This is a genomic window from Phycicoccus sp. M110.8, from assembly GCF_032464895.1.
Taxonomy (GTDB): Bacteria; Actinomycetota; Actinomycetes; order Actinomycetales; family Dermatophilaceae; genus Pedococcus.
Genome location: NZ_JAWDIC010000002.1, coordinates 1 through 230,686 on the forward strand (window position 1 = coordinate 1; position 230,686 = coordinate 230,686).

Sequence of the window (230,686 nt, forward strand, 5' to 3'; positions counted from 1 at the left end):
AGACGAGGTTATTGGCATCGATTTTTGACACGCTGTTGAGTTCTCAAGGATCGGACGCGCACCATCAACACTGCGATTTCTCGCGGATGTTTCCGGGGCAACCGTTCTAGGTTATTCGCTTCGCATCTTGGGCGTCAAATCCCCTCCGCCTCGAGAAGAGGCGGTCCAGGACCTCGCGCGCTTGGCGTTCGGCGATGACGAAACTGTAGCACCGTGCCGGCCGAGGACCAAAATCCCGCCCTTCCCCGCGGCCGCCTCCCCCGGTCCGGGACGACCACCAGCGCTCTGACCTGCGGCGATGCCCCAGGAGCACGCCGGACGGCACCGGAGCTGCGCACCCGGGGCACCAGGAACCGCAAGGTCCTCGTGCTCCCCTGCCCGCCTGCTGCACACTGCGATGGTGAACCCGGCCTCGGCTGCGGTCCGGCGCACGTACCTGACCCTGCAGCTGCTCACCACCTTGGCGACGTCCCTCATCTGGGGCGTGAACACCCTGTTCCTGCTCGACGCGGGCCTGAGCAACTTCGAGGCGTTCGCCGCCAACGCGTTCTTCACCGCCGGGATGATGGCGTTCGAGGTCCCGACCGGTGTCGTCGCCGACCTGCGCGGACGCAGGCTCTCCTTCCTGCTCGGGGCGTCGACGCTGTGTGCCATGACGCTGCTGTACGTGTGGATGTGGCACGTGCACGCCGACTTCGTCTGGTGGGCGCTGGTGTCCGTCGGCCTGGGCCTCGGGTTCACCTTCTTCTCCGGAGCCGTGGAGGCGTGGCTGGTCGACGCCCTCACCTCCACTGGCTACGAGGGTGAGCTGGACGCGGTGTTCGGCAACGGCCAGGCCGTTCAGGGGGCGGCCATGCTCGTCGGCTCGGTCGGGGGCGGCCTGCTCGCCCAGGCGGGCAGCCTGGGCCTGCCGTTCGTCGCCCGCGCCGTGCTGCTGGCGCTGACCTTCGTCGTCGCCTGGGTCGCCATGCACGACCTCGGCTTCGAGCCCGAGGTCGGCAAGAGCCCCCGCGCCGAGGTCGGCCGCATCTGGCACGACTCGCTCGAGCAGGGCCTCGGCCAGCGCCCCGTGCGCTGGGTCATGCTCACGTCGCCGTTCATCGGCGGAGTCAACGTCTACGCCTTCTACGCGATGCAGCCCTACCTGCTGCAGCTCTACGGCAGCCGCACGGCATACGGCATCGCGGGACTCGCCGCGGCCATCGTGGCCGGCGCGCAGGTGGTCGGTGGCCTCCTCGGGCCGCGGATGCGGCGACTGGTCCACCGCCGCACGAGCTGGCTCCTGCTGGCGCTGGCGACCAGCACGGTGGCGCTGGCGGCCGTGGGCCTCGTCGACAGCTTCGCGGGGGTGGTCGTCCTGCTCGTCGCGTGGAGCTTCGGGTTCGCGGCTGCCGTGCCGGTGCGGCAGGCGTACCTCAACGGCCTGATCCCGTCGCGGCAGCGCGCGACGGTGCTGTCCTTCGACTCCCTGCTCGGCTCCGCCGGCGGCGTGGTCCTGCAGCCCGGGCTGGGGAGGCTCGCCGACCTGTCGGGCTACGCGCCGACGTTCCTGCTCAGCGCGGCCTTCCAGGCACTCGCCCTCCCGCTGCTCGGCCTGGCCCGCCGCGAGCGCGCCGTCACCGACGTGGTGGTCCGGGAGGCCGAGCCCCACGCCGGCTGAGACGCGGCCTCACAGGAGGTCGAGGGCGTCCTGGAGGTCCTGCGGGTACGGGCTCTCGAAGGAGACGTACGTGCCGGTGCCCGGGTGCTCGAAGCCCAGCCCGACCGCGTGCAGCCACTGCCGCTCCAGACCCAGCCGGCGCGCCAGCGTCGGGTCCGCACCGTAGGGGAGGTCGCCGGCGAGCGGGTGGTGCAGCGCGCTGAAGTGCACCCGGATCTGGTGCGTGCGACCGGTCTCGAGGTGCACGTCCACCAGGCTCGCGGCGCGGAACGCCTCGATCACCTCGTAGTGCGTGACGCTCGGCTTGCCCTTCTCCATGACGGCGAACTTGTAGTCGTAGCTCGGGTGGCGGCCGATGGGCGCGTCGATGGTGCCGACGACGGGGTCGGGCAGGCCCTGCACGAGCGCGTGGTACTTCTTGTCGACCGACCGCGAGCGGAACGCCTGCTTCAGGACGCTGTACGCGTGCTCGGACTTGGCCACGACCATGAGGCCGGACGTGCCGACGTCCAACCGGGAGACGATGCCCTGCCGCTCGCTGGCGCCGCTCGTCGCGATGCGGAAGCCGGCCGCCGCGAGGCCACCGACCACCGTGGGACCTGTCCAACCGACGCTGGGGTGGGCCGCCACCCCCACGGGCTTGTCGACCACGACCAGGTCGTCGTCGTCGTGGACGATGGTCATCCCCGGCACCGGCTCGGCGCGGACCTCGACGCCGGGACCGGTCTGCGGTGACGGCAGGGCCACCTCCAGGAGGTCGCCGGCGCTCACCCGGTCGGACTTGCCTGCGCTGGAGTGGTTCACGTGGACGTGGCCGGCGGTCGCGAGCTCGGCGGCCTTGGTCCTCGAGACACCGAAGAGGCGGGCGAGGGCGGCGTCGACCCGCTCCCCCTCGAGGCCGTCTGGCACGAACAGGGTGCGCGTGTCAGACATGGGTCGCCTCGTGCCCGGCCTCGTGGCGGCCGTGCTCGGCCCGGCTGCCGTCGACGCCGATGCCCCGCAGTGCCAGCAGGCCGATGAGCACCGCGGCGCCGACGATGGCGATGTCGGCGACGTTCCCGATGAACAGCCCGAAGTAGTCGATGAAGTCCACGACGTGGCCGCGCCCGGGCCCCGGCTCACGGACCATCCGGTCGGTGAGGTTGCCGACCGAGCCCCCGAACAGCAGGCCCAGGGCCCACGCCCAGGAGGTGCTGCCGATGCGCCGGGCGGTGCGCACGATGAACGCGAGCACCCCGAACGCGATGAGGGTCAGCACCCACGTCGCGCCGTTGCCGATCGAGAACGCGGCACCGGGGTTGCGGATGAGGTTGAGCCGGATGAAGTCACCGACCAGCGGCACCGGGTCGCCCGGCGTCAGCGCGGCGAGGGCCCAGGCCTTGGTCACCTGGTCGGCGACGTATGCCGTGGCCGCCGCCGCAGCGAGGAGCACGAAGAGCCGCCGCCGGTGCGGCGAGGTGGTGGGGGTGGTGGACGGGGTGTGGTCGTCGGCCGGGATCAGCGGCGCTCCTGCTTCGTCTTGCATGTCACGCATAGGGTCGCACGAGGAGCGGCCTGGAGGCGAAGTTTGCCGATCGGGTTGCCGCAGGACTCACACACGCCGTAGGTGCCGTTGTCGAGCCGCTCGAGCGCGTGGAGGTTCTGCTCCAGCATCTCCCGGGCGTTGTTCGCCAGCGAGATCTCCTGCTCGCGCTCGAAGGTCTTGGCTCCGGCGTCGGCCTGGTCGTCGCCGGCGCCGTCGCCCGCGTCACGCATGAGTCCGACGAGCTCCGCCTCGGCGTCGGTGATCTCGCTGCGCAGCCGCTGCACGTCCGCCTCGATCTCCGAGCGGATCGCCTTCAGCTCCTGCGCCGTCCACGGCGACTCGTCGGCGCGGACGACCAGCGAGGCAGGCGACTTCGCCGCCTTCTTCGCGGGGGCCGCCTTGGTCGCGGGGGCGGTCCTGGTGGCCGGGGCAGCCTTGGTGGCAGCGGTCTTCGTGGCCGGCGCAGCCTTGGTCGGCGTCGTCTTCGCCGGCTGGGCCTTCGTCGCGGCGGCCTTCTTCGTCGTTGCGGCGGCCTTGGTCGCCGAGGCCTTGGTCGCCGCGGCCTTCGCGGGGGCGGCCTTCGCGGCACTCTTCTTCACGGGCGCCGCCTTCGTGGTCGGGGTGGCCTTGGTCGCGGCCTTTGTGGTGGTCGGCGCAGCCTTGGTGGCGGTCGCCTTCGAGGCGGAGGCGGACTTCGTCGCCGCCTTCGAGGCCGAGGCGGACTTGGTCGCCGCCTTCGTGGCCGTCGCCTTCTTTGCCGGCGCCTTCTTTGCCGGTGCCTTCGTGGCTGTCGCCTTCGAGGAGGGGGCGGACTTCGTCGCCGCCTTCGTGGTCTTCGCCTTCGAGGAGGGAGCGGCCTTCGCCACGCGGGCCGTCGTGGAGCTCCGGGACGGGGCTCGGCTGGCCGCCGCCGTCGTGCTGGCTCTCGCCGTGTCAACCATGGTGCCGCGCCCCTCGCTTCCACAGCGCTCGGCGGTCCGAGCGCGGACAGGTGCGGCGAGGATAAGCGCTGCACGCTGCGTACTCAACGGCAAAACGCGTAACTTCCGAAACACGGAGGTCCCCCGGTCCCGCCCGGGCGCTCGGCCCGCGACGACCAGGCCTCGGACGCGACGACGGCGCCCCACCGCCGAAGCGGTGGGGCGCCGTCGTGCTCAGCCTGACCGGGGTCAGCCGTTGCTCTCGGCAGCAGCGTCCGCCGGCTCGACGGCCGTGTCGTCGAGGTCCTTGAGCTGGTCCTCGATGTAGCTCTTCAGGCGGGCGCGGTAGTTGCGCTCGAACGCCCGCAGCTCCTCGATCTTCTTCTCGAGCATCGTGCGCTCACGGCCGAGCTCCTCGAGGATCTGGGCCTTCTTCTGCTGGGCCTCGTGCACCATGCCCGTCGAGCGCTCGCGCGCCTCGGTGATGAGCTGCTCGTGCTTGGACTCGGCCTCGGCGACGAGCTGGTCGTGCCGCGACTGCGCCGTGCTGAGGAGCTCGTCGTGACGGGACTGGCCCTCGGTCACGAGCTCGTCGTGACGGGTCTGCGCCTCGGCGATGAGGCGGTCGCGCGTCTGCTCGCCCTGGCCGACGTGCTCGTCGTGCAGGCGCTGGGCCATCTCGAGCAGCGCGGCGGCGCTGGAGCCGCCACCGACGGCCGCACCGGCCAGCGCGGCGGCGCCGTTGCCCTCACCCTGCTGCACGGGCTGGGGGGCGGGCTGGGCCGCGGCGGCCGCGGCCTGCTCCGCACGGGCCTGGGCCTCCTGGGCGCGGGCCTCGGCCTCCTCGGCACGCTTCTGCGCCTGCTCGGCCTCCTGCTGGGCGGCGGCGAGGCGCTGCTCCGCCTCCTGCGCACGGGCCTCGGCCTCACCGGCCTGGGCCTCGACACCCTGCTGCGCCTTGGCGATCCGCTCCTGGGCCGCCTGCTCGGCCTCCTTGGCGCGGGCCTGGGCGACGCGCTCGGCCTCCTGGGCCTTGGCGTTGGCCTCGGCGACCCGCTCCTGGGCGGCGCGCTCGGCCTCCTCCGCCTGGGCGGTCAGGGCCGCGATGCGCTCCTCCGCCTCACGCCTGGCCTTCGCCTCGGCCTCCTGGGTGGCCTTGGCCTCGGCGTCCCGCTTGGCCTGCGCCTCGGGGTCGGGCTTGGCCACGGCCGGCATGCCCTTGCTCTGGCGGCACTCGTTGAGCTGGTCGCGCAGGTCGTCGCTGTCCTTGACGAGCTTGCGCATCTCGGCCACGACCTCGTCCAGGAAGTCGTCCACCTCGCGCTCGTCGTAACCGCGCCGGAACTGGGTCGGCGTGAAGTTCTTGTTGAGGACGTCCTCAGGACTGAGCGTCATTAGTCACCTCGTTGGGCTGGCATGAGCAGTGCAGGTCAAGCATCGCAGAGTCGGGCAGTGCCGTCAGCCTAGAGGATGGCGTCGTCCCACTGGACCCGCACGCCCCACCCGTCTCCCCCTGCGGACGACACCGGGCGACCGCCGAGACCGGCTACAGGATCCCCATGAGCACGCTCGTCACGAGCATGAGCACGAGGAAGGCCAGGTCGAGGCGCACCGCGCCCAGCGTCAGGGGCGGGATGAGGCGCCGCAGCGCCTTCAGCGGCGGGTCCGTGATGGTGTAGACCGCCTCGGCCACCACGAGCAGCGCGCCGCGGGGCCGCCAGTCGCGGGCGAACGCCTGGACCCAGTCCAGCACCAGCCGCCCGAGGAGGACGACGAAGAAGAGGAAGACCACGAAGCGCACCACGCTGGCGACGGGGTTCGAACCGAGCAGCATGCGCTCACCCTGCCATGCGGGGCTGTCCGGGGCCGGTGGCGGGGGTCAGCTCTGGTTGAACAGGCCGCGCGCGGACGGCGCGGGCACGCCCTCCTCGGCGGAGACCTCGACGTGGGCCGGCGACAGCAGGAAGACCTTGGACGTGACGCGCTCGATCGACCCGTGCAGGCCGAAGACCAGACCGGCGGCGAAGTCGACGAGGCGCTTGGCGTCGGCGTCGTCCATGTCGGAAAGGTTCATGATGACCGGGGTGCCGTCGCGGAAGCTCTCGCCGATGTTCTTGGCCTCGTTGTACGTCCGCGGGTGGATCGTGGTGATGCGGTTGAGGTTCCCGACCTCGACGTCGCGGACGACGCGGGCCACCGGCGTGCGCTGCGGCAGCGGGGTGACGGCGGCGGACCGCTCCTGGGCGGGGGCCTCGTGGCGCTGCTGCTGCTGCGGCTCGTCGTAGTCGTCGTAGTCGTAGCCGTCGTACTGCTCGTCCTCGGCGAGCCCGAGGTACACCATCGTCTTGCGCAGCGCCCCAGCCATTGAGAGCTCCCTTGGTCTTCTTCGTGTGTGCGGTCGTCCGCGACTGAAGTTACCGGTGTGACTGGCGCGATCCGAGGATTGCGGTGCCGACACGCAGGTGTGTCGCCCCGTGGGCGACCGCCTGCTCGAGGTCCCCGCTCATGCCCGCCGAGATCCACGACGCGTCGGGATGGGAGGCGCGTATGCCGTCGGCGACGTCCCGCAGCCGGGCGAAGGCCGGCGCGGGGTCGGCTCCGAGGGGGGCCACGGCCATGACCCCGCGCAGGTCGAGGTGCTCGCTCGCAGCCACCGCGTCCGCGAGGGCGGGCGCCTGCGCCGGTACCACCCCGCCCCGCCCCTCCGCCTCGTCGAGGGCGACCTGGACGAGCACCTCCAGGCGGCGGCCCGCCCGGCCGGCCGCCCGGTCGAGGGCCCCCACGAGCTTGACCCGGTCGAGGGACTGGACGACGTCGGCATACCCGACGACGGAGGAGGCCTTGTTGCTCTGGAGCTGGCCGATGAAGTGGACGCGGAGGTCCGCCCGCCGGGTCACCTCGGCGAACTTGGCCGCCGCCTCCTGGTCGCGGTTCTCCCCCACCGCCCGCACCCCGAGATCGGCGAGCAGGTCGACGTCGCTCGCGGGGAAGAACTTGGTCACCGCGATGAGCGTGACCTCCGCGGGATCGCGACCCGCTGCGGCACAGGCCGCTTCGATGCGCGCATGCACGGCTGCGAGGTTGTGCTCGAGCTCGGCCCGCCGGTCCCCCGGCCAGTCCGGTGACGGCCAGCCCGCACTCACGCGACGTCCAGCGCGACGACGCCGGCGAACCGACCGGTGCGGCCGTCCCGGCGGTAGGAGTAGAGGTCGCGCTCCTCGCGGGCGCAGCCCGGCAGCCACTGCACCGACACGCCACCCGCCCGCAGCTGGGACACGACACCGGCCGCGACGTCGATGGCCGGCGTGCCGGTCCACGAGACGGTCGCCGACTCCGGGGCGACCCGGGCGGACTCGGCGCGCATCTTTTCGGGCACCTCGTAGCAGCGCCCGCAGACGGACGGGCCGACGACGGCGGCGATGTCGCGGGCGCCGAGGTCGCGCATGCGCTCGACGGCGACACCGACGATGCCCGCGGTCATGCCGGGCCGGCCGGCGTGCACCGCGCCCACGACCCCGGCGTCGGGGTCGGCGAGGAGCACGGGCGTGCAGTCGGCGACGAGCACGGCCAGGCCCAGCCCGGGTTCGGCCGTCACGACGCCGTCAGCCGGAGGCGGGCTGCCGGGCGGCCACGGGCCGTCGGCGACCAGGACCTCACGCCCGTGGCACTGGTCCAGGAACAGCAGCCGGTCGCGCGACAGACCCATCGAGGTGGCGACACGCAGCCGGTTCTCCTCCACGGCGGTCGGGTCGTCCCCGACGTGCCCTCCGAGGTTGAGCGACTCGAACTCGCCGGTGCTCGTGCCGCCCAGCCGGTCGGTGACGGCCCACCGGACCCGGCTGCTCTCCTCGCGCCAGTAGAACACGGCCCCAACCTACGACAGGGGGCGCCGGACGATGTCGTCCGGCGCCCCCTGTCGGCGTGGTGCTGACCTCACTTGAGGAAGTCGGGCACGTCCAGGTCGTCGCCCTCGTCGAACGTGACGGTGCGCGGCGGCCGGCCGACCGGCTCGCGCGGCGCGGCGGGCTGCGTCTGGTGCGGCTGCGAGGTCGTCACCGGGTCGTCCTCGCGGGGACGTGCCGGGGCCTGCTGCTGCGCGGGAACCGGCTGCTCAGGGACCGGGCGGGAGACCGGCTGCTGGGGCGGCAGCTGCGTCGGCGCCGGAGCCGCCGGGGCGGCCGCGTGCGAGTTCGGCTGCGCCTGCTGGGCCGGACGGCTGGCGCCCTGGATCTGGCCGATCGCCCGCTCGTTCTCGCGCTTCAGCGGGGCGCCCCCGTCGAAGCCCGCCGCGATGACCGTCACGCGGACCTCGTCGCCGAGGGCGTCGTCGATGACGGCGCCGAAGATGATGTTGGCCTCGGGGTGCGCGGCCTCCTGGACGAGGCGGGCCGCCTCGTTGATCTCGAACAGGCCGAGGTCGCTGCCGCCCTGGATCGACAGCAGGACGCCGTGGGCACCGTCGATGCTGGCCTCGAGCAGGGGGCTGGAGATGGCCAGCTCGGCGGCCTGCACCGCACGGTCGTCGCCGCGCGAGGAGCCGATCCCCATGAGCGCCGAGCCCGCGCCCTGCATGACCGACTTGACGTCCGCGAAGTCGAGGTTGATCAGGCCCGGCGTGGTGATGAGGTCGGTGATGCCCTGGACACCGGAGAGCAGCACCTGGTCGGCGGACCGGAACGCGTCAAGCATCGAGACGGCGCGGTCGCTGATGGACAGCAGCCGGTCGTTCGGGATGACGATGAGGGTGTCGACCTCCTCGCGCAGGTTGCCGATGCCGGACTCGGCCTGGTTGGCCCGGCGGCGGCCCTCGAAGGTGAACGGCCGGGTCACGACACCGATCGTCAGCGCCCCGAGGCCCTTGGCGATCTTCGCGACGACGGGCGCGCCACCGGTGCCCGTGCCACCGCCCTCGCCCGCGGTCACGAAGACCATGTCGGCGCCCTTGAGCACCTCCTCGATCTCCTCGGCGTGGTCCTCGGCCGCCTTCTTGCCGACCTCGGGGTCCGCGCCGGCACCGAGCCCGCGGGTGAGCTCGCGGCCCACGTCGAGCTTGACGTCGGCGTCACTCATCAGCAGCGCCTGGGCGTCGGTGTTGATGGCGATGAACTCCACGCCCTTGAGGCCGACCTCGATCATGCGGTTGATGGCGTTGACGCCACCACCGCCGATGCCGACGACCTTGATGACGGCCAAGTAGTTCTGCGGTGCTGCCACGGCGTGGGCCTCTCCTGGGGGTGCTGCTGGGTGCTGGTGTCTAGACGTGAAGTTGAGAGTTATGCCTGGTGTCCCAACGACTTCCGGTGCCGCCGACGGTATGCGTGGGGGCAATGGCAGGCAACGAGGCCGTCCGCGTGTCGCAGCACGGATTGCCTGCAGGAGGGTGTTTTGCGGACCGGGCCGCGGGCAGTCTGTCACACCCGTCACACCGGACCCACGGGCCCCTTCCGACGCTGGCCGGCCACGGGACGTCCACCGGCCGGCCCAGCGGCGTCGCGGCCCGCGGCCGAGCGCGGGGTCAGCGGGTGACCGGCGTGTTCGGGGCGCTGACGTCGATGACGGAGTGGGGTGTCCTCAGCAGCGCCTCGACGATGGCCAGCTTGCGCTCCGGCTCGGCCACACCACCCCACACGATCGTCGTGCGGCCCACCTTCATCGTCACCAGGTTGGCGCTGCTCACGGTCACCGCCGACACCCGCCGCTGGAGGGAGTCCGGCAACACCCGGACCACGCTGACAGCGGTGGCCAGGGCGTCCTGCGACAGGGCTGCATCGGAGGCCGCGCTCACGACGGGCACGCCCTTCGGGGCGGTGGTCACCTCCGCGTACGCGACCCCCGTCTCGTCCACAACCTTCAGTTGACCTTGAGGGTTCTTGACGACGAGGAAGGGCACGCGCGGGCTGGCGTGGATGACCAGGGTGCTGGGCCACGAGCGCTCGATCGAGACGTCGGCGAGCGTGGCTCGCTCGGCCACCCGGGCTGCGACGCCACGGGTGTCCACCCGCGCCAGCGGCTCCCCCATCGGGACCTTCGCGAGGGCCGTGATCGGCGCGACCTCCGCCTCCGGCACCCCCACGACCTCGACGCTGCGCACCGCCAGCACGGGGCTCCAGGCGACCAGCCACACCAGCAGTGCGACGACGGCGACGGCCCCCGCGGCATACCCCCACAGGCGCAGCGGGCGGCGCCGCGCGAACGTGGCGCGCTGCTGGAACCGGTCGCGCGACGAGGCCAGGCCGCGCGGCGTGCTGCGACCGCTCATCCCTGCGCGAGGACCCGCAGGACCTCGGGGCCGATCATGGTCACGTCGCCGGCGCCCACGGTGAGGACGAGGTCGCCGTCGGCCGCGAGGCCGGCCACCACCTGCGGCACGGCGGTCCACGAGGAGACCACCCGCACGTCCGCCCCGGGCTCGAGGTCGAGCAGGGCGTCGGCCACCAGCTGGGAGGAGACGCCGGGGACCGGGTCCTCGCGCGCGGCGTACACGTCCATGAGGACGACGGCGTCCGCCGGGCGCAGCGCGGCCGCGAACTCGCGGGCGAAGTCGCGGGTCCGGGAGAACAGGTGGGGCTGGAACACGACGACCAGACGGCCCTGCCCGTCGACCAGGTCGCGCCCGGTCGAGACGACCGCTGCCACCTTGCCCGGGTTGTGCGCGTAGTCGTCGACGACCGTCACGCCCGCCGCCGACCCCTTGGGCTCGAACCGCCGGCGGGTGCCGGTGAAGCCGAAGAGCCCGTCGAGCACCCGGGTCGGGTCCTGGCCCAGCCCCTCGACGGCGACGGTGTACGCCGCGGCGGCGTTGAGCAGGTTGTGCCGGCCCGGGATGTTGACCCGCAGCACCCGCGGCTCGCCGTCGGGGCCGGTGAGGGTCGCCCGGGCCATGAGGCCGCGGAACGTCTCCTGCCCCAGGACGACGTCCGCCTGCGGCGACCAGCCGTAGGTCAGGACGCGGGTGCCCGCCGCCCGGGCCTGCTCGGCGAGCCGGCGGGACCCCTCGTCGTCCTCGCACGCCACGAGCAGGCCGCCGGGCAGCACCGACGCAGCGAACTCGGCGTACGCGTCCTGCACGCGCTCGAAGGTGCCGTAGAAGTCGAGGTGGTCCGGCTGCACGTTGGTGACCACGGCGACCTCGGGGCGGTAGACGAGGAACGAGCCGTCGCTCTCGTCGGCCTCGGCGACGAAGACGTCGCCGGTGCCCCAGTGCGCGTTGGTGCCGTGCTTGGCCAGCTCTCCCCCGGCCGCGAACGAGGGGTCGATGCCGCAGTGCTGCAGCGCGACGGTGAGCATGGAGGTCGTGGTCGTCTTGCCGTTGGCCCCCGCCACCGCGACCCGGCGCGAGCCGGCCATCGTCGAGGCCAGCGCCTGCGAGCGGTGCAGCACGCGCAGGCCGCGATCCCGGGCGGCGGCGAGCTCGATGTTGGTCTCGCGGATGGCCGAGGAGATGACCACCGTGTCGACGCCTTCGAGGTGGGCCGGGTCGTGCCCGACGTGCACGTCGGCGCCCTCGGCCGCCAGCGCCGCGAGCACCGGCGACTCCTTGGCGTCGGACCCGCTGACGCGGGTGCCCCGGGCGAGCATCACCCGCGCGACCCCGGACATGCCCGAGCCGCCGATGGCGATGAAGTGGACGGCTCCGAGCTCCTCGAGCGGCGGCACCGGCTCGGTGAAGTCGAAGCGGGCGTTCTGGCCGTTCACTGCCGGCCCTCCAGCGACTCGGCGTACGCGGCCTCGACCATGTCGGCGAGCAGCTCGTCGGCGCCGCGCTCCCCCACCGAGGCGGCAGCAGCGGCCATCGCGTCGACGCGCGCGCGGTCGGTCAGCAGCGGCAGCAGGGCCGAGTCGACCCACTCGGGGGTGGCCTGGGTGTCGTCGACGAGGAGGCCACCACCGGCGGCGACGACGTCGGCGGCGTTGAAGCGCTGCTCGCCGTTGCCGATCGGCAGCGGGACGTAGACGGCAGGCAGCCCCACCGCAGTCAGCTCGCACACGGTGTTGGCACCGGCGCGCGCGACGACGAGGTCGGCCGCGGCATACGCGAGGTCCATGCGGTCGGTGTAGGGGGCCACGACGTACGGCGGTCCCTCGCCCTCCAGGACCGGCGTGAACTCCTTGCCGGCGCCCGTCAGGTGCAGCACCTGCACCCCGGATGCGCGCAGCTGCGCAGCACGGGCCTCGAACGTGGCGTTGAGGCGCTGGGCCCCCAGCGAACCACCGGTGACCAGGAGGGTGGGCCAGTGGTCGTCGAGCCCGAAGTGCGCGAGCCCCTCGGCTCGCGATACCGCCCGGTCGAGGTGGGCGATCTCGGGACGCAGCGGCATGCCGATCGCGGTGGCGTGGGCCAGGCGGGTACTCGGGAAGGTCGTGGCGACGTGGGTCGTCATCCGCGCCCCGACGCGGTTCGCCAGGCCGGGACGGGCGTTCTGCTCGTGCACGACGACCGGCACGTGGCACCGCCGCGCGGCGAGGTATGCCGGTGTCGACACGTAGCCGCCGAAGCCGACGACCACCTGGGCGCCGGTCTCCTCGATGGCGCGCTCGGCGGCGCGAACGGCCCCGCGCAGGTTCGTGGGCAGGCGCAGCAGGTCACCGGAGGGCTTGCGCGGTAGCGGCACCTTCGGGACGGTCAGGAGGCGGTAGCCGCGGTCGGGGACGAGGCGGGACTCCAGCCCGGTCTCGGTGCCGAGCGCGGTGACGGTGAGGTCGGGGTGGCGCCGGCGCAGGCAGTCGGCCAGGGCCAGCAGCGGGGAGACGTGCCCGGCCGTCCCGCCGCCGGCCAGCAGGACGGACGTCGGGGTCGCGGTGGCCATCAGTCCCTCCCCCTCCGCCCGGGCAGGACGGCGATGGTGCGGCGCACCACGGACGGCTTGGCGGACAGGGCTTCGCCGCACCCCGGTTCGGCCCGGGCGAACGACAGCAGGATGCCGAGCGCCACCATGGTCGTCATGAGCGAGGACCCGCCGTAGGAGACGAGCGGGAGCGGCAGCCCGATGACCGGCAGCAGGCCGATCACGGCACCGATGTTGACGAAGGCCTGCACGACGATCCACGCCATGAAGCCGCCCGTCGCGATCTTGACGAACAGGTCGTCGGTGCGCAGCACGATGCGGTAGCAGATCAGCGCGAAGACGCAGAACAGGCCGAGCAGGACGAGGGTGCCCGGGAGGCCGAGCTCCTCGCCGAGGATCGCGAAGATGAAGTCGTTGTGGGCCTCCGGGAGCCACTGCCACTTCTCCCGGCTCGCGCCGAGGCCGACGCCCCACCAGCCACCGTCGGCGAGGGCGTACCGGCCGTGCAGCGGCTGGCGCGCCGCGCCGTAGGGGTCGGTGTCCTTGCCGAGCCAGACGTCGAACCGGCCCAGCCGGTTGGGGCTGGTCACGATGAGGGTGACCGCGGCGGCGGCCATGCCGGCGACGCCCCAGGCGAACAGCTTGCGCGGGACGCCCGCCGTGAACAGCACGGCGCCGATGATGCCGCCCATGACGATGGCGGTGCCGAGGTCACCGCCGCCGAGCACCAGGCCCAGCGTCACGAGCGCGCACGGCACCAGGAAGGGGACGATGACGTTCTTGACCCGGTCCAGCGAGCGTCGCCGCGCGGACAGCAGTGCGGCGCCCACGAGGACGAGGCCGATCTTGGCGAACTCCGAGGGCTGGATCGTGAAGCTGCCGAAGCCGAGCCAGTTGCGGTTGCCGTTCACGGTGACGCCGAGCGGGGTGAAGACGAGGAGCTGGGCCAGCAGCGAGGCGGCCAGGATCGGCAGCGACATCGCCTTCCAGCCACGGACCGGGATGCGGCTGGCGACGAGCATCGCGATCCCGCCGAGGGCGGCGAAGAGCAGCTGCTTGCGGAAGTAGAGGTACGGGGTGCCGTTGTGGGACTCGACGAGCGACTTCACCGACGAGGCCGACAGCACCATGATCAGCCCGATGACGACGAGCACGACCGAGACCGACAGCAGGACGTAGTAGCTGGTGACGGGCGAGTCGAGCCGGCCCAGCCAGCCGCTGAGGCGCTCGTCGCCGGCGCGCGACGCCTTCCGCGCCCCCGGGGACGCGGTGGTGGCACTGCTCACGGCCTACTCTCCTGCGCTGCCGGCACGACGGGCGACCGCCGCTGCGAAGGCATCGCCCCGCGCGCCGTAGTTGGGGAACATGTCCATCGACGCCGCCGCCGGCGCCAGCAGCACGACGTCACCCGGCTCGGCGAGCTCGGCCGCACGCGTCACGACGACGTCCATGACCCCAGTGTCCGTGCTCGGGACGTCCACGACGGGGACATCCGGCGCGTGTCGGGCGAGCGCCTGCGCGATCTGCTCGCGGTCGGCGCCGATGAGCACGACGCCCCGCAGGCGGCTCGCGGCGTCCTTGACGAGGTCGTCGACGTCGGCGCCCTTGAGCAGGCCCCCCGCCACCCAGACGACCTTCTCGAACGAGTGCAGTGACGCAGCGGCCGCGTGCGGGTTCGTGGCCTTGGAGTCGTCGACGAAGCGGACCCCGTCGACCTCCCCGACCTGGGCGATGCGGTGGGGCTCGGGCCGGAACGCCCGCAGGCCGTCGCGCACCGCGACCGGGGGCACGCCGTAGGCACGGGCGAGCGCTGCGGCGGCGAGGGCGTTCGCGACGTTGTGCGTGGCCAGGACGGCGGAGGACCCCTGCACGTCGGCCAGCGTCGCGAGCTCGGCCGCGGACGTGCGGCGCTCCTCGACGAAGGCGCGGTCGGCGAGGACGTCGTCGACGAGGCCCACCATCGACAGCCCGGGCGTGCCCAGGGTGAAGCCGATGGCCCGGCAGCCCTCCTGCACCTCGGCGTCCATGACGAGCTGCTCGGTCACCGGGTCCTGCACGTTGTAGACGCAGGCGACCTTGGTGTTCGCGTAGACCTTGCCCTTGGCCAGCCGGTAGGCCTCCATCGAGCCGTGCCAGTCGAGGTGGTCGGGCGCGAGGTTGAGGCAGGCGGAGGCGTGCGGGGCCAGCGAGTCCGACCAGTGCAGCTGGAAGCTGGAGAGCTCGACGGCGATGACGTCGTACGGCTCGGGGTGCAGCACGGCCTCGAGGATCGGGGTGCCCACGTTGCCGGCCGCGGTGGCGCGCAGCCCGGCCGCGCGCAGCATCGAGGCGAGCATCTCGACCGTGGTCGTCTTGCCGTTGGTGCCCGTGACGGTGAGCCACGGGGCCGGCCCGACGGCCTGGCGCATGCGCCAGGCGAGCTCGACCTCGCCCCAGACCGGCACGCCTCGGGCGGCGGCCTCGGCGAGCAGGGGTTGGTCCGGCCGCCACCCCGGGGAGGTGACGACAAGGTCGGCGTCCCAGCCCTGCGGCATACCGGCCACGTGCTCGGGGCCCAGGCGGACGTCGACGCCCAGGATGTCGAGGATCCGCGCCCGCTCGCCCAGCGCGGTGTTGACGGCGGGGTCCCCGCCGTCCACGCCGACGACGACGGCTCCGCGCTCGTGCAGGGCGTCCGCGGCGGCGAAGCCGCTCACGCCGAGCCCGGCGACGAGGACGCGCAGCCCGCTCCAGTCGGCGGAGGCGTTGGTGAGGCCGTCGAGGCGGCCCCCGACCGGTGCACCGCTCACTGGGCGCCCACCACCCACTCGGCGTAGAACAGCCCGAGGCCGAGCGCCACGAACAGTCCTGCGACGATCCAGAACCGGATGACGATGGTGACCTCGTTCCAGCCCAGCAGCTCGAAGTGGTGCTGCAACGGCGCCATCCGGAACACCCGCTTGCCGGTGAGCTTGAACGAGCCGACCTGGATGATCACCGACAGCGTGATCGCGACGAACAGGCCGCCCAGGATGATGATGAGCAGCTCGGTGCGGGTGGTGATCGCGAGCCCGGCCAGCGCACCACCGAGGGCGAGCGAGCCGGTGTCACCCATGAAGATCTTGGCCGGCGAGGCGTTCCACCACAGGAAGCCGAAGCACGCACCCATGCAGGCAGCCGCCACCACCGCCAGGTCGCGGCTGTCGCGCACCTCGTAGCACTTCAGGCCCGGGGTGATCTGGCAGTTCTGGTTGCCCTGCCAGATGCCGATGAGGACGTAGGCCGCGAACACCATCACCGAGGCGCCGGTCGCGAGGCCGTCGAGGCCGTCGGTGAGGTTCACGCCGTTGGACGTGCCGGCGATCATGAGGTTGGCCCAGATGACGAACAGGACCAGCCCGATGAGCGGCCCGGCGAAGGCCAGGTTGAAGGGCGTGTCGCGGACGAAGGAGATCTGGGTCGAGGCCGGCGTGCGCCAGTGGCTGTTGGGGAACTGCAGCGCCAGCACGGCGAAGACGACGGCGACCAGCGTCTGGCCCGCGAGCTTCTCCCCGGAGCGCAGGCCGAGGCTGCGCTGCTTGGAGATCTTGATGTAGTCGTCGAGGAAGCCGACCAGCCCCAGCCCCGCCATGAGGAACAGCACGAGGACGCCGCTCCAGGTGAGCGGCGTCATGGTGACGAGGTGGGCGAGGGCGTATGCCCCGAGGCTCGAGCCGATGATGACGGCACCACCCATGGTGGGTGTGCCGCGCTTGGTGTGGTGCGAGGTCGGGCCGTCGTCGCGGATGAACTGCCCGTAGCCCTGGCGCACCAGGAACTTGATGAACAACGGGGTCCCCAGCAGGGCACCCACGAGGGAGATGACGGCTGCCGCCAGCACCGCCTTCACGTCGCGTCCTCCTCGGTGCCGCCGGCTCCGGCCGTGGGTCCGGCGTCGCCGGCCACCTTGTCCCCGAGCCACCGTAGCCCGGCGTCGCGGCTGGACTTGAACAACACGACGTCTCCCGGGGCGAGTGTCTCGGCAAGCAGATCGTAGGCGGCGTCGGCATCGGGGACCCACACGGCCTCCTGGCCCCACGAGCCCTCGTGCTGGGCGCCGGTGGCCATGGGCCGGGCGGTCTCGCCGACGACGACGAGGCGGCTGATGTTGAGGCGGACGGCGAGCCGCCCGATGGCGTCGTGCTCGGTGGTCGACTCCTCGCCGAGCTCGAGCATCGAGCCGAGGACGGCCCAGGTGCGCCGCGGGGTGCCGTCGTCGGCGCGGCTCATCGCCACGAGGGCCTTGAGCGCGGCCCGCATCGACTCGGGGTTGGCGTTGTAGGCGTCGTTGACGACCGTGACGCCGTCGGGGCGTTCGGTGACCTCCATCCGCCACCGCGAGGCGGCCGTGGCCGTGGCCAGCGCCCTCACCGTCGAGTCGAGGTCGAGGCCGCAGGCCAGGGCCGCGGCGACCGCCGAGAGGGCGTTGGCGACGTGGTGCTCGCCGTGCAGCTGCAGGGTGACGTCGGCCGTCCCCTGCGGCGTCGTGAGCCGGAACGACGGGCGTCCCTGGGCGTCGAGGGTGACGTCGTCGGCGCGGACCTCGGCGTCGGCGGCGGTGCCGACCAGCACGACCCGGGCCTGCGTCTTGGCTGCCATCGCGCGCACCGCGGTGTCGTCGGCGTTGAGGACGGCCACGCCGTCGGTGGGCAGGGCCTCGACGAGCTCGGCCTTGGCGACGGCGATCGCCTCGCGGGAGCCGAACTCGCCCACGTGGGCGGACCCGACGTTGAGCTCGAGCCCGATCCGGGGCGGCGCGATGGTCGTGAGGTAGCGGATGTGGCCCCTCCCGCGCGCGCCCATCTCGGCGACGAGGTAGCGCGTGTCGGGCGTGACGCGGAAGACGGTGAGGGGCACCCCCACCTCGGAGTTGAGCGAGCCCACCGGAGCGACGGTGGGCGCGGCCTGCGACAGGACGTGGGCCAGCAGGTCCTTGGTCGAGGTCTTGCCGGACGACCCGGTGATGCCGATGACGGTCAGGTCCGGGTGCCGGTCGACGACCGCTCGCGCCAGGGTGGCGAGGCCGTCCTGGATGTCGTCGACGACGACGCAGGGCAGGTCCTCGACCGGGCGCGTGGTCATCGCCGCCACCGCCCCCAGCTCCTTGGCGGGGGCGACGAAGGCGTGGCCGTCGGCGTGCTCGCCGACCCGGGCGACGTAGAGCCCTCCCGGGCCCGCCTCCCTGGAGTCGGTGACGACGGGCCCGTCGACCACGAGGGCGGCGGCCGCGGCGGCGTCGATGCCGTGGAGCCTGCCGCCGGTGATCTCGGCGACCTCGGCGAGGGTCATGGGGATCACGCGGTCTCCCCCGCCCGGGTCAGCTCGTCGAGGGCGGCACGCGCCACGTCCCTGTCGTCGAAGGGGTGCACCGTCCCAGCGACCTCCTGTCCCGTCTCGTGTCCCTTGCCGACCACCGCCACCACGCTGCCCGGCCCCGCGTCGCGGCCTGCGCGCACCGCCCGCCGGATCGCCTCGGCCCGGCCGGCCACGTCGTGCAGCTCGGCCGGGGTCCCTGCCGCCTGTGCGCCCTCGAGGACGGCGCGGCGGATCTCGGCCGGGTCCTCCGAGCGCGGGTTGTCGTCGGTGACCAGGACGATGTCCGCCCCCTCGGCGGCGGCCCGGCCCATCGCCTCGCGCTTGCCCCGGTCGCGGTCTCCCCCGGCCCCGAGCACGACCACCAGCGCACCCCGGGTGGAGGCGCGCAGGGCCGCCAGCGCCGCCGCGACGGCGTCCGGGGTGTGCGCGTAGTCGACCACCACGAGCGGCAGCCCGGCGTCCGAGGTTCCAGGGCCGGCGCCGGTCGGGGTGACCGGCTCCATGCGGCCCGGCACGTGCGGGTCCTGCGCCATGGCCTCCTCGACCTGCGCCACGGACGTGCCACGCAGGACCAGGGCCAGGGCGGCCATCGCGGTGTTGACACGGTTGAAGTCGCCGGGCAGCGCCGAGCGCAGCCGCAGGGTGGTGGTGCCGTCGCCGAGCTCGAACCGGGCGGCGTCGCCGGGCTCGACCGTGAGCCGCCAGTCGGCCTCGACGTCGGGCAGCGAGGTCAGGGTCGTCACGGGCACGCCGGCGGTCGCCGCCAGCTCGCGGCCCCACTCGTCGTCGACGCAGACCAGCCCGCGGCGAGCCCGCTCAGGCGTGAAGAGCGAGGCCTTCGCGAGGAAGTAGTCGCGCATCGTCGGGTGGAAGTCGAGGTGGTCCTGCGACAGGTTCGTGAAGAGGGCGAGGTCGTAGACGACGCCGTCCACGCGGTGCTGGGCCAGCGCGTGGCTCGAGACCTCCATGACACAGTCGTCCAGCTCGCGCTCGGCCATGACCGCGAGCAGGGCGTGGAGCACCGGGGCCTCGGGGGTCGTGCGCACCGAGCGGATGCGCTCGTCGCCGATCCGCGTCTCGACGGTGCCGATGAGCCCGGTGCGCCTGCCGAGGGCGCGCAGCGCCGAGCTGAGGAGGTATGCCGTCGTGGTCTTGCCGTTGGTCCCCGTGATGCCGTACATGGTCAGGGGCAGCTCGGTGGTGCCGAAGACCCGCGAGGCGACGGCCCCGACGACCGAGCGCGGCTGCTCCACGACGACGCGGGGCAGCGGGACTCCGGCGTCGTCGAGGACCTGCGCGCCCGCCCGGTCCGTGAGGACCGCCACGGCCCCCAGCTCGGCCGCGCCCGTGGCATACGACGCACCGTGGGCCGTCGCACCCGGGAGGGCGGCGTAGAGGTCGCCCTCGCACACCTCGCGCGAGTCGAGGGTCACCCCCGTGACAGGGGTGTCGGCGCCCACGAGGGTGCCGCCGACGAGGGTCGCCAGCGTCGACAGCGGGGTCGCGTGCGGGGACGCCGGGCGGGGGAAAGACACGGAGAGCGAGCCTACCGTCAGGGGCCGGAGCCAGAGGAGCCGTGGTCGCGGATGACGGTGGGGTCGCTGGGCGACGGGGTCTCCTTGGGCCGGATGACCGCGACCGGGGACTTGGTGCCGGTCGGGGGGATCTGCAGCTCCTGCAGCGCGTACGTCATGACGTCGTGGAAGACCGGGCCGGCCACGGCACCGCCGAAGTAGCCCTTGATGGGGCGCTGGAGCGTCACCGCCACGACGATCTGCGGGTCGTCGGCCGGGGCGAACCCGATGAAGCTCGCCGTCTTGCCCGAGTAGCCGCCGGTGCGGGAGTCGTAGCGGTCGGCGGTGCCCGTCTTGCCGGCGACGCGGTACCCGTCGATCTTGGCCTCGGGCGCCGTCCCCTCCTTGCCGACGACGCCCTCGAGCATGTCGCGCACCTGCTTGGCGACCTTGGGCGAGACCACCGTCACGGGGTCGGGACGGGCCGCCGGGGTGAAGCCGCCGTGCCCGTCGCTGACGCCGGCCACGATGCGCGGCGGGATCCGCACGCCGTCGTTCGCGATCGTCTGGAAGACGCCCGCCGCCTGGAGGGCGTTGACGGCCAGGCCCTGCCCGAACAGCACGGTGTAACGCTGCGATCCGCTCCAGTCCTTGTAGTTGGTGAGCAGGCCCGGGCCCTCGCCGGGGAAGTCCATGCCCGACGTGGCGCCAAGTCCGAACTTGCGGAAGTAGCTGTAGGTCTTGGCCGCCCCGACCTTCTCGGTCGCCAGGATGGTGCCGATGTTGCTCGACTGGGCCAGCACCCCGGCGAAGGTGAGGTACTCGGTCGGGTGGTCGTGGCTGTCCTTGAACCGCGTCCCGGCGCGCGGGAGGCGGTTGGGGACCTCGACGACGGTCGACGGGGTGACCACGCCCTCCTGCAGGGCGGCGGCAGCGGCCATGACCTTGCCGGTCGACCCCGGCTCGTACACCTCGCTCCACGCCTTGTTGGTCCAGTTGTCGCTGGACTGGCCGGGCTGGTTCGGGTCGAACGTGGGGTAGGACGCCACGGCCAGCAGCTCGCCGGTCTTCGCGTTCTCGACGACGACCGTGCCCGACAGCGCCTTGGTCTCCTGGACCTTCTGCGCCACCGTGTTCTGGGCGTACCACTGCAGGTCCGAGTCGATGGTGAGCCGGACGTCCCTGCCCGGGACCGCCGGGATCGTCTCCTGCCGCGCGTTCGGGATCGGCCGGCCGTCCTGGCTCTGCTCGAAGATCGTCTTGCCGGCCTTGCCCTTGAGCTCCTTGTCCATGAGCACCTCGAGGCCGCCACCAGCGGTGCCGTCGGCGCGCACGAAGCCGACGAGCGAGGCCGCGGCGGTCGAGGTCGGGTAGTTCCGCTCGCTGGTGGGCTCGGAGTAGATGCCGTTGACGCCGAGCTCGGAGATCCTGCGCCAGTTCAGCGGGGTGACGTTCTTCTGCAGGACGCGGTACCGCGCGTCACCGGTGAGCATCTTCGTCAGCTCGGGGACGGCGATGCCCAGCAGCGGCGAGAGGTCCTGCGCGGCACCGGCGACGCCGACCTTGGTGCGCACCCCGCCGACCGACTTCGTGTACTGCGGGACGGCCGTCTGGTCGACCGTCACGGTGCGCCGCTCGATGCTGGAGGCGAGGACGGTGCCGTTGCGGTCGAGGATCGAGCCGCGCATGGCCGGGTAGACGATCGTGCCCATCCGCTTGGACTCGGCGGTCTGGGAGACGCCGGCTGCGTCGAAGCCCTGCAGCCGCAGCAGCTGGGCGCCGAAGATGCTGAAGACGAACAGCACGGCCACCGTCATCGTGCGCATGCGCCGACGCGGGTTGCCGCCACCGAGCCGCACCGGCTTGGCGGCGGGACGCCGGGGTGGAGGTCCCCCGCTCCCCCGGCCCGGGCCGGGACGCGCCGGACGGGTCGGGCGCTCCGGCTGCTGGCCCCGCGCCTGCGGCCCGCGCGGTCGGGCCGCGGACGCCTTGGGGTGCTGGGCGCCGGGCCGGGCCGTGGACCGGGAGGCGGGTCGGCCGGGGACGCCGGGCGGCCGCCCCGACGAGGACGTGGCTGGCTGGCGCGTGGGTCCGGGGCGTGCGCCTCGGGACTGCGTCACTGGCTACCTCGTGTCACTCGGGTCTGGCGTCGGTCGGGGTGGGGTGGGCGTCGGCCCGGTCAGTGGGAGGGCGTCGCTGCCGGCGTGGCCGGCTTCTTCTTCGGCGGCGTCGTGGTCGTCGAGCTCGTCGTCGTCCGGGTCTTGGCGTTGACGCTGGTGACGGTCGTGACGACCGAGCCGTCGGCCTTGGTCACCACCGTCTTCGTCGTGGTCACGTCCCCCTTGGCACTCACGGTCGTCCCGGGCGTCTTCTGCGCCGCGCCCTTCGGCGATCCCGGCGTGGTCGTCGCGGTCTGCGGTGCGGTCACCACGGTAAATCCGCCGTCCTTGGCCGCGGCCTTCGCCACGCCGAGCACCTTGCCGTCGGACAGCCGCAGGAAGGCCGCCGAGTCCGACGGCACCATCCCGAGCTTGCCGGCGCGGGTCGCGAGGTTGGCCGGGCTGCGCTGGGCGTCGATGGCCTGGGTGAGCGCCTGCTGGGTGTCGGTGAGCTCACCGGAGGTCTGCTGCAGGCGGTGCAGCGTGAACGAGCCCTCGGCCATGGCGGTGTTGAGCATGAGGAGCACGACGAGGCCGCCGACGAGCAGCAGCATGCACAGGGCCGCGAAGAGGCCGTTGCCGGGATGGCCCACCGCCGCCGGGACCAGGCGCAGCGGCTGCGGGGTCGCCGCCCGCCGCGCAGGTGCCCGAGATGCGACCCTCGCCGTCGCAGTCTGCTGGCTCATCGGTGGGTTCCCTTCGTCGGTGCCGGGGTGGGTCGGGTGCGCTCGGCCGCGCGGAGGCGGACCGAGGCGGATCGGGGGTTGTCGGCCTGCTCCTGCGCGGACGCCTCCTCGGCGCCACGGGTCAGCAGGCGCAGGTATGCCGCGTGCTCGGGGAGCTCGACCGGCAGGCCGGCCGGGGCGCTGCTGCGCGCGCCCTCGGCGAGGACCCGCTTGGTGATGCGGTCCTCCAGCGAGTGGTAGGACAGGACCGCGATGCGGCCGCCCACCGCGAGCGCGTCGATGGCGCGGGGCAGTGCCCGGGCCCAGACGGACAGCTCGGCGTTGACCTCGATGCGCAGGGCCTGGAAGGTCCGCTTGCCGGGGTGGCCACCACTCTTCTGCGACGCGGCCGGCACGACCTTCTTGAGCAGCTCGACCAGCCGGGCCGAGCGGTCGAAGGGCTGCGCCTCGCGCTCGCGCACGACGGCTCCGGCGATCTTGCGCGCGAAGCGCTCCTCGCCGTACTCGCGCAGGACCCGCTCGAGGTCCGAGGCGTCGTAGGTGTTGAGCACGTCGGCCGCGGTGATCCCCGTGGTCTGGTCCATCCGCATGTCCAACGGGGCGTCCTGGGCGTAGGCGAAGCCCCGGTCCGCCTCGTCGAGCTGGAGCGAGGAGACGCCGAGGTCGAAGAGCATCGCGCGGGCCTCGTCGATGCCGAGGTCGCGCAGCGCGGTGTCGACGTCGTCGTAGACGGCGTGCACGAAGGTGGTGCGGTCCGCGTACGGCGCGAGCCGCTCGGCGGCGAGCTCGAGCGCCTCGGTGTCGCGGTCGATGCCGACCACGCGGGCCTGCGGACAGTGCTGGAGGATCGCCTCGGCGTGCCCGCCCATGCCGAGCGTGCCGTCGACGTAGACGGCGCCCGGCTCCTGCAGGGCGGGGGCCAGCAGCTCGACGATGCGGTCGCGGAGCACGGGTACGTGCCGGTCCGCGGCCGCGCCTCGTGCGTTCATGCCATCTCCTGCTGGTGCTGCTTCGGGGTGGTGCCTGGTGGTGGTGCGTGGTGGTGGTGCTGGTGGCAGGTCCCTGAGGTCAGGTCCCCATCCGCTCCAGGGGGTGCGGCCCGGGACGGGGGAAGTCGTCCCGGGAGGCGGAGCGGCTGGAGACCTGGCTCCAGGGCGCGTGGCCCGGTCGGTCAGAGCAGTCCGGGGATCACCTCCTCGGACTGGTCGGCGAAGCCCTGCTCGGTGCTCTCGAGGTAGGCGTTCCAGGCGTCGGTGTCCCAGACCTCCACGCGGCTACCGGCTCCGATGACGGTGCACTCGCGGGTGAGCCCGGCATACGCGCGCAGGTTGGCCGGGATGGTCACCCGCCCCTGCTTGTCCGGCACCTCGTCGCTCGCACCGGACAGGAAGACGCGGGTGAAGTCGCGGACCGCCTTGCTCGTCGTCGGGGCGGCCTGCATCTGCTGCGTGACCCGCAGGAACTCCTCCATCGGGAAGACGTAGAGGCAGCGCTCCTGCCCACGGGTCACCACCAGCCCGTCGGCCATCCGGTCGCGGAACTTGGCGGGCAGGAAGAGCCGGCCCTTGTCGTCGAGGCGAGGCGTGTGGGTACCGAGGAACACGGCGCCACCACCCCATCTCGACCCGAGGAGGACCCCACGGCCCTCTCACGTCCCCCACTTTACTCCACCACTCTCCCCCACGTCAGCAAAACCCGCGCTCACACCTCATCCGTTCGGACATTTTCGCAGGTCAGCAACGGTGGAGCGAAGTGGGGAGAAAAGTGGAGAGAGGCGCCCCGGCGGTGGGAACACCTCCCCTACCCGCGCCCGGCCTCCGCGGGGCGTCCGCACGCCGGGCCACCGCACCGCCCCGGCGAGGTCACAGGACGGCATACCTCCTGTTCTTGTGGGGGGATGTGGGGGAAGATCGAGCGACCACCCGGCAGCCGCACCGAGGCGACCGCCGGGACGAACGAAGGGGGACCCCGGTGCCGGCGAGTGGCGAGGAGCAGACCAGCGTGGACCGAGGCAGCACCACCGCCCCGAGGACCGAGATCCTGTCCCTGCCCGCGGGCTCCCCCGCCTCGCTCAGCCAGGTCAGCGAGGTGGCCTCGCGGCTGGCCCGCGCCATGAACTCGGTCATCGAGGGCAAGCCCGACGTCGTCCACACCGCCATCACCGTCCTGCTGGCCGAGGGGCACCTGCTGCTCGAGGACGTCCCCGGCGTCGGCAAGACGATGCTGGCCAAGACGCTCGCCCGGTCGATCGACTGCTCGGTGCGCCGGGTGCAGTTCACCCCCGACCTGCTGCCCAGCGACATCACCGGCGTGAGCGTCTTCAACCAGGACGTGCGCGACTTCGAGTTCCGCCCCGGCGCGATCTTCGCCAACGTCGTCGTCGGCGACGAGATCAACCGCGCCTCGCCCAAGACCCAGTCGGCCCTGCTGGAGTCGATGGAGGAGGGCCAGGTCACCGTCGACGGCCAGACCTACGACCTGCCGCGGCCGTTCATCGTCATGGCCACCCAGAACCCGATCGAGATGGAGGGGACGTACCCCCTGCCCGAGGCCCAGCGCGACCGGTTCATGGCCCGGATCTCCCTCGGCTACCCCTCCGCACGGGCGGAGGTGGCCATGCTCGACACCCACGGACAGGTCTCCCCCCTGGAGACCCTCACCCCCGTCACCGACGCCGCCACCGTGTCGGCGATGGTCAAGGCGGTCCGCTCGGTCTTCACCAGCGACGCCATCAAGCAGTACGTCGTCGACCTCTCGGCTGCCACGCGCTCGAGCAGCGCGCTGCGCCTCGGCGCCTCGCCGCGGGCCACCCTGCACATGCTCCGTGCGGCCCGCGCGCACGCCGCCCTCGAGGGCCGCGACCACGTGCTGCCCGACGACGTGCAGGCGATCGTGCTGCCGGTCCTGGCCCACCGGCTCATCCCCACCGGTGAGACCCAGCTCGCCCGCCGCAGCACGGGTGAGGTCCTGCAGGACCTCATGCGGCGCGTCCCCGTCCCCGCGGCCGGCCGCTGAGGCAGCCCGTGCGAAGGCTTCGCGACCTCCTCACCACGCGAGGGCGGGCGTTCGTCGCCGCGGGCGCCACGCTGGTGCTCTGCGGCATCGGGCTCGGCTTCACCGACCTCACCCGCATCGGCGTCCTGCTCGTCGCCCTGCCCCTGCTCAGCGGCATGCTCATGCGTCGGCACGACCTGCGCTTCTCGCTCGAGCGCACCGCCGTGCCGGGCCGGGTGCAGGTCGACGAGAAGGCCCTGGTGACCCTCGCCATCGAGAACGCCGGCGCCGCCACCAGCCCCCTGCTCATGGCCGAGGAACAGCTCGACTACGCCCTCGGCGACCGCCCGCGGTTCGTCGTCCCGCGGATGCGCCGCGGGGACAGGCAGGAGGTCCACTACACGGTGCGCTCGCACGTGCGGGGCCGGCACCGCCTCGGTCCGCTCGGTGTGCGCCTGCGCGACCCGTTCGGGCTGAGCACCCGGGTCGCGGCGATCTCCGGGTCGAGCGACGTGCTCGTGCTGCCGAAGATCCTGCCGCTCGGCGGTGGCCGTCCCGCCGGCAGCGGGGTCGGCGCCGAGGGCGCGATCCCGCACATGGTGGCCCTGCACGGCGAGGACGACGTGTCGATCCGCGCCTACCGCGACGGCGACGACCTGCGCCGCATCCACTGGCCGGCGACCGCGAAGACCGGCGACCTCATGGTGCGCCAGGAGGACCGGCCGGCCCGCCGGCGCGCGGTCGTCGTGCTCGACTCCCGGGCCCGTGGCCACCACGGCAGCGGCACCTCGAGCTCGTTCGAGTGGGCCGTGACCGCGTGCGCCTCGGTGGCCGTCCACCTCCTCGCCCAGGCGTATGCCGTCCACCTCGTCTGCGACGAGACGGCCGAGGACGGGCGCGCCGCGAGCGCGATGGAGGTCGACCCGCTGCTCGACGTCCTCGCCGTCGCCCAGAGCGGGCGCGACGACCTGTTCGCCGACGTGCTGCAGGCCGCACACCCGGTGACGGCGTCCGGTGGGCTCGTGCTGGCCGTCGTGACCGACCTCGACGAGGAGCTCGCGCGCCAGGTCGCCTCGCTGCGCCAGCCCGGTGGCACCGCCCTGGCCGTGGTGCTGGACCCCGACGGGTTCGGGGCCACGCGTCGCCGGCACCCGCACGGCACGGGAGAGCTCCCGTGCGTGCCGATCCTGCAGGGCGCGGGCTGGGGCGTGGCGGTCGTGGGCTCCGGCGACGACCTGGCCACCGTCTGGACGGCGCTGTCCGGCACCGGGTCGCGGGTGGTCGCGTGAACCGCGGGCGCGTCGCCGACTCCGTCCTCGCCGGGCTCGCCTCGGCCGTGGTCGCCTGGCCCCTGACGACGCTGTTCACCCCGAGCACCTGGATCCGACCGACCCTGGCGATGGTCGTCGTGGTCGTCCTGGCCGGCATCGCGGCGCGCAGCCTGACGAGCTCCTGGCTCGCCGTCGCCCTCACCCAGCTCGTCGGGGTGGCCCTGGCGGCGGGGTGGGTCTACGGTCGCGGCCACCTGTGGCACGGGCTGCCCACCCCCGACATGGTGCTCGCGTTCAACCGCCTGCTCGTCGACGCCCGCGAGACCATCCAGAACTACGCGGCCCCAGCCCCCACCAACCGTGGTGTCACGCTGGGGATCGGGCTGGCCATCGGGGCCGCGGCGATCCTGGTCGACCACCTCGCGGTGATGCGCCGCTCCCCCGCGCTGGCCGGCCTCCCGCTCCTCACGACCTTCCTCATCTCGGCGTCGAACTCCGGCGACGCCCTCAACCCCATGTACTTCGTCGCCGCCGGTGCCGTCTGGCTCGTGCTGCTCGGACGCCAGGGCATCGCCTCCCTGCGCCGGTGGAGCACCACGGTGCCGCTGAGCGCGTCCGGTCGCCGGCACGACGACGACCGCGACGGATCGTTCGGGTACGCGGCCGCCGGGCGCTCGCTGGCCGTGGCGGGCCTGGCCGTCGCCGTGCTCCTGCCGGTGGCCATCCCCCACCTCCCGACGCGCTACCTGATCGACGGCCTCGGCCGTTCCCAGCAGGCGACCGGCTTCAGCGACGGCCAGGTCGGCCTGCGCTCGACGCTCGACCTCACCCGCAGCCTGGAGAACCCGTCCAAGGCACCGGTGTTCAGCTACACGACGAACGCGCGGCTGCTCAGCCCGCTGCGGATCGGGGTCCTGGAGACCTACCAGGACGACACGTGGCGACCCGACGCCCCGGACGTGCAGTACGCGCGCCGCTCGAAGGTCGACCTCCCGCAGGACCTGGACCCCAGCGTCCCGCGCGAGACCTACCGGGTGTCGGTCGACGACTCCCGCATCGAGGCACCCCAGATCGCGGCGCCCACGCCGGTGGTCTCCGGCGACCTCGGCCGCGTCGCGTGGGGCGTCGACGCGAACACCTCGGTGGTGTCGGTGGAGCGGGCGGCCCGGTCCTACAGCTTCACCTACCTCGCCCTGAACCCCACCCCGGAGACCCTCGCGCAGCCCGTGCAGCAGCTCGACGGCGGGCTCATCCCCCCCGACCTGCGGGTCGACCTGGCAGCCAAGCCGGCGATCGAGAAGGCCGTCCGCGAGGTCGTGCCCAAGGGCGCGACGCGGATCGAGGCGGCACAGGCCATCCAGAAGTACCTGCGCACCGACGGCGGCTTCCGCTACTCCCTGCAGGTCCCTGACACCGTGCGGAACCAGTTCGGGCAGCTCGAGCGCCCCGACGCGATCACGCTGTTCCTGCGGGCCAAGGTCGGCTACTGCGTCCAGTTCGCGACCGCCATGGTGATGATGGCCCGCGAGGCCGGCATCCCCGCCCGCATGGCGATCGGCTACCTGCCGGGCACCGCCAGCCGCGGCAGCTACGTCGTCACGGGCGCCGAGGCCCACGCGTGGCCGGAGCTGTTCTTCGAGGGCATCGGCTGGCTGCGCTTCGAGCCCACCCCCTCCGGCACGCAGAGCACCGTCGCACCCCCGTACTCGCTGCAGTCCACCTCACCGGACACCACGGCACCGACCCAGTCCAGCACGGCCACGAGCACGCCCACCGCGACGAGCACCCGGCCCGACGGGCGCAACGACCCGGGGGCGAGCGACGCGACCCGCTCCACCTCCACCAGCTCGGGGATCGCCGACTGGTTCGGCGGACGCGGTGCGACGATCGCGCTGTGGGTGCTGCTGGGCGTCCTGGCCGGGGCGCTCGGGTCGCTCGCCGTGCCGCTCGCGGCCCGCGCGCGACGGCGGCGGCAGCTGCGGCACGCGGCGGACGAGGCGGCCCGGGTCGAGGTGGAGTGGCGCTCCATGGTCGAGCGCATCGGCGACCTGGGTGTCCTCCCACCGCGGGGCAGCACCCCACGTCAGGTGGGGGCGTTCTACCAGCGCGAGGCCTACCTCGAGGGCGAGCAGTCCACCGCGCTGCGCCGCGTGGTCGACGGGGTGGAGCGCGCGCGCTACGCCCGCCCCGGCTCGACGGCCCTCGTGGACATCCGCCACGAGAGCGCCGCCGTGGTCAAGGCGGTGTCGGGGGTGCGTCGCCGGCGCGACCGCCTCCGGGCGGTCTGGTGGCCCACGGAGGGCGTCGTGGAGTGGCGGGAGCGCCGGGAGGCCCTGACCGGGCTCGTGCGCCGTCCCTGGGACCGGTTCCTGGACTGGCGCGCCGCCCGCCGCAGCTGAGCGGGGCGGACGGACCCGGGACGCCCGGGAGCGGGCGGACGGGCGGGGGGACGCCAGCGTGTGCCAGCGACCGCGGAGCGATCCGGGGCCCCTGACCGCTCCGGGGCTCTTGCCCGATCCGGGCTCGTGCCCGATCCGGGACCCGTGCCCGATCCGGGACCCTAGCCCCTGCCGGAGTCCGTGCAGGCGCTCGACGATGAGGGCATGAGCAGGAGCCCCACCCGCGTCCTGGCGGTCGTGGTGGGCGCACTCGTCGTCCTCGCGGCTGCCGCTGCCGTGCTCTCGTCCACCCGAGGGACCACCCACTACGCGGCCGGCTCCCCCGAGGCGACGGTCCAGGCATACCTCACCGCCATCCTGCAGGGCGACACCGAGCGGGCCGCCGGGTACCTGGACCCCTCCGGCAGCTGCGACCAGGCGGACCTCGCGGGCGTGACGGTCGCGGACAGCACCCGGGTCAACCTCGTCAACGCCACGACCGGGACCGACACCGCGCAGGTGCAGGTGGCCGTGGACCGCACCGACTCCGACGGCCCGTTCGCCGTCGGCGAGTCCGAGGAGCACGTCTACCACCTGACCCGCGTGGGCGGCCGCTGGCTGCTCGAGGGCATCCCGTGGCCGCTCTACGACTGCACAGGAGGCACGAAATGATCTCTGCCCTGCTCCTGCTGGTGCTCCTGGTCGTCGGGGTCGTCCTGGCCTCCCGCCGCGTGGCCGGTCGGTCTGCTGCCGGGCCCGTGGACGTCCACGTGGTGCGGCACTTCTTCCAGTACCTGCTGCTCCTCGGCCTGCTCGTCGTCACGGCGATCGGCGTCTCGGGCCTGCTCGGCCGCGCTCTGGAGGGCGGCACCTTCGCCCGGGCCGACGAGACCGCCCTCGCGCGCAGCGTCACCTTCACCCTCGTGGGCCTGCCGCTCCTGCTCGCCCTGGCCCTCACCACGCGCCGGCAGCTGCGGCAGCAGGCCGAGGAGCGGCGTTCGACCGCCTGGGCGGCGTTCGTCACGGTCGCCTCGCTGACCGCCCTCGGCGTCACCGTCTCCGCGGTGCAGGTGGTCCTGGGCTGGGCCGTGGGGGTGCGGGCGTACGACAGCGGCGCCCTCGCCTCCACCATCGTGTGGGGCGCCACGTGGGGCGGCCTCTGGTGGGTCGAGGGACGGTCCGTGCCGCAGGGCCATCGCGCCCTGCACCACCTGGCCGGCTCGGGAGTAGGGCTGTGGACGGCCGCCTCCGGCCTCGGGACCCTCGTCGCCGCCGGGGTCCGCGGTCTGTTCTCGCTGCCGACGGACCTGCTCACGACGGGCGCCCACCCTGCCCTGCGCGGTGGGGTGACCCTGGCCGTGGGCGCCGTGGTCTGGCTGCAGTACTGGGTGCGCACCGCCTCCCGTGAGCCGCGGACCGGCTGGTGGGTGGCGTACGCGCTGCTCGCCGGGGTGGGAGCCGGGTTCGTCGTGGCGCTGGTCGCCGCGAGCACGGTCCTCTACGACACCCTGGTCTGGCTCGTCGGGCGCCCCACGACGACGTATGCCGCGGACCACTTCGCCGGCGCCCCGGCAGCAACCGGGCTCGTCGTCGCCGGCGGACTCGTGTGGTGGTACCACCACGCCGTGCTCGAGCAGGGCGAGCACCCCGCGCGGACCGAGGGTCGCCGCGTCTACGAGTACCTCCTGGCGGGCGCCGCCCTCGTCGCCGCAGCCGCCGGCGTCGCGACCTTGGTCGTCGCGGCGGTCGAGGGCGCCACGAACAGCACGGTGCTGACCGGCGCGAGCCCGGTCAACACCGTGCTCGCCGCGGTGACCCTGCTGGTCGTGGGGGCTCCCGTGTGGGCGTTCTACTGGCGACTGGCGCAGCGCGCCGTCCACGCCGCACCGCGGGCCGAGCTGGAGTCGCCGACCCGCCGGGCCTACCTATTCGTCCTGCTCGGCGCCAGCAGCGTCGCCGCCGTGGTGAGCCTGCTCGTCGCGGTGTACCAGTTCTTCGACGCGGCCTTCAACGACACCCTGGGCGCGGCGACGCTGCGCAGTGCGCGGTTCGCCCTCGGCATCCTGCTCGCCGCGGCCGCGGTCGCCGCGTACCACTGGACGGTCTACCGGGCCGACCGCGTCGCTGCGCCGGCGCACAGGCGCGGCCCGCGCTACGTGCTGGTGCTCGGGCCCCACGACGCCGACCTGGCCAGGACGCTCGCGCGCACCACCGGCGGCCGGGTGCAGGCATGGACCCCGACCGCCGACGGGCATGCCGCCACGGCACCGACGCCGGCTGGCGAGCCCGTGACCCCGGAGGCCGTGGTGCGCGAGCCTGTGACCCCGGAGGCCGTCCTCGCCGCCCTCGGCGACACGACGGGGGACGAGGTCGTCGTCCTCTGCGACGAGGGGCGGATGCGGGCCATCCCGGTCCACCGGGAGTGAAGGCCTCCCGCGTCCGGCACGACGAAGGCCCCGAGGACCTGGTCCTCGGGGCCTTCGTCGTGCGTCGTCAGTCCAGGATACCTCGGACCGACTCCTCGCGGGTCCGGGCCTCCCTCGCTGGCGCTCGGTCGGGTCCTCCCCGCGTCGTCGTCAGTCCAGGATCCCCCGGACCGACTCCTCGCGGGTCCGGGCCTCCCTCGCTGGCGCTCGGTCGGGTCCTCCCCGCGTCGTCGTCAGTCCAGGATCCCCCGGACCGACTCCTCGCGGGTCCGGGCCTCCCTCGCTGGCGCTCGGTCGGGTCCTCCCCGCGTCGTCGTCAGTCCAGGTAGTCGCGCAGCACCTGGCTGCGGCTCGGGTGACGCAGCTTGCTCATCGTCTTGGACTCGATCTGGCGGATCCGCTCACGGGTCACGCCGTAGACCTTGCCGATCTCGTCGAGCGTCTTGGGCTGGCCGTCGGTGAGGCCGAACCGCATCGAGACCACGCCGGCCTCGCGCTCGGAGAGGGTGTCGAGCACCGAGTGCAGCTGCTCCTGCAGGAGCGTGAAGCTCACTGCGTCGGCCGGCACGACCGCCTCGGAGTCCTCGATGAGGTCACCGAACTCGCTGTCGCCGTCCTCACCGAGCGGGGTGTGCAGCGAGATGGGCTCGCGACCGTACTTCTGGACCTCGACGACCTTCTCAGGGGTCATGTCGAGCTCCTTGGCGAGCTCCTCCGGGGTGGGCTCGCGCCCGAGGTCCTGGAGCATCTGGCGCTGCACGCGGGCCAGCTTGTTGATGACCTCGACCATGTGCACCGGGATGCGGATGGTGCGCGCCTGGTCGGCCATCGCGCGGGTGATGGCCTGGCGGATCCACCACGTCGCGTACGTCGAGAACTTGTAGCCCTTGGTGTAGTCGAACTTCTCGACCGCACGGATCAGGCCGAGGTTGCCCTCCTGGATCAGGTCGAGGAAGAGCATCCCGCGACCGGTGTACCGCTTGGCGAGCGAGACCACGAGGCGCAGGTTGGCCTCGAGCAGGTGGTTCTTGGCCTTTTTGCCGTCCTGGGCGATCCACCACAGCTCGCGCTTGAGCTTCATGTCGAGCTTGTCGCCGGAGTTCAGGCGCTCCTCGGCGAACAGGCCGGCCTCGATGCGCTTGGCGAGCTCGACCTCCTGCTCGGCGTTGAGGAGGGCGACCTTGCCGATCTGCTTGAGGTAGTCCTTGACCGGGTCGGCGGTGGCGCCGGCGGTGACGACCTGCTGGACGGGTGCGTCCTCCTCGTCGTCGTCGCGCAGGACGAAGCCGGTCTTCTCGTCCTCCTCGGACTTCTCCTCCTCGGCCGCGTCCGCCTCGACGTCGACCTCCTCGAGCTCGGCCTCGACCACGTCGGTGGGCTCGGGGTCGTCCTCGAGCTCCTCCTCCGGCACGTCCTCGGCGGCCGCGCCCTCCGCGGCCTCGCCGGCGGCCTTGGAGCCGGCGGCCTTCTTGGCCGCGACCTTGGTCGCCGGACCCTTGGCCGGGGCGGCGGCCGTGCCGGCAGCAGCCGCGGCGGCCTTCTTCGTGGTGGTGGCCTTCGCCGTCTTCGCGGCGGCCTTGGTGGCGCCCGCGGCGGTCGTCGCACCGGACGCGGCCTTGGTCGCCGACTTCGCGGTGGTGGTCTTGGCGGCCGGCTTCTTCTCGGGCGCGGCGTCCTTGGCGGCAGTCTTCTTGGCGGCCGTCTTCTTGGCCGACGCGGTGGTCCGGGTCCGGGTGTTCGTCGCCGCCACGGCGCGCGAGGCGGTGGCCGCGTCGAGTGTGACGTGGATGCCCTGCTCGTCGAGCGAGCGCAGCACGACCTTCATCCGCTTGGGCTCGATCTGCGCCCCCTCGAGCGCCTCACGCAGCTGCGCGGAGTCGACCGACCCGTGCGTGCGTCCCTGCTGGAGCAGCTTCTGCAGCGACGGCAGGGAGAACTCCGGGGGAAGAGTGGGTGCGGGGCTCGCAGCCTTCTTGGACACAGGCGACACGGACTACCTTTCGTCGCGGACTCGCGGCACGGCGCGCGCCATCACGGGCACACCGGGGGGATGCCTGTGACAACAACTGCGGGGGCGGAAGTATTGCTTGGGCTGCCGGGAGCTGGGCTCTGGCCGACCTCGATGGTGACATTGTAAAACGAGATGCCCCGCAAACCCGCATCGGTGGGCAAATTCTCCCCGCCGGGAGACGAACTGCCTCCGCGATGTCGGTGCGTGTGCGCCTGCCTGCCGCCGCATGTGTCGGCCCGCGCCATCGTGGGCGCGTCCGTGCGTTCGCGGCGTGTCGCGCGAGGTGTCAGCCCTCGGCCTTGACCGCCAGCACGGGGCAGGACGCGTCGAGCAGGATCCGCTGGGCGTTCGACCCCAGGATCAGCTTGCCCACCGGCGTGCGCCGGCGCAGGCCGATGACGATGAAGTCCGCCTGCTCCTCCTCGGCCACGGCGATGAGGTCCTCGGCGGGCTCGTTGCCGCGCACCAGCTGGCGCACCTCGTGCTCGAGGCCCTCGCGGTCGAGCTCACCCTGGATGCGGCTCAGCTCGGTCTCGAAGCGCTGGGCCTCGTCGGAGTCGTAGTCGCGGCCACCGCGCTGGGAGTTGATGACGATGAGCTTGGACTTGCGCAGCAGCGACTCGTCCGCTGCCCGGCGCAGGGCCGCGCGCCCTTCCTTGGTCGGGACGTAACCCACCACGATGGCCACAGGAACCTCCTCGTTCGTCGACGAGCGGCCTCGGCCGCCGAGCCGACCGTACCGGATATCGACCGGTCAGGCAGGGACTGCGAGCACGCCCGCCACGATGGCGCCGACCTGGTCCACCTCGATCAGGAAGCCGTCGTGCCCGTAGTCGGAGTGCACGGTCACCAGGCGGCCACCGGGCACGCCCTCGGCGATCTCGCGCGACAGCCGTGGCGGGTACAACCGGTCGCTGTCGACCGCGACGACGGTGACGTCGGCGGTGACCGCCGACAGGGCCGCGGCAACGCCGCCGCGGCCACGACCCACGTCGTGCGAGCTCATGGCCTCGGTGAGCACCACGTAGGAGTTCGCGTCGAACCGGCCGGCCAGCTTGCCGGCGTGGTGGTCTAGGTAGGACTCCACCGCGTAGCGGCCGCGGCCCCCGAGGGGGTCCTCCCCGCCCTGCGGCTCCCGCCCGAACCGGTCGTGCAGCTCGAGCTCGCTGCGGTAGGTGACGTGCGCGATCCGCCGGGCGATCCCGAGGCCGGTCTCCGGGCCCGTCTCCTGGTCGTAGTAGTCGCCGCCGTGGAAGGCGGGATCGGACCTGATCGCCAGCAACTGGGGCTGGCACCACCCGATCTGCTCGGCGGTCGCGTGGGCCGTGCTCGCGAGGACCACGGCGGCCCTGACGCGCTGCGGACAGGTGACCGCCCACTCGAGGACCCGCATACCGCCCATGGACCCACCGAGCACGAGCCGCCAGGCGTCGACACCGAGCTCGTCGGCGAGGAGCGCCTCGGTCCGCACCTGGTCCCGCACGGTGACGAACGGGAACCGGCTGCCCCACGGCCGGCCGTCCTGGGCCTCACTGGCCGGGCCGGTGCTGCCCTGGCACCCACCCAGCACGTTGGCGGCGACGACGAACCACCGGTCGGTGTCGATGGGGCGGCCGGGGCCGATGAGCCCGTCCCACCAGCCCGGCGTCGGGTGGCCCGGGCCCGCCGGGCCGACGACGTGGCTGTCGCCGGTGAGGGCGTGCTCGACCAGCACGGCGTTGTCCCCGGCGGCGTTGAGCTCGCCCCAGGTCTCGTACGCGAGGGTCACGTCGGGCAGGACGCCGCCGCGCTCGAGCTCGACCGCTCCGAGGCGCACGAACCGGCGCCGGCCGGGATGGTCACCGACCCGCCAGGCAGCGGAGGTGCTCGGACGTCGGGACGTGGTGGTCATGGAGGGCTCCTGCAGTGCTCGCGCTTGCCCAGCCGGTCAGGCGGGCCCGGTCATCACCCGGGGCACCCCACCGCGAGGAGGGTTGCCGCCCAGCGAGCCGGGGCTTCGCGCTGGAACTCATGACCTTGGAGCCCATGATACGAAGCGCAGCCCCCGGAGCACACGCCGTCCGGGACGTGGGACACGACCGGCGGGCGGGCGGACCCTTCAGGCCGGGGTCGCCAGCCCCCTGCCCGGCGGCCGGTCCGAGCGGGAACGGACACCCAGGTCGACCATCCGCTCGAGCAGCCGGGCGAGCCGGTAGTCGGGGCGCGCCCCCAGGGCGCGCTCGAGCGCCTCGCGGGCCACGGCCCCGTCGCCGAGCCACCACGCCAGGCTGGCCAGGACGGTCAGCACGGGGGCGGCGTCCTCGTCCGGCACCGCCCGTGCCAGCCGCTGCAGCCGGGACACGGCGCGGCGACCCGCTGCCGGCCCGTCGTCCCCGCCGGCCCAGGGCGGCTCGGGGAGCAGCGTGCGCAGCTGGTGGGCCAGCGGTGCGCCCAACGCCTCCAGCGGGAGCGTCTCGGGGCACCACCGCGCGATCAGCCCGTCGCGCAGCTCGACGTCCTCCAGGCTGAGCACCAGCTCGGCGACGGTGGCGGGCGAGGTGTCCTCGACCTCCCGTGCGTCGTCGGCCAGGTCGAGCGCCTCGCCCCACTGCAGGAGCCACGCGCGCCTGTCGTCGACGGAACCGCGCGGGCCCGTCGCGCGCCGCAGGCCTCCGGAGCGTCTCCTCGCGAGCGCCCGGCCCACCGCCGGTGCGACGGCCGGGTCGGCCGCGACGACGTCGGCCAGGGCGGCGCGGGAGGCGAGCGGCGACACCCCCATGGCCACCAGCTCGGCGACACCGGGGTGCGCCGCAGGCTCCTCGACGAGCCGGCCCTCCCCGGGGCAGCAGCCGTCCCGGCAGTCGGGCGAGTACCACCGGCCGTCGCGCACGACCACGCGGTCGAGCACCTCGATCCCGGCGAGCCGGCAGCCACGGCGGAGCTGGTCGAGCAGCGGCAGGCTCGTGCCGGGCGAGGACTCGTAGCCGACGAGGACCGCCGCGTCCGGCAGGTCCGACAGCAGGGGCCCGACCAGCGCGTCGGCCGCCTCGGCCACGTGCTCCGGCGGCGGGAGGTCGATGCGCTCGACCAGCCCCACGGTGCGGCCGTGGAGGGTGACCACGACGACGGCGTCGTGGGGGTGGTAGCCGAGCTGGTACGGCAGCAGGGCCAGGACGTCGGACGGGCTCGTGAGCCGGATCGGTTCCATGCCCCGACCCTCGCCGTGCCCCCGGGACAGCGACAGGCCCCGGTCGCCCGCCTGTGGACGGAGGGCTGCCGGGGCCGGGTCTGTGGACGGAAGGGGGTCAGCGCACCACGTGACCGTCCACGGTCTCGCGGGCTGCGCCGGCGCGGCCCGCAGCGCGCGCCCGGCCCGGCTGCGTCCGCTCCCAGGCGAGGAAGGACTCGGTCTCGGTCACGACCGCGGCGGCGATCCAGGACAGCACGACCGCGTCGTCGGCCAGCCCCACCACGGACAGCAGCGCCTCGGGGACGAGGTCCACCGGTGACACGACGTAGAGGACGGCTCCCAGCATGGCGAGCAGGCGGCCCCGGGAGGTGCCGGCGTACTCGCCGCGGAAGGTCGCCCGCACGAGGCGCGGCAGGCTCGCGAGCCGCTCCCCCATGCTCGCCGAGCCGGGTCGGCTGGCGATGCGGATCGCGCTGAAGATCGAACGGAAGGCGGAAAGTCGGGTCGTGGTGGCCATCGGTCCTCCTAGGTCCCGGGGCGGGTGTCCCGGACACGGGTGCAACGACTGGGTCGGACGCAGGATTCCGTCCCGGGGTTCCCGGCCGTCGGCTTCAGTGCGCCGTGTTGCGCGGCGGGAACTCGTGCTTGGCCTGGGAGGCGATCCGGGTCAGCAGGTAGGTGTCGAGGCCGGCGCCGAGCACGCCGCCGACCATGGGGACGCCCTTGCCCAGCTTCGTGAGCGACTTCTTGCCCGCCATCGTCAGCAGGCGGAAGCCCACGGCCTTGTTCACCACCATGAGCGCCGGGCCGGGCAGCCGCTGCGCGGCCAGGTTGGAGAGCCGCCCGGTGCTGAGGACGCCGGCCTTGGCCAGCAGGTCCTCGGCGTCGGCCCCGACGAGGGTCAGCAGCACCGCCGAGCGGATCTGCGGCTGCTTGATGTCGTACCCGCGCAGGCACGCGACGGCCGCCACCATCCGGGTCGCGACGAGGTAGAACTCGAGCACGTTGACCGGCAGCGCCACCGGCATGGTGATGAACCCACCGAGCCCCGTCACGAAGCCACCCGCGGCACCGAGCTTGAGGTGCTGGCGCACGACCGCGTCGACGGCGCCCTCGGCGGTCGCCTGCTCGGCCCGCTTGACGTCGGCGACCTTCTGCGCCGAGTCGAACCGGCCCTTGCCGTCGATCCCCGTGTCGAGCAGGTTCTCGATCAGCCCCGTGACGGTCGAGGACAGCCGCCCCGGGTCGACCTCGGGATGTGCCGCCAGCTCCAGCGCCGACTGCGGCCTCGCCTCCTCGTCGTCCTTGCCACGTCCGAGAAAAGCCACGTCAGCACCCCTTCGGGTCGAGTTGCACCGGTGTCGTCCGTTTCCGGTTCATCCTGCCACGGGGGCGCCGAGGTCACCGGTCTAGCCTTGGAGCATGACTGCGACCTCCCCCTCCCACGAGCAGTACGCCCACCCCGAGCGCCTCGTCAGCACCGACTGGCTCGCCGAGCAGGTCGCGGCGGGACGGGTCGGCACCGGCGCGCCGGACGCCGTCGCCCTGCTCGAGTCCGACGAGGACGTCCTGCTCTACGACACCGGCCACATCCCCGGTGCGCTCAAGCTCGACTGGCACCAGGACCTGAACGACCCGGTGCAGCGCGACTACGTCGACGCGGAGCAGTTCGCGCGGGTCATGTCGCAGCGGGGCATCGGCCGCGACACGACCGTCGTCATCTACGGCGACAAGAACAACTGGTGGGCCGCCTACGCCCTGTGGGTGATGAGCCTGTTCGGCCACGAGGACGTCCGCCTGCTCGACGGCGGCCGGGCGAAGTGGGTCGCCGAGGGCCGCGAGATGACCCGGGACGTCCCGCAGGTCGCCCCGCTGACGGGCGACGCGGCATACCCGGTGGTGGAGCGGGACGACGCGCCGATCCGGGCCTTCAAGGACGACGTCCTGGCCCACCTGGGCAAGCCGATGGTCGACGTGCGCTCCCCCGGCGAGTACTCCGGCGAGCTGCTGCACATGCCCGACTACCCGCAGGAGGGCGCCATGCGCGGCGGCCACATCCCCGGGGCGAGGTCGGTGCCGTGGGCACGGGCGGCCAACGAGGACGGGACGTTCCGGTCGCGCGAGGAGCTCGAGGCGATCTACCTGCAGGAGCAGGGCCTGGACCCGCACGAGCCGACGGTGGCCTACTGCCGCATCGGCGAGCGCTCGTCGCACACGTGGTTCGTCCTGACCCATCTGCTCGGCTTCGACGACGTGCGCAACTACGACGGCTCGTGGACCGAGTGGGGCAACTCGGTGCGCGTGCCCGTCGAGCAGGGTGCCCCGAAGTGACCGACGCCGCCCCCCTCCCCGCGGCACTGCAGGAGATCGCGGACGACTTCGCGGACCTCGCCGCGCCGCAGCGCCTCGAGCTCCTGCTGGAGTTCAGCGAGGGCCTGCCCGAGCTCCCCGAGCGGTATGCCGGGAGGCTGGGTGAGCTGGAGCAGGTCCACGAGTGCCAGTCGCCGCTGTTCCTCGTGGTCGAGGTGGGCGACGGGGAGGACGACCAGCGGCCGGCGGCCGAGCGCCCGGTGCACCTCTTCTTCTCGGCTCCGCCGGAGGCGCCGACCACCCGCGGCTTCGCGGGCATCCTGCACGAGGGGCTCGACGGGCTCAGCGTGCAGGAGGTGCTCGCCGTGCCCGAGGACGCGCCCTACCGGTTCCACCTCGGCGAGGCCGTGTCACCGCTGCGGCTGCGCGGGATGGTCGGGATGCTCAGCCGGATCAAGCGCCAGGCGGCGCTGAAGTCCCAAGCCTAGCAAAGCTGAAAACCTCACCGTGGCAACGGCTCTCGAGCCACGACGACACGAGGCCGCGGTCCCCTGCGCGGGGGCCGCGGCCTCGGTCGTCCGGCCCGGTGAGCGAGCCGTCGGTGGGTCAGTCGCTCACTGCACCGCGTCGAGGGCGTCGACGATGCCCTCGCCGTAGTAGCTGTTGTCGGACGCCGGGCCGGTGCACGGGATGCTCGTGCCGCCCTCGGGGGCCGAGCACGGCCGGTCGTCGGCCTGGGCGCGCAGCTTGGCGACCATCTGCTCCGGCGTCCAGGTCGGGTGCGCCGACTTCATGAGCGCGAGGACACCGGCGACGTGCGGCGAGGCCATCGAGGTGCCGCTCTTGGTGCCGTAGCCGTTGTCCTTCACGACCGTGGACAGGATGGTGCGGCCCGGGGCGGCGACGTCGATGACGCCGAGCCCGCGGTTGCTGAAGGAGGCCAGCTGCTCGGCGCGGTTCGTCGCCGAGACCGTCACGACACCCGGCAGCTCGGTCGGGATGTCCTTGCAGCCGTTGTTGATCACGCGGGTCATGGGCTTGGTGTCGTTCGGGCTGGCCTTGTCCTCGGTCTTGTTGGCGAGGTCCTTGGCCGAGTTGCCGGCAGCGGCGGCGTGGACGACGCCCTGCTCGGTCGACCAGCGGACCGCGCGACCCACGGCCTCGAGGACCGCGGCCTGGTCGGGCTGGTCGCCGCACCAGTACTCCATCGGGTCGATGTAGTAGCTGTTGTTGGTGACGTCCATCTTGTGCATGCCGGCCCAGACGAAGCCGCAGATGGCGTACTCGGGGTAGATGAACCCGTCGTCGTTGACGACCTTCACCGCGGCCATCCGCACGTTCGGGGCGACGCCGACGATGCCGGTGCCGTTGCGGGCGGCGCCGATGGTGCCGGCGACGTGGGTGCCGTGGTCGGACGTGGTCGGGTACCACGAGCCCGGGGCCTGGCTCGGCCGTCCGGCGCCGACGCAGCTCACCGAGTCGGCGACGTCGATGTTCGGCGCCAGGTCGGGGTGGTCGGGGTCGATGCCGCTGTCGAGGACGCCGACGAGGACGTTGCGATCACCGTCGGTGATCTTGTGGGCCTGGTCGGCCTTGATCTCGACCATGTCCCACTGCTCGGCCTCGCGCGGGTCGGCGGCGGGCGCGGCGGGGGTCGTCATGGCGTCGGAGAGGTCACCGTTGGCGGGCTTGGCGTGGGCCTGCTGGTACGCCGACGCGCCACGGCCCCATGAGGCGGACAGGTCCGAGGGCGTCCCCTCGCTGACCGACGCGGTGCGGCTGGCACCGACGGACTCGAGGGCGTTGCCGCCGAGGCGCTTGACGTCGGTGCGGAACGCCGCCCGGTCGGAGTGGGCGACGACGACGCCGATCTGCGGCCACGACTGGACCACGACGCCGCCCGCGTCGCGGACGGCCTGCTCGACGAGCCGGGTCTGGCCCGGGTTGGCCGCCTTCGCGTTGAGCACGTAGCTCATGAGGTAGCCATCCTCGAAGGCTGTGGGGACCGGCGTGGAGTCGGCCGTGGCCGACTCGGTCGACGCGCTCGCCGCTCCGGCGGCGAGCAGGGATCCGGCGAGCAGGGCACTCGATGCGGCGAGTGCCAGGCCACGTCTGCGGATGTGGGACATGTGTTCCTCCTGGTTGGGGGTTCCCGTGCGGGGGTCACCTGACCGGGGGCCGAGTGGGCGCCCGGTCCGCCCACCCTGTCCCATTTCGTGGCCGTTGTGGGCGTTCGCGGACGACGAGTTCCGGTTGGGGCCGGTGATGGCGGCTCGTCGGGCGGCACGGCCCGGAGGTCGACGGCGAGGACAGAGCTGCGACCGTGTCGTCCCGGGGTGACAGGATGACCGCGTCATGCCCGTGCACCCCGTCGCCTTCGTCACCTCTGCCGGTGGACGGGCGGCCGTCGTCGGTGACGGCGTCCAGGTCGTCGCGCCGGTCGACGAGGCCGTTGCCGTCGCCGCCGGGCTCGAGCGGGACGCCGCGAAACGACCCGTCCGGTTCGTGTGGTGGGCGGCCGCGACCGATGCGCACCCGCTGGTGGCACACGGCATACCCGTGTCGCGGTGCTGGGACGTCGCCGAGGCACACCGCCTCCTGCACGGGGGCTGGGAGGCGGCGCCGCAGCAGGCGTGGGCGGCAGCGCACGGCCTCGATCCCGCCGGGGTCCCGGAGGCTCGGCGCGGGGACCTCTTCGACTTCGACGCCGCGGACGACGGGCCACCACCGGGATCGGTGGTGCGCCCCGACGGCCACCTCGCGGCCGAGCCGGGCACTGCGCAGTGGACACCGGACGACGAGACGCTCGTGGGCTGGGCGCAGGCCGCGCTGGACTGCGCGCGCCTGCAGCAGGAGCGGCTGGCCGACGTCGGCGACCGCGCCGTGGCGGCGGCCCACTCCGAGTCGGCCGCCGCGCTGCTGTGCGTCGAGCTCGCCCGCGACGGCCTCCCCCTCGACCGCCCCACCGCCGAGTCGCTCATCGCGGCGGCGGCCGGACCACGCCCGGTGGACGAGGACGAGGCCCGCAGCATCCGGGCGCGCAGGGATGCCGCGGTCCTGCGCCACGTGCCCGGCCGCGAGTCCACGGACCTGCGCAACCCCGCGCAGGTCAAGGACCTGTTGGCCGCGGTCGGCGTGGACGTGCCCAACACGCGCAAGTGGATGCTGGAGCCCTACCGCGGCACCCACGCCGTCGTCGAGGCACTGCTCGAGTGGCGCAAGGCGGAGCGGATCGCGACGACCTACGGCTACGGGTGGCTCGACGCCCACGTCGGGGCGGACGACCGGCTGCGCGGGGCGTGGACGGCCTGCGACGGCGCCGCCGGTCGGATGACCGCCCAGAACGGGCTGCACAACCTCCCCACCGAGCTGCGTCCCGCGGTCGCGGCCCGCCCCGGCCACGTGCTCGTGCGCGCCGACCTCGGGCAGATCGAGCCACGCGTGCTGGCGGTCGTCTCCGGCGATGGCGCCTTCGCGGAGGCGACCCGGGCCGACGACCTCTACGCGCCGGTGGCGAGCCGCCTCGGTGTCGAGCGACCCGTCGCCAAGGTGGCCGTCCTCGCTGCGATGTACGGCCAGCGCAGCGGCGCCGCCGGCGAGGCGCTCAGGGGCCTCGAACGTGCCTACCCCGTCGCCATGGCCTTCCTCGACGAGGCGTATGCCGCGGGCGTGCGGCGCCGGCCCCTGCGCACCTTCGGGGGGCGCCTGCTGCGGCTGGACGAGGTGCTCACCGGCGCCCCGCCGCAGGACGCCGCGGGGTGGGACGCCGCCCGGGGGCGGTTCGCCCGCAACGCGGTGATCCAGGGCTCGGCGGCCGAGCTGTTCAAGGCCTGGGCGGCCACCGTCCGGGCGACCACGCGCGACCTCGGCGCGCAGATCGTCCTGTGCCTGCACGACGAGCTGCTCGTGCACGTCCCGGAGGAGCACGCCCAGGAGGCCACGGCGCGGGTCGGGACCGCGCTCACCGACAGCGCCCGGCGGTGGGCCGGGTCGAGCGCGGTGCGGTTCGTCGCCGACACCTCGGTCGTGCACCGCTGGTCCGAGGCCAAGGGCTGAGGCGCAGCAGGGCGCAGGGGTGAGGGCAGCATGATGCCGACGCACCCGGCGGAGTCGGGACAAATGCCGCCACTGCCCTGCCAGTGCGACCCGTTGGTGGTTGGGTGTGGGCATGGACGGACACGACGTCAAACAGGTCGCCCGCGAGGCGTCCGACCACCCGGCGCTCGAAGGGGCGGCCCGGGCGGGATATGCAGTGAGCGGTCTGCTGCACCTGCTCATCGGCTGGATCGCCCTGCAGGTCGCCTTCGGGCACAGCGGCAAGAACGCCGACCAGAGCGGGGCGCTCGCCTCCCTGGCCGGCAACGGCCTCGGGAAGGCCCTGCTGTGGTTCGCCGTGGTGGCGTTCCTCGGACTGGCCCTCTGGCAGGTCACCGACGCGGTCATCGGGCACCCCGGTGACGACAAGGACGCCTGGGCTGGCCGGGCCAAGGCCGTCGCGAAGGCGGTGGTGTACCTCGCCCTCGCCTGGTCGGCGTTCACCTTCGCCCGCGGCCGGTCGAGCAACAGCAAGTCCCAGAGCGTCGACTTCACCTCCAGCCTCATGTCCAAGCCCGGCGGGCGGTTTCTTGTGGTCGTCGTCGGCCTGGTGATCATCGGGGTCGGCGTCTACCACGTGTACAAGGGCTGGTCGAAGAAGTTCCTCCAGGACCTGGAGGACCACCCCGGCACGTGGGCGACTCGCGCCGGACGCGTCGGCTACATCGCCAAGGGCGTGGCCCTGGCGATCGTCGGCTTCCTCTTCTGCGCGGCGGGGATCCACCACAACGCCAAGGAGGCCACCGGCCTCGACGGCGCGTTGAAGTCGCTCCGCGGCCAGCCGTTCGGCACGGTCCTGCTGGTCGTCATGGCCTTGGGCTTCGCCGCCTTCGGGCTCTACAGCTTCGCCCGCGCCAGGCACGCCAAGGTCTGACCCGACGGGGTGCCCGACACCACCACGCGACGAGGCCCCCGGCATCGTGCCGGGGGCCTCGTCGCGTGTCGTGCCCGGGGCGGGCCCTGGTGCCTCGGTCAGGCTCGGGAGCCGCCGGACTCGTCGGTGCCCGGGTCGTCGATCTGGCGCAGGAACTGCTCGAACTCGGCGCCGATCTCGTCCGCCGAGGGCAGGTCGCTCACGTCGGTGGCCAGGAGGCTCGGCTTCTGGCGCCCCTCGAGGAACGTGTCGTACTGCCGCTCGAGGGCCGCGATGACCTGGGCCACCTCCTCCGACCCCTCGACCTCACGGGCGATCTCGGCACGGTTGAGGCCCGCCTGCGCGACCAGGTCGTCGATGGGCAGGTTGAGGCCGGTGGCGGCGAGGATCGCGTTGAGGGCGGTCACGGCGCCGTCCGCGAACTCGGCCTGGGCCAGGTAGTGCGGTACGTGCACGGCGAAGCCGATCGCGTCGTGGCCCGACTCCCCCAGCCTCAGCTCGACGAGCGAGGCCAGGCTCCCGGGCACCTGCACCCGGCCGAAGGGGTTCTCCTGCAACGGGATCAGCCGCGGGTCGGTGGCGTGTGACGTCATGCCGATGGGCCGGGTGTGCGGCACGGCCATCGGGATGCCGTGCGCGGTCACCACGAGGTCGACGCCGAGCGCCACGACGAGCTGGCGGATCGCCTCGGCCATGCGCTCCCACTGGAAGTCCGGCTCCGGGCCGGTCAGCAGCAGGTACGGCGTGCCGTCGCGGTCGGTGAGCCGGTGCAGGGCCAGGCAGGGGTCCTCGTAGCTGACCCAGCGGTTGGTGTCGAAGACCATGGTGGGCCGGCGGCTGCGGTAGTCGAGCAGCTGGTCGGCGTCGAAGGACGCCACCACGGTCGACTCGCCGGTCGCCAGCAGGTGCTCGGTGAGCAGCTTCTGCGTGTGGCCGGCGTCCATGAAGCCGCCGAGCGCGAGCACCAGGACGGAGGCCCGCAGGTCCTGCGGGTCGGTGTCGGTCTCGAAGTGGTAGAGCTCGGACGGGTTCTGCACGGCGATCTCCAACGGTGAGGTCTGTGGTCGTTCGACAGTGCCAACGCCGCACACCGGCGAGGGATTCCGGGCAAAGAAGGATTCGGGTTGCGGGAATGGATCGGCGCGATCTACCGTTCAGATGAAACAAAACAGTTTCGTTCCATCCACTCGCTCCACCCCGACCCCGACCCCGAGGACCCCACGATGACCCCCGCCCGCAGCACTGCCACCGCCGAGGAGTCGCGGCCGCGACCCCGCGTCGAGGGCGACCGCGAGCGCGAGATCCTCGAGGCGGCGCTCGAGACCCTGGTCGAGCACGGCTACGACCGGTTCAGCTTCGACCTCGTCGCGGCGGCGGCCAAGGCCTCCAAGGCCACGCTCTACCGCCGGTGGCCGGGCAAGGTCGACCTCGTCGTCGACGCCCTGCAGCTCATGATGGGGGTCGAGGCGGACCGCTTCCCCGACACCGGTTCGCTCCGGGGGGACCTCGTCGCCCAGGCGTGCGCCAAGGGCGGCCTCGGCGAGGACCGCCCGATCCAGGTGTTCAGCCAGCTGGTCACGGCCATGCACCGCGACCCCGAGCTGGCCGACGCCGTCCTCACCCGGCTCCTCGGGCCCAAGCTGGCCGGCGCCCGCCGCATCTTCGAGGCGGCGCAGCAGCGCGGCGAGGTGGGGCCGGACGCCGACCTCGACCTCCTCGCCCGCCTGCTGCCCGCCATCAGCATCCACGAGGCGATGCTGACCGGCTCCCACCCGAGCCGCGAGCGCCTCACGTTCCTGGTGGACAGCGTCGTCCTCCCCGCCTGCGCAGCGACGTTGCCGCGCAGCTGACTCCTCCATCCACCGCTCCACCGCACACCAAGGACAACCCATGTCATCTCCTGCTGTCGTCGAGCCCGTCTCGGCCTCCGGACCCGGGGAGGCCGAGGGTGGCCGCACCCGCCACCTCGGCATCGCCCTCACCGTCATCAGCGCCGCCCAGCTCATGGTGGTGCTCGACGGCACCATCGTGAACATCGCGATGCCGCACATCATGACCGACCTGGGGTTCACCCAGGACAACCTGTCGTGGGTCGTCACGGCATACACCCTCGCCTTCGGCGGTTTGCTGCTCCTCGGCGGGCGCCTCGGTGACCTGTTCGGCCGCCGCACCGTCTTCATGACCGGCGTGCTGCTCTTCGCCGGCGCCTCGCTGCTCGGCGGGCTCGCGCAGACCGAGGGCATGCTGCTCGGGGCCCGTGCCCTGCAGGGTGTCGGCGCCGCACTGGCCTCCCCCACCGCCCTGGCGCTCATCACCACGACGTTCCCGGCCGGCCCCGCGCGCAACCGCGCCATGGGCGTGTACGCCGCGATGTCCGGAGCGGGCGCCGCGGTCGGCCTCATCCTCGGCGGCGCCCTGACCGAGATCGACTGGCGCTGGACGATGTTCATCAACGTCCCGATCGGCCTCGCCGTAGCCCTGCTGGCGCCCCGCTTCCTGCCCGAGTCGGTCCGGGCCGAGGGCCGCGTGGACGTCCCCGGCGCCATCCTCGGCACCGGCGGCCTCGTCTCGCTCGTCTACGGCCTCACCCACGCGGCATCCGACTCCTGGTCGTCCGCGACGACCATCACCACCCTCGCGCTCGGCGTCGTCCTGCTCGTCGCGTTCGTCGCCGTCGAGGCCCGCTCGAGCCACGCCCTCATGCCGATCCGCATCCTCGCCGACCGCATGCGCGGCACGTCCTTCGTCGTGATGCTCGTCGTCGGCGCGGCGATGTTCGCGATGTTCTACTTCCTCGGCCTCTACATCCAGCAGGTGCTGGGCTACTCGCCGCTGAAGTCCGGCTTCGCGTTCCTGCCCTTCTCGGCCGGCATCGTCGTCGCGGCGCAGGTCGCCTCCACCCTCATGACCCGCGTCGACCCGCGCTGGATTTCCGGCTTCGGCGCGCTGCTGGCGTCGGTGGGCATGTTCGGGTTCTCGCGGCTCGACGTCGACAGCTCGTATGCCGGCGGCCTCCTGCCGTGGATCGTCACCCTGTCGGTGGGCATGGGCCTGACCTTCGTGCCCATGACGCTCACGGCGACCGCGGGCGTGGCCAAGGAGGACTCCGGTGTGGCGTCGGCGGTGCTGAACACGATGCAGCAGGTCGGCGGCTCGCTCGGCCTGGCGACCCTCAGCACGGTCTTCGCGAACGCCGCCAAGGACCGCGGTGCCGAGCTGGGCGCCGCGCTGCAGGCCAAGGCGCAGTCCGGGGCGCTGAGCCCCGAGCAGCTCCAGGCGGCGCAGCACCAGGTCGCGCTGCAGGCGCAGACCTACGGATCCGGCCACGCCTACCTCGTGGGCGCCGGGATGATCCTCGTCGGTGCGCTGGTGACGTTCCTGTTCCTCAACGTCAGGCACGAGGCCCTGTCGTCCGAGGGCCACGAGAACGTCCATCTGGCCTGACGCGCAGCCACCCCAGCGACTCCGGTCGACCCCTGTTTGGGTGCCCAGAGGTGCGGAATCCCGCACTCCTGGGCACCCAAACCCGTGTCAGGGGGCAGCGGGCCCCGTGTGAGGGGCCCGTGACCTCAGGCCTGGAGGGCTGCGATGGCGTTGCGGATGCGCTTCTCCGACACCGGCCGCGGCGTCCCGAGGGAGTTCGCGAAGAGGCTGACGCGCAGGTCCTCCACCATCCACCCGACGTCGCGGACGGCGGCCGAGCGGCGGTCCTCGGGCGACAGGGAGTCGAGCAGGTCGGCATACGCGACCTCGACCCGGTCGACGACCTCCTGGTTCGCGGCGTCGCGGGCCAGGGCGGACGGCGACGAGGGCGCCTTCTCGAGCCGCTGCACCATCCCCCGCAGGTACCGGCGCAGGTGCGGCAGGTGCGCGATCCCGGTGTCCGCGACGAAGCCGGCGTAGACGAGGCTGTCGAGCTGCGCCCGGACGTCGGCGACGAGGGCAGCGGCGGCCGGGGCCCGCAGCGCGTCGAGCAGGCGCCGGACCTCCCGGGCGGTGGCCAGCACCGGCTCGACCTCGTCGACCACCTGCAGGACCCGGGTGGCGACGTGGGTGCGCACGGCGGCGAGCACCTCCTCGAAGGCCGCCTCGTCGCGCACGCCATGGGCGCCCGCTGATCCGCGCTGGGCCGTGATCGCGTCCACGGCGCACGCCAGGCAGTCCTCGAGCAGCGCGGGCACGGAGCCGTGCGGGTTGTCCGCCAGGCTGAGCTTCTGGGCGTTGCCGAGGCGGGCGAGCACGCGCTTCCACGGCGGCGCGGTGTTGAGCAGCAGAAGCCGGCGCACCCCCAGGGCGGTCGCCGCGTCGGCGGCGCGACGGCCGGGCAGGACGACGAGGTCGACGCAGTCGCCGCGGTCGACCAGGGCCGGGAAACCCTGCACCACCTGGCCGCCGGACCTCGTGTCGAAGGTCTCCGGCAGGGTGCCGAAGTCCCACTGCCGCAGGCCTTTTCGTTCGACGCGGGCACCGGCTCGGGACATGCGTCGCTGCACCTGGCCGGCGAGCCGGGCCTGCAGCTCCTCGAGGTCCTTGCCGGCGCCCAGCACGCGTCCGCCGCCGTCCTCGACGCTGAAGGTGACCCGCAGGTGGTCGGGGACGGCCTCGGGGTGCCAGTCCGCGGGGTCGACGCGCACGCCGGTCCTGGCGTGCAGCACCCGGCCGAGCTCCTCGGCCAGCGTGCGTCCGTCGCCGGGCTGGACGTCCGCCAGCGCGGCGGCTGCGTGGTCGGGTGCGGGGACGAAGTTGCGCCGGACGCCCTTCGGCAGGGCACGGACGAGGGCCGTCGCGAGGTCGCCGCGCAGGCCCGGCACCTGCCAGTCGAACCCCTCGGGTGACACGCGGTTGAGCACCTGCACCGGAATGTGCACGGTGACCCCGTCGGCTGCCGCCCCCGGCTCGAACTGGTAGGTGACGGGCAGCTCGAGCCCACCCTGGCGCCACGTGCGCGGGTAGTCGCGCGCCGACACCTCCTCCGCGCTGTCGCGGGTGAGCAGGTCCTCGGTGAACGTCAGCAGGTCCGGCGTCTCCCGCCGCGCGTGCTTCCACCATCGGTCGAAGTGGCGTTGCGAGACGACCTCGGCGGGCACGCGCTCGTCGAAGAACGCGACGAGGTCCTCGTCGTCGACCACGATGTCGCGTCGGCGCGCGCGCTCCTCGAGCTCGGAGAGCCGTTGCAGCAGAGCGGTGTTCGCCCGGTGGAACTCGTGGTGGGTGTCCCAGTCCCCCTCGACCAGCGCGTGCCGGATGAAGAGGTCGCGCGACTCCTCGGGCTGGATCCTGGCGTAGTTGACCGTCCGAGCGGCGACCAGCGGCACGCCGTAGAGGGTGACCCGTTCGGTGGCCAGGGCGGCCCCCTGCTTGCGCGACCAGCGCGGCTCGGAGTAGGTCCGCTTCACCAGGTGCGGCGCCGCGCGCTCGGCCCACAGCGGGTCGATCCGGGCGTTGGTGCGGGCCCACAGGCGGGTCGTCTCGACGAGCTCGGCGGCCATCACGAACGCCGGCTGGCGGCGGAACAGGGTCGACCCCGGCGAGATCCCGAACCGCGCTCCCCGGGCACCGAGGTAGTCCCGCTTCGCCTCGTCGCGCACGCCGATGTGCGACAGCAGCCCGGCGAGCAGCGCCTGGTGAACGAGGTCGGCGTTGGGCGGCTCCCCCGGCGCCGAGGTCGCCTGCTTGGGGTCGATGCCGACGTCCTGGCAGGCGCGGCGCAGCTGGGAGTGCAGGTCCTGCCACTCGCGCACCCGCAGGTAGTGCAGGAACTCGGTGCGGCACATGCGCCGGAACGCGCTGTGCGACAACGCCTTCTGCTGCTCCTTGAGGTAGTTCCAGAGGTTGAGCAACGACATGAAGTCCGAGTGCTCGTCGCGGAACCGGGCGTGCGCCTGGTCGGCCTGGGTCTGCTTGTCGGCCGGCCGCTCACGCGGGTCCTGCATGGAGAGCGCGGCCACGATGACCAGCGCCTCGCGCGTGCACCCCAGCTTCCCGGCCTCGATGAGCATGCGCCCCAGCCGTGGGTCCACGGGCAGCCGGGCCAGCGACCTTCCGTATGCCGTGAGCCGCCGCTCCCGCCCACGGCGCCTCGGTGCGGTTCCCCGCTCCCCCGGCTCCCCGGCATACTCCTCGCCGGCGCCCTCGGTGCTGCCCACACCGTCGCCCGCGTCGAAGGCCTGGAGCTCCTCGAGGAGCCGCACGCCGTCGGCCACCTGGCGCGGGTCGGGGGCGTCGACGAAGGGGAACCGCGCGACGTCGCCGAGCCCGAGCGCCGTCATCTGCAGGATGACCGACGCGAGGCTGGTGCGCTGGACCTCGGGCTCGGTGAACTCCGGCCGGGACTCGTAGTCGGCCTCGGAGTACAGCCGGATGCAGATGCCGTCGGCCACGCGGCCGCAGCGGCCGGCACGCTGGTTGGCGCTCGCCTGCGACACCGGCTCGATCGGCAGCCGCTGCACCTTGGTGCGCTGGCTGTAGCGCGAGATGCGCGCGGTGCCGGCGTCGACGACGTACCGGATGCCCGGTACCGTCAGCGACGTCTCGGCGACGTTGGTGGCCAACACGATCCGGCGTCCGGAGTGGCCGGAGAAGACCCGGTGCTGCTCGGCGGCGGACAGCCGCGCGTAGAGCGGGAGCACCTCGGTCTGCGGCAGCCCCAGGCCCTCGAGGGCCGACGCGGTGTCGCGGATCTCCCGCTCACCCGAGAGGAAGACGAGGATGTCCTGGCCGCCGCCGTCGCCGCCACGGGCCTCGGTCCACAGCTCCTCGACCGCCTCGACGACACCGGTGACCTGGTCGCGCTCCTCGGCGTCGTCGCGGTCGGGGTCGACGAGCGGGCGGTAGCGGACCTCGACGGGGTACGTGCGGCCGGAGACCTCGATGATCGGCGCCGGCTCGCCCGTGCGCGGGTCGGCGAAGTGCTGGGCGAACCGCTCGGGGTCGATGGTCGCCGAGGTGATGACGACCTTGAGGTCGGGGCGGCGCGGCAGCAGCTGCTTGAGGTAGCCGAGGATGAAGTCGATGTTGAGCGACCGCTCGTGCGCCTCGTCGATGATGATCGTGTCGTACTTGCGCAGCATCCGGTCGCGCTGCATCTCGTTGAGCAAGATGCCGTCGGTCATCACCTTGACGAGCGTGTCGTCGCTGCTCGTGTCGGTGAACCTCACCTGGTAGCCGATCGCGCCACCGAGCTCGACCTCGAGCTCCTCGGCGATGCGCTCGGCGACCGAGCGGGCGGCGATGCGGCGGGGCTGGGTGTGCCCGACGATGCCCTGCTGGCCGCGACCGACTTCGAGGCAGATCTTGGGCAGCTGGGTGGTCTTGCCCGACCCGGTCTCGCCCGCGATGACGACGACCTGGTGGTCGCGGATGGCCGCGGCGATGTCGTCCTTGCGCGCGACGACCGGGAGCTGCTCGGGGTAGCGCAGCTCCGGCACGGGGATCGCCCGGCGGGGGCGTGGGTGCCGCGGTTGCCGGGGCTGCCGCGGTTGCCGCAGCTGCTGGCCCTGGCCGGCGGCGCCCTCCGACGGCCCGCGCCGGGGACGCCTGCGCCGGTTCCGGGCAGCGCGAGGCTGCTCGGAACCGGCGGAGGACATGGGCCCTACGATACGGGCGGCCCCTCCTCCACCCGCACCCGAATACCCGACCGCTCAGGCGCCCTTGGCGGCGATGAAGCCCTGGTCGAGGTCGGCGATGATGTCGTCGACGTGCTCGATGCCGACTGCGAGCCGCACGAGCCCGGGCGTCACCCCGGCCGCGAGGCGGTCCTCGTCCGGGCCCTGGGAGTGCGTCGTCGACGCCGGGTGGATCGCCAGCGAGCGGACGTCGCCGAGGTTGGCCACGTGGCTGTGCAGCTGGAGGGCCTCGACGAACCGCTTGCCCGCCTCGACCCCGCCCCTGATCTCGAACGCGAGCACCGCACCGGCACCGCGCGGCGTGTACTTCTTCGCCTTCTCGTACGACTCGTGGTCGGGCAGCGAGGCCCAGACGACCCGCTCGACCTGCTCGTGGCCGCCCAGGTACTTCGCCACCTCGTGGGCGTTCTGCAGGTGGCGCTCGATCCGCAGGCTGAGGGTCTCGATGCCCTGGGCGATGAGGAAGGCGTTGAACGGCGAGACCGCTGCGCCGAGGTCGCGCAGCAGCTGGACCCGGGCCTTGAGGATGTAGGCGAGGTTGGCACCGAGCGGGCTGCCGACGCCGAGGTCCCGGGCGAAGACGAGCCCGTGGTAGCTCTCGTCGGGGGTGTTGTAGCCGGGGAAGCGCTCAGGGTCCTTGGCGAAGTCGAACGACCCGCCGTCGACGATGACCCCGGCGATGGTGGTGCCGTGGCCGCCGAGGTACTTCGTCGCCGAGTGCACCACGATGTCGGCGCCCCACTCCAGCGGGCGGATGAGGTACGGCGTCGCGATCGTGTTGTCGACGACCAGCGGCACGCCCGCCTCGTGGGCGACCGCCGCCACGCCCTCGATGTCGAGCACCTCGGACTTGGGGTTGGAGATGGTCTCGCCGAAGAAGAGCTTGGTGTTGGGCCGCACGGCCCGGCGCCACGACTCGAGGTCGTTGGGGTCCTCGACGAAGGTCACCTCGAGGCCGAACTTCGGCAGCGTGTGCTTGAGCAGGTTGTACGTGCCGCCGTAGAGCGACGGGCTGGCCACGACGTGGTCGCCGGCCTCGGCGATGTTGAGGATCGCCAGGGTCTCGGCCGCCTGGCCCGACGCCACGAGCAGGGCCCCGACGCCGCCCTCGAGGGAGGCGATCCGCTGCTCCACGGCGTCCTGCGTGGGGTTCATGATGCGGGTGTAGATGTTGCCGAACTCCTTGAGCGCGAACAGGTTTGCCGCGTGCTCGGCGTCCTTGAAGACGTACGACGTCGTCTGGTAGATCGGCAGGGCGCGGGCCCCGGTGGCGGAGTCCGGCTCCTGGCCGACGTGGATCTGGCGGGTCTCGAACGACCAGTTGGTGCTGCTCATGGGAACCTTCACTCTCGTGTGCCGCGGGACGCGGCCTCGGCGGGTCCGTCGCCGACGGTGGAGTGCTGGTCGCCACCGCCGGAGGCGGTGCGGGACACGTGGTGGGTCTCCCGCGCTTGCGCACGGCGGGAGCCGTGCGCCTGGTCCTCACCCGGGGCACCCCACCGCGGAGGAGGGTTGCCGGCCAGCGAGCCGGGGCTTGGCGCTGGCACTCATGACCTGTCCGAAGGCTACGCCGAGCCCGCCACGGGCCGGGACACCCGTCTCTCATCGCGGACGGCCCCGACCACGCGGTGGTGGTCGGGGCCGTCGGTCGGGCAGGCAGACCGCGCTAGGGGATCATCCAGCTGAGCACCGCGGTCGACTGCAGGAAGACCAGGACGCACATGAACGCCACGAAGGCGACGCTCCACCCGATGACCCTGCGGAAGATGTCGCCCTCGCGACCCGACATGCCCACGGCCGCAGCGGCGATCGCCAGGTTCTGCGGGGAGATCATCTTGCCTAGGACGCCGCCGGAGGAGTTCGCGGCGGCCATCAGGGCCGGGTGCAGCCCGGCGTCCTTGGCGGCGGTCACCTGCAGGGCGCCGAACAGCGAGTTCGACGAGGTGTCCGACCCGGTGACCGCGACACCGAGCCAGCCGAGGATCGGCGACAGCAGGGCGAACGCGCCGCCCGCACCCGCCATCCACGTGCCGAGGCTGGAGGTCTGTCCCGAGGCGTTCATGACGTAGGCCAGACCCAGCACGGCCATGACCGTGACGATCGCGGCAGCGAGCTGCTTGAGCGTCGTGCCGTAGGCCCGCAGCGCCCTCGCCGGGGAGATCCCCAGCACGGGGATGGAGACGATCCCGGAGATCAGCATCAGCGTGCCCGCTGCGGCGAGCCAGTTCAGCTTGAACTGCGGGATCTTCGAGGCCTTGCCCGACGCGCTCTGCAGCCCGTCGAGACCCGGCCAGTTGAACACCTTGGTCGGTGCGTCGAGGGCGTCCTTGATGCCGGGCAGCTGCGCCACCACGAAGACGATGATGATGATGAGGTACGGCGCGTAGGCCTTGAACACGTCGGAGCCGCGGTCGTGCGCGGCCTCGTCGCGGGCCCTCATGGTGGTGAGGTCCTCGGCGCCCGCGTCGCTCTCGGTGTGCACCGGGCGTCGACGCCCGTGGTGCCGGTCGCCGTGCTGGTCGTCGCCCTCGGCCGCCATGGCAACGGTGGCCGAGCCCCGGGAGCTGCGCGAACCGGCCGCCACGACCTCCTCCTCCTCGACAGCCGACTCCACGTAGTGCTCCTTCGGCTGCCAGACGCGCAGCAGCAGGACGACGGCGAGCGCGCTCGCCAGCGAGGCGACGATGTCCGTCAGCGGGGTGGAGATGTAGTTCGAGGTGACGAACTGGGCCACGGCGAAGGTGATCCCGCAGGTGAGCGTCGCGGGCAGGGTCGCCCGGACCCCGCGGCCCCGGTCGATGATGAAGACCAGCGCCATCGGCACGAAGACGCCGAGCAGCGGGGTCTGCCGCCCGACGATCTGCGACAGCGTGTGCTCGGGCTGCTGGCTGACGGTCGCCAGGGTGGTGATCGGCACGGCCAGCGCGCCGAACGCGACCGGCGCGGTGTTCGCGACCAGGGCCACGACCGCTGCCTTGAGCGGTCGGAAGCCCAGGGCGATGAGCATCACGCTCGTGATGGCGACGGGTGTGCCGAAGCCGGCCAGCGCCTCGAGCAGGGCGCCGAACGAGAAGGCGATGATGACGGCCTGGATCCGCTGGTCGTCGCTGATGCTCGCGAACGAACGGCGGAGCACGTCGAAGTGCCCCGTCGAGACCGTCATGTTGTAGACCCAGATCGCGTTGATGACGATCCACATGATCGGGAAGAAGCCGAAGGCCGCGCCCTCGATGCCGCTGGACACGGCCATGCCGACGGGCATCGAGTAGGCCCAGATGGCGATCACGATGGAGACGAGCAGGGCCGCGATGCCGGCCTTCCACGCGGCGAGCCGCAGGCCGCCGAGCAGGATGAAGATGGTGAGCAGGGGGAGCATGGCCACGAGGGCCGTGAGGAACAGGGAACCACCTACGGCGTCGAGTACCGGACGGAACATGCGTTCACCTCGGGGTGTGAGGGGGGATGTGTGGGGGGTCGTCGTTTCCGGCGGTGTTGCGGGGAAGGAAGCCCTCGGGTCAGGCCTGCGGCGACCTCCCTCGTGTCACGCCGAGGTCCTCGGGTGACAGTCCTCGGATCGAGGCATCGAGCACCTCGATGGTGTGAGCCATCGCCATCGCGGCCCCGGCCCGCTCCAGCGACGTCCGGACCTGCATCAGGCAGCCCGGGTTGGCGGTGACGAGCAGCTCGGCGCCGGTGGCGACGACGTTGGTCGCCTTGCGGTCGCCCAGCTCACGGGCGGCCTCGGGCTTGAGGAGGTTGTAGATGCCCGCGCTGCCGCAGCACAGCGACGCCTCGTTGATCTCCCGCAGCTCGAGGCCGGGTATGCCGCGCAGCAGCTCCCGCGGCTGGGCGCGGATGCCCTGGGCGTGGCCGAGGTGGCAGGCGTCGTGGTACGCCACCGACACCTCCAGCGGGTGCCGCGGGGCCACGGGTCCGGCTTCCGCGAGGATCTCGCTGACGTCGCGGACGCGGTCGGCGAAGGCCCGCGCACGGTTCGCCCAGGCGGGGTCGTCGGCGAGCAGGTCGGCATACTCCTTCATCGCCGAGCCGCAGCCCGCGGAGTTCACGACCACGTGCTCGACGCCGGCCCGCTCGAACTCCTCGACGAGGCTGCGGGCGAAGCCTGCGGCCTCCTCCTCGCGGCCGTTGTGGGCGGAGAGTGCACCGCAGCACCCCTGCCCGGGCGGCGCGACGACGTCGAACCCCTCGGCGGCCAGCACTCGCGCGGTGGCGGCATTGACCCCCGGGAAGAACTCGCGCTGCACGCAGCCGAGCAGCATCCCGACGGTCCCCCGCTTCGTGCCGCGCGCCGGCGTCAGGGGCGGCACGTCCTCGCGTCGGCCGAGGGGCGGGGGCAGCGACTCCATCGCGGCGAGCTGGGGCGAGATCCGTTGCAGCACACCGGACCTGCGGAGAAGTCGGGACAGACCCGACCGCTGGTGCAGCCGCAGCGGCCCGCGCAGGGCGCGCAGCCTGCGCGGGTAGGGGAAGAGCGCGAAGACCGCCTCACGGAGCGCGCGGTCGGAGGGCGAGCGGGTGGTGTTGCGCTCGACCTGGGCGCGGGTGTCGGTGATGAGCTTGTCGTACTGCACGCCGGAGGGGCAGGCGGTGACGCAGGACATGCAGCCGAGGCAGGCGTCGAAGTGGCCGACGACCTCGGGCGTCAGCGGCTCGCCGCCCACCACCTGCTGCATGAGGTGGATCCGGCCGCGGGGCGAGTCCATCTCCTCCCCCCACAGCACGTACGTGGGGCACGTCGGCAGGCAGAAGCCGCAGTGCACGCAGTCGGAGAGCAGCTCCTGCGACGGGGGCCGGTGGTCGTCGAAGTGGGGCCCGTCCAGGGCGGCCGCTCGCCGACTCCCCTGGCCGTGCTCCGCGGTCCGGTCGACGACACCGTCGGCCGGTCCTGCCGCCCCGGCGGGGCCGTGCCCGGTGGTCGGGTCGGTGCTGGTCATCAGATGCCTCCCACGAAGCGCCCGGGCGACAGCAGCCGGCCGGGGTCGAAGCGGTCCTTGACGGCGCGCATCAGCCCGAGCGCCTGGACGGGTCCCCACAGGTCCACCCGGTCCCGGACGTCGTCCGGGCCGTCGAGCACGACGACCTGGCCGTCGAAGCCGCCCGAGGCGACCCGGAGTCGCTGGACGAGCGCGGCCACCGCGTCGGTGTCGCCCTCGAGGGCCACGTGCTCCACGCCGACCGCGGGCGAGCCGCGCAGGTGCGCCCGCACGCCGGCCCCCGAGGTGGCCTCGGACAGGGCGCGCAGCAGCGGTGTCACCCCGGTGAGCACGTGGGTGACCCGCAGGAGCGTGCACCCGTCGTGGTCGGCGGCGACGTCACCACCCCACCACGAGGGCGGCTCCTCCCCCACCTGCACGTCCTCGCCACCGGACGCGGCCAGCAGGTCGGCGACCCGCCGGGCCGACTCGGCGGCGCCGTCGGGATGGCCCTCGACGAGGACCGACAGGGCGCCGAGGGCACCAGTGGGGTCGCCGCCGCCGGCGCCGCGGCGCGAGCCGGGGACCTCGAGCTCGACGGCCGACGGGACGAGCTGGCTGTGCGCCACCGCGAGCGCGGCGGTGCCGGCGGCTGCCTCGTCGGCCACCGAGGCCGTCACCCAGCGGCGCCCCTGCGGCACCGGGTGCAGCCGCACGGCCACCTGCGTGACCAGCCCGAGGGTGCCGAAGGACCCGGTGAGCAGCTTGGCGAGGTCGTAGCCGGCGACGTTCTTGACCACCTTGCCGCCGCTGTGAGCCACGACCCCGTCGGCGCGGACCAGGGTCATGCCGATCACCAGGTCGCGGACCGCGCCGTGGTGCAGGCGCAGCGGCCCGCTCGCGGCGGTGGCGACGGCTCCGCCGAGCGAGCCACCGGTCGGCGGGTCGATCCCGAGCCGCTGGCCGGCTCCACCGACGTCCTCCTGCACCTGCGCCAGCGACCGGCCGGCACCGGCGATGTAGACGAGGTCGCCGGCGGCGTGCTCGACCAGCGCGTCGAGGCGGCTGGTGTCGACCACGAGGTCGAGGCGTTCGGGCCGGCCTCCCCACCGCAGCTTGGTGCGCGAGCCGCGGGCCGTGACCGCGAGCCCGTCCCGAGCCGCGATCTGCACCAGCGCCGCCGCTTGCTCCGTGCTCCCCGGGGACGCGACCCAGCGAGGGCGTGTGCCGAGCACGGCGTCGCCGTCGCCCGCGGGCTCCACCCGTCCGTCGCAGGCGCGGAGCAGGTCGTCGGACACCTGGGTCGTCACGAGTCGCCCCCGCGCCCCGCCATGGCCATGGCCATTCCCCTTGCCATCGCCATCGCTGGCGCCATCGCCATCGCCATCACCGGCACCATCAGAAGACCTCCGCCACGCCGGCCTCGGCCAACGGGTGCGCGCCCTGGTGCCGCCCCGGCCGCTCGCCGCACAGGCGCGGGGTCGGGAACACCTTGCCGGGGTTGGAGATCGAGTCCGGGTCGAACGCGCAGCGGACGAGCTGCATGGTGTCGAGGTCGTCGTCGGTGAACATCCGCGGCATGAACTTGGCCTTGTCGGCACCGACCCCGTGCTCACCCGTGATCGAGCCGCCGTGCTCGATGCACAGGTCGAGGATCGCGCCGGAGACCTCCTCGGCCCGTTCGGCCTCGCCCTCGTGCCCGTCGTCAAACAGCACGAGCGGGTGCAGGTTGCCGTCGCCCGCGTGGAAGACGTTGGCCACGCGGACCCCGCTGCGCTCGGAGAGCTCCGCGATGGCGCGCAGCACCTCGGGCAGGGAGGTCCGCGGGATGACGCCGTCCTGGACGATGTAGTCGGGGCTGATCCGGCCCACTGCGGCGAAGGCCGACTTGCGGCCCTTCCAGAACAGCGCGCGCTCGGTGTCGTCGCGGGCGATGCGGATCTCGAAGGCCCCGGCGTCGCGGCAGTGCCGCTCGACCTCGGCGAAGACGTGCCGGACGTCGGGGGCAGGGCCGTCGATCTCGACGATGAGCACCGCCCCGGCCCCTGCCGGGTAGTCGCAGTGGACCGCGGCCTCGGCCGCCTCGATCGCGAGCGCGTCCATCATCTCGATGGCCGCCGGGATGACCCCCGCGCCGATGATCGCCGACACCGCCTCACCGGCTGCGTCGGTGGAGGCGAAGGCCGCGAGCAGGGTCGAGACGTCCTCCGGGGTGCGGGTCAGCCGCACGGTCACCCGCGTCGCGATGCCGAGCGTGCCCTCGGAGCCGACGAGGGCTCCGAGCAGGTCGTACCCCGTGGGGTCGGGGGCCTTCCCGCCGACCTCGACGACGTCCCCGGCGGCCGTGACGAGCTCGAGCCCGGTGACGTGGTTGGTGGTGAAGCCGTACTTGAGGCAGTGCGCCCCACCGGAGTTCTCGGCGACGTTGCCCCCGATGGAGCACACCTGCTGGCTGGAGGGGTCGGGGGCGTAGTAGTACCCCACCGGCCGGGTCAGGTCGCTGAGCTGCAGGTTGATGACCCCGGGCTCCACCACGGCCCGCTGGTTGTCGCGGTCGACCTCGAGCACGTCGCGCATGCGGCTCATGACGATGAGGACGCCGTCGGCGTGCGGCAGCGCCCCACCGGACAGGCCCGTGCCGGAGCCCCGCGCGACGAACGGCACCCCGGCGCGGGCGCACTCGGTGACCGTGGCCGCGACGTCAGCGGTGCTGGCGGCGAGCACGACCATGGCGGGCACCACCCGGTAGTGGGCCAGGCCGTCGCACTCGTAGGTGCGCAGCTCCTGCCGGTCGGTGAGGACGGCGTCCGCGCCCACGAGGGCGCGCAGCCGCCCGGCCAGGACCTCGGTGTCCATCGAACGCACCGCCTTGTTTTTCCACATCGCGGAAGTTGGCTTTTGCTGAATGGAGCGTATTTCCGGACATCCCGGTCAGTCAACGGTGCCGCGCCACATCCTGCTCGGCGCCGTGTGGTGGATTTCCCAAGGTCAGGCGCCTGCCGGCCTCCTCGACCGCCCGGTCGGAGGCCGCTGCCGCCCGGGCGTCGCGCGCCGAGGACACCTGGTCGAGCGCCGCCCCACCCGCCTCCACCCCCCAGGCCGTCGCGAGCATCCGGGGCGACGTGCCGGAGGTGCTCGTGACGGCACGCCAGTCGTCGAGCCACCGGTTCTGCACCGCGGCCCGCGTGCGCAGCTCCGCCTGCTCGGCCGCCCACCGGGGCCACGTCCCGGGGTGGCGCGACGGGGCGGTCCACCGCACGGTGCGGGCCACCGGCGTGGGTGCCTTGCCGAAGGCTCGTGCGCTCGGCGCCCCGACGGCGACCGCCAGGCGCCGGCCGACACCGATCCGCAGGGACCTGCGTTCGACGCGGGTCGAGGCCGCGGCCTGCGCGGCGGCATTGGTGGCCCTGGCGCCGGTCTTGAGGCCGCCCGCGACAGGGCCGGCGGCGGAGGCGGCTGCCCCCAGCGCCAACGAGGACCAGGAGCCGTCGCCCCACACCATCAGCAGCGCAGCGTCCGCGGCCAGCCCGGCCCCGCCCGCGACGGCGGCGACGGACTCGGCTCCCGCCCGGACCGGCGGCACCGGGAGCAGTGCCACCGTGTCGGCGACCGACCCCACGGCCCCCGCGACGTCGCGGGTGGTCGTCACCGCGTCGTACCACCCGCTGTCGGAGAGGCCGTCGTCCCGCAGGGACGCCAGCACCGACGCGCACCGCCGGTCGGCGGCCCGGAACTCCTCCCGGGCCGCGGACGCTCTCCCTTCGGCCGCCTGCACCCGCTGCCCCGCCTCCGCCATCCGGGCGCGCAGCCTCGGCGCGGTGCTCCTGACGGCCGGGTCGTCGCTCGACTCGGCGAGGGCCATGGCGTCCCCGGCGGCGAGGAACTCGGGCCACGCCTCCTCGTGCGCCCTCTGGGCGGCGGCCACGGTCGCCTGTGCCCGAGCGAGGGACTCGGCGAGGGCCACGAGTGCCCTGGCGGCCACGGCATACCGACGCGAGAGGCGGTCGACGACGCCAGCGACGCCGGCGCACCGCCGCCCGAACGCCACGCCCGCGGCACTGTCCCACGTCGTGAGCGAGGGGTCGGCGAGGCCGCGCAGGCTGCCCCCGAGCGAGCCCAGCCAGTCGCCCTGCCCGGCGAGCGTGCCCGCGAGCGCCCGGACCGTCGCCGGGTCGCCGTCGACCGGCGCGGGAGCCCTCACCAGGCGCTCCCCCAGCCGTCGCCGTGCGCGCCGAGGTCGGTGCCGATCCCGGCCTCGACCTCGGCGTACGCCGAACCCGCGGTGCGCACCGAAGCCGAGAGCGCGGCGCACGACCGCCCGAGCAGCAGGCGCTGGTGCTCGAAGTCGCCGAGGACCTCCGCCAGCGCGCCTGCACTGTCCCCGGGCCCGAGGGCCCAGGCGTCGGTGCCCGCACGCTGGGCGCACCACGCGAGCTCGTCGGCGACGCCCGCCAGCGAGCCGGCCAGCGCGGTGAGCGCCTCGGGGGTGACGGAGATCCTGGGCATGTCCTCGAGGCTAGGACGCGCGGGACCCGGCTCCGCGGTTGTCCACAGGTCCGCCGCCCACCCGGCGCCGGGCCCGAGGTGCAACAAATCAGGCGCCCGTGGTGTTGTGGGACACATGACGACGATCACGGGTGAATACGTCCCCAGCCCCACGAAGTGGGTCCGCGAGCAGGTAGAGACCATCGAGAGCACGGGCACGACCCGCTCGGTCTCCATCATGGACCGGCCGGTCGTGATGCTGACGATGCTCGGGGTGTCCGGCAAGGTGCGCAAGGTGCCGCTGATGCGGGTCGAGCACGAGGGCCTGTATGCCGCGGTGGCCAGCAAGGGCGGCGCCCCCGAGCACCCCGCGTGGTACGCGAACGTCCGCAAGAACCCGGTCCTCGACCTCCAGGACGACGACCGCACGTGGACCGTCCGGGCGCGCGAGCTCGAGGGCGAGGAGCGCGAGCAGTGGTGGGAGCGCTGCGTCGAGGCCTACCCGCCCTACGCCGAGTACCAGACCAAGACCGACCGCCTGATCCCGGTGTTCGTCCTCGAGCCGGACGAGGACGCCTCCTGAGCGGGGACTGACACGAGGACCTAGCGCGAGGACCTAGCGCGAGGCTGCAGCCCCGGGGCCGTCCGCCTCGGGGCTGCCCTGTGCCGTGCTGTCCTGTCCCGTTCTGTCCTGTGCTGGGGCGCCCGTCGCGTCCGGGACGGTAGCCGTCCGGCGCAGCCACAGCAGGCCGAGCACGGGCAGCACGAGCGGGACGAACCCGTACCCCGAGCCGAAGTGCGACCACACCGTCTTGTCGGGGAAGGCACTGCGCGCGAGGTACGACGCGAGCCCGACGACGAGCACGCCGACCAGCTCGACACTGATGGCCGCGAGCGCCACGCGGCGGGACGTCCGGTCGCCGCGCGCGAGGGCGACGGTGGCGACGATGTAGATCACGGCCGCGACGGCCGACAGGACGTAGGCGAGCGGGGCGCGGGAGAAGTACTCGGTGATCTGCAGGACCGAGCGGCCGGTCGCGGCGAGCGCCAGCAGGCCGTAGACCGACACGAGGATGATGCCGGGGCCCGAGCGGGTCGACCGCGGGGCGCCGGGCTGCTGCTGCGACGTCGACTCAGCCACCGAGGCTCCAGATCTGCTGCAGGCGGGCCGTCATCACGGCCACCCCGAACGCGCCGACGGCGACGACCACCATCGCCCAGCGCGTCTTCTCCTTGAGTGCCGTGAACAGTGCCACCGGCGGGACGAACGGCAGCGTGACGGCGTACGCGGCGAACGTGGCGCGCTCGGCTCCCCCGCCGGTCACCTGCCCCACGTGGACGAGCGCGACCACGAGCTGCACGACCAGGCCGACCTCGAGGACGGCGCCCGCGAGGAGCAGCCGGTCGTCGAGCAGCCGGCCCCTCGCGGCATACCAACCGGACAGCGCCAGCAGGGCGAGCGCCACCACGAAGACGGCGACGGTCAGCGGGAACAGCACGGCGCGAAGCCTACGGCAGCAGTGCTGCTCGGACGTGCGGCGGGCCGCTCCCCCGCGGACGGGTGCAGCGCGGTCGCGGCGGCCACGGGTCCTACCCCGCTCGTCCCGGCGCACCGCCCGAGCCGCCGCCCGAGCCGCCGCCCGAGCCGCCGCTCCCCTGACCGGTCGAGGGGACCGTCGACGGTGCCGCCGCGGGTTTGGAGGACGTCTTCGTGGGGGTGGTGGGCTTGGCGGGAGCCGTCGAGGCCTGCCCGGAGGTCTTCGTCGCGCCCTTCCCCGGAGCGGTCGACTGGGGTGCCGGCGTCTTCGTCTTGCTCGTGCCGTTTCCGGGCGAGCTGGAGTGCGGGTCGGGCGTCCGGGTCGTGCCCTTGCCCGGCGAGGTGGAGTGCGGGTTCGGAGTCCTCGTCGTCCCCTTGCCCGGGGCCGTGGGGTGCGCCGTCGGGGCCGGGCCGGGCCCGACCTGCGACGTCGGATGGGTCGCGACGCCGGCGCAGTACCCCTGCACGCGGTCGGTGCCGCCGGCCCGGGAGGCGAGGTCACGGAACGCCCTGGACCGGTCGCGGGGGGTGCCCGCCGCCTGGTCGGCCGACCACGCACGGCACAGCCCGGCCACGGCAGCGGCCGACGGCCCGGCCGACGGGGTCCGCGCGGTGCCGGTGGAACCGGTCGAGGACCCGCCGCGGGCGGGCGCGGCCGACGGGCCGGCAGTCGGCGCCGGGGCCCCGATGGCGTCGTGCATCGCCTGCTGGACCGGGGCCGGCAGGGCACCGACGTATGCCGCGGCGGTGAGGCCGCCCAGCGACATCACCGATGCCGAGAGGGCGGCGACGGCGAGAGCCGCGCCGCGAGAGCGACCCACGACGTTGCGTGCGCCGCGGGAGCGAGCGGACCCTCCGCGGGCGTGGCGCGCCGGGCCGACTGCGCCGGCGCGGTGGTTCTCCGCCGCGCTGGGCACGGCGACGGTGGCGATGACCCGGGAGCCGTGGTGTCTCGCGCCCGAAGGACCTTCGGGGCGACCACCTCCGGCGCGTCCTGCTCGGCCCGCGCCGCGGCGACCGGCCCGGGACCCACCGGTGAAGGCGCCCAGCACCACGCGTTCGTCGGCGAGCTCGGCGACGGAGCGCGGCGCGGTGAGCGACCACCGCAACAGGTCGGGGTCGACACCGAGGCGCTCGAGGCCACGCAGGGCGAGCCTTCCCACGGACACCTCGTCGACGCCGGTGACGCGGGCGGTGTCACGCACCGACAGGCCGGCCCCGTACCGCAGGAGCAGCACCTCCCCCTGGCCCAGGGGCAGGCTGCGCAGAGCCGCGAGCGAGTCGGCGATGCCGCGGGTGCGCGGGTCGTCGATGGCGGCGCTCGTGAGCTCCTCCTCGACGTCGTCGGGCAGGGCGCCCCCGACGGGGAGACCCGTGCCGGGGACGACGCTCACCGACCCCCAGGCACGCCGCAGCGACCCCTCTTGGGCGCGGGCCCGGGCGCAGGTGAGCAGCCACACGAGCCAGTCGCGTTCGTCACCGCTGAAGTCCGCGAGGCCGCGCACCACCGTGATCCACGCCTCGCAGGCGCCGTCGTAGGGGTCGTCGTAACCCACCACCCGCAGGTAGCGCACGAGCAGCGGGTTCGCGTCACGCCACAACCGTGCGAACGCGACCTCGTCCCCCGACTGTGCCGCACGCACCGCACGGCTGAAGTCGGTGTCGAGCACGGGACCAGTATCGGGCCAGCAGCCCCTCCCCCGGCCTCAGCCGTTCGGGTCGAGTCGCGCTCCACCACCGGGCGGACGCGGTGCCGCGGAGCCTGTGGCATGCCCGGCCGTTGGGGCGGCCTGCCCGTGGCGAGGCCCCGAGCCGATTCGCAAACCGCCCGGGGCCTCGTCGTCCGGGAGTGACGACCTCTCGGCATCCGGGAGGAGTGGAGCGGCCCGCCGCCCTCGTCGGAGGCGTTCACCGCGGCTCTCGCTGCGGTCACGGACCGGTTGTCCTTCCGGTTCGCCCTCGTTGCCTGGGGCGCACTTCCTTTGTCCCGCAACGCAGCACGACGCAACAGGGACCTTGGTCCTGACTGTCGGGACCGGGTCGGCACCGACCTGCGCCAGTGCCACGAACTCAGCCAACCGCACGAAAACGCATCGTCCGAACGGTTGGGTGGGTCCCTGATGGTGACCGCGCGGCCCCACCCCGGCCTAGCGTCGCCACCCATGGACAGCCACCCGCGCACGCTGCCGACCCTGGTCCGTCTCTCCCAGCCCGCCGTGTGCGGCTGCGGTGAGGTCGTGGCCGGCGGGGAGCGCGTCGGCTACCTGTCCTCGGACGAGGGGATCCTCTGCCTCGGCTGCATGGCCGACGTGCAGTCCGGCCGCCTCGATCTGGCGGCGCGGGCCGGCGGCACCAACCGCACCGACCTGGTCGCCGCCCGGCGCCGGCTCACGGCGGGCGAGCACCGCTCCGTGGTGGCCTCGCGGGCGGACGACCTCGTCCACCGGCTCGACGCGATCCGCGCCATGGGCAGCCTGCAGGGCCAGGGCCAGCCGGCACCGCGCGACGTGTACGCCCCCGACGCCGGCTGACGCACCCCCAGGCCCCGACCTGCCGGGCACCGCCTCCCGACCGCGCACGCACCCGGCTGCCCTGCGGGGCGCGGCGCGCGGCATACGCCCTGTTCTCCACGTTTCGGTGCACTGTGACGTGCGTTGCCCCGGTCTGGGGCCGGGTGTACGTTCCGACAGTCCGGACAAAGTCGTCCGAAACAGCCTCGGGCGCACTGTCCTGACCACCCAGGCGACGCCGCCCGGCGTCGCTCCCCTTCTGGGTCGGAGGACGCCCGATGTCTCGATCACTCGTCGCAGCCGCCAGCGTGCTGGCGCTCGGAACGACCGTCCTGGCGGCGCAGCTGCCCGCCAGCGCAGCACCACCGGGAGCCGCCCTCGGTGGAGCCCCGGGAGCATCGCCCGGAGCCATGAGCGGCACCGCACCGTCGGCCGCAGCCGGCACCGCAGCCGCCGCAGCCGGCGACGAGCTGTCCCTCACCACGCGGCTCGCCGACCGGCGTGAGGTCTCCGCCGGCACTCGGGCCTACTCCATCGGCTTCGAGGACGGCCGGTTCTACGCGAACGGCTGGCACATCACCGGGGAGATGGGCGGCGTCTGGACCCCGCCGATGAAGATGGTCGACGGCGTCTGGTTCGGCCTCGACGACCAGTGGGTCGGTCCGGCCACGAAGTTCACCAGCGGCTGGGGCTACACCCGCTACGACCTGCCCGACACTGCGGGGCTGAAGGTCGCGCGCACCGACTTCGTCCCCGACGGCGTCAGGGGAGCCCTGTTCGGGCTCACCGTCACCAACCCCGGCGCGGCCCGCACGGCCAAGCTCTCGGTCGACGCGCACTCCGAGCTCATGGGCCAGTACCCGTGGGGCTTCTCCGGCGTCACGCCGAACGCCAGCGACAACCTGCCCGACACAGGCACGTACGACGGCAGGGACCTCGTCTTCACCGACGACGGCGCCCTGCCCGGCGCGCCGACCCACCACTACGCCGCCCTCGTCGGCACCTCTGCGACCCCGACCTCCGGGGCGATCGGCGACCAGTACTACGGCCCCCAGCCCGGGCACCGCTGCACCGGCACCGAGCCCGGCGCGCCGGCCGACCCCAAGCCGTCGGCGTGCGACGACGGGCCGTTCGGCAAGGGCACCGGCGGCCGGCTGACCTACTCGCTCGACCTGCCCGCGGGCGGCTCGAAGACCATCTGGCTCGCGGTCGCCGGCTCCGACCAGGGACTCACCTCCGCGCGGGGCGAGCTGGCCAAGGCCCTCGCCGACCCCGACGCCGCCCTGGCCGCCAAGAAGGCCGAGCGGCGGGCGCTCTCACAGATGACCCAGCTGTCGCTGCCGGGCGACCCGCTCGTGCAGCAGGCCGTCGAGTGGGGCAAGCAGAACATGGCCGACCTGACCCAGACCGCGACGAACCTGCAGGTGCGCTGGACCAACCAGGGCAAGCAGTTCCCGCCGCCGTCGGGCACGGTCGACAAGGCCACGTGGATCGGCGCCGGCTACCCGGACTACCCGTGGATCTTCGGCACCGACGCGGAGTACACCGCGTTCGCGGCGGTCTCGGTCGGGCAGTTCGAGGCGATCAAGGGACACCTGCGCGCGCTCCAGCAGATCTCCGACATCCTCAACAACCGCTCCGGCGTCGTCACGCACGAGGTGGTGTCCGACGGCTCGATCTGGTTCGGCCACGACTCGCGCACGTAGAACGCGGACGGCACGACGTCATACGACTTCAACACCGACGAGACGGTGAAGTTCCCGAGCACCGTCGCACTGCTGTGGCGCTGGACCGGCGACAACGCCTTCCGCGACGAGATGTACGACTTCTCGGTGCGCAACCTGCGCTACGTCACCTCCCAGCTCGACGCCGACCACGACGGCTGGCCCGAGGGCCTGGGCAACGTCGAGCGCGGCGGCATGGGCCAGGAGAAGCTCGACAACACCGTCTACTACATCCGTGGCCTGTACGACCTCGCCGACATGGCGAAGGCGAAGCACGACGGCCGCACCTTCGCGTGGGCGAACAACCTGGCGCGCAAGATCCGCGACCGGTTCGACTCCACGTGGTGGTACGCCGCGGCGTCACAGTATGCCGACTCGCTCGTCGACCCCGGCAACGTCCAGTCCTTCCAGAAGCACTGGATCGGGCAGTCGCCGATGGAGGCCGAGCTGCAGGTCAACGGCCGCACCCAGGCCGGGCTCGCGCCGTACGCCCACGGCACCACGGCCCTCGCCGGCCGCGAGAACGACTGCTACAGCGGCACGCCGCCGTTCTCCACCGGGCTGTTCCACACCGGCTGCGGCGGCGGCGCCAACGGCCAGGGCGAGAAGGTCATCTTCGGCCTGACCACGTCGATCCAGTCGATCGGCGAGGGCAACTACGGCCGCCTCGGCGCCGGCCAGCAGCAGCGGTACACGCACGCCCTGGCCGACCCGATGTTCGCCGAGCCCGCGACCGGCGGCACCCCGGACGAGCAGCCCGGCGCCATGCCGGAGATCTTCCCGTCACCGGACCAGGGCGCGAACATCGACCGCTGCTGGACCTGCCGCTCGATGTTCATGCAGGCGTGGGGCAACTACGGCACCGCGTGGGCGGTCGTGCACCAGTGGCTCGGCGTGCAGCCCGACCTCGGCAACGGCCGGCTCGTCGTCGTGCCGCAGGTGCCGCAGGGCCAGCCGGCGGTCTCCGGCGACCGCATCCGCCTCGGCGGCGGGTATGCCGACGTGGCGGCGTCCGTGAGCGGCTCGCGGTACACGACGACGATCGACGTGCAGCGGGCCGTGGGTGCGGACAAGGTCTGGATCGGCCACACGCTGCCGCGCGGCAGCCGGGTCGCCCAGGTCCTGCTCGACGGCCACGTGGTCACCGACGCGACGACGCGGACGACCAACCGCGGCCTCGAGGTCACCGTCCCGACCAGAGCCGGCTCGCACACGCTGGTCGTGACGACGAGCTGACCTGCACCACCGCGTCGGGAGGTCCTGCGGAACCTCCCGACGCACACGAGGTCCACGCGGCCCCGCGACAGCAGGAGGTCCCACCGGGCTCGAGCCCGGTGGGACCTCTCGCATCCGCCTGTCAGCCGGGCGGCGACCTCTCACGCCCCGGGACGTGCCCGTGGGCCCCGGCAGCCGGCGGTCCCTGCACCGCCCAGCGGCGCCGGTGCCGCCTCGACCTCGGACGGTCCGCGCGGTCGGGGGCACAGGGCTGTGGGGGCATCCGCTGCTCCAGGTCGGCCGTCAGGGCCTCGAACTCCTCGTGGAGCCACTGCTCGTCCTCGAGCAGCAGGTCCACCCGGGCCCACGCGGCATCGGTCCCCACGCCGGGGTCCAGCTCCAGCGCGCCCCACGCCTGTGCGGTCGTCGTCGCCCCGACCACGGTCATCGGCTCGACCACCTCCTTCCCAGCAGTCGGCCGCCCGTCAGGCGGAGATGGCGTGCGGGGTGCGGTGCCCGGTGTTGATCTCGATCTTGCGGGGCTTGGCCGCCTCCGCGACCGGCACGACCAGCCGCAGCACGCCGTCGCTGTAGGACGCCTCGATGCGCTCGAGGTCGAGGGTGTCCCCCAGGAAGAGCTGACGGCTGAACACCCCGCGCGGGCGCTCCGCCGCGATGGACTCGTGGTCGTCCTGGAGCCGCGGGCGCTCGGCCCGGACGGTGAGGACGTTGCGCTCGACGTCGAGGTCGACCGACGAGGGGTCCACGCCCGGCAGGTCGAACTCGACCACGAACCGGTCGCCCTCTCGCCAGGCATCCATCGGCATCACGGTGGGACGGGCCATCGTCCCCAGGACCTGCTGCGCCAGCTGGTCCAGCTCGCGGAACTGGTCAGTCCGCATGAGCATCTCAACCACCTCCAGTGTCTGCTGTCCCTGCGCCGCGACTGCTAGGATCTCAGTCGTGCGCTACAGATTTTCTAACCACACGGCATACGATCTGTCAAGGGTCTCCCGCGCATGACGGAGCAGGCTCGCAGCCGCGCCCCCGAGGACGCCCGGCCGGTGTACTCCATCTCGGTGGCGGCCGAGCTGGCCGAGCTGGCGGTGCCCACCCTGCGGCTGTACGAGGAGCACGGCCTCGTGACACCGGCGCGCACCGACGGCGGCACCCGCCGGTACAGCGCGGACGACGTCGAGCGCATCCGCCGGGTCTCAGGACTGGTCGAGGACGGCGTCACGCTCGCGGCCGTCCAGATGGTCCTGGACCTGCAGGACCGCAACCGCAGCCTCACCGACGCCAACCGGGCGCTCCGGGACCGAAACGCAGCCCTCCGCAAGGACAACGCGTGTCTGCGCGCCGACGACTAGCGCCCCGACACGCCGCGCGTCTGCGGCGACACGCCGTCGACGCCTCGTCCGAACGGCCAATCCGCTCCCCGAAATGCGACACAGGGCCACTCCGGGTGCCACCCTTCACAGTCGTCACACCCGTCACCACGTTCCCCCGACGACCCCCCGGATGACTCCCGTGCGCCTTCTCCGTGCTGCCCTCGCCGCCGTCGCGATCACCCCCGTGTTCGTGGCCCTGCCCACCGTCTCCTTCGCCGCCCCGGTGTCCCCGCACCCGGTGGCCCCGCGGGTCCAGACCACCGGAGCGCGCGGGGTCGACCCGCTCGCCGCCGGCCGGCTCTGGGACCGCCGGGTCGTCCGCCCCGGCCACGCCCTGAGCACGCTGACCGCGCCGGAGACCCGTCCCCGGTTCACCGTCGCCGGCGTCTCGTGGTCGCGCTCGACGCCGCTGCGCAAGGCCGACATCACCATCTCGGTGCGCCTGCGTGAGGACGCCGGCTGGACCGGCTGGGAGGACCTCGGCGTCAGCGACGACGGCCCCCAGGCCGGGACCAGCGAGTCGGTCGGCGCCCGCGTCGGGTCCAACCCCATCGTCACCGACGGCGCGACCGCCATCCAGGTGCGCGTCGACACCACCGACGGCCAGCCCCTGCCCGACCTGCGCGTCACGACCATCGACCCGGGCTCCTCGGCCGCCGACCAGCACCTCGCGCCGAGCACGCCGGCCGCGTCGGCCTCCGCCGCCGCCATCGCGCCGACCATCATCACGCGCAAGCAGTGGGGCGCTGACGAGTCCCTGCGCGGGCCCGCCACGTACAACTCGACGGTCAAGGCGATCGTCATCCACCACACGGCCAGCTCGAACGACTACACGACCGCGACGGCCGCCGCGCAGATCCGCGGCATCTACGCCTACGACACGCGGGGACTGGGGTGGTCCGACATCGCCTACAACTTCCTCGTCGACAAGTTCGGCCGGGTCTACGAGGGCCGCGCCGGCTCGATCACGACGGCCGTCCGCGGCGCCCACGCCATGGGCTTCAACACCGACACCATGGGCATCGCGGCGCTGGGCAACTACGAGACGACGGCCGCCCCCACGGTCATGGTCGACTCCATCGCCAAGGTCGCCGGGTGGAAGCTGTCGCAGTACGGCGTCGACCCGCAGGGCACGACCCGGCTCACCTCCGCCGGCGGCACGGGCACCAAGTACGCGGCCGGCGTGGTGGCGACCCTGCCGACGATCAACGCCCACCAGAACACGTCCTACACGCTGTGCCCGGGCAAGTACCTCTACCCGCAGATGGACACCATCCGCAGCAAGGCCGCGCTGTACGCCCGCTACTCCACGACGAGCGCCGCCGCTCCCGTCCCGACAGCAAGGCTCTGGACGGCATATGGACGGCTCACCCTGAGCACTGGGGCGACTGGAAATGCCGTGCGGGACCTGCAGTCCGAGCTCAACCGTCGCGGCTACTCGGTGGGGAGTGCGGACGGCGACTTCGGTCCCGCCACAGCGGGTGGAGTGAAGAAGTTCCAGGCCGCGGCACGTTTGGTCGTCACTGGCAAGGTCGCGAGCAACGACTGGCGCGCCCTGTCGGGGCTCGGATACGTCCACGTCGCACCACCGAAAAGGGTCGTCACGATGACGCCAAACCCGTCCGCATCCGCGCCGGTTCCCGGTTTGGACGCCGACGGGAGGGGCGACGTGGTCGGCCGAACCGCGAATGGAGACCTGTATCTCTACCCTGCGCGACCGCTCGGCTTCAGCACACCGGTCAGGCTCGGCGGGGGGTGGAACATGTTCCGCCAGGTCGTCTCCCCCGGCGACCTCACGGGTGACGGGATCTCCGACGTCCTCGGCATCACCCCCACAGGGGACGTGTACCTCTATCGGGGTAGCGGAAAGGGACCCCTCGTCGGACGGACGCGCATCGCAACTGGCTGGGCGGCGTACACCGACGTCGTCACCCCGGGCGACTGGACCGGCGACGGCAAGCCCGACCTGTTGGCCCGCAAGGCCAACGGTGAGCTGTGGCTGCTGGCCGGCAACGGCAACAGCGGCTTCCTGGGGGGCTGGCGCAAGATCGGCACCGGCTGGCAGATGTACAGCCAGATGATCACGCCGGGTGATGTGACCGGTGACGGCAAGGTGGACCTCCTCGGCCGAACTCCTGCCGGGAGGCTCTACCTCTACCGAGGGACAGGTGTCCGGACCGCGACGGCTACCGGCTACCAGCCCGGCGTGGCAATCTCGAGCGGGTGGCAGGTCTACAACACCGTCTTCTCGACCGGTGACCTCACGGGCGACGGCCGCGCGGACCTCGTCGTCCGCACGCCCGGCAACGTGAGCTACGTGTATGCCGGGAACGGCCGCGGTGGTTTCGCCGCACGCAAGCGGATCGCGGCGACGTGGGGTGCCACCACCCGCATCGTCGGGGTCCGCTGAGCAAAGGCATCGACCGCACGGGTAACTGAGTCGGAGGCTGGGACCGCACGGGTGCCTGAGCCGCAGGCACCGACCGCAGGGGTGCGCCGGACATGGCGCACCCCTGCCGGCGTCAGCTGCCGGCGACGGGGGTGAGCGGGGCGCCGCTGGCGAGGATCGCGGAGGTGAGCGCCTTCGCGGCCTCGGCCGGCGCCTGCTTGCGGGTGAGCAGGACGAGGTCGAGCTGCGGCAGCTTCGGCAGGCCGAAGGAGGCAGGCAGCTCGACGAGGTCCGAGGGCATGAGGGTGCGGGCCAGGACCGCGATGCCCAGGCCGGCACGGACGGCCGCCAGGACACCGTTGACGCCGCGGACGGTGCAGGTGATCCGGCTGCGGCGGTCGACCTTCTCCAGGGCCTGCACGCTCAGCGCACGGCTGAGGCTGGGCGCCTGGTAGACGACGAGCGGTACCGGCTGGTCGGGGTCGATGCGGGTCCCGTCGATGCCGCACCAGACGAGCTGGTCGCGGCGGACGAGCTGCCCGCGGATCGCCGGCTGCTGGCCGGGGCTGCGCTTGACGAACGCCACGTCGAGGTGGCCCGACTCGATCCGGCGGATGAGGCCGTCGTTCTGCAGCACGGTCAGCTCGAGGTCGATCCGCGGGTAGAGGTGCCGGAAGTCGCGCAGGATCCGCGGCAACGGCGTCAGGGCCAGGTCGTCGGTCACGCCGAAGCGCAGGCGCCCCTGCAGGTGCGACCCGGTGAAGTAGCCGACGGCGCGGTCCTGGACGGCGAGGATCTCGCGGGCGAAGCCGGCCATGGCCTCGCCGTCCGAGGTCAGGGCGACACTGCGGGTGTCACGGACCAGAAGCGGCCTCCCGGCCGCCTCCTCGAGCCGGCGCACGTGCTGGCTGACGGTGGGCTGGCTGAGGCCCAGCGACTCGGCTGCGCGGGTGAAGCTCAGTGACTGCACGACGGCGAGGAAGGTCCGCAGCAGCTCGGGGTCGTACACGCTGGCTCCCTGTTCATCACGATACGCAATGACACTTATAGAACTGATTCCCCGAAACGATAGCGCTTCTCGTGCCGACGGGGAGGACACTGGACCCTGTTGCTGTCCACCGTACGACTACTCCACCCGACGCTACTCGCCCAGGACGACCCCTTGAGCTCCACCGACGCCGCCTCTGTCCGAATCGCCAGACCTCTTCTGCCGCAACATTTCTCGCGGACCTTCCCCTCCCTCGCCAACCGGAACTTCCGGCTCCTGCTGTCCGGGCTGCTCGTCTCGGGCACCGGCGGGTGGATCCAGCGCATCGCGCAGGACTGGCTCGTGCTGACCCTCACCAACAGCCCGACCGCGGTCGGGATCACCACCGCGTGCCAGTTCGTGCCGACGCTGGTCTTCGGCCTGCACGCCGGCCTGCTCGCCGACCGGCTGCCCAAGCGGCTGATCCTGCTCATCACCCAGCTGTCGATGGCGGCGACCGCCGCGATCCTCGCGGTGCTGGCCCTCAGCGGTCGCGTCCAGGTGCGGCACGTCTTCGTCCTCGCCGGGGTCCTCGGCGTCGTCGCGGCCGTCGACAACCCGACGCGGCAGTCGTTCGTCTCCGAGGTGGTCCCCGGCTCGCAGCTGCCCAACGCCATCAGCCTCGTGTCGTCCACCTTCCAGATCGGCGCGATGGCCGGGCCGGTCATCGGCGGCGTGCTCATGGGCACCGTCGGCGCCGGGTGGGCGTTCGCCGTCAACGCGGCGACCTTCGTGGCGCCGATCACGGCCCTGCTGCTCATGCGCGGCACGCCGACGCGGGCCGACACCCGGGCGCGGCACGTCGCTGCCGCCGCCGAGGGCGCCGGTCGGCCGGGGGTGCGGGACGGCCTGCGGTATGCCGTGTCGACGCCGACGGTCCTGTGGCCGGTCGTCATGGTGGGCGCGTTCGGGTTCTTCACGATCAGCCTGCCGGTGACACTCGCGGCGTTCGCCAAGGACGAGTTCCACTCCGGGGCGTCCGGGCTCGGGCTGCTCAACGGTGTGGTGGCGCTGGGCGCGCTCGGCGGCGCGCTGACCACCGCCCGCCGGACCCGGCCGCTGCGGCTGCGAACCGTCGGCAAGGCCGGGACCGCGCTGGCGACGGCGCTCCTCGTGGCAGCCCTGGCGCCGGGCCAGATGCTCTTCGCGGTCCTGCTCGTCGCCGTGGGTGCGGCCAACCTCGGCTTCCTCACCTCCGCCCAGTCGCTCGTGCAGCTGGCCGCGACCGACCACCTGCGCGGGAGGGTCGTCGGTGTCTACATGCTCGTGTTCATCGGCAGCGGGGCGGTCGGGGGCCCGGTCGTCGGGTGGCTGGCCGAGACGTACGGCCCCCGGGCAGCGCTGCTCGCGTCAGGTGCGGTTCCCGCGGTCGTGACGGTGCTGGTGTGCCGGCACCTGGCCAGGGCGGCGTCCCTGCGGCTCGGGCTCACGTCAGTGTCGGTGCGGCTCCCCCGCCCGTCGCTCATGCCCCGCAGCCACTGATCAAGCCGGCGCTGCCGGCCGTCAGCCGGTCATGCCGTCGGCGAGGCGGCCGAGGGCGTCGACCCAGTGCTGCTGGTCCCCGCGCGGATCCCCCGCGATGCCGCGGCCCTCGTGGTAGAGGTCGACGCGGGTGCCGTCCCTGTCGGGGTGCAGCTGCACGTCGAGCATGCTGAGCGGGCCGTCCTCGTACGGGTGCCAGGAGACCCGGATCTGCTCCAGCGGGTGGTAGCTGCGGACCACCCCGCGGGTGCCGTCGGCGGCGTGCCACGGCTCCCCCTTGCTGCCGAGCCGGGCGCCGTCGCCGAGGAGCGCCTCGGTCCCGGCTGGGCTGATGAGGTGCTGCCACACCTGGGCGGGACCGGCGGCCATCGTGGCGGTGGCGTGCACGCCCGCCTCCGGCTCGCCGGCCTCGGTGTCGTCGGGCAGCGCGTCGACCTCAGTGCTCATGGGGTACCTCCGTGTGCAGCGGCACCGCCCCGGGTGGGCAGCACCCACCCCCACAGTCGACCGCGTCGGCGGGGTCCTTGGCAATGCCTCGGTCGGGGCAATCGCCCATCGGTCCGACAGCCGTGCGGGGCGGCCGGTTCGCGTGGAACCGGCCGCCCCGCGGCATGCGAGCTCGTGCTCCGTGGGACGCCCGCGCAGGGGCGCCGTGCGGTGCAGCGTCAGGCGACGCGCGTCTGCGGCGCGGTCTCCTTGGTCTTGCCGGGGTCGCGCTCGACGATGTCGCCGAGGGCCTCATCGATCGCCTTCATCTGCGCGTCCTCGAGCTTCACGCCGGCGGCCTTGACGTTCTCGGCGACCTGCTCGGGCCGGGAGGCGCCGACGAGCGCGGCGGCGACGTTCTTGTTCTGCAGGACCCAGGCGACGGCGAGCTGGGCCATGGTGAGGCCGGCCTCGTCCGCGATCGGCTTGAGCTTCTGCACGCGGGTGAGCACGTCGTCGTTCATGAACCGCTTGATCATGTCGGCGCCGCCCTTCTCGTCCGCGGCGCGCGAGCCCTCGGGCGCGGGCTGGCCCGGCTGGTACTTGCCGGTGAGCACACCTTGCGCGATGGGGCTCCACACGATCTGGCTGATGCCGAGCTCCTCGCAGGTCGGGACGACCTCGCCCTCGATGACCCGCCACAGCATGGAGTACTGGGGCTGGCTCGAGATGAGCTGGATGTTGAGCTCCTGGGCCAGCTTGTGGCCCTCGCGGATCTGGTCGGCGGTCCATTCGCTGACGCCGATGTACAGCGCCTTGCCCTGGCGGACGACGTCGGCGAAGGCCGTCATCGTCTCCTCGAGCGGGGTCTCGGTGTCGTACCGGTGCGCCTGGTACAGGTCGACGTAGTCGGTCTGCAGCCGCTCCAGCGAGCCGTTGATCGACTCCATGATGTGCTTGCGCGACAGGCCGGTGTCGTTCTTCCCGCCCGGCCCGGTCGGCCAGTACACCTTGGTGAAGATCTCGAGGCTCTCGCGCCGCTCGCCCTTGAGGGCCTCGCCGAGCACGGTCTCCGCCTTGGTGTTGGCGTAGACGTCGGCGGTGTCGAACGTGCTGATGCCCGCGTCGAGCGCCGCCTGCACGCACTTCGTGGCGACGTCGTTCTCGACCTGCGAGCCGTGGGTGAGCCAGTTGCCGTAGGTGATCTCGGAGATCTTGAGACCACTGTTGCCGAGGTATCGGAAGTTCATGGTTCAACCGTATGCCGGGTGCCGCCGGCGCGCTCTGCGGGGCCGGAGCGGTGGCGGTCCCTCGATGCGGTATGCCGTGCGTGTCCCGCAACGCCTCCCCCGCCGCCGGCGGGGACCTGGCCTGTGGACAACCGCGGCGAGGGGTGCTCGGCGATCCAGACTCGACCGCATGGGGACGACGAGCAGGACGACGAACCAAGGGAAGACCGACCGGACGCCGGGAAGCGGGACCGTGACGGACCGGACGACGACGAGCCGGACAAAGACGAGCCGGACGACGAGCCGGACGACGACGAGGCGGACGACGACGAGGCGGACGACGCGCGCCCGGACAGGCAGCGCGGCGGTGTTGGCCTCCCGCGGAGTCGCGGCGGCACGGCCGGGACGGCGCCGGGTGGGCGACCGAGGGGCGGCGGGCGGCGCCGTGCTCGCCGTGCTGGTCGCAGTCACCGGATGCACCCAGCCCACCGAGGCAGGGAGCTCGGCGGCGTCCTCCGCCTCGAGCGCACACGCGCAGCCGGCCGCCCCCGACTCGGCACCGTCGGCGGCGTCCGGCTCGGCATCGTCGCCTGGCACAGCCGCGACGGCGCCGGACCAGCGCTTCGACACCGCCGACGCGCGCGTCGTGGCGACCCTCGGACAGCGCCAGGCGGACACCATGATAGGCGAGCCGGTCACCTCGGGCCTCGGCCCGATCGACCTCTGCGACGGTGTGTCGCCGTTCGTCCCGGCGAGCACGCGCGCCTGGTTCGCCACGTCGACGGTGCCGGACGACGAACAGCTGCACCTGCGCGACCGCGTCACGAAGCTGGTGACGGCGAGCAACGCCGCCATCGTGCTCGATGACTCGCCCTCGGCGGCATCGTCGATGGACGAGCGCCTGCGCCGGTGGGCCGCCTGCCGCTCGGACCATGACAACCGTTCGCCCGTGAGCCTGTCGGTGCCCGGCGTCGCCAGCCTGGCCGCCTGGCACACGACCGATGCCGACGCCGACCGGGCGGGCCGTCACGAGGTGATGGGTGGGGCGCGCGTGGGCAACCTGCTCCTGTTGTGCGACATGGTGGGGCCGTCGGCCGGCCCGGTGTCGAAGGCCGTGCGCTCCTGCCTCTCCGACATGGCCGCCGGTGCGACCTTGGCGCACCGACCGGCTACCAGCGCGACCCCCTTGACCACCAAGGCCGTCGTGGCCGGGCTTGCCTCGACCACCTGGGACGTCACCCTCCGGTACGCCGTCAGCACTCCGTGCCCGAAGGACCGGCGCAGCTTCGTCGCAGCCGGTGCCGCCGCGGGAGAGGTCACTGTGGCGCGCAAGACGGGGGCGGACCGGTCGTCGGTTCCCGACACGGTCGGCATCGTCAACCTCGAGCGCGTCGCCAGCCCCAGCGCCGCGGCCACCCGCCTCGCTGCGGAACGATGGCACCTGGCGGGCTGCTCCGGCACCTTCTCCAGCCAGGTCGGGGCGTACACGGCGAAGGGGAAGGTCGACCGGGTTTCGCCCGTCAGAGTGGGCGACGGTGGAACGGCGATCGCGTACCACCAGAGCTGGAACGGAGGACGGCCCGAGTACCAGTACGAGGTCGTGTTCGCTGTCGGTCCCTACATCGCCCACGTCATCGGGTTCGGCTCCCGCAGCCAGGTCTCCAGTCGGGCGCTGGCGCTGGCGAAGGCGCTCACCGATCGCATCCGGGCGTCAGGCTGACCGCCCGGGCCCGCCGCCTGCCGAACAGGGCTTTCGGCCGGGCTCTGGAACGTCCGGCTGCCTAGCAGGGCTCTCAGCCAGGGCTCTGGCCGGCTGGCTGCCGAGCCGGACTTTCATCCGGGGCTCTGGACCGAGTCGTGCTGGGTCTGCTCCGGGTGTTCGGTGCGGTCCTCGGACTCCTCGAGGATCGCCTCGGCCTGGGCTTCCGGGTCGTCGCTGCCCGCCGCCTGCTCCTCGGGCAGCAGCTCCGCCCGGCGCTCGACGCGGCTGTCGAGGTGGTCCTGGTCCTGGTCGCGCTCGTCGAACTGGCTCATGCCTCGACCGTACGGATCTCCGCGCCGCATCGCATGGCAGCGCGGCATCCGAGTGCCGCGTCCACGGCAGGGCCCGTGCCGTGTCCGGTGTGCCGCGCGCCCGACAGTGCCGTGCCAACGGTTGTGGGCGCGCCACCACCACCGCCGAAGGCCGGCGGCCTCGGGGCGGGGTCATCGTCGGTGGGGTGACGAGTCGTCGCGAGGCGGTCCGCAGTCACTGCAGCCGTCATCACAGGGCGGATCACCGTCACTGCACACATCGTCGACGGCCTGATCGCCGTCGCTGAGCCCGTCGGGGCGCCACCGAGCACCGTCGCTGAGTGGCGGATCACCGCTGCCGAGGCCGTCGTCCCCACGCGGATCGCCGTCACCGGGCTCGTCGTCGCAGGACTCGATGGGCCGTGTCGGGAGGGTGCCGGCTCGTCGCATGGCCTCGACCTGGTCGTCGTACGCGCCCGGCACGAGATACCACTGCACACTCGGCCGCCCACGCTCGTCGGCGACCACGGCACCGGCATACCGCTCGCGGTGGACCACGGTGTGGTGTGCCCGGCACAGCAGCGCGGCGTTCGCGATGTCGGTCGGGCCGTGGTCCAACCAGTGCACGAGGTGGTGCGCGTCGGTCCAGGCCGGGGGCTTGCTGCACCCCGGGAACGTGCACCCGCCGTCGCGTAGCCACAGGTGCCGGACCTGCCCCGCGGTGAAGAGTCGTTCTGAACGCCCCTGCTCGAGGACCTCGCCCCGCGACCCCAGCACGGCCGGCACCACGCTCGCGTCGCAGGCGATCCGGCGGACGGTGTCAACGCTGAGGTCCTGCTGGTCATGGGTGGTCGTCACACCGACACCTCGTAGCCGTCCCTCTAGCACCTGCAGCGGGACGGTGACGACGAGCGTCGCCTTGGACGCCCGCGGCAGCTCGCCCGGTGCCTCGACAGCCCGACGCACGAGGTCCAGCAACGCGTCCGCGCGGCGGCAGGCGGGTGTGCGCGGGTCGCGCTCGCCCGTCTCGGGGTCGCGGTGCGGCTTCGCCAGCGCATCCACGGCTGCGTCGACCACGGCAGCGCCTTCGGCGTCGAGCAGCAAGGTGTACCGGGACAGGCCGACCGGTCCGGCGGTCTTCACCAGCGACCGGTGCGCCCGCGCCACGTCGGCGTCGTGCTCCACCAGGCGGTCGGGACGCAGCAGATTGCCGGTGCGACGCAGGGCTGCTGCAAGGACCTTCTCGTTCGCGCCGCGGGGGCCTCGCGCCTCCTCGAGCAGGGTCGCCGTGACGCCCTCGAGCTGGGTGGCGTCAGCGAGGCCTCGCACCGACCGGTGGAACCGCACGATCTGCGCCGCCTTGCCCACGGGCAGGTAGTCCGTCACGGGCTCACCCACAGCACTGGCCCCAGCAGTCCGCGGTCCCTCGATGACGTCCGTCACCGCCTCGACCACGTCCGCCAGTCGCAGCTCACTCATGGCGCCTGCCACTGCATCGGCGTCGGACAGCACGCGGTCCGGGAGTTGCGGAGCCTGGGCGCGTGCCCAGTCCAACGTGCCCCAGCCGTCGCCGGCGCCGAGGCTGCGCTGCTTGGCCTCACCCAGCAGCGTCACCAGCAACGCGTCGACGGTCGCCGACAGGCGCCCGACGAGGTGCAGCGCTTCGCCGACCTCGCCGTCAGCCAGGGCCCAGGTGCGCCCCGGCTCGGACTTCTCCAGGGAGCCGAGTGCTCTCGCGACTGCAGTCAGAACTGGCCGCCGCGGGGACTCTCCCGCGTCGAACCAGTCCTGCGGTGCGATCGCCATGGAAAGACTCTACGACCGACCACTGACAACGGTCATGGTGACGAAATCCGTTGCGGTCCAGTGCCATTGACCTGGTCAGCTGTCAGTAATCGACTGCCAGCGCAGGGCCCGAGCGTGCAAGCAACGAGGCGGCATGACGAAACCCGCGAGGGGGCCACAGCCACGGATCAGAACGTCTCAGTGGGAGACCAGTCGAGCCTTGGCGGTCCTCACCTCGAGCGGCTCGGGAGTGCCCCGCACCACGACCTCCGCCGGGATGTCGACCCACGCGCCGCCGCCCACGCGGAACTGCCCGCCGTAGGTGATGTCGGCACGCACCTGGAGCCGCCCGGCCTTGTCGTAGGCGCGTGTGATGTCGCCCGTCGGGTACGGGCCGCCCAGCGACTGTGTCGGCCCACTCGTCGTGCCGTCGCCGTACACGTACGTCACCGATCGCAGCGTCGGGCGGATCTCGACCTGGAATCCGGCCATCCGCGCAGGACTCGGGTGGTCGATTTCCCCCGGCTGGAACCCCGCTTCAGGCCAGGCCACCTGGAAGTACGTCGGCAGAGTCACCAGGGTGACGTTGCCCTTCGGCTGGATCGTCAGCTCCGGCCGGGCGAACGCCGTGTCGTGGAACGCGGCCAGCACCATCTGCATCGTCAGCGCAGGCCGAACGGGGTTGGGTGCCTCCTCCGGGAAGCAGGTGAACCCCAGGTCCTCCCACGCGCCCCGCGGTGTGCCATCGCCGCCCACCTCGCGGCGCCACATCCGCACGCTCGGGCCCAACCCCTCCTCAGGGGTGTTGCCCTGACACGCCAGCGCGGCGGCGTCACAGAAGTCGTTGCGAGTCGTCGAGTCGGGACGGTTGCCGGGACAGTTGACGACAGAGGCGTACTCGAAGTGCACCGCCGCCTTGGCCGCCTTCGCCTTCGCGGCGGCCGCATCCGCCTTGATTTGCGCGAGTTCCTTGCGGTCCTTGAAGTTCATGCGAACTCCGCCGGTGGTCGCGTCGCCTCCCCAATCGGCAAAGGCGGGTGCGCAGAGTCCCATCGCCAGGACAGAGAGCGCCAGCGCGGCCCCGCCACGGGTCAGCCCATGTCGTACACCAACCACGTCTTCCCCCTCCAGACGGCGGAAGCCGTGAGGGCCACAGGCTTCTTCTGATCCGTCGACACGACCTTCCCCGAAGCGTCTACAACGTCGACGCGATTCTGGGTGCCAATAACGCGCACGTACTGCTGCCCGGCGGGACCACCAGGAAGGGCCGCCACCTTGCTCAGCGTCAAGGGTGCGCTTCGGTAACGCTGCTTCTTCGCCACCAGACCTGCCGCGGTCCTCTGGAGCGCCTGACACGACAGGCAACCCGAGTCACTCAACGGTGGCAGGAGCCCGGCGTCCGGTTCGGTCCATGCTTTGTTGCTCTGCTCGACGAAGTACCTCACGAACGCTGCCGCGCCCTCGGGGGTGCGCTTCCTCGCCTCCGGTGGCAGGTCCGCCGGGTCCACCGTCGCCGTCCCCGACGTGGGCGTCGACGAGGGCGCCGTCGTGGAACTGCTCGTCGACGAGCTCGACGGCGCAGTCGAGGACGTCTTCGCCGGCTCCTCCCCGTTCGCCGTGCACGCACTCACGGTGAGTGCGAGCACCGCGAACCCCACGGCATACCCACGTCGTGCATCCACCGGACGACTCCCCTCCTGGCGCCGAGCTCCGCATCGAACCCACGCGAGTCTACGCAAATGCGCCCACAAGGCCACCGTTCGTCCACAGGCCTCCGGCACCGCTCCCCCGCCACGACGTGTCGCAGACGCGGGTATGCCGCGGGGCCCGGCCCCGCGGCATACCTCACCACCCGTCGACGCACGCCCGGGTCAGCGGGCCGGCTGCGGCACCCCCTCCGGTGCCACAACGTCCGCGCCACCCGTCCCGGCCGACCCCTCGTCCGGCAGCGGAGCCGCGTCGAGCTCACGGTCACGCCGCGCGAGGTTGCTCGGCCACCACATCCGGCCGCGCAGGTCGAGGTTGAGCGCCGTCACCAGCACCGACCGCACCACCAGCGTGTCGAGCAGCACCCCGAGCGCCACCGCGATCCCGATCTCGGCGAACGTGACCACCGGCAGCGTCCCCAGCACCGCGAACGTGCCCGCCAGCACCAGACCGGCCGACGTGATCACACCACCCGTCGCCGCCAGCCCCACGAGCGCACCGCGGCGCGTGCCGATCTCCTTCGACTCCTCGTGGACGCGGGTCATGAGGAAGATGTTGTAGTCGATGCCGAGCGCGACGAGGAACACGAAGACGAACAGCGGCAGCGACGAGTCCGCCCCAGCGAAGCCCAGCACGTGCCGGAAGATCAACGAGGACAGCCCCATTGCCGCGCCGTACGACAGCACCACCGTCCCGATCAGCACCAGTGGCGCCGTGACCGCGCGCAGCAGCAGCACGAGGATCAGCAGCACCACTCCGAGGATCAGCGGGATGATCCGCACGTTGTCGTCGGCCGCGGCCCGCAGCGTGTCGGCGCGGGTCGCAGTGTCACCACCGGCGATCGCGTCGGCCCCCGGCACCGCACCGATGGCCGCGCGCACCCGGTCGACGGTCTTCGTCGCCGCGTCCGAGTCCGGCGCGTCGGTGAGCGTCGCCTGGATCAGCGAGCGCCCGCCCTTGGTGACGGGATCGGTGACCGTAGAGACGCCCTGCACGCCCTCGAGTGTGGACTTGACCGCCGCAGCCTCAGAAGCGTTGGCCAGCACCATGACCGGCGAACCTGAACCGGCCGGGAAGTGCCGCGCGAGCGTCTGCTCCCCCACCACCGACTCGGGCTTGCCGTAGTAGGAGTCGGCGTTCTTGAGGCCGACCGCGTTGAGCTGCAGGACGCCGAGCGACGCGACCGCGAGCAGCACCGATGTCATCACCCAGGTGCGTCGCGGCGCACGGGCGATGCGACGCCCGACGCGGGCCCAGATGCCGTCGCGGGTGTGGTCGACCGACCCATACGTCGGCCGCACCGGCCAGAAGATCCACCGGCCGCACACCACCAGCAGCGCCGGCAGCAGGGTCAGCATGACGAGCAGCCCCACGCCGATCCCGATCGCCGCGACCGGGCCGAGACCCTTGGTCGAGTTCATCGTCGCGACGAGCAGGCACAGCATGCCGGCGATGACGGTCGCGCCCGAGGCGAGGATGGCCGGACCGGCGCGGTGCAGCGCGAACGCCATGGCCTCGTGCCGGTCCTCGTGCCGTCGCAGCTCCTCGCGATATCGGGCGACGAGCAGCAGCGCGTAGTCGGTACCGGCACCGAACACGATGACGGTCAGGATGCCCGAGCTCTGCGCGTTGACCGTGAGCGTGTCGCCCTTGGCCAGGAAGTAGATGACGGCCTGCGCGACGAACAGCGCCGTGCCCGCGGACACGACGGGGATGAGCCAGAGCACCGGGCTGCGGTACGTCAGCAGCAGGATGACGATGACGACCGCCATCGCCGAGTAGAGCAGCTTGCCGTCGATGCCGGAGAACGCGGCGGACGAGTCCGCGGCATACCCGACCGGTCCGGTCACCTGCATCGACAGGCCGGCCGGGCGGTCCTTCGCGATCGCGCGCAGGTCGTCGACCGTCGCGCCGAGCGAGTCCCACCCGGCGTCACCGGCATCGACCGGCACGATCACCTGCAGCGCCTTGCCGTCCTTCGCGGGGATCGGCCCGACGCTGTCCTTCTTGACGGGCTCGAGCGCGTTGAACCGCTGCACCTGCGCGGCGACCGCCTGCAGGTCGGCCTGCGTGACACCGGCCGGGCGCTCGTAGACGATGACCGCCGGGAACTCGTTCTTGCTCTGGAACGCCTCGATCTGCTGGACGACCTGCGTCGACTGGGCGTCCTTGGGCAGCCACGCGACGGCCTCGTTGTTGAGGACGCCCTGCAGCTTGCCGGCGGGGCTGAACGCGGCCGCCAGCACCAGCAGCCAGAACCCCACGACGAACCACTTCGTCACCTTCGAGGACGGGAACCAGGCCAACCGCCCGACGTCGCCGATCCGTGTCTCACTCATGCTTGTTGCCTCCCACCGTGGACGGTTGCGCACCCTGCACGGCGCCCCTTCGCCATCGACGGTAGGGCGCGGGTGCGCCGACGGGACAGTGGTTTACGGCGTTGTCGGGGGCCGTTCAGGGGTCGTTCAGGGACGACCCTGACCGCTATGTCCGCGATGCCCCACGTAGTCCGGGAGCAGCGCTGCGTATGCCGGGTGCTCGCCCGAGCGGGCCGGCGTGGCCGCCGCCCCCGGCGCCTTGACGGCATACCCGACCCCGCGGCATACCTGACCCCACGGCACTCCATCGCTCGGGCAGAGGTCAGGACGGCAGTCGCGGGTAGCGGGTGTGGCCGCGGCGCATGTCGAGCAGGCGGCGGCCGAACCGCACGACGGTCCAGCACCACCACACGTCGATCTCGCTGGTGACCTGCTCGGTCCGCCACTCCCAGTAGGCGCAGAGCTCGAGCAGCTCGGCCTCGTTGAGCGCCATGCACTCGTCGACGAACGCGCCCTTGCGACCGCTCGTCGGGTCGACGAAGGGCGGCCCTTCCCAGGTCACCCAGGTCGTCCCCGCGTCGATGCGCTCCTGCGCCCCACCCATGACGGAATGGTGGTCTCCGAGGGCTCAGGGCGCCTCCGTCACTCGATGGAAGCCTGATGCGCCGTATGCCGCAGACGCCGGCTCTCCGAGGTCCCCGAACCTTCGTCGGCGGGAGGTGTCACAGGACGCGGGGCTGTCTCGTCTGGGTGGGGTGTAGGACGGAAACGACGAAGGAGTGGACATGAGGGTGTTCGTGGCGGGAGCGACCGGGGCGATGGGGCGGCAGCTGGTGCCGCGGCTGGTGCAGGCCGGGCACGAGGTGCACGCGATGACCCGCAGCGAGGGCAAGCAGGGGATGCTGCGCGAGATGGGCGCTGTGCCCGTGGTGGCCGACGCGCTCTCCGCGGAGCAGGTGGCGGCCGCAGTGGCGACGGCGCAGCCGGAGGTGATCGTGCACCAGCTGACCGCGATCGGGCCGATGGACTTCCGGCACTTCGACCGCGGGTTCGCGCAGACCAACCGGCTGCGGACCGAGGGCACCGACCACCTGCTGTCGGCCGGCCAGGCGGTCGGGGTGAAGCGGTTCGTGGCGCAGAGCTTCTTCGCCGGGTACGACCGGACGGGCTCGATGGTGAAGTCCGAGGACGACTCGTTCGGCGCCACTCCCCCGCCCGGGATGTCGCAGACGGTTGGCGCCATCAAGCACGTCGAGTCGGCGGTCGCAGCGGCCACGTGGACCGAGGGAATCGTGTTGCGGTACGGCGGTTTCTACGGCCCGCACACCTCGCTCGGCGTGGGTGGCGAGCAGACGACGGCCGTGCAGCAGCGCAAGATGCCGATGGTCGGCGAGGGTGCCGGCGTGTGGTCGTTCATCCACATCGCCGACGCAGCGGACGCCACCGTGGCAGCGGTCGAGCGCGGGGCGCCCGGCGTCTACAACGTCGTCGACGACGAGCCGGCAGCGGTGGGGACCTGGCTGCCGTACCTGGCGGAGGTGCTCGGCGCGAAGAAGCCGATGCGCGTGCCGGTGTGGCTCGCGCGGCTGGTCGCGGGCGAGACTGGGGTCGTGATGATGACCGAGCTGCGTGGCGCCTCGAACGCGAAGGCGAAGTCCGAGCTCGGCTGGGCGCCGGCGCACGCGACGTGGCGCGAGGGCTTCCGCGAGCTGGTGGCGCGCGAGTCGGCCCGGGCGGGCGCCGCGTGACCGAGTCGTATGCCGGTTACGAAGCGCTGCTCGGCGAGCTGCGGCCGGTGGCGTTCGGCATCGCCTACCGGATGCTCGGCAGCGTCACCGAGGCCGAGGACGTCGTGCAGGAGGCGCTGCTGCGGGTACACCGGTCGCTGGAGTCGGGTGAGCAGATCGCGTCTCCGCGGGCGTTCACGGCGACCGTGACGACGCGGCTGGCGATGGACGAGCTGCGGTCGGCTCGGGTGCGGCGCGAGCGGTACGTCGGCGAATGGCTGCCCGAGCCGGTGATCACCGACGGCCGCGACGACCCGGCCGAGCAGGCGGTGACGGCCGACTCGCTGTCGCTGGCGCTGCTGGTCGTGCTCGAGAGCCTCTCCCCCGAGCAGCGTGCGGTGCTGCTCCTGCACGACGTGTTCGGCTACGGGTACGGCGAGATCACCGACATCGTCGGCAAGACCGAGGCGAACGTGCGCCAGCTCGCCGTCCGCGCCCGCCGCCACGTCGAGGAACGGCGTCCGCGATTCACGACGACCACCGAGCAGCGCGACGAGCTGGCCCAGCGCTTCTTCGCCGCCGCGCGCACCGGTGACCTGGCCGGGCTCGAGTCGCTGCTCGCCCACGACGTCGTGCTCGTCGGTGACGGTGGTGGCAAGGCGCCCTCGTTGGCGCGGTCGCAGCAGGGCCGGTCGCGGGTCGCCCGCACCCTCACGAACTGGCTGCGGGCGCTGGGTCGCCTGTCGGACATCGAGATCCGCCCGACCGAGGTCAACGGTGACCCGGGTGCCCTGTTCCTCGTCGGCGGCCGTCTGTATGCCGTGTGGGCGCTCGAGGTGGTCGACGGCCAGGTCGCCGGGGTGCGGGCCGTCGTCAACCCCGACAAGCTCGCGCACCTCGGACCGGTCGGCGACGCCAACGCCCTGATCCGCCAGCTCGGCGGCGCCCGCCCCGGCGACTGAGCTGCGCGGTCGATCGCCAAGACGGGACGGGACCAAGGGCCCGTCCAGCGCCCCGGGGCGCTGCCTAGCGTCCGTCCATGGACGTGCAGCAGCTGCTTTCACGAGTCACGGATGACCTGACGCCCAAGCGGGTGTTCGGGGAGCCCATCTCCCAGGACGGGGTCATGCTCGTCCCGGTCGCGCGCGTACGCGGCGGTGCCGGCGCCGGGAGCGGCGGCCACGAGGGCGAGGAAGGCACGGGAGGCGGCGCCGGCATCGACGCCAAGGGCCTTGGCGTCTTCGTCGTTAAGGACGGCAAGGTCAGCTGGCAGCCGGCCGTCGACGTCACCAAGATCGCGATCGGCGGTCAGGTGTTCGCGCTGGTACTCGTGCTGGCCATCCGCTCGATCCTCCGTCGCCGCCGGTGAGACGACTGGCGACCTCACCGGGCGCACGTACAAGCGAGCGTCCGAGGACGCGCGGCGGCTCCGGCCCCAACAGGGTGCCGGAGCCTCCAAGCGGACTCGAGGCGAGGCACACGCCTCACCCTCGCCATAGTCCGGTCTCGGTGAACCTCAGCTGACGACGTCAGCCGCGTGGGTGGCCTGCCCCTTAGTGAACTTGTCGCCTGCAGAGGAGGACAGCTGCTGGATGAGCGCCGAGCGGGACATCGGCATCGTCTCGACGTAGGTCTTCGCTGTCGCGATGGCTCCCGTTCCAGTCGACTCCCAAGTGATTCGCGGCGCACGTCGCGTCAGGCTAGCCGCCACCACAGGAGATGAGCTCTACTGAATGAGGGCCACCTCGGCGATCGCAGTGCTGTCGACGTGCCTTTTTGGCGTTACGGACAGCCTTAGCCCGACCAGAGGTCAACATTCGCAAGCGCGACCGTGCGCGAGGGCTTGGGCGCTCCTGTCGAGCCCGTCTTGGGAGCTGCCGCCTTCTTCGTCGTCGAAACCAAACCCACAGTCGGGGTCTCACTTGAAGGGCCGCCGCCCACGAACGCTATGCACAGCAAGTCCGGTGGCCCGCGGCTTCACCCCCTCGAGTCGCCGGTCCCCTCGCACCCCGCGACTAGGGGACCTGCTCGATGTGTTGCAGCGAAGATGGCGCCCAGAGGCCCGCATTAGGATGGATGCTGTTATGAGAACACCTTCTTCCTGGGCCTCCACGCCCGGGCGGCGGCGGATCATGCAAGCGAACCGCTCGCGCGATACCAAGCCCGAGCTTGCGGTGCGCAAGGTCCTGCACGCCGCGGGGTTCCGGTACCGCGTGTCATACCCGCCTGTAGCGCAGTTGCGGCGCCGGGCAGACATCGTTTTCACGCGGCAACGCGTCGCGGTCTTCATCGACGGCTGCTTCTGGCATGGCTGCCCCCAACACGGCCGGCGCCAATTCAGTGTGAACGGTGACTATTGGGTCCCAAAGATCGCGGCCAATCATGCAAGAGACCGAGACACGGATCAGCGACTTAGGACTGCGGGATGGCTGGTTCTGCGCTTCTGGGAGCACCAGGACCCATTCGCGGTGGCAGAAGAGATTGCTGATGCCGTAGCAGCGCGCCTGCGGTCAATATGACCCCCCCCCCGCTCAGGGATCATGGTTGAGATGACAGTTACTCGACCGACGCCATCCCTTGGACTCTTCCTGTGATGCAAGATGTCTCCAGCGCCTCTAGGGAGACCCCTATCCGTGTGGGAGGGGCCTGGAGTCGGGGCCAAATACTACCATTAACGTAACGTCCAAGAACCCAATTCATTTCGCCCTACTGATCGTTCACTTTCAACTCGAAGTAGGGGGTGCCGCGCATGAACCGGGCGTCCATTCCCAGCGTCTTAATCAGGGCTTGATGAACAGCTAGATTTGGCACTTTTGCCGCGATCTCAGGGGTGGCGCCGGCAAAGCCGAAGGACTTGAGGTCTGCAACAGCTATGTTGGGCACCTTATGCACGACCTTAGTCAGCAGAGTCTCACCGTAGTTTGTTTTGCCCACTTTGAAGTGCGAAACGTACTGCGATGCAAGGATGACCCCAACACCAAACTCCCTGCCCTGCAGGAGAAGTTGGGTGAGTACAGGGAACTCATGTGCCATTATGTTGGTCGCCTCGTCAACCAGCACAAACGAGTTGAGTCGGCGCAATTGATTGGGCGCATCGCCTTCGAATGGCCACTTTCTTAGTCTCAACATGTGTTCGTAGTACTTATTAAGGAAGAGAGTGATCAAGGCCGTTTTCAGGTTGTCGTCGGACCCCAGATCGCTAACAGCCACGACGAGCACCTTGTCATGGAGCATCTCCTCAATCGTGACGAGCTCGTCCTCGTTCTCCGAGAATACTTCGTTCAGTACGAACCCGTTGAGCACCGCCGCCACCGAGTCGAAGGCGTTCTCCTCGAGATAAGCTTCAAGCACCTCTCCGAGCGTCGGTGCCAAGCCGCCCTTCCTGGCGAACAAGTCCTTGATGATCATCAACACCTTGCTCTTCTGCACAGGACCGACACCACCATAGATCTTCGTGATGACGTCAACGAATGCACCGCCTGCCTGCACGGCTTTCTGCGGCGTATACTCGCCGTCAATGGCCAAGACGTTCAAGGGGATGTGGAAGGGTCGCTGAAGCTCACCGCCGACGCTAGCGAGGAACTCCGCATCATGGTAGTCGCGCTTGTAGTCGAAAATCAGCATCGAGAGGGGCGTCGGTTGCTGTTCACCAGCACACTTTCTGAGTTGATAGACCACCGACTTCAAGAATTGGGTCTTGCCCGTCCCCAAATCCCCCACAACACCGACATTCATTTGGTTGAGTGCCGTGTTGCTTGGCCAAAAGTCGACGCCGCGCGTAGTCACACCATCAATCGTCCTGCCGATTTCAAACCGGACACCGTATCCCTGAATGCTCGGGCTTGGTTCGGCAAGGGCCGCATCGTCTGACGGCGGCGCGGTCTGGGCATCTGAGGACTCTTCGACGACGCCCTCCTTCGCGTGGGCTGCAGCGGTGATTGGGAACGAATCCCTGCGGTACTTTTCGGAGTCCTCAGATTCCACGCTTACTCGGTTAGAAAGTCCCGGGTGCGCTGGGGACGCACCGGCGAGCTCCGCCTTTTCGTGGGTATCGCGAGCGAGAACCCACTCAACGAGCCGCTGCCAGTCTGGTCCCAACGACTCAGAGTCTTGGTGCACGAATGCGAAGGCGGCCTGTGTATTGCACAAAAGGGCCCCGGCAAGCTCGTTCTCCTCATTTCCAAGGGCTTCGAGCCCGAGCTCGATGGCGTGAGTCGAGCCGTCCGCCGTGACTGCCTGATGCCCGAAATAGCAGAGCAGCGAACGCCCAAGCCGAACTTCAACTTCACCCGACAGTAGTTCGGCCAGCGCCGCACGCAGCAGCTGCGACCCGCTGGTCGGAGCGGGCCGCAAGCGCATGGCGGCCTCCACCATTGTGGCAAAGCCGTGACGCCAAAGCGCGCCGTATTCCGGTTCCGAACCGGCCAGCTGTGCATAGGACTCCACTACCTGGCCTAGTAGCTCGGAGGTCGATTCAAGCTGACGCAAGGCCTCGATGACTGGGACCGCACTCTTCGAAAGGGTCTCCGAAGGATTGGCTGACTCGAGTCCGTAGCACTTAATCTCAACCGGCACGAGGGTTATCCCCATCGGCTGAACCGCGACCAGCAGCAAATCCGCACGCCGCAGCTGGTTCGTCGCGGCCGATTCGTTTGCCAGACCGCGTAGAAACTCATCGCATGCGTCGATCGGCAGCACCAGCAGCTGGCTGCCTTCCACAACCGCCTTCTCCAAGAGTTGCAGCGTCAGGTAGAAGCCAACGGCACCAGCCGCATGTGTCCCTCCTTGCGCCATAAGCGATGAGAGGCCAATGCCTCTAGTGCCAAGGGTCGTCATCACCTCGTCGAGCTTGCTGTCAAGATTCTCAGTTGACCCCGACGCCTTCATCAAATGGGCCCTAATCTGATTCTTCACAGCTGCCGGCAACCTCACGACACTCACGAATGGCCGGGCGTCAAGCTGAGGTGTAGCTCGCTTCTCAAGAAAGGGCGGCCGCCAGTCCCACAGCATCTGGCCAGATCCGTCCGCAGCGAGCATGTCTGCGAGAGCGTTAGCGCCGACCAAGGACTCACCGGTTACAGTCCAATCCGCCGAGTCATTCACTAGTGCCGCTTGGAAGAGCTCTGCACTAATTTGAACGCCCTGATCCGCACGTTCCACTTTGGCAAGAGCACGGATGAACGCGCTACTGTCTGGATCCAATTCGACAACAGGGAACTCGCGAGCCACGTAGCCAACTCCGGCCTGAGCTGGCGTCGAGAAGCGACGCAGCGGGATTGTCGACACAAGTCCGGCCCCCGAGACGGCGGTCGGCGACACCTCAACCTTCACTCCAGCGTCCTGAAGAAATCGTAAGTTGGCCTGAGGCCCTCCAGTTGGCTGATGCTTGTATCGAGACCAACGAACTGGCCGTTCGGGGCTTACCCCTAGTTTCCGCTCGAGATCAGCAAGCGGCGCCTCTCCGAGGCGGTTCATCGAGTCAAAGACCCGGACGCCTCCGCGCAGGATTGAATTCCCAGCGGGAGCTGCGATGGCCTCGATAACCGCCTGATCAATTTCACCGAGCCGGGGAGTAGCGGTCGATGACGCTAAATCGATGGACAATGTAGATACTTGTGGGTTCATTCGGTGGAAGGTTCGCAGGGCCGAGCGAACCGCGTCCGCGTTCAGGCCTGTTACGGATGTTCCCGGTGCAGGCAGTGCGCCAATCTGAGCCGGACCCTCCAGCGCCTCGTGGCCCGCCACGCTAGCCGACACGAGCATCGACCAGCCGAGGAAAAGTTGACCCACGCCGGCGTCTGTCGGAACAGCGAGCAACCGCCCATTGTGACTGTCTGCCTGTGGCCCCACGGCCGGAAAGTTCCACGCCTCGAGGACTCCGGCCAGTCTTTCGGCCGATTCAGTCCGGCGCAGCGCGTCCTCGGCCGCAGCCAGCCACGCCATCCGCAGCGGATGCAAAGGGCTGAGGAGCACAGCCCGAGCCTTCTTGGTTCCGTCAGTCTTGTACACGCTGACGGACCATGGGAAGGAGGCCCAAAACACATCCTGCGGAGAGCCTGATGCCGCTCTATCTATAAGGCAGGCATATGCATCTAGGTACTCATCCAGAGCACTCGATCCGTGCGCCCAGGACCAAGAAGTCCGTGAAGGCCAAACGAAGTCGACGCGGTCCTCCTGGTCGCCGGACCGCCGGAGCCGTGTGCCAAGGTCAAGCTCGACGATCGCGTTCCGGAACCGGGCCGCTTGCTCAGACTCTCGCAAGTCAGCACTGACGTGATAGCCGATGTGAGAACTGACCAGTCCTTGGATTCCTTCCGGAACCAAGACTGCCCCTTCGGCGCCGGCCACCAGAGTGTCAGGGGTGTCGGCGTGATCCTCGAACATGACTATGTGCCCGAGCGCGTCGAGCGTCGCCTTCTCGTTGATGTGTCGCGCGAGATATGTCTCGACACGTCCGCGGAAGGAGCGTTGCACTTCAACATCGGGCTCTCCCGCTGAAACGACGCCATCGCGAGCGGCGGCTAGCAAGGGCGACAGGAACTCGTCAGTGCTCGCACCCGATTTCCAACGGACCAGCAGTCGACCGACCGTCAACTCGTCCTCACTGGTCGTCACAAGGTCGGGATCCGACAGGTGTACGACGACCTCCGCCTGATCCCGACGGAACTCCGAGACGGAGACTGCGGCCGATGGGACGTGGCCCCACGTCACTATTCGCACCACAGTGCCCACTGAACTCTCGACGGGTACAACGACGCCCGAGTCCTCGATCGCCGCTGGAATCGTTTCGTAGCCTCGGTACACCCCCGGTTTGAAGGCTTCGCCCCCCGAGTTCTTGCCCTCGAATGTCCAGACACCGACGGTCCCCGCAACCACTGGGTAGAGGGCGCTGCTCACAGCCGAACCGACGAACGCCGCCAGGGGGTCCGTCGCTGGCAGTGCGGTGGACAACGTGATCGGTCTCGCTGGCATCTTGGCCATTCCTGGGCGCGGGAGGACCACCGATCCCCTGCCAACGAGCTCGCCGCCTTCCACGGCTAAAGAGCCCCGCCATACCGCTTTCGCGGCGCCAGACCCACCCACGCTCAGGCTCAGCTGAGAACCAGCGACTGCCTCCGGTTGAGGGATGTGTGACGTAGGCAGCAGGATGCGGAGAGGCTCAGAAACCAGCTCGCTCGTGTTACCGTCCCATCGAAAGAGGACGATCTGCGGGGATCCTTCCCCAGCGATGCCCATCGAGATGTCACCATCCGCATAGACCCTTAGCGCAGAGTCCATTCCCTGTTGTGGCGCGAAGAACTCGCCTTCTGTTAACGAGCTGAAGGCCGACACCCAAATGCCTTCGTCGCCTTGCGGGGTGCCCCAAGCTAGAAGGACATTATCTTTAGCGGCCACGACCTGACCGAACTTCCCGAACGAGAGCTTCTCCAGCTCGTGCGGAAGGCCCTCTTCGCCGAGTGGGCGCGACGGGTGGTGACGGAGTCGCTTCAGCGTTAAAAGGATGGCCTCCGTCGTCGACCAGAATTCCATAAGGGCCTCGTCGACTTTCCGACCCACACCATAAGCATTCCCAGTAGTGGGCAGAGGGAGCCCAAACGACGCGTACGTCATCCGCGCCAACCGCGTGTCGGCATTTGCCGCGAGGTCGTTGTCGTCCCGAGTGATGGCACGGGCGAGGACGTCAAGGCCGGACCCAAGGTGACGCAGCCAGAAGACGTTCCAAGCGTCGCCGCCTTGCGCGATGCGCTCATAGGCTTCAGCGAGAATACGGAACACATTTCCTAGTCGTTCACTGGCCGAGACTGCATCGACGAAATTGAGGTCGACGTTAGAGCGTTCCAGAATCACGTCAATCGCGTCTTCGGCAAGGATGGTGAGGTGTCTCGCGCGGACATCACCGACCTCGCCCGGGTAGTCGCTCTCGATCGCTGCCCCGAAGGAACTAGAAAACGACGCGGGGATCGAATGGGCGCCGCAAACGACAGCCAGTCGATCGTCCCGCCGATACTGAATAGACCGGCCCATCCCCACAATGGGACAATCCTTTGCGGAAAGTTCTTCCGTTAGATCGTCACTGACTAAAATCGCGAAGGGAACATCGCTCGGCCGCATGGAATTCGCATGGCGAACTATTTCGCGAGCAAGCTCAGGCACCTGATCGGGGAGATAGAGCGCCCGGAGCCCGTCCTCAGCGACTAGTTGCCGAGCCAGAGCGGCAGCAAGGGTTTTCAACATTTCTCCTTTAGAAGGCTGCCTCGATTGCGACGGCCTGATCCGCATCCGCACTTCCACGTGCCACACCGGCTTGTTCGAGCCTCATGACCAGATCTCCCAGCTCCGGACGGAGACCAAGCTCACGCAGGTCCTTAACCAACTGGCCCACATCAGTTGAGGTACCAGGGCCAGAACAACTGAGGCTCGCCACGGCAGCAATCCACTCGACGCCGGGGTCAGGCACAGAGAATCTTCTTCCATTCTTTCGAAGAAATCCGTAATGATCCGCATCCGGCCCAGTGCCCTCGCGCGTCAACAGCGCGTAGTTGATTGCTTCCCACAAGTTCTCATTGCTTCCCGAAGGCGCCGACAGAGCATCCGTGAGCTCCGCTCGAAAGTGCTCATCGAGCCGCATTGCGGCTAGCTCCTCCCCTGCGTCAGCGAATGGTCCCTCCGCTTCTGCCCATTCGCGTATTCGATCGCGAACGTTGTTGCTTCGCAAAACTCGCCACTTGGTCGACGATGCAACGTCGCGCACGCTTATCCCAGACGTTTGCTCTTTCCATGGGAGGAGGGGGCCTATCGACTTCAGCAACTCTCCCGGCCCCTCGGTGCCACCTCCAATCACGGATCTTGAGACGCGCTCGTACCAAGCAACCTCCCATAAATAGCCCAAACCAAAAGCGAGGCGCAGGACTGTGTTGGCCCAATCTACCCAGACCCGGGCCGGGAGCGCCTCGACCCACGCAGGGCTGCAAAGCTTGATCCACACACGGTGAAACCAGGAGAAGGGAGTTCCGGCAATATGGTCATTCACCCCCATCGCCCATTCACCTAATTTTCTGTTGGGACCAGCACGAAAGAACGTCGAGGACGCCGCGGTGTCCACCGCACGAATGACTCGATCAACAGCGCGTCTATGCTCAGCGGCGCGAACCCAGTGGTCGGCCGCGGTGAGCTGGCCCCCCGAAGAGAATGTGGATCCTACAAGGAAGAATCGCTCAAGGATCCCACCCAGATCCGGCGGGTTACGGGTTCCAGCTAGCCCGCGAGGATTTTGAGCAAGAGCGAGAGACGGCGTCATAGGAATGGCAGCACGAACCTTTCCATCCTTTGCACGAACCCCAGCAATTGCGCCTGCCACAGCTCGCGACAAGATGATTTGGTCGACATCCGACTCGAAACCTGCTGATGCTAGCTCTTCACCGAATCTGGCGAGACCTTCACCCTGTGGCCGCGTCTGATGGAACACCAGAGCAGGCGTTACCCGCTTGGATTCGGCACTGTTCGACTGGTATGCCACTGCCAGAACCTGCTTAGCTTCGTGAACCACTCCGTAGTCAACGTCGTAGGCACGCGCGGCAAGAGCTGTTATGAAACCTTCCGGAACGCTGACGTACTGAGGGCGCGGGAAGTCAAGGTGAACGGACTTCATTACGAGGTCTCCACGTAGAGGTCGGTAAGGGCTTGACCAGTAATCACCCTGAACTCGCTGTTTTCGACTCGTTCGGGAATCAATCGCTTCGCTCGGAACCGCTCTACCCGAGGACTGACACGAGCGGCCTGCTCCGTTACGCCAAGTCGCTGATTGGCGCACGACTGAACTGTGCGGATCAACGCGAAGTCAAGTTCAATCTCGCCCACAAGAATCCCTAGCTCACGCATATTGACGGTAACAGAATCCCCCCGGAACACGAGTTCTAGTTGAACGTCATCTTCTCCCTGTAAAACCAATTGCGGTTCGGCAGATGGCCCAGTCAGGGGCACGGTTCGGCTACTGAACAGCGGCAAGAGATAGCCAGACTGGGGATCATTCGGGTCACGGGACGGCCTGAGAAGGGTTTTGAGTTGAGTTTTCACCGCCGAGGGCAGCGAGGACCGGGTCTCGAGCCAAGCTGAGACCTCCTGCCGAAACGCAGACACTCCGTTGGCCACCGCGTACAGCCGACTGAGATAGTCGCCGTACCAGGCAACGATCTCGCGTCTCGTCTTGTCGTCGACACCCTCCGGCTGGGTCACTGCCACAAACGCGTCGTCAAGGGCCCGATCGAAGTCTGTGACGGCTTCGCGGAATGGGTCATGGTCGGGAATTGATTCGAGGATGGTTTTCAGGGGGGAGTACGCGGTGATGAGCCCGGAAAACGCGGCGAGCACCGGGGAGGCCCACCCGAAATGTGGGTCATCCACCGATCCCGGAACAGCATCGAGAACAGGGTCAACCAGTGCTGTGATCCGCAGCACCGGGTCGGTGGCACGGACCTCAGAAGGAAGATCCGCCCCGACGATGGCCTGACTTGCGCGTAGGCGTGCGCGATGGCGTAGCTCAGCGAAGCGCGCGGCGGGGTTTAGCTCTTCGTCAATGAGCGGGAACATAGTGGCTAATGCCTGTGGATCGGTCATCTGAGGTAGGTCTCCGGCCATTGCGCGCATGATGGCCCCCCAAACTTCGCGGAAGGTCATACGCGCTCCAGCAACCGCCTCGGCCGAGCGCAGCAGCGTCAGAAAACCTCGTTGCACCGCGACCGATTGGAAACTGGCGATATTTGCTGCGAGCGGGTCACCCGCTGGCGCAGGAGGTTCGTCCGCGTGGGAGAGGTGATGCGCAACGAGGCTCAGCAATGAGCCGGCAGGTGTAGAGAGCGTGTCAAGCGTGGCGCGTTGCTTGAGACGCTTAACTCTGTACGGCTGCGCGCACAACGCCTCGTCGACCTGTGGGCGCACCTCAAACAGCGAACAGTGATCGACGTACACGGCTACAAACTCGATGTCGCGATCTCCAAGGTGCAGCTCAGCGCGTGAGACTAGCGGACCCTGCATTCTGCTCGTGAGCTGAAAACCCGTCGCAACGCCATCAACGTCGGCTAGCCAACGAACGATGCTGGCCCCGACGGTCTCGGTTCCAAGGGCGTGCGCTTCTTCCACAAGGATGCCCCGGTTCACACATCCGAGGAAGTAGTCACGGGCGCCCACCGCCGAATCCACATCGTCAGCCAGAGGGTGGCGGTCATTCGCCCCGCGAATGGAAGCGTCGTTGACCACTACGAGGCGGGACTGACCAGCCCGATAGACGTACTTCCGTTGCGCCAGTCCGGTGTCTTCGGCGTCATCTTCTTCGAGGTCCGCGGTCATGTGGGCAAGAGCGTGCGACTTACCACCGCCCGGACCGCCAACGAGGAACACCAGCCTCTGGGGGCCTCCGCGATCGAGTCCTTCGCGGAGCCAGTCGCAGGCTTCGCGAACACCAGGGGCTGGCGCAACAGTGAATGCGTCAGCATCATTCATGTTGGGATCTACCGCAACCGAGCGACCACCGGTCGCCTTGCCCCAGATCGGGCCGAACGCGCCCTCCAGGTCGACCATCAGCGCTCCGCTCCCTCATCCTCAGCCAGCGACGAGCACAGCGTGTGCCCACCCAATGACAGTTCTACCGGAGATTCGAAGGGAGGGCGGGCAAACCGGACCAAGTGGCTCGACAGGGTGTCTACAGGTCAAGGATTTCAATCAGGTGCTTCCCCACAGCCATGGCCAGCTCAACGGGAACGGCGTTGCCGATCTGGGTGTACTTCGGAAGTTCTCTCGCCCAATCACCTATTGACGGATCGCCTGCACGCCGCCTACCCCCAGTCGTCCTCTTGCCAGCGAATTGATACCAATCCGGAAAGCCCTGCAGTCGGGCCATTTCTCGCACGGTCGGCGTGCGTGGCTGCTCGTAGTGGATGTAGTCGTCCGGAAGCGACGTCGCTGTGATTTTCGGACCATTAGGCCCCCACACCCTAGGGATCACCCTCTGATTGAACTTCTTCGTTCGAAGCTCCTCAGGCAGGTGCTCGTGACCGTGGTCGATTACGTGCTGGAAGCGTGCCATTACGTGATCGGCGTGACGTGAATACTGCTGCTCTCGGAGCACGGCACCGGCCCGAAGCACAGTCCCGTCGGACAGGGTCCTCATCCGTTCTTGGTACTCCGTTTCTGCATCCCGTAGGTACTCGGTGGTCTCCCAGCGCGATTTCCATTGAGGGTCGACTAGGTCACTGAGAATGTCTACGGGGTCAGGTGGCTTCACTCCAGTGGGACGCGGCAGGAATCCATCAGCGACCAAATCGTCACCAGTCGAGAGTGCGGGATTTAGGTCACTGCGAATCCCCACCAAAAGAACGCGAGGGCGGTTCTGGGGCACGCCGTAGTCCTGAGCAAAGACCAGAGCGGACCGAATCTCATAACCCACTACTCGACCGTTATGGATGAACGTGATCGAACGGAATGCCTTCTGGACATCGCGCCAGATCTCGCCTTTCTCCCCTTCAGGAAGCCACTTTGCACTGAGTAACCCGCGAACATTTTCAAATACAAAAGCCCTCGGCCTGATAGCCTGGATGAAAGTGGCCATTTCACGGTAAAGATGATTGCTGGGGATCTCGGTCTTGGTGACTCCGAAAGTCCTTCGATGTCCGATCCCACTGAACCCTTGGCATGGGGGTCCGCCAGTTACAAGCGCGATCTCACCATGCTCGTCCCGAAGGCTATCCGCCAACGCTGAAAGCTGACCAGCGTTTCGAGTGACATCCAAGATATCGTTGGAGTGTCGATCTTTCCGGTCTATGAGCCGGCCACGGTGGTTTAGAAGGTAGGTGCTCAAAGCATCCGGGTGTAGCTCATTGACATAGACCGTCTCGAATCCGGCCTGCTCGAGCCCCCGACCAAAGCCGCCGCAGCCTGCGAACAGGTCGATAACTGCCCTACTCACGATTTCCTTTCAGCGCGGATCCAGAGGCAAGAACGAGCTCGTGAACGTATGGCCGTCTATTGAACTGGATTTTGTCACTGAACAATGTCCCGACCACAATAAACACCCATCGTAACGCGAAGGACGAAGGCGTTTTTGTAGAGCATCCATCCGCCCTCCCTTTCCGATGCGGCTGTTGGGCCCGGAGCGAAGATCGCTCCGGGCCCACCCTTTGACTGGCTAGGTCAGCTGCAGCCGCTGGTGCTGCCGCAGCCCTCGCAGACGTAGCAGGAGCCAGCCGGGCGCATCTTCGTGCCGCAGGTCATGCAGATCGGGGCATCGGCGGCCTTGCCCTGGAACTTCTCCAGGAGCTCGGCGGACGAGTGGACCTCGACCGAGACCTCGCGGGCCGAGGCAGCGCCGGCGCCGCTCTTCACCGCGTCGGCGGAGAGCGTCTTGCCCTCGACCTTGGCGTCGTGCTTCGGCTCGGCCTTGGTGACCGGCGTCGACTGCGACAGGGTCTCGAACTCGGCCTCGGCCTCGTCCTCGTCGTCCGCGGCGGCCTCGAGCTCGTACGAGCCGGTCTCGAGCTGGTGCGCGCGCTCCTCGGCCGTGTGGATCCCCATGAACGAGCGGGTCTCGAAGTCGAGGTAGTCCAGTGCCAGCCGGCGGAACACGTAGTCCATGAGGCTCTGTGCCATCCGCACGTCCGGGTCGTCGGTCATGCCGGCCGGCTCGAACCGCAGGTTGGTGAACTTCTCGACGAAGGTCTCCAGCGGCACGCCGTACTGCAGGCCCACCGACACCGCGATCGAGAAGGCGTCCATCACGCCGGCCAGGGTCGAGCCCTGCTTGCCGAACTTGAGGAACAGCTCACCGAGCTCGCCGTTCTCGTACGTCCCGGCGGTGAGGTAGCCCTCGGCCCCGCCGACCGCGAACGAGGTGGTCTGCGACTGGCGACGCTTGGGCAGCCGGCGCCGGACGGGCCGGTACTCGACGACCTTCTCCACGACCGGGGCGGCAGCCTCGGCGGCCTTGTCAGCGGCCTTGTCCTTGGCAGCCGAGCCACCGTCGGACAGCGGCTGGCCGACCTTGCAGTTGTCGCGGTAGACCGCGATCGCCTTGAGGCCGAGCTTCCAGCCCTGCAGGTGCACGTCCTCGATCTGCTCGACCGTGGCGTCCTCGGGCAGGTTGACCGTCTTGCTGATCGCGCCGGACAGGAACGGCTGGACCGCCGCCATCATTCGCACGTGGCCCATCGGGCTGATCGCGCGGGCGCCCATCGCGGTGTCGAACACCTCGTAGTGCTCCGGCTTGAGGCCGGGGGCGTCGATGACGTGACCCTTGTCGGCGATGTACTCGACGATCGCCTCGATGGTCTCCTCGGTGTACCCGAGCTTCTTCAGCGCGCGCGGGATGGTGAGGTTGACGATCTGCATCGACCCGCCACCGACGAGCTTCTTGAACTTCACCAGCGAGAAGTCGGGCTCGATGCCGGTGGTGTCGCAGTCCATCATGAAGCCGATGGTCCCGGTCGGGGCCAGCACCGACGCCTGGGCGTTGCGGTAGCCGTTCTTCTCACCGAGCTTGACGACGTCGTCCCACGCCTTGGTGGCGGCCTGGTGGATGCCCTTGTCCATCACGTCGAGGGTGCGGATCGCGTCGTTGGCGGCCTGGTGCTTGCGCATCACGCGCTTGTGGGCGTCCGCGTTGCGGGCGTACCCGGCATACGGACCCACCACGGCGGCGATCTCGGCGGAGCGCTTGTAGGCGGCACCGGTGAGCAGCGAGGTGATCGCGGCGGCGAGCGCACGGCCACCGTCGGAGTCGTACCCGTGGCCGGTCGCCATGAGCAGCGCGCCGAGGTTGGCGTAGCCGATGCCGAGCTGGCGGTAGTCGACCGTGGTCTTGCCGATCGCCTCGGTCGGGAAGTCGGCGAAGCAGATCGAGATGTCCATCGCGGTGATGACGAGCTCGGCGACCTTCTGGAAGGTCGCGGCGTCGAACGTGTCGTCGTCCTTGAGGAACTTCAGCAGGTTCAGCGACGCCAGGTTGCACGAGCTGTTGTCGAGCGACATGTACTCCGAGCACGGGTTGGACGCGGTGATGCGGCCGGTCTCGGGGTTGGTGTGCCAGTCGTTGATCGTGTCGTCGTACTGCAGGCCCGGGTCGGCGCACTCCCACGCGGCCTTGGCGATCTTGGTGAACAGCTCGCGGGCGTCGACCTCCTCGATGACCTCACCGGTCTGGCGGGCGCGCAGCCCGAAGGTCGTGCCCTCCTCGACCGCGCGCATGAACTCGTCGCTGACGCGGACCGAGTTGTTGGCGTTCTGGTACTGGACGGAGGTGATGTCCTTGCCGCCGAGGTCCATGTCGAAGCCGGCGTCGCGCAGCGCGCGGATCTTGTCCTCCTCGCGCGCCTTGGTCTCGACGAACTCCTCGATGTCGGGGTGGTCGACGTCGAGCACGACCATCTTGGCCGCGCGACGGGTCGCGCCACCGGACTTGATCGTCCCCGCGGACGCGTCGGCGCCACGCATGAAGGAGACCGGGCCGGAGGCGGTGCCACCGGAGGAGAGCAGCTCCTTGGAGGAACGGATGCGGGAGAGGTTGAGGCCGGCGCCGGAGCCGCCCTGGAAGATCTTCCCCTCCTCCTTGTACCAGTTGAGGATCGAGTCCATCGAGTCGTCGACGGCGAGGATGAAGCAGGCACTGACCTGCTGGGGGCTCTTGGTGCCGACGTTGAACCAGACCGGGGAGTTGAAGCTGAACACCTGGTGCAGCAGGGCGTAGGTCAGCTCGTGCTCGAAGAGCTCCGCGTCGTCGGCGGTCGAGAAGTAGCCGTGGTCCTTGCCGGCCTTGACGTACGTGAGCACGACGCGGTCGATGAGCTGCTTGAGGCTCTGCTCACGCTGCGGGGTGCCGACGGCGCCACGGAAGTACTTGGTGGTGACGATGGTGGAGGCGTTGACCGACCAGAAGTCGGGGAACTCGACACCGCGCTGCTCGAAGATGACCTCGCCGGTCTTCCAGTTCTGCTGGACGACGTCACGCTTCTCCCAGGTGACCTCGTCGTACGGGTGCACACCGGGGGTGGTGTAGATCCGCTCGACCTTCACTCCCCTGGAGGAGTTCTTGCGCGCACCTGCACGTGCGCCTGCCGTTTCGGTCATGGTGTGGGCCTCCCTGGTCCCCTGGTGGTGCATTGGTTGCAATGGTTTCAACGAGCACCGACAGCCGGTGCGGGCGATGGTCAGGCGGGTATGCCGCGGGCCTAGCCCGGCGGCATACCGGCCTTGCTCTGGTGGTCCGGAGCCGCCTGGGGCTCCTCGCCGGTCGCGTCGCGCTCGGCGCGAAGCAGGGTGATGGCGGCCTCGAAGTCCTCGAGGGTGTCGAAGGCCTGGTAGACGCTCGCGAAGCGCAGGTAGGCGACCTCGTCGAGCTCGCGCAGCGGCCCGAGGATCGCCAGGCCCACCTCGTGGGCCTCGATCTCGGCCTGCCCCTGCTGGCGGATGCACTCCTCGACGCGCTGGGCGAGGAGGGCGAGGTCGTCCTCGGTGACCGGGCGGCCCTGGCAGGCCTTGCGGACGCCGGCGAGGACCTTGGCGCGGCTGAACGGCTCGCTGACGCCGGAGCGCTTGGTCACCGTGAGGCTCGCGGTCTCGATCGTCGTGAAGCGGCGACCGCACTCCGGGCACTGGCGGCGGCGGCGGATCGAGCTGCCGTCGTCGGTGGTGCGCGAGTCCATGACGCGGGAGTCGGTGTGCCGGCAGAACGGGCAGTGCATACCGGTCTCCTCCCCTGCTGATGTGCCCGTCCCGGGGTGTCGTGGCCGGTCGTGCGGGCCGGCGCCTGGGGACGGACGTGTGGACTACCTGTTGAGAGTCTGTGGGTAACCGGCTTCGCCCTGTGCACTACATGTGGATGAACTACAGCCGTGTAACCACTAGATGTAGGGATAGTCTGCATCGCTGGCGGCGGCGATGCAAGTCGTTCCGGGAAACTCCGCCGTTCGTCCGAGGCAGTCTGCATCGCCGCAGGTCAGGGGCCTGTGGAGGCCGCGCGCGACACGCCCGAAGTGGTGTCTGTGGGGCTGGTGTGACTATGGAGGCACCCCCAGATGTGGGTCGGGCCAGGTGGCCGCTCCCCCACATCTGGTGATGACGGCCGCTGTCGTGCAGGGGTGGTTTGCTGAGGGCATGGGGAGCAGAGGGAGTGCGCGCGGGCACACCACGCAGGTCAGGCAGGGCGAGGTCGTGTGGGAGACGCACCCGGTGACGCCGGACCGGTTCGAGGACTTCGCCGACGTGGTGAACCGCACCCGCCGGGCCACCCACTGCTGGTGCCTGTCGCACCGCCTCACCACGGCGGAGATCCGCGACCTCGGCGGCGACGGCCCGACCGCCCGCGAGCAGGCCATGCGATCCCTCTGCGAGCGCCCCAACCCACCGGGGGTGGTGACGTATGCCGACGGCGTGCCCGTGGGGTGGTGCAACATCGGCCCCCGCTCGGAGATCACCCGGCTCGCCCGGTCGAAGCTGATGCCGCCCGTCGACGACCGCCCCGTGTGGAGCATCGTCTGCGTGGTGGTGCGGTCCGGGCACCGCAGGCAGGGCGTCACCGGGCACCTGCTCGAGGGTGCGGTGGCGTATGCCGCGAGCCGCGGTGCGCCCGCCGTCGAGGCCCACCCGGTGGACACCGAGGGCGGCCGGATGGACCTGACGATGGCGTTCGTGGAGACGCGGGCGATGTTCGAGCGGGTCGGTTTCGAGGTGGTGGGGACGACCGCCGCGACCGCCAGCGGCATGCCCCGCCTGGTCATGCGCCGCGAGCTCGCCTGACCGAGCCCGCCCGAACCCGACCGAGCCGGCGCGCTGCGACCCGGAGGTCTGCGGCACAGACGAGCGTGTCACTGCGCAGGGAGCAGATCTCTGCGCAGTGGCACGCAGGTGTGTGCACAGACGAACGCGCCCCGCGCTGTCGAGGAGGTGGGTCATACTGCGGCCATGCATCTGGGGGGAAGCATCCGGACCGCGGCGCTCACGCTCGTCGCGGCCACCGCGCTCGGGGCCGGGACGACCGTGCTCGCGCCGAGCGCTGCGCTGGCCAGCGGCGGCCTCGGCGAGAGCGGGACGACCCGCTACGTCGTCTGCGAGGACGGCTCACCGGTCAAGGTCACCCAGACCGTCACCGTCACCAACGAGCAGCCGTCCACAGCCACGCGGTACTTCTACTGGACCGGCTACGGCGTGTGGCTGCCGAGTGCGGTGAAGTCGCTGAAGGGCACCTCGAACGGCTCGTCCATCCCCGTGAAGGTGGTCCGGCAGAAGGGCCAGTACTACGCCGACATCAGCTTCCCGAGCGACCTGCGCTACGGGCAGACCCGCACCGTCACGCTGACGTACACGATCCCGGGGTCGCCGGTCCGCTCGTCCCAGCCGGGTCGCGTCGGCAAAGGGTATGCCGCGTTCGACGTCTACTCCCCCGGTGACGCCGGGCGCGCGACCATCGAGGTCGTCTCCCCGCGCTGGATGACCCTCGACCTGGGCCTCGACTACACCGAGTCCGGCAGTGGCGACACCCGCGTCGCCACGATCCACGGCGGCGGACCGGACGGCCTCTACACACAGCTGTCGCTGCGCGACCCGTCCCAGATCGTCAAGCGCGACGTAAAGGTCGGCCAGTACGCGTTCTCGCTCCAGGCCTTCCCCGGCGACACGCGGTGGTCGTCCTACATCGCCGGCCGGCTCCCGACCTCGGTCACGACCCTCGAGCGGCTCACCGGCCAGCCGTGGCCGAACCGCTCGACCACGATCACGGAGGACTTCAGCGGGCAGGTCTACGGCTGGGACGGCAGCTACGAGCGCGGCCGGATCGACGTGTCGGAGGCGCTCGACCCGGCTCTGCTCGCGCACGAGCTGTCGCACGCCTGGGCCAACTTCGACCACCTCGACGACCGCTGGCTCACCGAGGGCCTGGCGCAGGAGCTCGCCACCGAGACCACCGCCGCGACCGGCCAGAAGGACACCAGGCACCCCACGGTCTCCCCCACCCAGAAGTCCGCGTTCCCGCTGGCGGACTGGGAGGGGTCGAACCGGGCGGGCGCGGCCGAGGACTACGCCTACCCGGCGTCGTGGCGCGTGGTGCACGACCTCGTGGCCGGCAGCCGCGCGGTCGCCCGACCGCAGCTGATCAAGGCCCTCACGACCACGAAGACCGTCTACGACGCCCCCGGCGAGCGCACCATCACGACGCACGCGACGACCTGGCGCCAGGCGTACGACCTCTTCGAGGTGCTCGGCGGCAACACCGGCACCAAGGCGCTCATGAGCCGGTGGGTCCTGGACTCCCAGGGCAAGGCGCTCCTGCCGGCGCGTGCCTCCGCCCGGACCGCGTATGCCGCGCAGGACGCCGCCGACGGGACGTGGTCGCTGCCGCGCGGGGTCCGGACGGCGATGGCGGACTGGGACTTCACCCGGGCCGGGCGGGAGATGGCGCTGACCCGCGCACTCGGGCCGCAGGCGAAGGCCGCCCAGGCGGCTGCGACCGCGGCCGGTATCGACGTGGCGCCGCTGCGCGCGGCCTACCAGTCGGCCGACGAGACGAGCGAGTACCGCGAGGTGGGTGCGCGGCTGGGGACGTTCGTGCGGGAGGCCACCTCGTTCCGGTCGACGCGGTCCGACGTCGACTCGGCCGGCCCGCTCGCGCGGCTCGGCGACCTGGTCCTGCAGCCCGGAGCCGACCTCGACCGGGCGAAGGCCGCGATCGCCAAGGGCGACACCACCGCCGCCGATGCCGCGCTGGCTGACGCACGGACCGGTGCTGGGCGGGCCACGCTCGTCGGGGCGGGACTGCTGCTGGGAGCCGTGCTGGTGCTGCTCGCGCTCGTGCTCGCCCTGCGGTGGGTGGGACGCCGTCGCCGCCGCCGGGCCGCTCGTGGCGTGCCTGTGCCGGACGCCGGCCCTTCAATCGGTGAGCAGAATGTCCCCGCCCCTGACGGTGGTCCGTCAGCCGGCGAGCACGACGCCCCCGTCGCGGTCACTGCCGCGGCTGCTCCGTCGGCCGACTCCCGAGCCGTCGGCAACAGCACCGACCTCGCCGGCACCGGCACGCAGGACCGCCTCGTCGAGCAGGGCCAGGCTGGCGTCATCCAGCCCGAGGTCGGCGACGGCCCTGCGCCCCTCGCGCACGCAGTCGTCGAGGGTGCTGATGCCGGCGGCCGCGAGGGCGCGCCGGGCTCGGGCGTTGAGCCGGGGCAGGGCGGTCACGACCTCACCGCCCGGTAGCCGTCGACCGACGTGGTGGTGCCTGCCGTGACCGTCCCCATGTCGAGCTCCTTCGCGCCGTCTGAGGTCCACTGCCTGTCAGGGAGGTGGACCCGCCGACCCGCGGGAACTCATCGCATGGCCTCAGGCCGCGGGGCGGGCTCCTCCCTCGCACCGCTCCTTGAGCCCGGCGGCCTCCATCGCGAGGTACCGATCGGTCAGGTTGCCGTAGAACCACTGCACGACCGACCCCAGCGGGCCGCCCTGCTCGATCGAAAGCCGCACCCGCGTGCCGCCGCCGGGCAGGGCCTCGACCGAGTGGCTCGCGGTGGTCCGCACTCCCGGCGACGTGCTCACCCAGGTGAAGTGGTCCACCGGCTCGATCTCCGTGACGGTCCAGTCGACGGTGGGCATCTTGGGCTGGCTGATCTTGGCCTGCGACCCGGTCCGCAGCGGCCCCTCGTCGACCCTGCGCACCCATCGCATCGTGGGCGTCCAGTCAGGCCAGTGCTCGACGTCGGTGACCACCTCCCACACCCGGCTCGGCGGGGCCGCGACGTCGATGGTGGTGCTCTGCTCCATTCCTCCATGGTCGCGCAGAAGGGCCCGAGTTCCTACAGGATGAGCCCATGGTGACGGCGCTGGACCGCTCGCGCGTGCTCGCGCTGCGGCTGGCGACGCAACGGCTCTCCTCGGCGCCGCTGCCCACCGCGGCGGACGTCGTCGAGCTGCTCACCTGCGTGCAGGGCCAGGAGCGCGACCACGCCTTCTACTCCCTGGCCATGCGCTCGCGCCGGTCGACGTATGCCGCCGTGCGCCGCGAGCACGACGCCGGAGCCTTCCTGCGCACCCACATCCTGCGGCCCACGTGGCACCTCGTCCGCCCGGAGGACCTGCGCTGGATCCTCGACCTCACCTCGCCCCGGGTGCTGGCGGGCATGGCCGGACGCCACCGCCAGCTGGGCCTCGACGAGGCCGGGGTCGTCGACGCGGGGGTCGAGCAGCTCGCCGACCTGTTGCGCGACAGGCGTTTCCGCACCCGAGCCGACCTCGGCGCAGAGCTGGTGCGCCTGGGCTCCCCCATCGGTCCCGGCGAGCGGCTCGGGCACCTGCTCCTCGTCGCCGAGCTGCGCGGGGTCATCTGCTCCGGCCCGATGCAGGGCGTCCACCACACCTACGCCCTCGTCGACGAGGTGGTTGCCCCCACCCCGGCGAAGGACCGCGACGAGGCGCTGGTGGAGCTGGTGAGGCGGTTCTTCACCGGGCACGGACCCGCGACGGTCAGGGACTTCACCCGCTGGTCCTCGCTCACCGTCGCCGACACCAGGGCCGCCCTGGCCGAGCTCGGCGACGACCTGGAGCAGGTCGAGGTCGACGGGCAGCCGCACTGGTACGACCCGGAGGCGGTGCCGCGGCGCAGCCCGGCCGCGCCGACGGCATACCTCTTCCCGACCTACGACGAGGTGGTGCTGACGTACCCGTCTGTCGGCTTCCCCGCCGCGCCCGACCACCCGTATGCCGAGCGCACCGACCCGTTCTGGGCGATGGTGCTGGCCGACGGCGAGAACGTCGGGCTGTGGAAGCGCACCGTCTCGGCGAGCACCGTGGACGTCGAGGTCCGGCTCGCCCCCAGCCTGTCGCGCGCGCGCCGGACGTCGGTGCGCCTGGCCGCCCAGCGGCTCGCCGGCTTCCTCGAGCGGGAGCTCGCGTACGCCGAGAACGAGGGCACGCCGCCCCTCTGGCGCGGCTGAGCCGGATCCACGGGCTCAGCGGCGGACGACCTCGCGGAGGGTGCCGTCGACGCGGCGCGTCCAGCCGCGCCCGTCGAGGTGCTCGAGCAGCGGGATGACCACCCGCCGGGTCGTGCCGAGCGCGCGCCGGGCGTCGCTCGCCGTGAACGGCTGAGGCAGCGCCGCCAGGAGCCGCATTGCCTGCGCCGGTCCCGACGGCAGCAGCACCACGTCGTCGGGCAGCCGCAGCACCCGGCCCAGGCGCTGCGCGGCCGCCAGCTGCCGGGGTCCGAGGCCGGCGGCCTCGAGCTCGGGCCGCTCGGGCGCCGCGAACGGGTCCTCCTGCAGGCGCGCCTCGATGGCCCGCAGCCCCTCCTCCGCCTCCCCAAGCGAACCTGCCACACCGGGCAGCCACACCCGTCCGCTGCGCACCTCGAGCCCGGCCGTCGCCGCCACCAGCGGCACCAGCGCCGCGTCGGGTATGCCGGCCTGCGCCCGGGCCGCCTCCACCGGCAGCGACGGGTCGAGCGCCTCCGCCTGCGCCCTGGCGCGGACCGCCTCGGCGAGCGCCGTGGCCCATCCGCTGAGGCCTGACCGGTCGAGCAGCCAGTCGCCCTCGACCACGACGTCAGGGTGGGTGGTGGCGGGATCCAGTCCGAGCGCTGCAGCGTGCGACCGGCGCATCGCACCGCGGCGCGTGACCTCCGTGGCAACGTCAGGGACGCTGGCGTGTGCTGCCAGGGCTTCGCCCCGGCGACGGCCGTCGCCCCTGCGGCGCAGGGCCGGAGGGTCCGCGTCGAGGACCAGCGCTCCGACGAGGAGGCGGTGGCCGCCGGGCTCGCGCAGGATCGCGCGGTCGCCCGCCACGAGGGCCAGGGGGTGCGGCAACGTCAACCGTGCCGTGTCGCCGGCGAGCGGGCGCAGCCGCGCCTCGACGGCGACCGTGCCGAGGTGCAGCGTGACCGTCCCCGGCAGCTCGGTGGGGTCGCTGCTCGTGCGCACGTCGAGCGTGGTCGTCGGGTGCCAGGCGCCGGGGGTCAGCACGGCAGTCCCGCGGGGGACGTCGTCCGGAGCCACGTCGCGCAGGTTCACGGCCACCCGGGCCACGGCGCCCACCGCGTCTCGTGGCCGTCCGAGGGACTGCAGCCCGCGGATCCGCAGCCGCCGGCCCCCCACCTCGACCTCGTCGCCGACCCGGAGGGTGCCCTGCTCGAGCGTTCCCGTGACCACCGTCCCTGCGCCCTTGATGCTGAAGGCCCGGTCGACCCACAACCGCACCCGTGCCGCAGGGTCCGGCGTCGGCAGGCGGCCGACCAGCGCGTCCAGCTGCTCACGCAGGGCGTCCAGGCCCTCCCCGGTCCGCGCAGACACGGCGACGGCGGGGACGCGACCCAGGCTGGTGCGGGCCAGCCGCTCACCCGCGTCGGCCAGGGCCGGGCGAGGGTCCGCCAGGTCGCTGCGCGTGACGACGAGCAGTCCGTGCGACAGGCCGAGCGCGTCGACCGCGGCGAGGTGCTCGGCCGACTGGGTGCGCCAGCCCTCGTCGGCGGCGACCACGAAGACGACTGCGGGCGCCGGCCCGAGGCCGGCGAGCATGTTGCCGATGAACCTCTCGTGACCCGGCACGTCGACGAAGGCGACCTCCTCACCCGAGGGCAGCGTCGTCCACGCGTAGCCCAGGTCGATCGTGAGGCCGCGACGGTGCTCCTCCGCCCACCGGTCCGGCTCGATGCCGGTGAGCGCACGGACCAGGGTCGACTTGCCGTGGTCGACGTGCCCGGCAGTGGCGAGGACGTGCACCTGCTCTCCTCCTCGCGCGCATGCCGGGACGACTGTGGCGGAGGTGGACGGGAATCGAACCCGCCAGACCGAGATGCTCGGTCTCACCGGTTTTGAAGACCGGGGGGACCACCAGGAACCCTGACACCTCCGGGCCCCACCGTAGTCGGCGATCCTGGCCGCTGCTGCGCCGCCCGGCGTTCCCTGGGTCGTGCGAACTGCGAACCTGGGGTTCGCAGTTCCGAACCCCAGGTTCGCAGTTCGCACATGGACCTGGTTGCCGCAGCGGGGCGCGCTCCGCCCACCGGCCGCACGCGCCCAGCCGCAGGGACCGTCGGGCTGCTTGGTTGCAGAGCGCGACCTAGAGTCGAGGCCATGACCACGGCCTCGGCGCTGCGCCTCACCCAGTTCGCCCACGGCGGCGGCTGCGCCTGCAAGATCCCCCCGGGCGAGCTCGAGGACATGGTCCGCGACCTCGTCGGGGAGGGCTCGGACGACCTGCTCGTCGGTCTCGACGCCGGCGACGACGCCGCGGCCGTCTGGATCGAGGGCGACATCGCCGTCCTGGCGACCGCCGACTTCTTCACGCCTGTCGTGGACGACGCGTACGACTGGGGGCGCATCGCCGCGGCCAACGCCCTCTCGGACGTGTATGCCATGGGCGGGCGCCCGGTCGTGGCCGTGAACCTCCTCGGGTGGCCCCGCGACACCCTGCCGGTCGAGCTCGCCCGCGAGGTGCTGCGCGGTGGCCTCGACGTCGGGCGCGAGGCGGGCTGCCCGGTGGCGGGCGGCCACAGCATCGACGACCCGGAGCCCAAGTACGGCATGGCCGTCACGGGCGTTGCCGACGCGAGGCGCCTGCTGCGCAACGACGCCGCGAGGGCCGGCCAGCCGATCTCGCTCACCAAGCCGCTCGGCGTGGGAGTGCTCAACAACCGGCACAAGGCGACCGGTGAGGTGTTCGAGCACGCGATCGCCTCGATGGCCGCCCTCAACGCAGCGGCGTCCCGGGCCGCCCTCGACGCGGGGATCGAGGCGGCGACCGACGTCACCGGGTTCGGCCTGCTCGGCCACCTCTACAAGATGGCTCGCGCCTCCGGCGTGACCGCTGTCGTCGACGCGGCCGCCGTCCCCTACCTCGAGGGCGCGCGCGAGTCCCTCGCCGCCGGCTTCGTCCCAGGCGGCAGCCGGCGCAACCTCGACTGGGTGCGCCCCAGCCTGTCGGCATCCGTCGACGACGACGAGCTCGTCCTGCTCGCCGACGCCCAGACCAGCGGCGGGCTGCTGCTGGCCGGCGAGGTGCAGGGGGCGCCGGTCATCGGCGAGTTCGTGCCCCGCGGCGACGCCGTGCTGGTGGTCCGGTGACCGTCGAGGACCGGGTGGATGTCGCAGTCGGCGTCGACGCGATGCTGGCCCGGGCCCGGGCGGGGCTGCACCGGCTGACGCCGCACGCGGCATACGAGGCGGTGCAGGCCGGTGCGCTGCTCGTGGACACGCGCACCGCACCCCAGCGGGCCCGGCAGGGCGAGCTGCCCGGGGCGCTCGTCATCGACCGCACGGTGCTGGAGTGGCGCCTGGACCCGGCGAGCCCGTGGCGCATCCCGGAGGCGGGCGACCCCGCTCGGCTGGTCGTGGTGCTGTGCCGGCAGGGTTACAGCTCGAGCCTCGCCGCGGCGTCCCTGCGACAGCTCGGCCTCGACGCCACCGACGTCATCGGTGGCGTCGAAGCGTGGCTCCACGCGGGTCTGCCGACCCACGACGGGCCGGCAGACGTCCGCGAGTAGTCCAACCCGTCAGCGGGTGGTGGCCGCTGCGCGCGCTCCGTCGTGGTGCGGCTTGCGGGTGATGAGCGGGATGACCATCGCGACGATCGTGATGATCCCGATGACGGTGAAGCCCTTGGTGTAGGACTTGGTGTCGCCGATGAGGCTCGCGATGAGCAGTGGCCCGATGATGCCGCCGATGCTCCAGCCGACGAGCATGAGCCCGTAGATGGCGCCGACGTTGCGTACCCCGAAGAACCGCCCCGCGGTCGACGGCATGGTGCCGAACGCGCCGCCGTAGCAGGTGTAGATCAGTGCGGCGAGGATCGCGAAGAGTGCAGTGTTGCTGGCGTGCGGGATGAGCAGGAGGCAGACGGCCTGGATGCCGAGGATACCCAGGAACGCCGGCATCTTGCCGACGAGGTCGGACAGCCAGCCCCACAGGATGCGGCCACCGCCGTTGAAGACGGCGAGGATGCCGACAAGGCTCGCAGCCGCCGTCTTGGAGTACCCGGCGATGTCGGTGGCGCTGCCTGCCGCCACGGCGATCAGCGAGATCCCGGCGGTCACGCTCATGGTCAGGATGAGGGTGAGCAGGTACCACTGCGGTGTCCGCAGGGCCTCGTTGGTCTCGAAGTCCGGCTCACCGGACACGGGGTCGGCGGCGCTCGCCGCAGCCGGGGCGGCCGAGCGGTCGGCCGTCGCGGCTGCTGTCGCGCCCGTCGCGGCAGGAGGGTTGGCGAAGAACGTCGTCCCGATCAGCAGCGCGATGAGGTAGGCGATGCCGAGCCAGAGGAACGCCTTGGTCGGCTGCGACGGGGTGTTGTCGATGAGGGCCTGGCCGACCGGTGCGGTGATCACCGCGCCGAAGCCGAAGCCGGCGACGGCCAGCCCCGTGATGAGGCCGGGCTTGTCAGGGAACCACTTCTGCAGCATGGCGATCGGCACGATGTAGACCATGCCGAGGCCGAAGCCGCCGATGACGCCGTAGCCGAGCACCAGCAGCCAGAACATGTCCTTGTTCGTCGCGAACGACGCCAGGATCACGCCGACGCTGTAGATGATCCCGCCGGTCAGGGCGACCACGCGCGGGCCGCGACGGTCCTGCAGCCGGCCCCCGACGAAGCTGCCGATGAAGATCATGCCGAGCACGACGCTGAACGGCACCGCGGCCTTCGCCTTGGACCAGCCGAACGCGTCAGGCTCCTGCAGCGCCTTGGCGAACACGCTCCACGCGTACACGGAACCGATCGCGAGCTGGACGAGGATCGCGCAGACGAGGATGACCCACCGGTTGTGGGTCCGGCCCGAGGTGGCGGGCGCGGCGGGGCCCGGGGACCCCACCGTGGTGCTGCGAGTGCTGTCGCTCAATGCGCTCTCCCTTCTCGCCCGGGTGCCGGGCCCCTGCACGAGCCGCCGGTCAGCGGCCCGTGGTGATCGAGTCCCGCGTCTCCCCCCGGCGGCGACGCTCCTCGAGCCGTTCCTTCTGCGGCGTCACGGTGTACTTCGGGTCCTTGGTGGACTCCATGCCCGCCTCGAAGATGCCGAACCGCGTGAGCACCGAGCCGGCGAGCAGGGCCATCCCGCTCAGCCCGGCCATCGTGCGGTTGCGCCCGAACAGCGCCGCACCGACCGCTCCCCCGGCCGTCAGCGCCTTGGCGGCCTTGAGCATCGCGCCCGCGCGCCCCTCGTGCAGCGGCTCGGCGACCAGCGGGTGCATCCGCCGCTCCATGAGCTCGGACGCCCCCAGCTCGACGGTCGCGCTGATCGCCGCCAGCCGTCGTGCCGGGCCGTTCTGCTCGGCCGGGGTCGCGACGAGGGCCATTCCCGCAGCCGCCGCGTTGGCGGAGCTGACGAAGACGAACGGCAGCTCACGGAACGACTCGCGCCACGTGGGCGTCGTCGTGTCGGCCAGGAGCACGGCGGTGTATGCCGCGAGCGGCATGGAGAACGCGGTGGTGCCCGCGGTGGCCACGGGGTCGGCCATCCGGGCGAGCCGGGCCAGACGGGAGCGACGCGGCAGCACGGCCTCGGCGAGCTCCGTGGCTGCCGCGGCCCCCGCGAACGTGCCGAACGCCGTCAGGATCCACGAGCCGACCGACATCGGCGAGGTGAGCTTGGCGACCCGCAGCATGTTGAGCGCACGCTCCGGCCGGCCCAGGTCCTTGGCCAGCGCCGCGCCGCCGAGGGCGACGGACGCGAGGGCCGCGACGCGGCCGGTGCGCCGCAGGGCGGGACGCCCGGTCAGGGCGCCCCCGGCCGCCACCAACCCGGAGCCGCCTGCGAGGCCGCCGAGGAACAGGTAGGCCGCGATCTCGTGGCCCCACGGGGCGGGCTTGACGACGTTGTGGCCGTAGTAGCTCGAGAACTGGGCGTCCGGGACCATGACCGACTCGTCGCGGCGACGCCGGCCGCCGCCGCCCTTGCCACCGGCGCCGTTCTGGTTGCGCCGGCTGCGGGGCAGCTCCGGGGGACGGTCTGCATCGAGCGGGTTGGTGGTCATCGGCGCCTCCCAGCGAACGCAGCCACGGCCATGCCGAACATCGCCACCGCGGCGAAGCCCGCCTTGCGGAACATCTCGGGCAGGTCCGCCGTCGGGACGACGGGGTCCGGTGGCAGGCCGTAGACCTCCGGCTCGTCGAGCAGGAGGAAGACCGACCCGGTGCCGCCGACACCGTCGTGGGCGTTGGCGCCGTAGAGCCGGGCCTCGGTGAAGCCGTTCTCGTGCAGCACCTCGACGCGGTCGCGCGCGGTGTCGAGCATGTCCGACAGGGTGCCGAACTTGATCGAGGTCGTCGGGCACGCCTGGGCGCACGCCGGCGTCTGGTCGTGGCCGATCCGGTCGTAGCAGAGGGTGCACTTCTGGGCGATGCCGACGTTGGACACCACTCCGCCGTCGCGCTTGTCGGCCCGCTTGTCCTCGCGCCGCTCGATGACGCCGAACGGGCACGCGGCCACGCAGTAGCCGCAGCCGTTGCAGACGTCGGACTGGACGACGACCGTGCCGTGCTCGGTGCGGAACAGCGCACCCGTCGGGCAGACGTCGAGGCACCCGGCGTGGGTGCAGTGCTTGCAGACGTCCGACGCCATGAGCCAGCGGAAGTCCGGCAGCGTGCCGGTCGCCTCGGCAGTCCGAGCGGCCGCCGCCATCGCGTCGAGCGAACCGTCGTCGCCGACGGCGGTCGGCACGACGCCCTCCAGCGCTGCCGGCGCGGTGCCGGCAGCCTCCGACGTGCTGCGGTGAGGCGCGTCCGGGGGCCGCAGCGCCGGCATACCGAGGTCCACGAGCTTGCGCCCGGACTCCCTCGCCTCCTGCACGCGGTCCGTGGTCTGCTCGATGAACGCCACGTGGCGCCACGTGCTCGCGCCGAGGCCGCCGGTGTTGTCGTAGGAGTTGCCGGTGAGCGTCAGGCCGTCCTCGGGGATGGCGTTCCACTCCTTGCACGCCACCTCGCAGGCCTTGCAGCCGATGCAGATCGAGGTGTCGGTGAAGAAGCCCTTGCGGGGTTCGGGGTCCTCCCACGCCGCGTCGTGCGACGGGTCGGTCGGCCCTGCGAGCTGGTGCTGCCAGAAGCCCATCAGGCGCCGGCCTCCTTCGTGTCGGTGGTCCGCAGCTGGTTGCTGGTCTCGACCGTGATGCCCGCCCGCGACCGGTACTCCTCGACCAGCCGCAGCAGCGCCTCACCGCGCGGGCGCCGGCCCGGGACGATGTCGCACGACCCGACCTTCGACTCCTGGATCTGGACGTTGGGGTCCAGGGCGATGCCGAGCAGGTCGTTGGCCGCGTCACCGGAGACGATGGCGTCCCCGCCGACGCCCCAGTGGTACGGCAGGCCCACTTGGTGGATGGTGTGGCCGCCCACCTGCAGCGGCGTGATCCGCTCGGTGACCAGCACCCTGGCCTCGATCGCCGACCGGGCGGACACGATCGTCGCCCAGCCGCCGTTGACCAGACCGCGCTCGGCCGCGAGCTCCGGGGAGACCTCGCAGAAGAACTCGGGCTGCAGCTCGGACAGGTACGGCAGCCAGCGGCTCATGCCACCGGCCGTGTGGTGCTCGGTCAGCCGGTACGTCGTGAAGACGAACGGGAAGACGTCGGACCCCGGCTGCGTCCCCGACGGGCTGAACAGGTTGTCCTTGCGCGGGAAGACCCGGCGGGCGGGGTTGCTCTGCTGCCCGTAGAGCGGGTTCTGGACCGGGGACTCCTGCGGCTCGTAGTGCGTCGGCATCGGTCCGTCGAGCATGCCCTTGGGCGTGAAGAGCCAGCCCTTGCCGTCGGCCATCATGACGAACGGGTCGTCGCCGGCGAGGCCGTCGGGTCCGCCGGTGCCGGGCTCCGGCCGGTACGACGGGGCCTTGGTCTTGACGAAGTCCGGCGTGTCGATGCCGGTCCAGGTCGAGTTCTCCTCGTCCCACCAGACGTACTTCTTGCGCTCGCTCCACGGCTTGCCCTCGGGGTCGGCCGAGGCGCGGTTGTAGAGGATGCGGCGGTTGTCGGGCCAGGCCCAGCCCCACTCCTGGGCGGTGGGGCCCTGCTCGCGCCCGGGCTTGCGGTTGGCCGCGCGGTTGACGCCCTTGGCGTAGACGCCGGAGTAGATCCAGCAGCCGCAGCTGGTGGAGCCGTCGGCCTTGAGGTCGGTGTACATGTCCGCCAGCTCGCCGGCCTTGTCACCGGACAGGTGCCGCCCGTTGATCTCCTGCAGCACCGCCTCGCCGCTGATCTCGCCGTCCTCGTCGAGGGGGTAGTCCCAGGTGAGGTCGAGCAGCGGGCGGTCGCGCGGGTCGTCGGAGTCGGCGAGCCGGGCACGGATCCGCTTGCCGAGCTCGTAGAAGAACTCCAGCTCGCTCTGGCACTCACCCGGCGGGTTGACCGCCTTGTGCCGCCACTGCAGCAGGCGCTGGGTCTGCGTGAAGGTGCCGGCCTTCTCGACGTGCGAGGCAGGCGGCAGGAAGAACACCTCGGTGCCGATCTTCTCGGTCTCGAGCTCACCCGTGGCGATCTCGGGCGCGTCCTTCCAGAACGTCGCGGACTCGATCATCTGCAGGTCGCGGACGACCAGCCACTTCAGCTGGGCCAGGGCCAGACGCTGCATCTTGCCGTGCGCGGACCCCACCGCGGGGTTCTGCCCGAGCAGGAAGTAGCCCTCGACCTCGCCGTCCCGCATGGCCATGGTCGTCTGGTACGTCCCGTGGGCGCCGCTGAGCCGTGGCAGGTAGTCGTACGCCCAGTTGTTCTCCTTGGTCGCAGCGTCGCCCCACCACGCCTTGAGCAGGCTCACGGCATACGCGTCGGCGTTGGCCCAGAAGCCCTTCTGCTCCTTGTTGGCGATGGCGGCGACGTAGTCGTCCCAGGTGTCGTGGTTGCCCACCATTGGCATGGCGAGGTACCCCGGGAGGATGTTGTAGAGCGTGGGGATGTCGGTCGAGCCCTGGATGCTGGCGTGTCCGCGCAGCGCCATCACCCCGCCTCCGGGCCGCCCCATGTTGCCCAGCAGGAGCTGGACGATGGCGGCGGTGCGGATGAACTGGGCACCGAGCGAGTGGTGCGTCCAGCCCACGGCGTAGACGAACGCCGAGGTGCGGTCCCGGCCGCTGTTCTCCGTGAGGGCCTTGGCGACGTAGTGGAAGTCCTCGACGCTGATCCCGCAGACCTCGGCCACCATCTCGGGGGTGTACCGCGAGTAGTGGCGCTTGAGCAGCTGGAACACGGTGTGCGGGTCCTGCAGCGTCTCGTCGCGCTTGACCCGGGCGTGCTCCAGGGCCGGGCCGCCGGAGCCGTGCTCGTCACCGGCCGAGCGCTTCGAGGCGGAGTGGCCGTGCTCGTGCGTCGCCGCGGGGCCGCCGATGGTGCCGGGCGAGGCGTCCGGCGTCTCACCCTCGGTGGCGTACGCCCAGCTCGAGGAGTCGTAGTTGCCCAGCTCGTCGTCGTAGCCGGAGAACAGGCCGTCGAGGTCCTCGGTGTCCTTGAAGTCCTCGCTGACGATGGTTGCCGCGTTGGTGTACGCGACGACGTACTCCTTGAAGTACAGCTCGTTCGTGAGGATGTGGTTGATCAGGGCACCGAGGAAGGCCACGTCGCTGCCGGCACGGATCGGCACGTGCTTGTCCGAGGTCGCCGACGTGCGGGTGAACCGCGGGTCGATGTGGATGACCTTGGCGCCGCGCAGGCGCGCCTCGCTCACCCACTGGTAACCCACCGGATGGCACTCGGCCATGTTGGAGCCCTGGATGACGATGCAGTCGGCGTTGGCCAGGTCCTGCAGGTACTGCGTCGCGCCACCGCGACCGAACGAGGACCCCAGACTGGGGACCGTGGAGGAGTGTCAAATACGGGCCTGGTTCTCGATCTGGATCGCGCCCGCGGCGGTGAAGAGCTTCTTGATCAGGTAGTTCTCCTCATTGTCGAGGGTGGCTCCCCCGAGCGAGGCGATGCCCATGGTTCGGCGCAGCGGACGGCCGTGCTCGTCGGCGTCCTGCCACGTGCGGCGGCGGGTCTCGACGAACCGGTCGGCGATCATGTCGATCGCGGTGTCGCGGTCCATGCGCTCCCACTCGGTGCCGTTCGGGCGCCGGTAGAGCACGTGGGTCTGGCGGGCGGGGCTGTTGACGAGCTGCTCGCTGGCCGACCCCTTGGGGCACAGCCGCCCGCGCGAGATCGGGGAGTCCGGGTCGCCCTCGATCTGCACGACCTTCTCGTCCTTGACGAACACCTTCTGGCCGCAGCCGACGGCGCAGTAGGGGCAGACCGACTGCACGACCCGGTCCGCCGTCGACGTGCGCGGGGTCATGGACCGGGTGCGCGCGGACGTGACGGCCGGGCCCCGGCCGAGCAGGTCACCACTGCGGACCTGTCGGAGCACAGGCCAATCCAGGAAGGTCTTCCTCGAGCTCATGTTCAGCCTCCTTGCGGCGACCATATCTCCGGGTCCGCGACGGCGCACTCCCGACGAAGCGGACGCGTCGTCACGACCCGGCAGCCGGCCATCAGAGGGTGTCGACACAGGTACAGCTGTGCGTGTCGACGCAGGTCAGCGGAGCGGCGTCCGGCCCCGACTGGCCCGCTACCAACCCTCTGCGCGGGCGTCCCCTCCCCCGGAGGCCGACCTCAGCGGACGGCGGGGATGAGCAGGATCTGACCCGCGTGGACCTGGTCGGAGGCGAGGTCGTTGGCGACCTGGATGCGGGCGACGGCGTCGGCCACCGGGAGACCGGGAAGCTGCGTCGCGGCGACCTCCGAGAGGGTCTGCCCCGAGCGCACGGTGGTGGAGTGGTCGATGGTCGTGGCCGACGCACCACCGGAGAAGGCGGCCACGGCGATGGCGACGAGCGCCACCAGCACGGTCAGGGTGATGGCGAGCCGTCCGGCGCGGGTCAGGCGCAGCGGTGCTGGCGCTGGGACGCGGACCTCGTCGCCGCACGGCACCGAGACCAGGTGCGGGCGTGCGGGTCGGCGCGGCTCGCGCACCGGCGCGGCGGTGACGTCCCAGGCGACTGCTGCACTCATCGGGTCCTCCATCGTCATGGTCCTCGAACAGGTGTCCGAAGGCCGTAGGTTGCCAGTTCTAGCACGCATGTTCGAATGCTTCAAGACACGCGTCGAACACATGTTTGGAAACTGTGTTCGAACGCCATACGCTGTGCCCACGTCGAGGAGCACACCAGAGGGCACTGACAACGCTCCGTCCCGGAGCGGCCCGAGCCGGCTTCGAGACGGCCCCGAGACGTCGGAGCACCCGGCGCACGCGGCCGGGCACACGGCACCTGACCTGCAGAAACGAGGAGCGGCATGAGCGGCGACAACGTCAAGGAACTCCCCGACCGCGACCGCGGCGACGGCCTGACCGTCCGCCAGCGCAAGGTCCTGGAGGTCATCCGCAACTCGGTCGACCGACGGGGCTACCCGCCGAGCCTGCGCGAGATCGGCGAGGCCGTCGGCCTGACGTCACCGAGCTCGGTCGCGCACCAGCTGGCCACCCTCGAGCGCAAGGGCTACCTGCGCCGCGACCCGAACCGGCCCCGGGCCATCGAGGTCGTCTCCCCCGACGCCGGCGCCGACGGCCGTGGCTACCGCGGCGGCGCGGCCCCGCAGGACGAGGTCGCCGAGTTCGACGAGACCGGCATGGGCGACGCCCGCCCCGAGGCCTCCTACGTCCCGGTGCTGGGCCGGATCGCCGCCGGCGTGCCGATCACCGCGGAGGAGTCGGTCGAGGAGGTCTTCCCCCTGCCGAAGCAGATCGTCGGCGAGGGCTCGCTGTTCCTGCTCAAGGTCGTCGGGGACTCGATGATCGACGCGGCGATCTGCGACGGCGACTGGGTGGTCGTCCGCCAGCAGCCCACGGCCGACAACGGCGACATCGTCGCGGCAATGCTGGACAACGAGGCGACGGTCAAGACGTTCAAGCGCCGCGACGGCAAGGTCTGGCTGCTCCCCCACAACCCGGCGTTCGAGCCGATCGACGGCGACCACGCGACGATCCTCGGCAAGGTCACAGCGGTCCTGCGCCGCGTCTGACCCGGGGCCTGCGCCGCGTCTGACCCGAGCCGTGCGCCGCGTGCCGCGTCACCGACCACCGTGCGGATCAGTGACGTGGCACTCGGCTGACGCCCTCAGCTCTCGTCGCCCAGCGCGTCGAGGTAGTGCGTGAGGCGGGCGGTGAACTTCTCGCCGCCGTCGCCGTCGGCCCACAGCTCCCACAGCTCGTTGTCGTCCGAGCGCAGGGCCCGGTGCAGCGCCTGGGTGGCCAGCTCCTCGAGGCGCTCGTCGATGTCGAGCGGGTCCTCGTCGACCCAGCGAGGGACGTTGCGCTCCCCCACCACCGACTCGGGGTCGTCGCAGGCCGACACGATGACGGCCGCGGCGATCGCCTCCGACATCACCGGCGCCTCGATGTAGTCGCGGGCGCGGACGACCCGGCCCAGCGCCGACTCCACCCGCTCCCTGCGCCCCTCGGGGTCGGACTCCTCGAGGTCGTCGAGGAAGTCCAGTGCGTCGTCGTTCTCGAACGGTCCCGCACCCGTCGCACCCATGGGTTCGCCTCCCACGTCTCGCACCAACCTGTTCGGCACGAGAGTGCCAAGACCGAGCCGTCTGCGCCAGCCCTCTCCTGGGTCAGGCGAGCCGTTGGTACCAGACGGTGTCGACCCAACGGCCGAACTTGTTCCCCACCTCCCGCAGGACCCCCACGCGCTCGAAGCCGAACGCCACGTGGAGCGCCTCGCTGGCCTCGTTCGGCTGGGCGATGACCGCGAGCTGCGTGTGCACGGACGGCTCGGCGTCCAGCCGGGCCAGCAGCGCGGCATACAGGCTCCGGGCGACGCCACGCCCTCGGGCGGAGGCGTCGACGTAGACCGACACCTCCTTGGTGCCCGCGTAGGCGGGACGCGGGCGGAAGGGCCCGGAGAACGCGTAGCCGACCACCTCCTCGTCGAGGCACGCGACGAGGACCACGTCGCCGGGGCCGGTCGCGGCCAGCTTCTCGCCGAGGTATGCCGCGCCGCGCTCCTGGGTGTCGAACGTCGCCACCGACGTGCGCACCTGCTCGTCGTAGATCGCGGCCATCGCTGGCAGGTCGGACGGCGTGGCGTCGCGGACCGTGACAGGCCCGGGTGCGGTGGCGGGGGCGGACATATCGGCGATGCTAGGGGGATGAGCGAGGAACGCGGCCACGAGCACCGACCGTCGGGCAGCGCGCCGGGCGGCAGCGGCGGCGAGCGCCGGAGGATGTGGGACGAGCGGTATGCCGCGACCGGCCGCGTCTGGAGCGCGGAGCCGAACGCCGAGGTGGAGCGCATCATCGGCGACTGGGAGCCGGGACGGGCCCTCGACCTCGGGGCGGGCGAGGGGCGGCACGCGGTGTGGCTGGCTGCCAAGCGGTGGCGCGTCACCGCGGTCGACTTCTCGGCCGTTGGCCTGGCCAAGGGCGAGAAGGAGTCCGCCGCCCGCGGGCTGCGGGTCGACTGGGTGGTCGCGGACGTCCGGTCGTGGCAGCCGCCGGCATCCACGGCGTACGACCTCGTGCTGGTGGCCTACCTGCACCTGCCGGAGGACGTCCTCACCCGGGCCACGGCGTGGCTGGCGCCCGGCGGCGCCCTCGTCGTCGTGGGGCACGCACTGCGCAACCTGAGCGAGGGCGTCGGAGGACCGCAGGACCCCGCCCTGCTGCAGACGGTCGAGGGGCTGCGCGAGGTCGCGTCGGAGCTCGACATCGAGCGCTGCGAGGAGATCGTGCGGCACACCGACGCCGGCGACGCGATCGACGTCGTGCTGGTGGCCCGGCGCCCGACGTCCTGAGTGTCGCGCCAGGCGGGCGCCGCGCCAGGCAGACGCCGCGTCAGGCAGACGCCGTGTCAGGCGCCGAGCCGGGCCACGAGGCGCGTCAGGGTCGGGCCCAGGGGGGCGTCGAGCTGGATGCTCGCCTCGCCGTCACCCCGTGTCCGGCCGCGGGTGATGATCGCGACCGGGATGCCCAGCGCGTGCGCGCGGCGGACGAACCGGTAGCCGCTCATCACCTTCAGGCTCGAGCCGAGCACGAGCAGCGCACTGGCTGACTCGGTCAGGCGAAAGCACTTCTCCACCAACGGTTTGGGCACCGACTCGCCGAAGAAGACGACGTCCGGCTTGAGAGTGTCGCGGCCGCACACCAGGCAGAGCGGGACGACGAACGCCTCGACGTCGAGGGCGTTGAGCGCGATGTCGCCGTCGGGTCGGATCTCGTCGGACGTCACCGTGAACGAGGGGTTGGCCTCGCGCATCCGCTCGTCGAGGTCCCAGCGGCTGGAGCGGTCGCCGCAGGTGAGGCAGACGACCTTGGCCAGCGAGCCGTGCAGCTCGACGACGTCGGTGGCGCCGGCGTGCTGGTGCAGGCCGTCGACGTTCTGCGTGATGACCGAGCCGATCCGACCGGTCGCCTGCAGCCGGGCGACCGCGTCATGGCCGGCGTTCGGGCGGGCGAGGTTGAAGCGCTGCCACCCGACGTAGCTGCGGGCCCAGTACTTCTTGCGGGCCTCGCTCGAGGCGGTGAACTCCGAGTACTGCATCGGCGTGACGCGCCGCTGGCCGTCGGGTCCGCGGTAGTCGGGGATGCCGGACTCCGTCGAGATCCCGGCCCCGGTGAGGGCGACGACACCGCCCCGGTCGAGGAGGGCCGCGACGTGGTCGAGGTCGTCCTCGGTCGTCGTCGTGGTGGCGGGCCGGGTCACCGGACAAGCGTACGTGGGCGGCTCAGAACCGGCCGAGCAGCAGTCGCTTCGCCGAGTCGGCCAGGGCCCGCTCGGCCACGGCCGGGTCGGCGACGTCGTCGTGGGGAGGGTTCGGCGGGACGTCACGTGTGATGAGGTGCGGTGCGTGGGCGCGCACCTGCGCGTCGGCGATGAGGTAGCCGTGGCGCTCGAGGACGTGCTGCTCCTGCTCGGAGAAGGTGTCGAGGTCCGTCCGGACGGCGTTGATGAGCTCGGTCGTGCTGCGCGGGTAGCAGCCGTCCACCACCATGTCGAGCGCCCAGGACGTGCCGAGGATCGCCTGCCGTGCGTATGCCGCGTGCAGCCAGCGGGAGCGCACCGACTGGCCGCCGTTCGTGGCGATGCCGAGGATCCGCAGCATGCGACCGGCGACGGTGCGCTCGGTGCGGGCACGGAAGACGCCGCCCCCGTCGCTGACGAGGACCGTGGCGTGGCGCTTCCAGACGGGCTCGAGGCCGAGGTTGTCGTAGACACCGCCGTCGGTGAGGCGGATGCGGTGGCGGATCGCCCGGCGGGCGTCGTCGGACTCCAGGCCCTTGTGGCCGCCGGTGAGGCCGAGGGCGTCGCCGTCCAGGACCATCGGCGCGAAGAAGGGCGGGAACGCGCAGGAGGCAGCCACGATGTCGGCGATGCGCACGGTGCCGGGCGGCGCGGCATACCCGAGGCGGTAGTCGCCCACGCGCCCGTGCGGCTGGTGGGCGGTCGGGTCCTCGAACACCCAGTTGACGCCGTAGCCGATCTCGGTGGCACCGGTGATGATGGCGGGCCCGGCGACGGCGTTGTCCCGCAACGGGGTCGACCACCACGCGACGGTCTCGGTGAGCTCGTCGGCGAGGGCGCGCACCGCGGCGTCGGAGGTCAGCCAGCGCCAGGGCAACAGCCGGCTCAGCAGGGCCGGCGTGCGGATGTTGCGGGAGGTGAGGCGGGCGAGCGGCGCCGCGACGTACTCCTCGAAGCCCTGCACCTCTCCCCCACCGGCAGGAAAGGTGAGCCGGGGGTCGGCCACGAGGTTGGCGACGATCGAGCCGCCGGAGACGCCGCTGACCGTCGTGAGCTGGGCGAGGACGCCGAGCTCGCTGAGGCGGCGCAGGGCGCCGAGGTGGAAGAGCGCGGCGCGGTAGCCGCCGCCGGACAGGCACAGGGCCGTGCCGCTGCGGCGGCGGCCGGTCTGCGGGGTGACGGCGTCGCCAAGGTCCGCGACGTCGGTGTCGGGGTCGACGTCGTCGAGGGCTCGGGTGGTGGCGCTCTGCTCGGGCTTCATCGTGCGGTCGATGAAAGCAGAGGGTCCGGACACCCGCCCGCCGTCGGTCGTGGCACCGGCCGCGGCGTCAGTGCGTGACGAGGCGCGCGTGCGCCTCACGGACCTGCAGGGTGGTCACCGGCTCGTCCTGCAGGTCTGCGACGGAGTCGATGTCCTGCCACGGGCCGCCGTTGGCGCGGTACTGGGCGGTGAGCTGGGCGTCGACGCTGACCCGGGCTGCAGGTGTCGGCTTGGTGTAGGTGTGCCGGATCGCGCCGTCGGGGTAGACGCCGCCGGGGTCGCTCGTGAGGCCGCTGCTGGTGCCGTCGCCGTAGTGGAAGTCGTACGAGCGTGCCGCGATCCTGAACTCCACCGACCAGGTCAGCAGCTGCACCGGCTTGCTCACCTCGCCGGGCTGCAGGCCGGCGTCGCCCGGCCACTCGGCGCGGAAGTAGGTGGGGAGGTTGACCAAGGTCTTGTTGCCCTCGGGCTCGATGCCGACGCTCGGCTTGGAGAAGGGCAGCTGGCGGAAGGCGTTCTCAATCTGCGCCAAGGTCGGGATGGCCGGTGGCATCACAGTCCCTGCCGGGAGCTCAGATGCCTTGCACGTCTGCCCCTTGAACTGCCAAGGCTCTTCGCTGGCAGCGCGTCGCGCCCACACATACAGAAGGGTGGCGTTGCTGCCACAGGCCGACATGGCCAAGGTGCAATCGGTAACGTCGACCGTTGCATCCGGACTCGACGTATCGCCGCATCCCAAGGAAGCGCGGAACTCCAGACTCTCCAGAGCGGTCACCCCGATGGCGATCGGCTTCTTCTTGTCGCCCTTCGTGTCGGTGGACCCGGAGGGAACCGTGAACGTGTCGGCGCTGACGGTCACCCCTTCGTTGGCGGTCGCCGTCGTGAGCGAGCCGTCCGGGTTGGCGGGGCCATCAGCGGATGCCGCCGATGCACATCCGAGCCCCGACACCGCCACCAGCGCCAAAGCCAGAAGCAGGCGCCGAATCATGACTGCTTCACCACCGCGAAGTCCTGCATCACCCATTCCCTGCCAGTCCACCGAACAGTGGATCGCGTCCACGACGGTTCAGCTTTGGTCCGCCGCTTCTCTGCGCCCGCCGCGTCAACCATTGCGACTGACCTCTCGGTGCCGATCACGTCGATCACCCGCAGGTCGCCAGAGCTGCTTGGCTGCACGTTGGAGTCTCTGAAGACGAAGCGGGCCGTCGCCGGGTGCAACCCGTCTGCATATTCGTTGTCGGCAGCTCGGGCGATCGCCCCGCACCCGGTGCACGAACTCTCAGAGAGGGCACGGACTGTCGATCCATCGCCCTCCACGAAGGCTTCGCTGGAGACCTGCAAGAAGTACTTCGCGAAGGCGACGGCGCCGGCTTCGGTGTGCTTCGTCGCCTCGGGTGGGAGGGCCACGGTCTTGGTGGCGCTGGGGCTCTGGGTGGTGGTCGACGATGTCGTCGAGCTGCTCGAGCTGCTGGTCGTCGACGACGTCGCAGACGGTGGGCTCTCGCCCCCGCCGGTGCACGCCGCGAGCGCCAGTGACCCCGCGACGACGACTGCAGTGAACGCCCCTCTGCGGACCTGCACGAACCTCCCCCTTCGCCGGCAGCCGCCTGCGGGCGGCCTGTCTGCGACAGCGATTCTACGGATTTGCCCGATTCCGTCGACCGTGCCGTCCACAGGGCCCGGACGCCGCTCCGCCTCGACGACCATCACCGTGCCGAAAGATCGGTGGGATTTCGATAACGCTGAGTTATGCTGAGGCCATGATCGACGCTGCCGGCCTTCGCGTCATGAAGGCGATCGCCGACGAGGGGAGCTTCACCGGAGCAGCCCTCGCCCTCGGCTACTCCCAGCCCGCCATCTCGCAGATGGTGCGCCGCCTCGAGCAGCGCACCGGCACCGTCCTGGTCGAGCGCGTCGGCCGCAACGTGCGCCTCACCGAGGCCGGCCAGGTGCTGGCGCGGCACGCCGTGTCCGTCCTCGCCGCCCTCGACGCCGCCGAGGAGGAGGTCGCCGCCATCGCCGGGCTCCGGGCCGGGCGCGTCCGCCTCATGGCCTTCCCCTCCAGCTCGGCGACGCTCGTCCCCCGCGCGCTCGCGCTGGTCAAGCAGCGCTTTCCCGACGTGCAGGTCACCTTCACCGAGGCCGAGCCGCCCGAGTCCCTCGCGGCGCTCAAGGCGGGTGAGTGCGACCTGGCCGTCGCCTTCGCCTACGAGGGCACGGACGTCGGGCGCGGCGAGGAGGACATGGACCTCTTCGTGCAGCACAAGCTCCTCGACGACGAGGTCCGCCTCGCCCTCCCCCGCGACCACCCGCTGGCCACCGAGCCGGTCGCCGACCTCACCAAGCTCGCCGACGAGAACTGGATCGCCGGCTGCCCGCGGTGCCGCGGCCACCTGCTGCAGATGTGTGCCACGGCCGGCTTCTCGCCGAACGTCGGGTTCGAGACCGAGGACTACGTCGCCGTGCTCGGCCTCGTGGCCGAGGGCCTGGGGGTGGCGCTCATCCCCGACCTCATCCTGCGCACCGCCCACCACCGCGACGTCGTCACGCTGCCGATCCAGCCCGCGTCCCGGCGCACGGTCAGTGTCGTGACCACGCCGGACCTCCAGCGGGTGCCCGCCGTGCAGGCCACGATCGAGGCCCTGGTGGAGGCGGCCAAGGCCAAGCCCCGCGTCCTCGCCAGCACCTGACCCGTTCGGCGGGTCCACGGGCCGGGTTCACGGCAACGTACGCGCCATCAGCGGCGTCGCCAGGTCACCCCGACCGAGCCGTGGTCGTCGACGACCGCCACGTCGCCGCGCTGGTCGGTGCGCAGCACGGCATACCCGTCGCGCGCGAGGACCTGCAGCGCCTTGGGTGACGGGTGCCCGTAGTCGTTGTCCTTCCCGACGCTGATCACCGCGATGGGAGCGGCAACCGCCTTCAGCAGGTCGGGGTCGAGGTTGGCCGAGCCGTGGTGCGCGACCTTGACGACGTCGAAGCTCCCCGCCCGGGCGGCCATCGCAGGGTCGCGCCGCAGCTGCAGCAGGACCGCGTGCGCGGCCTCCCGTTCCACGTCGCCGAGGAGCAGGAGGTCGACCGGCCCGGTGCGCACGGCGAGCACGACGGAGGCGTTGTTCGGCACCGAGCCGCTGTCGAGCTTCCGCGCGGGCCACCACACGTCGGCCTCCACCCCGGGCCAGCTGAGGTGGTCGCCGGCGGCGACGCCCGTGACCGGTATGCCGCGTGCGCGCGTCCATCGCTCCACCTCCTGCCACTGGTAGGGCGGGTCCCGCACAGGGGTGGCGAGCACACCGCGAACCGTCCGGCCGCGCAGCACCCCGGGGAGCCCGTCAGCGTGGTCCGCGTGGAAGTGGGTGAGCACGACCGAGTCCACGACGTGCACCTGCAGCCGCCGCAGGCAGGCGTCGATGAGGGCGGGGTCGGGCCCCGTGTCGACGACCACCGCGTGGCCGGGCGTCGTCGCGAGCACGAGCCCGTCGCCCTGGCCGACGTCGCACGCGACGAACCGCCACCCCGGGGGCGGCCAGGACACCGCGGACGTCGGAGCCGCCCCCGCGACGACGAGGACCACGACCGACACGAAGGCCACGGGGTGCCAGCGAGCCAGGTGGGCCCAGCGCCGGGCGCTGAGGACGACCACGACGGTGAGCGCGGCCAGGAGGACCGCGCCGGGGGCTCCGTCGGGCCACGGCATGGTCCCGCCGGGGACCGTCGCACAGGTACGGGCCACCCAGCAGATGCCCAGGGCGGGCAGGGCACCGACCCAGCACAGCAGCGTGGCGCCGAAGGGCCACACCGGGGCGACGACGGCCGCACCGACGCCGGACACGGTCGCGGGGGCCACGAGCGGGGCGGCGAGGAGGTTGGCGAGGACCCCGACCACCGACACCGACCCCAGGAGCAGCACCACGACGGGCGCGCACATCGCCTGCGCGGCCACGGGGATGGCGAGCGCGGGGCCGAGGGACCTGGCACGGGACGGGAGCCGCCGGCCGATCGCGTCGCCCCACGACCGTGTGAACAGCAGGAGCCCGAGCGTCGCCAGGGTCGACAGCGCGAAGCCGTAGGACCGGCTCAGCCACGGGTCGACGACCAGCAGGACGACCACGGCGGCAGACAGCACGGGCACGCCAGCCGCCCGGCGTGACGCGCTGAGGCCGAGCAGCCCGATGGCGCCCATGGTGGCCGCGCGCACGACGCTGGGCTCGGGACGCGCCAGCACGACGAAGCCGGGCAGCACGACCAGGGCCCACGGGACCCGGGCGCGCCTCGGGAGTCCGAACAGCCGGCCGGCGCCGAGGGCGAAGGCGAGCACGATCGCGACGTTCGAGCCGGACACGGCGCTCAGGTGCGTCATCCCGGTGGCGAGCATGGCGTCGGTCAGGTCCGACGGGGTGCGGCTCGTGTCCCCGATGACGAGGGCGGGCAGCAGTCCCCGGGCGTCCGTGGGCAGCGGGTCCGAGGCCCGGCGCAGCCCCGACCGCAGGTGCTCGGCAACCCGCGCCACCACTCCCGGCCGGCCGACGACGACGGGCCCGCCAGAGGGCTTCAGGACGGCCACGACGTCGTCGCCGGGGTCGGCCGGAACCAGTCGGCCGTGGACGGCAAGCCGCTGGTGCCACTGGACGTCACGCCACCGCTCGTCCCCGACCAGCAGCACCGGAGCTGCCACCCGGCTCACCGATCCGCGCGCAGCCACCCGGGTCACGGTGAGGCGCGCGTAGACACTGGCCCCGGCGAGACCCTTCGTCTGCCGCAGCCGCGGGTCCGTGGAGACCGTGGCCACCAGCTCGACCGTGGCATGGTCCCGGGCCAGGGTCCCCAGAGGACCCGCGGAGCGCTCGGCCGAGTGAGCCGCGACCGACACCCCGGTCAGCGCGCACGCAGCGGCGCACATGGTCACCAGGCCGCCGGCGGCCCACCGCCGCCGTCCGAGGGCGACGACCGACACGACCACCAACGCCGTCGAGACGCCGGCGAGGAGTCCCGGTCGCACGCCGAGCACCCCAGCGCTGAAGGCCCATGCCGCCAGGGCGGGCACGAGCAGCCGCAGGTCGAGGCGCCGGTCCGGGAGCGACGCGGCGGCGCTCACACCGTGACCTTCGGCTTGAGCTCGGCGAAGATCTTCTCGCCGATGCCGCTGACCTCGTTCAGCTCGTCGACGGTGGTGAAGCGGCCGTGCTCGGTGCGCCAGTCGACGATGCGCTGGGCCAGGACGGGCCCGACACCGGGCAGGTCCTCGAGCTGGGCGGCCGTAGCCTGGTTCAGGTTGAGCGCACCGGCAGAGCCACCCGGCGGGCTGCCGGCGCCACCGCCCCCACCCGACGACCCGGTGCCGCCACCCTCGGGCGCACTGGGACCGGCTGGCGCCACGACGACCTCTCCCGGCTTGGGGACCCGCACCTGCTCGCCGTCGACGAGCACGCGCGCGAGGTTGATGGCCGCCACGTCTGCCCCCTTGAGCGCTCCCCCGGCGCGCGCGACAGCGTCACCGACCCTCGAGCCGGACGGCAGGCGGACGATGCCGGGGCGGGCCACCTGCCCGACCACGTGCACGGTGACCGTCGTCCCCGTCGTGGGCGGCCCGCCGCCTCCAGCGCTTGTCGCCGAGGTGGCGAAGGTCGACGACCCACGGGTCAGGACACCGGTCTGCGCGGGTGCCGGTGCGATCGGGCGCGGCTCGCTCGCCGCGCGCGCCAGGGCCACGCGGGCCCCGAAGACGAGGGTCGCCACGAGGACCACGAGCAGGAGACCGGCCGCGGCGGCCCGGGGAGCCGTCAGCCGGGCACCGCGCAGCGCCTCGGGCAGCGCGAGCCACGCGGGTCCAGGGGGTCGCGGCCTCCGGTGCCTGCCGGGGACGACCCCACGCCGGACTGCGGCGCCGCCCGCTCCTGCTGCGCTGTCCGCGTGGGGTGGCGCGCCCGGAGCCGACACCCGCTCATCCGTCGTGCCCGCACGTCCCGCGGGCACGCCGTGCGCACCGCTGGGGGTGGAGGCGATCCACGCCCGTTCCGGCTGCCACAGCTCGAGCTCGACACCGCCCGGCCGCACCAGCGGGACCTCGTCCGGTTCCCCAGAGCCCACACGGTCCCGCGCCCCCACCGGGAGGACCCCCTGCGCGACAGGCACAGCCCGCGCGACAGGCACAGCCCGCGCGACAGGCCCACCCTGCGCGACGGGCCCGCTCGGCGCGACGGCGGCATCGTGCGCGCCGGCGCGCTCGAGGAGCGCGCGCAGGCGAGGTGAGGGTTCCGGCGGTCGGCGGCGCAACGGCATACGGGAACGCTAGGAAGGCACGCACCCGCGGCGGCAGCACGGACCGCGGGCCTGTGGACGGACCGCGGCGACGCCTCAGCCTGTGGACGACTCCCGGCGGGCGAGCAGCCACAGCTCGATGTTGCGGCGGTGCCGGTAGATGACGACGAGGGCCAGCACCGCGCACCACACGCCCGTTTGCCGGCTCACGTCGGGCACCCAGTCCGGGAGCCACCCCACCACGGCCAGCAGCCCCAGCACGAGCAGCAGCAGGCAGGCCGATACCGACGCACCCGCCACCCAGCGGAACCGCCACACCAGCAGGACGAACAGCACGAGCATGACCAGCCCGAACCACGGCTGCACCGCCAGGATCGCGCCCAGCGACGTCGCGACCCCCTTGCCTCCGTGCCCCTTCAGGAACGGCGACCAGATGTGGCCGAGCACGACCGCCAGCCCGACGACGAGCGCCACCAGGGACCCGAGGAACGCGCTCGCCAGCACCACCGGCAGGTAGCCCTTGAGGACGTCCGCGACCCCGACGACGACCCCCCAGCGCAGGCCGAGCACCCGACCGGCGTTGGTCGCCCCGGGGTTGCCCGACCCGGAGCCGGCGAGGTCCTTGCCGAGCACCCGCGCGAGGATCGTGGCCGGGTTCACCGAGCCCAGCAGGAACGCCACCACCGCGGCGACGACCCCCTGCACGACACCGCCCGTCGACCAGACGACCTCGCCGGTCGACTGCACCACCGCGTCGAGCGCCGTCATGGCCTCGGCGACACCGCCACGGCCAGCGTGCCGGGACCGACGTGCGCCCCCACGACGGCGCCGAGCTCGACGACGACGACCTCACCGGCCGTCGACACACGACCACGGATCCGGCCGGCCAGGTCCTCCGCCCGGGCGGCGGAGTCGAGGTGGTGCACCGCGATGTCGACGTCCCCACCGGCGGCGTCGGCGGCCTCCACGGCGAGCTCCTCGAGCCGGGCCAGCGCCCGGGACGACGTCCGGACCTTCTCCAGCGGGCGGATGTGCCCGTCCTCCAGGCCCAGGATCGGCTTGATCGCGAGTGCCGAGCCGAGCAGCGCCGAGGCCGCGCCGATCCGGCCGCCCCGCCTCAGGTGCTCGAGCGTGTCGACGTAGAACACGACGGTCGAGGCCTCGCTGCGCGAGCGCGCCACCGCGGCGACGTCCTCCGCCGACGCCCCACCGGCCGCGAGCTCGGCGGCCGACACGACGGCATACCCCATCGCCATGCCGAGGGACCGCGAGTCCACCACCGTCACTGGCACCGGCGAGTGCTGCGCCGCCAGGTGCGCCGACTCGACGGTCGAGGACATGTCGGCCGAGATGTGCACGGACACGATCGCCTCGGCTCCCCCGGCGGCGGCCTTCTCGTACGCGTCGAGGAACGCCTGCGGCGAGGGCCGCGACGTCGACACCGGCTTGAACGCCCGCAACGCGGTGGCCACCTCCGCGGTGCTCACGTCCACGCCCTCGCTGTACTCCGTCCCCGCGATCACGACGTGCAGCGGCACGACGCCGATGCCGTGGGCGTCGACGACCGCAGCCGGCAGGTATGCCGTGGAGTCGGTGACGAGGGCGACGCTCACGCGCGCAGGCTACCGGCGGCGCGGGCCACGCGGGACCCGCACCGCCGGAACGAGGACGGCACGGCGCCGTCCGTCGACACCCGGCTCAGACTGGGACGGCACAGACCGGGACGGCTCAGACCGGGACGACGTTGACCAGCTTGGGCGCCCGCACGATGACGGTGCGGATACCGCCCTCGGTCGCGGCGAGGACCTTGGGCAGCGCCAGCACCTGCTCGCGCAGCGCGTCCTCGCTGATGTCGGCCGGCACCTCGAGCCGGTCGCGCACCTTGCCCTTGATCTGCACGACGCAGGTCACGGTGTCCTCGACGAGCAGCGCCGGGTCGGCCACCGGGAACGGCTCGTAGGTGATCGTGTCCTCGTGGCCCAGGCGCGACCACAGCTCCTCGGCGATGTGCGGGGCGATCGGCGCCACCATCCTGATGATCGTCTCGGCCGCCTCGCGGGGCACCGCGTCGAGCTTGGTCAGGGCGTTGTTGAGCTCGATGAGCCGCGCGATGGCGGTGTTGAACCCCAGCGACGGGTAGTCCTTCGACACCGCGTCGATGGTCCTGTGCATGGTGCGCAGCGTGTCCGGGTCGAGCGGCGCGTCGACGACCCTCACCTCGCCGGTCTCCTCGTCGATCACATTGCGCCACAGGCGCTGCAGGAAGCGCTGCGCCCCGACGACGGCCCTCGTCTCCCACGGCTTGGACAGCTCCAGGGGGCCCATCGACATCTCGTAGACGCGCAGGGTGTCGGCGCCGTACGCGTCGTACATCTCGTCCGGGCTGACGACGTTCTTGAGCGACTTGCCGATCTTGCCGTACTCGCGCGTGACCGGCTGGCCCTGCCAGGTGAACTTGGGGTCCTGCGGGTCGCTGCCCTCGACCTCCTCGACCTCGGTGGCGGGCACCGGCTGGCCACGGTCGTCACGGTAGGCGAACGCCTGGATGTACCCCTGGGAGAAGTACTTCCGGAACGGCTCCTCGCTGCTGACGTGGCCGAGGTCGAACAGCACCTTGTGCCAGAACCGCGCGTACAGCAGGTGCAGCACCGCGTGCTCGACGCCGCCGATGTACAGGTCGACGCCACCGGGGTCGGTCACACCGGCCGGTGCACCCTCGACCGTGGCCGCGTGCTTGCCCATCCAGTAGCGCTCGTTCTCGGGGTCGACGAACGCCTCGTCGTTGGCCGGGTCGAGGTAGCGCAGGTAGTACCAGCACGAGCCTGCCCAGTTGGGCATCGTGTTGGTCTCGCGGTGGTACTTGCGCACGCCGGAGCCGTCGCCGAGGTCGAGCTCGACCTCGACCCACTCGGTCGCGCGCGACAGCGGCGCCTCCGGGCTCGAGGAGTCGTCGTCGGGGTCGAACGTCTTGGGCGAGTAGTCCGGGACGTCCGGCAGCTCGACCGGCAGCATCGACTCGGGCACCGCGTGCGCGACGCCGTCCTCGTCGAACAGGATCGGGAACGGCTCGCCCCAGTACCGCTGGCGGCTGAACAGCCAGTCGCGCAGCTTGTAGTTGACCGTGGCCTCGCCGTAGCCCTTGGCCACCAGCCACTCGACGATCGCGGCCTTGGCCTCGGTGACGCCCATGCCGTTCAGCGAGATCTCGTCGTTCGCCGAGTTGATCGCCGGCCCGTCACCGGTGAAGGCCGTCGACTCGTCGTGGCCCTCGCTCGGCTGCACGGTGCGCACGATCGGCAGCCCGAACTTCTCGGCGTACTCCCAGTCGCGCGTGTCCTGCGCGGGCACGGCCATGATCGCGCCGGTGCCGTAGCCCATGAGGACGTAGTCGGCCACGAAGACGGGGATCCGCTCGCCGTTGACCGGGTTCGTGGCCCAGGCGCCGGTGAAGACGCCGGTCTTGTCCTTGCCCTCGGTCTGCCGCTCCACCTCGGACTTGCGCGAGGCAGCCCGCTGGTATGCCGCGACCGCGGCTGCGGGGGTGTCCTCCCCGCCGGTCCACGCCGGGTTGACGCTCTCGGGCCAGTCGCCCTGGGAGACAATGGTTTCCAGCAGCGGGTGCTCGGGGGCCACCACCATGAAGGTGGCGCCGAAGAGGGTGTCCGGGCGGGTGGTGAAGACCTCGATCGTGGCGTCGTGGCCCACGACGGGGAAGCGCACGCGGGCACCCTGGCTGCGCCCGATCCAGTTGCGCTGCATGAGCTTGACCTTCTCGGGCCAGTCGACCCGGTCGAGGTCGTCGGCCAGCCGGTCGGCATACGCGGTGATCCGCATCATCCACTGGCGCAGGTTGGTCTTGAAGACCGGGAAGTTGCCGCGCTCGGACCGGCCCTCGTTGGTGACCTCCTCGTTCGAGAGCACGGTGCCCAGGCCGGGGGCCCAGTTGACCGGCGCCTGCGAGGAGTACGCCAGGCGGAAGCCGTCGAGCACCTCGGCCCGCTCGGCGGGCGACAGTGCCGACCAGTCGCGGCCGTTCGGGGTGGGGCGCTCCCCGCTCTCGAACTGCTCGACCAGCTCGCGGATGGGACGGGCCTTCCCCCGCCCGCCGTCCTCGCGCACCGCGTCGACGTCGTACCAGGCGTCCCAGATCTGGGTGAAGATCCACTGGGTCCACTTGTAGTACCCGGGGTCGATCGTGGCGATCGCGCGGCGGTCGTCGTGCGCCAGGCCCAGCCGTCGCAGCTGGCGCTTCATGACGACCATGTTCTCCTCGGTCGTCTTGCGCGGGTGCTGACCCGTCTGGACGGCGTACTGCTCCGCGGGCAGGCCGAACGCGTCGTAGCCCAGGCAGTGCAGGACGTTCTTGCCGGTCATGCGGTGGTAGCGCGCGAACACGTCGGTCGCGATGTAGCCCAGCGGGTGGCCGATGTGCAGGCCGGCGCCGGAGGGGTACGGGAACATGTCGAGCACGAGCAGCTTCTCGCGGTCGCCGACCTTCTCGGGCTCGGCCCACGGGCCGGCCGGGTTCGGCGCGTGGAAGGTCCCCTCCTGCTCCCAGCGGTCCTGCCAAGCGACCTCGATCCGGTCGGCCAGCTCTGCGGTGTAGCGGTGCGGCGTCTCGCTCATCTCATCCTCGTCGTCTCGTCTGGTCGGGCCTGCTCCCGACGGTCCGTCCCGCGTGCGGGTCCGCGCCCTGTCGCACACACACACAACGAAGCCCCTCGCGCAGGAGGGGCTGGCCGCGTCGACGTCCGGTCGGTTCGTCGTCGCGGCTAGGTAAGGAGCAGGAACCGTGCCACGGGAACAGGTTAGCGCAGGCCCGCGTGCTCGATCAGCACCGCTCGGGCCACGACCGTGAGCCCCGTGGTCGGCGAGTGTCGGTGATCCGGGTTACGTTGGACGGAGAAAGTCCACAGCCGGTCGAGCCAACTGCCAGCTGCCCCTTTGGTCGGGTGCAGCCGCGCCCGACCCCCCTCTCGAAGGTCAGCTGTGAGCATCCTCGTCGCGTCCGTCCCGTCCGGCCACGTCTACGTCCGGCACCTGGCGCCGCCACCGCCGGCACCTGCCGACGTGGTCCGCCTGCCCGACCCCCCGTCGGGCGCCTCCCCCGACTCCCCCTGGTGGCCGCCGCGGATGCTGACGAGCGGGTGGGTGCACGGCCACGCGGCCGAGTTCGACCTCATGCACGTCCACTTCGGGTTCGACGCCGTGTCGCCCGCGGACCTCGAGGCGCTCACCCTCGCCCTGCGCCAGCACGACAAGCCCCTCGTGCTGACCGTGCACGACCTGCGCAACCCGCACCACCCCACGGCCGAGGCCCACGACGCCCAGCTCGACGTGCTCATCACGGCCGCCGACGCGCTCCTCACGCTGACCCCGGGCGCGGCCGCCGTCATCGAGCAGCGCTGGGGCCGGACCGCGACCGTCGTCCCCCACCCGCACGTCGTCCCCGAGGAGGTGCTCGGGCGCCCGCGTCCCGCGCGCGACGGGTTCGTGGTGGGCCTGCACGCCAAGAGCCTGCGCGCCAACATGGAGCCGCTCGCCCTCGTCGACGGGGTGGTCGCCGCCCTCGAGGACATGCCCGGGGCCGTGCTCCGTGTTGACGCGCACACCGACGTCATGACGGAGGGCTTCGCCCGGCACGACGCCGCGCTCGCGGCACACCTCACCGCGCTCGCCGACGACGGCCTGGTCGACCTCCGGGTGCACGACTACTTCACCGACGACGAGCTCTGGACGTACCTCCAGGGCCTCGACGTGTCCGTCCTGCCCTACCGCTTCGGCACCCACTCGGGCTGGCTCGAGGCCTGCCACGACCTCGGCACGTGGGTCGCCGCCCCCGACTGCGGCTTCTACGCCGAGCAGCGACGGTGCCTGACGTATGCCGCGGACGGCCCCGCGCGCGTGCCGTCCCTCGTGGCAGCACTGCGCGACGCGCACCGTGGGTGGCTGGAGGGCCGGCCGGCCCCGCGGGCGACCGCGGAGGAGCGCCTGGCCGAGCGCGAGCAGGTCGCGGCGGTGCACCGCGATGTCTACCAGGGCGTCCTCGGCCGGAGGCGCGCATGCACGTCGTGATCCTCGCCGCCGCGCGCCACCCGCTGCGCCAGCCCTTCGCCGGGGGCCTGGAGTCGCTGACGTGGGCGCTGGTGCGTGGGCTCCGGCACCGCGGGGTCGACGTCACCGTGTTCGCCGGACCGGGCAGCGACCCCCGCCTCGACGCCCGCGAGCTCAGGGTGTCGCCGTTGCAGCTCAGCGACGCGGCGCGTGCCGACGTCGCGATGCCACCGGAGCCGTGGCTGCGCGAGCACCACGCGTACCTGCAGGTGATGCTCGAGCTGCGCTCGCGCGGGGACGTCGACGTCATCCACAACAACAGCCTGCACTTCGTGCCCATCTCCCTGGCGCAGGCCTGCAGCGCGCCGATGCTGACGACGCTGCACACCCCGCCGACCCCGTGGCTCGAGCCCGCGATCGCCCTGATGGACCAGTCGCGCGCGCGGTTCGTCGCCGTGAGCTCCCACACGGCGGCACAGTGGGGCCACGTCACCACCGCCGAGGTCGTGCACAACGGCGTCGACACCTCCGTCTGGACACCGGGCCCGGGCGGCGAGGACCTGGCGTGGTTCGGCCGGCTGGTCCCCGAGAAGGCACCCCACGAGGCCATCGCCATCGCCGCGGCGAGCGGGCGGAGGCTGCGGCTGGCCGGTCCCGTCGGCGACCGCGCCTACGTCCGTGACGTCGTCGAGCCGCTGCTCGGGTCCGGCGCCGAGTACGTCGGGCACCTGGGGGTGCGCGAGCTGCGCGAGCTCGTGGGGGCGAGCGCGGCGACGCTGGTGACGCCCGCCTGGGACGAGCCGTACGGCCTGGTCGCGGCCGAGTCCCTGGCGTGCGGTACGCCCGTGGTCGGGTACCGCCGCGGTGGCCTGGGCGAGTTCGTCGTCCCGGGCACCGGCGTCCTCGTCGCGCCGGGCGACGTCGACGCCGCGGCCGGGGCGCTCGACGAGGCGGTCCTGCTGGACCGCGCAGGGTGTCGCGACCACGCGGTGCGGCACTGCTCGCTCGACACCATGGTCGACGCGTACATCGAGCGCTACCAGGACATGACGCGGGTCGGGCAGGCCGCGTGATCGGGTACTACGCCCACCACCAGGGGTCGGGCCACGTGACCCGCATGCAGGCTGTGGCGGCAGCACTGGACGAGCCGGTCTGGGGGCTCAGCTCGGCCCCTCGCCCGGCGGGGTGGAGCTCGGGCTGGACCGAGCTGGCCCGCGACGACGAGGCAGCCGGCGAGCGCCTGGACGAGGACGCCGACGTGACGGCGCGGGGCGCCCTCCACTGGGTCCCGCGCGGCCATGCCGGGCTGGCGCGGAGGGCCGAGCAGGTCGTGTCCTGGGCGGCCGTGCACCGACCGCGCCTGCTCGTGGTCGACGTGTCGGTCGAGGTGGCGCTGCTGGCCAGGCTGGCGGGCGTCCCCACTGTCGTCGTGGCCCTCCCTGGCCGCCGCGACGACCGGGCGCACCGGCTGGCGTACGACACCGCCGAGGCGCTGCTGGCCCCGTGGCCGGAGGGGACGCACGAGCGGTCGTGGCCGCCGGAGTGGGTGGCCAAGGCCCGGTTCGTCGGCGGGATCTCACGCTTCGACTCGCGGGTCCGGGCGGGCGCTGGGGCCACGACACCGGTGGGCGCGGACCCGACGCAGCGGCAGGACGCCTCCACGAGCGTGCTCGACCTCCACGACACCACCCGCGGCAGCACCTCCTCGGGACGGACGGTCCTGCTGCTCTGGGGCGCGGGCGGCCGGGGCACGACACCCGCGCAGGTGTCTGCCGCCCGTGCCGCCACCCCCGGCTGGACCTGGCTCGAGCGCTCCCCCGGCGCGGACGCGTCGACCGACCTGTGGGACGAGCTGCTGCGCGCCGACGTGGTGGTGACGCACGCCGGCCAGAACGCTGTCGCCGAGGTCGCGGCAGCACGGCGCCCGGCCGTCGTGGTCGCCCAGCCGCGCCCCTACGACGAGCAGGTGGCGACCGCCGAGTGCGTGCAGGAGCTCGGCCTGGCCGTCGGCCGGTCGAGCTGGCCGCGGCCACGGGAGTGGCCGGAGCTCCTGGAGCAGGCAGTCGCCATCGGCGGGGAGGGCTGGGGCCGCTGGAGCACGGGCGACGGGGCCGCCCGGGCCGCCGGCTTCCTGTCGGGCGTCGGTCTCGCCGCCCGGGTGCCGGCGTGAGCGGCCCGCGCACGGCCGTGGTCACCCTCGCCCACGGGCGGCACGAGCACCTCGGCGGCCAGGGCTGGGGACTGGCCCGCCAGACAGTGCGAGCCGATGCCTGGGTCGTCGTCGCCATGGGCGACCCGGAGGTCGGAGCGGTCGCGCACGAGGTCGACCCGGCGGCGACGGTCGTCCCGGTGCCCCTCGCCGCCGGCGGTGAGCTGCCCCTGTCCGCCGCCCGCAACTCAGGAGCAGCGGCCGCACTGGGCCTCGGCGCCGAGGTGCTGGTGTTCCTCGACGTGGACTGCATCCCGGCCGCGGGCACCGTGGCCCGGTACGCAGAGGTGCTGGGCGACGGGCGGCCCGGTCCCGTCGTCGCGTGCGGGGAGGTCGCCTACCTGCCCCCGGTCGGGCACCCCACGGCATACCGCGTGCCCTCGCTCGCCACGACCGCGCGACCGCACCCGGCCCGTCCCGCACCCGCGCCGGGGACGACGCAGGTCGCCGAGGACGTCAGGCTCTTCTGGTCGCTGTCCTTCGCCGTCACGGCCGAGGGCTGGAACGCGCTGGGGGGCTTCGACGAGGGCTACGTGGGCTACGGCGGCGAGGACACCGACTTCGGGCAGCGGATCCGGGAGTCGGGCGGCACGATGCTGTGGGTCGGCGGCGCGCCGGCGTACCACCAGCACCACGGGCAGGAGAGCCCCCCACTGCGCCACCGGCACTCGATCGTGAGGAACGCCAACGTCTTCCACGACCGCTGGGGCTGGTTCCCGATGGAGGGGTGGCTGGCCGAGCTGCACGGGCGCGGCCTGGCCCGGTTCGACGCGCACGCCGGCCGGTGGGTGGCCACCGGCTGAGGGTGAGTGAGGTGGCTGGTCGCCGCTGCCACCTGCGTCACGCCCGTCACCTGCGTCAATCGGACGATGCGAGGTCGACCCGGGGGTCGTACGTTCGGCCCATGGCGCAGTCGACGGGCATGGCGGGGACGCTCGAGCGCGTGGGTCCGGTCGCGGGCGACGCGGGTGGGCTGGTGCTGTTCGCGTGGTGGATGTTCAGCGCGGTCCAGGCGCCGCTGCCGCCCGCCCTCCTGTCACTCACCGGGCTGCTCGCCGCCGGGCTCGTGGGGAGCGCGCTGGTCGGGTACCAGCTGCGGCAGGCCGACTCCCCGTCGGCGTGGCTCGGCTGGGCGGCGCTGGCGGTGCTGCTCCTGGGGTTCGCCGGGAACCCCGGCTGGGCGCCGGCGGGGCTCGCCCTGTTCGGGCTGTCGGTCGTGCGCGCCCGGGTCTTCCCGCCGCTGCCCGGGGTGCTGATGGCGGTCGGCGGCTGGCTCGTGCTGGTGACCACGGCCCTCACCCCCACGGTGCCGGCAGGGACCTCGCCGTCGGCCATCGCCTGGCGCGGCGCCATGTCGGTCGGCCTGGTGCTCGTCGCCGGGGCGCTGGCGGACCTCGACGCGCTCACCGAGGCGCGGCCCGCCGGGGCGACCGCCTCGCGCCACTGACTCCCCCGGCGCCACTGACTTCCCCAGCGCGACTGACGCCCTCGGCGCGACTGACCGACCCGGAAGGTGGCGCCCCCGGCGGCACTGGCAGGGCCCACGGCCTCGCCGACGACCTCCGCGGAGGTGTCGACGAGCCCGTGGGCCCGGCTGTGTCAGTGCTGCGTGTCAGTGCTGGTGGTACTGGTGCACCACCGCGTGGCCCCGGCCCCGGGCGAGCAGCCACCGGTTGACGGGGACCGTCAGGGTGAAGGCGATCGCCAGTGAGACCACGAGCGAGCCCCAGAAGAGGGCGCTGGACAGGCCCGCGTCCATGGCGCCGGGGATGACCAGCATGAGCGCGTTGTCCACGAGCTCCATCGTGGCGATGGACACGGTGTCGGACGCCAGCGCGACCGGGAGGGCCGCGGCGAGGGTCAGACCGGCCTTGAGGATGGGACGCATCGCCAGCGAGTAGCCGAACACGAAGGCGAGCGCGATCGACAGGACCACCGTGCCGAGGTTGTGCAGGCCCAGGGCCGTGCCGATCACCATGCCGAGGACCTCACCGATCGCACACCCGAGGAGGCAGTGGAGCGTGGCGCTGACGGCCTGCCTCCACAGGGACCCGGTCGGTCCCGAGCCGGTGGCGTCGTGCCCCTGGTGGGCCTGCGCGTGGTGGACGTGTCCGCTGTGGCCGTGCCCGTGGTGGTCGTTGCCGTGACGGTCCTGGTGCTCTCCGATGGCGTTCATGGTGAGCACAACCATACCCCCTCCGGGTATATTCCGCGGCCCGGGCGCCGGATCCACGTTTGCGGCGAGTACCCGCGGGTAGGTAACGGGTCCGCGGACGACTCGGTCCGCCCGTCGCCGACCATCGAGGAGCTCCGTGAGCCACGAGCCGCCCCTGCCCGCCGTCCTCGAGGACCTCGCCCTCGTCCACGAGGGAGGCCGTGCCAGCGACCCCGACCGGGTGGCGGAGGCCCTCGAGACGATGGTGCTGCACCCCGAGTACCCGTGCCTGGGGGCGCGATCGGTGTTCAACCGCAGCCGGGCCGGCCTCGAGGTGCTCGAGGAGCTCGGGACCGAGGCGGCGGCCAGGACGCTGCTCGACCGGCTCGCCCGCTTCGCGGCGCACACCGACCTCGACGCCGGCTTCGCGTCCCTGCTGGCGGTCTTCCGGACCACGGACGTGCGGGACGAGGCGCACTTCGAGCAGCTGCTGTGGCGTCAGCTCGAGCTGCTCCACGAGGTCGACGACCAGGCGTGGGACCCCCAGGTGTCCTCCGACCCCGACGACCCGCACTTCGCCTTCAGCGTGGCCGGGACGGCCTACTTCGTGGTCGGCCTGCACCCGCAGGCATCGCGCATCGCACGGCGCGCCCCGCTGCCCACGCTGGTGTTCAACCTGCACGAGCAGTTCGAGCAGCTGCGCGCCTCCGACAGGTTCGAACGCATGCGGGACACGATCCGCAACCGCGACCTCGCGCTGCAGGGCTCGCTCAACCCCATGGTCGCCGACCACGGAAGGAGCTCCGAGGCGGCCCAGTACTCCGGCCGGGCCGTACCGGCAGACTGGGCACCACCGGCCCTCGGCGGACAGGAGGCGACGGCATGAGCACGGCATTCGAGCGGACCGGTCAGGTCCCCGTGCAGGCGCTCGACGGCCCGGCGGAGGGCTTCACCCGGCTGTCGCCGCAGACCGGCACCGGCTTCGTGCTGTCCGCGGGCCAGCAACTCACGGTCGTCGACCCCACCGGGGAGCAGGTGAGCGACCTCTTCTGCTTCAGCGCCCAGGACCACGCCGAGTGGTTCTCCACGGGACGGACGATCGACTACGCGAACTCGGTCGCGGTCACGACGGGCACGGTGCTCTACAGCAACCGCAGCCGGCCGATGCTCACGGTGGTCGACGACACGTGCGGGCACCACGACATCCTGCTCACGCCGTGCAGCCAGCAGACGTTCGACCTCCTCTACCCGGAGTTCGACGGCGCCTACCACCCGAGCTGCCTGGAGAACCTCGTGTCCGGCCTCGAGCCGTTCGGTGTCGTGGCGGACCAGGTCTCGACGACGCTGAACATCTTCATGAACGTGTGGTCCGAGCGGTCCGGAGAGCTGCACATCGACCCGCCCACCTCGGTCGCCGGTGACCGGTTCGTGGTTCGTGCCGAGATGGACCTGCACGTCGGGCTCACGGCCTGCTCGGCCGAGAAGTCCAACGCCGGGACCTGCAAGCCGATCGACTACCGCATCGACTGAGGGGTGCCGCGCCGGGCCCGCAAACCGGTGGGCGGTGTCGGGCCCGGGGCCTAGGGTCGCGGGATGAGCCGAGACGTGTCCACGCCCGAGGACCTGCGCGCCGTCGTCGACGGCATCATGGCCGGGTTCGCCAAGGTCCCCGACGACGGGTGGGAGCGCCCGGCGCACCAGCTCGACTGGGACTGCCGCGACACCGCGACCCACCTCATGGACGACTTCACCTTCTACGCCCTGAACCTCTCGAGCAGGGAGGTCCACACGGACGACTACGTGCCGTTCCTCGAGCCACCGCCCTGGCGCGAGGGCAGCCCACCGATGTTCTGCTGGCCGGACCCGGCCGGGGGGACGGCGGCCATCGTGCGCGGGGTCGACGCGACGGGCGGCCTCCTCGTGGCCGTGACGGCGACGGCTCCGGAGGGGCACGTGGGCTACCACCCGTTCGGCCACCCCGACGCCTCGGGCTTCGCCGCGATCGGCATCGTGGAGGGGGCCGTCCACGCCTGGGACGTGCTGACCGCCCACGACATCCCGTTCGCGGTCGACGCCGGAATCGCCGAGCGCGTCCTCAACCGGGTGTTCCCGGACGCCCGGCGCACCGACGACCCGTGGAACGACCTGCTGGCCGCCACCGGCCGGACGGAGGAGACGCGCGGCACGTCGTGGAGGTGGGACTCCTCCGTGCGCGACACCTATGGGGTGCGCGACGACCGTGGGGTGCGCGACGACCCTGGGGTGCGCGACAGCTCCGGGGACTGAGCGGTCAGGCGCGTCGCCCGGGCAACCCCAGGGCGACGTCGAAGACGTGGGCCATCCCGGCATACCCCGCGTCGTTGGGGTGGAACTTGTCCGCTGCCAGGCGCCCGCGCCAGGACCGGGGCCCGTGGGCCCGGATGTCGGCGACCACGAGGTCCCCCCGGGCGGCGCGGTCGCGCAGCACGGCGCAGACGCGACGCGCCTCCGACTGGGGGTTGGGCAGGTTGGCCACGACGGCTCCCCGCGGCAGGCGGTCGAGCATCGCCTCGAACCGCTCCGCCAGGCCGGCGCGGTGGCGCGGGGCGATGACGTCGTTCGAGCCGATCACGACGGTCAGCAGGTCCGGGACCTCGCCGCGGGCGACCAGTTCCTCGAGGGCGGGCAGCTGGTGCACCACGAGGTCGTGGACGCGGGCGCCGGTCACGGCGAGGTTGACCAGGCGGTGCGGGCGGCCGGCAGTGGCGAGGTCGTCGCGCAGCTGCCCGACGTAGCCGCGGTCCGGCGCGCTCGCCCCGATGCCCTGGGTCATCGAGTCCCCCAGTGCCACCCACAGCGGGCCCCGCTGCTCGAGCGCCGCGGCGTTGGACTCGCGCCAGAAGGCGGCGTACGGCACGGTCTGCGCCCGCACCTCGCGTACTCCGGGGAGCGCCCACGACAGCGCGGTGAGGAACGGCCCCGCAGGCCGCAGGCTGAGGTTGTCGTACTCGAACGCGGTGCTCACCGGCCCATGCTCACACGCGCACCGGCCAGCCGAAGGTCGTCTCGACCCCGGGCGAGTACAGCACGCTGTCGGGAGCGCGCGACACCACGTCCTGCAGACCCGCCGCCGCCACGCACCGGTCGTCCAGCCGCAGCAGCTCGGCCCGGTGCAGCGGCCACGGGGCGTGGGTGTTCGGGACCCACAGGGTCCGCCGCGCCACCGTGGTGTGCAGCCCGAACCGCGCGGTGAGGAAGAGGTCGAGGTCGCCCGGCTCGGTGAGCGGTTCCCCGACCCGCACGCGCATCGAGCTCGTGACGGCCGGTCCACGCCCGGTCCCGCTCCGGTCGCCCGCCGCACCGCGCCCTGCGCGGGTGGCGCGGGCCCACGGTGCCCGGTGGCGACGCAGCGTGTACGCCACCTCGGCACCTGCAGGGTCGGCCGGCACCTCCCGGGGGGAGGACCGCATACGGGCCCACTCGTAGGGAGTCCCGAAGAACAACCGCGCGCCCACGACGACGGGCAGGCGCTCGGCGTCCAGGGACAGGAACACCACCCCGCGGCGGCCGGACGCATCGCGCGAGTAGACGCGGACGTTGGTCTCGAGGAAGGTGCCCAGCCACGGCACCGGCCTCCCCCGCCCCACCGCGGCGTCGACCATGCGGAAGGGGATGAGCCCCACCCAGGCCGAGTCGTCGTGGACGTCGGGGCTGACGCCCGGCGGGAGGAAGGGCTCCAGCCGGGAAGGGTCCACGCGCCAGTGCACGAAGGTGATGTCCCGCCACCGCTGGCTCATGAGCGGCCTGCCACGCAGGGGTGGCCCCTGGGCCGGCATGGGAGCGGGAGCCGGCACCGCCGAGGAGGTCATGTCCGCAGCCTGCCCCACGCTGCCGGACACCGCAGACGGAGCCCGGGGTCACGCTGCGCCGCTACGGTCGCCACCATGGGAATCGCGATCCGGCGGTCGACCGTCGCCGACCTGCCCGCACTGTTCCCCCTCCTGCGGGGGTACAGCACCTTCTACCGCGCCTCGGCGCACGACGAGGACCTCCTGCGGATGGCCGAGGCCTTCTGCGGGGACTCCCCGGACGGCCTGCAGCTGCTCGCGCGCACCGACACCGGCACCGGCACCGAGACCGGCACCGGCACGCTCGTCGGGTACGCGACGGTCCTGTGGAGCTGGGACACCACGACGGGCAGCCGCCTCGGCGTCATGGAGGACCTGTTCGTCGCCGGGGCCGTCCGCGGGGAGGGCGTCGGTCGGGCGCTGCTCGAGGCGTGCGCCGCCATCGCGCGCGAGCGGGGTTGCGTGGCGCTGGCCTGGGAGACGGCTCCCGACAACCGGGTCGCCCAGCGGCTGTACGACGCGACCGGCGCGGAGCACTCGACCTGGCTCGGCTACCGGCTCCCCCTGGGCTGAGGCGCCGCTGGGGCCCGCGCGAGGCGGGCCCTGGCAGGCCCGGCTCGTCGCCCACGGCTCCTCGCTCGCTGCTCGCCGGTGGAGCTGAGGGGAGCCGTCGCGTGGGGGCGCTTCACGTCGAGGGGCTCCTCCCGAATCCCCGCGCGTCGTCCCGCAACACAGAAGAAGGACCGGACGAAAAGCGTGTCCGGTCCTTCTTCTGTGTTGTGGAGCTGAGGGGATTCGAACCCCTGACCCCTTCCATGCCATGGAAGTGCGCTACCAACTGCGCCACAGCCCCGAGTCGCCCCGAGTGGGTGTCCCCCGGAGGCGACTGCGGAAGTCTACCCACGGCCCGCGCGAGCATCCAAATCGGCTCAGGCGTGGGCGTTCCACGCTGCCAGCGACCACCCGGTGCGGGTCTGCGCGAGCTCGGCCCAGTGGCAGTTGCCCAGGGTGGCGAGGGCGTGCGTGGCCACGTGCTGGTCGATCCCGAGGACCTCTGCGACGGCCGCCCGGCTCGAGACGCCGTGCGCCACGACGACGACGCACTCCCCCTCGCCGAGCCCGTCGAGCACCTCGCGCAGGGCCGACCCCGCACGGTCCCCGACCTCGGCGAGCGTCTCGCCGTCGACCCCGCGGCGCACGTCCTCGAGGTCCATCTGCTCGAGCAGCTCGGCATACTCCGCCCGCACCTGGGTGGTGTGCATGCCCTGCCACTGCCCGACGTGGATCTCGCGCCAGCGCGGGTCCAGGGCGACCTCGAGGCCGGCGGCCTCGGCGATGTGCCTCGCCGTGACCGTGGCGCGGTCCAGGTCCGACGCGACGACGCGCGTGGGCCGGTATGCCGCGAGGGCCGCACCGGCGGCACGTGCCTGCTCGATGCCGCGCTCGGACAGGGGTGTGTCGAGCTGCCCCTGCCACACGCCGCCGGCGTTGTGGTCGGTCTCGCCGTGGCGGACGACGACGACCCGGCGCCCGTTCGCCGGGCTCACGCGTCGCGGCGCTTCGGCACGCCGAGGTCCACCTCGGGGCAGTCCTTCCAGAGCCGCTCGAGCTCGTAGAACTCGCGCTCGTCGTCGTGCTGGACGTGCACGACGATGTCACCGAAGTCCAGGAGGACCCAGCGGCCGTCGCGCTCGCCCTCGCGGCGGATGGGCTTCGCGCCGGCCTCCCGCAGCTTGTCCTCGACCTCGTCGACGATCGAGCCGACCTGCCGCTCGCTGGACCCGGAGACGATGACGAAGACGTCGGTCAGCGCCAGCTGCTCGCTGACGTCGAGGCCGACGACGGTGGTGGCGAGCTTGTCGTCCGCGGCCAGGGCCGCGGTCTTGGCGAGCTCGAGGGATCGGTCGGTGGCGGGCACTGCTCTCCTACGTCCGTGCCGTGCCCGCGGGACGCGGGTTGGCGGCATACAAGCGGTATTTGTTGATGTACTGGACCACGCCGTCGGGCACGAGGTACCAGACGGGCTCGGACCGTTCGACGCGCGTACGGCAGTCGGTCGAGCTGATCGCCATCGCGGGCACCTCCTGCAGGGTCACCCGGTCACGCGGCAGCCCCGACTCCGACAGGACGTACCCGGGCCGGGTGACGCCGACGAAGTGCGCGAGCTCGAACAGCTCGTCGGCGTCCTTCCACGACAGGATCTGCGCCAGGGCGTCCGCGCCGGTGATGAAGAACAGCTCGGCCTCGGGTCGCTCGCCGTGCAGGTCGCGCAGGGTGTCGATGGTGTACGTCGGCCCGGGCCGGTCGATGTCGACCCGGCTCACGGTGAACCGCGGGTTCGAGGCCGTCGCGACGACGGTCATGAGGTAGCGGTGCTCGGCGACGCTGACCTTGCGGTCGTCCTTCTGCCAGGGCTGGCCGGTCGGCACGAACACGACCTCGTCGAGGCCGAAGCGGGACTGGACCTCGGACGCGGCCACGAGGTGCCCGTGGTGGATGGGGTCGAAGGTGCCACCCATCACACCGAGGCGCATGGTCAGTGCGAGCCGCCGCTGTGGTCGTGCGGCAGGTGCTGCCCGGAGAGCTTCTGGGCGGTGCCACGGAAGGACCACAGCACCCCGAGGAGCAGCATGAACCCGACGAACGCGATGGCGCCGAACACCTCGGGAGGCATGGGCAGCTCGCGGGTGTTCTCCTCGGCGGCCGTGAGGAGGTTCGAAAGAGACGACGTCATGGGCCCAGCCTACCGGTCGGCGGCGACTTCCCCCGCTCCGCACCCGTACCACACGACCCCGTCCACGGGGGTGGAGGTTGTCCACCGATTGTGTGCACAGGGATGTGCACAACCCGTCCGGTACGCACCGGTTCGTGTGGACAACGCTGTGGGCAACCGGTGGACGAGAAATCTTTTGCGAAAGCCCTTGCAGCACAAGGGATCGCGCCACTAGAAATCTCTCACGCGCTCCGGTCGGAGGGTCGGAACGGGGGAACCCGGGAGGATCCGCCGGCAGGAGCACAGGTCGGCCGGATAACGGTGGACCGCCCCGACCGGGTCCGCCCGGACGGGGTCCCAGCTCCTTCGGGTGCTGGGTCCGTGGGCGACGCCACGGAGGAACTCCGGACCCGCCGACCAGATCGCAACGCCCGACGTGGGCCGGTCCGCCGGCCGCGGCAGGCGCCACCGTCGCAGTGGACAGGACCCGCTCCGGCAGGTCGTGGGCGATCGACCGGTGCACAGCGCCCGACCGGTCCGCCGGTCGTGACGCCGCACCACGGAGGTCCCCCAGCGCCTCGGCGCGACGGGAGCCCCCGCCAGAAGGCCCCTCGAACTCATACTTCGAGGGGCCTTCGCCGTGTTGCCGCGGCATCCGCCCGGCTGCTGCAGCACCCCCGTACCCTGTGTGCCATGGCACCCGCCCTGAGCATCGTCGTCCCCGTGTACAACGAGGAGGACGTCCTGCCGCTGCTCGTGCAGCGCCTGCGGCCGGTGGCCGACGGCCTCGGCACGCCGTACGAGGTGCTCACCGTCGACGACGGCTCCACCGACCTGTCCCCCGCGGTGCTGCAGCGGTTCGCGCGCGACTGGCCACAGCTGCGGATCGTGCGGCTGCGCGCCAACGCCGGCCACCAGGCAGCCATCTCGGCCGGGCTGGCCAGCGCCCGGGGCGACTACGTCGTTACCCTCGACGCCGACCTGCAGGACCCGCCCGAGGTGATCTCGGAGATGCTCACCCTCGCGGTGTCCGAGGGCGTGGACGTCGTCTACGGCGTGCGCAGCGACCGCTCCACCGACTCGGCGTTCAAGCGGCTGAGCGCCCGCGCCTTCTACCGCCTGATCCGCACCCTGTCCGGCACCCACGCGCAGGTCGACGCGGGCGACTACCGCCTGATGTCACGTGCGACCGTGGACGCGGTCAACGCCCTGCCCGAGCACCACCGGGTGCTGCGGTTCGTCGTGCCGGCGCTGGGCTTCCCCTCGGCCTCCGTCACCTACCGCCGCGACGAGCGCGCTGCCGGCCGCTCGAAGTACCCGTTGTCGAAGATGGTGCGGCTCTCCCTCGACAGTGTCACCGGATTCTCGACCGCGCCCCTGCGGGCCGCCACCTGGTTGGGGCTGCTCGGCGGCCTCGGTGCGTTCGTCCTGCTGGCCTACGCCCTCGTGGCGATGGCGGTCGGTCAGACCGTCCCGGGCTGGACGTCGACCGTGGTCGCCGTGGCCGGGGTCGGCGCCGTGCAGCTGGTCTGCGTGGGGATCCTCGGCGAGTACGTCGGCCGGATGTACGCACAGCTGCAGGGACGCCCCGCGTACTACATCGCCCACGACTCCCTCACCGGCCCCGACCGGCGCCCCGCCCCCGCGCGCCCCGGCCAGGACGACCCGCTCGCCGGCGCCGACCATCTCGCCGGGTCCGATCCGCTCGCCGGGACCGACCCGCTCGGCGGGACCGACCCGCTCGGCGGGACCGACCCGCACGCCCCGCTCAGCCGCGTCGACGAGCCTCGACCATCAGGGTCACCCCGGGCATAGCCTTCACCGGCAGGTAGCGCTCGACCGCGACGACCGCGCGCAGCCCGGCGTTCACCACCGGGTGGATCTCCTCGAGGTCCGAGCCGCTGGAGGTCCGGCGGCGCAGGGCCACCACGGGTCGCAGCAGGACGTTCCACGACGTCATCGACGTCACCTCGAAGCCACCCCGCTCCAGCACGCCGCGCAGGGTGGTCCGGGTGTACCGCCGGACGTGGTCGACGGCGACGTCGTGCTCGGACCACAGGTTGGGGTCGGCCGGCACGGCGACGAGGAAGCGGCCGCCGGGTGCCAGCACCCGGTGCACCTCCTGCACCGCCGCGTCGTGGTCGAGGATGTGCTCGAGGACGTCGAAGGCGACGACGAGGTCGAGCGAGCCGTCGGCGACGGGCAGCGCCGTGGCGTCCGCCCGCAGCACCGCCAGGCCGCGCTCGGCCGCGACCTGCGCACCGTCGGCGCCGTACTCCAGTGCCGCGACCGACCAGCCTGCCGACCGCAGGACGCGGGTGTTGCCACCGCCCGCCGCACCGATGTCCAGCGCCCGGCCGGGGGTGACGCCGTCGATCATCCGGCCGAGCAGGTGCCGCCGCTCGCGGTACCACCAGTGGGTGTCCTCGAGCGCCGCGAGCTTGCGGACCTCAGTGCCTTCCATGGCGGGTCATCCTGCCATCGACGGCGCTCAGGCCCGCACCTGCCCGTCGCCCTCGACGATCCACTTGGTCGTCGTCAGCTCGGGGAGGGCCATCGGGCCCCGGGCGTGCAGCTTCTGGGTCGAGATGCCGATCTCGGCGCCGAACCCGAACTCTCCCCCGTCGGTGAACCGGGTCGAGGCGTTCACCATGACGGCCGCCGCGTCAACCTCGGCAGTGAACCGCCGGGCTGCCGCACGGTCCTCGGTCACGATGGCCTCGGTGTGGCCCGACCCGTGCGCCCGGATGTGCTCCATCGCGGCATCGAGGTCCGGCACGACGCGTACCGCCATCTCGAGCGCGAGGTACTCGGTGTCCCAGTCCGCCTCGGTGGCGTCGGTGTGCGGGACGCCGGCGGTGTCGGCTGCCGCGCCCGCCGCGTCGTCGGTGTGCAGCACCACGCCCGCGCCCGACAGCTCGGCGAGCACCTTGGGCAGGAAGTCTGCCGCCACGGCCTCGTGCACGAGCAGGGTCTCGGCCGCGTTGCAGACGCTGGGACGGTGGGTCTTGGCGTTGACGGTGATCGCGAGCGCCTTGTCGAGGTCGGCCGCCGCGTCGACGTAGACGTGGACGTTCCCGACACCGGTCTCGATGACCGGCACGGTCGACTCGGTGACGACGGTCTGGATCAGGCCGGCGCCGCCGCGCGGGATGATGAGGTCCACGAGGCCGCGGGCGGTGAGCAGGGCCCGGACGGCGTCACGGCCGCCCTCGAGCAGGGTCACGGCGTCGGCGGGCAGGCCCCGCGCCTCGAGGGCCCCGCGCATCACCGCCACGAGCGCCCGGTTCGTCGACTCGGCTGCCGAGCCGCCGCGCAGGATCACGGCGTTCCCGGACTTGAGCCCGAGGCCGGCGGCGTCGACGGTGACGTTGGGGCGCGCCTCGTAGACCATGCCGACGACACCCATCGGCACGCGGACCTGGCGGATCTGCAGCCCGTTCGCGAGGGTCGAGCCGCGCACGACCTCCCCCACGGGGTCCGGCAGCGCGGCAACGTCGCGCACCGCCCCGGCGACGCCGTGGACGCGCGCCTCGTCGAGCCCGAGCCGGTCGAGCAGGCCCTGCGCCATGCCCGCGTCCCGGCCGCGGGCGAGGTCCTCCGCGTTCGCTGCCACGACGTCGGCCGCGGCGGTCTCGAGCGCGTCGGCCATCGCGTGCAGCGCGGCGTCCTTGTCGGCACGGGAGAGGAGCGCGAGGCGCCGCGACGCCGCACGGGCGGCGCGCGCGGCCGTCGCCACCTGCTCGACGGCGGTGGGGTCGATCTCGGCCATGCCCCCAGCGTATGCCGCGTGCCGCGCGTCCGGCGTCCGCGTCCACCCGCGCGCCCGCGCACCGCTCTGCGCTGCCCCACCACCCGGGGCAACGCAGAGTCGGCGCCACACCCCTCCCGGCCGATGTCCCGACGTCCCGACGTCACCGCCAGCCGCGCACTCTGCGCTGCCCCACCACCCGGGGCAACGCAGAGTCGGCGCCGCACCCCTCCCGGCCGATGTCCCGACGTCCCGACGTCACCGTCAGCCGCGCACTGTGCGCTGCCCCACCACCCGGGGCAACGCAGAGTTCCCCCGTGCCGTGGAGCTCCCCGAGACCGACCCGGGCCCGCGACGGCTGGTTGAATGGCTCGGTGAGCATCCTGTCGATCCAGTCCTCGGTCGCCTACGGCCACGTCGGCAACTCCGCGGCCGTCTTCCCGCTCCAGCGGCTCGGCGTCGAGGTGTGGCCCGTGCACACCGTGCACTTCTCCAACCACACCGGCTACGGCGAGTGGCGTGGGCCGCTCCTGCCGGCCGACGACGTCCGCGCCGTGATCCGGGGTGTCGAGGAGCGCGGCGCGTTCCCGGCGGTGGACGCGGTGCTCTCGGGCTACCAGGGCGGCGAGGACATCGGGGACGTCATCCTCGAGGCGGTCGGCCGGGTCAAGGCGGCCAACCCGGACGCCATCTACGCGTGCGACCCCGTCATGGGCAACGCGAAGAGCGGCTGCTTCGTGCACCCGGCCATCCCGGTCCTGCTGCGCGAGAAGGTCGTCCCGCGGGCCGACCTCATCACGCCCAACCAGTTCGAGCTCGGCTTCCTCACCGGGACCGAGCCCAGGACGACCGAGGAGACCCTGGCCTCGGTCGACCTCGCCCGGGACATGGGGCCCTCGACAGTGCTCGTCACGAGCGTGGAGCGCCCGGACGCCCCGGCGGACACGATCGAGATGATGGCTGTCACCGAGGACGGCGCCTGGGTGGTCCAGACGCCCCGGCTGCCGATGAAGGCCAACGGTTCCGGCGACGTGACCGCGGCGCTGTTCACCGCCCACCTGCTCGAGACGGGGGACCCTGCCGTCGCGCTGGCCCGGACCGCGAGCAGCGTCTTCGACCTGCTCAGCACGACGCTGGAGTCCGGCGAGCGCGAGCTGCAGCTCGTGCAGTCCCAGGACGCGATCGCCAACCCGCGCCTGCAGTTCGAGGTCGCGCAGGTCCGCTGAGGGGACACGCGCGGTGACCGCTCGGAGCGCGCCCCGGACCGCAGCCACTGCGGTGGGCGCAGCCGTGGCCGCGGTTGTGCTGGCGGCCTGCTCCGGCGGCTCGCCGGCCCCGGACGCGACGAGCCGGCTCCAGCCCTTCGACTCCTACCGGGTGCAGGGACGGCAGGTGGTCGTGTCCTTCAGCGGCGTCCCGGACCGGGCGGGCCCGTGCGGCGCCGACTACCGCGCGCAGGCCAGCGAGACCGTCGACCGCGTGTACATCCGGGTCCGTGAGTACCCGCACGCCGCTCCGCCCGGCGAGGTCGCGTGCCCGGCCATGGCCCAGCTGCGCACGGCCTCCGTCACGCTCGAGGAGCCGCTCGGCAGCCGCGCGGTCGTCGACGGCGCGACCGGCGAGATCGTCCTGCAGCCGCGCGAGACGACGCCGCCCACCCGCTGACGGATCAGAGCACCACGAGGTCGTCGCGGTGGACGACCTCGCGCTCGTACCCCGGCCCGAGGTCCTTGGCGAGCGCGTGGGTGGAGCGGCCCAGCATCCCCGGCAGCTCGGCGGAGGTGTAGTTCACCAGCCCCCGCGCCACGGGCTCGCCCTCGAGCGTGCAGAGGTCCACCGGGTCACCGTCCACGAACGTGCCCTCGACGGCGGAGATGCCCGCCGGAAGCAGCGACCTGCGGTGCTCGGTGATCGCCCGGACCGCGCCGGCGTCGAGCAGCAGCCGTCCGCGGGGTGTCGTCGCGTGCGCGAGCCAGAGCCGGCGCGAGGTGTGCCGCGAGCCGCCGCCCGGGGCGAAGACGGTGCCGACGTCCTTCCCCTCGAGGGCGTGCGCGGCCTGGGCCGCGCTGGTCAGGACCGTCGTGATGCCGGCGGCGTTGGCGATGGTGGCGGCCTCGACCTTGGTGACCATCCCGCCGCTGCCGACGGACGAGCCGGTGCCGCCGATGGTGAGGTCCTCCAGCCCCCGGCCACCGACGACCGCAGGGACCCGCTGGGCGCCCGGGGAGCTCGGCGGCCCGTCGTAGAGCGCGTCGACGTCGGTGAGCAGCAGCAGCCCGTCGGCCTGCACGAGGTGGGCCACCAGGGCAGCCAGCCGGTCGTTGTCGCCGAACCGGATCTCCTGGGTGGCCACCGTGTCGTTCTCGTTGACGATGGGGACGATGCCGAGCTCGAGCAGCCGGTCGAGGGTGCGCTTGGCGTTGGTGAAGTGGGTGCGGCGGGTCACGTCGTCGACGGTGAGGAGCACCTGTCCCACGGTGAGCCCGTGGGCACCGAAGGCGCGCTGGTATGCCGCGACGAGGGCCCCCTGCCCCACGCTCGCCGCCGCCTGCTGTGTGGCGAGGTCCCGGGGGCGGCGGACCAGCCCGAGCGGCGCGATCCCGGCCGCGATCGCGCCGGAGGAGACGAGGACGACCTGCTGCCCGGCCAGGCGGCGGGCGGCGAGGATGTCGACGAGGGCGACGAGGCGCTCCTCGTCGAGGGAGCCGCCGGCAGGGTCGGTCAGCGAGGACGAGCCGATCTTGACCACGAGCCGGCGCGCCTGCGGCACGACGCGCCGGTGGTCGACCCGGCTCATTCCTCGTCGTCCTCGTCCCGGGCGGTCGCCCAGTGGCCGGCCCGGCGCTCGGCCGCGAGCTCGTCCCGCGCGGCGGACTTCGCCGCCTTGCGCGCGGCATACTGCTCGCGCTTGTCGCCGCGGGTGGGGCGCGCGGACTCCTCGAGGCGCAGGTCGGTGCCGCGGGCGCCGAGCAGCTCGGCACCGGCCGCCATGGTGGGCTCCCAGTCGAAGACGACGGCGTTGTCCGCCGGGCCGATGAGCACGGTCGCGCCGGCGACGGCGCCGGCCTTGAACAGCGCCTCCTCGACCCCGAGTCGGCCGAGCCGGTCGGCGAGGTACCCGACGGCCTCGTCGTTGCTGAAGTCGGTCTGGCGCACCCACCGGGTGGGGCGCTCGCCCTCGATCCGGAAGACCTCGCCGTCCGCGGTCTGCTCGCGCACGACGCGGAAGCCGCTGTCGTCGACCGCCTTCGGGCGCAGGACGATCCGCTGCGGCACGGCGGCCGCCTCCTCGATCTCCTTGCGGGCGGCGGCGACGTGGCGGGCCATGGCGAAGGTCAGCTCGCGCAGGCCGGTGTGCGCCACGGCGGACACGACGAACACCTCCAGGCCACGCGCCTCGAGGTCGGGGCGGACCAGCTCGGCCAGCTCCCGCGCGTCGGGGACGTCGGCCTTGTTGAGCACGACGATGCGCGTGCGCTCGGACAGCGGTCGCCCACCGAGGGTCTGGTCGGGCACGTACTGCGCGAGCTCCTCCTCGATCACGTCGAGGTCGGTCATCGGGTCGCGGCCGGGCTCGAGCGTGGCGCAGTCGATCACGTGGACGAGGACCGAGCACCGCTCCACGTGGCGCAGGAACTCCAGCCCGAGCCCCTTGCCCTGGCTCGCACCCGGGATGAGGCCGGGCACGTCGGCGACGGTGAAGCGCTGCTCCCCCGCCTGCACGACGCCGAGGTTGGGCACGAGGGTCGTGAACGGGTAGTCCGCGATCTTGGGCCGGGCGGCCGAGAGCACCGACACGAGCGAGGACTTGCCCGCGGACGGGAAGCCGATGAGGGCGACGTCGGCGAGCGACTTGAGCTCGAGCACGATGTCGAGGACCTCGCCCGGCTCCCCGAGGAGGGCGAAGCCGGGGGCCTTGCGCCGAGGCGACGCCAGCGCCTTGTTGCCCAGGCCGCCACGGCCGCCGCGGGCGACCACGAAGGACGCATCGGGGCCGACCAGGTCGGCGAGGACCTCGCCGGAGCCGTCCGTCACGACGGTGCCCTCCGGCACCGGCAGCACCAGGTCCCCGCCGTCGGCGCCGTTGCGCTCGTCACCGGCGCCGGGACGGCCGTTGTCGGCCTTGCGGTGGGGGTGGTGGTGGTAGTCGAGCAGCGTGGTCGCCTGCGGGTCCACCCGCAGCACCACGTCTCCCCCGCGGCCGCCGTTGCCGCCGTCGGGACCCCCGAGGGGCTTGAACTTCTCGCGCTTGACCGAGGCGACGCCGTGGCCACCGTCGCCCGCGGCGACGTGCAGCACGACGCGGTCGACGAACGTGGTCATGGGGCTCTTCTTCCTGGTCTGGTCGTGGCGTCCCCGAGTCTAGGAGGGGACGTGCGGAGGGGGCGGGCCCGTGTCGGGCCCGCCCCCTCCGGTGCGGTGCGCCGGGTGGTGGGCACCCGGCATACCGAGGTCAGCTGGCGTCCGCGGTCTCCACCGGGACGATGTTGACGACGCGGCGGCGACGCTTGGTGCCGAACTCCACGTTGCCCGCGACGAGCGCGAAGAGGGTGTCGTCACTGCCGCGGCCGACGCCGTCACCGGGGTGGAAGTGGGTGCCACGCTGGCGGACGATGATCTCGCCGGCGTTGACGAGCTGGCCGCCGAAGCGCTTGACGCCGAGTCGCTGTGCGTTCGAGTCGCGACCGTTGCGGGTCGAGGACGCACCCTTCTTGTGTGCCATGTCAGGTTCCTGCCTTCTGGAAGTCTGTGTCGGTCGCCGCGGCTCAGGCGTCGATCGCGGTGATCTTGACCTGGGTCAGGTGCTGACGGTGGCCCTGACGCTTCTTGTAGCCGGTCTTGTTCTTGTACTTCATGATCGTGATCTTGGGGCCCTTGGCGGGCTTGACCACCTCGGCCTTGACGGAGACCTTGGCGAGCTTGTCGGCGTCGCTGGTCACGGTCGAGCCGTCGACGACCAGGAGCGGGGTCAGGGCAATGCTGTCGCCGGGCTTGCCGGAGACCTTGTCGATGATGAGCACATCACCGACGGAGACCTTCTCCTGACGGCCACCTGCGCGAACGATCGCGTACACGGGTAACTCTCTTCCTACTTCGGGAGGCACGCGCTCTCTGTCTGGACCGGCCGGCAGCGACCCGCGTGCAGGAACCCCGAGGACGGGGCTCTGGTTGCGGACGCCGGACGGTGGGCGCACCGAGGCACAAGATTACCGGGTGGGCGGTCCCCCGACCAAACCGGCTGCCGGCCGGCATTCCCGAAGGACGACCTGCGGGTATGCCGCCGGGCTCAGGACGCGTCCGGCGCCGGCTCCGCGGGGGCCTCGTCGGCCGCCGAGGCGGCCGGGCGCGGCGGCCCGGCGGGGGCCACGACCCGACCGCGCTTGCGGCGGCGGGGCGCTGCGGTCGGCGCGGCCGCCGCTGCCGGGCGGGCCGGCTCGGGCTGGGCGGTCTCGGTCTCGACGTTCTCCCGCTGGGCGTTCTCCGGCTGGGCGGTCTCGTGGCGGGCGGTCTCCGGGGCAGCCGAGGCCCGCTCGACCGGCTCCTGGTCGGGGGTCTCGTGCACCTCGACCACGGGCTCGTCCTGCGCCGGCGCCTCGTCGGCCAGCTCGCCGGTCCCGAACGGGTGCGCCTCGGAGGACTTCAGCGCGGCGGCGTGCGCCGCGGCCGCGATCTGGGCAGGAGTCGGGCCGCCGTGGTGCGCAGGCTGCTGCTGCTCGGCGGGCGCGGCGTTCGAGCCCGAGCCGGAGCCGGAGCCGGAGCCGGAGCGTCCACGCCGGCCCCGGCTGCTGCCGTTCGTGGACGAGGAGCGCTCGGCACCGGAGCCGCGCGAACCGCCGGAACCGCCCTGGTCGCCGCCCGACGACTTCTCCACGGGGTGGTCGTGGACGATGATCCCGCGGCCCCCGCAGTGGTCACAGGTCTCGGAGAAGACCTCGATGAGGCCGGACCCGACCCGCTTGCGGGTCATCTGGACCAGGCCCAGCGAGGTGACCTCGGCGACCTGGTGCTTGGTGCGGTCGCGCCCGAGGCACTCCAGCAGGCGGCGCACGACGAGGTCGCGGTTGGACTCCAGCACCATGTCGATGAAGTCGATGACGATGATGCCGCCGATGTCGCGCAGCCGGAGCTGGCGGACGATCTCCTCGGCCGCCTCGATGTTGTTCTTGGTGACCGTCTCCTCGAGGTTGCCGCCCGAGCCGACGAACTTGCCGGTGTTGACGTCGACGACGGTCATGGCCTCGGTGCGGTCGATGACCAGCGAGCCGCCGGACGGCAGCCAGACCTTGCGGTCCATCGCCTTGGCGATCTGCTCGTCGACGCGGTACCGGGTGAACAGGTCCTCGGTGCCGGTCCACTTCTCCAGCCGCTCGGCGAGGTCGGGGGCGACGTCACCGATGTACTCGCTGACCTCCTCCCAGGCCCGGTCGCCGGCGACGACGAGCTTGCCGAAGTCCTCGTTGAAGACGTCGCGGATGACCCGCACGGTGAGGTCCGGCTCGCCGTGGACGAGCGCCGGGGCGCCGCCCTTGGCCTTGCCCTTGGAGTCGGCCTTGGCCTTGATCTTCTCCCAGGTCTTGGTGAGCCGCTCGACGTCCGCGCGCAGCTCCTCCTCGCTCGCACCCTCGGCCGCGGTCCGGACGATGACGCCGGCGCTGTCCGGGACGACCTCCTTGAGGATGCCCTTGAGGCGCGCGCGCTCGGTGTCGGGCAGCTTGCGGGAGATGCCGGTCATCGAGCCCTCGGGCACGTAGACGAGGTACCGCCCGGGCAGGCTGATCTGGCTCGTGAGGCGGGCGCCCTTGTGGCCGATCGGGTCCTTGGTGACCTGCACGAGGACCGTGTCGCCGGACTTGAGGGCGTTCTCGATGCGCTTGGGCTGGTTGTTCTCCAGGCCCGCGGCGTCCCAGTTGACCTCGCCGGCGTAGAGGACGGCGTTGCGGCCCTTGCCGATGTCGACGAACGCCGCCTCCATCGAGGGCAGGACGTTCTGCACCCGGCCGAGGTAGACGTTCCCGGCCATCGACGCGTTGGTCTCGCGGGAGACGTAGTGCTCGACGAGCACCTCGTCCTCCAGCACCCCGATCTGGGTCTTGCCGTCGCGCTCGCGCACGACCATGACCCGGTCGACGCTCTCGCGGCGGGCCAGGAACTCGGCCTCGGTGATGATCGTGCGACGGCGGCCGGCCTCGCGCCCCTCGCGGCGGCGCTGCTTCTTGGCCTCCAGGCGGGTCGAGCCCTTGACGCTCTGCGGCTCGTCGCGGCGCGGCTCGCGCACCTTGGTCACCGTGCCGGGCGGGTCCTCCCCGTCCGTGGCGGAGCCGCTGCGGCGACGGCGCCGGCGGCGGCGGCTGCTCGCGCTGCCCTCACCCTCGCCGGAGTCCTCGGCCGGCCCGTTGCCCTCGGCCTGCTCGGCGTCGTCGGAGCCACCCTCCTCGGCGCCCTGCGCCTCGTCGCGGGCGTCGGAGTCCGAACCCCGTCCGCGGCCGCGGCCCTTGCCGCCGCGGCGACGGCGCCGGCGCCCACCGGTGCCCTCGCCCGACTCCGCGGGCTCGGCGGACTCGCCGGTCTCGACCGGTGCCGCGGCCTCGACCGCCTCGTCGTCCGCGGGAGCGTGGTCGGCCTCGGCGGGAGCCGCAGCAGGCTGCGCCGCGGGCTCGACCTCCTGGGCAGGCGCCGTGGCGCGCTTGCGGGTGGCCCGCTTGCGTGCGGGCTTGACCGCCTCGGGGTCGGGCGCCTGGAACAGGACGCCGAAGCTCGGGACGGTCGCCGCCGACGTCGTGTCGGGCTGGGCAGCCCCCTCGGCCAGCCGCGCCTCCTCGGCACGGGCCGCCGCCAGGGCCTCCTCCTCGTCCTCCTGAGCGGTCGGGGCGACAGGTTCGGCGACGGGCTCGGCCACGGCCGCGGCCTTCTTCGCGCTCTTGCGCGGCGCTCGCTTGGCGGCCTTCGTGGCCGGCGCAGGGGCCTCGGTCGCCTCGGTCGCCTCGGTCGCCTCGGCGGCAGGCTCGGTCGGCTCGGCGGCGGGGGCCTTCGCCGCCTTCTTCGCGCTCTTGCGCGGCGCACGCTTGGCGGCCTTCTTCGCCGTCACCTCGCCAGCAGCCGCCTCGGCGGGAGCACCGGCGTCGGCACCCTCGGCGGACGCCGCGTCCCCTGCGGCGACCTCGGCCGGTGGTGCTGCCGGCGCGGGAGCGGCGGCCTTCTTCGTGGCCCGACGGGGGCGCCGGGCCGGGGCGGCCGGGGCCGCCTCGGCGGCGCCGGACGGCGCGCCCTCGGTGGTGGAGGTGGTGGTGGTCTGGTCGTCCGTGGAAGCCATGGGAGGCGTCCTTCCGTCACCCACGGGCCGTGGCCACACCCAGGGCCCGCGGGCGGACCCTGCGCACGGCCGCGTGGTGCGCGGTCATGCCTCGTGCCGGTGGCGGGTTTGCCCCGACACGGAAGTCGGTTTGGCTACGCCGTCTCCAGCTCGCGCAGGCCGCGCGGCACCGGGTCAGGCGCCGTCGCCGTCCAGGTCGGCAGCCAAGGGATCAGCCACCCTCGCGGTTGCGGTGCGCAGCGGGCCCTGCGCCAACCGGGTCACCAGGGGTGGTGCCGGTGGCGAAAGCTCTGTCACTGCGCGCAGCGCGGTCAGGACGTCGTCGGGGCGTACGGCTGGTGTGGTGTGCCGTACGACCACCCGCAGTATCGCACAGTCGGGACGCTCCGAAGTGGTTGCGCCCAGCGACACGACGGCAGAGCGCACGTCGAAGGTCTTCGGGCCCGTCTTGAACATCCGGGTGACCTCGACCCGCTCCTGCGCGAGGAAGGTGTCGGCCGCGCGCTGCAGCTCCTCCTTCGGCACGTCGCGGAACTCGAGCACCCAGTCGCTGGCCTGCAGCCGGTCCGCGAGCGCGCCCGGCGCGGCCTCGACCACCTCCAGCACGTCGAGCCCGTCGGGCAGCGCCTCGTCGAGCGCAGCCCGCAGCGACTCGGGGTCGACCCGCTCGGTCACCGAGATCTCGAAGTACTCCGCCTCGCTGGCCGTCCCGGTGGGCGCCGCGTTCGCGTAGCTGATCTTCGGGTGCGGGTGGAACCCCGCGGAGAACGCCATCGGCACGCCCGCCCGCCGCAGGGCCCGCTCCAGGGCGCGCTGGAAGTCGCGCGTCGAGGAGAACCGCAGCCGCCCCCGCTTGGCGTACCGCACGCGCAGCTTCTGGACCGCCGGGACGGGGGGTGGTCCCTCGGGGACGCGCTGCCGTGCCATGGCGGACAAGCCTAGGAGGTGCCGGCCCGGGCGCGCGCCCGGGGCGCACCGTGGCGACGGGACGCGCTGGGCCATGAGCGTTGTGCTGCGAATTTCGTGGCGATTCGCGCAATGGAGCGGCGGGATCGATGGCGAGACGACCCTTTCGCCGCCGACATCGTCACACTAGCCTGCGGCCATGGCGACCCTGGACCGCACCCGACTGGCCGCGCTGCTCGAGGCCGAGCAGGCGGCATACACCGACTCCCACCCGCGCAGCCGGGCACTGTTCGCGCAGGCGGACAACCTCTTCGGCCGCGTGCCGATGACGTGGATGAACATGTGGTCCGGTGGGTTCCCGCTCTACCTCGACCGGGCCGCCGGCAACCGGGTGACGGACGTCGACGGGCACACCTACGTCGACTTCGCGCTCGGCGACACCGGCGCGATGGCGGGGCACTCCCCCGCGGCGACGGTCGCCGCGGTGCAGCGCCGGATGGGCGAGCTCGGCGGGATCACGACGATGCTGCCGACGGCGGAGGCCCAGGACGTGGGCGCCGAGCTCACCCGCCGGTTCGGTATGCCGTCGTGGAGCTTCACCCTGTCGGCCACCGACGCCAACCGCTGGGCCATCCGCCTGGCCCGGCTGGCCACCGGCCGGCCCAAGGTGCTCGTCTTCGCGTACTGCTACCACGGGTCGGTGGACGAGGCGTTCGCCCTGCCGGGGCCCGAGGGCAAGGCGCAGAGCCGTCCGGGCAACGTCGCCCCGCCCGTGCCGCTCGACCTCACCACCCGGGCCGCGACGTGGAACGACCTCGAGTCGGTCGAGCGCGAGCTGGCGCACGGGGACGTCGCGGCGATCCTCACCGAGCCCGCCCTGACCAACATCGGGATCGTGCTCCCGGAGCCGGGGTTCCTGGAGGGCCTGCGCGAGCTCGCCACGAGGTACGGCTCACTGCTCATGATCGACGAGACCCACACCTTCTCCGCGGGCTGGGGCGGCGCGACCCGGGAGTGGGGCCTGCAGCCGGACATCTTCGTCATCGGCAAGTCCATCGGCGGCGGCATCCCCTGCGGCGCCTATGGCATCAGCGCCGACGTGGCGGCGGCGGTGACCCGCCACACGGAGGCCGGGGACGCGGACATCGTCGACGTCGGCGGCGTCGGCGGCACGCTGGCCGGCAACGCCCTGTCGATCGCCGCGATGCGGGCCACCCTCGGCGAGGTGCTCACCGAGGACGCCTTCGCGCACATGACCGGGCTCGCCACGGCGTTCACGGCCGGGGTGCAGCAGACCCTCGACGACCTCGACGTGCCGTGGAGCATCAGCCAGCTCGGCGCCCGGGCGGAGTACCGCTTCGCCCGCCCCGCGCCCCGGACCGGCGAGGAGTCTGCCGCCGCCGCGGACGACGGGCTCGACGCGTACCTGCACCTCGCGATGTGCAACCGCGGGATCCTCATGACGCCCTTCCACAACATGGCCCTGATGTGCCCGGAGACGAGCCGGGAGGACGTCGACCGGCACACCGAGGTCTTCCGCGAGGTGGTGGGCGCGCTCTACGGCTGAGGCGCCCCAGCGCCCACCGGGGGCCGCCGCCGCCCTGGTCGGGCACGGCGGCATACCGCTCGGCGCACCGCCCGGATTGTCCGGTGACCCGGCGGGGGCTCCGGCGTACGGTCGAGAGCTGGACCACTTCAGGGTGAAGCGGCCCCCAGCGAGATCGGAGGGTTGAGGTGTTCATCCAGATCGTCCAGGGCAGGTGCCGGGACACCGACGGGGTGCACCGGCTCCTCGACGAGTGGCGCGACACCATGGGAGGTACCGCACCGGGCTGGCTCGGCGGCACCTACGGCATCACCGACGACGGGCAGTTCGTGGGCGTCGTGCGGTTCGAGAGCCGCGAGGCCGCGGCCCGCAACTCCGCGCGCCCCGAGCAGGGCGAGTGGTGGAGCCGGATGGAGGAGTGCTTCGACGGCGACGTCTCGTTCCACGACTGCGACGACGCCATGGTGTTCCTCGACGGTGGCTCCGACGACGCCGGGTTCGTCCAGGTCGTCCAGGGTCGGCTGCGCGACCCCGAGCGCTTCCGCCACTTCATGGCCGAGCCGATGGACATGCTGCACGAGCAGCGGCCGGAGATCATCGGCGGCACGATCGCGATCGAGCCCGACGGCTGGTTCACCGAGACGGTGTCGTTCCGCAGCGAGGACGAGGCGCGCACGGGCGAGGCCCGCGACATGCCCGAGCCGATGCGGGCCCAGTGGGCCGAGCAGATGGACGCCATGAGCGACGTCCGCTACCTCGACCTGCACCACCCGTGGTTCGCCAGCGCACCGGTGCGTATGCCGTCCAGCGGCCAGTAGGCCTCCGGACCTCTGACGCCGCCCGGCAGCCGAGCGGCGTCAGAGGTCGACGCGCATGAGGTCGTCGGCCGGCCGGAAGCCGAGCGAGGCGTACAGCGGGACGGACATCTCGCTGGGGTTGAGGACGACCCGCACCAGGCCCTGGTCGCGGCACCAGTCCAGGGCACTGGTCATGAGCAGCCGCCCCACGCCGCGGCTGCGGTGGGCCGGGTCGACCCACACGTTCGCGACGTAGGCCCAGCGCCCCGCGTCCCGGCCCGGCCGCGGCATGCGCTCGAACACCATGAGGTTGGCCATGCCGACCGCCGGTTCCGCGGGCTCCGCACCGACGTCCCGGCCGCCCGCGAGGGCGACCCAGGCCCGGCGGTGCGCCGACTCGCGCGCCCACCAGTCGCGCAGCTCCTGCTCGAACCGCGGGTCGGGCGCGCCGCCCTGCGCGACCGTCCAGTCCGTGCGCATCCGCGCGATGTCGCCCAGGTGTGCCTCCCGCACCTCCACACACGCGTATGCCGCCCGCTCGACCATGGCTCGGGAGCCTAGGCGAGCGGGCGGCACACCCGTGTCGAGCTGTGGCGTTACTGCGCGGCGACCGCGTCCAGCCAGGACTGCCCGTTCGGCACGCCGACGCCGGTGACGTCGTCGTAGCCGGGGCGGACGTGGATCGTCAGCTGCTCGTCGGCGTCGAAGTACCGAGCGGTGTACGCGTAGCCGTTGCCCGCGTCGACACCGTTCACGTAGTCGGACCGGACGTCACCGGGGTAGGTGTCACGGTCGTTCTTGGTGATGTCGATGCTGGCGGCCCGGGTGCCGTAGAGCACCGGGTTGGCGAGGCCGAACTCGTGACCGGCCTTCTGCTCGGCGAGGGCGAACATGCCCGCGTAGAGCGGCGAGGCGAGCGAGGTGCCGCCGATGCGGTACTCGTCGTACACCTGCGAGCCGTCGGGAGCGGTCTGCGTCTCGCCGACGAGCATGCCGGTGTTGGGGTCACCGAGGGCTGACACGTCCGGGACGGCGCGCATCGCGGCGCCGCCGTACGTCTGCGAGATCGAGCCCGGCACGACACCGGTCTGGTACGACGGCTGGGCGAAGAGGCGGGACGTGCCGCCGCCGGAGCCGTACAGCCAGGTCGAGGGCTTCCACGTCGTGGTCGCCTTGTCGAGGGAGCTGCGACGGGTCTCCCACCCGAGCTCGAAGACCCGGCCGTTGGACGAGCTGACGCCGGCGCTGGTGCCGCCGACCGCGGTCACGTACGGGCTCGAGGCCGGCCAGTCCGGGGTCGGGGTGGCGCCGGCGACCGCGTTCGTCTCGTCGGCGTTGTCGCCAGAGGAGAAGAACAGCGAGATGCCCTCGGCCGCGGCCTGGACCTGGGTGTCCAGCGACGGCTTGATCGTGCCGGCCGGGAGGGCCTCGCCGCCGTAGCCGTAGGAGTTGCTGACGATGTCGGCGAGGTGCTTGTCCACGACGCGGTTCATGATCGCGTCCATGTCGCGGAAGTTGTTCGGGGCACCGATGTACGTGATGTCGGCGCCGGGCGCCATGGTGTGGACCGCCTCGACGTCGAGGGTCTCCTCACCGGCCCACCCCTGCGGGTCCTGGCGCGGGTTCTCCGGCCGGTTGTAGGTGCCGGGCGCGACGACCTGGGAGAACTGCCCCGGCTTGAGCGTCGGCAGCCCGTGGCGGGAGAAGTATCTGTTGGCGTCCTGCTCGATCGTCGGTGAGGCGTACGCGTCGATGATGCCGACCGTGACGCCCTTGCCGTCGTTGCCGGACGCGATGGCGACGCCCATGCCGTAGAGGCCCTGGAGCTGGGCGCCGCTGTAGCCGCACGGGGCGTAGGCGCTCGGCGAGGGGGGCAGCGGGGTCCCGTCGGGCGTCGGCGTGTTCTGCACCGTCTTCTGGCCCCAGTAGGCCGAGCACGGCTGGGCGTTGCGGAACAGCGCCGGCCCGGGTGCCGCCTTGTCCGCTCGCACGAGGGTCTGCGACTCGTCGAGCCCGACGACGCCCTCCACGGCCGGCAGCGAGTCCGGCACCTGCAGGGGCGTGTTGTTGGAGCGGACCTGCCTGCCCTCGGTGCGGTACTCGGCGAAGGACGTGCCGAAGGCCGAGGCCGCCTGGGCGAGGGTGCCGGTGGCCTCGACGTACTTGCGGTTCGCCGGCGTGGAGCCGAGCGCGAACCCCTGGCCCTTGAGCCACGAGGACACCGCCGCGACGTCGGAGGACGCCGGGGAGAACCGGGCGCGGAACTGCGCCGGGGTGAGGAAGTGCCCGTAGTCGGCGTTGCCCGGGGTGGAGACGGCCCGCGCGTAGGCCGCGGCCGCGTCACCTCCGCGGTAGTCCAGGTAGACGCGGAAGGTGACCTGCTGGGTGGACGGCGCGGCGCCCACCTCGTTCGTGGACACCGCCCAGGACGGGACGCTGCCATCCAGGGCGTGACGCCCACCGGGTGCGGCGATGGCGGTTCCGGCTGCGGCGACCGTGACCAGGGCAGCGGCCCCGACGGCGGCACAGGCGGTTCTCGACAGTCGTGACATGAGACCTCCGGGAGATGTGGGCCCCGCGGCGCGGAGGTGACCGGTCGGGGGCAGTGTCCCCATCCGACACGACAGTTGACCTGCGCAACCATGACGGATGTCACGGCCGACGGGTGCAGTCCGGAGCCGGTGGTGGCCACATGAATGTGCCGCCCGCGCCCTCGGCTGGACCGAGGCGCGGGCGGCACGTTTCCCGAAGGCTCTCCGCACGAGCGTCCGGGGGTTCCGGTGAGGTGAAGGGGTCCGCACCGGAGCGGTCAGGAGGAGACGACCGCCTTCGTCAATTGGACACCGCCGCGCCACCCCACCCCCATGACATGTGTCATCCCCACCATGTGAGTTCCCTGAGAGTCGTCTCAGCCCGGTCTCAAGAGCGCGCCCGGGCCGGCCCGGAGCCACCCTCCGATCGTGCAGCGGGACGGGCGCCGGGCAGCCGTTGCTTCGGTGTGCACCCTTTCGCACCAAAGATCCTGCGCATTTCGGCGGTCACGCCCGGACGACCCCGTCCCTACCGTGGGACCACGGCACACGCCGACCCTGCGCCCGACTTCCCCTCGTCCTCCTGGCCGAGCGACGAGCGATACCTCCGCACCGCCGACGCGCTGCCCCTCCCGGTCCGCCCGGGTCGGGAGCACCACCTTGGAGGAGACGGCATGTTGCGTAGGCTCTTCGCCGCCGGTGACAGCGGCCACCGACGACCCATTCGTCCGCCCAGGCTTCGCGCCTCACTCGCCGCCGGCGCTCTCGCCGCCAGCGCACTCGTCGTTGCCGGCTCCCTTCCGGCCAGCGCCTCGGTCAGCAGCGGCTTCGAGCTCGACGGGGACGTACTCGACAACGGTGCTGCGCTGCCTTCGGCGCCCGACTGGGGGCCGGCGGCTTCGGGCAACACCTCGAACAGCATCTTCACAAACGTCTCGGGGCTGGGCGTCAAGCGCGCCTCGCTGCCGACGGGCTTCTTCGACGCCGGCTTCGCCCGGGACTTCATTCCTGGCAGCACCGCCGACCCGACGACCTTCACGACCGGCGCCAAGGACCTCGATGACATCGCCGCAGGCTGGCGGTGTGTCGGTGCCAACAACGTGACGAACAAGGGTGACATCCAGAACGGTTACACAGCCGTCTACTCGGACACCTCGTTCAGCCCGCCCCATCTGATCCTGTACTTCGGCATGGAGAAGAACACCCCCAATGGCGACAACAACATGGGCATCTGGTTCCTCCAGGACGCCAATGTGGCCTGTCAGGGCGGCGGGGGCGGCAACGGCAACGCGTTCAGCGGACACCACGTCGACGGCGACATCCTGCTGGTGGCTGCGTTCCTCAACGGCGGCAGCAACCCCCAGATCAGCGCCTACAAGTGGGTCGGCGGCGCGGGCGGTGCACTGAACACCACCGCGGTCGTGACCGGCACCTCGTGCGGAGGTTCGGCCACCATCTGCGCAACCACGAACTCAGCGACGGTGACCACGCCGTGGCAGACGGTCAACAACAAGACCCAGGGCACCAGCCTCGGCGCCGATCAGTTCTACGAGGGCGGCGTCGACCTGACGGCGAACGGTCTCGACCGTGACTCCGCGGGCAACCCGATCTGCGTCAACCGATTCGTGTTCAACACCCGCTCGAGCCAGTCGCTCACCGCGTCGTTGTACGACTACGCCGAGGGCAACGTGACGACGTGTGGGACGTCGTCGATCGCGACGAGCCTGCGGCAGCAGCTCGGCGACACCCAGACCCCGTCGACAGACACGAACCTTGAGCCACCCAACAACACGGTGACCCTTCCCGCGAAGGTGTACGACACCTCAACCATCACGAGCACTCTCGGCACGCCTGCCGGCACCGTGACGTACTCGCTGTGGACCGACAACACCTGCAAGACCGCGTCGACAGACCCGACCTTCACCCGAGGCGGGAACACCGCAACGGTCACCGTCGCTGGTGACGGGTCGGTGCCACCGTCGCCCAGCCTGGTGTTCTCGGCAGCCGACAACTACTGGTGGCAGGCTCAGTTCGTGCCCGGCGCGGGAAGCCGCCTGACCGGATCCACGAGTGCGTGCGCGAGTGAGCCGCTGGTCGTGCAGAAGCCGTCGCCGGACCTCTCGACCCAGGCGAGCGCTAGCGTCGTCCTCGGCAACTCGATCTCCGACGTCGCGAGGATCACGGGCGGGTACTTCCCGTCCGGCGGCATCGCCCCCGGAACCGTGACGTTCAAGCTCTACGGCCCGTTCGCTGCCGACGCGACGATCACGTCGACCTCCTGTGTCGACGCGGGCACGGGTGCCAACCTCATCACGGCCGCGGGCAGTACCACGAACGCCACGCGGGTGACGGACACGACGGCCAGCGCAACGTCGGCCTCGTACACGCCGACGTCGCCGGGCAAGTACGCCTGGGTCGGCAGCTACTCGGGCAACGCGCAGAACAACGCGGCGTCCGGAGCCTGCGGCGACGCGAACGAGTCCGTCATCGTGACCAAGGCTCCGGCCTCGCTCACCACGGCACAGTCGTGGCGCCCGCAGGACTCGGTCACCGTCACCGCGAGCGTCGGCGGCACGCCGACCGGCGATGTGACCTTCTCGCTGTTCGCCAACAGCACGTGCACCGGCACCGCCGCGTACTCGGAGACCGTGACGCTCAGCGGCGCAGGCACCGCGGTCACCGCCAATGCCAAGTTCAGCGTCACCGCGGCCAGCGCCGGTACGTACTACTGGCTCGTCAGCTACGCGGGCGACGCCAACCACCTCGGCATCAGCGGCACCTGTGGTGACGAGAACTCGACACTGGCCATCGACAACGGGGGCACGGTTACCAGCCCGTGAACCGCATGACCCAGTCGCGTTGAACGGCTGACGCGGTGCCGCCGGGGACTCCCCGGCGGCACCGCCACGTGTGTGGCCGTCCGGCGCCCGACCGCGTCGTCAGTGGGTGTGCGACGGCTGGCTGCTCGCGAGCATCGCCTCGCGGCCCGAGCCCAGCACGGTGAGCGGCAGCAGGGTCTTGCCGGTGGGCCCGACCTCGATCTCGGTGCCCATCTGCGGGCAGACGCCGCAGTCGAAGCACGGGGTCCAGCGGCAGTCGTCGACCTCGGTCTCGTCGAGGGCGTCCTGCCAGTCGGCCCAGAGCCACTCCTTGTCGAGCCCGGAGTCGATGTGGTCCCAGGGCAGGACCTCGGTCTCGCCGCGCTCGCGCGTGGTGTACCAGTCGACGTCGAGGTCCCACGGCAGGCCGGCGAAGGCGGTCTGCGCCGCCGTCATCCAGCGCTCGTAGGAGAAGTGCTCGCTCCAGCCGTCGAACCGGCCGCCGTCGCGCCAGACCTGCTCGATCACCCGGCCGACGCGGCGGTCACCACGGGACAGCAGTCCCTCGACGATGCCGGGCTTGCCGTCGTGGTAGCGGAAGCCGATCGAGCTGCCGTACCGCTTGTCGGACCGGATGGCGTCGCGCAGCTTCTCGAGCCGGGCGTCGGTCTCCGCGGCGCCGAGCTGGCCGCACCACTGGAACGGAGTGTGCGGCTTGGGCACGAAGCCGCCGATGGACACCGTGCAGCGGATGTCCCGCCGGCCGCTCACCCGCCGGCCGGTCTCGATGACCCGCTTGGCGAGCTCGGCGATCTGGAGCACGTCCTCGTCGGTCTCCGTGGGCAGGCCGCACATGAAGTAGAGCTTCACCTGCCGCCACCCGGCGCCGTACGCAGCGGCGACGGTGTTGATGAGGTCGTCCTCGGTCACCATCTTGTTGATGACCTTGCGGATCCGCTCGCTGCCACCCTCGGGGGCGAACGTCAGGCCCGAGCGCCGCCCGTTGCGGGTGAGCTCGTTGGCGAGGTCGATGTTGAACGCGTCGACCCGGGTCGAGGGCAGCGACAGGCCGGTCTGGGTCCCGTCGTACCGGTCGGCGAGGCCCTTGGTGATGTCGGCGATCTCCGAGTGGTCGGCCGAGCTCAGCGACAGCAGCCCGACCTCCTCGAACCCGGTCGCCGCCAGCCCGCGCTCGACCATCTCGCCGATGCCGGTGATGCTCCGCTCCCGCACGGGGCGCGTGATCATGCCGGCCTGGCAGAAGCGGCAGCCGCGGGTGCAGCCGCGGAAGATCTCGACCGACATCCGCTCGTGGACCGACTCCGCGAGCGGGACCAGGGGCTGCTTCGGGTACGGCCACGCGTCGAGGTCCATGACCGTGTGCTTCGACACCCGCCACGGCACGCCGGTCACGTCGGACCGCGGGGCGACCCGCTGGATGCGCCCGTCCGGCAGGTACGAGACGTCGTAGAGCGAGGGCACGTAGACGCCGCCCGTGCGGGCCAGGCGCAGCAGCAGCTCGCGCCGGCCGCCCGGCATGCCCTGCGCCTTCCAGTCGCCGATGATGTCGGTGACGGCGAGCACGGCCTCCTCCCCGTCACCGACGATGGCGGCGTCGAGGAAGTCGGCGATGGGCTCGGGGTTGAACGCCGCGTGCCCACCCGCGATGACGAGCGGGTCCTCGTCCGTGCGGTCCTGGGCGTGCAGGGGTATGCCCGCGAGGTCGAGCGCGGTGAGCATGTTGGTGTAGCCGAGCTCGGTGGAGAACGACAGGCCGAGCACGTCGAAGTCGCGCACCGACCGGTGCCCGTCGACGGTGAACTGCGGGACGTCGTGCTCGCGCATGAGGCGCTCGAGGTCGGGCCACACGGCATACGTGCGCTCGGCGAGGGCGTCGGGCCGCTCGTTGAGCACTTCGTACAGGATCATGACGCCCTGGTTGGGCACCCCGACCTCGTAGGCGTCGGGGTACATGAGCGCCCAGCGGGTCGTGAGCTCCTCGCCGCCGGGGCCGTGACCACCGACGTTCCAGTCCTTGACCGTCGAGTTGAGCTCGCCGCCGACGTACTGGATGGGCTTGCTGACCTGCTCGAGCAGCGGCTCGAGACGGGGGAAGACGGAGGCACCGGGGGTCGAAGTCATGGTCCGACAAGGGTAACCGGGGGTGGCGCCCACCCCGAAACGCCGCATCCGGGCCCGTGGGCGCGCCGTCGCACGCAGGAGCTCACCCCCGGGCCCACTGCACCCTGATCGACCTCACAGAGAAGCCTCAGCAAGCGGCACTACCGTCGACGCCCGTGCGCCAGTCAACCGTCCGCCTCGTCATCGCCCTGGGCCTGCTCCTCGCGCTCGCGGTCGCCACCCACGCGGTGGGCCCCGGCCCGGACCCCACACCCATGACGCACCACGCGCGGTCCACGACCCCGGCAGGCACCTGACAGTGGGCCTGCGGACCCGCCGCCCCCGCACCCTGCACGCACTCCTCGGCATCCTGCTCGCCGCGGTCCTCGCGGGCTGCACGAACGACGCGGTCGGGGCGGCCTCCACGACCGGCACGACGAGCACCAGCGCCACGAGCACGACGGCTCCGCCCACCACCACCACGACCACCCCCTCCCCCACGACGAGCACGGCGACTCCCCTGCCGACGCTGCGGCTGGTCGGGCTCGGGGACTCGGTCATGTCCGGCGCGGCCTGCGGGTGCCAGCCGTTCCTCGCGCAGTACGCGACGATGCTCGCCGCGCGGGACCACCGACAGGTCTCGCCCGCCAACCTCGGGGAGGGCGGCCTCACCGCCCCCCAGCTCGTCGACCAGCTGTCGGAACCCGGGGTGGCCGCGGAGGTCGCCTCGGCCGGCACGGTCGTCGTGACCATCGGGGCCAACGACCTGGTGCCGCTCGTGTCGACCTGGTCGAACGGCGGCTGCGGCAGCTCGTGCGTGAAGCCGGCCGTCGCCCAGATGCGCACGGCGGTGGCCCAGGTGCTGGCCCGCATCAACTCCCTGGTGCCCGACAGCACGCAGGTGCTGGTGACCAACTACTGGAACGTCTTCGAGGACGGCGACGTCGCCGACTCCAAGGAGGGACCCGGCTTCGCCGACTGGAGCGACGGCGTGACCCTGGCGGCCAACGCCGCGATCTGCTCCGAGGCGCAGGCCGCGGGGGACGCGTGCGTGGACCTGTACCACCCGTTCCTCGGCGCCGACGGCACGAGGAACCCGACGCCGCTGCTGGCCGAGGACGGCGACCACCCCGACGCCGCCGGGCACACGCTCATCGCCAAGGCGCTGCTCTCCGAGACGCCCTCACCCGCGACCTGACGGCTCGGGCTCCGCCCCCGGGTCCCCTGCCCCCGGTGCTCAGGCGGGGAGGTGGTGGGAGAGGAAGTCGAGGGCGGCGGGCATGACCTGCGCCCAGGACTTGAAGTTGTGGCCGCCACCCTGGAGGACGACCGTCGTCATCGACATCGGCGCCCGGACGAGCGAGGCGAACGTCTTCGTGTCGCCGAGCCCGGTGTGGGTGTGCTCGTCGGCACCGATCGTTGCGTACACCGACACCGGCGGCGCCGGCTGGTGGCGCAGCAGCCACTCCAGGTCGTTCAGCTCGCGCACCTGGGGCGAGCCGCCCCACAGGTCGCCCGTCGTCCCGTCCCGCAGCGTGTGGTAGTACCCGGACAGCGAGGCCGCCGCAGGGAAGACGCTCGAGTGGGTCATGGCCAGCTTGGTGGCGCAGTACCCACCGGTGGAGTCGCCCATGGCCCCCCAGCCCGTGGGGTCGACACGCAGCGAGGACGAGATAGCCCGCGGGACGTCCTCGGCGAAGTAGGTGAGGGTCTGCGGACCGGCCGGGACGTCGGTGCACTCGGTGTCGCGAGGGGGGACGACGGTGGGCCGCAGCATGACGAGCACCATCGGCCGCGAACGCCCCGCCGTGATCTCCTTGAGCAGGACGTCGGGGTAGTGCATGCGACGGACGAGGTTGCTCGTCGTCCCGGGGTACCCCGTGAACACCTCGACGGCGGGGAAGCGGCTGCGCGCGAACGCGGCCTGGAAGTACTGCGGGGGCAGGTACACCAGGGCCTGCTCGCTGAGCCTGCTGTGCGCGCCGTAGATGCTCAGGGACTCGATGCGTCCCTTCGTCCGCCACTGCGCCGGCGCCGACCACGAGGACTCGCCCGCGACGGCGGCGTCCTTCGTGACCGCCAGCGGCGCCCCCGTCCGGCCGTGGGCGGCGAGGGCGCGGGAGATCGTCGTCGAGCTCGGCGCACCCGCCGAGGACGTGCCGAACAGGTCGGACCACGATCCGTAGAAGTAGCCGTAGTTGTTGAGCGCGGCCGCCACGAGGAGCACCGTCGTGACCTGGGTCAGCCCGAGCAGGCCCACCCGCTGGGCCAGGCGGGCCGGACGCGGACCCTTCACGCGCGACCACAGCAGGACCGCCAGCGCCATGGACACCCCCACGACGAAGGTCAGGGTCACCAGCAGTGGCCAACCGAGCAGCGGCACGGTCCTTCTCCTCCCGGGGCCACCGTGGTGGCAGCCCCGTCCACTGGGAGGATCCCGCCCCAGCCTGCAGGCCTGCTGCACCGATGCTGGGAGTTCGTTGAGGACGCGGCCCACCGGCACCCGGCGGCATACTGGCGAGGTGTCCGGTGCGCGCACGCGCGTCGCGGCGGCGCTCGACGCGGTGCCCCGCCGGATGTTCCTGCCCCCCGACCAGGTGGCGCACGCGGACCGGGACGAGCCGCTGCCCATCGGCCACGGGCAGACCAACAGCCAGCCGACCACCGTGCGGCAGATGCTCGAGCTGCTCGACGTCCAGCCCGGTGACCGGGTGCTCGACGTGGGCTGCGGGTCGGGGTGGACCACGGCGCTGCTGGCGCACCTCGCCGGGACCGGGGGCTCGGTGGACGGGGTCGAGCTCGTGCCTCAGCTCGTCGAGTTCGGCGCCGCCAACCTCGAGCGCGCGGGCGTCGGCACCGCCCGCGTCCACCAGGCGCTGCGGGACCGGCTGGGCTGGCCGGACGGGACGCCCTACGACCGCGTGCTCGTGTCGGCGCAGGCCGTCGAGCTGCCGCGGGACCTCCTCGCCCAGCTCGCCCCCGGCGGCGTCATGGTCGTTCCGGTGGCAGGACGGATGCTGCGGGTGCAGGCAGACGACGACGGGCCGGTGGTCGAGGAGCACGGGTGGTACCGCTTCGTGCCCCTCGTCACCGGCCCGTCGGGCGGCGGCTGGTGGGGTCAGCCGGTGTAGAGCGCGTCGAGCACGTCGCCGTACTTCTCGTTGACGACCTTGCGCCGCACCTTCAGGCTCGGGGTGAGCTCGCCGGCCTCCACCGTGAGGTCGTGGTCGAGGACGACGAACTTCTTGATCTGCTCCCAGCGGTTGAGGTTCACGTTGAGCGTGTCGACGTACATCTGCACCATCTCGCGGGCCTGCGCCGAGGTCACGATCGTCCGGTAGTCGCCGGAGATGCCGTGCCCGTCCGCCCAGTCCGCGATCGCGTCGGCGTCGAGGGTGACCAGGGCCGTCACGAAGTTGTGGTCGGCGCCGTAGACGACGAACTGGCTGACGTACGGGCACAGGCCCTTGAAGGTCGACTCGATGAGCGAGGGCGCGACGTACTTGCCGCCCGAGGTCTTGAAGAAGTCCTTCTTGCGGTCGGTGATCATCAGGTAGCCGTTCGCGTCGAGCTCGCCGATGTCGCCGGTGTGCATCCAGCCGTCGGCGTCCTTCGCCTCGGCCGTGTCCTCGGGCTTGTTGTGGTACCCCTCCATGACGCCGGGTCCGCGCAGGAGCACCTCGCCGTCCTCGGCGATCCGGGCCTCGGTGCCGGGCAGGGCCCAGCCGACGGTGCCGATCCGGTTGCTGCCGGGGCGGTTCACGAAGGAGGCGGCGCTGGTCTCGGTGAGGCCGTAGCCCTCGAGGATGGTCAGGCCGATCGAGTCGAACCAGTGGGCGACGTCGGTGTTGAGCGCCGCCGAGCCCGAGATGAAGAACCGGATGCGTCCGCCGAAGCGCTCGCGCACCTTGTGCAGGACGAGCTTGTCCGCCAGCGCGATCTTCTTGGCGAGCATGCCGGTCGGCTCCTCGCCGCGGGCGCGCATGGCGGCGACGTCGCGGCCGACGCTCACCGACCACTGGAACAGCTTCTCCTTCAGGCCGCCCTCCGCCTTCATCATCATCGTGATGCGCGCGTACGCCTTCTCGAAGATGCGGGGCGCCGCACCCATGAAGGTCGGCTGCACGACGGCCAGGTTGTCGACGATCTTGTCGATCCGGCCGTCGATCGCCGTCGGGAAGCCGCACTGCAGCGGCAGGGTCAGCAGGAACTTGCCGAAGACGTGGGCCAGCGGCAGCCACAGGTACTGCAGGTCGGCCGGGCTGAGGATGCCGATCGCGTCGGTCGCGGCCGCCTGGTAGGTCCACGCGTTGTGGTCCAGGCGCACGCCCTTGGGCCGGCCGGTGGTGCCGGAGGTGTAGATGATCGTGGCGAGCTGGTCGGGGGTGAGGGCGTCGATCCGCTCGTCGACCGCGCCGGGGTTCGTCGCGAGGAGCTCGGCGCCCATCTGCTCGAGCTGGCGCAGGCTGAGCACCCACTCGCCGTCGGAGGCGCCGTCGAAGGTGATGACACGGGTGATGCCGGGCAGGTCGACGCGCCGCTCCCAGAGCTTGGTGACCTGCTCGTCGTCCTCGGCGAAGACGACGACGCTGCCCGAGTTGGCGAGGATGTACGCCACGTCCGGGGCGATCGTCGTCGGGTAGATCGTGGTGGTCGCGCCACCGGAGCACATGACCGCCAGGTCGGCCAGGGCCCACTCGTACCGGGTGGAGGAGGCGATCGCCACCCGGTCCTCCGGGCCGACGCCGAGGGCGATGAGGCCGGCGGCCAGCCGGTAGGCGCTGTGCTGCACCTCCGCCCACGTGACGCCCTCCCACGTCTCACCGACGGCGAACCGGAACGCCTCGGCATCCGGCGTCGCGGCCACGCGGTCGCGGAACAGGTGGCCGACCGACCGCGCGCGGTTCTCGATCAGGCGTGCGTCGATCGTCTCCGCGGCGGCGGACGGGGCGTGGTGCAGGGTGGGAGTCGACATGACCGTCCTCGGCTCGGGAACTGCGGCTCGTCGCTGCGGGGGGTGGCAGCGTCCGACGGATAGTGCCATGGTCGCGCACCCCGAGGGCGAAATCACGGGTGAATGTGACCGAACGGCCATTCCGTGCCGCCCGAAGGCATTCCCCGTCAGGAGGGGACGATCGTGCCCAGCACCTTGCGGCAGGTCTCGACGTCCCCGGCCATCGCCTCGAGCAGCGCCTCGACGGAGTCGAACCGCAGGGTCGGGCGGATCCGCTCGACGAACTCGAGCGTGACCTCCTCGCCGTACAGGTCGAGGTCGGTGCGGTCGAGGACGTACGCCTCGACGGTGCGGACGACGCCGTCGAAGGTGGGGTTGGTGCCGACCGAGATGGCGGCCGGCAGGGTGCGCTCCGGGTCCTCGGCAGGCCGGCCCACCCGGGTGAGCCACCCGGCATACACGCCGTCGGCGGGCACGAGGCCCAGCGCGTCGTCCGAGAGGTTGGCGGTCGGGTAGCCCAGCTCGCGGCCCCGGTGCGCGCCGTGGACGACGGTGCCGGTCATCCGGTGCGGCCGGCCGAGCACGGCTGCGGCCTGCGCGACCTCACCGGCGTCGAGGTGGCGGCGCACGGCGCTGGAGGACCAGCGCTCCCCCTCGCCCAGGTCGTCGAGCACGATGACGTCGAACCCGTGCTGGCGGCCGAGCTCGGCCAGCAGCTCCACGTCGCCGGTGTAGCCCTTGCCGAAGCCGCGCGCGTCCGCCCCCACGACGAGGGCCTTGACGCCCAGCGTCTGCACGAAGGTGGAGACGATGAACTCCTCGGCCGTCTGGTCGGCGAACTCGCGGGTGAAGTCGAGGACGAGCAGCCCGTCGATCCCCGTGGTCGCGAGCAGCTCGTCGCGCACCCGCCCGGGGGCGATCAGCTCGACCGACTCGGGGTGGAAGATCGTCGCCGGGTGCGGGTCGAAGGTCACGGCCACGCTGGGCACGCCCCGGGCGGCGCCCTCCTCGACGAGCCGGCCGAGCACGGCGCGGTGCCCGAGGTGGACCCCGTCGAAGTTGCCGAACGTGGCGACGGAGGGCCGCAGGTGCGCGGGGGTCTGGGCGGGGTCGGTCCAGCGGTGCACGGGGGACACTCTACGAACCGGCCGGTGCGAACACGACGTGTGGGCGTGCTTTGTGACCCGACTCATCGAGCATGGCGACCAGCCGCCCGTCGGGCCCGAACGCCGCGACCGGCTCCGAGCGCAGCGGCGTCGCCGAGTCGACGCGCTGGCCGTAGCCGAGGGCGCGGGCCTCGGGCTCGGTGAGCTCGTGCACGGCGAACTGCGCGCGGGCCGCCTCGGCCAGCGGCACCACCGGGACCGCCTCGGGGTCCCCGAGGGCCATGAGCGACTCGAGGTCGTGCGCCTGGCCGAGCTCGAACGACCCGACCCGCGTGCGGCGCAGCGCCGTCAGGTGGCCGCCCACGCCGAGCGCCGAGCCGAGGTCGCGGGCCAGGGCGCGCACGTACGTGCCCGAGCTGACGGTCACCTCGACGTCGAGGTCGAGCACGGGCGTGCCGTCGTCGGCGACCGCTGCACGTCGTGCCAGGACCTCGAACCGGGAGACGGTGACGGGACGCGCCGGCAGGTCGACGTCCTCCCCCGCACGCACGCGGTGGTAGGCGCGCTCGCCCTTGACCTTGATGGCGGAGACCGCGCTCGGGACCTGCTCGATGTCGCCGGTGAGCCGAGACACCGCGGCGTCCACCGCCGCGTCGTCGAGGCCGTACGTGCCGTCCACCGGCGTCGAGGCGGTGACCTCGCCCTCGGCGTCGTCGGTGAGCGTCGACTGCCCGAGGCGGACCGTCGCGGCGTAGTCCTTGTCGCAGCCGACGAGGAAGGTCAGCAGGCGCGTCGCTCGCCCGATGCCCAGGACGAGCACGCCCGTGGCCATCGGGTCCAGGGTGCCCGCGTGGCCGACCTTGCGGGTGCCGCAGATGCGCCGGGCGCGCCCGACGACGTCGTGGCTCGTCCAGCCCTGAGGCTTGTCGACGACCAGCAGGCCGTCAGGCGCGGGCATCCGCGCCGTCGCCCCGCTCGCCCGCGGGCTCGTCGTCCGCACCGAGGTCGTCGTCGAGCTCGTCGTCCTCGTCGAGCTCGTCGTCCTCGTCGCGCTTGTACGGGTCGGCGTCGCCGGCGTACGTCGCCCCGGCGGCGGCCGCCGCGACGGCGGCGTCGCGCTCCTTGGCCTCCCGCAGGAGGTCCTCGAGGTGCGCGGCGGTCTCCGGGATCGCGTCGGCGATGAACTCCAGGGTCGGCGTCAGCCGGATCTGGATCTGCTTGCCGACGAAGGACCGCAACCGGCCCTTGTTCTTCTCCAGCAGCTCCGCGGTGCGCGTGCGCTGCGCCTCGTCACCGAAGACGGTGTAGAAGATCGAGGCGTGCTGCAGGTCGCCCGTGACCCGCACGTCGGTGATGGTGACGAAGCCGAGGTCGGGGTCCTTGACGATGGACTCGACGTTCGCCGCGACCAGCGTCTTGATCCGGTCGGCGATCCTGCGGGCACGTCCGGCGTCGGCCATGGCTCCTCCTGGTCAGTGGGGTCGTGGGTGACGGTATGCCGCCGGCTCGAGCCGGCGGCATACCGTCACCTGGTGCGGGACCGCGCTCAGGCGCGCGGCTTCTCCCGCATCTCGTACGTCGCGATGAGGTCGCCCAGCTGGAGGTCGTTGAACGACCCCAAGTTGATGCCGCACTCGAAGCCCTCACGGACCTCGGTGACGTCGTCCTTGAACCGGCGCAGGCCGGCCACCTCGACGTTCTCGGCGACGACGACACCGTCGCGGGTGATGCGTGCCTTGGCACCACGCTTGATCTCGCCGCTGCGGACGATGGACCCGGCGATGTTGCCGAACTTGCTCGACCGGAAGATCTCGCGGATCTCGGCGGTACCGAGCTCCACCTCCTCGAACTCCGGCTTGAGCATGCCCTTGAGCGCCTGCTCGATCTCCTCGATGGCGTTGTAGATCACCGAGTAGTAGCGGATCTCGACGCCCTCGCGCTCGGCGTAGTCGGCGTTCTGGCCCTCGGCGCGGACGTTGTAGCCGATGATGATCGCGTCGGACGCCATCGCGAGGTTGATGTTGTTCATCGTGATCGCACCGACGCCGCGGTCGATGATCCGCAGGTCGACCTCGTCGCCCACGTCGATCTGCAGCAGCGCGTCCTCGAGCGCCTCGACCGAACCCGACACGTCACCCTTGAGGATGAGGTTGAGGGTCTCGACCTTGCCGGCGGCCAGGGCCTCGTTGAGGTCCTCGAGCGAGATGCGCTTGCGGGCCTTGGCCAGGGACGCCTGGCGGTCGGCAGCCTCGCGCTTCTCGGCGATCTGGCGCGCGGTGCGGTCGTCGGGGGCCACCACGAAGGTGTCACCGGCGCGGGGCACCGAGGACAGGCCGAGCACCTGCACGGGACGCGACGGGGTCGCCTCCTCCACGTTGTCGCCGTGCTCGTCGAGCATGGCGCGCACGCGGCCGTAGGCCGAGCCGGTGACGATGGCGTCCCCGACGTGCAGGGTGCCGGACTGGACCAGCACCGTCGCGGTCGCACCACGGCCACGGTCGAGGTTGGCCTCGATCGCGACACCGCGGGCGTCCTTGTCGGGGTTGGCGCGCAGGTCCAGGGCCGCGTCGGCGGTGAGCAGGACGGCCTCGAGGAGGCTGTCGATGTTCTGCCCCTGCCGGGCGGACACGTCGACGAACATCGTGTCGCCGCCGTACTCCTCGGCGATGAGGTTGTACTCGGTCAGCTGCTGGCGCACCTTGGCCGGGTTCGCACCCTCGACGTCGATCTTGTTGACGGCGACGACGATCGGCACGTCGGCGGCCTGCATGTGGTTGAGCGCCTCGATGGTCTGCGGCATCACGCCGTCGTCGGCGGCGACGACGAGGATCGCGATGTCGGTGACCTTCGCACCGCGGGCACGCATCGCGGTGAACGCCTCGTGACCCGGGGTGTCGATGAAGGTGATCGCGCGGTCCTGGCCCTCGTGCTCACGGTGGACCTGGTAGGCACCGATGTGCTGGGTGATGCCACCGGCCTCGCCGGCCACGACGTCCTCGTTGCGGATCGCGTCGAGCAGGCGGGTCTTTCCGTGGTCGACGTGGCCGACGACGGTGACGACCGGCGGACGCGGCTGCAGGTCGGCGTCGTCCTCGCCCTCGATGCCCGTCTCCAGGTCGATGTTGAAGGAGTCGAAGAGCTCCTTCTCCTCCTCCTCAGGGGAGACGACCTGGATGTCGTAGCCGAGCTCGGCGCCGAGCACCTTGAAGGTGTCCTCGTCGAGGCTCTGGGTCGCCGTGGCCATCTCACCGAGGTGGAACAGCACGGTGACCAGCGACGCCGGGTTGGCGTTGATCTTGTCGGCGAAGTCGGTCAGGGACGAGCCGCGACGCACGCGGATGACGGTCGAGCCGTCGCCGCGGGGAACGGTGACGCCACCGATCGACGGCGCCTGCATCTGCTCGAACTCCTGGCGCTTCGCGCGCTTGGACTTGCGCCCACGGACCGGACGGCCGCCACCGCGACCGAACGCACCGGCGGTCGAGCCACGGCCCGCACCGCCGCGGAAGCCACCGCGACCCGCGAAGCCGCCGCCACCGGCACCGGGACCACCGGGGCCACGGCCGGCACCGCCGCCGGGACCACCGGGACCACGCCCGCCCGGACGGGCCGGGCGCTCACCGGGACGGCCGACCGCCGAGCGGTCGGGCATCATGCCCGGGCTCGGGCGGGGGCCACCGGGACGCGGGCCACCGGGGCCGGACGCGCCGCCGGGACGCGGGCCACCGGGCCGCGACTGCGGCCGGGGCATGCCCTGGGACGGCGCGAAGGGGTTGTTGCCGGGGCGCGGCGAGCCCTCGCGGGCCGCCGGGCGCTGGGTGCCCATGCCCTGCGACGGCGCGAACGGGTTGTTGCCCGGGCGCGGGGCACCGGGGCGCGGCGCGCCACCGGGACGCGGGGCCGACGGAGCGGCACCCGGACGCGGACCGGCGCTGCCGGGACGCGCGGACGGGGGGACACCGGGGCCCGGCTTGCCGCCGTCGCGCGCGGGCGACACGTCGGAGCGGGCGGCCGGCGCCGCAGGGGCCGCCGGAGCGGCCGGCGCGGCCTTGGCTGCGGGCGCTGCGGGCTCGGGCCGGGGCGCGGGAGCCGCCGGACCCGGGGTCGGGGCGGCGGGGGCAGCCGGAGCAGCCTGCGCTGCCGGGGCCGACGGAGCGGCCTCGACGGGAGCCTGCGGGGCGGCCGGAGCCGGCTGCGCGGGCTTGGCCGGGGCCGGCTTGCCTGCGGCGGCCTTCTTGGCCGGGGACTTCCTCAGCTCGTCGGGGAACGTCTCCGTCGCCTTGCGGACGACGGGCGCCTCGATCGTCGAGCTGGCGGTCTTGACGTACTCGCCGATGCTGTTGAGGTGGGCGATCAGCGTCTTGCTGTCGGTGCCCAGCTCCTTGGCGAGCGCACTTACACGGACCTTTGCCACGTTTCTCCTGTTCCTGGTCCGTGTGTCAGGTGACAGGCGCGGACCGTCGTTACTGCTGGGGGGAGCTCATTGCTGAGTACTCATCGGGTGCTCATCAGCGGTCTAACCCACTCTCTGGTTCAGAGTTCTGGTCGGTTCCCTACGGACGGTTCTTCTCCTGCGCGTGCTGCTCGTGACCGGTGGTCACGGCCTCGACGTGGGCCCGGACCGCTGCCGGGTCCGGGGCGGCGCTGGTACGCAGCGCACGCCCGAACGCCCGCCGGCGGAGGGCCTGCTCGAGGCAGTCGCCCGTCGGGTGCAGCCATGCGCCACGTCCCGGCAGGCAGTGCCGCGGGTCGGGGGTCAGCCGGATCGCTCCGGCCTCGTCCGTCTCCGCGACCACTCGCAGGAGTGCCGACCAGCTATCCGTCCTGCGGCAGCCCACACACGTGCGGGTGGGTGACCCGTGCGTGGTGCGGGGAGTCGAACCTGCTGCCGAAGGCCGGAGTCCAGTCCGGTCGGTCCCGACCATCCTATCCCCTATCGCCCTCTGGCCGAATTCCCCGCGCCAGGGGCCCGTCAGGACCCTGCGCCGCGGGACCCGCCGGTAGAGCCGGAGGCGCCGGCACCGGGCGCCTGCGCCCCGGCCGCGGTGTCAGGACGGATGTCGATGCGCCAGCCGGTCAGCTTGGCGGCGAGGCGGGCGTTCTGGCCCTCCTTGCCGATGGCCAGCGAGAGCTGGTAGTCGGGGACGACGACCCGGGCCGAGCGCAGCTGCGGGTCGACGATCTCGACGGACTCCACCCGGGACGGGGACAGCGCGGCGGCCACGAAGGTCCTCGGGTCGTCCGAGTAGTCGACGATGTCGATCTTCTCCCCGTGCAGCTCGGTCATCACCGCGCGCACGCGGGCGCCCATCGGGCCGATGCAGGCGCCCTTGGCGTTGAGGCCCGGGACCTTGGAGTGCACGGCGATCTTCGTGCGGTGACCCGCCTCACGCGCCAGGGCGGCGATCTCCACCGACCCGTCGGCGATCTCGGGCACCTCGAGGGCGAAGAGCTTGCGCACGAGGTTCGGGTGCGTGCGCGACAGCCCGATCTGCGGACCCTTGGGACCGCGGCGGACCGACACCACGAAGCAGCGGATGCGCTCGCCGTGGACGTACTTCTCCCCCGGCACCTGCTCGGCCAGCGGCAGGATGCCCTCCACGGTGCCGAAGTCGACCGTGACGTGGCGCGGGTCGGGGCTCTGCTGGATGACACCGGCGACGACGTCGCCCTCGCGGCCCTTGAAGTCGCCGAGGATGGCCTCGTCCTCGAGGTCCCGGAGCCGCTGGACGATCACCTGGCGCGCGGTGGCCGCGGCGATCCGGCCGAACCCGGTCGGGGTGTCGTCGAACTCGGGGCCGTACTCGCGCGGCGGCCGCTCCGCCCCCCGATTCGGCGACTCCGTCGCCGTCTCCGGGAGGTGCCCCCTACCCTCGGCGACCGGCGCCTGCTCGAGCTCCTCGCGGGCCCAGACGACGACGTGGCCGGTCTTGCGGTCGAGCTCGACGCGGGCGTTGCGGTAGGCGCCGTCGGTGCGGTGGTAGGCGACGAGCAGCGCCTGCTCGATCGCGGGGATCAGGATGTCGAGCGAGATGTCCCGCTCGCGCTCCAGCGCCCTGAGGGCGGCGAGGTCGATGTCCATGTCAGTCCTCCTCGGGGATGTCGGCGTCGTCCCCGTCGGCACCGGCGGAGTCGGCAGGCCTCGAGAACTCGACCTGGACCACCGCCTTGGACACCTCGGCATACCGGACGCTCGTGGTCCGGGCCGGTGCCTTCCTCGTCGCCGGGACCTCGAGGGTGACCTCGTCCGGTCCGGCGCTGACGATGCGGCCGGTCACGGGCTCACCCTCGGTGGGCGTGACGGTGACCAGGCGGGAGACGTTGCGGCGGAAGTGCCGCGGAAGGGTGAGCGGGCGGTCGACCCCCGGGCTCGTCACCTCGAGCGTGTACGGCTGCTCACCCATGACGTCGCTGTCGTCGAGGGCGTCGCTCACCGCGCGGGTCGCGTCCGAGACCTCGTCGAGGCTCAGCGGCGGCACCACCTCGGTGGCGTCGCCGTCGGTCGACAGCGCGCGGTCGATCCAGACCCGGACGAGGCGGCGCTTGCCGGTGGGCGTGACGGCGACGTCCTCCACCAGGAGGCCGAGGTCCCCGAGCGGGCCCTCGACGACGGGACGAATCTGGTCCTTGACGCTCACTGACTCGTCCTCTCTGAAGTTCTGGGGTGGTGCAGCGCCACTCTATCCACGCCGCCGTGGTGTCGCATACACGCCTCCCGGCCCGTGCCAGAATCGCGTCATGCCGATGGACCGAGCCGGGGCCCCGGTGCACCCGACCCGGCGCCGGGCCCTCGGCCTCGGCCTCGCAGCCGCTGCATCGCTGTCCCTGTCCGCCTGCGGGATCAGGTTCGAGGACGGCACCCCCGGGGCGCGCCCGGCGGCGCGCAGGCCCGTCCAGGGCGAGGCCTTCATGGTCGCGCTCTGGAGGCACACCGAGGACCTGGCCACCCGCGCCGCAGGCGCCGGGGGCGCGGCGACGAGCCTGCCCGCCCGGCTGGCCGTCCTCCACCGCCAGCAGGCGACCGTGCTGCGTGCCGAGCTGCTGCGGCTCGGCGTCCCGGACTCGGACCTGACCCGCTCGAACGGGTCGACCGGTACGGCAACGGCGGCCGCAGCGAGCGCCACCGGCACCACGCCGGCACCGACCGCGACGTCCCCCACCGGGCGCACCACGGCTGCCGAGCTCGCGGCGGCCGAGGCCGGTGACCTCGGCCCCACCGCGATCAGCTCGCTCTCGCGGGTGCTCGCCGGGTCGGTGCCGCTCGTCGGCGCGGTGCTGGCCCAGCGCTCCGCGGCCGCGACCCTCCTCGGCCGGCCTGCGACGTGGCCGGACGAGGCGTGGAAGGGCCAGTCGCTCGCCGCGACGTTCCTCACCACGACGAGGGCCGCGATCTACGCGTTCGAGGTCGTCGCGGCGCAGTCGCCCTCGGGGGCGCAGCACACCCTCGCGATGTCCACCCTGTCGGCGCTGCGGGCGCGGGCGGCGGCCCAGGAGGCGATGGCCGGGTCCAGCGCCGGGCCGCCGGACCTCGCGCACCCCCTTCCCTTCCCCGTCACCACCCCGGCTGCGGCCCGCCGGCTCGCGGTCGACGTGCTGGAGCGGCTGCGGGCGGCCGGCGCCCGCGACCTCGGCACCGCCGGCACGGACACCGCTGCCCTCGGGCTGCTGGTGCGCTGGCTGGGCGAGACCGAGGTGCTGGCCTCCCGGTGGGGCGTCCGGCTCGCGCCCTTCCCCGGGCTCTCGTGACGTCGCCCGCCCGAGTGCGTGCCGTGGCAGGCCCGAGGACGTGCCGTCGTGGCGCCCTGACGGGCACACCCGCGTGAGGACCGAGGACGCGGCCGCGCTCGTCCCGCCGGACTTCGCGACGTTCGTGCAGCGGCACACTGCGCAGGACGGTGCCGTCGGCGGCCCGTCCGGCGCCGAGTGGGGGGCAGGACTTCCCCGCCTGCTGGCGGAGATGTGCGACGACTGGTCGCTGGAGCCGGCCGGGCCGGTGGGCACGGGCTGGACGTCGCTCGTCCTGCCCGTGACGCGCGACGGCGCTCGGCTGGCCCTCAAGCTGGTGTGGCCGCACGTCGAGGGCCGTGACGAGGCGCTCGCGCTGCGCCACTGGGACGGACGCGGGGCGGTCCGCCTCGTGCAGGCCGACCCGTCCCGGTGGGCGATGCTGCTGGAGGCCCTCGACCCGGCCCGTGACCTGCGCACGCTCGACGCCGACAGCGCCTGCGAGGTGGCAGGGCAGGTCCTCGCCCGGCTGCACCGGCCCGCTCCCCCGGGCCTGCGGCTGCTGTCGGAGTTCGCCCACCTGCAGACCGAGAAGCTGGCAGCCACCGAGGGGGTGCTGCCTCGGCGGATGGTGGAGCGGGTCCAGGGACGCGTCCGCGACCTGACCGCGGACCCGGCGTGCGACGCGACCCTCGTCCACACGGACCTGCACTACGAGAACGTCCTGCACGCCCTCCCGGACAGCCCCCGGCCGCTCGACGACCAGTGGGTGGCCATCGACCCGCACGCCATGGCCGGGCACCCCGGCTTCGAGGTGCAGCCGCTGCTGCGCAACCGCGCCGACGAGCTCGGCACGGGCTCGGCGTTCCGCTGGCTGGTGCGCCGCCGGGTGGAGGTCGTCTGCGAGGCGGCCGGCATCGACGAGGACGAGGCGCTCGCCTGGTCCTACGTCGCGACGGCCATGCAGGCACGGTGGGCGGCCGAGGACGGCGACCGCGAGGGCGTCTCCTTCTGCGTGGCGCTCCTCAAGGCCCTCGACGGCTGAGCGTGCTGGGCGCCTGCGCCCGACGACAGGGGCGGTCAGTCGCTCGAGGGCCCTGAGATGGGGGCCGGGCCCCGACGAGCCGTCCGCCCGGAGGAGTTGCAGACTGAAACCATGCGCTTCGGATTCCACTTCCTCGACTTCAACCTGCCCGACGGCCCCGCCTCCTACGCCCCGGCCCTGCGCGCCACCGCCGCTGCCGCCGACGAGGTCGGCGCGTCCTGGTTCACGGTGATGGACCACTTCTTCCAGATGGAGCAGTTCCGCACCGCGCACGACCCCATGCTGGAGGGCTGGACCACCCTCGGCTTCCTCGCCGCGGTCACCGAGCGGGTCAGGCTGGGCACCGTCGTGACGGGCGTGACCTACCGGCACCCGGGCCTGCTCGCCAAGATCGGGACCACCCTCGACGTGCTCAGCGGCGGCCGTGCGTTCATGGGCATCGGGGCCGCCTGGTACGAGCGCGAGCACAAGGCGCTGGGGGTGCCGTACCCGCCCGTCGCCGAGCGGTTCGAGCGGCTCGAGGAGGCGCTGCGGATCATCCGCCAGATGTGGAGCGAGGACGAGGGCCCCTTCGAGGGCAGGCACTACCAGCTCGCCGAGACCATCAACGTGCCCGCGACGCTGAGCCGGCCCCACCCGCCCATCGTCATCGGCGGCAGCGGCGAGAAGAAGACGCTGCGGCTCGTGGCCCAGTACGCCGACGCCACCAACCTCATCGTCGCCGACACCGACCAGGCCGCGCACAAGCTGAAGGTCCTGCGCCGCCACTGCGAGGACGTGGGTCGCGACTACGACAGCATCGAGAAGACGGTCATGGGGCCGCCGTCGAACCCGCTCGAGGACGTCGACGGGTTCCTGCGTCTGGCCGAGACGTATGCCGGGATGGGCGTCGAGCACATCCACCTGCGGGCCCTCACGCCCGACCCCGCCGCCCACGTCACGGCGTTCGGCGAGAAGGTGGCTCCGCGGCTCGCCGAGATCGGCTGACTGCACCCGCACCGCGGGTCGCCCGGGTTCCCCGGGCGCCCCGCGGTCAGCCGGCCCAGCTGTACTCGATCTCGGGGCGCCCGGCCCCGGCATACCGCTGCCTGCGCACGGCCTGCCGCGTGTCGCACAGGTACTCGGCGTACCGGCGGGCAGTCACCCGGCTGACCCCGACGGCCTCGGCGAGCTCGCTGGCCGACAGCGACCCGCTGTCGCGCAGCGCCCGGGTGACGCGCGCCAGCAGCTCCTCCCCCATGCCCTTGGGCAGGGCGGCCGCGCGCGACGGCCGGACGCCGGCGAGCACCTGGTCCACCTCGGCCTGGGTCGCCACCTCGTCGGTGCTCGACAGCCCGTCGCGGTAGGCCCGGTAGGACTCGAGCCGGTCGCGCAGCGTCGCGAACACGAACGGCTTGAGGATGTACTGGACCACGCCCAGGGACACGGCGGCCCGGACCACGTCGAGCTCGCGGGCCGAGGTCACCGCGATGACGTCGGCCCGGTGCCCTGCGGCGCGCATGGCGCGGATGACGTCGAGGCCGTGCCGGTCGGGCAGGTGCATGTCGAGCAGCACGACGTCGACCGCGGTGGACTGCAGCGCCTGCAACGCCTCCTGCGAGGTGCCGGCGGTGGCCGCCACCTCGAACCCGGGGACCCGCACGACGTATGCCGCGTGGGCCTCGAGCGCGACCGGCTCGTCCTCGACGACGAGGACCCGGAGGACGTCCGGCGCCGGCCGCCCGGCGGCCGGAGGGGGGTCGGCCGCGGGCCGGCGGCCGGGCACGGGCGGTCGCTGGTCAGGCATCGGCGTGCTCCTGCACGGGCAGCCGGACGACGAACCGGGCGCCGGGCGGCCCGGAGACCTCGAGGCGTCCCCCGAGCCGGGCCACCGACTGGGCCACGAGCGCCAGGCCGATCCCCCGCCGGCCGGCGCTGCCCTCCTCCTTGGTCGTGAAGCCGCGCCGGAACGCGTCGTCGACCGAGCCGGGCGGCAGGCCGGGCCCGGTGTCCTCCACGACGAGGACGACCTCGTCGCCCTCGGCCCGGCAGTCGACGGTGACGCGGCGCGGCCCGTCGGTGCCGGCCACCGCCTCGAACGCGTTGTCGATGAGGTTGCCCACGATCGTGACGAGGTCGCGGTCGGGCGCGGCCTGGGCCGGCCACTGGGCGCCGTCGGCGATGACGAGCTCGATGCCGCTCTGGCTCGCCTGGGCCACCTTGCCGAGCAGCAGCGCCGTCAGCACCGGCTCGGACACGGCGCCGACGACGGCGTCGGTGAGCCCCTGGGAGACGCGCAGCTCGTCGGTCGCGAACGCGAGCGCGCGCTCGGGGTGGCCGAGCTCGATGAGGCTGACGATGGCGTGCAGCCGGTTCGCCGACTCGTGCGCCTGCGAGCGCAGCGCCTCGGTGAGTCCGCGGGCGGAGTCGAGCTCACCGGTGAGGTGCTCGAGGTCGGTGCGGTCGCGCAGGGTGACGACGAAGCCCAGCAGCCGGCCGTCCCACTGTGCCCGCGCCTTGTTGAGCACGAGCACGCGCGCGTCGGTCACGTGCAGCTCGTCCTCACGCGCCCGGTCGTCGGTGAGCGCGGCGACCAGGGTGTCGGGCAGCCCGAGCTCCGGCACGCGGCGGCCCACCGCGTCGGGCGGCAGGCCCAGCAGCCGCACGGCCTCGTCGTTGGCTAGCCGCAGGGTGCCGTCGAGGTCGACCAGCAGGAGCCCCTCGGTGACCGCGTGCAGGACGGCGTCGTAGTACTCGACCATCTGGCGCAGCTGCCGCTCGCCCAGCCCGTGGGTCTGGCGGCGGACCCGTCGGGACACCAGGGCCGTGCCGAGGCCGGTGAGCAGGGCTGCCGCGAGGCCAGCGAGGAGGATGCCGGGCAGCTGGCTGCGCAGCTCGGCCGTCACCGCGGACTTGCGGATGCCCACGGCGACGAGCCCGACGACCGCGCCTCCGTCCTCGACGGGCACCACGACCCGGCGGGACGGGCCCAGGGTGCCGGTGTAGTCCTCCACCACCACGCCGCCGCGCTGCGCGGCCTCGATGTGGCCGATGAAGCGGCGGCCGATCTGGCTGGTGTCGGGGTGGGTGAAGCGGATGCCGTCCGGGCTCATCACGACGACGAAGTCGGTGCGGGTCTCGACGCGGGCCTCCTCGGCGAACCGCTGCAGGCTCGAGGAGTCACCCGCCCGCACGCCGGCGACGACGTCGGGGCTGCTCGCCACCGTCTCGGCGACCGCCCGGGCCCGCGCGGTGGCCTCCTGGGTGCTCGCGCGCCCGGCCTGGACGTACCCGGCGGCGACACCGACCACCACGACCAGCAGCCCGACGAGGACCTGCAGCACGAACACCTGCCGGGCCACGCTCCACCGCGCCGGCGCGCGCAGCAGGCGCGTCAGCGGCATACTCCACCGCCGTCGGGGAACTCAATGAACACAATCGTGACCCTAGCCACTCGCCGGGGCCACCATCGTCGCTGTTCGCCATCCCGGGACGTCCCGGGATCCACAGCTGGGAGAGCACAGTGAGCACAGCCGCCGACACCGTCGTCGACCGGCCCGCACCGAAGCGGGACCGCACGCACTACCTCTACCTCGCGGTCATCGCCGCGATGGTCCTGGGCATCATCGTCGGGTTCGCCTTCCCCGAGTTCGGCATCAAGCTGAAGTGGCTGGGCACCGGCTTCGTCAGCCTCATCAAGATGATGATCACCCCCATCATCTTCTGCACCATCGTCCTGGGCATCGGCTCGGTGCGCCGCGCCGCCCAGGTCGGCAAGGTCGGCGGCCTGGCCCTCGGCTACTTCCTCACCATGTCGACCTTCGCGCTGGCGATCGGCCTCGTGGTCGGCAACATCGTCAAGCCCGGCTCCGGCCTGCACCTCACCGCCGAGCTGGCCAAGGCCGGCCAGGCGCAGGTGGGCGACAAGAGCGAGACCACGGTCGACTTCATCCTCGGCCTCATCCCCGACACGCTCGTGTCGTCGCTCACGGCCGGGTCGGTCCTGCAGGCGCTGTTCGTGGCCCTGCTCGTCGGGTTCGCGCTGCAGAAGATGGGCCGCGCCGGTGAGCCGATCCTGGTGGGCATCAAGCACTTCGAGCGGCTCGTCTTCCGCCTGATGGCGATGGTCATGTATGCCGCGCCGATCGGCGCGTTCGGCGCCATGGCCGCGCTCGTGGGCGCGACCGGCACCAAGGGACTGACCAGCGTGCTGAAGATGATGTTCGGGTTCTACGTGACGTGCGCCGTGTTCGTCTTCGTGGTCCTCGGCGCGGTCCTGTACCTCGCGACCCGGGTCAACATCTTCAGGCTGCTGAAGTACCTGGCACGCGAGTTCCTGCTCATCCTGTCGACGTCCTCGTCGGAGTCGGCCCTGCCGCGGCTCATCGCGAAGATGGAGCACGCCGGCGTGTCCCGCCCGGTGGTCGGCATCACCGTGCCGACCGGGTACTCGTTCAACCTCGACGGCACGGCCATCTACCTGACGATGGCGTCGCTGTTCGTCGCCGAGGCGCTGGACAAGCCGTTCACGTTCGGCCAGCAGATCTCGCTGCTGGTGTTCATGATCATCGCGTCCAAGGGTGCGGCCGGCGTCAGCGGCGCCGGCCTGGCCACCCTGGCCGGTGGCCTGCAGGCGCACCGGCCCGACCTGGTCCCGGGCGTGGGCATCATCGTCGGCATCGACCGGATGATGAGCGAGGCGCGGGCGCTGACCAACTTCGCGGGCAACTCCGTCGCCACGGTCCTCATCGGCCACTGGGTCGGCGAGCTCGACCGGCCGCGCCTGGACCGCGTCCTCGCCGGCGACCTGCCGTTCGACGAGCGGACCATGGTCGACCACGAGGACGAGGAGCCGGTCACCGACGTCGCGCAGGAGCGCACGGCGGCGCTGCCGCAGCCGGTGGGCCCCGCTCGCTGAGCCGGCCCTCCCCTGACCCGCGGGCCCGTCCCCTCCTCGAGAGGTGGCGGGTCCGCGGCACGTCCGGGCGCCTGCTCAGCCCACCCCGAGGCTGGTCGCGACGACCCGGGCGACGCGTCGCCCGGACACGAGCGCCCCCTGGATGGAGGAGGTGTCGCGGTGGTCGCCGGCGACGAAGAGCCCACCGCCGAGGTCGACGGGGCGGCGCACCACGAGCGGCGGGGCCACGAGCGGCAGCGCCTCGCGCACGTCGTGCCTCGCCAGCAGGTCCCACCCGGCGGTCGACGTCGACCACAGGCGGGCGAGCTCGGCCCGGACCAGGCCCTCGTCGTCCGGCGCACCGGACAGCGTGGTGGCCTGCACGAGGCGGCGCCCCGGCGGGGCGTACGACGGCGCGGCGTCGGACACGACCGCCGTGTTCACGACCGGCCCCCGTTCGCCGTCCACGCGCAGCCAGCGGCTCGTCGGCGCCGGGTCGGTCGTCGAGAACCACCAGGTCCGCAGCCCGTTGACCCGCGCCTGCGGCACGACGCCGAGCCGGGCCGCGGACGTCAGGTCAGTCGCGACCACCACCGCCCGGGCGGTGACCTCGCCGTCGGGGGTGCGCACCGTCGTCCCCGCGCCCAGCTCGGCGGCCGCACCGAGCCGGACCGGACGGCGCAGGCCGGCCGCGAGCTGGGCCGGCAGCGCCCGCATGCCGTCGCGGGGCAGGCCCGGGGTGCCGAGCAGGAAGGAGCGCACGAGCAGGAGCACGTACTGCGCGGAGGTGGCGCCCTCGTCCTCGGCCAGCACGCCGGCCAGGAACGGCTCGAGCACCTCGTGCCGCAGGGGCCCCTTCACCCCCGCTGCGTCGAGCGAGCCGGACAGGGACGTGTCGGGGCTGCGCAGGAGCCACCGGACGGGTCCGAGCGAGGGCGCGGCCCAGGCGGCGAGACGGCCCACTTCCCCCGGCGTGACCAGCCCGCTCGCGAGGGTGCGCAGCAGGGAGCCGGGCTCGCGGCGCGGGTCGGCGAGCAGGGCGGTGACGCCGCCGCGCCGGACCTCGACACCGGCACCGAACGACTGCAGTCCGAGCGCGCCCAGGTCCACGACCCTGCGCACCGCGGGGTAGGACGGGTTGAGCAGCTGGAACCCGACGTCGCACAGGTGCCCGTCGACCACGTCCGTGCGCACCCGTCCCCCGACGCGGTCCGAGGCCTCGAGGACAAGGACGTCGAGCCCGCGACGCTCCAGCTCGAGGGCACATCCCAGGCCGGCCAGGCCGGCTCCCACCACCACGACGTCGTGCACGGGAACACCGTCGCACGAGCGGTGCCGCACCGCTCGCCACGCCTGCCACCGCCCGGCCCGTCACCGCCCGGCCCGCTGCCGGCCCACTGCTGGGCCGGGCGCGCCGAGGGCCGCGGTCCCGCCCGGGACGGGTCCGGACGGCATACGGTCGGCACGTGACCGAGCTGCGCACCGACCGACTGCTCCTGCGGCACTGGCGGGAGGAGGACCGCGAGCCGTTCGCGGCGCTCAACGACGACCCCGACGTCATGGAGCACTTCCCGCACCACCTGACGCGCGAGCAGAGCAACGCGATGGCCGATCGCATCGCGACCTTCCTCGACGAGCACGGATGGGGCCTGTGGGCCGTCGAGGTGCTCGACACGGGGCAGTTCATCGGCTTCACCGGCCTCGCGGTGCCGCGCTTCGAGGAGCACTTCACGCCCTGCGTCGAGGTCGGGTGGCGGCTGGCGCGCGACGGCTGGGGGCACGGGTATGCCACGGAGGCGGCCCGCGCGAGCGTCGCCCACGGCTTCACCGAACTCGGCCTCGAGGAGATCGTGGCCATGGTCGTGCCGGCGAACGACCGCTCGCAGTCGGTGATGCGCAAGCTGGGCATGACCCGCGACGAGGGCGCCGACTTCGACCACCCGCTCATCGAGGAGGGCAGCCCCGTCCGGCGGCACCGCCTCTACCGGCTGGCCCGCGAGGAGTGGGCACGCGGCGCCGGGTCCTCATCGGGCACGGCAACGGACTCGGGCTCGGGCTCGGGCTCAGGCTCAGGCTCGGGCTCGGGCTCGGACTCGGGCTCGGACGGAGGATCGCGATGACGTCGACACCCGACACCGTGGTCGGCGAGCTCGCCCCGACGGGGGCGCTGCGCGTGTCGATCAACCTCGGCAACCCGGTCCTCGCCCAGGGCGACTCCGGCGCACCCCGCGGCGTCACCGTCGACATCGCCCGAGAGCTCGGCCGGCGGCTCGGGGTGCCGGTGCAGACCCTGTGCTTCGACGCGGCCCGGAAGTCCTACGAGGCGATGGCCGACGGCCGTGCCGACCTCTGCTTCCTCGCCGTGGACCCGGCCCGCGAGGAGCAGGTCGCGTTCACCCGGCCCTACGTGGCGATCGAGGGTGTCTACGTCGTGCGCGAGGAGTCCCCGGTGCGCACTGCGCAGGACGTCGACCGCGCGGGCGTGCGCGTCGGCGTCAAGGAGGGCTCGGCGTACGACCTACACCTCACGCGCGAGCTCACCGGCGCCGAGGTGGTGCGCGGGTCCGAGGGTGTCGACGTCTTCGTCGCGGAGGGGCTGGAGGTCGGCGCCGGGATCCGCCAGCCGGTCGAGGCGTTCGTCGACTCCCACGCCGGGTACCGGGTCGCCGAGCCGGCGTTCATGCAGATCCGCCAGGCCGTGGGCACGCCCCGGGGCCGCTCCGAAGCGGCCGTGGCAGGCCTCGACGCCCTGGTGGGCGACCTCGTCGCCGAGGGGTTCGTCGCGCGCTCGCTCGAGCGTTCCGGCCAGTCCCCGACCCTCGTCGCGGACGGCCGACCATGACGGATGTCATGGGCCCGGGAGTTCCCTGACCGAACACAGACCAAACCGGCACGAGACTGCACCCTGCGCTTCACCTGCCGGCACGCCGGCTCGGCTTTGATCCCGAGCCATGCGAACCCCCTCCCCCACGCGCCGCACCCGGCGCCTGCTGCCGCCCGCCCTGGTCGGCCTGCTCACCGCCGTCCTCGGCGCCGCCGGACTGGCCGTCGGCACCGCCCCGGCGCACGCCGTCACCGACGCTCCGCACTGCTCGACCTCGGGCACCTGGACCCCCGGCGAGTTCAACATCTACTGGTTCGACGTCGACCAGGGCGACAGCCAGCTCGTCGTCGGGCCGACCGGCCGGACCCTGCTCGTCGACCTCGGCGAGACCTCGTTCAACACCACCGGCACCAACACCAACGCCACCAAGGTCGCCGCGCAGATCCGCTCGATCTGCGGCATCGCCTCCGGCCCCGTCCACCTCGACTACGTCATGGCCTCCCACCACCACCTCGACCACATCGGGTACCCGCGCGTCCCGGGTGACACCACGGCATACGGCAACGGGCTGTGGCAGCTCCTCGCGCCAGCGGCCAGCGGCGGGTTCGGCTTCACGGTCGGCCAGCTGATCGACCACGACGGCGGCACCTGGCAGGACAGCAACGGAGACGGGACGTGCGAACCCGGCACCTCCACGGCCCCCTCGACCGAGATCAGGTACGACAACGCCGGGACGACCTCCGGCACGGGCGCCCGCTTCATCTGCTGGCTCTACGGGCCCGCGGCCCAGGCCGACCGCGCCGACATCAACGGCAAGGTCGTCCAGCTGACCAACACCTCCACCTGGCCGTCCCTCGACCTCGGGACCGGGGTGACCTCGACCATCGTCGAGGCCAACGCCAAGGGCGTCATGCAGGCCGACGGCACCACGCCGGTCAGCGGTGACCACCACCTCGATGCCTCCCCGCCGAGCGAGAACGACTACTCGATCGGCGTGCGGTTCGCCTTCGGGCCGTTCGCCTACGCGACCGCCGGCGACAGCGACGGCGAGTACGCCACCAGCGCGAACAGCTACACCTACAACGACGTCGAGTCGCTGCTGAAGACGAAGATGGGCACGGTCAACGCGCTGCGCGCCAACCACCACGGGTCGGCGCACTCGTCCTCGGACGGCTACGTCACCTCGACCGACCCGCAGGTCGCCTTCATCTCCTGCGGCGTCAACTCCTACGGCCACCCCGGCAACCGCACGCTCGACGCGTTCCGCACAGTCGGCGCCGACATCTTCCTCGCGAACGACCCGTGCGACACCACGGACACGACCGGGGCCGCGATCGACTACACGGGCACCTACAACCACAACGGGACCGTGCACCTGGCGACCTCGGGCTCGGGCGCCGGCTTCACCGTCGCCTACGACGCGGGCACCCGCAGCTACACGACCCGCGCCAGCAGCGGGACCGGTGGCACCGGTGGCACCGGGGGCACCGGCGGATCCCCGTCCGCGGTCAAGGTCAACGAGATCCTCATGGCCCCGAGCGGCACGGGCACCGAGTGGGTCGAGCTCTACAACACCGGCACGTCGGCGGTCGACCTGAGCGGCCTGTACATTGACGACGCCGCCGGGGGTGGCGGGTCGCCGCGACAGATCCCGGCCGGCACGACGATCGCGGCCGGCGGACACTGGGTCATGGACATCCCGTCGGGCTACCTCAACAACACAGGCGCGGAGTCGGCGCGGTTCCTGGCGATCAGCGGCGGCGTCGAGACGGTCTACGACACCTACAGCTGGAGCCTGGGCTCGACCCAGTACGACAAGGTGTTCCACCGCACAGGCGACGGCGGGGCCTGGTGCGGCACCATCTCCAGCGCGGTGACCAAGGGCACCGCGAACCCGACGACGTGCCCGTGAGCCGGCTCCGCGGCGGCGTCGTCGCAGCCGGGGTGGGCGCCGTGCTGCTGCTCGGGTATGCCGGGCACGCACTCTCCGGGGCGGCGCCCGCCACCGCCGCGGTAGGGTCCGCGGCGCAGCCGACCCGCCCCGCCATGGACCGGCTGGTCCTGGTCAGCGGCCGGGACGACCACGGGCTGGTCGAGCTGGCGTCGGTCCCCCTGACCGACCGTGCCGGCCGCGGCGCGGTCGTGGGCACGGTCCCGGACGGCACGCTGGCCCGGCCGACCCGGGTGCTCGGCACCCAGGTGGAGGTCACGAGCCTCGACAGGACGGGCGTCACCGGCTGGGTCGACGACTACCGGCTGCGTGGTGAGCTCCGGGCGGCCGGGGCGGGCGATCCGTGCACCGGTGACCAGGTCGTCGCCACGCGCGTCGCCGGGTCGCGGGTGCTCGTGCACGCCCTGGACGGGAGCCGGCCCCGGTGGGTGGCCCGCTCGGCGCTGGCCGAGGTGGTCTCGGCGGCCACGTGTGCGGGCGGACCCGCCGGGTCCGACCACGGCTCGCCCGGGTCCGACCACGGCTCGCCGGGGCACCGCCACTAGGCGGGCTGCAGCCGGCACCAGCACGCACGGCCAGGAGCCGGGGGCGCCGTACCGCCCCCGGCTCCTGCTGCGCGACGGCCCCGGCTCAGCCGGTCGTGGCCGCCCCGTAGATGTCCTGGTCGAGACCGCCCGCGTTGGGGCAGGTGTCGGCCGACCAGGTGCCCGAGGCGTCCTGCGTGCGGCACTGCAGCACGTCGAAGCCCGTACCTCCCGCGTACCGCGGGTCGTCGCCACCGGCGACCTGACGCGTGTCGGTCCAGGTGTTGTAGGCGTTGGCGCCCACGGACGACACGTAGTTGTAGTCGCCGTGGAAGGGCACGCGCCGGTCACCGAACATCTCGTAGTTCGGCATCTGGCTGGTCGTGCTCAGCCGCGTCACCGACCAGGTGGCGCCACCGTCGCGCGATGACGCGGCATACGTGTCCAGACCGGGTGTGGCGGCGGCGAAGCCCGCGGAGTCGCGGACGGCGCCGTTGTTCCCGGGCGGGTACTGGACGCTGTAGGCGGGGTCGTTGCGGCTGTCGTGCCAGACCGCGTGCAGCACTCCCCCGTCGGCGTTGACGTCGGGGAAGAGCTGGTGGCCGGTCGGCGTGGGTGCCAGGCGTGCCGGCGTGGACCAGTGGCCGTTGTCGAGGACGGAGAAGTAGATCGCGCCCTGCCCGACCCGCAGCGTCGACCCGGCCGGGTCGGCGGTGTTGTAGGTCGTGGCCGACGGCACCTCGGACCCGGGGACCGTGGCGTCGTAGACGAGGTAGACCCGCTGGTCGGCAGCCTTGGGGTCGGCCGTGATCCGCGGCTGGCTGTCGTGCCGGAAGAACACGAAGCCGCTCGTGCACGCGAACGGGCCCGAGCCGCAGTCACGGCTGTCGCCGACCGACGCCTCGCCGGCCTCGGCGGCCGGCCCGTCGGCGTGCTGGTAGGCCTGCTCGTGCGCAGCGGCCGCTGCGGTCGGGTTGCCCGCGGTGTCGGCTGCGTCGAACGGCTCGAACGGCGTCGCGACCTGGGGCTTGCCGAAGGTGGCGCCGCCGTCGGTCGAGACGACGTACGCGACCGCGTTCTCCTGGTGCCCGCGAGAGCTGTCGAACTGCCGGTAGGCGATGTACACCGTGCCGTTGCTCGTCACCGCGATGTCGGCGAACTGGACGTTCTTCGACCCGACAGACAGCTTGGCCGGCTGGGTGAAGGTGGCGCCGTGGTCGGTGCTGCGCGTGAAGTAGATGGCGTTGTTGCCGTTGATCCCCTGGAAGAGCGACCACGCGGCGTAGACGTTCCCGTTGTGGGGCGAGGAGACGCCGCGGTCGACCTCGATGGAGGTCTTGTCGTTGAACCGGCCGTTGAGCGCGGGGCCGGCCTTGCCGACGATGACGGTGCGCACGTAGTGGGTGGCGTCCTGGTCGTACGTGGCGACCCACACCGAGCCGTTCTGCGGCGAGACGCGGTTGAACGCGTTGCCCATGTAGAACAACCGGCCCGAGGTGTCCCAGGCCTGCACCGGGTCACCGGCGTTGGTGATGCCCTGCTGCTGCAGCGGGCTCGCCTTCCCCTCGGGCGACTGGTCGGTCGGGTAGCCGGGCAGCAGGCTGTCGGTCCACGTGCGACCCGAGTCGGTGCTGCGGTAGAAGCCGGCCCACGTGCCACCGGCGAGCTCGACGGTGCAGTAGTCGTTGGACCCGGCCACGACCACGTCCGTCATGCGCGCGTCGATGGCGGTCGAGGGCTCGTTCTGCTGGCGCCGGTTGGCGCCGCAGGCTGTGATGGCGTCGCCGGGTGTGGGGACCCGGCCGTTCGCCTTGACGTATGCCGCGTCGACCGTGACGGGCACGTCCGTGACCGTCACGGTGGACGCCGAGGCCGCCAGGAACGACGACGCCCCGGCGAGGGCGGCGACCGTCAGCCCTGCGGCGGCGGCTGCTCGGGTGCGGTGGTGGCGCATGCGCCTCTCCCTTCCGCGCGAGGTGCGCGGCCCTGCGCCCCCCTTGGTGTGGTGGCGCGTCCGGAAGCGACCGACGGTTGCGGCCGCCATCGTCAGATCGACGGCTCGCGCGCGGGAGGGGTACGGCCCTGCGGGTGCGTGGGCAAGCGGTCCGGCGGGCCCACCCTGCCACCGGGTCCCGGGCGGCACAACCCCCATACGAGGACGAAACCGCAGGTCAGCCGCGGACGAGCGGACGGGCCCTTGGTCCCTGTTCTGCGTCACAGCGGTGCCCCACCGTTGGCGCAGAAGGGGCGAGCCGGTCGAGGGCGTGCGGCCCCGGGCGCTCGCCAGGAAAGGAGCGCCCCATGGTCTACCTCGTCCCGGCCGGCTCCGGAGCGGGCACCTACCTCGACTGGGGAGTGGTGCACCTGTCGCTGACCAACGCCGTGATCATCGTCCTGATGCTCGTGCTGTTCGCGGCAGCCCTGCTGCTGCCCTTCCCCGGTGCGACTGCACGCAGCCACGACACGAGCGCGGGCGTGCGCAGCGCGCCGCCAACGGCGTCGCCGGGCTCGACGGGGCCCGGCTCGACGGCACCCGCGGCGCCGGGCTCCCCCGACGAGGGGACGGAGGCACGGCGATGAGCTCCTCGACCAGCTGGACCGTGTGGCTGCGCGAGCGCGTCAGCCGGACCGTGCCGCCGGGCCAGGTCCTCCCTGACCGCCAGCCGGCCTACGTCGCCTCGTGGATCTACGTCTTCGGTGTCCTCACCCTCGCCTCGCTGGTGGTGGTCGTGCTCACCGGCATGGGGCTCAGCATCGGGGGCGTCGGGTGGTGGCACACCTCGACCCTCGGTCGCTACGTCAACAGCCTGCACCTGTGGTCGGTCGAGCTCTTCTTCGTCGTCATGGTGATCCACCTGTGGGGCAAGTTCTGGATGGCCGCCTGGCGCGGTGGCCGCGCCCTGACCTGGATCACCGGGGTCGTGGCGTTCCTGGCCTCGATCGGCACGGCCTTCACCGGCTATCTCGTCCAGACCAACTTCGACAGCCAGTGGATCAGCACGCAGGCCAAGGACGGCCTCAACTCGGTCGGCATCGGCGCCTTCTTCAACGTCCTCGACACCGGACAGATGATCCTGTTCCACGTCGTCCTGCTGCCGTTCGCGGTCGGCATCATCGCCGTCGCCCACGTCATCCTGGTCCGCCGTCACGGCGTCGTCCCGCCGATCGACGAGGTGCGCACCGGGACAGGGGCCATGTCCGAGACCGCGGCCGAGGAGGTGCGGCCATGACGACGCTCACGCGGCCGCGGGTGCAGCGGGTCACGCCGGACTCGCACGGCTTCCCCACGCGGCCGTACGACCTCGTCAAGGAGTTCGTGCTGGCGCTGGCGGCCGTCGTCGTCCTCACGGCAGTGTTGGCCGCGGTCTTCGGGTCGCCCGACGAGAAGGCGCTCACCCTGCAGGACTGGGCCAAGGCCGCACCGAACGACGTCGTGGCGACCGCCGTCGCTGAGCTGTCCGGCGACTCCACGAGCGCCTCCTACGGACCGCCCTACAACTCCGCCGCCACCGGCCAGACGCTGCTCGGCGTGCCGCTGCAGAAGTGGGCGGGCGTGCGCTACCCGGTCGACTCCGCGAACGACCTCGTCCTCACCCCGCTGCGGCGCTCCAACCCTGGCCCGGTGGTCGCCACGGCCCTGGGGGTCTGGTCGGTCGCGACGACGGCCCAGCGCGCCCAGTGGGCGACCACGTACGAGGCGGCACTCGGCAAGGCGGACGGCAACCCCGCCAAGGTGGCGGCCGGGCAGTACGGCCCGGTGCCGGCGATCGCGAACGGCTTCGAGCGGCTCGCCGCGTCGGGCGGCCTCGAGCAGCAGCTCGGCGGGAGCACCTTCTACCGCAGCGACCCCACCCGTCAGCTGCTCCTGCTGGCCGACGGGAGCCACCTCGAGGACCAGGCCCGCGCCCGCAGCCTGGGTGGCGACCAGTGGGGGATGATGAACGAGACCGGCAACTACCCCGGGCAGCCGTGGCTGTGGCTCTACACCTTCTGGTACCAGGTGCCGCCGTTCTCCACCTCTGACAACGCCGACGCGCTGGTGTGGGGGCTGATGATGGTGCTCACGCTCGGGCTGGTGCTCGTGCCCTTCATCCCCGGCCTGCGTGACCTGCCGCGCTGGATCCCGGTCCACCGGCTCATCTGGCGCGACTGGTACCGGCGTTCCGCCCGGTGACCTCCGGTTCGCGGGGGTGGCACGGCATGGCGCCGTGCCACCCCCGCCCTGTGGTCACTTCAGCGACATCACCGGCTCGCCGGAGGACGTGAGCCCGGTCGAGCTGCGGGTGCAGGTACCCGACTTCGGGGTCCCGCCGTTGTACGCCTGGCGCAGGCAGCTGCGCAGCGCGAGCTCACCCCAGTAGTTGGGGTGCAGCGACTCCTGGACGTAGTAGTCGCTCGTCGCCGTGGAAACGGTCCGGATCTGGTTGACCCACTCCGTCTTGTCGACCGCGCCGGCCCCGGTCCAGCTGGACAGCCCCTCCTCCTCGAGCAGCCCGACCGTGTTCTCGCAGAGGCGCCGGCTGTTGAAGGCCGTCGCCAGCTCGAGCACCCGGGTGTTGGACAGCCCGGTCGCCGAGACGGCGTTCTTCACGCTGCTGTTGATCGTCGACAGCGCCGTGGAGTTGGCCCAGTCGGCGTCCTTGTTCCAGAAGCCGCACCCGCCGGTGTTCTGCCGCGTGTAGCCGCTCTGGGGGTACCGGATCCCGGAGCCGCCGGGCAGCGGCGACATGTAGTCCTGGACCATCAGCGTCCACTGCGAGTCGGCGTAGCCCGCGTTGCGCATCGCGGTCGCCACGTTGAGCAGGGCGTTCTTGATGGCCGTGGTCTGGGCGCTGACGTTGCTGCTGGTGAAGTTCGCCGTGACCGAGGAGTCGTCGTTGCAGTAGTTGGGCCACAGCGACGAGGACGTCAGGAAGTCCGAGACGCAGGACTGGACGATCGAGCCGAAGTTGAAGTCGTTGCCGCCGATGGAGACCGCGACCATCGTCACGTTGTGGCTGCTGGCGTAGGCCTGGAGCATCGTCGCCTGGCCCTGGTTGCCCGCGCCGTTGTCGTAGAAGTCGAGCCCGGGCTTGAAGTAGCCGTTGGAGTCGGTGTACGTCGTCGTCTTGGCTCCCGAGCAGGCGAGGTTCATGCCGTTGACGCCACCACCGAGGTGGACCTCGGCCGCGTGGGAGCGGTGGCACCGCGGGATCGTCTCGGCGGTGTCGGACGCGTTGTCGTAGTAGGCGGTCGAGCCGAGCGCGTCGACGTACTGCGACCCGGTGTTGGTGTTGCCGGCCCAGCGGCCGGCCTCACCCGAGATGTACGAGTCGCCGACCGTGACGACCGTGGGTGTTCCGGCGCCGGGGCCGTCCGCGAGCGCCGGGGCCGGGAGGGCCACGACCAGGGTCGCGGCGGCCAGGGCGGCGCCGGCAGCCAGGGCGGCAGGGGTGCGCCTGCGGCGCCGGGTGGGGGATGAAGCAGGCACTGCATCTCCGATCCGCCGGGTCGCGCCATTGCGACCCGGCTGTTGTGCGCCTGGCCCCGCGGCGGCGTGCGGACCGGTGCGTGTCCAGTTGACGACGCCCATGCAAGCGTGTTCCTGACCCTCGGTAAGGCAAGCCGGGGTCAAGCATTGGTCTGGTTTCAGGCAAGGGGGCCGCCGACGTGCGGCACACCCCCGGCATACGGTGGGCGCATGCCCAACCGCCTCGCGGACTCCACGTCCCCCTACCTGCTCCAGCACGCCGACAACCCCGTCGACTGGCAGGAGTGGGGTGAGGAGGCCTTCGCGGAGGCGCGTCGCCGCGACGTGCCCGTCCTGCTGAGCGTCGGGTATGCCGCGTGCCACTGGTGCCACGTGATGGCGCACGAGACCTTCGAGGACGAGGAGGTCGCGGCGGCGCTCAACCCGCACTTCGTCGCGGTCAAGGTCGACCGGGAGGAGCGGCCGGACGTCGACGCGGTCTACATGAGCGCCACCACCGCGCTGACCGGTCACGGCGGCTGGCCGATGACCTGCGTCCTCACCCCGGACGGCGAGCCGTTCTTCGCCGGCACGTACTTTCCCAGGGCGCAGTTCCTCCAGCTGCTGGCGCAGGTCCGCACGGTCTGGGCCGAGCAGCGCGTGCGGGTGCTCGAGAGCAGCGCCCACATCGCCGGCCGGCTGCGTGAGATGTCCTCTGCCGCAACCCCGGCCGCCCTCGACGACCGTGCCCTGGCGCAGGCGGCAGCAGGCCTGCGTCGCCAGTTCGACGACGCCCGCGGCGGCTTCGGCGGGGCTCCCAAGTTCCCGCCGTCGATGGTGCTGGAGTTCCTGCTGCGCCACCACGCCCGGACCGGGTCGGCGGACGCGCTGGCGATGGTGGAGCGCACCTGCACCGCGATGGCACGCGGCGGCATGTACGACCAGCTCGGCGGCGGCTTCGCCCGCTACTCCGTCGACGCCGACTGGGTCGTCCCGCACTTCGAGAAGATGCTCTACGACAACGCCCAGCTGCTGCGCGTGTACTCGCACTGGCTGCGGGCCACCGGCGACCCCCTGGCCCGCCGCGTCGTGGCCGAGACGGCGGAGTTCCTGCGGCGCGACCTCCTCACGGGCACAGGGGGTTTCGCGTCCGCCCTGGACGCGGACACGGAGGGCGTCGAGGGCCTCACCTACGCCTGGACGCCCCAGCAGCTCGTCGAGGTCCTCGGCGAGCACGACGGCGCCCGCGCCGCAGAGCTGCTGTCCGTGACCGAGGAGGGCACGTTCGAGCACGGCTCCTCCACCCTCCAGCTGCGCGCGGACCCGGACGACGCCACGTGGTGGGCCGGCGTGCGGTCCCGCCTGCTGTCGACCCGCGACGAGCGCCCGCAGCCGGCCCGCGACGACAAGGTCGTCACGTCCTGGAACGGGTTGGCGGTCGCCGCCCTCGCCGACGCCTCGATCGCCCTCGACGACCCGTCGCTGCTCGAGCTGGCCCGTGCCTGTGCGGAGTTCGTCGTCGGGACCCACCTCGTCGACGGACGCCTGCGCCGCTCCTCGCGCGACGGCCGGGTCGGGGCCGCAGCCGGGGTGGCCGTCGACCACGGCAACCTGGCGGAGGGCCTGCTCGCACTGCACCAGGCCACGGGTGAGGCGCGCTGGCTGGAGACCGCCCGGCAGCTGCTCGAGGTCGCGGTCGAGCAGTTCGGTGCGGACGACGGCGGCTTCCACGACACCGCTGCCGACGCCGAGCCGCTCGTGCTCCGGCCCCGCAGCCCTGCCGACAACGCCGAGCCGAGCGGCCAGTCCGCCATCGCCGGCGCCCTGCTCACCTGCTCGGCCCTGACGGGCGACACGGCGATGCGCGACCGTGCCGAGGCAGCGCTGTCGTCCTCCGGCTTCCTCGCCGCGCGCGACCCCCGGTTCGCGGGGTGGGCGCTGGCGGTGGCCGAGGCGTCCGTGGCCGGACCGCTGCAGGTGGCCGTCGTCGGCGAGGGCGTCGACGCCGCAGAGCTCCTCGCGACGGCACGGGCCTCGTCGTCACCGGGGCTGGTCCTCGCGCACGGCCGGCCGGACTCCCCCGGTGTGCCGCTGCTCGCCGACCGTCCGCTCGTGCGCGGCGCCGCCGCGGCATACGTCTGCCGCGGGTTCGTGTGCGACGCGCCGGTGACGGACGCGGCCGCGCTCAGCGCCGCACTGGCCCGGTGACCTCCGCCGCCAGCCGGCCTGCGTCCCAGCCGGGGACCGCCCCGGGGCACGACAGCAGGTAGTCGGCCACCTGGTCGTCGTCGAGACCGTGCGCCTCGCGCAGCCCGTCGGCCATGGTGCGCAGGTAGGCCGGTGCAGGCGGGTTTCGTTGCACCGCAGCGGGATCCGGCGTGGTGAAGGTCAGGACCGGGTGTTCCTCGAGCTCACCCACGAGCAGGAGGGACTCGTAGCGCCCGGGCCCGACGTCGTGCCGCGCGTGCTCGAGCACCTGCGCGAGGTCGAGGTCGGTGCCGGGCTCGCGGTGCATCTCCTGCGCCGCCACGTCGGCGAACTGCTGGTCGGTGACGAGGTAGGCCCGGGCCAGCGTGGTGCCGCCCGCACCTGCGTCGTAGAACGCGATCCCACCACCCCAGGTGGGCGACTCCCAGCCGAACAGGACGCTCCCCGGGAGGGTCATCGGCCGGTCGTCCGCGGGCGCGGCGCCGTTGCGGGCGCCGGGGTAGCTGCGCCGGGCCCCCTGGGGCCGGCCTCCCTGCACGTAGCAGAGGAAGCGGTCACGTCGGAGGTTGCTGCCGTAGCACGCGTACCAGACCTGCACGCGCTCCACCGTGCCACACGGTGCTCAGAGCACGAGGTGCCGGTATGCCGGCTCGGCCAGCTCGAGCGCCCCGGCGCCGGCCACCGGGTCCACGAACAGTGCCGTGGCCCAGACGTCGGCCCACAGCAGGGTGGGACCCCACACCGTGGCCGACCCGGACCGCTCCACGGCTGCACCGGAGCGCGGGTCGAGGATGTGGGCGCCACGGGCTGCGGTGCCGGACGTCGCCAGCCCACCGCGGGTGAGCTCCACGGTCGCCGCGACGCGGCTGCGGTCGCGCGGGTCCTCGATCCCGATGCGCCACGAGGACGGAGCCGCGCCGTACCCGGCACCGGCGACCAGGTCGCCCCCGGCGCCCAGGCAGAACGAGATGCCGGGGACGTGCGCGAGGTGGGCGGCGGCCCCCTCGACCGCCCAGCCCTTGACCAGGCCGGTGGGGTCGTAGCCGCCGTCGGCGGTGTGCGCGCTGAAGAGCCCGCCGGTTCGCAGCTCGGCGACGGTGCACAGCTCGCGCACCTCCGCCAGCCACGGGTGGGCGTCACGCGGGTCCAGCTCGCCCCTCAGCGCCCGCGACAGCTCGCTGTCGGCGCGCCACGTGCTGAAGACCTCGTCCACCTTGCGCAGGTGGGCGAAGAGCTGCCCGACGGCGGCGTCGGCGGCCGGCGAGTCGACGTCCCCCCGCAGGTGGACGGAGACCGGCATACCCATGACCTGCTCGACGAAGGCGCGCCGTGGGGCGTCCGTGGTGCCGTCCGTGACGCCATCCGCGGTGCCGCCACCGCTCGGGGCCGGGGTCACGGCCGCCGTCACAGGTGCGCCTGGTCGATCGCCGACTGCAGCGACTGCAGGTAGCCGTCGGAGGTGACCGTCGCCCCGGAGACCATGTCGATGTTGGCGCTCTGTGCCTGCACGGCCTCCTGGTTGAGGACGGGCAGCGCGTAGGAGTTGATCTCGACGTCGCGGCCGTTGTTGTTCGGGTAGACGATCGCCTCGGCGTTGGTGATCTTGCCGCCCTGGACCGTGATCCGGACCTGGACCGGACCCCAGCGCGTCTGCGCGGTGTCGCCGTCGTAGGTCTTGGTCGCCGAGGAGCTGCTCGACCCGCTGGAGGACGAGCTCGACGAGCCGGAGCTCCCTGAGGAGGAGCCGGAGCTCCCGCTCGACCCGGACGTGCCGCTGGAGCCGGAGCCGGTCGGGCTGCTGCTCGAGCCGGAGCTGCCCGAGCTGCCGGAGGCCGACCCCGACTGGGCCACCACGGGGGCGGCGAGCGAGGTCCCGGCGCCGGTCGAGGTGTGATAGCTGAACAGCAGGACGAGGGTGGTGAGGGTGGACAGTCCCCACAGGGTGATGCGTCGCACGGGTGCTCCTAGTACGTGAACCGCTCGAGGTGGATGCGCTCGCTCGGGGTGCCGCAGGCCAGCGCGGCGCGCCGCGCGGCCTCCATCCAGCCGGGCGAGCCGCACAGGAACACGTCCCGCTCGGCCACGTCGGGCACGAGCTGGGTGAGGGCCTGGGCGTCGGTCAGGTGGGCCGCAGACTGCGGCAGCCAGGTCTCCCGCCCCGGGACGCGCGGCCCCTCGACGGTGAAGTAGCGGGCGCCCCGCTGGGTCGCGAGGTCGTGCAGCTCGTCGGCGTGCACGAGGTCCTCGCCGGTCCGGGCGCGGTGGATGACGGTGACGTCGCCGGGCGCCTGCCGGAAGCCCTCGAGCAGCGCGCGCATCGGGGTGATGCCGATGCCCGAGCCCATGAGCAGGACCTTGCGCCGGGTGCGCACCCCCTCGTGCAGGCGGCCGTACGGCCCCTCGACGAGGACGCGGGTGCCGGGCCGCAGCCGCGCCAGCCGGGCGGTGCCGTCGCCGACGTGGGCCGCGGTGATGCGCAGGTGGCGTCCGTCCGGGGCCGCGGAGAGCGAGTACGGGTTGGCGCGGGTCCAGCCCGGCCCGTCGAGGAAGCGCCACTGGAAGAACTGGCCGGGGAGCGCGTCGAGCCGCTCCACCCCCGGGCCGCCGACGACGACGGAGGTGACGCCGGGCGCCTCCTGCCGCACCGAGACGACCCTGATCGGAGAGCGCAGCGAGCGCCAGGCAGGCAGCCCCAGGCGGTAGACAAGCACCGCGCCGGCGCAGACGGCATACAGGGTCCACCAGAAGACGGTGGAGACGCGGGAGGTGAGGAACTCCTGCCCGGTCCACAGCTGGTGCGGCAGCGCCAGCCCCGCGCCGAGGTAGCCGTAGAGGTGGATGAGGTGCCACGACTCGTACCGCAGCCGCGCCCGGGCCTTCTTGACCGAGGTGACGACCACCATGCACAGGGCCACGGTGCCGGCGACGGCCAGCAGCATGCCCGGGTAGTTGACGACGAAGTCGACGATCGTGCCCCACAGGCCCTTCGGACCGGTGGCGGCGTAGCCGAGGGTGATCAGGACGATGTGCGCCCAGAGGAGGTTGAAGGAGGTGAAGCCGACGTACCGGTGGGTCCGGGCCAGGGCGTCCTGGCCCCACGCCTGCTCGAACCACGGGACCCGCGCCATGAGGAAGACCTGCACGAGCAGCAGCGCCGAGGCCACGAGCCCGGTGAGGCGGCCCAGCGAGGTGAGGCCTGTGCCCAGGCTGCCGAGGTCCTGCACACCGCCGTTGGCGACCCAGAGTGTCACCACGAAGAGGACGACGAACCAGAACAGCGACACCGAGGCGTCACGCCACCAGCTCGGCACGGGCCGGACGGGGCGAGGGCGCCGGGCGGGTGCGGCGGAGGCGGCTGTCGGCGCCATGGCGCCGGCGAGGTCGGTCGAGGTCACGGGAAGACTCTGCGGCCGCCGTCTGTGAGGTTGCTGTGGACGGCCCGTGACGGACGTCAGTCTTCGTCCGGGGCCGCCCGACCACCCTGTCCACGCACGACCCGCCCGTCGACCACGACCAGGTCGGCACGAGCCGCCGTCGGGCCGACCAGGACCGCGTTGGCCTCGTCCGAGCGCAGCACCCAGGCGCGCGCGTCCTGCGGCGCCGGGCCCGTGCCCACGTGCCGCCGCACCAGCCGCTCCACCCGCACGTCGTCCGCGAGCGCGCAGAACCACACCTCGTCGAGCTGGGCGCGCACCGGTCGCCACGCCTCGTCGTCGACCAGCAGGTAGTTGCCCTCGGTGACGACGACGTCCGCCCGCACCGGGACGACCAGGGCGCCCGGCTCCGGCTCCCCCACCGCGTGGTCGAACGCCGGCGCCGCGACCTCGTGGCGCGGCACCTCCCGCACCGCCCCGAGGACCGCCGCGTAGGCCGCGGCATCGAACGTGTCGGGCGCTCCCTTGCGGTCACGGCGGCCCAGCCGCCGGAGGTCGGCGTCGGGGAGGTGGAAGCCGTCCATGGGCACGTGGGCGACGTGCCCGGCCACGCCGGGGTCGTCGGCGGTGGCTGCCAGGACCGTCGCGACCAGCGTCGTCTTGCCCGACCCGGGTGGGCCCGCGATGCCCAGGACCCGCCGTCGGCCGTCGCGCCGTGCTGCTGCCGCCAGTGACCGGATCCGCGTGAGGAGCGCGCCGTCCGGGACCGGGGCGGTCGCCGGGGCCCCGGTCAGGTCCACCACCCCAGGAGCTGGCCGCCGATGCGGACGATGAAGGCGACGAGGACGAGCACGAACACGACCCGCACGAACCGGCTGCCCCGGGCCACGGCCGTGCGGGCACCGGTGTAGCCGCCGAGCAGGTTGGCCGCGGCCATGACCAGGCCGATCCCCCACATGACGTGCCCGCCCGGTGCGAAGACCGCGATCGCGCCGAGGTTCGTGGCCAGGTTGGCGATCTTGGCCTTGGCGCTGGCCTCGAGGAAGGCATAACCCATCAGCCCCACGAGCGCGAAGACGAGGAAGCTGCCCGTGCCCGGGCCCAGCGCCCCGTCGTAGACCCCGATGCAGAAGCCGGTGAGCATCGCCACGACCGTGTGCCGGTGACCGTCGAACCGCAGGGCCGTCTCCTGCCCCAGCGACGGCCGGGCGACGGTGTAGGCACCCACGACCACGAGCATCACCAGGATGATCGGGTTGAACGCCGACTTCGGGATGTGCAGCCCGATGAGCGCACCACCGGCCGACCCGACGAACGCGACCGCCGCCATCGGCAGGGCCGTGCGCAGGTCGGGCCGGACCCGACGCCAGTAGGTCAGCGAGCTCGTCGCCGTGCCGAAGACCGACGACACCTTGTTGGTGGCGAGCAGCTGGGCAGGCGTCGCGCCCGGGAAGCCGAGCAGCAGCGCCGGCAGCTGGACGAGCCCGCCCCCGCCGACCACGGCGTCGACCCAGCCGGCAGCGAACCCGGCCAGCGCCATGAGCAGCAGCGTGCTCGTCGCGACGTCGCCCACTCAGTGCCCGGCGATCCAGCGGTCGACGATGCCCACGATGTCCGAGAGCTGGTGCGCCTCGGCGTCCGGCGTGACGTCGACCTCGACTCGCTGCTCGGCCGGGATGTCGCTGTGCGGCACCCAGATCGCGCGCATGCCGACCTGCTGCGGCCCGTGGACGTCCTCGAAGAGCCGGTCACCGACGTACACGGCGTGCTGCGGCTCCACCCCGACCGCCCGGCAGGCCATGAGGAACGCCTCGGCGTGCGGCTTCACGACGTGGATCTCCGAGGAGTAGACGTCGCCGTCGACGAGGTCGAGGACGCCGTCACGCTGGAACAGCTCGCGGTGGTAGGCCCGCGACCAGATCGTGTTGGACAGGACCCCGACGCGGATCCCCCTGTCGTGCAACGCCTCCCAGAGCGGTCGGACCTGGGGGTCCGTGTGGGTGTGCGGCTCCCAGAAGCGCTGGTATGCCGCGAGCGCCAGGTGGTGCCGGTCGTGCTCCGGGTCGACGCCGGCCTGCGCCAGCACCTCCTCGAGGGAGGCGCTGGAGTGGTCGGAGCGACCGCGCTTCCAGGCAGCCTCCTCGGCCACGAGGATGCGGTGCGCCAGCGAGTCGGCCTCGGCGAGGTCCTCGGGGTCCATGTCGTGGGACTCGACCGGGATGCCGTGGACCTCGCGGGCGAAGACGCGCCACTGCGCGGGGAGGTCGACCTCGTGCCAGGGCGTGAGCGTGCCGCCCCAGTCGAAGATGACCGCCTCGACCGGTCCGTGGGCCGAGGTCGTCACGAGTCGCTGCCGCGGACCTCGCGGACCTCGCGGACCACCTCGGCCACGACGTCGCCGACCGGCACCTCGCGGCGCTCGCCGGTGGCACGGTCCTTGATCTCGACGACGCCGTTCTCGAGCGACTTGCCGATGACCACGATCGTCGGCACGCCGAGCAGCTCGGAGTCCTTGAACTTCACGCCCGGGCTGACCTTCTGCCGGTCGTCGTAGAGCACCGACAGGCCCTGCGCCTCGAGCGACCGGGTGACGTCCTCGGCGGTCGAGAAGACCTCGGGGTCGCGCGTGACGTCCTTGCCGGTGGCGACGACGTGCACGTCGACCGGGCTGATCTCGCGCGGCCAGCGCAGGCCGAGCTCGTCGTGGTTGCCCTCGGCGACGCACGCGACCGCGCGCGAGACGCCCACGCCGTAGGAGCCCATGATGACGGTCTGCAGCTTGCCGTTCTGGTCCAGCACCTTGAGGTCCAGGGCCTCGGCGTACTTGGTGCCGAGCTGGAAGATGTGGCCCATCTCAATGCCGCGCGCCGACTCCAGCCCGTGCCCGCACGACGGGCAGGCGTCGCCGGGCCGCACGTCCGCGGCCTCGATCGTGCCGTCGGCAGTGAAGTCGCGGCCGGCGACGAGGTCGACGACGTGCTTGCGGGACTCGTCGGCTCCGGTCACCCAGCGGGTGCCCTCGGAGACCCGGGGGTCGAGCAGGTAGCGGATGCCGGAGGCGTTCTCGCTGCCGAGCACGCCGGGGCCGATGTAGCCCTTCACGAGGGCGGGGTTGGCCGCGAAGTCCTTCTCGTCGAAGGCCTCGACGCTCGCGGGCTCGACCTGCGCCCCGAGCCGCTTCTCGTCGATCTCGCGGTCACCGGGCACGCCGATGGCCAGCGGCTCGCGCGTGCCGTCGGGGTGGGCGAGCACGACCAGGACGTTCTTGAGCGTGTCACCGGCCTCCCAGGGACGGTCCTCGCGGGGGAACGCGGCGTTGAGGTGGTCGACCAGCGTCTCGATGGTCGGGGTGTCGGGGGTGTCCTCGGCGTGCGCGGCCGGCACGCCGTCCCACGGCACGGGGTCGGGCGCGGGCACGCGCACGGCCTCGACGTTCGCGGCATACCCGCACTCGGGGCAGTGGACGTAGGTGTCCTCGCCGTTCTCCGCGGTGGCGAGGAACTCCTCGCTCTTGGAGCCGCCCATGGCGCCGGCCATCGCCTGGACGATGACGTAGTGGAAGCCGAGCCGGTCGAAGATCCGGATGTAGGCGTCGCGGTGCAGCTGGTAGGCCTTGTCGAGGCCGGCCTCGTCGATGTCGAAGGAGTAGCTGTCCTTCATGACGAACTCGCGGCCGCGGAGCAGGCCGGCGCGCGGGCGGGCCTCGTCGCGGTACTTCGTCTGGATCTGGTAGATGGACAGCGGCAGGTCCTTGTACGAGGAGAAAAGGTCCTTCACCGCGAGGGTGAACATCTCCTCGTGCGTGGGGCCGAGCAGGTAGTCGGCGTCCTTGCGGTCCTTGAGCCGGAAGATGTTGTCGCCGTACTCCTCCCAGCGCCCGGTCGCCTCGAACGGCTCCTTGGGCAGCAGGGCGGGGAACAGCAGCTCCTGGGCGCCGATGGCGTCCATCTCCTCGCGGACGATGGTCTCGACCTTGCGCAGCACCTTCAGCCCGAGCGGCAGCCAGGTGTAGATGCCCGGGCTGACGCGCCGGATGTAGCCGGCCCGGACGAGGAGCCTGTGGCTCGGCACCTCTGCGTCCGCCGGGTCCTCGCGGAGGGTCCGGAGGAACAGGGTCGACATGCGCAGGGCCACTTCGGTCTCCTTCGGGTGGGGGGCCACCGGGAAGGATATCTGCCCGTATGCCGCGTGCTCACCGCGGTTTCGCGGCCGCCGCTCCCCGCCCCGGTGGCCGCTCCGGCTCTTCGCCCACAATTCGCTGTGCGGGTGAAGGTTCACTCGCCAGACGAATCGTGGGCGAAGATTCGTGCGCCGGTCAGGGCAACAGGAGCCGCGGACGGCCGACGTCGCCCGGGTCGGCGGCGCGCGGCGCCACGACGAGCCCGGCGCCGAGGTCGTCGGCCAGCGGCCGGTCGACCCGGCCGGCGCGCACGAACCGGAACTCGGGCACGGCAGCCGCCTCCTCGCCCATCGCCTGCCGGTCCGCGTCGGACGGCTGCCGCGCGATCGAGGTGGACACGGCGCCGGCGCCGTCGCGCGGGGCCGGTGCCGAGCCCCAGGGCTCCAGCGGCGGCAGGTCGACCACCCAGACCGTGGTCCCGGGGGTGCAGAGACCCGCCAGCAGCGCGGTCACTCGGGCGTCGGCACCGCCGTCCTGCCCGGGGGTGACGTCCTCCCCCAGGGTGACGTCCTCCCCCGCCAGGAGCCGCCGCACGACCTCGGGCGCGTCCCCCGGCACAGTGTCGAGGCCCAGGAGCACGGCCGCGTCAGGCAGTGCGAGCGGCGGTCCGTCGCCGCGGCGGACCGGCCACCGCGGGAACGCTGCGTCCGGCCAGACGTAGGGAAGGTCGTCGGGGACGTCGCCGAACAGCGGCCGGTAGTGCTCCGGGTCCTTGCGCACCAGCGAGGAGCGGTGGCTGAGGTGCAGGGCCTCGTCGCCCACCCAGGGCGGCACCTCGCCCCGGTCGTGCAGCTCGTCCCAGTCCGGCTCGACGCCGCCGGTGAACTCGACCAGGGCCGCACGGGTGGAGTCCGCCCGGCTGCGGGCGCGCCACTCGTCGACGCAGGCGAGCCCGTAGGCGACCAGCGCCGGGACGAAGCCGCGCCACATCCGCGTCACCGGGTGGTTCTTCCAGCCGTACTCCGGCCACGTGAGCGCCCGCAGCACCTGGAAGGTCTCCACCCGCTGCTTGCCGAGGCGCCGGTCGTCGAGGGCGGCCGCGCTCGTGCGCGGGTTCGCGTACGGAAGGAACGTCTGCATCGGTCCTTCCTACCCCGGCCGGGGCCGATCCACCCCTCGGCGGACGCGGTCCCGGCACTGCCACACTGGCCCCATGACGACCCGCATCGAGACGCCCGAGCAGCTCACGGCCCTCCTGGGCGAGCCGCTCCCCCGTGTGCGCGACAAGGTCCGCCCGGCCCTGCACGACCTCGACCGCGAGTGGCTCGCCGCCTCGCCGTTCTGCCTGGTGGCGACCTCGGCCGCAGACGGCAGCTGCGACGTCTCGCCCAAGGGCGACCCGCCCGGCTTCGTCCGGGTCCTCGACGACACCACGGTCGCCGTGCCCGAGCGGCTGGGCAACAAGCGGGCCGACGGCTACCGCAACGTCCTGTCCAACCCGCACGTCGGGCTGATCTCGATCGTCCCGGGCCGCGGCGACACGCTGCGGATCAACGGGCGCGCGCACCTCGTGAGCGACGCCCCCTGGTTCGACGACATGGTGGTCAAGGGGCACCGGCCGGTGCTGGCACTCGTCGTCGAGGTCGACGAGGTGTTCCACCACTGCGCCAAGGCCTTCATGCGCAGCCGCCTCTGGCACCCGGAGACCTGGGACCCGATGGCGGTCGGCTCCCGCCCGCAGATCGCCAAGGCCCTCGAGCGACCCGAGGACTCGATCGAGGAGCTCGAGCGCTACTACGGCTCGCAGTACTCGACCGGCCTCTACTGACGCCGGAGCACCACGCGCACCAGGCCGACGACCGACGCGGCCGCAAGGACGATCCCGGCCACGAGCCAGAACCGGGCGCGGGGATCGCGCCCCGGCACCACCACGAGGAACGCGCCGAAGGCCAGGAGCGACCCCCAGAACCAGTACCCGATCGTCCCCGGCCCGACATCCTCGTCCTCGACGTCGGTCACAGCAGGACCGTCGAGAACGTCCCCACGTCGACGAATCCGACACCTCGGTAGGTAGCCCGGGCGCTGGTGTTGAAGTCGTTGACGTACAGCGTGACCCAGCGCGCGCGGGTCTGCATGACCTGCTCGACGACCGACGCCATGAGGCCGGTCGCGAGACCCTGGCCACGCAGGTGGGGCGCCAGCCAGACGCCCTGGATCTGCGCGCACCCCAGCGCCACCGACCCCACGTCGGCCTTGAAGACGACGGCGCCGTCCTCGACGACGACGAAGGTGTGCCCGCGCTCGATCAGGGCGAGCAGAGCCTGGCGGTATGCCGCGCCGGAGCCGGTGTACGGCTTGTAGCCGATCTCGCCCTCGAACATGTGCGCCGCGGCGGGCATCACGAGGTCGACCTCGTCGAGGCGTGCGGGCCGCACCCGCGGGTCCAGCTCGACACCGATCGAGGACGGCAGCTCCATCATGCTCATGAGGGGCTGCGCGGTGCGCACGGCCCGGGCCGGGCCCCACGTCGGCTGGAGCAGCCGCCACAGCTCGGTGACCTGGTCGGCGGGCCCGAGGATCGAGGCACAGTGCCGGCGCCACCGGCGGACGCGGTCGGCGAACCAGGCGAGGCTCTGGTCGTCGGCCTCGACCGGGACGAGGTTGGCGCTCGACCAGCACAGGGACTGCAGCCGCCCGTCCACCTTGTGGCCGAGCACCGTCCCGGGCTGGGTGGTCAGGACGCCCTCGAGCAGGCGCGCCGCGACGAAGACGTTTGCCGCGAGGTCGCGGGAGCAGACCTCGAGGGCGGCGTCGCGGTCCGACGCCGACAGGGCGTGGACCGGGTTGCGGGTGCGCAGCACGGTGTCAGCCTAGGCCCCACCGGGGCACACCGCGTCGCAACGAGGTCCGCCGCTCCCCGCGGCGGTCGCGGCCACCGAGCGCGGGCAGCCGACCGCGCGGAGTGCGGTCAGCCGACCGCGCGGAGGGCGGTCAGCCGACGGTGACGGAGGGTGCCCCGGCGTCTGCCTCGTCGACCGGCTCGCCCATCTCCTCGGCGATGCGCATGGCCTCCTCGATGAGGGTCTCCACGATCTGCGACTCGGGCACCGTCTTGATGACCTCGCCCTTGACGAAGATCTGGCCCTTGCCGTTGCCCGAGGCGACACCGAGGTCGGCCTCGCGCGCCTCGCCGGGGCCGTTCACGACGCAGCCCATGACGGCCACCCGCAGCGGCACGGTCATGCCCTCGAGGCCGGCGGTCACCTCGTCGGCGAGCTTGTAGACGTCGACCTGCGCGCGACCGCACGAGGGGCACGAGACGATCTCGAGCTTGCGCGGCTTGAGGTTGAGAGACTGCAGGATCTGGTTGCCGACCTTGACCTCCTCGACCGGCGGGGCCGAGAGGGAGACGCGGATGGTGTCGCCGATGCCCTTGGACAGCAGCGCGCCGAACGCGGTGGCCGACTTGATCGTGCCCTGGAACGCCGGCCCGGCCTCGGTGACGCCGAGGTGCAGCGGCCAGTCGCCCCGCTCGGACAGCATCTCGTAGGCGCGCACCATGACGACCGGGTCGTTGTGCTTCACCGAGATCTTGAAGTCGTGGAAGTCATGCTCCTCGAACAGCGAGGCCTCCCAGACGGCCGACTCCACCAGGGCCTCGGCGGTCGGCTTGCCGTACTTCTCGAGCAGCCGCTTGTCGAGCGACCCGGCGTTGACGCCGATCCGGATCGAGACGCCCGCGTCCTTGGCGGCCTGGGCGATCTGCTTGACCTGGTCGTCGAACTGGCGGATGTTCCCCGGGTTGACCCGCACGCCCGCGCAGCCGGCGTCGATCGCGGCGTACACGTACTTGGGCTGGAAGTGAATGTCGGCGATGACCGGGATCTGCGACTTGCGGGCGATCGCGGGGAGGGCGTCCGCGTCGTCCTGCGACGGGCACGCGACCCGGACGATGTCGCAGCCCGCAGCGGTGAGCTCGGCGATCTGCTGCAGCGTCGCGTTGATGTCCGTCGTCGGGGTCGTGCACATCGACTGCACGGAGATCGGGGCGTCGCCGCCGACCTCGACCTTGCCGACCTTGATCTTGCGCGTCTTGCGCCGGGGGGCGAGGACGGGCGGAGGGAGGGCCGGCATACCGAGACCAACAGTCATGCGTCCATTATCCGGTATGCCGCGCACCTCGCCCCCCGCAGGGTGGGGTCGCTACCCGCCCAGGTTGACCGGCTTGACGACATCCGCGTAGATCAGCAGCGCCGACATCACGATGAGCACGGTCGACACGGCATACGCCACCGGCAGTGCCTTGGCGACGTCGACGTGACCGGGGTCCGGGCGGTGCAGCAGGCGCGCCACCGACCGCTTGAGGCCCTCCCACAGGGCACCCGCGACGTGGCCGCCGTCGAGCGGCAGCAGCGGGATGAGGTTGAACACGAAGAGCGCGAAGTTGAGCGACGCCATGAGGCTCAGGAGGAAGACGAACGGGTTGATGCCGTCCGGTCCGCCGATCCACGACACGCCGCCCGAGGCCGCCTCGCCGGCCATCCGGCCCACGCCCACGACCGAGACGGGTCCGTTGGGGTCGCGCTGCCCGGACCCGAAGGCCGCCTCAGCGACGCCCTTCATCTTCTGGGGGATCTTCAGGACGATCCCCGCAGTGGCCTTGAGCTGCTCACCGACGATGCCGGGCACCTCGGTCACCGGCTGCGGGACGTAGGCCACCGGCGTCTGGCTGCTGACCCCGATGAACCCGGCGTCGACCGTCACGGGCTTGCCCTGGGCGTCGACCTTCGGCCGCCCCTGGTCGTCGACCTGCTGCACGGTGTTGCGGATCGGCGTGACGGTGAGCGTCACCTGGCGGCCGTCGCGCTCGACGACGACCGGCGTGGCCTGCCCCACCCGCGGGCGCACGAGGCGGCCGACGTCGGTGGTCGAGGTGATGGGCTGCCCGGCGATGGAGACGAACCGGTCGCCCGGCTTCAGGCCCGCCTGGTAGGCCGGCGTCCTCGGGTCGGACGGGGTGCACGCTGTCTTGGTGGTGGCCTGCTCGGCCGCGACGACGCACTCGCTCACCGCGGCGACGTCGGCGCCCTTCTGCGGCGTGGCGATGCCGTAGAGGGAGACGATGCCGCCGAGCAGGACGACGCCGATGAGCAGGTTCATCATCGGGCCGCCGAGCATGACGACGACCTTCTTCGGGACCGACAGCTTGTAGAACACGCGGTCCTCGTCCCCAGGCCTGATCTCCTCCAGGCTGAGCTGGCGGGCCTCGTCGGCGAGCTGGGAGAAGCGACCCGTGGAGGACACCCGCAGCGTGCCCGGCTTGTCGCCGGGACGGGGCGGGAACATGCCGATCATGCGGATGTAGCCGCCGAGCGGGATGGCCTTGACGCCGTACTCGGTCTCGCCGCGGCGGGTCGACCACACCGTGGGCCCGAAGCCGACCATGTACTGGGTGACCTTGACCCCGAACTTCTTGGCGGGCACGAGGTGGCCGATCTCGTGCAGGCCGATCGACAGGCCCACGCCGAGGGCGACGAACAGCACCCCGAGGATGTACAGCAGGACGGTCACGCGCGAGCCCCCTGGGCGCTGGTGGTGGTGCCGCCGGCAGTGGCGTCGGTGGCGGTGTCGTCGGTGGCGAGGTCGGGGCCGGGCAGTCCCAGCACCTTCCGCGCACGCCCGCGGGCCCAGTCGTCGGCCCGCAACACGTCCTCAACGGACAGCGCCGCGGAATCGATCCCGGACCCCGTGTGCTCCTGCACGACCCGCTCGACGGTGTCGACGATGTCGGGGAAGCGGATGTGCCCGTCGTGGAACGCGTCGACGGCGACCTCGTTGGCGGCGTTGTAGACGGCCGGGTACGTGCCGCCGGACTCCCCCACCTGCCGGGCGAGCCGCACCGCGGGGAACGCCTCGTCGTCGAGCGGCTCGAATTCCCACGACTGGGCCCTGGTCCAGTCGACCGGCACGTCGACGTCCGCCAGCCGGTCGGGCCAGGAGAGGCCGAGCGCGATCGGCACGAGCATGCGCGGCGGCCCGGCCTGGGCGATCGTCGAGCCGTCGACGAACTCCACCATCGAGTGGATCATCTGCTGCGGGTGGACGACGACCTCGATCGCGTCGAACGGGATGTCGAAGAGCAGGTGCGCCTCGATGACCTCGAGCCCCTTGTTGACCAGGGTGGCCGAGTTCGTCGTGATGACGCGGCCCATGGAGAAGTTCGGGTGCGCGAGCGCGTCGGCCGGGGTGACGTCGCGCAGCGAACCGCGGCTGCGCCCGCGGAACGGCCCGCCGCTCGCGGTCACGACGAGCCGGCGCACCTCCTGTGCGCGCCCGCCCCGCAGGCACTGGGCGATCGCGGAGTGCTCGGAGTCGACGGGGACGATCTGGTCCGCAGCGGCAGCGGCCTTGACGAGCGGGCCGCCGACGATCAGCGACTCCTTGTTCGCCAGCGCCAGTCGCGACCCGGCAGCGAGCGCGGCCAGGGTCGGCCGGAGACCGATCGAGCCCGTGATGCCGTTGAGGACGACGTCCGCACCCGACCCGGCTGCCGTGACCGCCGCGTCGTCCCCCACGACGACCTGCGGCCGGTATGCCGGGCGGCCGGCGCGGCGCGCGTGCGCGGCGACGGCCTCGGCCACCGCCTCGTGCGTCCCGCGGGCGACCGCCAGCAGCTCGGCCCCGAAGGCGACGGCCTGCTCGGCGGCGAGGTCGAGGTTCGACCCGGCGGACAGGGCGGTGACCCGGAACCGGTCGGGGTTGCGCGCGATGACGTCCAGGGCCTGGGTCCCGATGGACCCGGTCGAGCCGAGGACGGCGACGCTGCGCGGTGGTGTCACGTCCCCATTGTCCCCCATCGGCAGGCCGGGGCCGGACTCAGCGGTCCACGACCACGACGGCCAGCGAGGGGTGCTCGTCCTCGACCTCGACGAGGACCGACCGGATCCCGTCGAAGCCGTCCGGGTCCACGACCTTGAGCGCCGCGACGCGGTCCCACACCAGCACCCGGCCGTCCGTGCCCTCGTGCGGGTCCTCCTCGGCCAGGTCGTGCAGGCAGTCGGCGAGCGCGTCGAGGTTGCGGCCGAACCACTCGGGCAGGCGCAGGCTCTCGGCGAACCAGTCGAGGCTCTGCGCCACGGTGGCGCCGGCGGGCACGACGAGCACCTGCCTGCCGTCGTCGCGTGCCGAGCGAACGAGGGCGGTCAGCGACGTCCCGGCACCGACCTCATGCACCACGGCGAGCCCCAGGGCAGCGTGCGGTGCGCACTCGGTGCGGGAGCGGCCCCTGGCGCCACGGCATACGAGCCAAAATAGGGCAGCGAGGGGCCCGGCACAGCCCCGACCGCGGAATCCGGTGGCTCACTCGCGGAAGACCCGCTCCTCGATGAGCTGCTCCTCGACCACCCGGCCCTCGGTCTCGAAGCGGCCCTGGTCGAACCGCTTCTGGAACTCCAGCTCGAGGTGGTCGACGCCGTTGCGGTTCTTCTCGATCGACAGCACGACCCACTGCCGGAACCGCTCCGCGTTGCCCAGGTGGTAGACGAGGTGGTGCTTGGCGACGACGTCGTACTTCTCGTTGATGATCAGGACGATGTCGGACTCGTAGGCCAGCGCCGACGAGCCGCGCAGGTCGTGGACGCGCATGCGGCGGCCGCCGACGAGGCTGCCCTTCTCGGCCGCCACGATCGACACGACGGGGACGGAGAACTCGAGGGCGAAGTCCTTGAGCCGCTCGACCACCGTGGCCACCCGCTCCTCCTCGGCGAGGCTGGACCCGGGCAGGGGGATCTTCTGGAGGTAGTCCACGAGGACCATCGGGGCGCGGCCGTCGCGCTGGGCGAGCTCGGCGATGGTGTCGTGGATGGTGTCCAGCGTCGTATGCAGGCCGCTGCTCGTGTGGATGTGCAGCCGGTCGGCGTACGACTCCAGCGCCCGTACCGCTTCGGGGCCGCCGGGGGCGTTGGCGAACCGGGACTGCAGGTTGTTGGCGGTGCTGTGCCGCGCCTCGAAGGCGGCCCGGATCTTGGTGAGGTTCACCCCGTCGGTGCCGGCCACCTCGGCCGCCTCGATCGCGAGCAGCCGCTCCAGGATGCTGTGTGCCCCGTGCTCGTAGGAGAAGAACACGGCCGTGCGGTTGGCCGCGACCGCGTTGCGCAGGACCTGCAGCATCATCGCCGTCTTGCCGAGGCCCTGGGGGCCACCCAGCAGGACGAGCTCGCCGGAGCGGAAGCCGCCGGACAGGGCGACGTCCAGCGCGCCGAACCCGGTCGGCCAGACCCGCGCGCCGGCCGTGTGGCCCAGGCGGAGCTTCTCGTCGGTCTCGCTCATCACCTCGGACAGCGACTTCAGCCGTCCGGCCGTGCGCGAGGTGTCCTCCCCCGGGCGCAGGGAGGTGACGACACCCATGTCTTCCACGCTCATGGCGGGATTGAACAGCCAAACGCGCCTCGCCGGAGGCAGATCGGCGCAGACCCCTCCGAGTGGCCGATGGTCAACCGGCACGTATGGGGCGATTGGGACGCGACGGCTGCCCGCCGCGTCCCGACCGGCCCCTACGGGGCGATGCCGACGTAGGTGGTCTCGAGGTACTCCTCGATGCCTTCGAAGCCGCCTTCGCGGCCGAAGCCGGAGGCCTTGACGCCACCGAAGGGGGCTGCGGGGTTGGAGATGATGCCCTGGTTGATGCCGATCATGCCGTACTGCAGTCCCTCGGCCACGCGGATCATGCGGCCCAGGTCGGTGGTGAACACGTACGAGGCGAGGCCGTACTCGGTGTCGTTGGCCAGGTCGATGGCCTCGGCCTCGGTGCGGAAGGACGCGATCGGGGCGACCGGGCCGAAGATCTCCTCGGTCATCATCCGGGCGTCCTTGGCGACCCCGGTGATCACGGTCGGCTCGTAGAAGTACCCGCGGCCGGGCACGACGTTGCCGCCGGTGACGACGGTGGCGCCCTGGGCGCGGGCGTGCTCGACCAGCTCGGCGACCCCGTCGCGGGCCTTGGCGTCGATCAGCGGGCCGACGTCGACGCCCTTCTTCGTGCCCTTGCCCAACGTCAGGGCACCCATCCGCTTGGCCATCCGGTCGGCGAACTCGTCGACCACGGACTCGTGGACGTAGAACCGGTTCGCGGCGGTGCACGCCTCGCCGATGTTGCGCATCTTGGCCAGCATCGCGCCCTCGACGGCCCGGTCGAGGTCGGCGTCCTCGAACACGATGAACGGGGCGTTGCCACCCAGCTCCATCGAGACCCGCAGCAGCTGCTGCGCCGACTGCTCGACCAGGGTGCGCCCGACCCCCGTGGACCCGGTGAAGGTCAGCTTGCGCAGCCGGGGGTCGCGGATGACCGGCTCGATCACCTCGCCGGTGCGGGTGGTGGTGATGACGTTCAGGACGCCGTCGGGCAGCCCGCACTCGGCCAGCACCTGCGCCAGGGCCAGCATCGTCAACGGGGTCTGGCTGGCCGGCTTGACGACCATCGTGCACCCCGCCGCGATCGCCGGGCCGATCTTGCGGGTCCCCATCGCCAGCGGGAAGTTCCACGGCGTGATCATCAACGTCGGCCCGACCGGCTTCTTCATCGTCAGCAACCGGGTCGCACCGTTCGGCGCGGTCGACCAGCGGCCACTGATGCGGACCGCCTCCTCGGAGAACCAGCGGAAGAACTCGGCCCCGTAGGTCACCTCGCCCCGCGACTCGGCCAGGGTCTTGCCCATCTCCAGGGTCATCAGCGTGGCGAAGTCCTCCGCCCGCTCGGTGATCTTCTCGAACGCCGACCGCAGGATCTCCCCACGGTCCCGCGGCGGCGTCGCGGCCCAGTCCGCCTGCGCCGCAACCGCGGCGTCCAGGGCAGCCTTGCCATCGGCGACGGTGGCATCCGCGACGTGCGTGATCGTCGCCCCGCTGGACGGGTCCTCCACAGCGATCGTCCTGCCGTCACTGCCCTCACGCCACCGCCCGCCGATCAGCAGACCCTTCGGGACGGACTCGATGAGCGACTTCTGCGTGGTGGCCATCAGGGCTGCTCCTCCGTGGGTGCGTCGTCGTGCGGTCGGTCGTGCGTCTCGTGCGTGTGGTGGTGCGGGATGTGGCCCTGCGGGATGGCCGCGTTGCGACCCGACAGCAGCGGCAGGGACGGGTCCCACCGGGTGCCGTCGCGCTCGTCCTGGCGCCGTCGGGCGATCGCCGACAGTGCCTCGAGGACGACCCGGTTGGCGAGCGCCGCAGTGATGTCGGCGTGGTCGTAGGGCGGGCTGACCTCGACGACGTCCATGCCGACGACCGGCAGCTCGAGGCAGATGCGGCGCACCGAGTCGAGCAGCTCACGGGCGCTGAGGCCGCCGGGCTCCGGGGTGCCCGTCCCGGGCGCGTGCCCGGGGTCGCACACGTCGATGTCCACGGAGAGGAAGACGCCCTCGCACTCGTCCGTGGCGATGGTGAACGCCTCGCTGAGGCACTCCTGCAGGCCGCGGTGGACGATCTCGGTCATCTCGAACGAGCGCATCCGCTGCCCGGCCATCCAGTCGAGCGTCTCCGGCGGCGGCCAGTACCCCCGGAGCCCGACCTGGAGAAAGCGGTCCCCGCGCAGCGCCCCGGACTCGATCAGCCGGCGCATCGGCTGGCCGTGGCCCCAGAGGGACCCGAACTCGATGTCACCGGTGTCGGCGTGGGCGTCGAAGTGGATCATCGAGACGCGGCCGTGGCCCAGGACGTTGGCCACGCCCTTGGCGTCCGGGTAGGCGATCGAGTGGTCGCCGCCGAGGACGACCGGGATCGCGCCCGCCCGGGCCACCTTCTCGACCGCGGCCTCGAGCGCCGGCAGGGCGACCTCGATGTCGCCGGAGTACATCTCGACGTCGCCGGCGTCCACGACCTTGAGGTCGACCAGGCCGTCGGTGCGCAGGGCCAGGGAGGGTCGCGAGCCGTCGTGCGGCAGGTAGTCGGTCATCCGGATCGCCTGCGGGCCGAACCGGGTCCCGGGCCGGTGGGAGGTGCCGCCGTCGAAGGGCGCACCGAGGACGACGACGTCGGCGCCGGCATACGTGCTCTCGTCGTCGAGGTCGCAGCGGTCCACGCCCAGGAAGGTGAAGTCGGGGCCGTACTGCTGCCCGTAGCGCGTCATGGTGTCGACCCTATGCCTGCGCCGACGGGCCCGCGCACGGCGGCCACCCGTGCCCGCGGTGTGCCGCGTGCAGGCACATTCAGCGCTCCTCCATCGCCCAGGGCGAGCCGTAACCCTCCGGCTTCGGCGCGGCGAGCAGGTCGAGGAACGGGACGGTGTCGAACGCCTCCGGGCCCTTGACCCCGCTGCCCGACCACACGCCGGTCGCGAGCAGCTCGAGGGCGACCACGGGGTTGACCGCGGTCTGCCACACGACGCACTGGGCGCCGTACTCGCGCATCGTCTCCTCGTTGTCGGACACGTGGTAGAGGTACGTGCGGCGGGGCTGCCCGTCCTTGCCGGTGCCGGTCACGAACACGCCCGCGCAGGTCTTGCCCTTCATCCGCGGCCCGATGGTCGCCGGGTCGGGCAGCACCGCGGCCACGACGTCGCGCGGCGACACCTCGACGCCCTTGACCCGCACCGGGTCGGTGCGGTCGAGGCCTAGCGCGTGCAGGGTCCGCAGGATGGTGATGAGCTCCTCGCCGAGCCCGTACTTGAACGTCACCCGCTCGGCGTCGAGCCAGCGCGGCATGAGGAGGACCTCCTCGTGCTCGACGTGGACGCACTCCACCGGGCCGATGCCCTCGGGGAAGTCGAAGACCTCGGGCTCGCTGAACGCGGGGAGGGTGAAGAAGCCCGCCTCGAGGTCGCCGCCGGCTGCGTCCGCCCGCGCCTTCTCCCACACCACGGGCGGGTTGAGGCACTCCTCGATGATGGTCCACATCGAGAACCCGGGGGCGAAGGTCTCGTTGCCGTCCTCGTCGTAGACGGCCAGGTTGGCGCCGTCGCGCGTCCCCAGCTCCTCGATGCGCGAGAACAGGTGGTCCGCGGCGTAGCGTGCGAACACGTCGGACAGGCCCGGCTCGACGCCCATGCCGAGCAGCGCCAGCCGTCCGGCGGACTCCCACTCCCCCGCCGTCGCGAGCTGCTCGTCACCGAGCTTCACGTGCGCCTTCGCGTACGGCTCCTGCGGGTGCCGCTGCGACAGGCTCATCGCCATGTCGAGGTAGTCGGCACCGGCGGCCAGGGCACCCCGGAAGATCGGCATGACGAACCGCGGGTCGACGGCGTTGAACACGTGCGTCGCGCCGTGCTCCCGCGCCAGCGCCGCGACGGCCCCCTCGTCGGACGCGTCCACCCGGGCCGCGACGAGACGGGTCTCACCGGCCCTGCGCGCCGACGCCTCCGCCACGGTGCGCTGCGCCCGCGACAGGTCGTAGTCGGCGACCACGAGGAGCTCGAAGAAGTCGCGCTCGACCGCGATGCGCGCGGCGGCGTCACCGACGCCACCGGCGCCGATCATGAGGATGCGCACGGGTTCCTATGCCTTCCTGGCCCTGCGGCGGGAGATGAGCTGCGCGGTCAGGACGATCCCGACGGACAGCACGAACATGACCGTGCCGACGACGTTGATCTGCACGGGGGTGCCGCGCTGCGCCGCACCCCAGACGTACATCGGGAAGGTCACCGAGCTCGGGCTCGCGTTGAAGTTGGTGATGATGTAGTCGTCGAAGCTGAGCGAGAACGCCAGCAGCGCACCGGCCGCGATGCCGGGTGCGACCAGCGGCAGCGTCACCTTCATGAACGTCGCCACGGGGGTCGCGCCCAGGTCGGCCGCCGCCTCCTCGAGCCTCGGGTCGAGCGAGGCGACCCGGGCCTTGACGGCCACGACGACGAAGCTGACGCAGAACATGATGTGCGCGATGAGGATGGCGAGCGCACCCGTCGACAGGCCCATCATCACGAAGAGGGTCAGCAGGCTCGAGCCCATGACCACCTCGGGCGTCGCCATCGGCATGAAGATGAGCAGGTTCGTCGTCGCCCGGCCGCGGAAGCGGAACCGGCCGAGCGCGAACGCGACCATCGTGCCGAGGATCGTCGCCACGACCGACGCGGTGATCCCGATGCGCAGGCTGAGGCCGAGCGAGTCGCAGATGCCCGGCGTGCCGCACGGGTTGGCCCAGGCGTCGGTGGAGAACCGCACCCACTGGTAGTTGTAGCGCCCGTTCGGCTTGTTGAACGAGAACAGGGCGACGACCACGTTGGGCAGCAGCAGGATGAACAGCGTGACCATCGCGGCGAAGGTCAGCAGGTTGCGTCGGACCCAGGCCATCAGACGAGCTCCTCGGTGCCGGCTCGCCGCACGTACGCGGTCACGAGCGTGAGGATGAGGACGAGCAGGACGAACGACAACGCCGCCGCCAGCGGGTAGTTCAGCACCCGCAGGAACTGTGCGTCGATGACCTGGCCGATCATCACCGTCTGGGTGTTCCCGAGCAGCTTGGAGTTGATGTAGTCGCCCGCCGCCGGGATGAAGGTCAGCAGCGTGCCCGCCACCACGCCGGGCAGCGACAGCGGCCAGGTGACGTACCGGAACGTCTCGCGCGGCGTGGCGTACAGGTCCCCCGCAGCCTCCAGCAACCGGCCGTCGAGCCGGTCGAGCGAGGTGAACAGCGGCAGGATCATGAACGGCAGGAAGTTGTACGTGAGCCCGCAGATCACCGCGAACTTGCTGGACAGCAGCGAGGAGTTCTCCGACAGGTTGAGCAGCTGCAGCAGGTCGGTGAAGTGGATGGCGCGCGCGATCCGGGCCGGCAGGTAGTCGTCCGCGAGGATCGTCTGCCAGGCCAGCGTGCGGATGAGGAAGCTGGTGAAGAACGGCGCGATCACCAGGACCAGGAGGATGTTCTTCCACGCGCTGCGGCGGCTGGCGATGAAGTAGGCCAGCGGGTAGCCGAGCAGCAGCGCCAGCACGGTCGCCGTGGCGGAGTAGCCGATCGAGCGGAGCAGCTGGGGCCAGTAGTCCTGCAGTGCCTGGCCGTAGATCGCGACGTTGCCCGTGAAGGTGTAGCCGTTGTCGACGTCGCCCTCCTGGAGCGACTGCGACGCCAGCGTGATCATCGGCACGACGAAGAAGACGAACAGCCACAGCAGGCCGGGCAGCAGCAGCGCGTAGGGCACCCAGTTGACGCGCGCCCTGCGGGCCGGGGGCGGGCCCGCGGACGGCAGGGCGGCGCTACTCATCGTCGAGGTCCGCGCCGGCGGTGTCGGACTGCCGCTGGTCGAGGACGAACTCGTGCCCCGGGTCCCAGGACACGGTCACCGTCTCGCCCACGTGCGCGCGGGCCGACCCGTCGTTCTGCTGGACGACCATGAGCTCGAAGTCCCACGGCATCCGCACGAGGTACTGCGTCGACACGCCGGTGAAGGACGCGTCGGTCACCAGCCCGCGCAGCGTGTTGCGACCGCGGTCGCCCAGGCGCAGCTTCTCGGGGCGGACCCCGACCCAGACGTCGCGTATGCCGTCGGGCACGCGGTCCGCGCGCACCACCAGCTCCTGGTCGTGGGTCCGGGCGCGGAGCATGCCGTCGCCGGCGTCGCCCTCGATCTGCGCCCGGAGCAGGTTGGACTGCCCGAGGAAGTTCGCGACGAACGTGGAGGCGGGGTTCTCGTACAGCGTCGCGGGGTCCGCGAGCTGCTCGACGACGCCCTGGTTCATGACCGCGATGGAGTCCGCCATGGTCATGGCCTCCTCCTGGTCGTGGGTCACGTGGATGAAGGTGAGGCCGACCTCCTGCTGGATCCGCTTGAGCTCGATCTGCATCTGGCGGCGCAGCTTGAGGTCCAGGGCGCCGAGCGGCTCGTCGAGCAGCAGGACGTCCGGACGGTTGACGATGGCGCGGGCCAGGGCGACGCGCTGCTGCATGCCGCCGGACAGCTGGGCCGGCTTCTTCTCGGCCACGGCCTGCAGCTGCACCAGCTCGAGCGCCTCCTGCGCCTTGCGCTTGGCGTCCTTGTCGCCGCGCCGCTTGAGGCCGAAGGCCACGTTCTCGGCCACGGTCATGTGCGGGAAGAGCGCGTAGGACTGGAAGACCGTGTTGACGTTGCGCTTGTAGGCCCTCAGGTTCGTGATGTCGCGGTCGCCGATGAGGATCTGGCCGGTCGTCGGGTCCTCGAGCCCGGCGACCATGCGCAACGTCGTCGTCTTGCCGCACCCGGAGGGGCCGAGCAGGGCGAAGAAGCTGCCCGCGGGGACCGTCAGGTCCATCGGCTGCACCGCCGTGAAGGTGTCGAAGACCTTGCTGATGCCCACCAGTCGCAGGTCCTCCACGCTCGTCCTGCGCCCGGTACCGGGTCCTGCGTCGTCCGGCGTGTGCCGGAGCGTCTCGACCACTGCTCAGCCCGCCGTGAGCTCGGCGAAGGCCGCGCTGTACTTGGTCTCCTCCGCGGCCGTGAGGCCACGGAACACGTGGGCGTTCGCGAGCGTCGCGGCGTCGGGGATGATCAGCGGGTTGTCCGCCACGCTCGGGTCCTCCTTCTGCAGCACCGCCTTGGTGCCCTGGACCGGGGAGATGTAGTTGACGTAGTCGACGACCTTCGCCATGACCGCCGGGTCGTAGTAGTAGTTGATGAGCACCTCGGCGTTCTTCTTGTGCTTGGCCATCGCCGGGATGACGAAGTTGTCCGACCAGAGGGTGCAGCCCGTCTTGGGCAGCACGTAGCCGAGCTTGGGGTTGTCCGCCTGGAGCTGGACGACGTCACCGGTCCAGGCGATGCAGGCGGCGGTGTCGCCCGACGCGAGCGGCTTGGTGTACTCGTTGCCGGTGAAGCCCTTGATCTGGCCGGCGTCCTTGGCCTTCTTCAGCTCGTCCATCGCGGCGTTGAAGTCGGCGTCGGTGAAGCTCTCGAGCTTCTTGCCCATCGCGAGCAGCACCAGCCCGACGGTGTCGCGCATCTCGGTGAGCAGGGTGACCTTGCCCTTGAGCGCGGGGTCGGTCAGGAGCTGGTCGACCGACTCGACCTTCTTGCCGCCGGTCGCCGCCGGGTTGTAGGCGATGCCGGCGAACCCGCTCTGCCAGGGCAGGGAGTACAGGCGGCCCTTGTCGAACTCGACGTCCAGGAGCGAGGGGTCGACGTTCTTGTGGTTCGGGATGTTCGCGAGGTCGAGCTTCTGGACGTAGCCCTGTCGGATGAGGCGGGCCACCATCCAGTCGGTGCTGCACCAGACGTCGCGGCCGGTGTCCTTGCCGTCGGCGAGGAGGGGCCGGACCTTGGCGTAGAACTCGTCGTTGTCGTTGTAGTCCTCGGTGTAGTTGACCTTGATCCCGGTCTGCTTGGTGAACTCCTCCAGGCTCGGCCGCTTCTGGGTCTTGTCGTCGACGTCGATGTACTCCGGCCAGTTCGACCAGTTGACGAGCTTCTCGGTCGCAGACATGTCCTGCGCGGCCTTGGCGGTCGGCGCCGCCGAGCCGGACGCGGACGACGTCGGGTTCTTGCCCTTGCTGCCGCAGGCGGCCAGCGCCAGCGCGATCGCACCGGCGCCGCCGGCCATCGCCGTGCGCCGGGTGACCATCCCACGGGCGAGGGCTGCACGCAGGGCCAGGTTGTCGAGTTCGGTCATCGGGACCTCCGAGGGGTCTGCCGGCCGGAGTGGACCTCACGGCCGGGTGGGGGGACGGGACGGACGGGATGTCCGGGGCGGGTGTGGCCGGGGGGCGTGGTGGCGGTCAGCTCTCGATGTTGGCCATGACGTGCTTGATGCGCGTGTAGTCCTCGAAGCCGTACATGGACAGGTCCTTGCCGTAGCCGCTGCGCTTGAAGCCGCCGTGCGGCATCTCGGCCACGATCGGGATGTGGGTGTTGATCCAGACCGCGCCGAAGTCCAGGCGCTTGGACATGCGCATCGCACGCCCGAAGTCCCGGGTCCAGACGCTGGAGGCCAGGCCGTAGTCGACGCCGTTGGCCCAGCGCACTGCCTCGTCCTCGTCGGTGAACTGCTGGACGGTGATGACCGGCCCGAAGATCTCGTTCTGGATCGCCTCGTCGTCCTGCTTCAGGCCCGACAGGACGGTGGGCTCGAGGAAGAAGCCGTCACCGAGCGAGGCGACCCGGTGGCCGCCGGCCGCGACGCTCGCGTGGTCGGGCAGCCGGTCGAGGAAGCCCTGCACCCGCTGGAGCTGGTTCGCGTTGTTGACCGGTCCGAGCGCGGCATCCTCGTCCTCGGGCATGCCGACCTTGGTGGAGGTGCTGGCGAACTCGGCCAGCGCGGACACGAAGTCGTCGTGGATCCGCGGGGCGGCGAGCACGCGGGTCGCCGCGGTGCAGTCCTGGCCCGCGTTGAAGTAGCCGGCGCCCGCGATGCCCTCGACCGCCGCCTCGATGTCGGCGTCGTCGAAGACCACGACGGGCGCCTTGCCGCCCAGCTCGAGGTGGACGCGCTTGACGTCGTGCGAGGCGGCCTCGGCGACCTGCATGCCGGCACGCACCGAGCCCGTGATCGCCACGAGCGCCGGCGTCCTGTGGGACACCACCGCACGGCCGGTCGAGGCGTCGCCGGTGACGACGTTGAACGTCCCCGCCGGGAGGAACTCCGAGGCGATCTCCGCCATGAGCAGGGTGGTCTCGGGCGTGGTGTCCGAGGGCTTGAGGACGATGGTGTTGCCCGCGGCGAGCGCCGGGCCGATCTTCCAGACCGCCATCATCATCGGGTAGTTCCACGGGGTCACCTGGCCGACGACGCCGATCGGCTCGCGCCGGATCCACGACGTGTGGCCCTTCATGTACTCCCCGGCCGACTTCCCCTCGAGCACCCGGGCGGCACCGGCGAAGAACCGCAGCTGGTCCACCATCGGCGGGACCTCCTCGCTGGCGGTCAGCGCGTGCGGCTTGCCGGTGTTCTCGCCCTCGAGCCGGACGAACTCGTCGGCGCGCCGCTCGATGGCGTCGGCGAAGTCGAGCAGAGCCTTCTGCCGCTCGCTCGGCGTCGTCTGGCCCCACTCGGCGAAGGCGGCGTCAGCGGCGGCATACGCCCGGTCGACGTCCGCCTGGGACGACACCGGTGCGGTGGCGACGACCTGCGCCGTCGCGGGGTTCACGATGTCCGTCGTCGCGTCCGACTCGGCGTCGACGTACTCGCCGTTGATGAAGTTGCGCAGGACGCGGGGCGTCGAGGTCACAGAGCACTCCCGAGGGGTTGGGTGCGGATTCCGGTGTCTGGAACTGTAACCACATCACGCGTGATTTCAATAGGTTCGGACGACCCGATCGCTGAAATCAACACGGATTTAACAAATCGACGACGGAATCCGTTGTCAGGGGACTTGCGGACTGTCACCCCGAGACGCCACGATGTCGGGCGTGACCCGCTCCCCCAACCACTCCCACGAGGCGCGCCTCGATGACGTCGCGAAGGCGATCATCGAGCACCTCCAGGAGGACGGGCGGCAGCCGTACGCGACCATCGCCAAGGCCGTCGGGCTGTCCGAGGCGGCGGTGCGCCAGCGCGTGCAGCGTCTCCTCGACTCCGGCGTCATGCAGATCGTCGCGGTGACCGATCCCCTCCAGGTGGGCTTCCGCCGCCAGGCGATGATCGGCATCCGCGTCGACGGCGACCTCACCGGGGTGGGTGACGCGCTGACCCGGATGCCCGAGGTCGACTACGTCGTCACCACCGCCGGCAGCTTCGACCTGCTGGCCGAGGTCGTCTGCGAGGACGACGACCAGCTCCTCGAGCTGCTCACCAAGCGGGTGCGGACCCTCCCGGGGGTCCAGTCCACCGAGACGTTCGTCTACCTGAAACTCAACAAGCAGCACTACAACTGGGGTACCCGATGACCACTGAGCCCACTGCCGCCTACGAACCGTCGTCCGACCTGCGCACCCCCTCCGGCACCCTCTACTCCGAGGCCGCCCGCGACCACCTGTGGATGCACTTCACGCGGCACTCGGTCTTCGAGGACCGCAGCGACGGAGGCCTGGCCCACAGCGTCCCCATCATCGTCCGCGGCGAGGGCCACAAGATCTGGGACGACCGCGGGAACGAGTACATCGACGGGCTCGCCGGCCTGTTCGTCGTCCAGGTCGGCCACGGCCGCACCGAGCTCGCCGAGGCGGCGGCCCGGCAGGCCAAGGACCTCGCGTTCTTCCCGCTGTGGTCCTACGCCCACCCCAAGGCGATCGAGCTGGCCGAGCGCCTCGCCGCCGGCGCCCCCGGCGACCTCAACCGCGTCTTCTTCACCACCGGTGGCGGCGAGGCCGTCGAGACGGCCTGGAAGCTCGCCAAGCAGTACTGGAAGCTGGTCGGCAAGCCGACCAAGCACAAGGTCATCTCCCGCTCCGTCGCCTACCACGGCACCCCGCAGGGAGCCCTGTCGATCACCGGCATCCCCGCGGCCAAGGAGATGTTCGAGCCGCTGGTGCCGGGCGCCTTCAAGGTCCCGAACACCAACTCCTACCGGGCCCCGGAGCACCTGCGCGACGACGACAAGGCGTTCGGCCGCTGGGCCGCCGACCGGATCGCCGAGGCCATCGAGTTCGAGGGCCCCGACACCGTCGCCGCCGTCTTCCTCGAGCCGGTGCAGAACTCCGGCGGCTGCTTCCCGCCGCCGCCCGGGTACTTCGAACGGGTCCGCGAGATCTGCGACGAGTACGACGTGCTGCTCGTCTCCGACGAGGTCATCTGCGCGTTCGGCCGCATCGGCTCGATGTTCGCGTGCGACGACTTCAACTACGTGCCCGACATCATCACCTGCGCCAAGGGCATGACCTCCGGCTACTCCCCCATCGGCGCGATGATCGCCAGCGACCGGCTGTTCGAGCCGTTCAAGAAGGGCACCACCTACTTCCCGCACGGCTACACCTTCGGTGGCCACCCGGTGTCGGCCGCGGTCGCGATGGAGAACCTCGACATCTTCGAGCGCGAGGGCCTCAACGACCACGTCAAGGAGAACGCCCCGCGCTTCCGGGCCACCCTGGAGAAGCTGCTCGACCTGCCGATCGTCGGCGACGTGCGCGGCGCCGGCTACTTCTACGGCATCGAGCTCGTCAAGGACAAGGAGACCCGCGAGACGTTCAACGACGAGGAGTCCGAGCGGCTCCTGCGCGGCTACCTCTCCAAGGCACTCTTCGACGCCGGCATCTACTGCCGCGCCGACGACCGCGGCGACCCCGTCATCCAGCTCGCGCCGCCGCTGATCATCGGGCAGGCGGAGTTCGACGACATCGAGAGCCGCCTCCGGTCGGTCCTCAAGGACGCCGAGAAGCACCTCTGACGAGCCTGCTTCCTCCCACACCGACACCCGCGTGACCGAGCCCCTGTGGTGGGCGACCGCCACACCGGATCCGTATGCCGCGCAGCCGGTTCCGTCGTCCGCGACGGGACCGGCTGCCGCCGGCGCGGCCGCCTTCGCTGACGCAGCCGCCACCACCGGCGCAGACGCGTCCCTGCGTGCCTCCGCCGACGTTCCCGCCTCCGCCGACGTCGTCGTCGTGGGCGGGGGCTTCACCGGCCTGTGGACCGCGTTCTACCTGCTGGCCGCCGAGCCCTCGCTCGACGTCGTCGTGCTCGAGGCCGAGCACGTCGGCTTCGGTGCGAGCGGGCGCAACGGCGGCTGGGTGTCGGCGCTGTGGCCGGTCTCGGCCGACACGCTCGCGCGGCGGTCGGGACGGGCGGCGGCGTCGGCCATGCTCGCCGCCCTGCGCGACACCGTCGACGAGGTGGGCAGGGCCACGGAATCCGTCGGCGTCGACTGCGGATTCCGCAAGGGCGGCACCCTCTCGCTGGCCCGGTCGAGCGCCCAGGCGGCCCGCGGCCGCGCGGACGTGGCCCACGCCGAGGCCTGGGGCACGGGCACGCGCTGGCTCGAGGCGGGCGCGGCCCGGGAGCGGCTGGCCGCCACCGACGTCCACGGCGCCACCTTCAACCCGCACTGCGCCCGGGTGCACCCGCGCCGGCTGGCCGACGGCCTGGCCCGCGCCGTCCGC

198 protein-coding genes, 2 tRNA genes and 2 riboswitches (1 of these 202 cut by a window edge) are annotated in these 230,686 nt (G+C 72.1%); of the genes, 66 read left to right on the forward strand and 134 right to left on the reverse strand.

All coding sequences use genetic code 11. The features are described 5' to 3' along the window. Positions 1–400 precede the first annotated feature (400 nt). Positions 401–1,660, forward strand: coding sequence for an MFS transporter (locus tag RKE38_RS11570; protein WP_316007643.1), 1,260 nt, complete (start codon positions 401–403; stop codon positions 1,658–1,660). 9 nt (positions 1,661–1,669) lie between these two features. On the opposite strand, the gene RKE38_RS11575 is transcribed toward RKE38_RS11570, so the two are convergent. The 21 genes from RKE38_RS11575 to mraZ all read right to left on the reverse strand — a co-directional run bounded on the left by RKE38_RS11575 (position 1,670) and on the right by mraZ (position 24,187). Further along, positions 1,670–2,593: an RluA family pseudouridine synthase gene (locus RKE38_RS11575; protein WP_316007644.1), complete on the reverse strand. Its 924-nt coding sequence runs from the start codon at positions 2,591–2,593 to the stop codon at positions 1,670–1,672. Continuing rightward, the gene (lspA, locus tag RKE38_RS11580) at positions 2,586–3,185 is read right to left on the reverse strand and encodes a signal peptidase II (protein WP_316007645.1); all 600 of its coding nucleotides are present in this window, start codon (positions 3,183–3,185) and stop codon (positions 2,586–2,588) included. Before lspA ends, RKE38_RS11575 begins: the two co-directional genes overlap by 8 nt. Further along, on the reverse strand, positions 3,158–4,051 hold the full coding sequence (locus tag RKE38_RS11585) for a TraR/DksA family transcriptional regulator (protein ID WP_316007646.1): 894 nt from the start codon (positions 4,049–4,051) through the stop codon (positions 3,158–3,160). Before RKE38_RS11585 ends, lspA begins: the two co-directional genes overlap by 28 nt. A 303-nt stretch (positions 4,052–4,354) precedes the next feature. After that, a complete protein-coding gene (locus tag RKE38_RS11590; protein ID WP_316007647.1) occupies positions 4,355–5,500 on the reverse strand; it encodes a DivIVA domain-containing protein in 1,146 nt (381 codons plus the stop codon). Positions 5,501–5,651: 151 nt separating this feature from the next. Beyond that, on the reverse strand, positions 5,652–5,939 hold the full coding sequence (locus tag RKE38_RS11595) for a YggT family protein (RefSeq protein WP_310157766.1): 288 nt from the start codon (positions 5,937–5,939) through the stop codon (positions 5,652–5,654). Between the two features lie 45 nt (positions 5,940–5,984). Continuing rightward, positions 5,985–6,470 carry a cell division protein SepF gene (locus RKE38_RS11600; protein ID WP_310157764.1) on the reverse strand — a complete coding sequence of 162 codons (486 nt, stop codon included), beginning with the start codon at positions 6,468–6,470 and terminating at the stop codon, positions 5,985–5,987. A gap of 49 nt (positions 6,471–6,519) precedes the next feature. Then, on the reverse strand, positions 6,520–7,248 hold the full coding sequence (locus tag RKE38_RS11605) for a YggS family pyridoxal phosphate-dependent enzyme (protein ID WP_316007648.1): 729 nt from the start codon (positions 7,246–7,248) through the stop codon (positions 6,520–6,522). Continuing rightward, on the reverse strand, positions 7,245–7,970 hold the full coding sequence (pgeF, locus tag RKE38_RS11610) for a peptidoglycan editing factor PgeF (protein ID WP_316007649.1): 726 nt from the start codon (positions 7,968–7,970) through the stop codon (positions 7,245–7,247). Before pgeF ends, RKE38_RS11605 begins: the two co-directional genes overlap by 4 nt. Before the next feature lie 68 nt (positions 7,971–8,038). Then, the gene (gene ftsZ / locus RKE38_RS11615; RefSeq protein WP_316007650.1) at positions 8,039–9,319 is read right to left on the reverse strand and encodes a cell division protein FtsZ; all 1,281 of its coding nucleotides are present in this window, start codon (positions 9,317–9,319) and stop codon (positions 8,039–8,041) included. A 301-nt stretch (positions 9,320–9,620) separates the two neighbouring features. Beyond that, on the reverse strand, positions 9,621–10,364 hold the full coding sequence (locus tag RKE38_RS11620; RefSeq protein WP_316007651.1) for a cell division protein FtsQ/DivIB: 744 nt from the start codon (positions 10,362–10,364) through the stop codon (positions 9,621–9,623). After that, on the reverse strand, positions 10,361–11,800 hold the full coding sequence (gene murC / locus RKE38_RS11625) for a UDP-N-acetylmuramate--L-alanine ligase (RefSeq protein WP_316007652.1): 1,440 nt from the start codon (positions 11,798–11,800) through the stop codon (positions 10,361–10,363). The genes RKE38_RS11620 and murC overlap by 4 nt, the downstream gene beginning before the upstream one ends. Next, positions 11,797–12,912: an undecaprenyldiphospho-muramoylpentapeptide beta-N-acetylglucosaminyltransferase gene (gene murG / locus RKE38_RS11630; RefSeq protein ID WP_316007653.1), complete on the reverse strand. Its 1,116-nt coding sequence runs from the start codon at positions 12,910–12,912 to the stop codon at positions 11,797–11,799. Before murG ends, murC begins: the two co-directional genes overlap by 4 nt. Then, positions 12,912–14,177, reverse strand: a complete 1,266-nt coding sequence (ftsW, locus tag RKE38_RS11635; RefSeq protein WP_316007654.1) for a putative lipid II flippase FtsW — start codon at positions 14,175–14,177, stop codon at positions 12,912–12,914. The genes murG and ftsW overlap by 1 nt, the downstream gene beginning before the upstream one ends. Positions 14,178–14,180: 3 nt before the next feature. Then, positions 14,181–15,680 carry a UDP-N-acetylmuramoyl-L-alanine--D-glutamate ligase gene (gene murD / locus RKE38_RS11640; protein ID WP_316007655.1) on the reverse strand — a complete coding sequence of 500 codons (1,500 nt, stop codon included), beginning with the start codon at positions 15,678–15,680 and terminating at the stop codon, positions 14,181–14,183. Then, a complete protein-coding gene (gene mraY, locus RKE38_RS11645) occupies positions 15,677–16,759 on the reverse strand; it encodes a phospho-N-acetylmuramoyl-pentapeptide-transferase (protein WP_316007656.1) in 1,083 nt (360 codons plus the stop codon). Before mraY ends, murD begins: the two co-directional genes overlap by 4 nt. After that, positions 16,756–18,198: a UDP-N-acetylmuramoyl-tripeptide--D-alanyl-D-alanine ligase gene (gene murF / locus RKE38_RS11650; RefSeq protein ID WP_410055462.1), complete on the reverse strand. Its 1,443-nt coding sequence runs from the start codon at positions 18,196–18,198 to the stop codon at positions 16,756–16,758. Before murF ends, mraY begins: the two co-directional genes overlap by 4 nt. A gap of 5 nt (positions 18,199–18,203) precedes the next feature. After that, positions 18,204–19,760, reverse strand: coding sequence for a UDP-N-acetylmuramoyl-L-alanyl-D-glutamate--2,6-diaminopimelate ligase (locus RKE38_RS11655; protein ID WP_316007658.1), 1,557 nt, complete (start codon positions 19,758–19,760; stop codon positions 18,204–18,206). A gap of 17 nt (positions 19,761–19,777) precedes the next feature. Continuing rightward, a complete protein-coding gene (locus RKE38_RS11660; protein ID WP_316007659.1) occupies positions 19,778–21,565 on the reverse strand; it encodes a penicillin-binding protein 2 in 1,788 nt (595 codons plus the stop codon). Positions 21,566–21,918: 353 nt separating this feature from the next. Next, positions 21,919–22,584, reverse strand: coding sequence for a hypothetical protein (locus tag RKE38_RS11665; RefSeq protein WP_316007660.1), 666 nt, complete (start codon positions 22,582–22,584; stop codon positions 21,919–21,921). After that, positions 22,581–23,573 (reverse strand): 16S rRNA (cytosine(1402)-N(4))-methyltransferase RsmH, encoded by a 993-nt coding sequence (gene rsmH, locus RKE38_RS11670; protein WP_316007661.1) that lies wholly within the window; start codon positions 23,571–23,573, stop codon positions 22,581–22,583. The genes RKE38_RS11665 and rsmH overlap by 4 nt, the downstream gene beginning before the upstream one ends. Positions 23,574–23,755: 182 nt before the next feature. Beyond that, positions 23,756–24,187 carry a division/cell wall cluster transcriptional repressor MraZ gene (gene mraZ, locus RKE38_RS11675; RefSeq protein WP_316007662.1) on the reverse strand — a complete coding sequence of 144 codons (432 nt, stop codon included), beginning with the start codon at positions 24,185–24,187 and terminating at the stop codon, positions 23,756–23,758. A gap of 434 nt (positions 24,188–24,621) precedes the next feature. Here mraZ and RKE38_RS11680 point away from each other — a divergent pair, with 434 nt between their 5' ends. From RKE38_RS11680 to RKE38_RS11700, 5 genes are all read left to right on the forward strand, one after another. Next, entirely contained in the window at positions 24,622–25,599 is a 978-nt protein-coding gene (locus RKE38_RS11680; protein WP_410055463.1) for an AAA family ATPase, read from the forward strand. A gap of 8 nt (positions 25,600–25,607) precedes the next feature. Further along, the gene (locus RKE38_RS11685) at positions 25,608–26,867 is read left to right on the forward strand and encodes a DUF58 domain-containing protein (RefSeq protein ID WP_316007663.1); all 1,260 of its coding nucleotides are present in this window, start codon (positions 25,608–25,610) and stop codon (positions 26,865–26,867) included. Next, on the forward strand, positions 26,864–29,248 hold the full coding sequence (locus RKE38_RS11690; protein ID WP_316007664.1) for a DUF3488 and transglutaminase-like domain-containing protein: 2,385 nt from the start codon (positions 26,864–26,866) through the stop codon (positions 29,246–29,248). Before RKE38_RS11685 ends, RKE38_RS11690 begins: the two co-directional genes overlap by 4 nt. 204 nt (positions 29,249–29,452) lie before the next feature. Then, entirely contained in the window at positions 29,453–29,899 is a 447-nt protein-coding gene (locus RKE38_RS11695; RefSeq protein ID WP_316007665.1) for a hypothetical protein, read from the forward strand. After that, positions 29,896–31,653 (forward strand): DUF5671 domain-containing protein, encoded by a 1,758-nt coding sequence (locus RKE38_RS11700; RefSeq protein WP_316007666.1) that lies wholly within the window; start codon positions 29,896–29,898, stop codon positions 31,651–31,653. The genes RKE38_RS11695 and RKE38_RS11700 overlap by 4 nt, the downstream gene beginning before the upstream one ends. Before the next feature lie 316 nt (positions 31,654–31,969). Here RKE38_RS11700 and RKE38_RS11705 read toward each other — a convergent pair whose 3' ends face one another. The 6 genes from RKE38_RS11705 to RKE38_RS11730 all read right to left on the reverse strand — a co-directional run bounded on the left by RKE38_RS11705 (position 31,970) and on the right by RKE38_RS11730 (position 38,161). Continuing rightward, positions 31,970–33,634 carry an RNA polymerase sigma factor gene (locus tag RKE38_RS11705; protein ID WP_316007965.1) on the reverse strand — a complete coding sequence of 555 codons (1,665 nt, stop codon included), beginning with the start codon at positions 33,632–33,634 and terminating at the stop codon, positions 31,970–31,972. Between the two features lie 316 nt (positions 33,635–33,950). Next, complete coding sequence (locus RKE38_RS11710; RefSeq protein WP_316007667.1) at positions 33,951–34,352, reverse strand: universal stress protein; 402 nt, start codon at positions 34,350–34,352, stop codon at positions 33,951–33,953. A 66-nt stretch (positions 34,353–34,418) separates the two neighbouring features. Next, complete coding sequence (locus RKE38_RS11715; RefSeq protein WP_316007668.1) at positions 34,419–35,555, reverse strand: homoserine O-acetyltransferase; 1,137 nt, start codon at positions 35,553–35,555, stop codon at positions 34,419–34,421. A 15-nt stretch (positions 35,556–35,570) separates the two neighbouring features. After that, positions 35,571–35,680, reverse strand: a riboswitch (SAM riboswitch). An 82-nt stretch (positions 35,681–35,762) separates the two neighbouring features. Beyond that, the gene (locus tag RKE38_RS11720) at positions 35,763–36,851 is read right to left on the reverse strand and encodes a DUF4192 domain-containing protein (protein WP_316007669.1); all 1,089 of its coding nucleotides are present in this window, start codon (positions 36,849–36,851) and stop codon (positions 35,763–35,765) included. Positions 36,852–36,948: 97 nt separating this feature from the next. Further along, positions 36,949–37,350 (reverse strand): YkvA family protein, encoded by a 402-nt coding sequence (locus RKE38_RS11725; RefSeq protein ID WP_316007670.1) that lies wholly within the window; start codon positions 37,348–37,350, stop codon positions 36,949–36,951. 94 nt (positions 37,351–37,444) lie between these two features. Then, positions 37,445–38,161 carry an EcsC family protein gene (locus tag RKE38_RS11730; RefSeq protein ID WP_316007671.1) on the reverse strand — a complete coding sequence of 239 codons (717 nt, stop codon included), beginning with the start codon at positions 38,159–38,161 and terminating at the stop codon, positions 37,445–37,447. A 94-nt stretch (positions 38,162–38,255) separates the two neighbouring features. On the opposite strand from RKE38_RS11730, the gene RKE38_RS11735 reads away from it, so the two are divergent. Continuing rightward, entirely contained in the window at positions 38,256–39,164 is a 909-nt protein-coding gene (locus RKE38_RS11735) for a sulfurtransferase (RefSeq protein WP_316007672.1), read from the forward strand. After that, positions 39,161–39,631 (forward strand): SufE family protein, encoded by a 471-nt coding sequence (locus RKE38_RS11740; protein ID WP_316007673.1) that lies wholly within the window; start codon positions 39,161–39,163, stop codon positions 39,629–39,631. The genes RKE38_RS11735 and RKE38_RS11740 overlap by 4 nt, the downstream gene beginning before the upstream one ends. Before the next feature lie 126 nt (positions 39,632–39,757). Here RKE38_RS11740 and RKE38_RS11745 read toward each other — a convergent pair whose 3' ends face one another. Then, positions 39,758–41,272, reverse strand: a complete 1,515-nt coding sequence (locus tag RKE38_RS11745) for a S8 family peptidase (RefSeq protein ID WP_316007674.1) — start codon at positions 41,270–41,272, stop codon at positions 39,758–39,760. 226 nt (positions 41,273–41,498) lie between these two features. Here RKE38_RS11745 and RKE38_RS11750 point away from each other — a divergent pair, with 226 nt between their 5' ends. Together RKE38_RS11750 and RKE38_RS11755 are read left to right on the forward strand one after the other, a co-directional pair. Then, the gene (locus RKE38_RS11750; RefSeq protein ID WP_316007675.1) at positions 41,499–43,199 is read left to right on the forward strand and encodes a DNA polymerase; all 1,701 of its coding nucleotides are present in this window, start codon (positions 41,499–41,501) and stop codon (positions 43,197–43,199) included. Between the two features lie 112 nt (positions 43,200–43,311). Then, the gene (locus tag RKE38_RS11755; protein WP_316007676.1) at positions 43,312–44,112 is read left to right on the forward strand and encodes a DUF1206 domain-containing protein; all 801 of its coding nucleotides are present in this window, start codon (positions 43,312–43,314) and stop codon (positions 44,110–44,112) included. A 98-nt stretch (positions 44,113–44,210) separates the two neighbouring features. Here the strand turns inward: RKE38_RS11755 and RKE38_RS11760 are convergent, their stop codons facing one another. Next, positions 44,211–45,149, reverse strand: a complete 939-nt coding sequence (locus RKE38_RS11760; RefSeq protein WP_316007677.1) for a PAC2 family protein — start codon at positions 45,147–45,149, stop codon at positions 44,211–44,213. A gap of 186 nt (positions 45,150–45,335) precedes the next feature. Between RKE38_RS11760 and RKE38_RS11765 the strand changes: the two genes are divergently transcribed. Next, positions 45,336–45,962 (forward strand): TetR/AcrR family transcriptional regulator, encoded by a 627-nt coding sequence (locus tag RKE38_RS11765; RefSeq protein WP_316007678.1) that lies wholly within the window; start codon positions 45,336–45,338, stop codon positions 45,960–45,962. Positions 45,963–46,002: 40 nt separating this feature from the next. Then, the gene (locus RKE38_RS11770; protein ID WP_316007679.1) at positions 46,003–47,556 is read left to right on the forward strand and encodes an MFS transporter; all 1,554 of its coding nucleotides are present in this window, start codon (positions 46,003–46,005) and stop codon (positions 47,554–47,556) included. A gap of 125 nt (positions 47,557–47,681) precedes the next feature. On the opposite strand, the gene hrpA is transcribed toward RKE38_RS11770, so the two are convergent. The 8 genes from hrpA to RKE38_RS11810 all read right to left on the reverse strand — a co-directional run bounded on the left by hrpA (position 47,682) and on the right by RKE38_RS11810 (position 61,177). After that, a complete protein-coding gene (gene hrpA, locus RKE38_RS11775) occupies positions 47,682–51,698 on the reverse strand; it encodes an ATP-dependent RNA helicase HrpA (RefSeq protein ID WP_410055458.1) in 4,017 nt (1,338 codons plus the stop codon). A 54-nt stretch (positions 51,699–51,752) separates the two neighbouring features. After that, positions 51,753–53,072, reverse strand: coding sequence for a bifunctional o-acetylhomoserine/o-acetylserine sulfhydrylase (locus RKE38_RS11780; RefSeq protein WP_316007681.1), 1,320 nt, complete (start codon positions 53,070–53,072; stop codon positions 51,753–51,755). A gap of 107 nt (positions 53,073–53,179) precedes the next feature. Next, a riboswitch (SAM riboswitch) is annotated at positions 53,180–53,292 on the reverse strand. A gap of 111 nt (positions 53,293–53,403) precedes the next feature. Further along, entirely contained in the window at positions 53,404–55,173 is a 1,770-nt protein-coding gene (locus RKE38_RS11785) for an L-lactate permease (RefSeq protein ID WP_316007682.1), read from the reverse strand. Between the two features lie 79 nt (positions 55,174–55,252). Beyond that, positions 55,253–56,692, reverse strand: coding sequence for a (Fe-S)-binding protein (locus RKE38_RS11790; protein ID WP_316007683.1), 1,440 nt, complete (start codon positions 56,690–56,692; stop codon positions 55,253–55,255). Further along, positions 56,692–57,981, reverse strand: coding sequence for an FAD-binding oxidoreductase (locus tag RKE38_RS11795; RefSeq protein WP_316007684.1), 1,290 nt, complete (start codon positions 57,979–57,981; stop codon positions 56,692–56,694). The genes RKE38_RS11790 and RKE38_RS11795 overlap by 1 nt, the downstream gene beginning before the upstream one ends. A gap of 88 nt (positions 57,982–58,069) precedes the next feature. Continuing rightward, entirely contained in the window at positions 58,070–59,527 is a 1,458-nt protein-coding gene (locus tag RKE38_RS11800) for an FAD-linked oxidase C-terminal domain-containing protein (RefSeq protein WP_316007685.1), read from the reverse strand. Between the two features lie 79 nt (positions 59,528–59,606). Next, positions 59,607–60,872, reverse strand: coding sequence for a hypothetical protein (locus RKE38_RS11805; protein WP_316007686.1), 1,266 nt, complete (start codon positions 60,870–60,872; stop codon positions 59,607–59,609). Beyond that, positions 60,869–61,177 (reverse strand): hypothetical protein, encoded by a 309-nt coding sequence (locus RKE38_RS11810; protein WP_316007687.1) that lies wholly within the window; start codon positions 61,175–61,177, stop codon positions 60,869–60,871. The genes RKE38_RS11805 and RKE38_RS11810 overlap by 4 nt, the downstream gene beginning before the upstream one ends. A gap of 115 nt (positions 61,178–61,292) precedes the next feature. On the opposite strand from RKE38_RS11810, the gene RKE38_RS11815 reads away from it, so the two are divergent. Next, complete coding sequence (locus RKE38_RS11815) at positions 61,293–61,739, forward strand: nitroreductase family deazaflavin-dependent oxidoreductase (RefSeq protein ID WP_316007688.1); 447 nt, start codon at positions 61,293–61,295, stop codon at positions 61,737–61,739. A 33-nt stretch (positions 61,740–61,772) separates the two neighbouring features. Here RKE38_RS11815 and RKE38_RS11820 read toward each other — a convergent pair whose 3' ends face one another. The 3 genes from RKE38_RS11820 to RKE38_RS11830 all read right to left on the reverse strand — a co-directional run bounded on the left by RKE38_RS11820 (position 61,773) and on the right by RKE38_RS11830 (position 64,363). Further along, positions 61,773–62,297 carry a hypothetical protein gene (locus tag RKE38_RS11820; protein ID WP_316007689.1) on the reverse strand — a complete coding sequence of 175 codons (525 nt, stop codon included), beginning with the start codon at positions 62,295–62,297 and terminating at the stop codon, positions 61,773–61,775. Beyond that, positions 62,290–62,655 carry a hypothetical protein gene (locus RKE38_RS11825; RefSeq protein WP_316007690.1) on the reverse strand — a complete coding sequence of 122 codons (366 nt, stop codon included), beginning with the start codon at positions 62,653–62,655 and terminating at the stop codon, positions 62,290–62,292. The genes RKE38_RS11820 and RKE38_RS11825 overlap by 8 nt, the downstream gene beginning before the upstream one ends. Before the next feature lie 91 nt (positions 62,656–62,746). Further along, complete coding sequence (locus tag RKE38_RS11830) at positions 62,747–64,363, reverse strand: sigma factor-like helix-turn-helix DNA-binding protein (RefSeq protein WP_316007691.1); 1,617 nt, start codon at positions 64,361–64,363, stop codon at positions 62,747–62,749. A gap of 492 nt (positions 64,364–64,855) precedes the next feature. Here RKE38_RS11830 and RKE38_RS11835 point away from each other — a divergent pair, with 492 nt between their 5' ends. The 3 genes from RKE38_RS11835 to RKE38_RS11845 all read left to right on the forward strand — a co-directional run bounded on the left by RKE38_RS11835 (position 64,856) and on the right by RKE38_RS11845 (position 68,163). Next, on the forward strand, positions 64,856–65,224 hold the full coding sequence (locus tag RKE38_RS11835; RefSeq protein WP_316007692.1) for a hypothetical protein: 369 nt from the start codon (positions 64,856–64,858) through the stop codon (positions 65,222–65,224). 389 nt (positions 65,225–65,613) lie between these two features. Then, on the forward strand, positions 65,614–66,909 hold the full coding sequence (locus tag RKE38_RS11840; RefSeq protein WP_316007693.1) for a hypothetical protein: 1,296 nt from the start codon (positions 65,614–65,616) through the stop codon (positions 66,907–66,909). A gap of 45 nt (positions 66,910–66,954) precedes the next feature. Continuing rightward, entirely contained in the window at positions 66,955–68,163 is a 1,209-nt protein-coding gene (locus RKE38_RS11845; protein ID WP_316007694.1) for a hypothetical protein, read from the forward strand. 121 nt (positions 68,164–68,284) lie between these two features. Here the strand turns inward: RKE38_RS11845 and RKE38_RS11850 are convergent, their stop codons facing one another. Both RKE38_RS11850 and RKE38_RS11855 read right to left on the reverse strand, forming a co-directional pair. Then, positions 68,285–68,590 (reverse strand): hypothetical protein, encoded by a 306-nt coding sequence (locus RKE38_RS11850; protein WP_316007695.1) that lies wholly within the window; start codon positions 68,588–68,590, stop codon positions 68,285–68,287. Between the two features lie 37 nt (positions 68,591–68,627). After that, complete coding sequence (locus RKE38_RS11855) at positions 68,628–69,050, reverse strand: HSP20 family small heat-shock protein (protein ID WP_316007696.1); 423 nt, start codon at positions 69,048–69,050, stop codon at positions 68,628–68,630. Positions 69,051–69,161: 111 nt separating this feature from the next. Here RKE38_RS11855 and RKE38_RS11860 point away from each other — a divergent pair, with 111 nt between their 5' ends. After that, positions 69,162–69,512: a MerR family transcriptional regulator gene (locus tag RKE38_RS11860; RefSeq protein WP_316007697.1), complete on the forward strand. Its 351-nt coding sequence runs from the start codon at positions 69,162–69,164 to the stop codon at positions 69,510–69,512. Positions 69,513–69,672: 160 nt separating this feature from the next. Then, positions 69,673–71,943, forward strand: a complete 2,271-nt coding sequence (locus RKE38_RS11865; RefSeq protein WP_316007698.1) for an FG-GAP-like repeat-containing protein — start codon at positions 69,673–69,675, stop codon at positions 71,941–71,943. 112 nt (positions 71,944–72,055) lie between these two features. On the opposite strand, the gene RKE38_RS11870 is transcribed toward RKE38_RS11865, so the two are convergent. After that, positions 72,056–72,931 (reverse strand): LysR substrate-binding domain-containing protein, encoded by an 876-nt coding sequence (locus RKE38_RS11870; protein WP_316007699.1) that lies wholly within the window; start codon positions 72,929–72,931, stop codon positions 72,056–72,058. 153 nt (positions 72,932–73,084) lie between these two features. On the opposite strand from RKE38_RS11870, the gene RKE38_RS11875 reads away from it, so the two are divergent. After that, entirely contained in the window at positions 73,085–74,431 is a 1,347-nt protein-coding gene (locus RKE38_RS11875; RefSeq protein ID WP_316007700.1) for an MFS transporter, read from the forward strand. 21 nt (positions 74,432–74,452) lie between these two features. Here RKE38_RS11875 and RKE38_RS11880 read toward each other — a convergent pair whose 3' ends face one another. Next, positions 74,453–74,878: an SRPBCC domain-containing protein gene (locus RKE38_RS11880; RefSeq protein ID WP_316007701.1), complete on the reverse strand. Its 426-nt coding sequence runs from the start codon at positions 74,876–74,878 to the stop codon at positions 74,453–74,455. Between the two features lie 218 nt (positions 74,879–75,096). After that, positions 75,097–76,107, reverse strand: coding sequence for an aldo/keto reductase family protein (locus tag RKE38_RS11885; RefSeq protein WP_316007702.1), 1,011 nt, complete (start codon positions 76,105–76,107; stop codon positions 75,097–75,099). 394 nt (positions 76,108–76,501) lie between these two features. Here RKE38_RS11885 and RKE38_RS11890 point away from each other — a divergent pair, with 394 nt between their 5' ends. Beyond that, positions 76,502–77,806, forward strand: coding sequence for a hypothetical protein (locus RKE38_RS11890; protein ID WP_316007703.1), 1,305 nt, complete (start codon positions 76,502–76,504; stop codon positions 77,804–77,806). A 113-nt stretch (positions 77,807–77,919) separates the two neighbouring features. On the opposite strand, the gene RKE38_RS11895 is transcribed toward RKE38_RS11890, so the two are convergent. The 6 genes from RKE38_RS11895 to RKE38_RS11920 all read right to left on the reverse strand — a co-directional run bounded on the left by RKE38_RS11895 (position 77,920) and on the right by RKE38_RS11920 (position 84,513). Then, a complete protein-coding gene (locus RKE38_RS11895; protein WP_316007704.1) occupies positions 77,920–78,120 on the reverse strand; it encodes a hypothetical protein in 201 nt (66 codons plus the stop codon). 171 nt (positions 78,121–78,291) lie between these two features. Then, positions 78,292–79,905 (reverse strand): HNH endonuclease signature motif containing protein, encoded by a 1,614-nt coding sequence (locus tag RKE38_RS11900; RefSeq protein WP_316007705.1) that lies wholly within the window; start codon positions 79,903–79,905, stop codon positions 78,292–78,294. A gap of 177 nt (positions 79,906–80,082) precedes the next feature. Next, positions 80,083–81,000: a hypothetical protein gene (locus RKE38_RS11905; RefSeq protein WP_316007706.1), complete on the reverse strand. Its 918-nt coding sequence runs from the start codon at positions 80,998–81,000 to the stop codon at positions 80,083–80,085. Next, a complete protein-coding gene (locus RKE38_RS11910; protein WP_316007707.1) occupies positions 80,976–81,566 on the reverse strand; it encodes a DUF6318 family protein in 591 nt (196 codons plus the stop codon). The genes RKE38_RS11905 and RKE38_RS11910 overlap by 25 nt, the downstream gene beginning before the upstream one ends. A gap of 189 nt (positions 81,567–81,755) precedes the next feature. Continuing rightward, positions 81,756–83,930 carry an MMPL family transporter gene (locus RKE38_RS11915; protein WP_316007708.1) on the reverse strand — a complete coding sequence of 725 codons (2,175 nt, stop codon included), beginning with the start codon at positions 83,928–83,930 and terminating at the stop codon, positions 81,756–81,758. 301 nt (positions 83,931–84,231) lie between these two features. Further along, positions 84,232–84,513, reverse strand: coding sequence for a hypothetical protein (locus RKE38_RS11920; protein WP_316007709.1), 282 nt, complete (start codon positions 84,511–84,513; stop codon positions 84,232–84,234). Positions 84,514–84,694: 181 nt separating this feature from the next. Here RKE38_RS11920 and RKE38_RS11925 point away from each other — a divergent pair, with 181 nt between their 5' ends. The 3 genes from RKE38_RS11925 to RKE38_RS11935 all read left to right on the forward strand — a co-directional run bounded on the left by RKE38_RS11925 (position 84,695) and on the right by RKE38_RS11935 (position 87,005). Continuing rightward, positions 84,695–85,657, forward strand: a complete 963-nt coding sequence (locus tag RKE38_RS11925) for an NAD(P)-dependent oxidoreductase (protein WP_316007710.1) — start codon at positions 84,695–84,697, stop codon at positions 85,655–85,657. Beyond that, positions 85,654–86,598, forward strand: a complete 945-nt coding sequence (locus RKE38_RS11930; protein ID WP_316007711.1) for an RNA polymerase sigma-70 factor — start codon at positions 85,654–85,656, stop codon at positions 86,596–86,598. Before RKE38_RS11925 ends, RKE38_RS11930 begins: the two co-directional genes overlap by 4 nt. A 77-nt stretch (positions 86,599–86,675) precedes the next feature. Further along, positions 86,676–87,005: a spore germination protein GerW family protein gene (locus RKE38_RS11935; RefSeq protein ID WP_316007712.1), complete on the forward strand. Its 330-nt coding sequence runs from the start codon at positions 86,676–86,678 to the stop codon at positions 87,003–87,005. 147 nt (positions 87,006–87,152) lie between these two features. On the opposite strand, the gene RKE38_RS19575 is transcribed toward RKE38_RS11935, so the two are convergent. After that, positions 87,153–87,350, reverse strand: a complete 198-nt coding sequence (locus RKE38_RS19575; RefSeq protein WP_410055459.1) for an Ltp family lipoprotein — start codon at positions 87,348–87,350, stop codon at positions 87,153–87,155. A gap of 370 nt (positions 87,351–87,720) precedes the next feature. Between RKE38_RS19575 and RKE38_RS11940 the strand changes: the two genes are divergently transcribed. Beyond that, complete coding sequence (locus RKE38_RS11940; RefSeq protein WP_316007713.1) at positions 87,721–88,155, forward strand: very short patch repair endonuclease; 435 nt, start codon at positions 87,721–87,723, stop codon at positions 88,153–88,155. A 187-nt stretch (positions 88,156–88,342) separates the two neighbouring features. Here RKE38_RS11940 and RKE38_RS11945 read toward each other — a convergent pair whose 3' ends face one another. From RKE38_RS11945 to nrdR, 6 genes are all read right to left on the reverse strand, one after another. Next, on the reverse strand, positions 88,343–93,871 hold the full coding sequence (locus RKE38_RS11945) for a hypothetical protein (RefSeq protein ID WP_316007714.1): 5,529 nt from the start codon (positions 93,869–93,871) through the stop codon (positions 88,343–88,345). A gap of 7 nt (positions 93,872–93,878) precedes the next feature. Then, positions 93,879–95,285 (reverse strand): hypothetical protein, encoded by a 1,407-nt coding sequence (locus tag RKE38_RS11950; protein WP_316007715.1) that lies wholly within the window; start codon positions 95,283–95,285, stop codon positions 93,879–93,881. Beyond that, positions 95,285–97,210, reverse strand: a complete 1,926-nt coding sequence (locus tag RKE38_RS11955) for a hypothetical protein (protein ID WP_316007716.1) — start codon at positions 97,208–97,210, stop codon at positions 95,285–95,287. The genes RKE38_RS11950 and RKE38_RS11955 overlap by 1 nt, the downstream gene beginning before the upstream one ends. Before the next feature lie 121 nt (positions 97,211–97,331). Beyond that, positions 97,332–98,594, reverse strand: a complete 1,263-nt coding sequence (locus tag RKE38_RS11960) for a DNA cytosine methyltransferase (protein WP_316007717.1) — start codon at positions 98,592–98,594, stop codon at positions 97,332–97,334. Between the two features lie 224 nt (positions 98,595–98,818). Further along, positions 98,819–101,746 (reverse strand): vitamin B12-dependent ribonucleotide reductase, encoded by a 2,928-nt coding sequence (locus tag RKE38_RS11965; RefSeq protein ID WP_316007718.1) that lies wholly within the window; start codon positions 101,744–101,746, stop codon positions 98,819–98,821. A gap of 101 nt (positions 101,747–101,847) precedes the next feature. Continuing rightward, complete coding sequence (nrdR, locus tag RKE38_RS11970; protein WP_310155804.1) at positions 101,848–102,360, reverse strand: transcriptional regulator NrdR; 513 nt, start codon at positions 102,358–102,360, stop codon at positions 101,848–101,850. Between the two features lie 412 nt (positions 102,361–102,772). Here nrdR and RKE38_RS11975 point away from each other — a divergent pair, with 412 nt between their 5' ends. Beyond that, a complete protein-coding gene (locus RKE38_RS11975; RefSeq protein ID WP_316007719.1) occupies positions 102,773–103,414 on the forward strand; it encodes a GNAT family N-acetyltransferase in 642 nt (213 codons plus the stop codon). Positions 103,415–103,579: 165 nt separating this feature from the next. Next, positions 103,580–105,859 (forward strand): hypothetical protein, encoded by a 2,280-nt coding sequence (locus RKE38_RS11980; protein ID WP_316007720.1) that lies wholly within the window; start codon positions 103,580–103,582, stop codon positions 105,857–105,859. 123 nt (positions 105,860–105,982) lie between these two features. Here the strand turns inward: RKE38_RS11980 and RKE38_RS11985 are convergent, their stop codons facing one another. Next, positions 105,983–106,420, reverse strand: coding sequence for an SRPBCC family protein (locus RKE38_RS11985; RefSeq protein ID WP_316007721.1), 438 nt, complete (start codon positions 106,418–106,420; stop codon positions 105,983–105,985). 47 nt (positions 106,421–106,467) lie between these two features. On the opposite strand from RKE38_RS11985, the gene RKE38_RS11990 reads away from it, so the two are divergent. Then, the gene (locus tag RKE38_RS11990) at positions 106,468–107,589 is read left to right on the forward strand and encodes a winged helix DNA-binding domain-containing protein (RefSeq protein WP_316007722.1); all 1,122 of its coding nucleotides are present in this window, start codon (positions 106,468–106,470) and stop codon (positions 107,587–107,589) included. A gap of 15 nt (positions 107,590–107,604) precedes the next feature. Here RKE38_RS11990 and selB read toward each other — a convergent pair whose 3' ends face one another. Both selB and RKE38_RS12000 read right to left on the reverse strand, forming a co-directional pair. Further along, complete coding sequence (selB, locus tag RKE38_RS11995; RefSeq protein ID WP_316007723.1) at positions 107,605–109,368, reverse strand: selenocysteine-specific translation elongation factor; 1,764 nt, start codon at positions 109,366–109,368, stop codon at positions 107,605–107,607. Positions 109,369–109,403: 35 nt separating this feature from the next. Then, a tRNA-Sec gene (locus tag RKE38_RS12000) sits at positions 109,404–109,499 on the reverse strand. Positions 109,500–109,722: 223 nt separating this feature from the next. Here RKE38_RS12000 and selD point away from each other — a divergent pair. Continuing rightward, positions 109,723–110,712, forward strand: coding sequence for a selenide, water dikinase SelD (gene selD, locus RKE38_RS12005; RefSeq protein ID WP_316007724.1), 990 nt, complete (start codon positions 109,723–109,725; stop codon positions 110,710–110,712). Further along, on the forward strand, positions 110,709–111,131 hold the full coding sequence (locus tag RKE38_RS12010; RefSeq protein ID WP_316007725.1) for a rhodanese-like domain-containing protein: 423 nt from the start codon (positions 110,709–110,711) through the stop codon (positions 111,129–111,131). The genes selD and RKE38_RS12010 overlap by 4 nt, the downstream gene beginning before the upstream one ends. Before the next feature lie 9 nt (positions 111,132–111,140). Here the strand turns inward: RKE38_RS12010 and RKE38_RS12015 are convergent, their stop codons facing one another. The 5 genes from RKE38_RS12015 to RKE38_RS12035 all read right to left on the reverse strand — a co-directional run bounded on the left by RKE38_RS12015 (position 111,141) and on the right by RKE38_RS12035 (position 118,614). Continuing rightward, positions 111,141–112,481: an OFA family MFS transporter gene (locus RKE38_RS12015; RefSeq protein ID WP_316007726.1), complete on the reverse strand. Its 1,341-nt coding sequence runs from the start codon at positions 112,479–112,481 to the stop codon at positions 111,141–111,143. A 49-nt stretch (positions 112,482–112,530) separates the two neighbouring features. After that, the gene (nrfD, locus tag RKE38_RS12020) at positions 112,531–113,613 is read right to left on the reverse strand and encodes an NrfD/PsrC family molybdoenzyme membrane anchor subunit (protein ID WP_316007727.1); all 1,083 of its coding nucleotides are present in this window, start codon (positions 113,611–113,613) and stop codon (positions 112,531–112,533) included. Then, complete coding sequence (locus RKE38_RS12025) at positions 113,610–114,689, reverse strand: 4Fe-4S dicluster domain-containing protein (RefSeq protein ID WP_316007728.1); 1,080 nt, start codon at positions 114,687–114,689, stop codon at positions 113,610–113,612. Before RKE38_RS12025 ends, nrfD begins: the two co-directional genes overlap by 4 nt. Further along, positions 114,689–118,003, reverse strand: a complete 3,315-nt coding sequence (gene fdh, locus RKE38_RS12030) for a formate dehydrogenase (protein ID WP_316007729.1) — start codon at positions 118,001–118,003, stop codon at positions 114,689–114,691. Before fdh ends, RKE38_RS12025 begins: the two co-directional genes overlap by 1 nt. A gap of 212 nt (positions 118,004–118,215) precedes the next feature. Next, positions 118,216–118,614 carry a LysM peptidoglycan-binding domain-containing protein gene (locus RKE38_RS12035; protein WP_316007730.1) on the reverse strand — a complete coding sequence of 133 codons (399 nt, stop codon included), beginning with the start codon at positions 118,612–118,614 and terminating at the stop codon, positions 118,216–118,218. 282 nt (positions 118,615–118,896) lie between these two features. Between RKE38_RS12035 and lexA the strand changes: the two genes are divergently transcribed. Then, complete coding sequence (gene lexA / locus RKE38_RS12040) at positions 118,897–119,622, forward strand: transcriptional repressor LexA (protein WP_316007731.1); 726 nt, start codon at positions 118,897–118,899, stop codon at positions 119,620–119,622. A 95-nt stretch (positions 119,623–119,717) separates the two neighbouring features. Here lexA and RKE38_RS12045 read toward each other — a convergent pair whose 3' ends face one another. Next, positions 119,718–120,137 (reverse strand): DUF4259 domain-containing protein, encoded by a 420-nt coding sequence (locus tag RKE38_RS12045; protein ID WP_316007732.1) that lies wholly within the window; start codon positions 120,135–120,137, stop codon positions 119,718–119,720. Between the two features lie 82 nt (positions 120,138–120,219). Next, positions 120,220–120,738: an N-acetyltransferase family protein gene (locus RKE38_RS12050; protein ID WP_316007733.1), complete on the reverse strand. Its 519-nt coding sequence runs from the start codon at positions 120,736–120,738 to the stop codon at positions 120,220–120,222. 18 nt (positions 120,739–120,756) lie between these two features. Between RKE38_RS12050 and RKE38_RS12055 the strand changes: the two genes are divergently transcribed. Continuing rightward, the gene (locus RKE38_RS12055) at positions 120,757–121,401 is read left to right on the forward strand and encodes a class I SAM-dependent methyltransferase (RefSeq protein ID WP_316007734.1); all 645 of its coding nucleotides are present in this window, start codon (positions 120,757–120,759) and stop codon (positions 121,399–121,401) included. A gap of 56 nt (positions 121,402–121,457) precedes the next feature. Here RKE38_RS12055 and RKE38_RS12060 read toward each other — a convergent pair whose 3' ends face one another. The 4 genes from RKE38_RS12060 to RKE38_RS12075 are packed head-to-tail and all read right to left on the reverse strand — an operon-like array spanning position 121,458 to position 125,190. Beyond that, entirely contained in the window at positions 121,458–122,309 is an 852-nt protein-coding gene (locus RKE38_RS12060; protein WP_316007735.1) for an NAD-dependent protein deacetylase, read from the reverse strand. A 22-nt stretch (positions 122,310–122,331) separates the two neighbouring features. Next, positions 122,332–123,708 (reverse strand): patatin-like phospholipase family protein, encoded by a 1,377-nt coding sequence (locus tag RKE38_RS12065; RefSeq protein WP_316007736.1) that lies wholly within the window; start codon positions 123,706–123,708, stop codon positions 122,332–122,334. Continuing rightward, on the reverse strand, positions 123,677–124,669 hold the full coding sequence (locus tag RKE38_RS12070; protein WP_316007737.1) for a hypothetical protein: 993 nt from the start codon (positions 124,667–124,669) through the stop codon (positions 123,677–123,679). Before RKE38_RS12070 ends, RKE38_RS12065 begins: the two co-directional genes overlap by 32 nt. Continuing rightward, entirely contained in the window at positions 124,594–125,190 is a 597-nt protein-coding gene (locus RKE38_RS12075) for a DUF6318 family protein (protein ID WP_316007738.1), read from the reverse strand. Before RKE38_RS12075 ends, RKE38_RS12070 begins: the two co-directional genes overlap by 76 nt. A gap of 179 nt (positions 125,191–125,369) precedes the next feature. Here RKE38_RS12075 and RKE38_RS12080 point away from each other — a divergent pair, with 179 nt between their 5' ends. Further along, the gene (locus RKE38_RS12080; RefSeq protein ID WP_310155733.1) at positions 125,370–126,299 is read left to right on the forward strand and encodes a LysR family transcriptional regulator; all 930 of its coding nucleotides are present in this window, start codon (positions 125,370–125,372) and stop codon (positions 126,297–126,299) included. Between the two features lie 47 nt (positions 126,300–126,346). On the opposite strand, the gene RKE38_RS12085 is transcribed toward RKE38_RS12080, so the two are convergent. From RKE38_RS12085 to leuS, 5 genes are all read right to left on the reverse strand, one after another. Beyond that, positions 126,347–128,704: a ComEC/Rec2 family competence protein gene (locus RKE38_RS12085; RefSeq protein WP_316007739.1), complete on the reverse strand. Its 2,358-nt coding sequence runs from the start codon at positions 128,702–128,704 to the stop codon at positions 126,347–126,349. Then, positions 128,701–129,663, reverse strand: a complete 963-nt coding sequence (locus RKE38_RS12090) for a helix-hairpin-helix domain-containing protein (protein ID WP_316007740.1) — start codon at positions 129,661–129,663, stop codon at positions 128,701–128,703. The genes RKE38_RS12085 and RKE38_RS12090 overlap by 4 nt, the downstream gene beginning before the upstream one ends. 300 nt (positions 129,664–129,963) lie before the next feature. Further along, positions 129,964–130,635, reverse strand: coding sequence for a glycerol-3-phosphate 1-O-acyltransferase PlsY (plsY, locus tag RKE38_RS12095; RefSeq protein ID WP_316007741.1), 672 nt, complete (start codon positions 130,633–130,635; stop codon positions 129,964–129,966). After that, positions 130,632–131,480 (reverse strand): DegV family protein, encoded by an 849-nt coding sequence (locus RKE38_RS12100; protein WP_316007742.1) that lies wholly within the window; start codon positions 131,478–131,480, stop codon positions 130,632–130,634. Before RKE38_RS12100 ends, plsY begins: the two co-directional genes overlap by 4 nt. A 115-nt stretch (positions 131,481–131,595) precedes the next feature. Further along, complete coding sequence (gene leuS, locus RKE38_RS12105; RefSeq protein WP_316007743.1) at positions 131,596–134,493, reverse strand: leucine--tRNA ligase; 2,898 nt, start codon at positions 134,491–134,493, stop codon at positions 131,596–131,598. 363 nt (positions 134,494–134,856) lie between these two features. On the opposite strand from leuS, the gene RKE38_RS12110 reads away from it, so the two are divergent. From RKE38_RS12110 to RKE38_RS12130, 5 genes are all read left to right on the forward strand, one after another. Further along, positions 134,857–135,942 (forward strand): glycosyltransferase, encoded by a 1,086-nt coding sequence (locus RKE38_RS12110; protein WP_316007744.1) that lies wholly within the window; start codon positions 134,857–134,859, stop codon positions 135,940–135,942. Further along, positions 135,930–136,994: a glycosyltransferase gene (locus RKE38_RS12115; protein ID WP_316007745.1), complete on the forward strand. Its 1,065-nt coding sequence runs from the start codon at positions 135,930–135,932 to the stop codon at positions 136,992–136,994. The genes RKE38_RS12110 and RKE38_RS12115 overlap by 13 nt, the downstream gene beginning before the upstream one ends. Continuing rightward, positions 136,991–138,091 (forward strand): glycosyltransferase, encoded by a 1,101-nt coding sequence (locus RKE38_RS12120; protein ID WP_316007746.1) that lies wholly within the window; start codon positions 136,991–136,993, stop codon positions 138,089–138,091. Before RKE38_RS12115 ends, RKE38_RS12120 begins: the two co-directional genes overlap by 4 nt. Beyond that, complete coding sequence (locus tag RKE38_RS12125; RefSeq protein ID WP_316007747.1) at positions 138,088–138,933, forward strand: glycosyltransferase family 2 protein; 846 nt, start codon at positions 138,088–138,090, stop codon at positions 138,931–138,933. The genes RKE38_RS12120 and RKE38_RS12125 overlap by 4 nt, the downstream gene beginning before the upstream one ends. A 101-nt stretch (positions 138,934–139,034) precedes the next feature. Beyond that, positions 139,035–139,577: a hypothetical protein gene (locus tag RKE38_RS12130; RefSeq protein ID WP_316007748.1), complete on the forward strand. Its 543-nt coding sequence runs from the start codon at positions 139,035–139,037 to the stop codon at positions 139,575–139,577. 165 nt (positions 139,578–139,742) lie between these two features. Here RKE38_RS12130 and RKE38_RS12135 read toward each other — a convergent pair whose 3' ends face one another. After that, positions 139,743–140,306, reverse strand: a complete 564-nt coding sequence (locus RKE38_RS12135; protein ID WP_316007749.1) for a DUF4396 domain-containing protein — start codon at positions 140,304–140,306, stop codon at positions 139,743–139,745. A 136-nt stretch (positions 140,307–140,442) separates the two neighbouring features. On the opposite strand from RKE38_RS12135, the gene gntA reads away from it, so the two are divergent. The 3 genes from gntA to RKE38_RS12150 all read left to right on the forward strand — a co-directional run bounded on the left by gntA (position 140,443) and on the right by RKE38_RS12150 (position 142,571). Continuing rightward, entirely contained in the window at positions 140,443–141,171 is a 729-nt protein-coding gene (gntA, locus tag RKE38_RS12140) for a guanitoxin biosynthesis heme-dependent pre-guanitoxin N-hydroxylase GntA (protein WP_316007750.1), read from the forward strand. Then, complete coding sequence (locus RKE38_RS12145; RefSeq protein ID WP_316007751.1) at positions 141,168–141,815, forward strand: urea carboxylase-associated family protein; 648 nt, start codon at positions 141,168–141,170, stop codon at positions 141,813–141,815. Before gntA ends, RKE38_RS12145 begins: the two co-directional genes overlap by 4 nt. Before the next feature lie 63 nt (positions 141,816–141,878). Beyond that, entirely contained in the window at positions 141,879–142,571 is a 693-nt protein-coding gene (locus RKE38_RS12150; RefSeq protein ID WP_316007752.1) for a maleylpyruvate isomerase N-terminal domain-containing protein, read from the forward strand. 4 nt (positions 142,572–142,575) lie between these two features. Here the strand turns inward: RKE38_RS12150 and RKE38_RS12155 are convergent, their stop codons facing one another. Continuing rightward, entirely contained in the window at positions 142,576–143,289 is a 714-nt protein-coding gene (locus RKE38_RS12155) for an SGNH/GDSL hydrolase family protein (protein ID WP_316007753.1), read from the reverse strand. 10 nt (positions 143,290–143,299) lie between these two features. Further along, a complete protein-coding gene (locus RKE38_RS12160) occupies positions 143,300–144,133 on the reverse strand; it encodes a DUF2071 domain-containing protein (protein ID WP_316007754.1) in 834 nt (277 codons plus the stop codon). 75 nt (positions 144,134–144,208) lie between these two features. On the opposite strand from RKE38_RS12160, the gene RKE38_RS12165 reads away from it, so the two are divergent. Beyond that, a complete protein-coding gene (locus RKE38_RS12165) occupies positions 144,209–144,685 on the forward strand; it encodes a GNAT family N-acetyltransferase (RefSeq protein WP_316007755.1) in 477 nt (158 codons plus the stop codon). 207 nt (positions 144,686–144,892) lie between these two features. On the opposite strand, the gene RKE38_RS12170 is transcribed toward RKE38_RS12165, so the two are convergent. From RKE38_RS12170 to RKE38_RS12190, 5 genes are all read right to left on the reverse strand, one after another. Beyond that, a tRNA-Ala gene (locus tag RKE38_RS12170) sits at positions 144,893–144,965 on the reverse strand. A gap of 76 nt (positions 144,966–145,041) precedes the next feature. Beyond that, complete coding sequence (locus RKE38_RS12175) at positions 145,042–145,659, reverse strand: histidine phosphatase family protein (protein ID WP_316007756.1); 618 nt, start codon at positions 145,657–145,659, stop codon at positions 145,042–145,044. Further along, positions 145,656–146,030, reverse strand: a complete 375-nt coding sequence (rsfS, locus tag RKE38_RS12180) for a ribosome silencing factor (protein ID WP_316007757.1) — start codon at positions 146,028–146,030, stop codon at positions 145,656–145,658. The genes RKE38_RS12175 and rsfS overlap by 4 nt, the downstream gene beginning before the upstream one ends. 7 nt (positions 146,031–146,037) lie before the next feature. Beyond that, complete coding sequence (nadD, locus tag RKE38_RS12185) at positions 146,038–146,646, reverse strand: nicotinate-nucleotide adenylyltransferase (RefSeq protein ID WP_310155676.1); 609 nt, start codon at positions 146,644–146,646, stop codon at positions 146,038–146,040. A 2-nt stretch (positions 146,647–146,648) separates the two neighbouring features. Then, the gene (locus RKE38_RS12190; RefSeq protein WP_316007758.1) at positions 146,649–146,846 is read right to left on the reverse strand and encodes a hypothetical protein; all 198 of its coding nucleotides are present in this window, start codon (positions 146,844–146,846) and stop codon (positions 146,649–146,651) included. Between the two features lie 672 nt (positions 146,847–147,518). Between RKE38_RS12190 and RKE38_RS12195 the strand changes: the two genes are divergently transcribed. Further along, positions 147,519–148,640 carry a glycosyltransferase family 2 protein gene (locus tag RKE38_RS12195; protein WP_316007759.1) on the forward strand — a complete coding sequence of 374 codons (1,122 nt, stop codon included), beginning with the start codon at positions 147,519–147,521 and terminating at the stop codon, positions 148,638–148,640. On the opposite strand, the gene RKE38_RS12200 is transcribed toward RKE38_RS12195, so the two are convergent. Continuing rightward, positions 148,594–149,289, reverse strand: coding sequence for a class I SAM-dependent methyltransferase (locus RKE38_RS12200; protein WP_316007760.1), 696 nt, complete (start codon positions 149,287–149,289; stop codon positions 148,594–148,596). The genes RKE38_RS12195 and RKE38_RS12200 overlap by 47 nt on opposite strands. Positions 149,290–149,316: 27 nt before the next feature. Further along, positions 149,317–150,597: a glutamate-5-semialdehyde dehydrogenase gene (locus tag RKE38_RS12205; RefSeq protein WP_316007761.1), complete on the reverse strand. Its 1,281-nt coding sequence runs from the start codon at positions 150,595–150,597 to the stop codon at positions 149,317–149,319. A 353-nt stretch (positions 150,598–150,950) separates the two neighbouring features. Between RKE38_RS12205 and pdxY the strand changes: the two genes are divergently transcribed. Together pdxY and RKE38_RS12215 are read left to right on the forward strand one after the other, a co-directional pair. Then, positions 150,951–151,802 carry a pyridoxal kinase PdxY gene (gene pdxY, locus RKE38_RS12210; RefSeq protein WP_316007762.1) on the forward strand — a complete coding sequence of 284 codons (852 nt, stop codon included), beginning with the start codon at positions 150,951–150,953 and terminating at the stop codon, positions 151,800–151,802. A gap of 64 nt (positions 151,803–151,866) precedes the next feature. Beyond that, positions 151,867–152,241, forward strand: coding sequence for a hypothetical protein (locus RKE38_RS12215; RefSeq protein WP_316007763.1), 375 nt, complete (start codon positions 151,867–151,869; stop codon positions 152,239–152,241). 4 nt (positions 152,242–152,245) lie between these two features. Here RKE38_RS12215 and proB read toward each other — a convergent pair whose 3' ends face one another. The 6 genes from proB to RKE38_RS12245 form a co-directional block, all read right to left on the reverse strand. Further along, the gene (gene proB, locus RKE38_RS12220; protein WP_316007764.1) at positions 152,246–153,373 is read right to left on the reverse strand and encodes a glutamate 5-kinase; all 1,128 of its coding nucleotides are present in this window, start codon (positions 153,371–153,373) and stop codon (positions 152,246–152,248) included. Further along, on the reverse strand, positions 153,370–154,899 hold the full coding sequence (obgE, locus tag RKE38_RS12225; protein ID WP_316007765.1) for a GTPase ObgE: 1,530 nt from the start codon (positions 154,897–154,899) through the stop codon (positions 153,370–153,372). The genes proB and obgE overlap by 4 nt, the downstream gene beginning before the upstream one ends. A gap of 130 nt (positions 154,900–155,029) precedes the next feature. Continuing rightward, entirely contained in the window at positions 155,030–155,299 is a 270-nt protein-coding gene (gene rpmA / locus RKE38_RS12230) for a 50S ribosomal protein L27 (protein ID WP_310155650.1), read from the reverse strand. 43 nt (positions 155,300–155,342) lie between these two features. Beyond that, positions 155,343–155,651 (reverse strand): 50S ribosomal protein L21, encoded by a 309-nt coding sequence (gene rplU / locus RKE38_RS12235; RefSeq protein ID WP_316007766.1) that lies wholly within the window; start codon positions 155,649–155,651, stop codon positions 155,343–155,345. Positions 155,652–155,863: 212 nt separating this feature from the next. Further along, positions 155,864–158,887 (reverse strand): Rne/Rng family ribonuclease, encoded by a 3,024-nt coding sequence (locus RKE38_RS12240; RefSeq protein WP_316007767.1) that lies wholly within the window; start codon positions 158,885–158,887, stop codon positions 155,864–155,866. A 174-nt stretch (positions 158,888–159,061) separates the two neighbouring features. Beyond that, complete coding sequence (locus tag RKE38_RS12245) at positions 159,062–159,814, reverse strand: TIGR03936 family radical SAM-associated protein (RefSeq protein WP_316007768.1); 753 nt, start codon at positions 159,812–159,814, stop codon at positions 159,062–159,064. A 178-nt stretch (positions 159,815–159,992) separates the two neighbouring features. Here RKE38_RS12245 and RKE38_RS12250 point away from each other — a divergent pair, with 178 nt between their 5' ends. Further along, complete coding sequence (locus tag RKE38_RS12250) at positions 159,993–161,360, forward strand: transaminase (RefSeq protein WP_316007769.1); 1,368 nt, start codon at positions 159,993–159,995, stop codon at positions 161,358–161,360. A 167-nt stretch (positions 161,361–161,527) separates the two neighbouring features. Next, on the forward strand, positions 161,528–162,157 hold the full coding sequence (locus tag RKE38_RS12255) for a hypothetical protein (RefSeq protein WP_316007770.1): 630 nt from the start codon (positions 161,528–161,530) through the stop codon (positions 162,155–162,157). 39 nt (positions 162,158–162,196) lie between these two features. Here RKE38_RS12255 and RKE38_RS12260 read toward each other — a convergent pair whose 3' ends face one another. Then, on the reverse strand, positions 162,197–162,682 hold the full coding sequence (locus tag RKE38_RS12260; RefSeq protein ID WP_316007771.1) for a GNAT family N-acetyltransferase: 486 nt from the start codon (positions 162,680–162,682) through the stop codon (positions 162,197–162,199). Between the two features lie 50 nt (positions 162,683–162,732). After that, complete coding sequence (locus tag RKE38_RS12265; protein ID WP_316007772.1) at positions 162,733–164,556, reverse strand: S53 family peptidase; 1,824 nt, start codon at positions 164,554–164,556, stop codon at positions 162,733–162,735. Positions 164,557–165,341: 785 nt separating this feature from the next. Here RKE38_RS12265 and RKE38_RS12270 point away from each other — a divergent pair. Further along, entirely contained in the window at positions 165,342–167,507 is a 2,166-nt protein-coding gene (locus tag RKE38_RS12270; RefSeq protein ID WP_316007773.1) for an Ig-like domain-containing protein, read from the forward strand. Positions 167,508–167,606: 99 nt separating this feature from the next. Here RKE38_RS12270 and RKE38_RS12275 read toward each other — a convergent pair whose 3' ends face one another. Then, complete coding sequence (locus RKE38_RS12275) at positions 167,607–169,628, reverse strand: TIGR03960 family B12-binding radical SAM protein (RefSeq protein ID WP_316007774.1); 2,022 nt, start codon at positions 169,626–169,628, stop codon at positions 167,607–167,609. Positions 169,629–169,783: 155 nt separating this feature from the next. Between RKE38_RS12275 and RKE38_RS12280 the strand changes: the two genes are divergently transcribed. Together RKE38_RS12280 and RKE38_RS12285 are read left to right on the forward strand one after the other, a co-directional pair. Next, positions 169,784–169,924, forward strand: a complete 141-nt coding sequence (locus RKE38_RS12280) for a hypothetical protein (protein WP_316007775.1) — start codon at positions 169,784–169,786, stop codon at positions 169,922–169,924. A gap of 2 nt (positions 169,925–169,926) precedes the next feature. Further along, positions 169,927–170,805 (forward strand): SGNH/GDSL hydrolase family protein, encoded by an 879-nt coding sequence (locus tag RKE38_RS12285; protein ID WP_316007776.1) that lies wholly within the window; start codon positions 169,927–169,929, stop codon positions 170,803–170,805. A gap of 39 nt (positions 170,806–170,844) precedes the next feature. Here the strand turns inward: RKE38_RS12285 and RKE38_RS12290 are convergent, their stop codons facing one another. Further along, positions 170,845–171,990, reverse strand: a complete 1,146-nt coding sequence (locus RKE38_RS12290; RefSeq protein WP_316007777.1) for an alpha/beta hydrolase — start codon at positions 171,988–171,990, stop codon at positions 170,845–170,847. A 139-nt stretch (positions 171,991–172,129) separates the two neighbouring features. Between RKE38_RS12290 and RKE38_RS12295 the strand changes: the two genes are divergently transcribed. After that, positions 172,130–172,738: a protein-L-isoaspartate O-methyltransferase family protein gene (locus tag RKE38_RS12295; protein ID WP_316007778.1), complete on the forward strand. Its 609-nt coding sequence runs from the start codon at positions 172,130–172,132 to the stop codon at positions 172,736–172,738. On the opposite strand, the gene RKE38_RS12300 is transcribed toward RKE38_RS12295, so the two are convergent. The 8 genes from RKE38_RS12300 to rimP form a co-directional block, all read right to left on the reverse strand. After that, the gene (locus tag RKE38_RS12300) at positions 172,726–174,582 is read right to left on the reverse strand and encodes a long-chain fatty acid--CoA ligase (protein WP_316007779.1); all 1,857 of its coding nucleotides are present in this window, start codon (positions 174,580–174,582) and stop codon (positions 172,726–172,728) included. The two genes, RKE38_RS12295 and RKE38_RS12300, sit on opposite strands and share 13 nt — an antisense overlap. Positions 174,583–174,728: 146 nt before the next feature. Beyond that, positions 174,729–175,688, reverse strand: coding sequence for a bifunctional riboflavin kinase/FAD synthetase (locus RKE38_RS12305; protein WP_316007780.1), 960 nt, complete (start codon positions 175,686–175,688; stop codon positions 174,729–174,731). Between the two features lie 10 nt (positions 175,689–175,698). Then, positions 175,699–176,625: a tRNA pseudouridine(55) synthase TruB gene (gene truB, locus RKE38_RS12310; RefSeq protein WP_316007781.1), complete on the reverse strand. Its 927-nt coding sequence runs from the start codon at positions 176,623–176,625 to the stop codon at positions 175,699–175,701. Continuing rightward, on the reverse strand, positions 176,612–177,127 hold the full coding sequence (gene rbfA, locus RKE38_RS12315) for a 30S ribosome-binding factor RbfA (protein ID WP_316007782.1): 516 nt from the start codon (positions 177,125–177,127) through the stop codon (positions 176,612–176,614). Before rbfA ends, truB begins: the two co-directional genes overlap by 14 nt. An 86-nt stretch (positions 177,128–177,213) precedes the next feature. Then, the gene (gene infB / locus RKE38_RS12320; protein ID WP_316007783.1) at positions 177,214–180,081 is read right to left on the reverse strand and encodes a translation initiation factor IF-2; all 2,868 of its coding nucleotides are present in this window, start codon (positions 180,079–180,081) and stop codon (positions 177,214–177,216) included. 139 nt (positions 180,082–180,220) lie between these two features. Further along, on the reverse strand, positions 180,221–180,592 hold the full coding sequence (locus tag RKE38_RS12325; protein ID WP_316007784.1) for a YlxR family protein: 372 nt from the start codon (positions 180,590–180,592) through the stop codon (positions 180,221–180,223). Between the two features lie 47 nt (positions 180,593–180,639). Continuing rightward, entirely contained in the window at positions 180,640–181,749 is a 1,110-nt protein-coding gene (gene nusA / locus RKE38_RS12330; RefSeq protein WP_316007785.1) for a transcription termination factor NusA, read from the reverse strand. 1 nt (position 181,750) lies between these two features. Next, positions 181,751–182,305 (reverse strand): ribosome maturation factor RimP, encoded by a 555-nt coding sequence (gene rimP / locus RKE38_RS12335; protein WP_316007786.1) that lies wholly within the window; start codon positions 182,303–182,305, stop codon positions 181,751–181,753. Positions 182,306–182,405: 100 nt separating this feature from the next. Between rimP and RKE38_RS12340 the strand changes: the two genes are divergently transcribed. The 3 genes from RKE38_RS12340 (at position 182,406) to RKE38_RS12350 (ending at position 185,424) form a co-directional block, all read left to right on the forward strand. After that, complete coding sequence (locus RKE38_RS12340) at positions 182,406–183,413, forward strand: DUF4439 domain-containing protein (RefSeq protein WP_316007787.1); 1,008 nt, start codon at positions 182,406–182,408, stop codon at positions 183,411–183,413. A gap of 73 nt (positions 183,414–183,486) precedes the next feature. Then, positions 183,487–184,437 carry an aminoglycoside phosphotransferase family protein gene (locus RKE38_RS12345; RefSeq protein WP_316007788.1) on the forward strand — a complete coding sequence of 317 codons (951 nt, stop codon included), beginning with the start codon at positions 183,487–183,489 and terminating at the stop codon, positions 184,435–184,437. 111 nt (positions 184,438–184,548) lie between these two features. Beyond that, positions 184,549–185,424 carry an LLM class F420-dependent oxidoreductase gene (locus tag RKE38_RS12350; RefSeq protein ID WP_316007789.1) on the forward strand — a complete coding sequence of 292 codons (876 nt, stop codon included), beginning with the start codon at positions 184,549–184,551 and terminating at the stop codon, positions 185,422–185,424. A 46-nt stretch (positions 185,425–185,470) separates the two neighbouring features. Here the strand turns inward: RKE38_RS12350 and RKE38_RS12355 are convergent, their stop codons facing one another. Together RKE38_RS12355 and RKE38_RS12360 are read right to left on the reverse strand one after the other, a co-directional pair. After that, entirely contained in the window at positions 185,471–186,223 is a 753-nt protein-coding gene (locus RKE38_RS12355) for a response regulator (protein ID WP_316007790.1), read from the reverse strand. Then, positions 186,216–187,820: a sensor histidine kinase gene (locus RKE38_RS12360; RefSeq protein WP_316007791.1), complete on the reverse strand. Its 1,605-nt coding sequence runs from the start codon at positions 187,818–187,820 to the stop codon at positions 186,216–186,218. Before RKE38_RS12360 ends, RKE38_RS12355 begins: the two co-directional genes overlap by 8 nt. A 119-nt stretch (positions 187,821–187,939) precedes the next feature. Here RKE38_RS12360 and RKE38_RS12365 point away from each other — a divergent pair, with 119 nt between their 5' ends. Continuing rightward, positions 187,940–189,334 (forward strand): cation:dicarboxylate symporter family transporter, encoded by a 1,395-nt coding sequence (locus tag RKE38_RS12365; RefSeq protein WP_316007792.1) that lies wholly within the window; start codon positions 187,940–187,942, stop codon positions 189,332–189,334. A gap of 75 nt (positions 189,335–189,409) precedes the next feature. Here the strand turns inward: RKE38_RS12365 and RKE38_RS12370 are convergent, their stop codons facing one another. Beyond that, complete coding sequence (locus RKE38_RS12370; protein ID WP_316007793.1) at positions 189,410–190,624, reverse strand: NAD(P)/FAD-dependent oxidoreductase; 1,215 nt, start codon at positions 190,622–190,624, stop codon at positions 189,410–189,412. A 155-nt stretch (positions 190,625–190,779) separates the two neighbouring features. Between RKE38_RS12370 and RKE38_RS12375 the strand changes: the two genes are divergently transcribed. The 4 genes from RKE38_RS12375 (at position 190,780) to RKE38_RS12390 (ending at position 194,633) form a co-directional block, all read left to right on the forward strand. Next, positions 190,780–191,433 (forward strand): GNAT family N-acetyltransferase, encoded by a 654-nt coding sequence (locus RKE38_RS12375; RefSeq protein WP_316007794.1) that lies wholly within the window; start codon positions 190,780–190,782, stop codon positions 191,431–191,433. Then, complete coding sequence (locus tag RKE38_RS12380) at positions 191,430–192,155, forward strand: transporter substrate-binding domain-containing protein (protein WP_316007795.1); 726 nt, start codon at positions 191,430–191,432, stop codon at positions 192,153–192,155. The genes RKE38_RS12375 and RKE38_RS12380 overlap by 4 nt, the downstream gene beginning before the upstream one ends. Positions 192,156–192,264: 109 nt before the next feature. After that, the gene (locus RKE38_RS12385; RefSeq protein WP_316007796.1) at positions 192,265–194,049 is read left to right on the forward strand and encodes a lamin tail domain-containing protein; all 1,785 of its coding nucleotides are present in this window, start codon (positions 192,265–192,267) and stop codon (positions 194,047–194,049) included. Continuing rightward, entirely contained in the window at positions 194,046–194,633 is a 588-nt protein-coding gene (locus RKE38_RS12390) for a hypothetical protein (protein ID WP_316007797.1), read from the forward strand. Before RKE38_RS12385 ends, RKE38_RS12390 begins: the two co-directional genes overlap by 4 nt. A gap of 85 nt (positions 194,634–194,718) precedes the next feature. Here the strand turns inward: RKE38_RS12390 and RKE38_RS12395 are convergent, their stop codons facing one another. Beyond that, complete coding sequence (locus RKE38_RS12395; protein ID WP_316007798.1) at positions 194,719–196,566, reverse strand: sialidase family protein; 1,848 nt, start codon at positions 196,564–196,566, stop codon at positions 194,719–194,721. A gap of 347 nt (positions 196,567–196,913) precedes the next feature. Here RKE38_RS12395 and RKE38_RS12400 point away from each other — a divergent pair, with 347 nt between their 5' ends. From RKE38_RS12400 to RKE38_RS12410, 3 genes are read left to right on the forward strand one after another with little or no spacing between them, the layout of a single operon-like run. Next, positions 196,914–197,192: a hypothetical protein gene (locus RKE38_RS12400; protein ID WP_316007799.1), complete on the forward strand. Its 279-nt coding sequence runs from the start codon at positions 196,914–196,916 to the stop codon at positions 197,190–197,192. Beyond that, positions 197,189–197,842, forward strand: a complete 654-nt coding sequence (locus tag RKE38_RS12405; protein WP_316007800.1) for a cytochrome b N-terminal domain-containing protein — start codon at positions 197,189–197,191, stop codon at positions 197,840–197,842. The genes RKE38_RS12400 and RKE38_RS12405 overlap by 4 nt, the downstream gene beginning before the upstream one ends. Beyond that, entirely contained in the window at positions 197,839–198,786 is a 948-nt protein-coding gene (locus tag RKE38_RS12410) for a hypothetical protein (protein ID WP_316007801.1), read from the forward strand. Before RKE38_RS12405 ends, RKE38_RS12410 begins: the two co-directional genes overlap by 4 nt. Positions 198,787–198,840: 54 nt before the next feature. Here RKE38_RS12410 and RKE38_RS12415 read toward each other — a convergent pair whose 3' ends face one another. Then, entirely contained in the window at positions 198,841–200,082 is a 1,242-nt protein-coding gene (locus tag RKE38_RS12415; protein ID WP_316007802.1) for a hypothetical protein, read from the reverse strand. Positions 200,083–200,292: 210 nt separating this feature from the next. Here RKE38_RS12415 and RKE38_RS12420 point away from each other — a divergent pair, with 210 nt between their 5' ends. Then, entirely contained in the window at positions 200,293–202,269 is a 1,977-nt protein-coding gene (locus tag RKE38_RS12420) for a thioredoxin domain-containing protein (protein ID WP_316007803.1), read from the forward strand. On the opposite strand, the gene RKE38_RS12425 is transcribed toward RKE38_RS12420, so the two are convergent. From RKE38_RS12425 to RKE38_RS12465, 9 genes are all read right to left on the reverse strand, one after another. Next, positions 202,247–202,876, reverse strand: coding sequence for a histone deacetylase (locus RKE38_RS12425; protein WP_316007804.1), 630 nt, complete (start codon positions 202,874–202,876; stop codon positions 202,247–202,249). The two genes, RKE38_RS12420 and RKE38_RS12425, sit on opposite strands and share 23 nt — an antisense overlap. A gap of 15 nt (positions 202,877–202,891) precedes the next feature. Next, a complete protein-coding gene (locus tag RKE38_RS12430; RefSeq protein WP_316007805.1) occupies positions 202,892–203,677 on the reverse strand; it encodes an FAD:protein FMN transferase in 786 nt (261 codons plus the stop codon). Beyond that, positions 203,674–204,225: an FMN-binding protein gene (locus tag RKE38_RS12435; RefSeq protein WP_316007806.1), complete on the reverse strand. Its 552-nt coding sequence runs from the start codon at positions 204,223–204,225 to the stop codon at positions 203,674–203,676. Before RKE38_RS12435 ends, RKE38_RS12430 begins: the two co-directional genes overlap by 4 nt. Before the next feature lie 8 nt (positions 204,226–204,233). Then, a complete protein-coding gene (locus RKE38_RS12440) occupies positions 204,234–205,664 on the reverse strand; it encodes a ferredoxin reductase family protein (RefSeq protein ID WP_316007807.1) in 1,431 nt (476 codons plus the stop codon). A gap of 56 nt (positions 205,665–205,720) precedes the next feature. After that, positions 205,721–206,443: a nucleoside/nucleotide kinase family protein gene (locus RKE38_RS12445; protein WP_316007808.1), complete on the reverse strand. Its 723-nt coding sequence runs from the start codon at positions 206,441–206,443 to the stop codon at positions 205,721–205,723. After that, positions 206,434–207,183, reverse strand: coding sequence for a TSUP family transporter (locus tag RKE38_RS12450; protein ID WP_316007966.1), 750 nt, complete (start codon positions 207,181–207,183; stop codon positions 206,434–206,436). The genes RKE38_RS12445 and RKE38_RS12450 overlap by 10 nt, the downstream gene beginning before the upstream one ends. Positions 207,184–207,216: 33 nt before the next feature. Further along, the gene (locus RKE38_RS12455) at positions 207,217–207,987 is read right to left on the reverse strand and encodes an HAD family hydrolase (RefSeq protein ID WP_316007809.1); all 771 of its coding nucleotides are present in this window, start codon (positions 207,985–207,987) and stop codon (positions 207,217–207,219) included. Beyond that, positions 207,984–209,777 (reverse strand): proline--tRNA ligase, encoded by a 1,794-nt coding sequence (locus tag RKE38_RS12460; protein WP_316007810.1) that lies wholly within the window; start codon positions 209,775–209,777, stop codon positions 207,984–207,986. The genes RKE38_RS12455 and RKE38_RS12460 overlap by 4 nt, the downstream gene beginning before the upstream one ends. A 181-nt stretch (positions 209,778–209,958) precedes the next feature. After that, the gene (locus tag RKE38_RS12465; RefSeq protein ID WP_316007811.1) at positions 209,959–210,903 is read right to left on the reverse strand and encodes an MSMEG_6728 family protein; all 945 of its coding nucleotides are present in this window, start codon (positions 210,901–210,903) and stop codon (positions 209,959–209,961) included. Between the two features lie 73 nt (positions 210,904–210,976). Between RKE38_RS12465 and RKE38_RS12470 the strand changes: the two genes are divergently transcribed. Further along, entirely contained in the window at positions 210,977–211,591 is a 615-nt protein-coding gene (locus RKE38_RS12470) for a pyridoxamine 5'-phosphate oxidase family protein (RefSeq protein ID WP_316007812.1), read from the forward strand. Here the strand turns inward: RKE38_RS12470 and RKE38_RS12475 are convergent. From RKE38_RS12475 to RKE38_RS12545, 15 genes are all read right to left on the reverse strand, one after another. Next, a complete protein-coding gene (locus tag RKE38_RS12475; RefSeq protein WP_316007813.1) occupies positions 211,585–211,782 on the reverse strand; it encodes a hypothetical protein in 198 nt (65 codons plus the stop codon). The two genes, RKE38_RS12470 and RKE38_RS12475, sit on opposite strands and share 7 nt — an antisense overlap. Continuing rightward, entirely contained in the window at positions 211,779–212,624 is an 846-nt protein-coding gene (locus tag RKE38_RS12480) for a GNAT family N-acetyltransferase (protein ID WP_316007814.1), read from the reverse strand. Before RKE38_RS12480 ends, RKE38_RS12475 begins: the two co-directional genes overlap by 4 nt. Positions 212,625–212,754: 130 nt before the next feature. Then, positions 212,755–213,915, reverse strand: a complete 1,161-nt coding sequence (ispG, locus tag RKE38_RS12485; RefSeq protein ID WP_316007815.1) for a flavodoxin-dependent (E)-4-hydroxy-3-methylbut-2-enyl-diphosphate synthase — start codon at positions 213,913–213,915, stop codon at positions 212,755–212,757. A gap of 51 nt (positions 213,916–213,966) precedes the next feature. Next, the gene (locus RKE38_RS12490; protein ID WP_316007816.1) at positions 213,967–215,334 is read right to left on the reverse strand and encodes a M50 family metallopeptidase; all 1,368 of its coding nucleotides are present in this window, start codon (positions 215,332–215,334) and stop codon (positions 213,967–213,969) included. After that, positions 215,331–216,620: a 1-deoxy-D-xylulose-5-phosphate reductoisomerase gene (gene dxr / locus RKE38_RS12495; protein WP_410055460.1), complete on the reverse strand. Its 1,290-nt coding sequence runs from the start codon at positions 216,618–216,620 to the stop codon at positions 215,331–215,333. Before dxr ends, RKE38_RS12490 begins: the two co-directional genes overlap by 4 nt. 19 nt (positions 216,621–216,639) lie before the next feature. Next, entirely contained in the window at positions 216,640–216,999 is a 360-nt protein-coding gene (locus tag RKE38_RS12500; RefSeq protein ID WP_316007818.1) for a barstar family protein, read from the reverse strand. Between the two features lie 123 nt (positions 217,000–217,122). After that, on the reverse strand, positions 217,123–218,184 hold the full coding sequence (locus RKE38_RS12505; RefSeq protein WP_316007819.1) for a DnaB-like helicase C-terminal domain-containing protein: 1,062 nt from the start codon (positions 218,182–218,184) through the stop codon (positions 217,123–217,125). 131 nt (positions 218,185–218,315) lie between these two features. Then, the gene (locus RKE38_RS12510) at positions 218,316–219,776 is read right to left on the reverse strand and encodes an NAD-dependent succinate-semialdehyde dehydrogenase (RefSeq protein ID WP_316007820.1); all 1,461 of its coding nucleotides are present in this window, start codon (positions 219,774–219,776) and stop codon (positions 218,316–218,318) included. After that, positions 219,776–220,882: an agmatinase gene (speB, locus tag RKE38_RS12515; protein ID WP_316007821.1), complete on the reverse strand. Its 1,107-nt coding sequence runs from the start codon at positions 220,880–220,882 to the stop codon at positions 219,776–219,778. The genes RKE38_RS12510 and speB overlap by 1 nt, the downstream gene beginning before the upstream one ends. Positions 220,883–220,961: 79 nt before the next feature. After that, positions 220,962–222,239 carry a saccharopine dehydrogenase family protein gene (locus tag RKE38_RS12520; protein WP_316007822.1) on the reverse strand — a complete coding sequence of 426 codons (1,278 nt, stop codon included), beginning with the start codon at positions 222,237–222,239 and terminating at the stop codon, positions 220,962–220,964. A 6-nt stretch (positions 222,240–222,245) separates the two neighbouring features. Then, positions 222,246–223,037, reverse strand: coding sequence for an ABC transporter permease (locus tag RKE38_RS12525; protein WP_316007823.1), 792 nt, complete (start codon positions 223,035–223,037; stop codon positions 222,246–222,248). Beyond that, entirely contained in the window at positions 223,037–223,948 is a 912-nt protein-coding gene (locus RKE38_RS12530) for an ABC transporter permease (protein ID WP_316007824.1), read from the reverse strand. The genes RKE38_RS12525 and RKE38_RS12530 overlap by 1 nt, the downstream gene beginning before the upstream one ends. Then, on the reverse strand, positions 223,941–225,035 hold the full coding sequence (locus RKE38_RS12535; protein ID WP_316007825.1) for an ABC transporter ATP-binding protein: 1,095 nt from the start codon (positions 225,033–225,035) through the stop codon (positions 223,941–223,943). Before RKE38_RS12535 ends, RKE38_RS12530 begins: the two co-directional genes overlap by 8 nt. Before the next feature lie 66 nt (positions 225,036–225,101). Then, positions 225,102–226,325 (reverse strand): spermidine/putrescine ABC transporter substrate-binding protein, encoded by a 1,224-nt coding sequence (locus tag RKE38_RS12540; RefSeq protein WP_316007826.1) that lies wholly within the window; start codon positions 226,323–226,325, stop codon positions 225,102–225,104. Between the two features lie 106 nt (positions 226,326–226,431). Beyond that, entirely contained in the window at positions 226,432–227,880 is a 1,449-nt protein-coding gene (locus RKE38_RS12545; RefSeq protein WP_316007827.1) for a gamma-aminobutyraldehyde dehydrogenase, read from the reverse strand. Between the two features lie 172 nt (positions 227,881–228,052). Between RKE38_RS12545 and RKE38_RS12550 the strand changes: the two genes are divergently transcribed. The 3 genes in view from RKE38_RS12550 to RKE38_RS12560 are tightly spaced (at most 31 nt apart) and all read left to right on the forward strand, a layout consistent with a single transcriptional unit that may run on beyond the window. Continuing rightward, positions 228,053–228,538, forward strand: coding sequence for an Lrp/AsnC family transcriptional regulator (locus tag RKE38_RS12550; protein WP_397444052.1), 486 nt, complete (start codon positions 228,053–228,055; stop codon positions 228,536–228,538). Then, a complete protein-coding gene (locus tag RKE38_RS12555; RefSeq protein WP_316007828.1) occupies positions 228,535–229,974 on the forward strand; it encodes an aspartate aminotransferase family protein in 1,440 nt (479 codons plus the stop codon). Before RKE38_RS12550 ends, RKE38_RS12555 begins: the two co-directional genes overlap by 4 nt. A gap of 31 nt (positions 229,975–230,005) precedes the next feature. Beyond that, a protein-coding gene (locus RKE38_RS12560) for an FAD-dependent oxidoreductase (protein WP_316007829.1) crosses the window boundary here: on the forward strand, positions 230,006–230,686 show its start. It continues 774 nt past the right edge of the window; 681 of the gene's 1,455 nt are visible here — the first part of the coding sequence; the start codon lies at positions 230,006–230,008; its stop codon lies off the right edge, out of view.

Coding starts and splice junctions, on each gene's coding strand:
- RKE38_RS11735 (WP_316007672.1), top strand. CDS start 38,256: ATGACTGCGACCTCCCCCTCCCACGAGCAGTACGCCCACCCCGAGCGC.
- nrfD (WP_316007727.1), bottom strand. CDS start 113,613: ATGACCACCAACCCGCTCGATGCAGACCGTCCCCCGGAGCTGCCCCGC.
- RKE38_RS12525 (WP_316007823.1), bottom strand. CDS start 223,037: ATGGCCTGGGTCCGACGCAACCTGCTGACCTTCGCCGCGATGGTCACG.
- RKE38_RS12150 (WP_316007752.1), top strand. CDS start 141,879: ATGAGCCGAGACGTGTCCACGCCCGAGGACCTGCGCGCCGTCGTCGAC.
- lexA (WP_316007731.1), top strand. CDS start 118,897: ATGAGCGGCGACAACGTCAAGGAACTCCCCGACCGCGACCGCGGCGAC.
- RKE38_RS12420 (WP_316007803.1), top strand. CDS start 200,293: ATGCCCAACCGCCTCGCGGACTCCACGTCCCCCTACCTGCTCCAGCAC.
- nadD (WP_310155676.1), bottom strand. CDS start 146,646: ATGCGCCTCGGTGTGATGGGTGGCACCTTCGACCCCATCCACCACGGG.
- rsmH (WP_316007661.1), bottom strand. CDS start 23,573: ATGAACGCACGAGGCGCGGCCGCGGACCGGCACGTACCCGTGCTCCGC.
- RKE38_RS12395 (WP_316007798.1), bottom strand. CDS start 196,566: ATGCGCCACCACCGCACCCGAGCAGCCGCCGCCGCAGGGCTGACGGTC.
- RKE38_RS11755 (WP_316007676.1), top strand. CDS start 43,312: ATGGACGGACACGACGTCAAACAGGTCGCCCGCGAGGCGTCCGACCAC.
- RKE38_RS12145 (WP_316007751.1), top strand. CDS start 141,168: ATGAGCACGGCATTCGAGCGGACCGGTCAGGTCCCCGTGCAGGCGCTC.
- RKE38_RS12505 (WP_316007819.1), bottom strand. CDS start 218,184: ATGAGCGTGGAAGACATGGGTGTCGTCACCTCCCTGCGCCCGGGGGAG.
- RKE38_RS11815 (WP_316007688.1), top strand. CDS start 61,293: ATGACGACGATCACGGGTGAATACGTCCCCAGCCCCACGAAGTGGGTC.
- RKE38_RS12195 (WP_316007759.1), top strand. CDS start 147,519: ATGGCACCCGCCCTGAGCATCGTCGTCCCCGTGTACAACGAGGAGGAC.
- RKE38_RS11880 (WP_316007701.1), bottom strand. CDS start 74,878: ATGAGCACTGAGGTCGACGCGCTGCCCGACGACACCGAGGCCGGCGAG.
- RKE38_RS11695 (WP_316007665.1), top strand. CDS start 29,453: ATGAGCAGGAGCCCCACCCGCGTCCTGGCGGTCGTGGTGGGCGCACTC.
- RKE38_RS12165 (WP_316007755.1), top strand. CDS start 144,209: ATGGGAATCGCGATCCGGCGGTCGACCGTCGCCGACCTGCCCGCACTG.
- RKE38_RS12190 (WP_316007758.1), bottom strand. CDS start 146,846: ATGACGTCGTCTCTTTCGAACCTCCTCACGGCCGCCGAGGAGAACACC.
- RKE38_RS12130 (WP_316007748.1), top strand. CDS start 139,035: ATGGCGCAGTCGACGGGCATGGCGGGGACGCTCGAGCGCGTGGGTCCG.
- RKE38_RS12035 (WP_316007730.1), bottom strand. CDS start 118,614: ATGAGTGCAGCAGTCGCCTGGGACGTCACCGCCGCGCCGGTGCGCGAG.
- lspA (WP_316007645.1), bottom strand. CDS start 3,185: ATGCAAGACGAAGCAGGAGCGCCGCTGATCCCGGCCGACGACCACACC.
- RKE38_RS11765 (WP_316007678.1), top strand. CDS start 45,336: ATGACCCCCGCCCGCAGCACTGCCACCGCCGAGGAGTCGCGGCCGCGA.
- selD (WP_316007724.1), top strand. CDS start 109,723: ATGACCACGGCCTCGGCGCTGCGCCTCACCCAGTTCGCCCACGGCGGC.
- speB (WP_316007821.1), bottom strand. CDS start 220,882: ATGACGCGCTACGGGCAGCAGTACGGCCCCGACTTCACCTTCCTGGGC.
- murF (WP_410055462.1), bottom strand. CDS start 18,198: ATGACCCTCGCCGAGGTCGCCGAGATCACCGGCGGCAGGCTCCACGGC.
- RKE38_RS12205 (WP_316007761.1), bottom strand. CDS start 150,597: ATGGCCGAGATCGACCCCACCGCCGTCGAGCAGGTGGCGACGGCCGCG.
- dxr (WP_410055460.1), bottom strand. CDS start 216,620: ATGGGGGACAATGGGGACGTGACACCACCGCGCAGCGTCGCCGTCCTC.
- RKE38_RS12355 (WP_316007790.1), bottom strand. CDS start 186,223: ATGCCTGACCAGCGACCGCCCGTGCCCGGCCGCCGGCCCGCGGCCGAC.
- RKE38_RS11895 (WP_316007704.1), bottom strand. CDS start 78,120: ATGAGCCAGTTCGACGAGCGCGACCAGGACCAGGACCACCTCGACAGC.
- rpmA (WP_310155650.1), bottom strand. CDS start 155,299: ATGGCACACAAGAAGGGTGCGTCCTCGACCCGCAACGGTCGCGACTCG.
- RKE38_RS12550 (WP_397444052.1), top strand. CDS start 228,053: ATGTCGGGCGTGACCCGCTCCCCCAACCACTCCCACGAGGCGCGCCTC.
- RKE38_RS11745 (WP_316007674.1), bottom strand. CDS start 41,272: ATGTCCCACATCCGCAGACGTGGCCTGGCACTCGCCGCATCGAGTGCC.
- RKE38_RS11700 (WP_316007666.1), top strand. CDS start 29,896: ATGATCTCTGCCCTGCTCCTGCTGGTGCTCCTGGTCGTCGGGGTCGTC.
- obgE (WP_316007765.1), bottom strand. CDS start 154,899: ATGACCACGTTCGTCGACCGCGTCGTGCTGCACGTCGCCGCGGGCGAC.
- RKE38_RS12055 (WP_316007734.1), top strand. CDS start 120,757: ATGAGCGAGGAACGCGGCCACGAGCACCGACCGTCGGGCAGCGCGCCG.
- RKE38_RS12410 (WP_316007801.1), top strand. CDS start 197,839: ATGACGACGCTCACGCGGCCGCGGGTGCAGCGGGTCACGCCGGACTCG.
- RKE38_RS11855 (WP_316007696.1), bottom strand. CDS start 69,050: ATGCTCATGCGGACTGACCAGTTCCGCGAGCTGGACCAGCTGGCGCAG.
- RKE38_RS11665 (WP_316007660.1), bottom strand. CDS start 22,584: ATGAGCCAGCAGACTGCGACGGCGAGGGTCGCATCTCGGGCACCTGCG.
- RKE38_RS11840 (WP_316007693.1), top strand. CDS start 65,614: ATGAGCGGCACCGCACCGTCGGCCGCAGCCGGCACCGCAGCCGCCGCA.
- RKE38_RS12270 (WP_316007773.1), top strand. CDS start 165,342: ATGTTGCGTAGGCTCTTCGCCGCCGGTGACAGCGGCCACCGACGACCC.
- RKE38_RS12240 (WP_316007767.1), bottom strand. CDS start 158,887: ATGGCTTCCACGGACGACCAGACCACCACCACCTCCACCACCGAGGGC.
- RKE38_RS12470 (WP_316007812.1), top strand. CDS start 210,977: ATGACGACCCGCATCGAGACGCCCGAGCAGCTCACGGCCCTCCTGGGC.
- RKE38_RS12080 (WP_310155733.1), top strand. CDS start 125,370: ATGATCGACGCTGCCGGCCTTCGCGTCATGAAGGCGATCGCCGACGAG.
- ispG (WP_316007815.1), bottom strand. CDS start 213,915: ATGACTGTTGGTCTCGGTATGCCGGCCCTCCCTCCGCCCGTCCTCGCC.
- RKE38_RS11955 (WP_316007716.1), bottom strand. CDS start 97,210: ATGGTCGACCTGGAGGGCGCGTTCGGCCCGATCTGGGGCAAGGCGACC.
- RKE38_RS12405 (WP_316007800.1), top strand. CDS start 197,189: ATGAGCTCCTCGACCAGCTGGACCGTGTGGCTGCGCGAGCGCGTCAGC.
- RKE38_RS11800 (WP_316007685.1), bottom strand. CDS start 59,527: ATGGACACCGAGGTCCTGGCCGGGCGGCTGCGCGCCCTCGTGGGCGCG.
- RKE38_RS11810 (WP_316007687.1), bottom strand. CDS start 61,177: ATGCCCAGGATCTCCGTCACCCCCGAGGCGCTCACCGCGCTGGCCGGC.
- RKE38_RS12530 (WP_316007824.1), bottom strand. CDS start 223,948: ATGAGTAGCGCCGCCCTGCCGTCCGCGGGCCCGCCCCCGGCCCGCAGG.
- RKE38_RS12540 (WP_316007826.1), bottom strand. CDS start 226,325: ATGACCGAACTCGACAACCTGGCCCTGCGTGCAGCCCTCGCCCGTGGG.
- RKE38_RS11990 (WP_316007722.1), top strand. CDS start 106,468: ATGGTGACGGCGCTGGACCGCTCGCGCGTGCTCGCGCTGCGGCTGGCG.
- RKE38_RS11835 (WP_316007692.1), top strand. CDS start 64,856: ATGGACAGCCACCCGCGCACGCTGCCGACCCTGGTCCGTCTCTCCCAG.
- proB (WP_316007764.1), bottom strand. CDS start 153,373: ATGAGCCGGGTCGACCACCGGCGCGTCGTGCCGCAGGCGCGCCGGCTC.
- RKE38_RS11965 (WP_316007718.1), bottom strand. CDS start 101,746: ATGACCGAAACGGCAGGCGCACGTGCAGGTGCGCGCAAGAACTCCTCC.
- RKE38_RS12360 (WP_316007791.1), bottom strand. CDS start 187,820: ATGCCGCTGACGCGCCTGCTGCGCGCGCCGGCGCGGTGGAGCGTGGCC.
- leuS (WP_316007743.1), bottom strand. CDS start 134,493: ATGAGCGAGACGCCGCACCGCTACACCGCAGAGCTGGCCGACCGGATC.
- RKE38_RS11950 (WP_316007715.1), bottom strand. CDS start 95,285: ATGAAGTCCGTTCACCTTGACTTCCCGCGCCCTCAGTACGTCAGCGTT.
- RKE38_RS11785 (WP_316007682.1), bottom strand. CDS start 55,173: ATGTTCCGTCCGGTACTCGACGCCGTAGGTGGTTCCCTGTTCCTCACG.
- RKE38_RS12450 (WP_316007966.1), bottom strand. CDS start 207,183: ATGGCGCTGGCCGGGTTCGCTGCCGGCTGGGTCGACGCCGTGGTCGGC.
- RKE38_RS12275 (WP_316007774.1), bottom strand. CDS start 169,628: ATGACTTCGACCCCCGGTGCCTCCGTCTTCCCCCGTCTCGAGCCGCTG.
- RKE38_RS12025 (WP_316007728.1), bottom strand. CDS start 114,689: ATGGGCTTCTGGCAGCACCAGCTCGCAGGGCCGACCGACCCGTCGCAC.
- RKE38_RS12325 (WP_316007784.1), bottom strand. CDS start 180,592: ATGGTCGGGACCGACCGGACTGGACTCCGGCCTTCGGCAGCAGGTTCG.
- RKE38_RS11620 (WP_316007651.1), bottom strand. CDS start 10,364: ATGAGCGGTCGCAGCACGCCGCGCGGCCTGGCCTCGTCGCGCGACCGG.
- truB (WP_316007781.1), bottom strand. CDS start 176,625: ATGCCCGCGCCTGACGGCCTGCTGGTCGTCGACAAGCCTCAGGGCTGG.
- RKE38_RS12045 (WP_316007732.1), bottom strand. CDS start 120,137: ATGGGTGCGACGGGTGCGGGACCGTTCGAGAACGACGACGCACTGGAC.
- RKE38_RS12245 (WP_316007768.1), bottom strand. CDS start 159,814: ATGGCACGGCAGCGCGTCCCCGAGGGACCACCCCCCGTCCCGGCGGTC.
- RKE38_RS11750 (WP_316007675.1), top strand. CDS start 41,499: ATGCCCGTGCACCCCGTCGCCTTCGTCACCTCTGCCGGTGGACGGGCG.
- RKE38_RS11985 (WP_316007721.1), bottom strand. CDS start 106,420: ATGGAGCAGAGCACCACCATCGACGTCGCGGCCCCGCCGAGCCGGGTG.
- RKE38_RS11920 (WP_316007709.1), bottom strand. CDS start 84,513: ATGGGTGGGGCGCAGGAGCGCATCGACGCGGGGACGACCTGGGTGACC.
- RKE38_RS12385 (WP_316007796.1), top strand. CDS start 192,265: ATGCGAACCCCCTCCCCCACGCGCCGCACCCGGCGCCTGCTGCCGCCC.
- RKE38_RS11790 (WP_316007683.1), bottom strand. CDS start 56,692: ATGACCAGCACCGACCCGACCACCGGGCACGGCCCCGCCGGGGCGGCA.
- nusA (WP_316007785.1), bottom strand. CDS start 181,749: ATGGACATCGACCTCGCCGCCCTCAGGGCGCTGGAGCGCGAGCGGGAC.
- RKE38_RS11780 (WP_316007681.1), bottom strand. CDS start 53,072: ATGAGCAGCACCAACTGGTCGTTCGAGACCCGCCAGATCCACGTCGGC.
- RKE38_RS11660 (WP_316007659.1), bottom strand. CDS start 21,565: ATGCGCACGATGACGGTGGCCGTGCTGTTCGTCTTCAGCATCTTCGGC.
- RKE38_RS11725 (WP_316007670.1), bottom strand. CDS start 37,350: ATGGCCACCACGACCCGACTTTCCGCCTTCCGTTCGATCTTCAGCGCG.
- RKE38_RS11925 (WP_316007710.1), top strand. CDS start 84,695: ATGAGGGTGTTCGTGGCGGGAGCGACCGGGGCGATGGGGCGGCAGCTG.
- RKE38_RS11940 (WP_316007713.1), top strand. CDS start 87,721: ATGAGAACACCTTCTTCCTGGGCCTCCACGCCCGGGCGGCGGCGGATC.
- RKE38_RS11715 (WP_316007668.1), bottom strand. CDS start 35,555: ATGACCACCACGTCCCGACGTCCGAGCACCTCCGCTGCCTGGCGGGTC.
- RKE38_RS11935 (WP_316007712.1), top strand. CDS start 86,676: ATGGACGTGCAGCAGCTGCTTTCACGAGTCACGGATGACCTGACGCCC.
- RKE38_RS12510 (WP_316007820.1), bottom strand. CDS start 219,776: ATGGCCACCACGCAGAAGTCGCTCATCGAGTCCGTCCCGAAGGGTCTG.
- RKE38_RS11600 (WP_310157764.1), bottom strand. CDS start 6,470: ATGGCTGGGGCGCTGCGCAAGACGATGGTGTACCTCGGGCTCGCCGAG.
- RKE38_RS12200 (WP_316007760.1), bottom strand. CDS start 149,289: ATGGAAGGCACTGAGGTCCGCAAGCTCGCGGCGCTCGAGGACACCCAC.
- rbfA (WP_316007782.1), bottom strand. CDS start 177,127: ATGGCCGACGCCGGACGTGCCCGCAGGATCGCCGACCGGATCAAGACG.
- RKE38_RS12250 (WP_316007769.1), top strand. CDS start 159,993: ATGGCGACCCTGGACCGCACCCGACTGGCCGCGCTGCTCGAGGCCGAG.
- RKE38_RS12555 (WP_316007828.1), top strand. CDS start 228,535: ATGACCACTGAGCCCACTGCCGCCTACGAACCGTCGTCCGACCTGCGC.
- RKE38_RS11575 (WP_316007644.1), bottom strand. CDS start 2,593: ATGTCTGACACGCGCACCCTGTTCGTGCCAGACGGCCTCGAGGGGGAG.
- RKE38_RS12115 (WP_316007745.1), top strand. CDS start 135,930: ATGCACGTCGTGATCCTCGCCGCCGCGCGCCACCCGCTGCGCCAGCCC.
- RKE38_RS11770 (WP_316007679.1), top strand. CDS start 46,003: ATGTCATCTCCTGCTGTCGTCGAGCCCGTCTCGGCCTCCGGACCCGGG.
- RKE38_RS11720 (WP_316007669.1), bottom strand. CDS start 36,851: ATGGAACCGATCCGGCTCACGAGCCCGTCCGACGTCCTGGCCCTGCTG.
- RKE38_RS11850 (WP_316007695.1), bottom strand. CDS start 68,590: ATGACCGTGGTCGGGGCGACGACGACCGCACAGGCGTGGGGCGCGCTG.
- RKE38_RS11885 (WP_316007702.1), bottom strand. CDS start 76,107: ATGAACTTCCGATACCTCGGCAACAGTGGTCTCAAGATCTCCGAGATC.
- RKE38_RS12350 (WP_316007789.1), top strand. CDS start 184,549: ATGCGCTTCGGATTCCACTTCCTCGACTTCAACCTGCCCGACGGCCCC.
- RKE38_RS11975 (WP_316007719.1), top strand. CDS start 102,773: ATGGGGAGCAGAGGGAGTGCGCGCGGGCACACCACGCAGGTCAGGCAG.
- RKE38_RS12160 (WP_316007754.1), bottom strand. CDS start 144,133: ATGACCTCCTCGGCGGTGCCGGCTCCCGCTCCCATGCCGGCCCAGGGG.
- RKE38_RS11980 (WP_316007720.1), top strand. CDS start 103,580: ATGCATCTGGGGGGAAGCATCCGGACCGCGGCGCTCACGCTCGTCGCG.
- RKE38_RS12300 (WP_316007779.1), bottom strand. CDS start 174,582: ATGTCGACTCCCACCCTGCACCACGCCCCGTCCGCCGCCGCGGAGACG.
- RKE38_RS11915 (WP_316007708.1), bottom strand. CDS start 83,930: ATGAGTGAGACACGGATCGGCGACGTCGGGCGGTTGGCCTGGTTCCCG.
- RKE38_RS11945 (WP_316007714.1), bottom strand. CDS start 93,871: ATGTTGAAAACCCTTGCTGCCGCTCTGGCTCGGCAACTAGTCGCTGAG.
- RKE38_RS12465 (WP_316007811.1), bottom strand. CDS start 210,903: ATGCAGACGTTCCTTCCGTACGCGAACCCGCGCACGAGCGCGGCCGCC.
- RKE38_RS12050 (WP_316007733.1), bottom strand. CDS start 120,738: ATGTCCGCCCCCGCCACCGCACCCGGGCCTGTCACGGTCCGCGACGCC.
- RKE38_RS11595 (WP_310157766.1), bottom strand. CDS start 5,939: ATGCTGCTCGGTTCGAACCCCGTCGCCAGCGTGGTGCGCTTCGTGGTC.
- RKE38_RS11860 (WP_316007697.1), top strand. CDS start 69,162: ATGACGGAGCAGGCTCGCAGCCGCGCCCCCGAGGACGCCCGGCCGGTG.
- RKE38_RS11590 (WP_316007647.1), bottom strand. CDS start 5,500: ATGACGCTCAGTCCTGAGGACGTCCTCAACAAGAACTTCACGCCGACC.
- RKE38_RS12380 (WP_316007795.1), top strand. CDS start 191,430: ATGACGTCGACACCCGACACCGTGGTCGGCGAGCTCGCCCCGACGGGG.
- RKE38_RS12135 (WP_316007749.1), bottom strand. CDS start 140,306: ATGAACGCCATCGGAGAGCACCAGGACCGTCACGGCAACGACCACCAC.
- RKE38_RS12260 (WP_316007771.1), bottom strand. CDS start 162,682: ATGGTCGAGCGGGCGGCATACGCGTGTGTGGAGGTGCGGGAGGCACAC.
- murG (WP_316007653.1), bottom strand. CDS start 12,912: ATGGCCACCGCGACCCCGACGTCCGTCCTGCTGGCCGGCGGCGGGACG.
- RKE38_RS12340 (WP_316007787.1), top strand. CDS start 182,406: ATGCCGATGGACCGAGCCGGGGCCCCGGTGCACCCGACCCGGCGCCGG.
- plsY (WP_316007741.1), bottom strand. CDS start 130,635: ATGACGGCGCTCGACGCGGTGGTGCAGTCGACCGGCGAGGTCGTCTGG.
- hrpA (WP_410055458.1), bottom strand. CDS start 51,698: ATGTCCTCCGCCGGTTCCGAGCAGCCTCGCGCTGCCCGGAACCGGCGC.
- RKE38_RS12400 (WP_316007799.1), top strand. CDS start 196,914: ATGGTCTACCTCGTCCCGGCCGGCTCCGGAGCGGGCACCTACCTCGAC.
- nrdR (WP_310155804.1), bottom strand. CDS start 102,360: ATGCACTGCCCGTTCTGCCGGCACACCGACTCCCGCGTCATGGACTCG.
- RKE38_RS11900 (WP_316007705.1), bottom strand. CDS start 79,905: ATGGCGATCGCACCGCAGGACTGGTTCGACGCGGGAGAGTCCCCGCGG.